We start from the raw sequence: 230,686 nt of genomic DNA on the forward strand, positions 1-230,686 counted from the left end.
ACCGCACAGTTGAGGATGTGGCGCTCCCACAGCCGGTCGACCTCGCGGGGCCCGATGAGGCCACGTGTGACACCCGCGTCGGCCAACAGGTCCCGGTAGACCCGCGCGCGCCCGAGACGATCTCCGAACACCGCCGCCGCGGCGTCGGCGATCTCGTCGCGGTCGAACTCGGTATCTGGTTTCACGTGAAACATCCTTCGGTGTCGGGGGAGGGGAGGGGCGCACAACGGAGCAGGGCCCCGACAGTCTCGTCGGGGCCCTGCTCGTGGTGTTCGGTCGAGCTCGAGATCACTCGGCGATGACGACGACCCGGCGACGGGGCTCGGTGCCCTCGCTCTCGCTGTAGACACCGTCGACGGCAGCGACGGCGTCGTGCACGATCTTCCGCTCGAACGGAGACATCGGGTCGAGGGCTTCGCGGCCCCCCGCGTCCCGCACTCGCTCGGCGACCTCGGTGCCGAGACCGCTGAGGCGCTCCCGTCGGCCAGCACGCCACCCGCTGACGTCGAGCATCAGTCGCGAGCGATCACCGGTCGTCTGCTGGACCGCCAGACGGGTCAGCTCCTGGAGCGCATCGAGAACCTCGCCGTCCTTGCCGACGAGCTTGCCGAGATCCCGGCCGCCGTCGATGCTGACGATGGCGCGGTCACCGTCGACGTCGAGGTCGATGTCCCCGTCGAAGTCGAGAACGTCGAGGAGCTGCTCGAGGTAGTCGCCGGCGATCTCCCCCTCCTCGACCAACCGGTCGTCGCCGTCGGACTCGTCGTCGACGTCGTCGTCCGACACGGCGGCGGTGTCGACGGCCACCTCATCGGTGCGGGTGTCGGTGTCGATCGCATCCGCGGGCCGCTCGACGTCGTCTGTCGTGACGTCCTGTTCGGCGTCGCTGGTCTCGGTAGTCATCGCTCATCACCTCGGAATCGTGTGTGGACAGGTTCGTGTGGGCGCCACTGCCGGGCACCGGGAGACGGCGGCGTCACGCCGCCGGACTCATCGCCGCTTGCGCCGACGTTGCTGCGTACCCGTCGGGCGCTGCCCGGGTCGGGGAGTCGCGGAGGAGGCCTTGCGTGCCGACCCGCCGCCGCTGCGCTTCGCCGAACTCTTCGTCAGGTCGGTGCGACCCTTCTCCGTCGTCGCGTCGTCGGCGGTGGCAGCCTGCGTAGTGCCATCGGTCACCGCGGCGTCCTCGACGGACTCGGAGTCGGAGGCGGCCTTCTTCTTGGCGCGTTCGGGACGGGCACCGGGCTTGGGTGCGTTCGCCTTCAGCTTCTCCTGCTTCGCGACGCGCTCGGCTTCTTCTTCCTTGGCGATCTGACCGAACACGATGTGCTGCTGCGCGTAGGTCCAGAGGTTGTTGCTCACCCAGTAGAGAAGGATTGCCACGGGGAAAAACGCGCCCGAGACGAGGATGCCGAGCGGGAAGACGTAGAGAGCGAGCTTGTTCATGATCGCGGTCTGCGGGTTCTCGAGCGCCGCCGCGGTCTGACGCGCGACCGACGCGCGCGAGTTCATGTGCGTCGCGATCGACGACAGGATCACGAGCGGGATCACCAGGTAGATGATGTGTGCGCGCGTGAAGTCGACGACGCCGTCGGCACTGAACGCCAGCCACTCACTCTTGGGCTGCGACACCGCCGCCGAGAGCGGGACACCGAAGAGCCGGGCGTCGAGGAAGTTCTGCACCTGGTCGGCGGAGAAGAAGTAGTTGCCGGTCGAGCGGGTCTCCGCCGCCGACATCCCGAGCTGGCCGAACCCCGTACCCATCCGGTTGAACGACCGCAGCACGTGGAACAGGCCGATGAACACCGGGATCTGCGCCAGCATCGGAAGGCACCCGAGGAGCGGGTTGAACCCGTGCTCCTTCTGGAGCTTCTGCATCTCCTCGGTCATCTTCACGCGATCCTTGGCGTACTTCTTGCGGATCGCCTGGAGCTGGGGCTGGATCTCCTGCATCTTCTTCGTCGTGCGGACCTGCTTGACGAAGGGCTTGTAGAGGATCGCGCGCAGGGTGAAGACGAGGAACACGACCGACAGGGCCCATGCCACGCCGCTGCCACCGGGGGAGTCGGGCAGGACATGGCTGAACAGCCAGTGCCAGACCCACATGATCCCGGAGACCGGGTAGTAGATGAAGTTCAGCACGGTGTCACTTGCTCCTCACTGCGGACAACAGCACTAGGGGTGTCGCGAGCGGTGTCGCGGACGTGGGGGGTGCGGCGCTCGGGAACCGGGTCGTACCCGGGAGCGTGCCAGGGACCGCATTTCGCGAGACGCCACAGGGAGAGGGCTCCGCCACGGAACACACCCCAGGTCGTCAGCGCCTCGACGGCGTATGCGCTGCAGGAGGGCTCGAACCGACAGGACGGCATCCGAGTCGGGGAGATCCAGGTCTGGTACAGCTCCACCATCCAGACCAGCACCCGACGGGGCAGTCTCGACAGGCTCCGCGTCCGCCCGCTCTCGTCGTCGTCGTTCATCGCGCACCGACGGCGTCGTCGGCCAGACGCCGGTGCGCCTTCCGAAGAGCCGACGTCAGCTCGTCGGTGAGCTCGGTGCTGGAGCGGTCCGCCGCGCCGGGGAGCGCTCGGATCACCACCAGCTCACTGCGATCGGGATCGTCGGAGGCCGAGACCTCGGCACCCGCGGCGGCGACGCGCAGTCTGCGGGCGACCGCGTGCCGCGTCACGGCATCACCGACGGATTTGCTCACGATCAACCCGTACCGCGATCCGCGCTCGACGGCCACCACGTCCGGGCCGCCGGTGGGCAGCACATGGACCATGAGATCGGCACGACGAACCCGCACACCCCGGCGGAGTGTGCGGGTGAAGTCGGAGCCTCGAGAGATCCGTTGATGCCGGGCCAGCACAGTGCAGGCGTCCGCTGCGAGCCCGTGGGCTCCGCGGAACTCAGGCGGTCAGGCTCTCGCGGCCCTTGCGCCGACGGCCGTTGACGATGGCGCGACCGGCACGCGTCCGCATCCGCAGACGGAAGCCGTGCACGCGGGCACGACGACGGTTGTTGGGCTGGAAGGTGCGCTTTCCCTTGGCCACGCGAGAACTCCTCGTTGATCTGTGATGGTCTCTTGCCGCGGCCTGTCATCACGTGCACGGACCGAGCCCGGGGAACCCGGGCGATCGGTCGCACGCAACACTGATCCCACCGTCGGCGACCTTGCGAGACTACTGACCGTCCCAGGGGCCGTCAAACCGCTCCACGGTCCGTCACCTGCGCAGACGCCGTGGACCGGCGTCGCACGGCCGGCGTCGACACGCCGTATCCCCGTCGGTCGTTGATTCTCCACGATCGTTGTGGTGGGAGCTGTTGAGTCCGACGGGAGGAGTCTGTTAGCTTCGTGCGACGACGGTGTCGGGCCGCGTGACGCTCTGCGCCGCGCCGCGCCGACGGAGGCCATGGGGCGTGTATCCCGGCCAGTCGTGTCGTCGTCGCACCGTTCGTCCACAGCTGTGGATAACCGTGTGGACAATCCATCGTCTCCGGTCCACGATGGGCTTCGCGGCCACGCTCGTGCGCCGGCCGGGAGGGGACCACGTTGAGCACCGATCGCGATCATCTCGACGCCGATCGTGACCCGTTTCCCCGCGAGTCGTTCCCCGAGGTGTGGCAGCGCGTCGTCGTCGACCTGACCGCCACCCCCGCCATCGGTGAGGAACTGACCCGACAGCAGAAGGCGTGGCTGTCGCTCGTCCAGCCGCTCACCCTCGTGGAGGGGTTCGCGCTCCTCGCGGTCCCGTCCGCCCGGGTGCAGGAACAGATCGAACGGACCCTGCGCGAACCCATCCGCGCGTCGCTCAGCACACATCTCGGGCGCGAGGTGGACCTCGGCGTCCGCATCGATCCCGATGCCGAGCCACCCACCATCCCTAGTCAGGCCGTCGATACGAGCAGGTCGGTCGACGGCGACGACGACCGTGACGGCCTGTCCGACACCTTCGCCGATCGCCGGGACGCCGCGATGGACCACCGCTACGAACCCGCCCGCGGCGAGGCCATGCGTTCCCCGGGCCTGCCCGCGTCCGACGGCCGCGACGGCGACTGGGCCAACTGGTTCAACCCCGGCCCCGGGGACCCGAGCAGCCTGAACCCGAAGTACACCTTCGACACGTTCGTCATCGGCGCGTCGAACCGGTTCGCCCATGCCGCCGCCGTCGCCATCTCCGAGGCACCGGCGCGGGCATACAACCCGCTGTTCATCTGGGGTGAGTCGGGACTGGGCAAGACCCACCTGCTCCACGCCGCGGGCCACTACGCGCAACGCCTCTTCCCGGGGATGAAGGTCAAGTACGTCTCCACCGAGGAGTTCACGAACGACTTCATCAACTCTCTCCGTGACGACCGCCGTGTCGCCTTCAAACGCCGATACCGCGACGTGGACGTCCTGCTCGTCGACGACATCCAGTTCCTCGTCGGCAAGGAGGGCATCCAGGAGGAGTTCTTCCACACGTTCAACACGCTGCACAACGCGAACAAGCAGATCGTGGTGTCCTCCGACCGTCCGCCCAAGCAGCTCGCCACCCTCGAGGACCGTCTGCGGACGCGCTTCGAGTGGGGTCTCATCACCGACGTCCAGCCGCCCGAGCTCGAGACGCGGATCGCGATCCTGCGCAAGAAGGCGCAGATGGACAACCTGCAGGTCCCCGACGACGTCCTGGAGCTCATCGCCTCGAAGATCGAGCGCAACATCCGGGAGCTCGAGGGCGCCCTGATCCGCGTCACCGCGTTCGCCTCGCTCAACAGCGCCGATCTCAACCTCGCGTTGGCCGAGATCGTGCTGCAGGCCCTCCTGCCCGACACGGGCAGCGTCGAGATCAACGCACCGGCGATCCTGGCCATCACCGCGGAGTACTTCGAGATCAGCGTGGACGAGCTCCGCGGGCCCGGCAAGACACGATCGATCGCACAGGCCCGCCAGATCTCCATGTACCTCTGTCGAGAGCTCACGGACCTGTCGCTGCCGAAGATCGGCGAGACGTTCGACCGTGACCACACGACGGTCATGTACGCCGACAAGAAGATCCGCAAGGAGATGGCCGAACGCCGCAAGGTCTACGACCACGTCCAGGAGCTCACCGCGCGCATCAAACAGCGCTCGCGGTCCTGACCGATCGGTCGCCCTCCACCCCGTACGTGGGTGATGTCTCGACCCCGGATCGACACTTCATGCCCTCGGTCGGCCCGTTCTGTCCTCCGCTCAGACGAATCCCCAGCTGTGGATAACTCGGTGGATAACCCCGTCGATCTGTGGACACACGGTGGAGTCCGATGAACAACTCCCCACATCTGCACAACCCCTGCGCAACGACGAGGTGACGGTCCACATGTGGTTCACACCGGCGACGCGCGACGTGAACTGCACCGCCGTGGTCCTGTCCACAGATTGCACAGCCGCTATTACTTCCATGAAGTCATCTCTATGGGTTCTCTGTGAAAGAAGCGATGTGCACAGACCGGTTGGTCCCCAGGGGCCGACAGGGTCCGAGACCGCCCGTCGACCAACTCGCCCCCGTTGGCGACGACGGCCCTCGCAGCGTTCTAGAGTGGTGCCCACATCCGCAGATCGGCCGCAGTCGTGGCCACGCAGGTACGGGAGGGTCGAACGCGGTGAAGTTCCGTGTCACACGCGATGAGTTCGCCGACGCCGTCGCCTGGGTCGCCCGTAGCCTGCCGAGCCGCCCGCCGGTCCCCGTCCTGGGATGCGTCGTCCTGACCGGTGGCGACACGGGTCTGACAGTCTCCGGCTTCGACTACGAGGTGTCGGCCCAGGTCGACATCTCCGCCGAGGTCGCCGACGAGGGCCGCGTCCTCGTCTCGGGCAAGCTCCTCGCCGACATCACGCGGTCCCTGCCGGCGAAGCCCGTCGACGTCGCACTGGACGGCACCCGCGTCGTGATCACCTGCGGCAGTTCGCGTTTCTCGCTCCCGACCATGCCGGTCGAGGACTACCCGAGCCTCCCGGAGGTCCCCGGGGTCACCGGCACCATCCCGGCCGAGCTCTTCGCCGAGGCGATCGGACAGGTCGCCGTCGCGGCCGGCAAGGACGACACCCTCCCGATGCTGACCGGCATCCGTGTCGAGATCGAGGACGACACCGTGGTGCTCGCCGCCACCGATCGCTTCCGTCTCGCGGTCCGGGAACTGACCTGGCAGCCCAGCGGTACCGACACGGCCGCGGTGCTGGTCCCCGCCAAGACGCTGTCGGAGTCGGCCCGATCGGCCGGATCGGACACCTCTGCGGTCTCCCTGGCGCTCGGATCCCCCGGCACCATCGGTGCCGAGGGTCTGCTGGGCATCCTCGGGCAGGGACGTCAGACCACCACACGTCTGCTCGACGCGGAGTTTCCCAAGTTCCGTCAGCTGCTGCCGACGTCACACACGTCGATGGCGACCGTCGACATCGCCGAGCTCACCGACGCGATCAAGCGTGTGGCGCTGGTGGCCGAGCGGGGCGCGCAGGTGCGGCTGGAGTTCACCGAGGGTTCGGTGCGTCTCACCGCCGGCGGCGACGACTCGGGCAAGGCCGAGGAGGAGGTGCCGGTGAGCTTCCACGGGGAGCCGCTGACCATCGCCTTCAACCCGGGGTATCTCCTCGACGGACTCGCGGCACTGCACAGCGCCTCGGTCGATTTCGGATTCACCACCCCCAGCCGTCCCGCGGTCCTGCGGCCCGCGACCGAGGAGACACCCGTCCCCGACGACAGCGGCGCCTACCCGGCACCGTCGAGCGAGTTCACCTATCTGCTGATGCCGGTCCGCCTACCCGGCTGATCGGGAGAGGAAGTCCGGCAATGCAACTCGGTTTGATCGGTCTCGGAAAGATGGGCGCCAACATGCGGCGCCGGATCGCGGACGCGGGTCACGAGGTGGTCGGCTTCGACCCGCGGCCCGAGGTGAGCGATGTCGGCTCGCTGGAGGATCTCGTCGCCGGCCTGGCAGCTCCCCGCGTGGTGTGGGTGATGGTCCCGTCGGGCGCACCCACCCGGGAGACCGTGGAGAAGCTCCGCGACATCCTCGAGCCCGGTGACCTGGTCATCGACGGCGGCAACTCGCGGTACACCGACGACGCCCCGCACGCGGAGATGTTGTCCGCCAAGGGGATCGGTTACATCGACTGTGGTGTCTCGGGTGGTGTGTGGGGGCTGGAGAACGGCTACGGCCTGATGGCCGGCGGGTCGGCCGAGGACGTCGAGAAGGCGATGCCGATATTCGACGCGCTGCGCCCTCCCGGCGATCGGGCGGACGGGTTCGTCCACGCCGGTCCTGTGGGCGCCGGGCACTACGCGAAGATGGTCCACAACGGCATCGAGTACGGCCTGATGCACGCCTACGGCGAGGGCTACGAACTGCTCTCGGCCGAACCGTTGATCGACGACGTCGCCGGGACGCTGCGCGCATGGACGCACGGCACGGTGATCCGGTCGTGGCTGCTGGACCTGCTCGTCGCCGCTCTCGCCGACGATCCGGGTCTGGCTGAGATCTCCGACTACACCACCGATTCGGGTGAGGGGCGGTGGACCGTCGAGGAGGCCATCCGTCACTCGGTGCCTGCCAACGTCATCTCGGCGGCGTTGTTCGCACGGTTCGCGTCGCGCCAGGAGTCCGGTTCGCCCACCCTCAAGGCCGTCTCGGCGTTGCGCCAGCAGTTCGGCGGCCACGCGGTCAAGCGCGCCGGCGAGTCCTGACCGCCGCCGGTCCCACGGTCCTGTCCTGTGTTCGTCCGTTCCCTGCGCCTGCGTGACTTCCGCTCCTGGCGGGAGCTCGAGGTCGACCTCGGACCCGGAGCGACAGTGGTGGTGGGACGCAACGGATTCGGCAAGACGAATCTCGTCGAGGCCCTGAACTACCTCGCCACGTTGCGGTCGCATCGGGTCAGCTCCGACGCGGCCCTGGTCCGTACCGCGAAGGATGCGGCATCGGTGTCGGCGACAGTGGTCAACGCCGGTCGACAACTCACCGTCGACGTCACCATCACCCCGGGGCGGGCGAACAAGGCGGCGGTCAACGGTGCACCGTCGCGCCGCGCGCGGGATGTGGTCGGGATCCTGCGGTCGGTGATGTTCGCGCCCGAGGACCTCTCGTTGGTGCGGGGGGAGCCGGCCGAGAGACGCCGCCTCACAGACGAACTCGCGGCGCTCTCCGGCCCGGCCATGGTCGCCGCGCGGTCGGATTACGACCGCGTGCTGCGTCAACGGTCGGCGCTGCTGAAGACCGCGGCGGCCGCCATGCGGTCCGGCGGGTCGTCGGCGGAGTCGGTGATCAGCACCCTGGACGTGTGGGACACACAGCTCGCGCAGTTCGGCGCCGTCGTCACCGCCGGCCGTCTCGACGTGGTCCGTCGGCTGCGTCCGCATTTCTCAGCGGAGTACGCGACTCTCGCGCCGCATTCACGACCAGTCGATCTGCGCTACCGACCGGCGGTGGGGGAGGAGATCGTCCCCGCCGACGCACCCGCCGACATCGAGTTCATCGAGGCGACGCTTCTGACGCGTCTGGCGGAGGCGCGGCGCAAGGAGATCGACCGTGGCGTCTGTCTGGTCGGTCCGCACCGCGACGATCTCGACATCACCCTCGACGGTCAGGTGGCGAAGGGGTTCGCCAGTCACGGGGAGTCGTGGTCGCTGGCCCTGGCCCTGCGGTTGGGATCGGTCCAGTTGATCCGTGACGACGGCGCCGAGCCCGTGGTGTTCCTCGATGACGTCTTCGCGGAACTCGACGCGTCGCGGCGGGCAGCGCTCGCAACGTTCGCGGAATCGGTGGAGCAGGTGATCATCACCGCCGCGGTCGGCGACGACATCCCGGGTGCGGTCGGTGGGCGGCGGCTGGCTGTCGGGGTCCGGGACAACGATGGCGCCCGGGAGTCGTATCTGCTGGGCGAAACCCCGACGACAGGGGAGGTGGCGCATGCCTGACGAGAAGGATCCGTCGCGGTCGGACGGACACGAACTGGCCCGACGCGCCCTCGACGACGCGCGGGAGGCGGCGAAAGCCGCGGGCAAGGCCGTGGGGCAGGGGCGCGCCTCGACCCCGGCTGTCCGGCGGGGCCGTCGACGGTGGTCCAGCGCCGGACCGGACGGACGGGACCCCCAGCCGTTCGGGCGCGCGGCCGGCGCCTTGGCGAAGTCACGGGGCTGGCAACCCAAACTCGGTGAAGGTCAGATCTTCGGGGCCTGGGACGGCATCGTCGGCGAGGACATCGCGGCGCACGCACAACCGACAGAACTGCGCGACCGTGTCCTGTCGGTGACGGCGGAGTCGACGGCGTGGGCGACCCAACTGCGGCTGGTCCAGCGCGACATCCTGTCCAAGATCGCCGCCGCGGTGGGTCGCGACGTCGTGGTGTCACTCCGCATCACCGGACCGCGTGCGCCGTCCTGGCGCAAGGGCACCCGCACCGTCCCGGGCCGCGGCCCGCGCGACACATACGGGTAGATCGCCGACCGATCACCGTCCGACCGCGGCGAGCGGGGAACCGGCCGGCCGCGCGGTGCGTCCAAGGGACATCACCAGCGCCCCGGGACGGCGTTCTGACCCGCTCGACGTCAAGCGCCCCTGGTTTTCGGCGAGAAAATCGGTCTGAGGGCGCGTCAGGCAGGCTGCAGAGCCGTTTCCGTACAGGTGAGGCAGTAGTATGGAGCGGTACTGCCCCGGCATGGGGCACAGGCGTGTGCGAGCAGATCGACCAGCCCGGATCCCCACCTCTCGTGTGGGGCATCGGCGAGGACAAGGAGCGGACCCCACTCGTGGCGGACACCAACGGCACCAGCAAGACGAACCGATCGCCGAAGAAGGCCGGCAGCGACTACGGCGCCGACTCCATCAGCATCCTCGAAGGGCTCGAAGCCGTCCGGAAGCGCCCCGGCATGTACATCGGGTCGACCGGTGAACGCGGTCTCCACCACCTGATCTGGGAGGTCGTGGACAACTCCGTCGACGAGGCGATGGCCGGGTTCGCCAGCCAGGTCGACGTGACCATCCTCCCGGACGGGGGAGTCCAGGTCGTCGACGACGGCCGCGGGATCCCCACCGACATGCACAGGACCGGTGTGCCGACCGTCGAGGTCGTCATGACCCAGCTGCACGCGGGCGGCAAGTTCGACTCGGACTCGTATGCGGTGTCCGGTGGTCTGCACGGCGTCGGCATCTCCGTCGTCAACGCGCTGTCGACGAAGGTCGAGTTGGACATCGACTACGGCGGCCATCACTGGACGCAGACCTATGACCACGCCGTGCCCGGACCCCTGCAGAAGGGCGCCGCCACCAAGCGCACCGGTACCACCGTGCGCTTCTGGTCGGACCCGGACATCTTCGAGACCACCGAGTACAACTTCGAGACCATCGCGCGTCGGCTGCAGGAGATGGCGTTCCTCAACAAGGGGCTCACCATCACCCTCACCGATCAGCGACCGAAGGTCGTCAACGACGTCGACGACGTCGAGCAGGCCGAGAAGATCGTCCAGTCCGCGGAGGCGGTGTCCGACGACGAGGCCGAACTCGCCGACGGCGACGCAGCTGCGGTGGAGCCCGGTCCCGACACGGAGAAGAAGGATCCCGGCAAGCCCCGTACCCGGACTTACCACTACCCGGGTGGCCTCGAGGACTACGTCGCCCACCTCAACCGGACGAAGAGCCCGATCCACGCGTCCATCGTCGGCTTCACGGCCAAGGGCACCGGTCACGAGATCGAGGTCGCGATGCAGTGGAACGGCGGCTACTCCGAGTCGGTGCACACCTTCGCCAACACCATCAACACGCACGAGGGCGGAACGCACGAGGAGGGGTTCCGCGCTGCACTGACCAGCACGGTCAACAAGTACGCCCTCGACAAGAAGCTCCTCAAGGACAAGGACCCCAAACTCACCGGCGACGACATCCGCGAGGGGCTCGCGGCGGTCATCTCGGTGAAGGTCGGGGACCCGCAGTTCGAGGGACAGACCAAGACGAAGCTCGGCAACACCGAGGTGAAGAGCTTCGTGCAGAAGGTCGCCAACGAGCACCTGTCGCACTGGCTCGAGTCGAACCCCGCCGAGGCCAAGATCATCATCAACAAGGCCGTGGGCTCCGCGCAGGCCCGGCTCGCCGCGCGCAAGGCCCGAGAGTTGGTGCGACGCAAGAGCGCCACCGACATCGGCGGTCTGCCCGGCAAGTTGGCGGACTGCCGGAGCAACGACCCCGCCAAGTGCGAGGTCTACATCGTCGAGGGTGACTCGGCCGGCGGTTCCGCGAAGTCCGGTCGCGACTCGATGTACCAGGCGATCCTGCCGATCCGCGGCAAGATCATCAACGTCGAGAAGGCCCGCATCGACCGCGTCCTCAAGAACGCCGAGGTCCAGTCGATCATCACCGCGTTCGGCACCGGCATCCACGACGAGTTCGACCTCACGAAGCTGCGGTACCACAAGATCGTGCTGATGGCCGACGCCGACGTCGACGGGCAGCACATCTCGACGCTGCTGCTGACCCTGCTGTTCCGGTTCATGCGGCCCCTGGTCGAGCACGGTCACGTCTACCTGGCGCAGCCGCCGCTGTACAAGCTGAAGTGGCAGAAGGGCGCAGAGCCGGAGTTCGCCTACTCCGACCGCGAGCGCGACGGACTGCTCGAGGCCGGGCGGGCCGCAGGCAAGAAGATCAACCCCGACGACGGCATCCAGCGCTACAAGGGTCTCGGCGAGATGAACGCGAAGGAGCTGTGGGAGACCACCATGGACCCCGAGGTCCGTGTCCTCCGCCAGGTCACCCTCGACGATGCCGCCGCCGCCGACGAACTGTTCAGCGTGCTGATGGGCGAGGACGTCGTCGCACGTCGCAGCTTCATCGCCCGCAACGCCAAGGACGTCCGTTTCCTCGACGTGTGACGGCCCCGCTCGTTTCACGTGAAACACGGCGCCTGACAACGAAAGTGATCTGATGACCGACACCACCCTGCCGCCGGGCGGCACCACCGACGACTCCGGCGGCGACCGGATCGAACCGGTCGACATCCAGCAGGAGATGCAGCGCAGCTACATCGACTACGCGATGAGCGTCATCGTCGGTCGCGCGCTGCCCGAGGTCCGTGACGGACTAAAGCCCGTCCACCGACGGCTGCTCTACGCGATGGGGGACGCGGGGTTCCGCCCCGACCGCAGCTACGTCAAGTGCGCAAAGCCCGTCGCCGAGACGATGGGCAACTACCACCCGCACGGTGACACCGCCATCTACGACGCCCTCGTGCGTCTCGCGCAGCCGTGGTCGATGCGGTACCCGCTCGTCGACGGCCAGGGGAACTTCGGCTCCCGGGGCGACGACGGCGCCGCCGCGATGCGCTACACCGAGGCCCGCCTCACGCCGCTGGCGATGGAGATGCTGCGAGACATCGACGAGGAGACCGTCGATCTCACGCCCAACTACGACGGCAAGACGCAGGAACCGACGGTCCTGCCGAGCCGCATCCCGAACCTGCTGATCAACGGCTCGGGCGGCATCGCGGTCGGCATGGCCACCAACATCCCGCCGCACAACCTCACCGAGGTCGCCGACGCGGTGTTCTGGGCGCTCGACAACCACGAGGCCGACGAGGAGACCACCCTCGCCGCCTGCATGGAGCGGATCAAGGGCCCCGACTTCCCGACGGCCGGCCTCATCGTCGGCAGCACCGGGATCGGGGAGGCGTACACCACCGGGCGCGGCAGCATCCGGATGCGCGGCGTCGTCGACGTCGAGGAGTCGCGCACCGGCGCCACCACGCTGGTGATCACGGAGCTGCCGTACCAGGTCAACCCCGACCGCATGATCGTGTCGATCGCCGAGCAGGTCAACGACGGCAAGCTCAAGGGGATCAGCAAGATCGAGGACCAGTCCTCGGACCGTGTCGGCATGCGCATCGTCGTCACGCTCAAGCGCGACGCCGTGGCCAAGGTCGTGCTGAACAACCTCTACAAGCACAGCCAGCTGCAGACGAGCTTCGGCGTCAACATGCTGTCCATCGTCGACGGCGTGCCGCGCACCCTGCGGCTGGACCAGATGATCCGTCACTACGTGGCTCACCAGCTCGACGTCATCATCCGACGGACGCGGTACCGCCTGCGCAAGGCCGAGGAACGCGCCCATCTGCTGCGTGGTCTGGTCAAGGCGCTCGACGCCCTCGACGAGGTCATCGCCCTCATCCGCGCCTCGGCCAACACCGAGGAGGCCCGCACGGGCCTGATGGATCTCCTCGACGTCGACCAGATCCAGGCCGAGCACATCCTCGCGATGCAGCTCCGTCGGCTCTCGGCGATGGAGCGGCAGAAGATCATCGACGACCTCGCCGAGATCGAGCGCGAGATCGCCGACTACAAGGACATCCTCGACAAGCCGGAGCGCCAGCGGGCGATCGTCCGCGACGAACTCCGTGAGGTCGTCGACAAGTTCGGCGACGAGCGACGGACGCAGATCGTCGCGGCCGACGGCGACGTCACCGACGAGGACCTCATCGCCCGTGAGGACGTGGTCGTCACGATCACCGAGACCGGGTACGCCAAGCGCACGAAGACCGACCTCTACCGCAGCCAGAAGCGCGGCGGCAAGGGTGTGCAGGGTGCCGGCCTCAAGCAGGACGACATCGTCGCGCACTTCTTCGTGTGCTCGACGCACGACTGGATCCTGTTCTTCACCACGAAGGGTCGCGTGTACCGGGCCAAGGCGTACGAGCTGCCGGAGGCGAATCGCACGGCACGCGGCCAGCACGTCGCGAACCTGCTGGCCTTCCAGCCCGAGGAGCGCATCGCCCAGGTCATCCAGATCAAGAGCTACGAGGACGCGCCCTACCTCGTGCTCGCCACACGCAACGGGCTCGTCAAGAAGTCACGTCTCACCGACTTCGACTCGGCCCGCTCCGGCGGCATCATCGCGGTGAACCTCCGCGGCGAGGACGAGCTCGTCGGCGCCCGACTGTGCAGCTCCGACGACGACCTGCTCCTGGTGTCCAAGCGGGGACAGTCGATCCGGTTCTCCGCGACCGACGAGGCCCTGCGTCCCATGGGCCGGCAGACGTCGGGTGTTCAAGGCATGCGGTTCAACGACGACGACCAGCTGTTGTCGCTGAACGTCGTCGCCGACGACAACTACCTGCTGGTGGCCACCGCAGGTGGGTACGCCAAGCGGACGGCCATGACCGACTACCCGGTGCAGGGTCGCGGCGGCAAGGGTGTCCTGACGATCCAGTACGACCGTCGCCGCGGTGATCTCGTCGGCGCGCTCATCGTCGACGACCGCTCGGAGCTGTACGCCATCACCTCGGGTGGCGGCGTGATCCGTACTCTGGCCAAGCAGGTGCGCAAGGCAGGTCGTCAGACGAAGGGCGTCCGCCTGATGAACCTCGACGAGGGCACTACCCTCTTGGCCATCGCCCGCAACGCCGACGAGCCCGACGAGGTCGAGTGACCGAGCACCCCGATCGACAGGAGCGCACGTGAGCACACCCCGCGAGCCCGAGGGACAGCGTCCCGGTCCGGGATCGTCCGTGCAGGACCGTGAGGAGTCGGGCGAGCAGGGGCAGCGCTCCAACCCGGGGACGGGTCCCGGGGGCGTGCCCCCGTGGCAGCGGGTCGGCGGTCCTCCGTCCTCGCCCGTCGGTCCGCCCGCATCGGGTGGGACCCAGACAGGCGGACCCCAGCAGGCTGGACCCCAGAACGGTGGGACCCCGAACGGTGGACCCCAGAACGGTGGATCCCAGCAGGCCGGCGATCAGCAGGGCCAGACCCCGCCGCCGCGTCCCAAGCGGCCACTCGTGACCGGGAGCGCGGCACCGAAGCCGCCCGGCCAGGACGCGACCACCCGCACACCGGTCGCGAAGCTCGACGCCGACGGGGGAGTGCCCCAGGGCGACACGACCGACTCCTCGTCGACCCCCCGCGGTCGGAACTCGTTGACCGGCAAGATCATCGACGGTCCGACGCGCAACATCGGACGCAACCAGGTTCCCGAGGACCTGCCCGATCTCGACGCCATCCACCATCCGGCGACCGCACCCTCGGGCGCTCGGTCGGTGGAGTCCGTCCCGGCCGCACACCGGGGTCCGCTGCGCGCCGCCGTGCAGCTGCGCCGGATCGACCCGTGGTCGACGTTCAAGGTGTCGGCGGTCCTCGCGATCGCGCTCTTCCTCATCTGGATGATCGCGATCGGCGTGCTCTACGTGATCCTCGACGGCATGGGTGTGTGGGACCAGATCAACAACTCGTTCGGTCAGCTGGTCTCCAGCGACAACACCACCGAGTCGTCGTTCGAGATCACCGCGGGCACGGTCTTCGGGGTGGCGGCCGGTGTGGGTGCGCTCTACGTCATCGTCTTCACGGCGTTGACCACCGTCGGGGCGTTCATCTACAACATGAGTTCCGACCTCGTGGGTGGCGTCGAGGTCACCCTCGCGGATCGGGACTGACGGGCGTTTTGTCGCCGATCCCGGTGATCCGGTAGCCTTCGTCAGGTTGACCGGCGACGGTCCGCGGGCCTATAGCTCAGGCGGTTAGAGCGCTTCGCTGATAACGAAGAGGTCGGAGGTTCAAGTCCTCCTAGGCCCACAGGAGAGGACGGATCCGCGATGAGGATCGCAGTTCTCGCCGGTGTCACCACCGCGGTCGTCGTCATCGCGCTGATCGCCGAGTCGCGACGCAACACCCAGGTGTGGCACACCCTCCCGAACAACCGGATCTGATCCGGGACGGGGCCTTAGCTCAGTTGGTAGAGCGCTGCCTTTGCAAGGCAGATGTCAGGAGTTCGAATCTCCTAGGCTCCACTCACATCCGCTGCCGGACCCCGAACGGCACGCGTGGCCGAACCGGTACCCGGTCGTGTCCGGCGCATCACCTGCCGGCGCCGACACGACGATAATTTCCTCAGGTGACCACCTCACTCGCACGGCGGATGTCGGTGACCGGCGTCGTGGCCCTCGTCCTGGGGGCGTGTCTGCCCGGGACTGCGTCCGCCGCCGACGGGGGGACACCAGCGGACATCCTGGCCGCGGTCCTGCGTCAGCCGTTCGCCGACACCAGCGTCTGGAACACACCGATCGGTTCCGGTGCGCGGTACGTCCCCGCCGGGCTGCCCCGCGTCCCCCGGGGCGACGTGTGGGCGCCGATGCCACAGGACGACGGCAACCACCTGATCTTCACCCCCGACGCACCCCTCACCGCGGTCCACCAGAGCGGTGCCGGGTGGACCGGCCGGAGTCGCTGCCCGGCCACGGGTCCGACGCTCTTCTCGGCACCCATCCCGCGCGACTACGTCGTCCCCTCCAGCAACGAGAACGAGGGCGCCGCCGTCCTGATGGCCGACAAGCGGACGGTGCGGCTCGTCACCCCGCTGGCACGCTGCTCCGTCGGCGGCCCGGCCACGGCGATGGACAGCAGCGGTCCGGTCGACATCTACGGTGACGGGCTGTCCACGCGTCCCGGCGGCGCCGGACTGACCGGCAATCCCGGCGGGGTGCTCCGTCTGGGTGACCTCGCGCCCGGCCCGGCCACCGGGCCGCGACACGCGTTGCGGATCCTCGTCGACACCGCCCAGGTGCTGTTCCGCTGCCGGACGGATGCGCAGTGCTCCCGCTGGCCCGCGGCCACATCCGACCGGGGATCGGTGGGCGGTTACGGGACGATCGGGAACAACAGGAACACCGCGATGCGGATGGGTTCGCTGCTTGCCATCCCCGCGGACATCGACCTCGCCCGCCTGGGACTGGAGACCGATCCGGGCCGGCAACTGGCGTGGACGATGCAGAACTTCGGTGCCTACATCGCCGACTCGACGGGCGGTGCGTCGTTCGGGTTCGTCACCGAGCGCGGCCCGCAGGGCTCGTTCGCCGACACCTTCCGCCGAGAGCACGGGTTCCCGTTCGCCCAGCGGGTCCGGGACAACACACCATGGTCGAGGGACGTGCAACGCATCATGGTCGCCCTCGCCGTCGTCGACGACAACGGGCCGACCTCGATCGGCGGTGGCGGGACACCCCGCGTCGCGCGGGCGGACCTGCCCGGTCGCTGAGAAGCGGACGAGCGGTCAGGAACCCTGGCCGGCGATGGCCAGGTAGACGACCAGGCACAGCAGTGCCGCGACCAGATACGAGTAGCCGATCCACAGCGCCGCCTGGGCGAGCTGACGTCCGTACTGCTTGGTGCGGCGGATCTGACCGCTCGCCACATGGCCGCAGATGATGCCGATGATCGCGGTCACCCCGAGGAACGACAGGATCAGCGCGACGATCGACAGCCGGTTGGTCGAGGCACGTGGCGCAGCGGTCATCGAGCTCGATTCCGGGACGTCGACGGCGCCGTCGTCCGTGGGGCGTTCCGTGGAACGCTCGGCGAGGACTGACCTGTCGGGTGGGTAGACGGTGGTCGGACGGTCATCGGGTTCGGGTCCCCGCGCCGGACGCTGCTGCGAGTAGGCGAGCGCACCGCTGTCGGCGGTACGCGGACCCGTCGACTGGCGGGGGACGTTCGTCGTCGGAGGCGCACCGGGCGGCGCCGCGTGAGCACCGGAGGGCGGACCCGACGGTCGCCCGGGGTGGGTCATCGGCGGCCGACCCGGCGGCGGGCCCTGGCGACGCAGGGGCGCCGAACGGTCGCCGGGCGGGCGGGTCGTACCCCCGGCGGCAGGTCGCGGCGCGGGGTGGTCGTCGGGATGCACGCCTACAAGTTACTCGGCGCCCGAGCTCACTCGGGCCCCGTCGCGCCGCCCGCGGGGTCCGAGGTGGGTATGTCCTCGACGCGCGGCGGTGCGGGCGCGACAGGCGGCGGGGTGCGACGTCCGCCGCGCAGTGCGATCGCCACACCACCGGCGGCGGCCACGACACCACCGATGCCCAGGACGGTGACCACGGTGCGGGCAGACGGGCGACGGCGACGACGGCGGCTGGGCCGGGCCGGCGTCGGGCCCTGCTCCGCCGACGCCTTGCGCGCGGCGCGAGCGCGGAGCAGACCCCGCGCGGCGAGCAGTCGGACCGGCGCCGACCACGGCGTCACGACGCCCAGGGCCGCGGTGGTGACGGTGGTGGCTCTCGACATGGGGCTGCTCTCCGATCGTCGGCCGCCGAGGGCACGGCGGCATCTGGGCCTCAGCCTGCCAGGTGGCACCATGGGGTGCGTGAGCACACCACAGAAGACCGCGACCGCGACCCTGCACACCAACCGGGGCGACATCGTCATCGACCTCTTCGGCAACCACGCGCCGAAGACCGTCGAGAACTTCACCGGCCTCGCGACCGGCGAGAAGGAGTACAGCCAGCCGAACGCGTCCGGCGGTGACTCCGGCCCGTTCTACGACGGCGCCATCTTCCACCGCGTGATCGACGGGTTCATGCTGCAGGGCGGTGACCCGACGGGCACCGGCACGGGCGGCCCGGGCTACCAGTTCGGTGACGAGTTCCACCCCGAGTTGCAGTTCGACCAGCCCTACCTGCTCGCGATGGCCAACGCGGGCCCCGGCACCAACGGCTCGCAGTTCTTCATCACGGTCACGAAGACCCCGCACCTGAACCGCAAGCACACGATCTTCGGTGTCGTCGCCGACGCCGAGTCGCGGGCCGTGGTCGACGCGATCGCCACCACCAGCACCGACCGCCGCGACAAGCCGCTCGACGACGTGATCATCGAGAAGATCGAGATCAGCTGAACCAGCCCCACCCGCCGCCACCGTCCGCGCCGCGGACGGTGTGCGCGCGGCACCCCGACCGCCCGACCGGGCTCTCGTGCACCCGGTGCGGGCGTCCGGCCTGCCCGGAATGCCTGACCCCGGCGGCGGTCGGTCAGCACTGCGTCGACTGCGTGCGACAGGCCCGGGGGTCGACACCCCGCGCGGTCACGATCGGCACGACCCGACCCCGGGCGACGTACGCCCTCATCGCGGTGAACGTCGTCGTCTTCGTCCTGACCGCGCTGCAGGCACACGGCGTCGGCAACGTCGGTCCGGGTGACTCGCGCGCCTTCTACGACGGAGTCCTCTTCGGGCCGTTCGTGGGCCAGGGCGAGGTGTGGCGCATCGTCACCTCGGGGTTCCTGCACTACTCGCTGATCCACATCGGCCTGAACATGCTGACGCTCTACATCCTGGGCCGCGATCTCGAGAGTGCCCTGGGCACGGCACGTTTCGTCGGTGTCTACGCGGTCGCACTGCTCGGTGGCAGCGCCGCGGTCCTGACGTTCAGCCCGATGGCAGCCGCCGCCGGCGCATCGGGCGCCATCTACGGCGTCATGGGCGGACTGCTCGTCGCGGTGATCCGCGCGAAGATCCCCCCGGGCCAGATCATCGGCCTGATCGTCATCAACATCGTCATCTCGGTGACGATCCCCAACATCTCCCTCTGGGCCCATCTCGGCGGTCTCGTGTTCGGCGCCGCCGCCACCGCGGGCATCCTGCTGCTCCCGGGACTGGTCCTCGGGGCACGCAACCGCACCGCGCGCACCGTCTCCCGCGTGGGCTGGGCGAGCGTCGGGACGCTCGCCGTCCTCGCGATCGCGATCTCGCTGCTGGTCAGCGGCTGACCCGACTCACAGACCGACGGAGGTCACCGGCTGACGGTGAACCCCGCGGCCTCGAGCGCGTCGACGACGTCGTCGGGGTGGGCACCGAGATCCCACCGGCCCATCACCACCAGACGGTCGTCGGGGAAGTCGAACTCCAGCGTGGGCACCTTGCGACCCAGACGAGCGGTCGCGACGACACGGATCCGGTCGATCTGCGCGGGGGTGTGATGGGAGACCCCGCGCACCGTCCGCAGTGACACCTCACCCGGCACGACGACGAGTCGGGGACGGACGACCAAGGCGACGACCCCGGTGGCGATCAGCAGGACAGCGGCGACGCCCATGATGACGGTGCCCCCGGGATCCGAGAGCGACGCGACGGCCCCCGCTGCGAGCACGATCCCGCCGACGACGAGTGCAGCGCCGGCCACCCGCGGTGTCGACCAGGTGCTCCGTGCACCGTCGACAGAGTTGTCCACAGGAGTTATCCCCAGTGGGGATGAATGACACACATGTCATTCCCCAGGTTGGGGATGGTTCGGGTGGTCAGCGCCACCGCATCGTCATCAGCAGGCCGGTGATCATGAAGCCGAAGCCGATGAGGAAGTTCCACGCGCCGAGCGCGTACATCCAGTGCAGGATCTTCCCGTCGGCGCCGAGGCTGCTCGGGGTGGCGACGAGGTAGAAGACGATCAGCCAGGCGAGCCCGATGAGCATCAGCCCGAGCATGGCCCCGACATAGATCTGACTCGACGGGCCGACCTTGACCTTGACCGGCGTACGACTCGCCGGGTTGATGGTGTAGTCGGTCCGCTTCCGGACTTTGGATTTCGGCATCTCTTCCTCACTGTGAACTACTCGGCTCCACGGTATCCCACCTGCGGCGCAGCGCGTACGGTGTGCCGGATGAGCACGGACGCGCCCTCGGTTCTGGTCGTCGACAACTACGACAGCTTCGTCTACAACCTCGTGCAGTACCTCGGCCAGCTCGGAGTGCACGCGACGGTGTGGCGCAACGACGACCCGCGTCTGGCCGATCTCGACGCCGTCGTCGCCGACTTCGACGCCGTCCTGCTCAGTCCCGGCCCCGGGACCCCGCAGCGGGCGGGTGCCACCATGCCACTCGTCGACGCCGCGGCACGATCCGGGACGCCGCTGCTCGGTGTGTGTCTGGGCCACCAGGCGATCGGTGCGGCGTTCGGTGCCACGGTCGACCGCGCGCCGGAGCTGTTGCACGGCAAGACCTCGACGGTCCACCACGACGGCGACGGCGTGCTGGCCGGACTGGCGGACCCGTTCGTCGCGACGCGCTACCACTCGCTGACGGTGATCCCCGAGACCATCCCCGACGAGCTCGTCGTCACCGGTCGGACAGAGAACGGCATCGTCATGGCCATGCGTCACCGCGAGCTGCCGATCCACGGCGTCCAGTTCCATCCCGAGAGCGTGCTCACCCAGGGCGGGCACCGCATGTTGGCGAACTGGCTGCGGCTTGCCGGCTACGACGTCCCCGAGGTGACCGTCGCCGAGCTCGAGCGGGCCATGGAGTCCGCGATCGCCCCGGTCGCCTGAGAACGACAGTGGCCCGACCGGCAGTCGCCTGACGGCGACAGGCGCCTGAGGGGTCAGCCCGGGAGCAGGCTCGCCCGGCCCACCGTGATCTCCACGGCCTGGGTGTTGTTCAGGACGCTGTTGGTGGGCGGGTTCTGCGAGATCACCCGGTTGGCGTCCGGGCTGGTGAGGCCCACGTTGCGCGGCACCTGGTTGAGAGTCGTGGACTTCCAGCCCGCCGCCGCCAGGGCGTCCTCGGCCTGCTGCACCGTCTTGCCGGTGAGGTCAGGCATGCGGAACTGGTTGCCCCGCGAGACGGTGACCGTCACGGTGCTGCCCTCGTCGACCTGCGTCCCCGCGGTGGGCGACGAACTCAGGACGGTGCCGGCGGCCTGCTCGGAGTCCGTCTGCTGAACGCGGATCTGCAGGCGCACGTCGTCGAGGGTCTGCGTCGCCTCGTCGGAGGTCTGACCGGTGAGGGTCGGCACGGACACCTGTCGCGGACCCGTCCCGATCTGGATCGTGATGGTGGTGTTCACCGACTGCGACGTCCCGCTCTGCGGTGACAGCCCAGCGACCTTGCCCCGCAGCTGGTTCGACGACGGGATCTGGGCTGTCTTCACGTCGGTGAACCCCAGCCCGGACAGGGTCCGACGGGCGTCGTCCTCGGTTCTCCCCGTGAGGTCCGGGAGGTCCTGGCGCTGCGGTCCGCTGGAGATGTACAGGGTGACCGCTGATCCCTTGTCCGCGCTCACGCCCTCCGACGGTGCGGTCCGGGTCGGCTGACCCGACGGCACGTCGTTGCTCGGCTCCTGCAGCGTGTTCACGCGGAATCCCGCGCTCCGCAACGCGGACTGCGCCTGCGAGGCGGACATGTCGGTGACCTTCGGGATCGCGACCTGGTCGTTGTCGGTCGCCCACGGCCGGACGAGCAGGAGTGCGATGACGACGACGGCCGCGGCGGCGAGCGCCCCGAACGCGAGCAGTCGTCGGCCACGCCGGCGTGGGGGTTCGTCGTCGGCGTCGGGGCGGCGGTGCGAGGTGGGCGCGGCCCGTCCCGACCGCTGCCGGGCAACCGGCTCGATGATGCCCGTCTTGTCCTCGTCGGACAGCAGCATCGGGGCACTGGGACGACCGCCGGCGAGGACCTTCATCAGGTCCGAGCGCATCTCACCTGCCGACTGGTACCGGTTCGCGGGGTTCTTGCTCATCGCCTTGAGGACGACGGAGTCGAGGACGGCGGGGATCTCGCGTCGGATGCTCGACGGGACCGGCGGATCCTCGCGCACGTGCTGGTAGGCCACCGCGACCGGGGAGTCGCCGGTGAAAGGCGGCTGGCCGGTGAGCAACTCGAACAGGACGCAGCCCATCGAGTACACGTCGCTGCGGGCGTCGACGCTCTCACCCCGCGCCTGTTCCGGTGAGAGGTATTGCGCCGTACCGATGACGGCGGAGGTCTGGGTCATGGAACCGGTCGCGTCGGACATGGCCCGCGCGATGCCGAAGTCCATCACCTTCACCGCACCGGCCCGGTCGATCATGACGTTGGCCGGCTTCATGTCCCGGTGGACGATGCCGTTCTGGTGCGAGAAGTCCAGCGCCGCAGCGACATCGGCCATCCATGTCATCGCCTGCCGTGGCGCGACATGACCCTGGGCGCGCAGCACGTCACGCAGCGTTTCGCCGTCGACGAACTCCATCACGATGAACGGCAACGGACCCTCGGGGGTCGTCGACTCACCGGTGTCGAACACCGACACGATGGTGGGGTGGTTCAGCGCCGCGGCGTTCTGGGCCTCCCGGCGGAACCGGAGGTAGAAGCTCGGGTCCCGGGCGAGGTCCGCCCGGAGCACCTTGATGGCGACGTCCCGGTGCAGGAGCAGGTCGCGGGCGAGGTGCACCTCGGACATCCCACCGAATCCCAGCGTCTCGCCCAGCTCATAGCGATCCGACAGGTGACGCGGCGTGGACATCAGTCACCTCTCTGGCGGGACTGGCCGGCGAGGGGGGTCGGGCTGGCCCCACCACTGTAGTTCTGCTGCAGACCCGGGATGAGCGACCCGAGGTCGGGCAGCAGGCCACCGGGGGTGGTCGTCGTGGTGGTGGTCTCCGGCGTCGTGGTGGTCGTCGTCTCGGTCGTGGTCGTCGTGGTGGTGGTCTCGTCCGTGGTCGTGGTGGTCGTCTCCTGTGTGGGGGCCACCTCCGTCGTCTGGGTCACGGTCGACGGTGTGCTCGACGGAGCTGTCGCCCCGCCGCTGTCCCCACTGGTCGCGAGCCAGTAGCCGACGAGTCCGAGGGCGGCGAGCAGCAACAGCACCGCGATCGCGGCGAGGGCCTTCTGCCCCGCGGTCCAGCCGCTGTCGTCGCGGATCGGCGCGGCGGGGATGGGGCGGCGTGACGTCACGGTCGGCGGCGGCGGGCCCGCCGGACGCGGGATCGGTGCCGACATCTCGCGCGTCAGCGGCGGCGGGGCCGCGACCGGACCGACACCCGACCCGGGTACCGGGGGGCGGCGTCCCGCCCGGACGGCGGCGACGGCGTCGGCGAATTCGCCGCCGTCGGTGTAGCGGCGGTGCGGGTCCTTCGCCATGGTGATGGCGATGAGTTCTCTGATGCCCGAGGGCAGTTCGGCGGGCAGCGGGGGAGGCGTCTCGCGGATGTGCTTCATCGCGACGGTGATGGCGCCGTCGCCGAGGAACGGCCGACGACCGGAGATCGACTCGTAGCCGACGACCCCGAGCGAGTAGACGTCCGACGCCGACGTCGCGTCCTCGCCCAAAGCCTGCTCGGGCGAGATGTACTGCGCGGTACCCATCACCATGCCGGTCTGGGTGACCGGCGCGGCGTCGACGGCCTTCGCGATGCCGAAGTCGGTGATCTTCACCTGACCGGTCGGTGTGATCAGGATGTTGCCGGGCTTGACGTCCCGGTGCACCAGACCCGCGGTGTGCGCCGCGTTGAGCGCCCGTCCGGTCTGCTCGAGCATGTCGAGGGCGTTGGTCAGCGAGAGCCGACCGAGGCGAGACAGCACGGCGTTGAGGGGCTCCCCGTTGACGAGCTCCATCACGAGGTAGGCCAGCGCCGGACCGCCTGCGCGGTCGGGGGTCTCGCCGTAGTCGAAGATGCTCGCGATGCCCGGGTCGTGCAGGCGCGCGGTGGTCATCGCCTCGATGCGGAAGCGCTGCAGGAACTCGGCGTCGTCGGAAAACTCCGACTTGAGCACCTTGACCGCTACACGCCGGTCGAGCCGGGTGTCGAGGCCCTCCCAGACCTGACCCATGCCGCCGGTCGCGATCAGACGCATCAGTCGGTAGCGGTCGGCGATCGTCGTGCCACTCTGCAGGCTCACTGGTTCCCCCTGAGCATCTCGTTGATCACGGCGCGGCCGATCGGGGCGGCGGACGAGCCACCGGTCGACTGCAGGCCGCGATCACCGTTCTCGACGATGACGGCCACCGCGATCTGTGCGTTGCTCGACGGTCCGAACGCGATGTACCAGGCGTACGGCGTGGTCGCGGCCTCGGAGGTCGCCGAGTGCTCGGCGGTACCGGTCTTCGACGCGATGGTCACCGACGATCCGCCCGACCCGGACGTGTTGCGTTCCGAGTCGATCATGAGGCTGGTGAGGGTGGCCGCGGTCTGCGCCGAGATCGGCTCGTCGATGCTGTTGGGCGCGGTGGTGTACAGCGTCTTGAGGTCCGGGCCCTGCAGCTTGTCGACGAGGTAGGGCGACATGCGCACACCGCCGTTGGCGACGGTGGCCGCGATCATCGCGTTCTCCAGCGGCGTCATCCGCACGTCGCGCTGTCCGATGGCGCTCTGACCGAGCGCCGCCAGATCGGAGATGGGACCGGTGGTCGAGCCCGCCACCGACATCGGGATGTCGGGGGTGTCGGAGTCGAGGCCGAACTTGCCGGCCTCGGACTTCACGGAGTCGATAGGGTTCGACAGGCGCTCGGTGGCGAGCTGCACGAACGCCGTGTTGCACGAGTACTGGAAGGCCTGCCGCAGGGTCACCGTGCCACCGGACGAACTCGGGCAGGTCTCACCGGCGTAGTTGGTGAGCTGGGTAGCGGTGTCGGGCAACGTGATCGAGCTCGATGCCGTGAGGCGGGTGGTGTCGGGGTTGATCCCCTGCGCCAGCGCCGCCGCCGTGGTGACCACCTTGAAGGTCGACCCCGGCGGGTAGGTCTGGTCGATCGCGCGGTTCAGCATCGGCTGCGGCGAGGTGTCGGTGATCTGCTCGGGGTTCCACCGGTTCCAGGCCGCCTCCCGCTCGGCGGCGTCGTGGCTGGTGAGCAGGTTCGGGTCGTAGGACGGTGTCGAGACCATCGCCAGGATCGCGCCCGTCTTCGGTGCGATGGCGACGACGGATCCGCGGCACCCGCCCGAGCACCCGGCGTTCATGGCGTCGTAGGCGACCTTCTGCAGGTTCGGCCGGATCGTCGTGACCACGTTGCCGCCCCGGGGATCCCGACCGGAGAACATGTCGAGGAATCGCTGCCCGAAGAGACGGTCGTCGTTGCCGTTGAGCAGGGAGTCGTAGGCCTGCTCGATGCCGGCGCTGCCGTACTGGAACGAGTAGAAGCCGGTCACCGGGGCGAACGCCGCGGCGTCACGCCCGGGGTAGACGCGCAGGTACTTCAGCCGGTCGCTCGTCGGCACCGACTGCGCGATCACGGTCTGGCCGGCGGTGATCTGACCCCGCTGGCGGGAGTACTCGTCGAGCAGGACGCGCTGGTTGCGGGGATCGGCGCGCAGCGAGTCGGCCTTGAAGACCTGGATGTAGGTCACGTTGGCCAGCAGCGCGACGACCATGACCATAACGGCGATGACGACGCGGCGGATCGGGATGTTCACGCGCGCTTCACCACCTGCGTCTGCGCCGCGGCGACCGGGACCTGCGGCTTGCGCTGCGACGTGTCGGGTTCGCGCGCCGCGTTGGACACCCGGACGAGCAGTGCAACGAGGACGAAGTTCGCCAGCAGCGACGACCCGCCGTAGGACATGAACGGCGTCGTCAGACCGGTCAGCGGGATGAGCGTGGTGACACCGCCGACGACGACGAACACCTGAACGCCCATCGAGAAGGACAGTCCCGTCGCGAGGAGCTTGCCGAAGCTGTCGCGCACGGTGATCCCGGTGCGCAGACCGCGCACGACGAGGATCAGGTAGATGCCGAGGACGGCGGTGAGACCGACCAGCCCGAGCTCCTCGCCGATCGTCGTGACGATGAAGTCGGTGTTCGCGAACGGCACGATGTTCGGACGACCCGAGCCGAGTCCGGTGCCGAACAGGCCACCCGTCGCGAGGCCGAACAGCCCCTGTCCCACCTGGTATCCCGTGCCGTAGAAGTCGGAGAACGGGTCCTGCCAGACCTGCACGCGGACCTGCAGGTGGGGGAACAGCTCGTAGGCGAGGATCGCGCCGACGGTGAACAGGACGACGCCGATGATCACCCAGCTCACGCGTTCGGTGGCGACGTAGAGCAGCGCGAGGATCGTCGTGAAGATGAGGAGCGGTCCGCCGAGGTCGTTGGCCAGCGCGAAGATCCCGATGGTGACGATCCACGCCGCCAGCAGCGGCCCGAGGTCGCGGGCGCGGGGCAGGTCCATCCCCAGGAAGTGCTTGCCCGCGGTGGTGAAGAGGTCCCGCTTGGACACCAGCAGCGACGCCGTGAAGATGATGATGAGGATCTTCGAGAACTCACCGGGCTGGATGTTGAACAGCGGTGTGCGGATCCAGTTCTTGGACCCGTTGATCTCCGACAGCGACGCCGGCAGGAGCACCGGGATCGCCAGGAAGATCAGCCCCGACAGGCCGAGGATGTAGCTGTATCGCGACAGCGTGCGGTGGTCGCGGACGAACACCAGGATCAGGGTGAACGCGACGATGCCCAACACCATCCACAGCACCTGCTGGTCGGCGTTGGACGACGACGTCGTGGAGTCGGCGGTCTCCCCGTTGCGGCCCGACCCGAGATCGAGGCGGTGGATGAGCACCAGGCCGAGACCGTTGAGCGTCGCCACCAACGGCAGGATCAGCGGGTCGGCGTAGGGCGCGAACCGTCGGATGACGAGGTGGGCGAACCCGTACAGGACAACGAAGATGACCACGTACTTGCCGACGGCCCAGGTGAGCTTCTGTTCCTGTGCCGCCTCGACGTTGACCAGCGCAGCCGTCACCACGAGCGCGGCGAGACCGAGCAGGCCGAGCTCGGTGGTCCGGCCGGTGGGACGGCGGATCGGGCCCGACGTCGGCGTGGGGGTGACGGATTCCTGCGACATTCAGTGCCCCCGACAGATCTTGCGGCCGCTGTCGTCGAAGCGGTCGACGCTGGTGTCGATGGTCGAGGTGGGCGGTGCCGACGACGCCGGGGGCGCACCGGTGCGGCCGGGTTGGACCGGGGTGGTCGTCACCGGCGGGAGTGTCGCGGCGGGGGCGCTCGACGGCGGCGCGGGGGTCGATCCCGGCGCCGCGGTGGTGCCCGCGGTGCCCGACGGTGTGGTCGACTCCGTCCCGCACAGCGGCAGCAGCGACAGCAGGGTGACGTTCTGCTTCGCCTCGCCCAACGGGACGCTGGGCTTGCTCGCGCGGACGGTGTTCTGGCTGGGCTGCGACAGGTCGCCGACCCGCAGCGGGGAACACGACGACGATGCGGAGCCGGCCGGCGCGAACGTGATCGTCGGTGTGGCCGCGGACGGGTCGCTGACGCAGGCGGCCATGCTCACCGAGTTCAGCGAGATGCCCAGGACCGATCCCTGCATGCCGCGGTAGAGCACGACCTGTCCGTCGGACTCGCCGACGTAGTAGTTGGACCGGATGATCGAGCGCGCGACGAGACCGCCCGCGACCACCAGGACGATGAGCAGGACCGCAGCCGCGACGAACGGCCACCGACGACGCGGCCGGCGCTCGTCGACGACCTCCTCGGGCTCGACGGTGGGCCGTCGCGGCGACTCCTGCGGCGGTCGCAACGCCGCGGCCCGTCCTGCGGACGTCGTCGGATCGGGCGTGTAGTCGTCGTCACCGTCCCCCGCGGCGCCAGCGCGGATGGGCCGGTGGTCGCCGTAGTCGACGTCTACGACGTCGGCCACGACGACGGTGACGTTGTCCGGGCCGCCGCCGCGCAGCGCGAGTTCGATCAGACGGTCGGCGCAGTCACCGTGGTCGGCCACCGACGACAACGTGTCGGCGATGGTCTCCTCCGAGACCACGTCCGACAGGCCGTCGGAACAGAGCAGGTAGCGGTCACCGGCCCGGGCCTCGCGGATGGTGAGGGTTGGTTCGACCTCGGCACCGGTGAGAGCACGCATGATGAGTGACCGCTGGGGGTGGGTGTGCGCCTGCTCGGCGGTGATCCGACCCTCCTCGACGAGGGTCTGCACGAACGTGTCGTCGCGGGTGATCTGGTTCAGCTCACCGTCACGCAGCAGGTAACCGCGGGAGTCGCCGATGTGGCACAGCGCGAGGCGGGTGCCGGCGAACAGGATGGCGGTGAGCGTGGTGCCCATCCCGTCGAGTTCGGGGGAGCGTTCCACCTGCTGTGCGATGGCGGCGTTGCCGCTGCGGATCGCGGTCTCGAGCTTGCCGAGGAGGTCGCCGCCGGGCTCGTCGTCGTCGAGGGGCTGCAGGGCCTCGACAACGAGTTGGCTGGCGACCTCACCGGCGGCGTGCCCACCCATGCCGTCGGCCAGGGCGAGCAGACGCGCACCGGCGTAGACCGAGTCCTCGTTGTTCGAGCGGACCAGACCGCGATCGCTGCGCGCGATGTACCGCAGGACGAGGGTCACGGGCGCAGCTCGATCACGGTCTTGCCGATGCGGACCGGTGTCGCCAACGGCACCTTCACCGCCGTCGTGACCTTGCCGCGATCGAGGTAGGTGCCGTTCGTCGACCCGAGGTCCTCGACGTACCAGTCGTCACCGCGCCGCGAGATGCGGGCATGACGCTCGGACGCGTAGTCGTCGGAGAGGACGAGGGTGGAGTCGGCCGCGCGGCCGATGAGCACGGGCTGGGAGCCCAGGGTGATGCGTGTGTTGGCCAGGGCGCCGTGGGTGACCACGAGATATCGGGCCGCACCCTTGGCCCGGGGCGTCCCACCAGACCCGCGGCCGGACCGCGCGAAGCGGGGGACGGGGCGTTGCCCGGTGGCCGCGTAGACGTCGTGCCGGAGCGCGCGCAGGACGGCCCAGATCAGGAACCACAACAGCAGGAGGAACCCGATGCGGGTCAGCTGCAGCACGATGCCCTGCACAGCGGTTCACCTCCGTCGTGGGTGTTCGTGGGCGGAGGGTCGCGCGCAGCAGGGACTGAAGAGACGCCGCGCGGCGACCATGGACCCACATCCTATGGGGACGGCGGCGGCGCGCCGGTAACCCCGTGTGTCAGGTTCGCATCGCTTCCTCCGGCGCATGGCCGGCAGCGACGTCTACTGGAATCGCACCGTGATGTCGGAGTGGCCGAGACGGATGCGGTCACCGTCGGCGAGCTCCCAGCTGCTGACGGCGACGTCGTTGACGGTGGTGCCGTTCGTCGAGTTCAGATCGTGCAGGAGCGCGGTGCGCCCGTCCCACCGGATCTCGACGTGACGTCGGGAGACGCCGGTGTCGGGGAGGCGGAACTGCGCCTCCTGTCCGCGGCCGATCACGTTCGACCCGTCCCGCAGCGAGAAGGTGCGGTTGCTGCCGTCCTCGAGCACCAGGGTCACACCGGTGGGCGCGTACACGGGCGCGGCGGTGGCCTGGCCGTATCCCTGGTCGTAGGCGCCGGGCTGGTAGGCACCCTGGTCGTAGCCCCCGCGGTCGTATCCGCCCTGGTAGCTGCCACCGGTCCGCGGTGCGTAACCGCCCTGGTCGTACCCGCCCTGCTGGTAGCCGGCGTCGCGGTGATCGGCGTCCGGGTAGTAGCCGGCGTCGCCCTGCTGGTAGCCGCGGTCGGCCTCGTAGCCGGCGCCGCCCTGGTCGTATCCCTGCTGGTCGTAGCCGCCGGACTGGCCGTACCCGCCCTGCTGGTACCCGCCGGACTGGCCGTAGGTGCCCTGGTCGTATCCGCCGCGCTGGTCCCAGCCACCCTGCTGGTAGCCGCTGTCGCGGTACCCGCTGTCGGCGTACCCGCGCTGGCCCTCCGCGTGACCACCGCTCGGCTCGTACGGCGCCTGGTCATAGGACTGCTGGTCGTAGGCCTGCTGTCCGTAACCGCCCTGCTGACCGTGTCCGCCCTGGCCGTACGCGCCGTACCCGGCATCGTGCTGGGGCTGCTCGTACGCCGCAGGTGCCTGTTCGTGCGCGCCCTGCTCGTACGAGCCCCGGTCGTACTCGCGGTCGTCGTGACCGCGGCGCGAGTCGTGTCCTGGGTTCTGCGTCATGGGGGGCACTCCTGGTGTGGGATTCGCGATCGGCGGGACAGCGGTGTGCGGGCCGGGGTTCTGGGGGCCGAAGTTCTGGGGGGCGTGCATCGGGGGGGCTGGGGGTACCGGGGTACCGACCGGCGCGGGTGCGGCGTCCGGATCGACCCGTCCGCGTGCCCGGAACTGGCCCGTGTGCAACGACGGCGAGTGCTCGAACTCCACGACCACGTCACCGTAGGTCTGCCACCCATTGTCGCGGATGAAGTGCTCGAGATGACGCGAGAACGTCTTGCGGTTCAGTTCGTACTCGGAGGACAGCTCGGCGTGGTCGGTGGAGCTGACGACCACCGTGTAGGCGTTGGGCGCCAGAGCACCACCGTCACCGAGGTCCTCGACGGAGTCCTCCGCCTCGCGCTGGAGGGCGTTCTCGACCTCCTGGGGCGCCACCTTGCCTCCGAAGACGCGGGCGAAACCGTCGTCGACGGCACCTTCCAGCTTGCGTTCCAGGCGCTGCAGGATCCCCATGTCGGGACACCTCCCTCCAGGTCGTCAGCGTGTCACCATGCATTCCGAGCGGTTTGATGATAGCGACCGCCCAGGCCAATCGACCCATCGTGTCACCAAGGGCCCCGTCTGTCACACCGGTGCGCCCGCAGGTCACGAGCGACGATTTATCGCGGTGCGCCCGTGGGTGTTATGGTCGTCGGCGTCCGTCACCCAGACGGACGATGCCGGTTCGGTCCTCTGACCGAGCTTGTCACGGGCGAGTGGCGGAATGGCAGACGCGCTGGCTTCAGGTGCCAGTGTCCTTCGGGACGTGGGGGTTCAAGTCCCCCTTCGCCCACACACACACCCACGGGGCACACTCTCCGCGTGGGATTCGACGTCACCGAGTACACGACAGTGCTCATCACCCTCGTGGTCATCATGGACCCGCCGGGACAGATCCCGATCTTCCTCAGCCTCGTGGGCGGTCAGCCGCCCGCGGTGCGCAACCGCGCGGCGTTCCAGGCCCCTGCGGTGAGCCTGCTGGTCATCAGCACGTTCGCGGTGGGCGGGAAGTTCATCCTGGCGTACCTCCACATCGGCGTCCCCGCGTTGCAGGGCGCGGGCGGCCTGCTGCTGTTGCTCGTGGCCCTGCAGTTGCTGACGGGACTGGGCAACGCGTCGAACCCGAAGGCGGCCGACGGTGTCAACGTCGCGCTCGTGCCGCTCGGGACACCGCTGCTCGCCGGGCCCGGGGCCATCGCCGCGGTCATCGTGTCGGTCTCGCAGGCGCAGAGTTCCGCCGGCAGCTACCTCGCGATCGCCGCGGCCATCGTCACCGTCCACGTCATCCTGGCGACGGTGCTCCGGTTCTCCACGGTCCTCATCCGGATCCTCGGTGTGGGTGGGGTGACACTGCTCGCGAAGATCGCCGGCCTCCTGCTCGCGGCCATCGCGGTCCAGCTGATCGCCAACTCCGTGATGGGGTTCGCCGCCGGACGGTGACCGGGGGCGTCGGTCGTCGGCGGTTCGACGGTCGTTCACGCGAACGACAGCGCGCGATCTTCAACAGCCGCTATGATCGCTTGCGAGTAACGAACAGTGCACGGAAGCGTTTCGGGGGTCTCGCTCCACGTGCCGGCGACGGTGAGACGGGCGACGGAGCGGACGTGAGCGAACACGGAGGCACGGCGGCGGGCGGCGGGGTCGACCCGGTGCTGAACGCGGTCGTCAGCCTCCCCGGTGGACGCGGGCTCTGTGTCGAGACCCGCACCGCGGACGAGACGGCCATCGAGATGCTCGCTGCCGACGGTCACGTCGTCCGCATCACCGTGCGGCCCGGTGGTGAGATCGTGGTGACCACCGACGGCCTCGCTGGGACGGGACAGGTGGTCATCGTCGACGCCCACGGCACGGTGCGGCCGGAGCCGGCACCCGCCGTCTGACGCGACAGCGTCGAACGGTCGGGCACCAGGCACTCAGCGTGTGACGAAGCCCTGCGAGATCATCCAGTCCCGTGCAACCGTCGCGGGCTCCTCGCCGTCGACGTCGACCTTCCGGTTCATGGCGGTGATGGCGGGGCTGGTCAGCTTGTCCGACACCGGCGCCATGACCCGCGCGATGTCGGGGTGGTCCAGCGCGTACTGCTTGCGCATGACGATGGCTGCGTTGTAGTTCGGGAAGAACTTCTTGTCGTCGGTGAGGATCTGCAGGTCGAGCGCCTGGATCCGGCCGTCGGTGGTGAACACCTCGCCGAAGGCGCACTGTCCGCCGTTGGAGGTGGCGGAGTAGATGATGCCGGTCTGCAGGATCGAGACCGGAGCCTTCGTCACGGGGAACCCGTACACGCGCGCCATGCCGGGGAAACCGTCCTGGCGCGAGCGGAACTCGGTCTCGAGACAGGTGCGGGCGGCACCCGGATCGCGGTTGACGAGGGCGGCGTAGTCGCTGAGCGTCTTCACCCCGGTCTTCTGCACCGTCGCCTTGTTGGCGGCCAGCGCGTAGGTGTTGTTCATCGGCGCGGGCGCGGTCCAGACCAGACCGTTCTTCTTCAGGTCCTCGTCGCGCACGGCCTCGAACTGCTTGCGCTCGTCCGGGATCGGCTTCTCGTTGCCGAGGTAGTTGATCCACCCGGTGCCGGTGTACTCGTAGGCGACGTCCACCTGACCCTCGATCTGCGAGTCACGGGTGGACCGGGACCCGACGATGGAGGTGAGGTCGCGGACGTCCGCGCCGGCCGCCATCAACGAGAACTCGATGATGTAGCCGAGGATCACCTGCTCGGTGAACTCCTTCGAGCCGACCGTCACCTTGACGCCCTTGAGCGCGGGGATGGGTTTGATGGACCCGGCCTGGACGGTGAACGGCGGAGTGCTGCCCGACGCCAGCCCGCACGCAGCGGTGACCGCGATGAGCAGTCCCGACATCGCCAGCAGGACAGCGGTTCTCGCCTGACGCGAGAGGGTCGCGGGGCTCATACTCCGCGGTGAACCGCTCATACTCTCAGTCCTTTCGGTCCCAGCCAGCGTTCGGCGAGGGCGCCGGCCCAGTCGACCATGAGGGCCAGGCACGCGGCGAGCACGGCACCCAGGATGAGGGCGACGTTGTCACGCAGTTTGTAACCGGTGTCGATGAGGATGCCGAGGCCGCCGGCGTCGACGAGGAAGCTCAGCGTCGCTGTGCCCACGGCGAGCACCAGCGAGGTGCGCAGACCCGCGAGGATGTAGGGGACCGCCAGAGGGAACTCGAGGCGCCACAGGATCGACGGCTTCGACATCCCCTGGCCGCGCCCGGCGTCGATGACGGCGCGGTCCACGCTCGCGAACCCGAGCAGCGTGTTGGCCAGGACCGGGAGCAGCGAGTAGATCGCGATGGGGATCACGCCGATCCAGAAGCCCGTGGTCGCCGTCCAGAGGAACAGCAGCACCAGCAGACCGATGGCCGGTGTGGCCTGACCGATGTTGGCGATCGCGATGGCCACGGGCGCGAACCGCACCAGCGCCGGTCGGCTGAGGAGGGTCCCGAGCGGCACGGCGATGGCCACCACGATGGCGGCGACCACGATGCTGATCACGAGGTGCTGCCAGACCAACGACGCCAGGTTCGACGGGTTGATCGTCTCCTTCTGGGTGGCGGTCAGGCTCTGGGTGAACGCCCAGGCGATGACCGCGGCGGCGACGGCCAGGACGATCAGTGGCTGGATCAGCAGCCGGACGCGGCCCTCGGTGTCGACCTCGGCGGCCTGTACCGCCGACATTGTCGCGGTCACGCGAGTTCCGCCGCCGAGGCTCCGCGCAGGTCGCGGATGGCCGACATCAGGGTCTCGATGACGACGACGCCCTCGTAGCGACCGTTGCGGCCGGTGACGATGGCCGACACGCAGCCGGTGGAGAGGATGGCCTCGAGCGCCTGCTGCAGCGTCGAGGACATCGACACCAGATCGGCCGGGACGCCGACGTCGCGGAGGTTCGTCGCGGTGCGCAGGTGGTGGTCGCGGACCCAGCGCACCGGCCGGTCGCGGTCGTCGACGATGACACCCCAGTCGTCGTCGGAGGCGTCGATCGCCCGGGCGAGTTGATCGACCGGGTCGTTCTCGTGCGCGGTGGGACGCTGCTCGAGCTGGACGTCGCGGACCCGCTTCAGGCCGAGCTGCTGGAGCAGCGCGCCCTTGCCGACGAAGCCCTCGACCATCTCGGTGGCGGGGTTGGCGAGGATCGCCTCGGGGGTGTCGTACTGCTGGATCGACGACTGGTCGCCGAGCACGGCGATGCGGTCGCCGAGCTTGACCGCCTCGGCAAAGTCGTGGGTGACGAACACGATCGTCGTGCCGATCTCGGCGTGCAGGCGGATCAGCTCGTCCTGCAGCGATGCGCGGGTGATCGGGTCGACGGCACCGAACGGCTCGTCCATGAGCAGGACCGGCGGGTCGGCCGCGAGCGCCCGGGCGACCCCGACGCGCTGCTGCTGACCGCCGGAGAGCTGACGGGGGAACCGGCGGGCGTAGATCGCCGGGTCGAGGCCGACCAGCGACAGCATCTCCTCGACGCGGGCGGAGACGCGCTTCTTGTCCCACTTGAGCAGGCCGGGCACCAACGCCACGTTCTGCTCGATGGTCATGTGCGGGAACAGCCCCGCCTGCTGGATCGAGTAGCCGATCGACCGGCGCAGTTCGTTCGCCGGGATCGACAGGGCGTCGCGTCCGCCGATCGAGATCGACCCCGAGGTCGGCTCGATGAGCCGGTTGATCATCCGCATCGTCGTCGTCTTGCCGCAGCCCGACGGGCCGACGAACACGACGATCTCGCCCGCGTCGATGGTCATCGAGACGTCCTCGACAGCCGCCTTCTGCTGGCCCGCGTATCGCTTGCTGACGTGGTCGAGGACGATCTCGACCCCGGTCGACTCCGACGAGGAGGTCGCAGCCGACCTCTCCTGTACTCCGGTCATGCTGCGAGTCCCTTCGATGTGGTGAACCGACCGATCACCTGGTAGATCGCGTCCAGAACGAGAGCCAGCACCACGATGAGGATGGTGCCGGTGAGTGCCATCGGGATGGCGGTGGGACTGCCGATGCGGGCGAGTCCCGAGAAGATGAGGTTGCCCAGTCCGGGGCCCTTGGCGTAGGCGGCGATGGCGAGGATGCCCATCGCCATCTGCGAGCTGACACGCATGCCGGAGAGGACCGACGGCCACGCCAGTCGCATCTCCACCCGCCACAGGGTCTGCCACCGGGACATCCCGGTCCCTCGTGCCGCGTCGACCAGGGCCGGGTCGACCGCGGTGAGTCCCACGATCGTGTTCCGGATGATCGGCAGCAGGGAGTAGAGCACCAGCGCGATGACGCTGGGGGTCACGCCGAGGTGGAAGATCGGGATCAACAACCCGAGCAACGCGAACGACGGGATCGTCAGGATTGCCGACGACAACGAGTTCGCCAGGGACGACGCCGTCGCGTTGCGATAGGTGAGGACACCGATCGCGACGGCGATGATCGTCGCCAGGATGACGCTCTGCACCACGGCACTGACGTGCTGATAGCTGTCGAACAAGAGTTGTCGTCGATGACCGGTGAAGTAGTCCCAGACACTGTCCACGGGCGCTCCTCGCTGCTGAATACGGCCCGCGCGCCCGACCCGCCGTCTGCTCGACGGGGTGGTCGCAATTCGGCTCAGTATGCGCGCAAGGGTTCCGTCACGGCTGATTTAACGGCATACATGCTGGTATGACGGCGATTTTGGAACCCACGACGACCCTGGGCGGCCCCCGCGCCGCATTCGCCGACCCCCGCGTCCGACTCACGAAGATCGGTCACCATCTCGGCGCCCGCATCGACGGGCTGCACCTCTCGGCGGGCCTGGACGACACCACGGTGGAGGACCTGCGCCGCGCGGTGCTGACCCACAAGGTGGTCATCGTGACCGGCCAGCACCACATCGACGACGACGGGCAGTACGCGTTCGCCGGCCGGCTCGGGACCCCGACGAAGGCGCACCCCACCGTCCTGTCGCGTGGGGAGGACCTCCTGCCGCTCGAGGGGGCGGCCAACTCGTGGCACACCGATGTCACCTTCGTCGATCGTGTGCCGAAGATGTCGGTGCTGCGCGCGGTGGTGCAGCCCGAGTACGGCGGCGCGACCATGTGGGCCTCCACCGTCGCCGCCTACGCGGCGCTGCCGTTGCCGCTGCGGGTCCTGGCCGACTCGCTGCGGGCGATCCACACCAACGACTACGACTACGCCGAGCACCTCACCGTCGGTGACTCCAGCGACCCCGCCTACCGCGAGGAGTTCGTGCGCACGGTGTTCCGCACGGAACACCCGGTGGTGCGCGTGCATCCCGAGACCGGGGAACGGGCGCTGACCCTGGGGCACTTCGTCAGCGGGTTCGCCGGGTTGAAGACGTCGGAGTCCGCCGACATCCTGCGTCTGCTCCAGGCCCGCGTCGAGCGGCCGGACAACACTGTGCGCTGGAACTGGTCGCCGGGCGACATCGCCATCTGGGACAACCGGTCCACCCAGCACTACGGGGTGGCCGACTTCGGCGGCGCCTACCGCCGGGTGAACCGCGTGACCCTGGCCGGCGACATCCCCGTCGGTGTCGACGGCCGCCGGTCCACGGTGCTCGCGGGTGACGCCTCGCACTACTCGGTGATCGACGAACCGCAGGCTCTGCCCGACTTCGTCCCCGCCAGCGACCGCAGCATCTCCGGCCCCGCAGCCTGAGGTAGGCGCCCGGGTCGAAGACCCGATCCCTCGGTAGGGGCTGACGACACTGCATTAGTGTCGTACGCCACAGGGGTTGCCGACCGGGGATGAGTGATCGATGCGAGATCCACGTCGCACGCCGCCCGTGGCCCGTCGTGAATCGCGTGTCGAGGCCGTCTCTCGCTACACGATCGGCGCCGCCGCGGCGAACTTCGCCCTGCTCGCGTACCTGACGCGGATCTACACCCACAGCCCGGCGTGGCTGGATCTCGTGGTGATCGCGTTCGGCACCGCGTCGCTGATCACGGCGGTCGTCTGGATCACGACACGGTGGCTGTTGAGTCCGCGCGGGCTGCGGGTGTTCATCGTCTTCGCCGACGTCGGGACGTCGGTCGTGCTCACCGGTATCCAACCGGTCGCCGACTCGGTGATCGGCTGCGCGATGTTCGGTGTCATCGGACTCATGGCGGTGTTCTTCCTCCCGCGGCCGTGGCTCGTGACGCACACGCTGTACGCGGCCGCCGTCACCGTCGCGTTCTCGGGCGCGGCCATCGTGGACGGCGCCGGGGTCGTCTACGTCATCGTCCGCGCCGACGTGGTCCTGGCCGTCGTCATCGCGCCGATCCTCACCGTCGAGCTCGCCTGGCGGACCATGCGGGAGCGGGCGGTGCTGGCGTCGACCGATCCGCTCACCGGTGTGCGCAACCTGCGCGGGATGTGGCAGGCGATGATCCCGATGGTCGCCCGGTCGGCGCGCGACGGGCAGTCGGTCGCCGTCGCCGTCGCCGACATCGACGGGTTCAAGTCGGTCAACGACGACTTCGGGCACGACGTCGGCGACGAGGTGATCCGGCACGTCGCCAACGAGCTGACCGCCCACGTCGGGGACCTCGGGATCGTCGCCCGCAGTGGGGGCGAGGAGTTCACCATCGCGCTCATCCACGACGACGCCGAGGTGATCTGCCGGCGCGCCCACACCATCCCCACCCGACTGTCGGGCGGGGTCGACGCCCCGACCGTGACCCTGAGCATCGGGGTCACGTTCGTCTCGCACGAGCCCTCGGGGACACCCCGCGAGACGGCCCGTGCCGCGCACCGTCAGGCTGATCAGGTGATGTACGAGCAGAAGCGTGCGGGTGGCAACGGGGTCCGGGTGCGGCGGTGACCCTGCTCGCGTCGATCGTCCAGGCCTCGGAGCGGGTCGGCTCGACGCGGTCGCGCAAGACGAAGACCGCCGAGCTGGCGGCGGTCCTGACGTCGGCCGGGCGCGACGAGATCCTCCCGGTCGTCGCCTGGCTGGCCGGGGAGCCGCGGCAGGGGCGGATCGGGATCGGGTGGCGCACCCTCTCGTCGGCGCGTCCGGAACCCGCGGCGCAGCCGTCGCTGAGCGTCGGCGAGGTCGATGCAGCTCTCACCGAGCTGACGACCATCTCCGGTTCCGGGTCCGCCGCCCGCCGCCAGGCCGCCCTCGCCGCGCTCCTCGGTGCCGCGACAGGCCCTGAGCAGCAGTTCCTCGTCCGTCTCATCACCGGGGAGCTGCGGCAGGGCGCGCTCGAGGGCGTCATGACCGAGGCGATCGCCGCGGCGTCGGGTGTCGACGCCGCCGTCGTACGCCGCGCGGTGATGTTGTCCGGTGACCTCGCGGCGACGGCAGCCGAGGCGATGACCGGGGGCGCGGATGCGCTGGGGGCCGTGGGCCTGCAGGTGGGACGGCCGATCCGCCCGATGCTCGCCTCGCCCGGGTCCACCATGGACGAGGCGGTCACCGCGCTCGGGCCCGACATCGTCGTCGAGTACAAGCTCGACGGTGCGCGGATCCAGGTGCACCGGTCCGGCGACGACGTCGTGATCGTCACCCGGACGCTGCGGGACATCACCGCGTCGGTCCCCGAACTGGTCGAGCTGGTCCGGGGGTTGCCCTGCGACTCGGTCGTCCTCGACGGCGAGACCCTGGCGCTGGCGGACTCGGGACGTCCGCGTCCGTTCCAGGAGACGATGAGCCGGTTCGGCTCGGCCGAGGGCGACCTGTTGCTGTCGCCGTGGTTCTTCGACTGTCTCCACCTCGACGGAGTCGACCTCCTCGACGCGCCGCTGGAGGAACGGCTCGAAGCCCTCGAACGCGTGGCCGGGGCGCACCGGATCCCGTCGGTGATGCGGCCGGACGCGGAGCAGGCGGCCGCGCATCTCGACGCGGCTCTGGCCGCCGGGCACGAGGGCGCGATGGTGAAGGACCTCGCGTCGCCCTACAGCGCCGGCCGACGGGGGAAGAGCTGGCAGAAGATCAAACCCGAACACACCCTGGACCTCGTGGTGATCGCGGTGGAGTGGGGGAGCGGCCGACGGTCCGGGTGGCTGTCGAACCTGCACCTCGGTGCCCGCGATCCTGACGGCGGTCCGCCGATCATGGTCGGCAAGACGTTCAAGGGACTGACCGACGAGCTGTTGCGGTGGCAGACCGAGGAGTTCCCCCGGTACGAGACGCACCGCGACGCCCACACCGTGTACCTGCGCCCCGAGATCGTCGTGGAGATCGAACTCGACGGCGCGCAGACGTCGTCGCGCTACCCCGGGGGTGTGGCCCTGCGGTTCGCTCGGGTGTTGCGGTACCGGCCGGACAAGACCCCCGCCGAGGCGGACACCGTGGACACCGTCCGCGCGATGCGCCTCTAGCGCAGGTGCAGGGGGACGCCCTCGTCGGCGAAGACCGCGACGATCTCGTCGAAGCGGTCCAGATGCTCACGGACACCGGCCGATCCGGTCAGCTCGAACTCGAACGCCTCGTCGGCGGGTGTGCCGTAGCCGCCGCGGAGACAGTCGGCGAGCGCGTCGAGATTGGTGCCGAAGTACCCGCCGGGACCGCCCACGGCTCGGCCGATCTCGTCGTAGAAGTCCTGCATGGACGAGACGGCGGCGCCGTCGATCCGATAGGTGATCACGGGACGAGTTCTACCCGATCAGTAGTTCGCGTCGCGGATCTCGCAGAACGAGCCGTAGTGGTCGCCGGTGTAGTAGTAGTGCGCCGGATGGGTGAGAGGTGTTCCGCCCGTGACGATCCGGCGGGCTCCTCGGGTGCTCGCACCGGGGGTGATGACCGTGTACTCGTGGTAGTACCCCGATGCGGCCGACGGCAGCACGCCCTCGCGGTTGGAGAACACGACGTTGTCGTTGTTCGGGTACGGGAACGGCCCGCCCGAGTGGATGAGGTCGACGGTGTCGGTCGCCTGGGCCGGCAGCGATGACAGGGAGCAGGACGAGATGGCGGCGTCGGCCGTGGCCGGCGTCGCGAGAGCCAGTGCGCCGGTGGCGAACACGGCGGCCGCCGCGGCGGTGATCCTCTTCTTCGTGAGCATGCGTAAGGATTACCGGGTGGGTGTGGCCGTCCGGTCAACCGTGGGTGAACACCGGGTGGGGAATGCTCAGTCCCGGTGTGCCGTGACGATGCGGACCTTGCCGATCATGGCCGAGTACTGCGCGTCGGAGGTGATCCCGGTGCCGCGACCGTGCTCGCCGAGCACGGACACCACCGACTCCGACGACGCCGTCCAGCCGTTGTCGGCGAGCCACGCCTGGGCGTCGAACTCACCGGTGTCGAGGAACAGGTCCTCCACGGAGACCCCGAAACCCGACGCGTCGACGTCGAAGTCGGCCGGCGTGATGGGGCCGCTGGTGGTGTCGAGCATGACGACACTGCCGCTCGGTGCGACCGAGGTGATCGTCGACAGCAGCCGCTCCTGGTCCGCCGGGCGGAGGTAGGGAAGCAGGCCCTCGGCCAACCAGAAGGTGGGGACGTCGTCAGCGAGACCCGACCCGCGCAGGGCCGACAGCCAGTCGTCACGGAGATCGCACGCGACCGACACCCGCGTCGCCGACGGTCGTGCGCCGACCGCGTCGAGCACCTCGTCCTTGAAACCGATGACGGCGGGCTGATCGACCTCGAACACCGTCGTGCCCGGCGCCCACTCGATCCGCGCCGCCCGCGCGTCGAGTCCGCTGGCGAGCAGCACCAGCTGGCGACACCGTCCGGCGTTGGCCGCGCGGATCTCCTCGTCGATGCGCAGCGTCCGGGCGGCCATCATGTCGGCCAGGAACTCCAGCGACCGGCTCATCGTCGGATCGTCCTGGGCGCGGTGCGCGACGGCGTCGGGCGCCAGATCGTCCTCACCGGCCGCCACCACGAGCGCCTCGGCGAACGGGTCGTCGATCAGTGCGTCAGCGCGCCGTGACTCGATGGCCCGACCGAGCGCCACCAGCAGCGCGGTCCGACCGACGCTGGAGGTGATCGTCCACTGGTCGCCGTCCGAACGCTGGTTTGTTTGCATCCCTAAAGGTTAGCGACGGGGAGGAGGCACCGCCACGTATGCGCTTCCGTCGACCATGCGTGCGTCGACGACCCGCGCGCCCAGGGGGAGGAGCGAGACGGGGACGAGCTTGAAGTTGGCGACCCCCAGCGGGATGCCGATGATCGTCAGACACAGGAGCACCCCGGTGACGATGTGACCGATGGCGAGCCAGACGCCCGCGACGACGAGCCAGACGATGTTCCCGATGGCCGACGCGACCCCGGCGGACGGGTCGCGGACCACCGTCCGCCCGAACGGCCACAGGGCGTAGGCGCCGATACGGAACGCCGCGATCCCGAACGGGATCGTGATGATGAGGACGCAACACAGGATCCCGGCGAGGAAGTAGCCGATCGCCATCCACAGCCCGCAGAGCACCAGCCAGATGATGTTGAGAAGTGTCCTCATGTCGACATTCTGCCCCGCACGGGAGCCGGGCGGTCTGACACGAGGTCGTGTCAGCCCGTGCTCTACCGTCATCGCATGAGCAATCCTGTGACCTCCCTCGCGAGGAGCGTCGTGCGCACGGCGATGCAGCGGTCCCGGACACCGGGTGACCTCGTCGCCGCGCTGCCCACCACGTCTCCGACGCACCGTCTGCGTGGCACGACCGTCCTCATCACCGGCTCGTCCTCCGGCATCGGCGCCGAGGCCGCGGAGAAGTTCGCCCGACGCGGCGCCACCGTCCTCCTGGTCGCCCGGCGGGTGGAGGAACTCGACGAGGTGGTGGCCCGGATCCGCGCCGTCGGCGGCTCGGCGCACTCCTGCCCCGCGGACCTGGCCGACACCGACGACGCCGCGCGCCTCATCGAGCACGTCCTGACCGAGTACGGCTGCCCCGACGTCGTCGTCAACAACGCGGGTCGGTCCATCCGCCGCGACGTCCTGGACGCGACCGACCGACTGCACGACTACCAGCGCACGATGGCGATCAACTACTTCGCGCCCGTCCAGCTGACCCTCGGGTTCCTGCCCGCCATGAAGGAACGCGGCAGCGGGCACTTCATCAACGTCTCCACCTGGGGGATCCCGATGGGCGCGATGCCCAAGTTCTCGGCCTATGCCGGCTCGAAGGCGGCCATCTCGGTGTTCGGACGCAGCATCGCCGCCGAGCTGCGGGGCACAGGTATCACGGTCAGCACCGTCTACTTCCCGCTGACCAAGACGCCGATGATCGCGCCGACCGACGAGTACCAGAAGGCGCCCGCCCTGACCGCGACCGAGGCCGCGGACTGGCTGGTGCACGCGGCCGTCCACCGCGACCTGGAGATCATGCCCCGCGTCGCGCGGTTCCTGCGCCGCGTCGGTGCGGTGTCGTCGGACGTCGCCGACGGTCTCGTGGCGCGCAACGCCGTCTGACCATCCCGCCGGTCGCACTGTGTCCTAGGGCACAATGGTGGCCAGCACAGGCGTCGACCACACGGGCGCCGGCCGCGGAGGAGGTGCGATGTCGCCGAGGCAGAACGGACGCGACGCCTCCGTGCGGTCCGCGCTCGAGCGGATGCTCGTCGACGGTGTGACCCCGGCCGGCGTGCGCTCGGTGGTGCGGGACTCCTGGCTGCGATCCCTGCGCGGAGGCGCGGACCCGTCGTCGACGTCGCCGGTCGACTCCGCCGCCGCACCCGGTGACTTCGACGGCTATCGCGCGACCCACCCGATGACGGCGGTCCGCCCGATGGTGCGGTCGATGATGGTCGACGACATCACCGGTACCGGCGTGGTGATGGCACTGACCGACGAGCACGGCCGCCTGCTCTGGGTCGAGGGTGACAACGACGCCCGCCGACGCGCCGCCGCCATCGACTTCGTCGAGGGCGCCCTGTGGTCCGAGGAGATCGCGGGGACCAACGCCCCCGGCGTCGCCCTCGCCGTCGACAGCGGCGTCCAGATCGTCGGGGCCGAGCACTTCGCGCAGCCGGTCCAGGGGTGGAGTTGCGCGGCCGCACCGGTCCACGACCCCGCCACCGGCCACGTGATCGGTGTCCTCGACGTGACCGGGGGCAATGCCGTCGCCGCGCCGTTCGCGTTGTCCGCCGTCCGGTCGGTGGTCTCCGCGATCGAGCTCCACCTGCGGATGGGCGCCGTCGACCTCGCGGCCCTCGGCGCGAGCGCCGCCGGCATCGCGGTCGCGACGGTGTCGGTCCTCGGTGCCGACGGTCCGCGGTGGGTCCCGCCCGATGGTTCGCCGCGACGTCTCAGCCCGCGCCACGCGGAGATCCTCCTGCTGTTGGCCTGGCACCCCGAGGGTCTCAACACCGAGCAGCTGGCGATGGCGCTGTCGGAGGACGGCGTCGACGCGGTGACCGTCCGGGCCGAGATCTCCCGTCTGCGCAGGGATCTCGGCTCCGACGTGGTGTTGTCGAGGCCCTACCGTGCCGGCGTTCCCATCTCCTCCGACCTGTCGGAGGTCGTCGATCGCGCGCGCCGGGGTGACATCGCGGGAGCTCTCGCCGACCTCGGTCGCGGTGGGGCCGCCGCGGACTCGCACGCCCCGGGCGTGGCGGCGATCCTGGAGGAGGTGCTCGCCGACATCCGCGGGCTCGCGCTGGCGGGGACCGGTGTGGACGGCGTGCGGGCCTGGACCGAGTCGATGCACGGGCGCGACGACGCCGCCGCGTGGCATGCGTTGGCGGGCCGCGCCACTGTGGACGGCATCGAGGCCGCCCGGGCGCGAGGTCGCGCAGCTCTCGCCGATCGGCGCCTGGGCGTCCGCCTCTGAGACCCCTGCCGCCCTTTTGGAACACTTCTGTTAGTTTGTTCCAATGATGGTGACGAGCCCGGTGAGCACCCGTTTCCGCTGGACCGACCTGCCCTCGACCGTTCCCGAGGGTGTCGCGACCGACGACATGCTCGCGCAGGTCCCGGGGCACGGGAGTCCCGCGCCGTGGCGCATCGCCGGCACCGGGGTGTGGTGGTCGACCCGAGCGGACCGCGCCGACCGCGCCCTGCTCCCCGCCGCCCTGCGTCGCGGGGCGATCCCCTTGCTCAGGGTGGGGTTCGCCGTCACCTACAGCGAGACGCCGGTCGGCGGGTACCACGAACTCGGCGGGGCGATCCTGTACGCGCGCCTCGGCGGGATCTTCGGACACATCCCGTTCCTCCCGGTCGACTCCGCCGCCACCATGCGCGGGGGGCGGGAGAACTGGGCGCTGCCGAAGGTGTTGGCGCAGTTCAGCGGCGACCCCTCGGCCGACTCCACCACGACGGTGTCCGGCACGCGGCCCGACGGCGACTGGTCGGTGGCCATCACCGCGGAGTCCGCGGGGACGTCGAAGCGCGTCGGCATCCCGCGTGTGGCCACCGGATCACTCGCCACCCGACTGGTCTCGAGCGTGTCCGGGTTGGAGCAGGTCGACGCCGACGGCGTCCGCGGGCGGACGGGTTTCGCCGAGCTCGGCGCGATGTCGCTGACGACGGCACCCACGCGCATCCGTCTGTCGACGTCGGGGAGCCCGCAGCTGCGCCGCCTCTTCGCCGACCGAAGCTACTCCGGCGGGACGATCGACTACTCGGGCGTCACCCTCGCCGCACCGAAGATCCGCTGACCGTTCAGCTGTAGCGCTGCGCCAGCTTGGTGAGGGTGCGCTCGATGCCCTCGCCGTTCTTCTTGTCGTAGCCGGTGATCTCGAGGAACTTGGCCGAGCGCGCGGTCGTGTAGTCGAAGGTCTCGGTCACCTCGGTGGTCCCCGGCGACGTCTCCCGGAAGTCCCACCGCCACTTGTGGCCCATCGGGTGCTGCCACTCCACCGTGGTGCCGTCGACGATCTCGGTCGCGGTGGACTTGATCACGTAGGGGACGCCGAACTGCTTCATGCCGACGCTGAACTTGTCGCCGGTCGACAGCTTCTCCGGGCCCTTGACCGTCGAGTCGCGCACAGTGCCCGATCCGTCGAGCTCGTGATGACGGTGCGGGTTGGCGGCCATGGCGAACAGCTCACCGGCGGGGGCGTGGACCGTGACCCGGCGGGCGACCTTGTGCTTGCCGACCTCGACGGTGCTGACTGCGGGCTGGTTCATGGTTCCCAACCTACGCGGACGGGCAGGTCCGACCGCTGCAACGGACCTGCAACGTTGCGCCCGTACCGTCTGTGGTGGACATCACAGATGGCCTCCGCGACCGGTGGCCGTCCAACCAGGACCAGGCAGTGAGGGAGAAACCAATGCCGGTTTTCGCCAACCCGGGCGCCGAGGGCGCCATCATGTCGTTCGAGTCGCGCTACGAGAACTGGATCGGCGGGAAGTGGGTGCCGCCGACCAAGGGTCAGTACTTCGAGAACCCGTCGCCGGTGAACGGCAAGACGTTCTGTGAGGTGGCGCGCTCGACCTCCGAGGACATCGAACTCGCGCTGGACGCCGCGCACGCCGCCGCGCCGGCGTGGGGCAAGACCGCGCCGGCCGAGCGCGCGCAGGTCCTGCTGCGCATCGCCGACCGCATGGAGCAGAACCTCGAGAAGATCGCCGTCGCCGAGTCGTGGGAGAACGGCAAGGCCGTCCGCGAGACGCTGGCCGCCGACATCCCGCTCGCGATCGACCACTTCCGCTACTTCGCCGGCGCGATCCGCGCGCAGGAGGGGTCGCTGTCGCAGATCGACGAGGACACCGTCGCCTACCACTTCCACGAGCCGCTCGGCGTCGTCGGGCAGATCATCCCGTGGAACTTCCCCATCCTCATGGCGGTGTGGAAGTTGGCCCCCGCACTCGCGGCGGGCAACGCCGTCGTGCTGAAGCCGGCCGAGCAGACCCCCGCGTCGATCCTCTACCTGATGAGCCTCATCTCGGATCTGGTGCCGGACGGCGTGCTCAACATCGTCAACGGGTTCGGTGTCGAGGCGGGCAAGCCGCTGGCGTCGAGCAACCGGATCCGCAAGATCGCCTTCACCGGTGAGACCACCACCGGCCGGCTGATCATGCAGTACGCGTCGGAGAACCTCATCCCCGTGACGCTGGAGCTCGGCGGCAAGAGCCCCAACATCTTCTTCGACGACGTCATGTCGGCCGACGACGGCTTCCGCGACCGCGCGCTGGAAGGCTTCACCATGTTCGCCCTGAACCAGGGTGAGGTGTGCACGTGCCCGAGCCGCGCGCTGGTGCAGAAGTCGATCTACTCCGACTTCGTCGACCTCGCGGTGAAGCGCGTCGAGCAGATCAAGCAGGGCAACCCGCTCGACACCGACACGATGATGGGTGCGCAGGCCTCGAACGACCAGTTCGAGAAGATCACCTCGTACCTGAACATCGGCCGCGAAGAGGGTGCGAAGGTGCTCACCGGTGGTGAGGCGGCGGACCTCGGCGGCGACCTGTCGGGCGGCTACTACATCAAGCCGACCGTCTTCGAGGGCAGCAACAGCATGCGGATCTTCCAGGAGGAGATCTTCGGACCGGTGCTCGCGCTGACGTCGTTCTCCGACTACGAGGACGCCATGTCGATCGCCAACGACACCCTCTACGGGCTCGGTGCCGGCGTCTGGTCGCGCGACGGTGCACGCGCCTACCGCGCCGGCCGTGACATCCAGGCCGGCCGTGTGTGGACGAACACCTACCACGACTACCCCGCGCACGCGGCGTTCGGCGGCTACAAGCAGTCGGGCATCGGTCGGGAGAACCACGCGATGATGCTCGACCACTACCAGCAGACGAAGAATCTGCTCGTCGGGTACGCGCAGAACGCCAAGGGGTTCTTCTGATCACCCAGGCGCCACCGCGGGCGGTCGCCCAGGACTCCGCCGTGCAGCTCCTGACCAAGCTGTCGGAGCTGCACGGCGGGCTCATGATCCACCAGTCCGGTGGCTGCTGTGACGGGTCGGCACCGATGTGTTACCCGGTCGGCGACTACCGCGTGGGACAGCGCGACGTCCTCCTCGGTGAGATCGCACTGCCGGATCCGCTTCCGCCGGTGCGCGTCTGGATCAACGGCGACCAGTTCGAACTGTGGAAGCACACCCAGCTGATCCTCGACGTGGTGCCCGGCCGGGGTGCCGGGTTCAGCCTCGAGGCGCCGGAGGGCGTGCGGTTCCTGTCGCGGTCGCGCGCGTTCAGTCCCGACGAGAACACCGCGCTGGCCGCGGATCCGCCGCAGAAGGGTGCGGACTTCTCCTGAGAGGACCGCCGATCAGCCCTGGGTGACGGGACGGATCGTGAGATCACCGATCTCGACGTCCCAGGGCTGATCGACGGCGAACTCCACCGCGCGGGCGACCGCATCGGGATCCAGGCCGAGAGTGGCCATCCCGCGGGTGATCTCGTCGCGCATCGCGTCGTCGCTGATCGACGACGCGAACTCGGTGCGGACGAAACCGGGCGAGATCGCCGTCGTCTTCATGACGCCGTCGGTGGACTCCTGACGGAACGCCTCCAGGATCGTGCGTACCGCGTTCTTCGTGCCCGCGTAGACACCCATCGTGGGCGTGATCTTGATACCCGCCGTCGACACGATGGTCACCAGGTGACCGCGGCCCTGCTCGGTGAAGACGGGCAGTGCGGCGTCGATGCCGTGGAGCACGCCGCGCAGGTTGATGTCGATCATCGCGTCCCAGTCGTCGACCTGTCGGGCGTCGATCCGCGAGATCGGTCCGACACCTGCGTTCGCCACGAGGACGTCCAGTCGACCGAACTGCGCCACCGCCGTCGCCACGAAGTCGTGCATCTCGCTGCGGGACGTGACGTCCACGGATGCGACGACCGCTCGACCGCTGTCGGCGCGGATGTCGGTGGCCACGTCGTCCAGACGATCGGTCCTGCGACCCCCGAGCACGACGGCCGCGCCGGCCCGCGCCAGACGGCGGGCCGTGGCCTCACCGATGCCGCTCCCCGCGCCCGTGATGGCGACGACGTGGTCTGCCAGTGGAGACATGGTGTTGCCCTTCTGTCGACAAGCGGACAGAGTGTCCGTATCGACGCAAGCATAAGCGGACAGTCTGTCCGCTTGCAAGAAAAGGGGCGCCCCGTGCGCAGCGACGCCGAACGCAATCGGACCGAGATCGTCGACGCCGCCCGCCGGATGCTCGTGGAGGACGGCGACGTCACCCTGAGCCGCGTCGCACGACAGGCCGGTGTCGGACAGGGGACTCTCTACCGCCACTTCGCCGATCGTGACGCGCTCATCAGGGCCGTCTACGCAGCGGAGATCGACGACCTCGCACGTCTGGCCCTCCGGTCGGCGGCCGGGGGCGATCCGGTCGCGGGACTCCGCACCTGGCTGTCGCGACTCGCCGATTACGCGGTGGTCAAGCGTGGGGTGATGACGGCGGTGTCCTCCTCGACGTGGACGGAGGTCTCCTCCGAGACCCACGGTGTGTTGGGTGAGGCGGTCTCGGCGCTGCTGGGCGCGGGCCGAGCCGTGGGGGTCGTCCGTGACGACGTCGACGCCCGCGACGTCATCCTCCTGACGTGGTTCCTGACCCAGGTGACGCCGGATGAACGCGACAGTCGCGTCCCCCGGATCATCGACGTGATCGTCGACGGGCTGCGGGTCGGTCCCGCCGCGACCACGCTCTAGGGTGTGACCGGGCTGACATCGGGCTCATCGTCGAGGAAGGTTCGTGCATGGCATCGCTACGCGGCAAGGTCGTTCTCATCACGGGGGCGGCACGGGGTATCGGGTGCGAGACGGCCCGCGCCGTCGTCAAGCGCGGCGGCAAGGTCGTCATCGTCGACATCGAGGAGAGCACCCTGGCCCTCGTGGCCGACGAGCTCGGCGACTCCGCCGTCAGCGCTGTCGCGGACGTGACCGACCTCGCGAGCATGCAGGCCGCCGTCGACGCGGGCATCGCGAAGTTCGGCGGTATCGACATGGTCCTCGCGAACGCGGGCATCGCGTCCTACGGCTCGGTGCTCAACGTCGACCCGATCGCGTTCCGGCGCGTCGTCGACATCAACGTGACCGGCGTCTTCCACACCGTGCGCGCCGCGCTGCCCTCGATCATCGAGCGCAAGGGGTACGTGCTCGTCGTGTCGTCGCTGGCCGCGTTCACACCGGCCCCCGGTCTCGCCGCGTACAACGCCAGCAAGGCAGGCGCCGAGATGTTCGCCAGCGCACTGCGTCTCGAGGTCAAGCACCTCGGGGTCGACGTGGGTTCCGCGCACATGTCCTGGATCGACACGCCTCTGGTGCAGGACGCCAAGAAGGACCTCTCGGCGTTCGCGGAGATGCTGTCGAACCTGCCCGGGCCGCTCAGCCAGACCACCACCGTCGACAAGTGCGTGGACGCGTTCGTCGCGGGCCTCGAGAAGCGCAAGCGCCGCGTCTACGTCCCCGGCTGGGTCGGCGCGATCGGGACCCTGCGCTCGGTGATCACGTCCAAGGTCGGTGAGCAGTCGTCGCTGCAGCAGGCCCCGCACATCATCCCCAAGATGGACGCCGAGGTCGCCGCGCTCGGCCGGTCCACCAGCGCCCGCAACATCGACTCCGGCGCGGTCGTCGAGTCCGATCACTGACCCGGATTCGCCCGCCGCGACAGCGAGACCGCCGCGGCGAAGCACGCGACCAGGGCGACGAGGGCCACGGCGGTCTGCGCTGGTGACTCGGGCGAGCTGCTGATCCCGTCGAATCCGATCCCGTCGGAGAGCGGGGTGTACGCGGTCCAACCGAAGTCGGTGCCGGTGGACGGTCGCAGCAGGGCGAGCAGGGCGACGCCACCGACCACCGTGGCCTGATCGACGTCGATCGAGACCGTCGCAGCCGTGATCGCCATCGCGAGTACGACGGGGACGCCGAACGGTCCCACCAGGATCGGGATGACAGACCACAGCTCGTCGGTGATGAACTGTGTGGCGGCGAAGGCGGTGAGCACTGCGACCGCGATCGGGACCCCCCGCGTCCGCTCGTCGGCGGGCGACCGACGGAGAACGATCGCGGTGACCACCGCAGCCACCACGACGAGCGCGGCGGTCACTGCGGCCAGGTCGGTCCCGGAACCCGTGCTGCCGTCGGTGGCGAGCGCGACGCTCCCTGCTGCCGCGGCGACCCACAGCAGACGCGCCGCACCCGGATGGACGATCGCCGCGACCAGCGCCAGTCCGACGACGACATAACCGCCGTAGAACGTGTGCAGGCCACTGGTCTCGGTGTCTCGCAACGATTCCGAGATGTAGCGAAGCAACCACCAGTGGGTCAGGGCGCAGCCGACGACGATCACCGAGGTCGTGACGACGGCTGTCCGAGGGGCACCCTCGATCTGCTGACGCCAGGCCGGGGCACACCCAATCGTCAGGAGGATCATCGCCAGGACGGCGAGGACCCCGGCGCCGAGGTCGACGACGGTCGTGTCCGCCATGATCCCGGAGCTGGGGATGTAGTCGGCGTAAGGACGGTTGCCGCCCGACTCGCCGGCGCGGAACCGCGCGAGCTGTGGCGCGACGACGATCCCGATGGTGGCCCCGATGACGGCCACGACGACCGTGCCGCGCCCGGGGTGCGCTTGGCTCAGCTGGAGCACCGCACCCAGGAGTGCACCGGCGGCGACGGCGATGAGGAGTGCCGGCGGGGCCGAGCCGATGGTGATCACCAGCAGCGTGATCGCGGCGACGGCCCCCACGAAGAGCGCGTCGGCGACCCGTCGAGCACCGACGCACACCGCGAGTGCTGCGAGCAGTCCCCAGGCGGATGCGGTGGTCGACGATCCCCAGGGGAACCCAGGAGGTTCCGCGGTGAGCCCGACGATCTGGCTGCCGCGTGACGGCGCCGTGAGGAACAGTCCGGCGGGCACGGCGGCGATCGCGACCCCGAGGACGGTCCACCGTGTCGTCTGCACTGCACCCCCTTGATCGTTACCGAGAGCAACTTATCCGATCCGTACGGACGATCCAGACGAAATGGACCACGCCGCATCTCCACCCGACCTCCACCCACGGGCCGATCCCAGGACGCGCGCCGGCGACGAGTCTGAGATGCGTGCCCCGAGAGGCGGGGACGGAACAACGGGAGGTCGTCCAATGCTCGTGAACATCGTCGTGGGAATGCTGGTCGTGGGGTGGATCCTGAGTCGTCAGATGACGCCGCGCGCCGTGAAGTCCTCGCCGAAGGGGGCGGTGATCATCACCGTGATCGGGCTGGTGACCGCCGCACAGTTCGTCGATCAGCACCACCTGTCGGCCGTCGCGGTCGCGACGATGGTCGCCTCTGCAGTCGTCGGCGTCGTGTTCGCCGTCGCACGGGGGTTCACGGTTCGGGTCTGGCGAGACGAGCAGGGTGTGCTGATGTCACGGGGAACCGGTGCGACGCTGGTCCTCTGGATCGCGAGCCTCGCCGCGCACGTCGGGCTGGACCTGCTCGCCGGCCACGGTGCAGGGTCGGCGACGATCGTCCTCTACATCGGGACGATGCTCCTCGCGCAGTTGCTGGTTGTGCAGTGGCGCGCCGGGGCGCTCACCACGTCGATGACGAAGGAGCGCCTGTCACCGAACGCTCTCCACGGGTGAGGTGCGAATCCGCAGGATGATGGTGGTGGCGAGCGCGACGGCCACCACCATCAGCACGCCGACGTAACCGACGACGCCGACCCACCCCAGCGCGCTGAACGCGATACCGCCCAGGGCGCCGACCACCGAGCTGCCCAGGTAGTACCCGAAGAGGTACAGCGAGGACGCCTCGGCGCGGTGCCCCTGAGCCCGGACACCGACCCACCCGCTCGCCGTCGAATGCGCGCCGAAGAACCCGCCGGTGAACAGCAGGATGCCCAGCAGGGTCGACGGGAGCCAGTCCGGGATCGTGACGACGAGCCCCACCGCCATCACGGCGATGGACACGGCGAGCACGACGCCGCGGCCGACGCGGTCGGACATGCGGCCCGCCCACGTCGACGAGAACGTCCCGGCGAGATACATCAGGAACACGACGCCGACGAGGCTCTGCGGCAACGAGAACGGCGCGTCGAGCAATCGGAACGACAGGTAGTTGTAGACGGTGACGAACCCACCCATGAGCAGGAACGCGAGTCCGAACAAGGCCAGCAGCGGCACATCGCGCAGGTGACCGGCGAGGTTGCCGAGCACCGCCCGCACCGCGATGGGCTGCGGCTCGAAGTTCTGCGAGGCAGGCACCAGCCGGATGAACACGACCGCGAACGCCAGCGAGACCAGGCAGGCGATCTCGAGCGCCCACTGCCAGCTGACGACGTCCGCGGCCAGCCCCGGCACGAGGCGTCCGGTGAGGCCGCCGATGGTGGTGCCGGAGACGTAGTAGCCCATCGCCTTGCCGAGCGATGCGCCGTCGATCTCCTCGGCGAGGTACGCCATCGCGACGGCTGGAACGCCGGCGCAGAGGATCCCGACGACCGCGCGGCCGATGAGCAACGTCTCGATGCTGGGCGCCCACGGGAGCAGCAGACCCAGCATCGACGCCGCCACCGCGGAGACGACCATGACCTTGATCCGGCCGAAACGCTCCGACAGGACGCTCACCGGGATGATCGCGAGGGCCAGGAAGCCGGTCGTCAGCGAGACGGTGAGGGCCGAGGTGGTCGGCGAGACCCCGAAGTGCTCCGAGAACACGGGCAGCATGGCCTGCACGTGGTACATCGCCATGAACGCGGCCATCCCCGCCGCGAACATCGCGACGGTCGCGTTACGGAACTGGCGAGACCCGGCGACATGACCGGTGGCGGCGGGTGCAGCTGCGGTGCTCGCGGTGGTCATCGTCATGACAACAACGATGGCCTCGATCCGTTCCTGACAGAAATGAATCTTTGGCGCACCGCTGATGCTCTCAGCGCATAATCGCAGCATGCGATCGGAGATGGACTGGTTCGTCGAACTCGCGGAGATGGAGAACGTGTCGGCCGCGGCCGACGAGCTGCACCTGTCGCAGCCGACGCTGTCGCGCATGCTGGGGCGGCTCGAACGCGACCTGGACACCACACTGTTCGACCGCACCGGTCGTCGACTGTCGCTGAACGACCGCGGGCGGGTCTACCTCCATCACTGCCGCCGGGCGCGCGCCGAGATGGACGCCGCGCGAGCCGCGATCCGCGACCTCGTCGACCCGGTGGAGGGCACCGTCCGGCTGGCGTTCCTCCACTCGTTCGGCGTGCGGCTCGTCCCGGAACTGATCGTCGGGTTCCGTCACGAAGCGCGCGTCTCGTTCACGCTGTTCCAGGACGCCGCGGAGGTGGTGGCCGACAGGGTCCGCTCCGACGACGCCGACCTCGCCATCGTCTCGCCCCGTCCCACTGGGACCGATCTGGTGTGGGCGCCGCTCATGACGCAGCGGCTCGGGCTGGCGGTGCCGACCGACCACCACCTCGCCGACCGGGCCGAGATCGCCCTGGCGGAGGTGGCGTCGGAGCCGTTCGTGGCGATGAGCGCCGGGTTCGGGATGCGGCGCATCCTCGACGATCTCTGCGCCGCGGAGGACGTCCGCCCCGACATCACCTTCGAGACGACCGAACTGGGCACCATCGCCGGGCTTGTCGGGGCCGGGCTCGGGGTGTCGGTGATGCCGATCGAGGAGTACGGACCGCTCGCACCCGAGGTGGCGCTGATCCCGTTGGCCGGCGCGCAGACCACCCGGGAGATCGTGCTGGTGTGGCGACGCGACCGCCCACTCGTGGGTGCCGCGTCGCGGTTCCGCGACTTCGTGGTGCAGCGGGGAGGAACATCGACCTGATGGACGTTTATCGCACACCCGACGATCGCTTCGCCGATCTCCCCGGATGGGACTTCCCGCCGCAGTACCTGGAGGTCGACGGACTGCGCATCCACCACATCGACGTCCCCGCGGACGGGCCGGAGACGGGCGGACCGATCGTCCTGTTCCACGGCGAACCGACATGGTCGTACCTGTACCGCAGGATGATCCGGCCGCTCGCCGCGGCCGGGCGGCGCGTGATCGCCTACGACCACGCAGGGTTCGGGCGATCGGACAAGCCGACCGACCGGGACTGGTACACCTTCGACCGTCACTCCGCGATCGCCGACGCGGTGCTCGATCGCCTCGACGTCGACGACGCCACCGTTGTGGTCCAGGACTTGGGCGGACCGATCGGCTTGCGATGGGCCACCGAACATCCCGATCGCGTCGCGAACCTCGTGATCATGAACACCGGCCTGTTCAGTGGTCGCGTCAGCCGGGGGTTCCTGGCCTGGCGCGACTTCGCGACGAAGAACCCCGACCTGCCCGTCGGGCAGATCATCCAGGGCGCCACCGTGACCGACGTGCCCGCCGAGGTGGTCGCGGCCTACGACGCCCCGTTCCCGACCGTCGAGTCGAAAGCAGGTGCGGCCCAGTTCCCGTTGCTCGTCCCCGTCGACGCCGCGGATCCCGGTGCGGACGTGCTGCGCACGGTCGGAGAGGCGCTGTCCCGATGGGACAAGCCGGTGTTGATCGCCTTCTCCGACAGCGATCCCGTCTTCCCGCACCCGAAGTCCGGCCAGGTGTTCACCGACCTCATCCCGACGGCGGGAGAACAGGTCACCATCGCCGGCGCGGCCCACTTCCTGCAAGAGGACAAGGGTGAGGAGATCGCGGCGCACATCGTCGAGTTCCTACGCAGCGCCGCGCATTGACGCACCACGGTCCTGAGTCGGCTGCGGCGATGAGTGGGCTCAGTCGGACACCAACCCGTGGCGGTGCGCGAACGCGATGGCCTGACCGCGGTCGCGGAGGGAGAGCTTGGCGAAGACATTGTTGATGTGGGTCTTGACCGTGGACTCGCTGACGTAGAGCGCTTTGGCGATCTCGCGGTTGCTGGAGCCGTCAGCCATGTGCAACAGCACTTCTCGTTCGCGCACGGTGAGGGCGTCGAGCTCGGGACTCGATGCGGGAGTGGGTGACGACGCGGCCGAACGTGCCGCACCGGCCAGGAGTCGTTGTTGCACGGTGCGATCGAGGACGGCCTGTCCTGCGGCGGCAGCGCGGATGGCGGCGGCGATCTCGTGGCGGTTCGCGTCCTTGGTGAGGTAACCGCGGGCGCCGGCGTCGAGTGCGCGGAAGATCGACTCGTCGTCGTCGAAGGTCGTCAGCACGACGACGGGGAGATCGGGCGAGGCCTCCAGCAGGATCCTGGTGGCCTCGGCGCCGTCCATCCCGGGCATGCGCAGGTCGGTCAGCACGACATCGGGTCGATGCTCGGCGACGAGGTCGACCAGTGCGGCACCGTCGGCGGCCGTCCCCACGACCGACAGGTCGGCGACGAGGTCGAGCATGGCGGCGAGGGCATCGCGGATGGTGGCCTGGTCGTCGGCGACGACGACCCGGATCGGCTGCGGCACAACACCGTCGCTCATCGGGGCACCTCGATCGTCATGGTCCACCCCGTGTCCGGATCGCCGTCGTGTCCCGGCCCGACGGACAGCTCGCCGCCTATCTCCGCGGCGCGCTCCCGCATTCCGATCAATCCCATTCCCGACCCTCCGGTGAAGTGCTCCGTGCGCATAGCCCGACCGTTGACCACGCTCACGCGCAGTCTGTCCGACGTGAACTGCAGATCGACGGTGATCGGCGCCCCCGCTGCGTGACGGCGTGCATTCGTGATCGCCTCGCCGACGATGCGAACGAGGTGCGCGGTGGCCTCGGGTGCGGGTTCCCACTGGTCACCGCGCGTCGACAGTGTCTCGTCGGGGCCGGTGACCAAGGCGCCGATCGAGGCGACGAGGCCGCGCGATTCCTCGCGCAGCGCGTACACCGCGCGGCGAGCCTCCACGAGGCCGTCGGCGACCATGCCCTGCGCCGTCTTCACGGCTTGGCGTCCATCGTCGGCCCGTCCGTCCTCGAGGAGAGCATCGGCGAGGTTCAGTTGCATGTTCACCCCGGACAGGGAGTGGGCGAGGACGTCGTGGATCTCGCGGGCGACCCGTGCGCGTTCGGCGAGGACCTGTGCGCGACTCTCCGATGCGACGGCACGATCCGTCTGCTCGACCTTCTCGCGGGCCAGGCGCATCGCCTCACTGCGGTCGCGTCGCGTCATCCCGATCAGCACGGCGAGGCCGACCAGCAACGGGTAGTACGAGGTGCCGTCGAACCTGATGGCCGTGGCGACGAATGCCGTGCCCGAGGTGACGGTGGCGATCATGATCGCGGGCACGGTGGAGAACCGGAATCCGGCGGTGCCGGCGATGATGGGCGCGAAGGCGGTGGCCGCGCTGGTCGGGTCGAACCCGAAGAGCAGGCCGGCGACGGTTCCGGCGGCCAGCGTGGCGACGAAGCGAGTCCGCACAGCCAAGGTCGCAGGATCGAGGAGTCGCAACGACATCCCGCACGTGCCGAGGACCATCAGGATCAACCCGTAGAGCCCGGTGCCGGAGAACCCGAGCGGTGTGACCGTGAACCACGCCCACACCACGACGGCCAGATTGATCAGCGGCATCAGCCGGATCATCGTCGTGTCCGCCAGGCCCGACCCGACGTAGCCCTCGGTCCCGACGAACCCGGCCGACGGCACCGGCGGCGACAGGTGCGAGAGCTTCGGGACGCGCATGGGTGATCACGATGCCACCGTCGTCGAAGCTGCGCGTCCACCCGCGGGTGGAGACATTTGTCCACCCGTCACTCGACTCGCGGGTCGATCCGCCGTCGCGATCGCCGCAGCAGAGTTGATCTCGAGCGACACCGGTCGCGTCGGACACCTCGAGAACCCCAGGAGAACACCATGTCGGACCTCAGCCAGGCAGTCGAGATCAGCGGCGGCATCTTCACCATGATGATGGCGACCCAGTACGGCACCAGGCATTTCGGCCTGCACAAGATCGCCATGCCCGTGCTCGCGGTGGCCGGCTTCGGCTACGCCTATCTCAAGGACGCACCGACCGACCACAACTCGATCGTCCTGTACCTCGTGGCGGCGGCGATCGGCGCGGTGTTCGCCCTCGTGGCCCACGCCTCGACCGCGATGTGGGCCGACCGTGCGACCGGAAAGGTCATGACCCGCTGCGGGATCGCCTTCCTCGGGGTGTGGCTCGTCGCGATGGTCGCACGCATCGGATTCGTGTGGGCCGTCTCCGACGTCGCCTCGTTCCGTACCTGGGTCGGTGAGCACATGATGTCGCTGCATCTCTCCGCCGACGCCATCGCACCGTTCTTCGTCATCTGGGCCCTGGTGATGGTCGTCGGCCGGGTCGTCGCCCTGTCCGCCCGTGCCGCCCGGCTGCGCACCGAGTTCCGCGCCGAGTCCGCCACGCACGAGCTCGCGCTCGCCCGCTGATCGACTGTGAGCGAGGGGTCAGTGCGACCCTGTGACGCGGCGGGCCGCATCGAGCTGATCGGTGATGAAGCCCGCCGCGGCGCGCGTCGCACGCCCGGCCTCCGGGGCGAGCATGGGGAACAGCTGGAAGACGTGGGTCTGATCGGGCCAGATCTGCAGATCGCTGCGACCGCCGGCGGCGCTCAGACGGGAGTGGATGTCCCGGGCGTCGTCGGCCATCACCTCCAGGCTGCCGGCCTGGATCAGGGTCGGGGGCAGCTCCATGTCCGCGGTGAGCTCGGGGATCAGCCGGGGGTCGTTGCGTTCGACGTCACCGAGGTAGAGCCCGAGGACGTGCGCGCCGAGGCGGGCGTCGATGAGCGGATCCCGATGGCCGCCACGCTGACGGGCCAGGGCGAGCGAGAACGTCGGGTCCGACAGCGGCGAGAACAGCGTCATGGCTCGCGGCTGCGGTGTGCCGGTGCGGTGGTTGTGGGCGATCAGGTCGATCGCGAGGTGTCCGCCCGCCGAGTCGCCCGCGACGATGATCTGGTTCGCGGAGTACCCGCGGTCCAACAGCCACTGATAGCCGGCGATGGCGTCGTCCCCTGCGGTGGGGAAGGTGTACTCCGGGCCGAGGCGGTAGTCGAGGGAGAACGCGGGCAGGCCGGTCAACGTCGACAGACGAGAGACGAACCCGCGATGGGTGCGCGGCGAACACACCGCGTAGCCGCTGCCGTGCAGGTAGTAGATGACGGTGCCGCTGGGGCCGACGTCCCGACCGCTGACCCACTCTCCACGCAGCCCGCGCTTGTGGTGGACGGGGGTGACCCGTGTGCCCCGGGGGACAGGGCTCAGGCGACAGATCGCCTGGTTCACGAGAGGGCGGGCCCGGCGGATCATCGCGGGCGAGGGGGTCAGAGCCAGACCGTCGGTGCTCAGACCCAGCGCGCGGAGCCCGAAACCCGAGGACATGACGGGCAGAGCCCGGCCGATCGACCCGTTGACGGTGCGCGATCGTCGCGACCCGCGGGTGGGATGCCAGGGCATGTCGATGGTCTCGGCAGCGACGACCGTGGCCGATGTGTCTTCCGGATCGATGGTGAGACTCATACGTTCGCGACCTCCCGGCGCGTCGACCAGCTTGCGGTCGAACTGTGGACGTGGTGCGTCCGTACCTCGACGTAACCACGGTCACACACCTGCGACGCCATGTCGACGCGGATCGATGACGATCTGTGATCCGGTAACGATCCGACAGGAGCATCCGTGCGGTACTGACATCTGTCACAACGAACCCGTGACATCCGGCGGGGGTGTGCAGGTCCACGACCCGCGAGTCTCATCGGTATGACCATCCCCTTCGCGCTCGAGGCCCGGGCGCTCACCAGATCGTTCAGCACCCGCGGGTCCGGCAGCGTCCGGGCCGTCGACGGCGTCGACCTCGCCATCCGGCAGGGCGAGGTCGTCGCGTTCCTCGGTCCCAACGGGGCCGGCAAGACGACCACGCTCGACATGGCCCTCGGCCTGACCAGGCCGGACTCCGGCTCGGTGCGCCTGTTCGGGATGTCCCCGGACGAGGCTGTCGCGGCCGGCCGGATCTCGGCCGTGCTGCAGAGCGGCGGTCTGCTGCCGGACTTCACGGTCGGCGAGACCGTCGCGATCATCGCCGCGACGCATCGCGGATCGACGTCCGTCGACGAGGTGATGGCCCGTGCCGGCATCACCGAGATCGCCGGTCGGAAGGTGTCGAAGTGTTCCGGGGGTGAACAGCAGCGCCTGAAGTTCGCGCTGGCGCTCCTGCCGGACCCCGACCTCATCGTGCTCGACGAGCCGACCGCCGGGATGGACGTCGAGTCGCGCCGGGCGTTCTGGGCGGCGATGCGTGACGACGCCGGCGCCGGACGGACCGTGCTCTTCGCCACGCACTACCTCGAGGAGGCCGACGCCTTCGCCGACCGCATCGTGATGATCGCGGGCGGACGCGTCGTGGCCGACGGCACCACCGCGCAGATCCGGGCGCAGGCGTCCGGGCGGACCGTGTCCGCGGTCGTCGACCCGGCGTCCGTCGACTGGATCCGACAGAACGCACCCGGTGTCACCGCGGTGACGGTGCGCGGGGGACGCGTCGAGCTCGCCACCGACGACTCCGATGCGACCGCGCGATTTCTGTTCGCGCACAGCGACGCCCGCGACGTGGAGATCGTCGCCCACGACCTCGAGGACGCCTTCGTCGCGCTCACCTCGACAGCCTCCACGACGACCACCGCAGCCGAGGAGAACGCACGATGACCACTGTGTCCACCACCGCACCCCGGACGTCGTCCGCGGGGAATCTGCTCCGCGGCTTCTCCGGCACCTACGTCCGGTACGACCTCCGCCGCGTCCTGCGCAACCGTCGCGCCATGATCTTCACCCTCGTCATGCCGACGGTCCTCTACCTCGTCTTCGGTGCGGCGCAGGACTTCGGCGGCGGGAGGATCGGACACGCCAACACCCAGGCCTACGTCATGGTCCACATGGCCGTCTACGGCGCGATCCTCGCGACCACCACCAACGCCGCGTCGGTGGCGTTGGAGCAGCAGGCCGGGTGGACGCGGACGCTGCGGCTCACGCGGTTGTCGCCTGCGGCGTACGTCGTGTCCAAAGCGGCCGTCGCCATGACGGTGGCCGCGCTCCCGTTGATCCTGTTGAGCGTCGTCGGCGTGGCCACCGGGGCGAGCGCACCCGTGCCCGTGTGGATCGGGTCGGTGATCCTCGGCTGGCTGGGGTCCGCGGTCTTCGCGGCGTTCGGCCTGGCCATGGGCAGCGGCCTGCGGTCGGAGGCGGCGATGCAGGCGTCGGGCGGCGTGCTCACCATCCTGGCGTTCGCGGGCAACGTGTTCGTGCCGCTGAAGGGAGCGATGCTGACGTTCTCGCAGTTCACGCCGATGTTCGGGGTGAACGCTCTCGCGAACCACCCGATCACCGACGGCGTGACGCCGTACGGCGACCACATCTCACTCTGGGTCGCGGTGGCCAACGTCGTCGTGTGGGGAGTGATCATGGCGGCCGCGGCCACCTACTTCTTCCGCCGGAGCACCGAGCGACTGTGACCACGTCTCCTACAGTCCCTCCCATGAGCGACTCGACCACCACCGGACCCCGCGTCCGGTGGTGGCCGTTGTCGCGCGAGACGCCGGATCGGTCCTGGGTGTTCACGGCCGTGTGGCTGGTCTTCCTCGCCTATCCGGTCGTCTCACTCCTCCGCTCGGGCGACAGTGTCGTCCGCGTCGTCTACGGGCTGTCGCTGATCGCCGTCTTCGCCGCCACGTACGTGACCGCGGCGACGCACATCATGTCGTGGCGACAGGGCCGTCGTCGGCCGCGGCTCGCACTCACCTACGGCGCGATCCTCCTCGGGCTCGCCGCTGCGTCGGTTCCCGTGCTCGGTGACGGGGTCGTCTCGTTCGCGCCGTACCTGATGGGGATCGCCGCGTTCGGGTTCGGTGGCCTGCTCGGTCCGGTCCTGGTCGGTGTCGTCCTGGTGGTCGGACTCGTTCTGCCACTGTCGATCCCGGGGTGGAGTCTCGACTCGGGCACGGTGCTTGCGCTGGTCATCGTCGCGTTCGTGATGGTGCTGATGATCGCGGCGAGGTCCGCCGAGCAGCGTCGGGATGAAGCGGAGGCCATGCGGCGGGACGCCGACGAGCAGCTCGCGGTCGTCGCCGAGCGCGAACGCGTCGCCCGCGATGTCCACGACATCCTCGGCCATTCGCTGACCGTGATGACGATCAAGACGGAGTTGGCCGGCCGTCTGGTCGACATCGACCCCGAGCGCGCGAAGTCCGAACTCGCCGAACTGCACGCCCTCTCGCGTCAGGCCCTGGCGGAGGTGCGGTCGACGGTGGGTGCGTTGCGGACCCCGGAACTCCGCACGGAGATCGCCTCGGCCCGAACAGCGTTGTCGGCGGCGGAGATCGACGCGGACCTGCCCGAGCAGCTGCCGTCCATACCGACTGCACGGCAGACGTTGTTCGCGTGGGTCCTGCGGGAGTCGGTGACGAACGTCGTGCGCCACAGCGGTGCGGCGCGGTGCGTGGTGTCGGTCGATGCGGAGTCGATCCGTGTCTGCGACGACGGCCGCGGTATCGCCGAGCACGCGTTCGGCAACGGGCTGCGGGGCCTGACCGAACGGGTCGAGGCCGCGGGCGCCCACCTGTCCGTCACCGGCAGCGCCGCCGGCACCGTCGTGAGAGCCGCGTTCGATGGGTGAGCCGATCCGACTGCTCCTCGCCGATGATCAGGCGCTGGTGCGTGGGGCCCTGGCCGCGCTGCTCGAGCTGGAGCGCGACATGACTGTCGTCGCCCAGGTCGGGAGGGGCGACGAGGTCGTCGACGCGGCACGCGCGAACGACGTCGACGTCTGTCTGCTCGACATCGAGATGCCCGGGGCCGACGGCATCGAGACGGCGGCTGCCGTGCGGGACGCGTTGCCGCGCACCCGATCCCTGATTGTGACGACGTTCGGACGGCCTGGTTACCTGCGGAGGGCGATCGACGCGGGCGCATCCGGCTTCATCGTCAAGGACACGCCGGCGGCTGAGTTGGCCGACGCGGTGCGCCGTGTGCACTCGGGGTTGCGGGTGATCGACCCGACGCTGGCGACGGAGAGCCTCACCGACGGCACGAGTCCTCTCACCGCGCGGGAACGGGATGTGTTGCGGGCCGCCCTCGACGGCGCCACCGTGGCGACGATCGCCGGGAGGGTGCACCTCTCGGCCGGCACGGTCCGGAACTACCTGTCGAGCGCGATCGGCAAGACCGGCACATCCACCCGTGCCGAGGCAGCAGCCACCGCCGAGCGGCGGGGGTGGCTGTAGGCCCGGTCCGGGCCGGTCAGAAGGGCGGTGGGTCGGCGTCCTCGGCGCGTTGGATGGCGCGGAGGTGTGCGGCGCGTTCTGTGTCGCGTCGGGTCGCGAGTGTGGTTCGCGCAGGGTGGTTCTCGGGTTTCCTGGGTGGTCCGAGGGCGGGGAAGATGTCGACGGCGGTGTAGGCGTTGCCGAGGAACATGTGCCCGGTGGGGGATTCGAAGAACGCTTCCCTGAGCGGTGTCTGGTAGTCGCGCCACGCGCGATCGAACGTCTTGATGCGGTGGTGGAACCGGCACAGTGGTTTCAGGTTGTCCCGGATCGTCTGGCCGCCGTCGCTGGGGTGGCGGTGATCGAACGGGGTGGTGTGGTCGAGATCGATGTTCCATGCCGGTGCTGAGCAACCCGGGAAGGTGCAGCAGAGCTCCGAGCACCGAATCAGCGCGGCCAGCTTCTTCGACGGGACATAGGTCGACGCTGCTGCGGCGGCCTGTGCGGGGTCGTCGCGGCGCAGGAACTCCCGCTCGGCATCGGCGAACAGCCGACGCATGGTGTCGGCGTCGATGATCCCGCGGCCGTCCAGGTAGCCGGGGTCGTCGTCGAGACCCAGCAGCGTCGACAGGTTCGCGACGATGTGGAGGTACGGCCGCGCGGGCCCGACGGGTGGTGTGATCGGCTGCGTCGGCGCGGTGTCAGTCTCATCGCCTGCCTGCGTGCAGGTGTCGCAACCGCACACGAGGTGATCCACGCCGGCGGCGAGAGCAATCAGCGCATCCGCGCGGCGCTGTGCACGAGTTCGCGGATCACCGGTGTGAACGGCGTCGGCCATCGCCGACAGGCGCGCGTCGATGGCGGTCGCGTCGATGTCGGGGAGGGTGGCGGTCACTCGGGAAGCGCCGGGCTGGAAGCGGTCAGGACGGATCGTGACGTCCCGGTCGGCGGTGACGCGTTCCCGGCGTCGGATCAAGGCATCCGGGTCGATCAGTGCCACGATCCGGTCGATCAACGCGACCAGCCGGGCCCGCGACAGCGGTGGCCGTTCGAACAGGGTTTGGGCGATGTGGGTGTCGACGATCTTGATCAGATCGGGGTCGATCACGAGTTTCGTGCGACCGCAGATCAGGAGAAACCCAGCGAGGTCGATACGACCGACCGCCAACGCCTGCGCGGTGAACACCAACCGGTACCGAGCGGTGTCGCCGGCGGTTATCAGCTCCCGCGCCTTCGACGCAGGCACGTTCAGTACGGCCCCGACCTCAGCGGTCGCGCGCTCCAACCCATCCGGACCGAATTCGGCTCGGGGATCGATCCCGGCGATGCGATCCATCTGCCCGGCCATCAACTCATCCAGCGAGAACTTCTGCCCGGAGTCGCGTTCGGCGACCGACACCAGATAGTCCTCGCACCGTTCGTCGTGGATGAGCGACGCGGCGCACACCATCCGGTAGTCGGCCGAAGCGGTGATCGCCCGACAATGCGACAGGATCTCCACCAGCTCATGAGCGGGGAGCGCCGAGTCGACAGCCAACGACGCCATCACACCCGAGGTGTCGAAGGTCGTTGTCTCGCTCATGTGTTCGATTCTACGATCGCCCACCGACACCGACAAGGCAGATGTACGAGTCTGTGGACAACTGCAGAACGCGGGTGTCAGACCCCCGACAGGCTCGACGAGAAGACGCACGGCGCAACCGGATACGACGGGTCGAGCGCATGGAGGACATGGCTCAGAGCGAGCCGGTCGTAGGTGATCGCCAGGTGGTCGGTGTAGTCCTGCGGGCACCCGTCCTGCAGGGTGATGTTCGTGACCCCCGGGCCGGTCAGGAACGCTGCGGTGTACGGGGTCACGACCTCGTCGTGGCGGGTCTCGATGACCGTGTAGCGGACGCCGGGGACCATGTCGCCACCCGCGTTGAGCCGACGGAGGAAGTCCGACCCGACGATCTGTTGACGGATCGCGGTGCCGAGGCCGAGTCGCAGCGCCTCGGGTACGCCGGGGATCGACGACAGTCCCAAGACCGTCGTGCCGTGGTTCGACGGCGAGAGGCCGATCAACTGATCGACGGAACGCGCTCCGTCGAGGAACTTCAGGTAGTGGCGCGGCATGGTGCCGCCCTGCGAATGGCCGACGATGTCGACCTTCGCGGCACCCGTGGACGACTTCACACGGTCGACGAACGCGGCCAGCTGTCGCGCTGACTGCTCGATCGGGCCGGTCCCACCGGTCGTCGACGCGCCGGGGAAGCCGAGGTACGTCGACGACGGCTGCTGCCCGTAGTTCAGGGCGTAGACGCAATACCCCTGGTTCTTCAGCAGTGGCGCGAGCGCCTGCCAGTCGATGGTCCTGTTGAAGAGGGTCCCGTGCGCGAGCACGACGGGCACCGGGTGCCGCGTCGACGGCCGACACGACCAGTCGTCCGCCCCCGGCGGTGGCGAATCCGGCGACCTCACGGCGGTCGCGGTCGCCGCGCCCAGCGAGTAGACGACCGGTAGCGGTCGGGCGCCGGCGGTGCCTGCCACGAGTCCGCTCGCGATCGTCACGATCGCCACCACCACGATGCCCCGCGCCCACCGACCCATGACAGCCTCCGCGTCCGTCGGGCCGTCGACGTCGACGGCCTCGTCCGCGACGCTACGACGGATCACTGACCACTGTTCGCGGATCGAAAGACCTCGTCCGATCGGGTCGCGTCCGGGCCACGGGTGGGGGATCCTCGACCATGTACGCCAGAACGGTTCCGTGACCGGGCCGACACCCTCGGTCACGTTTGTTTCGTTGATTTCTGTCCGAGCCGTCCGGCGTGAGAAAATGGTCCGAATGACCAGGTGACGGTGACCCCGTCGGACGAGGTCATCGGACGCTGTGGCCCGCGAGGGCACGGTATGTGCCGACCAGCAACGGCGCTGGACGTGCGCAACCATCGGTCAGGCCCGCATCGGTGCAGGTCACGACCGATCTTAGGTTGGACTCATCACGACTGGACCAGCACGCCGTCGTACCCTCGGTCGAGATGAGAGTTGTCGCGAGAGCGACGTAAGGGCGGATACGAATGAAGCACGCTCCCGGCCCGGCAGGGCACCGGTACCCGAGCCCGCAGGGCCTGTACCACCCGATGAACGAGCACGACTCGTGCGGTGTCGCCTTCGTGGTGGACATGCACGGTCGTCGCAGCCGCGACATCGTCGACAAGGCGATCACCGCGCTGGTCAACCTCGAACACCGTGGTGCGGCCGGCGCAGAGCCGAACACCGGCGACGGCGCGGGCATCATGATCAACGTCCCGGACCGCTTCTTCCGTGAGGTCGTCGACTTCGACCTGCCCGAGGAGGGCTCGTACTCCACGGGCATCGCGTTCCTGCCGCAGGGCGCGGCCGACTCCGCTCAGGCGTGTGAGTCGGTCAGCAAGGTCGCCGAGGCGGAGGGCCTGACGGTCCTCGGCTGGCGGTCGGTCCCGGTCGACGACGCCTCGCTCGGCGCACTCGCCCGCGACGCGATGCCGACTTTCCGGCAGATCTTCCTCGGCGGTGCCAGCGGCGACGAGCTGGAACGCCGCAGCTACGTGATCCGCAAGCGCGTCGAGACCGAGCTCGGGTCGAAGGGCGCGGGCCAGGACGGACCCGGTCGCGAGACCGTGTACTTCCCGAGCCTCTCGGGCAAGACGTTCGTCTACAAGGGCATGCTCACCACCCCGCAGCTCAAGGCGTTCTACCTCGACCTGCAGGACGACCGCGTCGAGAGCGCGCTGGGGCTCGTCCACTCGCGCTTCTCCACCAACACCTTCCCGTCGTGGCCGCTGGCGCACCCGTTCCGCCGTGTCGCCCACAACGGTGAGATCAACACCGTCACCGGCAACGAGAACTGGATGCGCGCCCGCGAGGCGCTCATCGACACCTCGGTGTTCGGTGAGGGCACGGACGAGAAGATCTTCCCGGTCTGTACCGAAGGTGCCTCCGACACCGCACGATTCGACGAGGTGCTCGAGCTGCTGCACCTCGGCGGCCGGTCGCTGCCGCACTCGGTCCTGATGATGATCCCGGAGGCCTGGGAGCGTCACGAGACCATGAAGCCCGAGCACCGGGCGTTCTACCGGTACCACTCCACCCTGATGGAGGCCTGGGACGGACCGGCGTCGGTGTGCTTCACCGACGGCACCGTCATCGGCGCCGTGCTCGACCGGAACGGCCTGCGCCCCAGCAGGATCTGGGTGACCGAGGACGGTCTCGTCGTGATGGCGTCGGAGGTCGGCGTGCTCGACATCGACCCGTCGACGGTCGTCCGTCGTCTGCGTCTGCGTCCGGGCCGGATGTTCCTCGTGGACACCGCGCAGGGTCGCATCGTCGACGACGAGGAGATCAAGGACCAGCTCGCCGCGGAGCACCCGTACCAGCAGTGGCTCGACGAGGGCTTCACCGTCCTCTCGGACCTGCCGAGTCGTCCGCACATCCACATGGCGCACGAGCGGGTCCGCCTGCGCCAGCAGGTCTTCGGCTACACCACCGAAGAACTCAACCTGTTGGTCACGCCGATGGCGAAGACCGGCGCGGAGGCCATCGGGTCGATGGGCACCGACACGCCGATCGCCGTGCTGTCGATGCGTCCGCGGATGCTCTTCGACTACTTTCAGCAGCGCTTCGCCCAGGTGACGAACCCGCCGCTCGACGCGATCCGCGAGGAGATCGTCACCAGCATCGGCGTCACGATCGGCAAGGAGTCCGACCTCCTCGCCCCGGGCCCGGAGTCGTGCCGTCAGATCGCGCTGCCGCAGCCCATCCTCGACAACGATGCGCTCGCGAAGTTGGTGCGCATCAACGACGACGGCAACTGGCCGGACTTCCGGTCGGTCCAGATCCACGGTCTGTACCCCGTCGCCGAGGGCGGCGAGGGACTGCGCCGCGCGATCGAGGACGTCCGCCGTCAGGTCTCCGAGGCCGTCGCCGGCGGTGTCCGCCTGATCGTCCTGTCCGACCGTGAGTCGGACGAGAAGCTCGCGCCCATCCCGTCGCTGCTGCTGACGTCGGCGGTGCACCACCACCTCGTCCGCGAGCGCACCCGTACCCAGGTGGGCCTGCTCGTCGAGGCGGGCGACGCCCGCGAGGTGCACCACATGGCGTGCCTCGTCGGCTTCGGTGCTGCGGCGATCAACCCGTACATGGCCTTCGAGTCGATCGAGGACATGGTCCTGCGGGGTGTGCTGGGCGACACCGACTTCGAGACCGCCCGCAACAACTACATCAAGGCCGCCGGCAAGGGCGTGCTCAAGGTGATGAGCAAGATGGGCATCTCGACGCTCGCGTCGTACACCGGTGCCCAGCTGTTCCAGGTGATCGGCATCGGTCAGGACACCGTCGACGAGTACTTCACGGGCATGCTCAGCCACCTCGGTGGTGTCGGTCTCGACGAGATCGCGGCCGACGTCGCGGCTCGCCACGCCCTGGCGTTCGAGGCCCGCCCCGAGGAGCGCGCGCACCGCGAGCTCGAGGTCGGTGGGGAGTACCAGTGGCGGCGCGAGGGGGAGTACCACCTCTTCAACCCCGACACGGTGTTCAAGCTGCAGCACGCGACCCGTACGGGCCAGTACTCGGTGTTCAAGGAGTACACGAAGCTCGTCGACGACCAGTCGCGCAAGATCGCCTCTCTGCGTGGTCTGTTCGACTTCAACTTCGGTGACCGGGACCCGATCCCCATCGACAAGGTCGAGTCGGCGCGGGACATCGTCAAGCGGTTCTCCACGGGTGCGATGAGCTACGGCTCGATCTCGGGAGAGGCCCACGAGACCCTCGCGATCGCGATGAACCGCCTCGGCGGTCGGTCGAACTCGGGCGAGGGCGGCGAGAGCACCGACCGTTTCGACCACGACGAGAACGGCGACTGGCGGCGCAGTGCCATCAAGCAGGTCGCGTCGGGACGCTTCGGCGTCACGTCGCACTATCTGAGCAACTGCACCGACATCCAGATCAAGATGGCGCAGGGTGCGAAGCCCGGTGAGGGCGGCCAGCTCCCGCCGCACAAGGTGTACCCGTGGATCGCCGAGGTCCGCGGTTCCACACCGGGCGTCGGTCTCATCTCGCCGCCGCCGCACCACGACATCTACTCGATCGAGGATCTGGCGCAGCTGATCCACGACCTGAAGAACGCCAACCCGGCGGCCCGCATCCACGTGAAGCTGGTGTCCGAGGTCGGTGTCGGGACGGTCGCGGCGGGTGTGTCGAAAGCGCACGCCGACGTGGTCCTCATCTCGGGTCACGACGGCGGCACCGGCGCGACGCCGCTGACGTCGGAGAAGCACGCGGGTGCACCGTGGGAGCTCGGCCTCGCCGAGACCCAGCAGACGCTGCTGCTCAACGGTCTCCGTGACCGCATCGTCGTGCAGGTGGACGGACAGCTCAAGACCGGTCGCGACGTGGTCGTCGCCGCGCTGCTCGGCGCCGAGGAGTTCGGTTTCGCCACCGCGCCGCTCGTGGTGTCGGGCTGCATCATGATGCGCGTCTGCCACCTCGACACCTGCCCCGTGGGCGTCGCGACGCAGAACCCGGAGCTGCGCAAGCGGTTCACCGGCAAGCCGGAGTTCGTCGAGAACTTCTTCCTCTACATCGCCGAGGAGGTGCGAGAGCTCCTGGCACGCCTTGGCTTCCGCACCCTGCAGGAGGCCGTCGGTCACGTCGAGGCGCTCGACACGACCAAGGCGCTCAAGCACTGGAGCGGCGCGAAGGCCGGCAAGCTCGACCTCTCGCCGATCCTGGCCGTCGCCGACTCCCCGTTCATGAACCAGGACCTGTACAACTCGGGTCGCCAGGATCATGCACTGGACAAGGCGCTCGACCAGCAGCTGATCGCGCAGAGCCGCGCTGCCATCGACGCGGGTGAGCGCGTGTCGTTCACGTCGGAGATCTCCAACGTCAACCGCACCGTGGGCACGATGCTCGGGCACGAGGTGACGAAGGTCTACGGGGCCAACGGTCTGCCCGACGGCACCGTGATCATCGACTTCACCGGGTCGGCGGGCAACAGCTTCGGTGCCTTCGTCCCCCGCGGCATCACGCTGCGGCTCGAGGGCGATGCCAACGACTATGTCGGCAAGGGACTCTCGGGTGGCCGGATCGTCGTCCGACCGCCGCGTGTCGCGCCGGCGGAGTTCGTCGCAGAGTCGAACATCATCGCGGGCAACGTGATCGGGTTCGGCGCCACCGGCGGTGAGATCCTCCTGCGTGGTGTGGTCGGCGAGCGGTTCTGCGTCCGCAACTCCGGCGCCGTCGCGGTCGTCGAAGGTGTCGGTGACCACGGGTGCGAGTACATGACCGGTGGTCGTGTGATCGTCCTCGGTGACACCGGACGCAACTTCGCGGCCGGCATGTCGGGTGGTGTCGCGTACGTCTACGACCCGTTCGGCAAGCTCCCGGACAACCTCAACACCGAACTCGTCGAGCCCGAGGGCCTCGACGACGAGGACGTCGAGTTCCTCCACCGCATCGTGGAGAAGCACGGCAACGAGACCGAGTCCCCTGTCGCGGCAGCGATCCTGGCCGACTGGGAGAACACACAGCGCGCGTTCATCAAGGTGATGCCGCGTGACTACAAGCGAGTCCTCCTCGCGATCGCCGATGCAGAAAAGGCCGGCCGCGACGTGGACGAGGCGATCATGGAGGCCGCTCGTGGGTGACCAACGGGGTTTTCTGAAGTACACCGAGCGGGAGCTGCCCCCGCGGCGTCCTGTGGACCTGCGACTGCAGGACTGGAAAGAGGTGTACGAGAAGCACGAGCACGAGGTGCTGCAGCGCCAGGCCAGCAGGTGCATGGACTGCGGTATCCCGTTCTGCCACAACGGCTGCCCGCTGGGCAACCTGATCCCGGAGTGGAACGACCTCGTCTACAAGGGTCAGTGGGCCGACGGTATCGAGCGCCTGCACGCCACCAACAACTTCCCGGAGTTCACGGGTCGTCTGTGCCCCGCCCCCTGTGAGGCGTCGTGTGTGCTGGGGATCAACCAGCCCGCCGTCACCATCAAGCAGGTCGAGGTCGAGCTCATCGACAACGCCTTCGACAAGGGCTGGGTCCACCCGGTCATGCCGAGCACCAAGACCGGCAAGCACGTGGCGGTCATCGGGTCCGGGCCGGCGGGACTGGCTGCGGCGCAGCAGCTCACCCGCGCAGGCCACGACGTGACCGTGTACGAGCGGGCAGACCGCGTCGGTGGTCTGCTGCGGTACGGCATCCCCGAGTTCAAGATGGAGAAGCGCCACATCGACCGGCGCATCGCCCAGATGGAGGCCGAGGGCACGGTCTTCAAGACCGGCATCACCGTCGGCACCGACATCTCCGCCGACGATCTCCGCGCCCAGCACGACGCGGTGGTCCTGGCCAACGGCGCCACCTCGTGGCGGGACCTCCCCATCGAGGGGCGTGACCTCGAGGGCATCTACCAGGCCATGGAGTTCCTCCCGTGGGCCAACAAGGTGCAGCACGGCGACGAGGTCACCGGCCCCGACGGCCAGCCGCCCATCACGGCCAAGGGCAAGAAGGTCGTCATCATCGGTGGCGGCGACACCGGTGCCGACTGCCTCGGCACGTCGCTGCGCCAGGGCGCCGAGATCGTGCACCAGTTCGAGATCATGCCGCGGCCGCCGGACGAGCGTGCCGAGAGCACACCGTGGCCGACCTACCCGCTCATGTTCCGCGTCTCCTCGGCACACGAGGAGGGCGGCGAGCGCGTCTTCTCCGTCAACACCGAGAAGTTCATCGGGGAGAACGGCAAGGTCACCAAGCTGGCCGCGCACGAGGTCGTCATGAACAAGGGCAAGTTCGAGAAGGTCGAGGGCTCGGAGTTCGAGCTCGAGGCCGACCTCGTCCTGCTGGCCATGGGCTTCGTCGGTCCCGAGCGGACCGGACTGCTCGACGGCATCGGCGTCGAGTACAACGAGCGCGGGAACGTCAAGCGCGACGACGACTTCCAGTCGACCGTGCCCGGCGTCTTCGTCGCCGGTGACGCCGGCCGCGGTCAGTCGCTCATCGTGTGGGCGATCGCCGAGGGTCGCTCGGCGGCCGCCGGTGTCGACCGGTACCTGACGCAGGACTCGTTCCTGCCCTCACCGATCCACCCCACGCAGGCGCCGCAGCGGTAACCGTCGATCAGCGAAAGGCCACCGACAGCAATCTGCCGTCGGTGGCCTCTTTGCGTGCGTGCTCGTCGAAATCGGGTGCGGCGCACACGAACAGCGTGTGTCCGTCCTCGCCGCCGAACCCGCAGGCGAAGACGCCGGAGTCGAAGTCGAGCTGGTCGGTGATCCCCTCGCCCTCGACGACCCGCGCGATCCGGCCGTTCAGGGCGTCGGCGACCCACAGCACGTCGTCACCGTCGATCGCACACCCGTCGGGCGCCAGGACGATCTGACCCATCGCGGTGGCGGTGTCCGCCATGTCGGGCAGCTCACCGAAGACGGCCCAGTCGCGTCGCTCGCCGAGTCCGCCGTCGTCGTGGATGTCGAAGACGCTGATCCTGTTGGCGACGGTCTCGTCGACGACGAGACGGCCGTCCGACGTCAGCGCCATGCCGTTCGGGAACCACAGACCGTCGGCGACGACGCGTGACGACCCGTCGGGCTCGACGAGGATGAGCGAGGTCGATGCCGGGTCGCCACCGTTCATCAGGTCGAACCCGAAGTTCCCGACGTAGGCACGCCCATTCCCGTCGACGAGCATGTCGTTGAGGTGGTGCTCGACGAGATGGGACAGGTCGGCGTGGACGGCCAGCGATCCGTCGTCCTCGCGTCGGAGGATGGTGTGGTCGCGCATGGACACGATCAGCAGTCGCCCGTCCGGCAGCCACCCGAGGCCGGACGGCTGTTGTGGGACCTCCGCCTCGACCCGCACGTCGGACCCGTCGGCCTGTGCCGAGATCACCTGGTGGGTATAGAAATCCGACACCCAGATGCGACCGTCGTGCCAACGCGGGCACTCGAAGTAGGTGTAGTTCTCGAGGACGACGGTCGCGTCGGTTGTCATCACCCGATGCAACCACGCGGTGTCATCGCTCGGGTGCGTATCCGACGATCGGGGCGATCGTGCGCCGGGCGAACTCGCGGACGGCATGGGCGTCGGCGAGGTCGACCGCGAGTCCGGGCGCCATGAGGTAGGCGAAACCGAGATGGACCAGCGCGTCGGCCTGCATGTCCGGGTCACCGACGGTCAGCGTGCCCTCCCGATGCGCGCGCCGCAGGTTTGCCGCCACCGCGCGGTAGGCCAGCGAGAGGGGAGACGGGTCACCCGCACAGAGTGCGGCGAGCAACTCGGCGCGGTGGTCGCGGGAGCGGGCGAGCAGCGGGTCGGCGTCGAGACCCATGCAGATCACGAACCCCTCGACCACCTGGTCGACGGGATCGCGGACGACGGCGAACCGCGCGACCATCGCCCCGATCACCCGCCCGACAACGCGCGTCAGCGCGGCCTCGAACAGCTGGTCCTTGGTGGCGAACCGCCGGAACACCGTGGCGCGACCGACATCCGCCTGCCGGGCGACCTCACCGATCGAGGCGTGGGTGGTGCCCCGCTGCGCGAGCACGGCGATCGCGGCGTCGAGGATCCGGTCCGAGACCGGGTCGTCGGGCGCGGGGTGAGAGCTGCCCGGGGACCCCATCGTGTGCCCGACCGCGCGCGCGAACAGATCTCCCAGCGGAGCTCCCGGACGCGTCACCCGGTGATGGTCTCATGCCCGTGTGAGACCATTACGGTCGATATGGTCTCACAACAGGTCGGAGAACCGGTGGACGGCGACATGCAGGACCTCGACCCGCGGACACCGGTGATCGTGGGTGTCGGGCAGGCGAGTGAACGCCTCGGCGAGGACGACTACCGGGCACGGTCCGAGGCCGACCTCGCCGCGGATGCGGTGGTGCGGGCGCTCGACGATGCGGGTGTGGACCGCACCGCCCTCGCGGCGGCCGTCGACACCGTCGGATCCATCCGCTCTTTCGAGATCTCGAGTCCGCTGTCATCCTCGCCGTTCGGTCGGCCGGACGTGATGCCCGCTGCCGTGGCGTCGCGGGTGGGGATCTCCGCCCGCCGGCTCATCGCCGAGGCCGTGGGCGGGCAGAGCCCACAGCATCTGCTGACCGAACTGGCCGGGGAGATCGCCGCAGGCCGCTCTGAGGGCGCGGTGGTCGCGGGCGCCGAGGTCATCTCGACCAAACGGCACATCGCCGAGAGTGAAGCCGCCGCCCCGGACTGGTCCGAGCATCACGATGTCGCGGTCGAGGACCGCGGTTTCGGCATCGCCGGCATCGTCACGGCCCAAGAGGCACGCCACGGTCTGCGTGAACCGGTGCTGCAGTACTCCGTCCTCGAGACCGCACGCCGGGCGACGCTCGGGGCTGCCCGCGACGACTACGCGCGATCGATGGCGGAGCTGTTCGCGCCGTTCTCCCGGGTGGCCGCGAAGAACCCCCACTCCGCGTCGCCTGTCGAGCGCAGCGTCGACGAGATCGCCACCGCCGACGACGCCAACCGCCGACTCACCGACGCCTACACGCGTCTGATGGTCGCGCGCGATCAGGTCAACCAGGCCGCCGCGGTCGTCGTCATGTCGGTGGGTCGCGCCCGCGAACTCGCTGTGCCGCAGGACCGGTGGGTGTTCCTGCACGGCCACTGCGATCTCGTCGAGAAGCCGCTCATGCACCGCCCGGACCTGTCGGCGTCCCCGGCTGCCGCTGCATCCATCACCCACGCGCTCGACGCCGCCGGCATCGGTCTCGAGGATGTCGCCCACATCGATCTCTACAGCTGCTTCCCGATCGCCGTGTCCGTGGTCTGCGACGCACTCGGGCTCACCGCGGACGATCCTCGTGGACTGACCCTGACCGGTGGACTGCCGTACTTCGGCGGTGCCGGTAACAACTACTCGATGCACGCGATCGCCGAGGTCGCCGACCGCGTCCGCGCGGACCGGGGGTCATACGGGCTCGTCGGCGCCAACGGTGGTGTGCTGAGCAAGTACTCGACCGGGATCTACTCGACGCTGCCCGCGCCGTGGCACACCTCGGTGAGCGCGGCGCATCAGGCGGACCTCGACGCGGTCGCATCGGTGGAGACCGTCGAGCGCGTCGACGGCCCGGCTGTCATCGACTCGTTCGTCGTGCCGTTCGGCAAGAAGGGTCCGCGGTCGGCGATCGTCGTCGGACGTGTGCTCGACGCCGCGGGCGAACCCGGGCCGCGGTTCATCGCGACCGTCGACCGCGACGACACGGCGACGATGACCCATCTGCTGGACGCCGACCGGCCGGTCGGCAGCAGGGTCGTCGCCCGCTCGTTCGCCGACGGGAACCGCGTGTGTGTCGACGCCGCGACGATGGACCGGTTGCACCCGGCGCCCGCTGTCGGCTTCCGCGACGAGTACACGGGTGTGCTGGTCCGTCGCGACGGCCACGTGCTGGAGGTGACCATCAACCGGCCGGACGCCCGGAACGCTCTGGACGCCGCCACGAACCTCGAGCTGGAGTCGGTGTTCGACGCGTACGTGGCCGATCCGGACCTCTGGGTCGCGATCATCACCGGCGCCGGCGAGAAGGCGTTCTCCGCCGGCAACGACCTCGCCGCCACCGCGAGTGGAGGACTGGGCGCGGTGCCGCTCACCGGCTTCGGCGGGCTGACCAGCCGCGCCGACCTGATCAAGCCCGTGATCGCCGCGGTGAACGGCCACGCGTTGGGCGGTGGATTCGAGATCGCCCTCGCCGCGCACATGATCGTGGCCGATGAACGCGCGACGTTCTCGCTGCCCGAGGTGAAGGTCGGCCTCGCCGCAGTGATGGGTGGTCTCGTGCGTCTCCCCCGGCAGCTCCCGCGGTCGATCGCGATGGAGATGATCCTGACCGGCCGTCGGATGCCCGCGGCCGAGGCCCTCGACCGCGGGATCGCCTGCCGGGTGGCATCGGCGGGCACGGTCATGGACGCAGCGCGGGAACTCGCCGCCGAGGTCATCGCCTGCTCACCGACCTCGATCCGCGCCTCGCTCATCGCGATCGCCGAATCCGCCCACATCGCCGACCCCGTCGCCGCGGCCGCCCACCCGACCACCGCTCTCGACGAACTGATCGTCAGCCAGGACACCCTCGAGGGCATCACGGCATTCGTCGAGAAGCGGCAGCCGGTGTGGAAGGGCCGCTAGGTCAGGGGACGAGGATGTACCAGTTCGTCCCGTACGCCTGCGGGAGTCGGACAGGGGTGTTGGTGGAATAGGCGTTCGCGCCGAACAACACGAGACCAGAACCGGTCACGACGTCCCGCACCACTTTTTCTCCGGGTGCGCGGCCGAAGGACGCCGGGACGAGAATCTCTTTGGCATAAGCGCTCGCGCTCGTGAAGTTGAGGCCGATCAGAACGCGGCACCGCGGGTTCTTCGCCCAGCCTGGTCCGTCACCGGTGAAACCGTTCGAGGTGATCGTGGCACGAGTGACGGATCGCTTCGGTGAAGTGAGGCGGACGTTGACGCTGCCACGGCAGAAGTCGTGGTCGCCGAACATCCCGTAGTTGTCGCCTAGCACGGTGAACCGGGGCAGATCGCGCGGCGGCGGTGCAGCCCCCGCCGGCCCGCTGGCGACGACCCCTCCGGTGACGGCTGCGGCGACCACGGCGGTGGCGGCGATGAACGAGCGGAACGGCATGCGCATGTGGATCTCCCCGAAGATCGTGTGGATGTCGAACGAGACCGTACTGTACGGCCGTACACAGGCGCCAACCGGTCATCCACAGGTCGACCCGCGCGTGTCCTTGTCGGGCATCACCGAGTCACATCTGTAACATCCGTCACACGGAATCAACCGACCTCAGGGAGTGATCCGTGTGAGAGTGCCTCACGTACCGTCTGTCCTCCGCCCCTCCACGATCACGCCCCCCACAGCGCCCGCAACGCGGCCGCCGGGACGCCTGCACCGCCACCGCCTCGCCCGCATGTGGCCCGAGGAAGCCGAGCGGCTCGTCACGGCAACGGATCTGGCGATCCTCCAGACCTGAGCCACACGCCGTCCGCGCGGCGGACAAGCCGCCGCAGTGCGTCGGCGACGCGCGCCGGGTGCGTGATGACCACCAGGTGTCCGGCGGGACTGATCTCCTCGTAGGTCGCTCCGAGCATCTGCGCGTACCGCCGCTGCCGCGACCGCCAGGCGGATCGCCACCCGCCGCCGTCGCCGAGCGCGGCGAGCACGGTCGCGGGGACTGCCGGCTTCCCCCGCGCCCCACGGACCGTACGGAGGTCGTCGTCGATCGCGGGGAACGCGGCGTTCTCCACGAGGGTCGCCCGCAACATGTCGCTGCGGCGGAACACATCTCGGATCCACCGGCGCTGGTCCTCGTCGTACCCGCCGGGAGGCGTCGGCAGTATCGACGCGTGCGCCGCGGGTCCGAACCGGGCCGGCAGCCCCACCCGGTCGGCGATGTCGGCAGCACGGTGACAGTTCGCCACGCGGATCGCGGTGGGAACGGCCCGCACCGAGAACAGAGTGAAGGTGCCGTCGATCATCATCACCGCCCGCGTGCGGTCGGGGTGGAGCACCGCGAACGCCTCGGCATACAGCGACGACATCGAATGTGCTGCCAGCGCAACCGGTTCCCGCACGTCGAGGTGATCGAGGACCGCCGCGATGCGCCGTACCTCCCCGTCGAGTGTCGGCCAGGTGTCCCGGGGCAGCGAGGCGCTCAGGCCGTACCCGGGACGGTCGTAGCGGATGACGGTGAAATCGGACGCGAGGTCGGCGGCGAGCGCGTCGAGATCGAACCAGTTGCTCCCGAGAGCAGCGAGCAGCAGGACCGGTGGGCCGGCGCCCTCGACGACGACATGGGTGGGCTGACCGTCGATCTCGACGACCGCTCCCGGCCTGCGCGTGTCGGTCATCGCGGCCGGACCAGGGGGAACGGGAGGGTGTCCCGGATGGGTCGACCGGTGATGAGCATGATGATGCGGTCGACGCCGAGCCCCAGCCCGCCGGTCGGGGGCATCGCGTACTCGAGTGCGGTGAGGAAGTCCTCGTCGAGCTCCATGGCCTCGACGTCCCCGCCGGCGGCACGCTCGGACTGCGCCGTGAGTCGCGCCCGCTGCTCGACCGGGTCGGTCAACTCGCTGTAGGCGGTGCCGAGCTCCATCCCCCAGGCGACCAGATCCCACCGCTGCGCGACACCGGGGCGATCGGGATGTTCGCGGGTCAACGGCGAGACCGAGGTCGGGAAGTCGACGTAGAACGTCGGCGACGTCGTCCGCGACTCGACGAGGTGCTCGTAGAGCTCGAGGACGACCTGGCCGACGTCCCAGTCGGGGTGGTGGGCGATCTGCACCCGGTCGGCGAGGTGACGCAGTGTCGCGAGATCCGTCGTCGGATCGACGACGACGTGGTCGCCGAGCTCGAGCGACACCGCCTCACCCACCGCCTCGTGGACGTCGCGTACCGCCCAGTCGCCGCTGATGTCGATGCGGTCCAGGCCACCGTCTGCGGTGGGCCGCAGGGCGATCGGCGTCCCGTGGGCCGCCGTCGCCGCCGCCTGGACGAGCTCCCGGGCGAGCTCCATCATCGTCCTGTAGTCGCCGTGGGCCTGATACGCCTCGAGGCTGGTGAACTCGGGGTTGTGGGTGGCGTCGGCGCCCTCGTTGCGGAAGTTTCGCCCGATCTCGAACACCCTCTCAACACCGCCGACGCAGAGGCGCTTGAGGTACAGCTCCGGGGCGATGCGTAGATAGAGGTCGAGATCGTAGGCCTCGATGTGGGTCTCGAACGGGGTGGCGTTCGCACCGCCGTGCACCTGTTGCAGCACCGGGGTCTCCACCTCGAGGTAGCCGTGCGCGCCGAGGGTGGTCCGTAGCGCCGACACCGCGGCCCCGCGGGCGACGAGCATCGCCCGCGCATCGGATCCGACAGCGAGGTCGACGTGCCGGAGTCGGACCCGGGCCTCCGGGTCGGAGAGACCGTTCCACTTGTCCGGCAACGGGTGCAGGCACTTCCCGAGCATCGACCACCCGTCGCCGAGGACCGAGAGTTCGCCGGACCGGCTGTGCCCGAGGGTCCCCGAGACCCGGACGAGGTCACCGAGGTCGACGGTGGAGGTGAAGCGGCGGACGTCGTCCCCGGCGACGGACGTGTCGAGGACTGTCTGCACCGTCCCGGTCCAGTCGCGGACGTCGGCGAACACGACGCTGCCGAAGTCGCGGATGCGCAGTACCCGCCCGGCGACGGAGACCGGTGTCCCGAGGCCGGCGTCCCGCGCATCGGAGATCCGATGGCTCGGCGGATCGGCCGGGGGATAGGCGTTCTCGCCGGTGGCGGTCAGCGCGGCCAGCTTGTCCATCCGGACGCGGACCTGTTCCGGGCGGCGCGGCGGCGCCACCGCGGCGGCGGCCTCCGCGGCGATCGCCGCCACGAGCTCGTCGATGTCGAGGTCGGCCGGCACCGCCGACTCGGTGCCGACGTGTCGCGCGGCATCCGCCCGTCGCCGCCACGGGACGGCGACGAAGCCCTCGGCGAGGACCGCTGCGAGCCCGGCGCGGATGATCAGTCGGGCGTCGGCCGCGCAGAGGAACCGCGGTTCCCACGTCGGCAGGTACTTCGCGTTGGAGCGGTACAGCGACTCCATCTGCACGAACCGTGATGCGAAGACGAGAAGGCCGTGCGCACCGCGCATCACCGGTCCGGCGCCGATGGCGTCGCCCTGTTCGAACACCGCGCGGAACGCGGCGAAGTTCAACGAGATCCGGGTGACACCGAGATCGGTGGCCTGCGTGGCGATCTCGGACACCATCGCCTCGACGACGCCGTTGATCGCATCGCGATCGCGCCGCATCAGGTCCAGGGACAGGCCAGTGCGCCCCCAGGGGACGAAGGACAGCATGCCGACGACGCGCTCCGCCGGTGTGTCGGCATATTGGACCGCCTCGACGAGGAGGCACTGGCCGTCGGCGGGGTCACCGAGCCGGCTCAACGCCATCGCGAAGCCGCGCTCCTCGGCGGTGTCCCGCCAGGCGTCGGCGCGGATGGCGACCTGGGCCAGTTCGGATTCCGACAGCTCGCTGTGCCGCCGGATGCGCACCGTCACCCCGGCGCGGACGCTGCGGGTGACGGCCTGTCGGACGCCCCGCATCCGCGGGCCGGTGATGCGGTACTGCCGTGCCTCGACGATCGCCTCGTCGCCCATCGTCAACGCGGTCATCCCGGAGTCGATGTAGGCCTGCGCGCCGCGCTCACTGGCGCCCATCGCGCCCGGTGACCAGCCGTAGCGCTCGCACAGGGCGTGGAACTGCGCGATCGCGTCGGGCCAGTGGCGGGGGTCCCCGATCGGGTCGCCGGACGCCAGACACACACCGAGCTCGACGCGGTAGGTGATGACCGCGCGGCCGGAGCGAGCGAAGACCGCGGCGATGTCCCGGCGGGTGGAGAAGTAGGCGAGGGAGTTGTTGTCGCCGTGGGCGGCGATCAGCGCGCGGATGACCCGCTCGTCGGTGGGCGTGACCAGCCCCGACAGGCGCTGGGAGCGGAACAGCACGACCGCGGCGACCATCAGTGCGAGCGCGCCGAGGAGGCCGAGGAGACCGTTGACCGGTGTGTAGGAGCGGTGACCGTCGAAGGTGCGGGTGTCGACCGCGGCGAACGCGACCACCCGGTTGAAGGCGTAGGCGAGCCGCTGATCGGGGGTCAGATCACGCGGGAACGCCTCGACGAGCCCCCAGCCGATGCCGGTGGCTGCGATCAGTCCGCCGCCGAGGACGGCGAGCGCCAGGAGCACCGACCCCCGTCGCACGCGGGTGAAGAACTGCCGGTAGGTGACGAGCAGGAACACGAGCACCACGGCGTCGATCACGAGACCGATGACGAGGTTGACGCGGTTGAGAAGGGTGAAGTCGTAGCCCTCGGCGACGGCGGGCACGAAGTAGAGGGCGTTGGTGACGGCGAAGACCACCAGGTAGCCCGCGGTCACCCACCAGGCGACCCTCTTGCGCGCCGACAGGGCGATCGCGACCAGGGCCAGGACGAAAGCCCACGCGAAGCTGGTGTCGGGCATGGAGATGACGTAGGAGTCGACCCAGTCCCGGGGGACGGCGATGAGGTGGCGGAACGTCGTCGAGACACTGCCGGTCAGCGACATCGCCGAGAGGACCCCCACGACGACGCCGGCGAGGTGCGGCGCACGACGCATCTCCATCAGCGCCTCCTCTCCTGCGACTGTCGGCCGCGTGCAATCGTGTCAGGTGGACACGGCCACCTCCCGTCGAACACCAAGGAGAACCCGATGAGCGCTGTTCCGGAGGTGCCCATCCGCGACGACGGCATCCGACTGGGCCAGTTCCTGAAACTGGCCAACCTGATCGAGTCCGGCGCCGAGGCGAAAGAGGTGATCGCCGACGGTGCCGTCTCGGTCAACGGCGAGGTGGAGACCCGTCGGGGACGACAGCTCGTCGTCGGCGACGAGGTGACCGTCGGCGGTGTCGCGGTACGGGTCGGCAGCGCTCACTAGACTTCTCAGCCGTGACCGAGCAGACCTTCACCCCCACCGCTGACCTCGTCGACGAGATCGGCCCCGACGTGCGCAGCTGCGATCTGCAGTTCCGCCAGTTCGGCGGGCGCCGCGAGTTCTTCGGCCCCGTCCGCACCGTGCGCTGCTTCGAGGACAACGCGCTCCTCAAGTCCGTCCTGGGAACGCCCGGGGACGGGTCGGTCCTGGTGATCGACGGTGGCGGATCGCTGCACACCGCGCTGGTCGGCGACCTCATCGCCGAGCTCGGCCGGTCGAACGGGTGGGCCGGGGTCATCGTGCACGGCGCGATCCGCGACTCCGCGGTCATCGGCGGCATGGAGTTCGGCTGCAAGGCCCTGGGCACGAACCCGCGGAAGTCGACCAAGTCCGGCGCCGGGGAGACCGACGTCGACGTCGCGTTCGGCGGCGTCACCTTCGCGCCCGGCGATGTCGTGTTCAGCGACGACGACGGGATCGTGGTCACCTCCGCCTCGTGAGGTGACAACCTCCCCGAGCCTTTCGACCTCGGTGCGAGTGCGCTTACACTCTTACTGACAACACGCGTTGTCAGATCTGTTCGCCACCTCGACGAGGAGTTTCCGATGGGCCGTCCCGATCGCGCGACGTTCGACCGTCTGCGTCAGCTGATCGCCATCGATCGCCACGACACCCGCCCCACGCGGTCGGTGCTCGAGGCGTTCACCGGCGAGGAGATGGCCACCATCCCCATCGGGACCGCCGAGGACCTCCAGCTCGCGGTGAGCCGGGCACGCGCCGCACAGGCGCGGTGGGCCGAGCGGAGCCCGGCGGAGCGCGCCGCGGTCATCACCCGCTTCGCCGACCTCGTCTTCGCCCGGCGCAACGAACTCATCGACATGGCGCAGGCCGAGACCGGCAAGGCACGCGCCTATGCGCAGGAGGAGGTCGTCGACGTCGCGCTCACCGCGCGCCACTACGCCGCGACCGGCCCCAAGACCCTGCGTGCGCACCGGGTGAAGGGCATGATCCCGGGCGCGACCGACGTGCGGGTGCGCTACCAGCCCAAGGGCGTCATCGGCATCATCTCGCCGTGGAACTACCCGCTCACCCTCGCCGCGTCCGACGCCGTCGCCGCGCTGATCGCCGGCAACGCGGTCGTCATCAAGCCGGACAGCCAGACGCCGTACTGCGCGCTCGCCGTCGCCGAGCTGCTGTACGAGGCGGGCCTCGAGCCGGAGCTGTTCGCCGTCGTCCCCGGACCGGGCACCGTCGTCGGCCTCGCGCTGGTGGAATCCGCCGACTACCTGATGTTCACGGGGTCGTCGCAGACCGGCGCCGTCCTCGCCGCACAGGCCGGTCGTCGCCTGATCGGGTTCTCCGCCGAGCTCGGCGGCAAGAATCCCATGATCGTCACCGCCAACGCCGACATCGATCGGGCGGTGGAGGGCGCCGCCCGCGCGTGCTACTCCAACTCAGGCCAGCTGTGCATCTCGATCGAGCGCCTCTACGTCGAGAAGTCCGTGGCCGCGGAGTTCTCGCGGAAGTTCGCCGACCACGTCGCGAAGATGAAGGTCGCCCCCGTCTACGACTTCAGCGCCGACATGGGCTCGCTCGCCTCGCAGGCGCAGGTCGACACCGTCGACGCCCACGTGCGTGATGCGGTCGAGAAGGGCGCGACCGTCCTGGCCGGCGGCCGCAAGCTCGACGAGGTGGGCCCGTTCTTCTACGCGCCGACCGTTCTCGCCGACGTCAACGAGCAGATGGAGTGCTTCGGGACCGAGACGTTCGGACCCGTCGTGTCGATCTACGAGGTCGACTCGGTCGACGAGGCAGTAAAGCTCGCCAACGACACCGAATACGGCCTCAACGCGAGCATCTTCGCCGGCTCGACCCGTGAGGCACGGTCCATCGGCGCCCAGCTGCACGTCGGCACCGTCAACATCAACGAGGGCTACGCCGCAGCCTGGGGCTCGACCGCCGCGCCGATGGGCGGCATGGGCATCTCGGGTGTCGGGCGCCGCCACGGCACCGAGGGCCTGCTGAAGTACACCGAGCCGCAGACGATCGCCGCTCAGCGCGTCATCGGCATCGACGGCATCCGCGGCGTGCCGCGCTCGCTGTTCCTCAAGCTGGTGCCCGTCACCATGAAGATGCTGCGGTTCCTGCCCGGTCGCTGACCGGGGTCCAGAACCCTCACCGCCGAGGACCGGCGCGTGCCCATCGCACGCGTCGACCCTCGGCGGTGTCGTCTGTGGACGTGAGCGCGGCGGAACCGGCACCGACTGGGACTACACGGTCGGCTGCCCCAGCTGATGGCCGGACGATGACGGGCGGGCCGGGGAAGGTCCGCCCGTCATCGCGGCCTCAGACCTCGGCGGTGCGGCGTCGGAGGAGCAGGACGCCCCCACCGACGGCCACGACGACCACCACGGCGACCGCGTAGGGCCACCAGGTGACGCCGCCGTCTCCGGACGACGACGAGGTCGCCTCGGCGCCGGGGGTACCGGTGCCGGCAGTGGTCAGCGTGAACCGCACCTGGCCGCTCACCGGATGGCCGTCGGCCGAGGTGACGCGGTAGTTGATGCGGTACTCACCGGCCGGACCCAGCGGCCGCAGACCCACGCTGATGCGTGGGCCCTGCACCGTGGCCTTCTCCTCGGACTGCCAGTACCGGTTGTCGGGACCGACGACCGTCAACGCGTCGTACGCCTCCTGCAGCGCCTCGTTGAAGGTCAACGTCACGCTGCTCGGACCCGACGACACACTCGAGCCCGACGCCGGATCCGACGACACCAACGTGGAATGGGCCGACGCCGGTGCCGCGAGCAGGGTGGTCAGGACCACGAGCACCGCCGCGACGACGGCGGCGAACGGCGTACGTCGCGTCGTCGTCATGCCGACTTCCTCCGCAGGGCCAGAACCGCTGCGACGACGCCGACGACACCGACCGCGAGCCCTGCTCCGCCGAGCCACCGCGCCGTGGTGTCCGAGGCGTCCGCGCTCGTCGCCGTCGACGACTCGTCGGCGGCCAGCGTCAGTTCGGGCGCGGGATGCTCGGGCTCGGAGCCGTCGGCGTTGGGCGGCTGGTTCCAGTCGACGACCTCGCCGTCGGAGTAGGTCTGCACCGCGGGGAGGCTGACCTTCTCCTTCTCGGGCAGCGGACCGGCGCTGAGCGCGAACCGCTGGAACCCTCCGGGTGCGATGCCCGCGGTGCCCGGAGCGGTCTGCCAGGTGATCGACGTGATCTGGTCGTTCCCGTCCTTCGTGACCGTCGACTGCCACCCGGGAACGGCTTCCGGGCGTGCCGACTTCAGGTTCGGCAGCGTGACCGTGAGCTTGGTGGTGGTCGCGTTGTCGGCGGTCTCGTTGGGCACGTTCAGGGTGATGACGCCGTACCCGCCCTGCACCAGGTCAGGGCCCTTGGCGATGACGTGTGCCGAGGCGACGCCCGGGCCGACGAGACCGGCGAGTCCGAGCGCGGCCGCGCTCGCGGCGACCGCACCGATGGTGCGCAGAGATGTGTTCATGATGTGTCCTCGTGATCGAGTGTGCGCCTCGCAGGCGCACGACGGCGACCCCGAGGTGACCTCGGGGCCTAGTGGGTCGGGGCGAGGACGCCGGGTGGGCCGCGTTTCCCGGGCCCGGCCGCGCGGTCGATGCGCACGCAGACGACGACGGCGGCCACCGCCGGCGCGAGGCGGGGCAGCGGATCGGCCTGCGGGCCCCGGTCGGTCAGTGCGGCGACGGTCGACGTCGCCACGGACGTGACGGCCGCGGCGAGCGCGATGAGGATCGCCGCCAGAGGCACGGCGACCAGGTGCGTGAGGACCATGACGAGGCCGTCCGCGGACCACGGGGTCATCAGCTCGTGCAGGTGGTGGGCGAGCATGCCGTCGCCGACCGCCGGCATGGACGACCCGTGGCCCATGCCCGGGTGGCCCATCGCGGCGTGGTCCATCGCGTCGCCGGACATGGCGTGGGAGCTCGTCGGCGCCGCCCCGGCGCCGTGATCCCCGACGGACAGGGCGAGGTGGGTGATGCCCTGGGCGACGGTGAGCACCCCGCAGAGTGCGAACCACCCCAGGCGGCGTACCCGCGACAGGCCGTCGACGGCGACCGCGGCGATCAGCCCGAGGAAGACACAGAGCAACACCGCAGAGGCGGTCGGGGGCCGGGCGGACGCGGCAGCGTGCGCGGCGACACCCAACGCGGGGACCACGACGGCGACAGCTCCGGCACGGACCCGCCTGTCGAGATCGACCGCACCCCGTGCCGCGTCGTTCAGGGGCGGACCCCGAGACGGGCGAGAAGGTCGGACTCGATGCCGCCGAGCTCGCGGGCGATGGCCTGGTGCGCGGACCGGCGACGTGACCCCGGCATGTGCTCGGCAGCCGAGACCGCCGCGGTGAGGTCGCGCAGACGACCCTTCATGGCGGACACGAACTTCGTGGTCTCGGCGTCGGCGTCGCGGGTCCCGGCCAGCGTGGTCACGGACTTCTCCGCACCCGCGATCCGCGCCGACAGGGCGGCACCGTGACCGCTGTACCTGGCCAGCTCCTCGACGGGCACGCCGGCCCGGTTGGCCTCCCACACCGTCAGCTGCTCGCGCGCGAGGGTCGCGCCGCGGTAGGCGAGTGGCACGACGATCGGCGACGCGACCTTCGCGATGGACAGGTAGCGTCGCAGTTTGCGCGGGGTGATCGCGGTGCCGTTCTGGGCCAGCTCGATCCGGGACTGCGCGAGCTTCTCGGTCGCCTTGTTGGTGTCGGCGGCGATCTTGGCGGCGGTCTCGTCGGACTTGCGCTGCGCCTTGATCTGCTTGTCCACGATCTTCTTCTCGTGGCGACGCCGCGCCTTGCGCTCCTTGCGCTGGCCCCGGGACTCCAGGCGGGCCTCCAGCTCGGCCTTCGCCTTGAGTGCCTTGGCCTGCGCCCGACGCTGTGCACGGGTGGTACGGCTCGGGGTGAACAGGCCCATGTCGGGTGACCTTCCGGGTCGAGGGTGCATGTCCTGCCCGCCACCGCCGGATCGACGGAGGCGTGAGCGGGACATGTGTCGGTCCTAGGGTAGAAGATCAGCCCCGACCGGCGACGAGGCCCGGGGTCGAGCAGGAGGACAGAACCGTGGACGGGATCGCGACGGCACCCGGTGCCCCGACCTCCGCACGCGTCCCGATGCTCACCGCGCGCGACCTCGCCGGGTGCGAGCACCGTCTCGCCCTCGATGCGGGGGTCGTCCCCGACAGCCCTCTGCCCGGCGTGGGCGAGCCGTCCGACGACGCCGTCGTCCCGGTGGAGGACCCGTCGGCGACACGTCGCAAGGAGGCCGCCGCACTGCACCGTCGGCGCGTCGCGGAGATGCTCCGCGAGTCCCACCCGGGCAACCCGGACGCCGTCGTGACGGTCGTCGGGGACACGGCGGCCGCGCGGGTCGCCGCCACCCTCGCCGCCTGCGCCGCCGGGGCGTCCTGGGTCCTCGACGCCGTCCTGCCCGACGACCGCGCCGCAGGTCGCCGCGGGTCGTCGGAGGCACTGGTGCGTGTCGACGACGGGTACGTCCCGGTCATCGTGGTCAACCACCGGATCACCGTGGCCGACACCGACGGCACGGCGATGACGAGCCCGCTCGGCGAGTGGTCGCCCGCCCGCGACGTCACCCGGTCGGTCCGGCGCCACCGTCGCGACGTCCTGCGCGTCGCGCATCTCACCCGACTGCTCGAACACGCCGGCCTCGCGAGTTCCGAGCGTCGTGCCGGTGTGATCGGGCTCGACGCCGACTGCATCCTCGTCCACGACCTCGCGGCCACCGCGGCGTCCGGCGGCGTCGGACCGCGCGACCCGCTGGCCGACTACGACGCGACGCTCGCGGTCCGACGCGCCGTCGCCGCAGGCACGGTCGTCACGACGCCCAGCCGGATCGGCGAGTGCCGGTCGTGCCGATGGTGGGGTCGGTGCGGCCCGGAACTCGTCGCCGCCCACGACATCAGCCTGGTGGCCACCGGCAACCAGACCGCCGTGCTCCGCGTGGCCGGGATCACCACTGTCGACGACCTCGCCCGCGGTGACGTACCCGAGCCTGTCGTCGCCGAGTTCCCGGGTGGCGACGTGGGGGACGCGGTCGTGGTCGCCCGGGCGTGGCTGGCGGGTGTCCCGCTCGTGCGCCGGGTCGAGAGGCCGGCGGTGGTCCGCGCCGACGTCGAGGTCGACGTCGACATGGAGAGCCACGGCGAGGACGGCGCCTACCTCTGGGGGACGCTGCTGACCGACCGCACGGACCCGTCGGTCCCCGTCGTCTACCGGCCGTTCGCGACGTGGGACCCGTTGCCCACCACCGACGAGGGGCGATCGTTCGCCGAGTTCTGGTCGTGGCTGACGGCGCGACGCGAGGAGACCGTGGCGGCCGGGAAGACCTTCGCCGCCTACTGCTACTCGCAGTCGGCGGAGAACCGGTGGCTGATCGGCTCGGCGCGGCGGTTCGCGGGGATGCCCGGCGTACCCGCACTCGACGACGTGACCGCGTTCATCGGCTCGCAGCACTGGGTGGACGTGTACGAGGCGGTCGGTGCGGGGTTCATCTGCCCACAGGGCAAGGGGCTCAAGAAGATCGCGCCCGTGGCCGGGTTCTCCTGGCGTGACCCCGACGCCGGCGGCGAGGCGTCGATGGAGTGGTATCGGCTGGCGGTCGGGTACGAGGGCACCGTTCCCGACACCGCATCCCGCGAGCGGATCCTGCGCTACAACGAGGACGACGTGTGGGCCACGAAGGTGCTGCGTGAGTGGATCGACGAGCGGGCCGCCTCGGCGGTGCCCCATCGTGACGATCTCCACGCCTGACCGCCTGGGATTGGGACACGTCCTACGTCGGCGTGTGTCGGCCGTCATGTGGTAAGGCATCGCGGCCCTCAGTCGTCTATTCTTCGAGGCGGGTCTGTCCGACACGGGGAGGTGTCGCAGACCTGGTGTGACGGGCGATCAGTCGAGCGCCGGGTCCGTCGGACACCACAGGCGCACGTGTAGGGGGAGAAGTCCATGTCAGGCGACACACGTCCGGCGCAGCGGGTCACCGACTCCGAGGCCTCGGAGATCGGTCTGTTCGCGCGCCGCCTCGAGGAGTTGTTCCGCACCGTGCCCGGGCCGAACGGCCGGGCCTACAGCGCCAAGGCCATCGCGGCCCGGTCCACCGAGCGCGGGTTCCGACTGGGCGAGTCCTACCTCAGCCAACTGCGGTCGGGGAAGGCCAAGTCGCCGTCGTTCCGGACCGTGGAGGGCATCGCCGCGGCGTTCGGCGTCGACGTGCACTACTTCCTCGAGGACCGCGAGGCGGAGCGCACCCGCGATCAGATCGATCTCATGCGGTTGCAGGCCGACGCAGACGTGCAGCGCACGGCACTGCTGCTGGCCGGCATGCCGAGTGACTCGGTGACCATCGTGCGGGAACTGATCAAGGTGCTGCGGTCACAGCAGGGGCTCTCGGCGGAACCCGAGGGTCTCACCGACCTGGCGACGGCCTACGCGGGCGATACGCGGTCGTCGCTGCGAGTGCTGCCCGCACCTGTCTCCTGATCGCCGGCCGCTGAGGCGCTGACGCTCCTGCGTCGGCGGTGGGTGGTGACCACTGCTCGCGTACCGATCGCGACGATCGCCACCGCGGCCGCGATGGCGGCGACGGTCACCGGGGTGCTGTGCGCCGCGGTGATCCCCTCGACCAACAGCCATCCGGCGAACACGGAGAACAGCGCCGCCGCAGCCAGTGCGATGGTGCGCTCGGGCAGTTTCCGTCCGAGCGCCATCCCGACGGCGATCGCCAGCGCGTCGGCGACGACCATCCCCACGGTCGACCCGATCCAGACGCCCAGCCAGTCGTGGTCGGTGGCGAGGGTGATCGTCGCGAGCATCGTCTTGTCGCCGAGCTCGGCGAGGAAGAACGACGACATCACGGCCAGCAGCACGGAAGCGCCCGTCCGGGCGGCCCTGCTCTGCTCGTCGGCGTCGAGTTCGTCGCCCCGCAGCGTCCACAGGGCGAACACGAGCATCGCGAGACCGCCGACGATGGAGATCAGGTCGACCGGGATCGACAGGCCCAGGAAGTGGCCCACCACGACGGAGACGGCGTGGACGGCCGTGGTCGCGACGGTGATGCCGATCAGCACGATCCACCAGCGATAGCGCAGGGCGTACGTCATCGCCATCAACTGCGACTTGTCGCCGAGCTCGGCGACGAAGACGACGCCGAAGCTGACGAGCAGAGCGGTGAACATGCCTCGACCGTAGGGAACCCTTACTTCATGTGCAACAGTTCACAAGCACGTGAAACCGCAGTTCGGAGGCCCTTTTCGCCGAGTTCGGGAAGCCGAAGAGACGGTCTCAGGCGGCGAGCACCATGGCCAGCACGGCCGTGTCCGGGTCGGCTGCGGGGTCGACGCCGGTGGCGTTGCGCAGTCCCACGACGGTCCCGTCGGCTTCTGCCTCCGCCCATCCCGCCCGGTGATCGAGACCCAGCTCGGGCACACCGGGGAGCAGGACACACCCCGATGCGACGTCGGAGCACTCCGGCAGCGAGGGGCGCGTCGCCGACGGCGGGTGCAGCATCACCAGGGCCGGCAGCGTCCCCAGCGCCTGCCCGCGTTCGACGAACTCGGCGCCCGCGACGGTCCCGATGGACAGCATGATCCCGACGACGTCCGGGCCGCAGGACTCCGGGCGGTCCTCGATGACGCCGAAGACGGTGGTCGTGCTCAGGAGGCCGGGTCGACAGGCGATGCGCACCGACGCGACGAGCGTCTGCGACCACTCGAGGGTGGTGTCCGGCCACCGACCGGAGATGACCATGCCCCGCAGTTCACCGTCGGCATGGAAGGGCATGAGACCGATGGGGACGCAGTGACGGGCGGTGTTGTCCATGGCTCAGCCTGCCGTGGACCGGTGCTGGCAGACAAGAGGACGCGAGTGCTAAACGACGGTGTTGACGGCGTGTGACAGATCGATGACACACGAGACCCCCGACCGCGTCGGCCGGGGGTCCCGTGGGGTCGTGCAGGCGGCGGCTCAGGCCGGGACGATGAGGCCCTTGCCCTGGCTCGAGGCCTTCGCGAAACGCTCGGCGGCGTCGGCCCAGTTGACGACGTTCCACCAGGCCTTCACGTAGTCCGGCTTCACGTTCTGGTAGTCGAGGTAGAAGGCGTGCTCCCACATGTCGAGCATGACGATGGGGACCAGCCCGACCGAGGTGTTGCCGTGCTGGTCGGTCAGCTGCTGGATGACCAGCTTGCCCTCGATGGTGTCGTAGCCGAGGATCGCCCAGCCGCTGCCCTGCAGGGTGGTGGCGGCCGCGGTGAAGTGCGCCTGGAACTTGTCGAAGCCGCCGAACTGGTCGTCGATGGCTGCGGCCAGCTCGCCCTCGGGCTTGTCGCCACCGTTGGGCGACAGGTTCTTCCAGAAGATCGAGTGGTTGGTGTGGCCACCGAGGTGGAACGCCAGGTTCGCCGAGAGCTGGAACACCTTGTCCGCGATGGTGCCGTCCTCGCGGGCGGCGGCGGCCTTCTCCAGGGCGGTGTTCGCACCCTTCACGTAGGTCGCATGGTGCTTGCTGTGGTGCAGCTCCATGATCCGGCCGGAGATGTGCGGCTCGAGTGCCGCGTAGTCGTAATCGAGATCCGGCAAGGTGTATTCACCCACGGTGGTACCTCTCCTGTTGAGTCGAGTCTTCTTATCGGCTGTACGTCACCAGACTTCCCCAGGGTGACAGCGATTGCAACGATCGGTCCTGACGGGAACAGACCTCGACCACGGTGGAGGTTTTCGCGGCGCGTTGTGCGACCGCGACGCCCGGCTCGGACTCCGGGTGGGGGACAGGCGATCAGAGCGCCAGCAGGCTCACCAACACGACGACGAGGACGGCGATGCTGATGCCGATGGAGACACAGCGCCCGCGAATGTCGAGGTTCTCGTCCAGATGGAGGCCGCGGCCCTGACGTCCCACGCCGGACGCGTGATCGTTGTGGGTGGTCGTCGCCACTGGACTTCCCCTGTCGTCGTCGACTGGTGGGACACCACGTCGCCGACGTGGTCGCGGACTCCCGGCGGGACATCGTGTTCCCACCGGGTGAGTGAGAACTGTCACAATCGCGGCAGTGTCGCCATCATGGCACGGCCCGCTAGCCATCTCAAACCGAGGACGTCGTGGGGTGACGGAGCGCTCGACACGCCACTGCCGCACCGCCCGTCACAGGTTGTCCCCAGGGCCCGGCCCGTGCGGTCGACCAGGGCCGTCCACGCACTAGTCTCGCCCGGGTGGAGTGGCAGGGGGCGCGGTCGGCGGAGCTGTACGCCGCCTTCGCCGAGAACGCCGACGCCGACATCACGCTCAAGCTGCTGCGGTCCCGCTCGGCGATGGTGACCCTCGCGCTGATGGCCGCACGCCTCGGCGACGGCCAGGTCGACGGCGACCACCTCGTGGACGGTCTGCGCGCCGACCTCGACGACCTCGCGTCGCACTGGACCGACCGTGATCTGTCCGTGCCGGCCCCGGAGGAACTGCTCGACCGCTGGGTCCGCGAGGGCTACGTGGCCCGCACCCTCGACCCGGATCGGGACGTGGAGCGCTACCACCTCACCCGCGGCGCGACGACCGCACTCACCCAGGTGCAGGCCGTCCGACACGACCGGTCCGTCGCGACCGAGACGACCATGCAGATGGTCGTCGGGCGACTCGGCGACATCGCGGTGGCGATCAACCCCGACCCCTCGGAGCACCTGCGTGACCTCGACGCGAAGATCGCCGAGCTGACGGCGCGCCGGGCGGAGCTCGTCGCCGGCGCCGTGCCCGTCGTCGACGACCGCGGCATCCGGGACGACATCAGGATGGTGACCTCGCTCGCCGAGCGCATGCCCGCCGACATCATCGGCTACGGCGAGAAGTTGCGGGAGAACTCCCGGACGCTGCTGACGAGTGGCCTCGACGACCGTGCGGGGGCCTACGCCGATGCGCTCAACCGCATGTTCGACGGTCACGACGAGTTGGCCCGCTCACCGGAGGGCAGCGCCTTCGACGCGTTCTACACGCTCGTCTCCGACCATCGACTCCGCGACGCGCTCGAGGGCCACATCGATGCGATCCTCGCCGGACTGCCGGACCTGCCGCGGGATCAGGCGCAGACCTTGGCGCGGTTCATCGACCGCATGTGGGACGAGGTGCAGCGCGTCGACGAGATCCGCGGCCAGGTGTACCGACGCATCAACACGTTCGTCAAAGGTGGCGACTTCCTCGACCACCGGGCGCTGCGCGAGCAGCTCGTCGAGGCGCAGAAGGCGGCGGCCGCTGCGTTCGAGACCGTCTCGGCCGGCAAGGATATCGGGGTCACACTGCCCATCGCCGTGGTCGACGCGAACTCGGTCGGGGCGCTCTCGCTGCACGACGGCGTCGTGGACCTGCCCGACGACGTCGCCGCCACCGTCGGCGAGATCGACATCGACCCCGCGGCCCTCGTCGGCAGCGAGACCATCGACTGGCACCACCTCACCGACGCGGTGAACCGTGCGGTCGGCTCCGGAGAGGCCGACCTCGCCGCGGTCCTCGCCCAGCTCGACACGCCCCGCGTCGGTGACGTCGTCGGGGTGTGGTCGCTCGCGCAGCGGCACGGCAGCGTGGGGCCGGAGGGGGATCGCATCGTCGTCGATGCGCACACCGCACGGGGCCTGCGGTCGATCGCCGTGCCCGTCATGCGATTCCGTGAGGTCATCGACGCCCCGGCGTCGGCCACACCGACCGCCACCCATCTTCTCGACGACCTCGGATCGCAGGGAGTGTCATGACCACGGACGAGACAGACGGTGTGACCGAGGGCGGCGTGACCGACGGGGCCGTGATGGAGGGGGACGATCTCTTCGTCGATGCGCCGGAGGCCGACGCGACGCCGTCGGTGGACCTGTCGCACTTCTCGTTCGACGGGTCGGACCCGGTGGGCGAGGACACCTCGGGTCCCGTGCAGCCCCGGTTCGACGGTGACACCTCCGAACTGCCCGCGGCGGTGTGTTACGCACTCCAGGAACTGATCTCGGCGGCACACGTCAGCGGGCGGTCGCGGAACTGGCGGGCCATCGAGGCCAACGAGACCGTCATCCGGTCGCGGTTGTCGGAGCTGAACCTCGTCCTCGAACTCGACGTGGAGCGGCGTTACGCCTTCACCCGCCAGGTCGCCGACGCCGACCCCCGCCAGCGGACCATCCTGCGGTCCTCCACCCTCACCCTGGCGGCGTCGGTCCTCACGTTGTTCCTGCGTCAGAAGTACCTGACGAGCGTGGACGAGACGGCCACCGTCGACCGCGCCGAGATGGTGGACCACCTGATGACCTACAAGCCCGTCCGCGACACCGACGAGGCCGGGTTCGCGCGTCGGATCGACGCCGCCATCAACGTCCTGGAGAACCGCAAGATCATCCGCGCTATCCCCGGCACCGACCGCTACGTCGTGCACGGCGTCATCGCGGCGCTGCTGACACCCGAGACCATCGAGTCGTACACGCAGGCCTACCGGCGCCTGTCCGGCGACGGTCCCGACATCACCGACCTCGATCCCGAGACCGCCGGTGATGTCGAGACCGCAGGCGACACCACCGACGGAGGCGAGCGATGACCGACACACTCGACGCCCCGACACGGGCGGACCACCAGACGTCGACGCGACGGACCGTGGCCATCGGACAGTTCCGACTGACCCGGATCCAGCTGGTCAACTGGGGGACGTTCCACGGCTACAAGGACTTCCCGATCGACGAGCGGGGTGTGCTGCTGACCGGGCCGTCCGGGTCGGGCAAGTCGTCGCTCATGGACGGCCATTCGGTGGTGCTGCTGCCCACCTACGACCAGGGTTTCAACGCCTCGGCGGATCTCACCGCGAAGGGCGCCAAGCGCGCCGCCCGGTCCATGGCCGACTACGTCCGCGGCGCCTGGGCCGAGAACGACGACGAGTACAGCCAGTCGCAGGTGCAGTACCTCCGCGGGGCGGGGGCGACGTGGTCGGCCATCGCCGCCACCTACGACAACGGCGCCGGGTCCGTCACGACCGCGGTGGCGATCAAGTGGTTCCCGGGGTCGGGAAACGACGGCGCCAGCCTGCGATCGTGGTACCAGCTGCACACCGGTGAGATGGATCTGCTGGACCTGAACGACTGGGCCGCAGGTGGATTCGACATCCGCTCCTATCGCGCGTCGCATCCCGACGTGGCCTGCTTCGACGTACAGAGCGCGTATTCCGACGCCCTGCGCCGTCGGGTGGGCATCGGGGCGTCCTCGGCGGCGCTGTCGCTGATGGGCAAGGCCAAGGCGATGAAGAACGTCGGCGACCTCAACCTGTTCATCCGCACCTACATGCTCGACCGGCCCGACACGTACTCCAAGGCACAGCGTCTCATCGAGAACTTCACCCAGCTCGACGAGGCGTATCAGGCGGCTGCCCGCGCGCACGCGCAGGAGAAGGTGCTGCGCCCCATCCCCGACGCGTGGGAGGCCTACCGCGGCGCGGAACGGTCGACGACGCGTGCCGGCGAACTCCTCGGACCGCCGATGCGGGCGTTCATGCGCGAGCACCGCGCGGTCCTGCTGCGCGCCAAGCTCGACGGTATCGAGGACCAGCGCACCGCACTCGACAACGAGGTGGCCCACTGGGAGAACGTCGCCGACGACCGCGAGGCGCGACACACGTCCCTGCGGGACCAGCTGACCGTCGACAAGGGCGAGCTCACGACGCTCGAGTCCGAGCTGAAGGCGTTCGAGCAGCAGGTGACCGCGCGCAACCGGGCGTACGAGCGCTACGCCGCGATCGTCGGTCGGCTGGGGGAGCAGACGCCCACCACGGCAGACGAGTTCGCGGCCCTGCGCGATCGCGCCCCGTCGCTGGGCCGTGCCGCCACCGAGGCCGCGGAATCCCTCGCGTCCCGGGCGCATGCGGTGTTCACCGCCGAGTCCGACGCGCGGCGTGACCACGATGCCGTCGTCGACGAGCTCACCACCCTGACCGCACGGCGGTCGCTGCTGCCGGCGGGTGCGTTGGCGCAGCGGGACGCGATCGCGACGGGCACCGGCCTCGCCCCTGCCGACCTCCCCTACGCGGCGGAGCTGATGGAGGTCGCGCCGGAGCACCGGGATCGGTGGGCGGGGGCGGCGGAACGGGTCCTGCGAGGGCTCGGGTTGACGCTGCTGGTCCCCCACGAGCACCGCGCACGGGTGACCGCCTTCGTCGACCGGACCAACCTCGGCGGGGTGCTGGAGTACCGCACCTACACCGGCGACGCCGATCCGGTGGCGCCGAGCGCGGGGACACTAGCCGCGCTCCTCCGGGTTGATCACACCCACCCGGCAGCGGGATGGCTGACCGGCGTCCTGGCCCGGACCGCCGACCACGTGTGCGTGGACTCGCCGGTCGATCTCGACGACCACGACCTCGCCGTCACACCCGCGGGCCTGGTGAAGGCCGGTCGGGACCGGTTCCGCAAGGACGACCGGCGTCGGGTGGACGACAGGACCCACTGGATCCTCGGCACCAACACCGACGGCAAGCGCGGTGCGCTGCAGCAGGCGCTCGTCGGGCTCGCCGCGCGATTCGAGGAGGCACGGCAGGCGTCGGCCGACATGCGCGACCTCCTCGACGAGAACCGTGACCGCGCGAAGGCCGCGGAAGCGTTGTCCGCCTACGGGTCCTGGGCCGAGCTGAACTGGTGGTCGGCACAGCGCGACGCCGACGAGCTCAGCCGTCGCATCGACGCGGTCCGCGAGAACCGGGTGGACCTCGCGGACCTGGAGGAACAGGTCGACGTCGCCCGCGCCGACTGGCGGGAGGCCGTCGCCCGCGTCGGCGCCATCAACGATCAGTTGCGCCACATCGGATCCGACTGGGACCGGTGGCTCGCCGAGCTGGAGAACAGCGACGAGACCGACGCCCTCACCGACGACGACCGCGAGTACCTGACGGGCGTGCTGGAGCAGACCCTCACCGCCGGCGGGAAGACGCTGTCGTTGGAGACCTACGGCGAGGTGCGCTCCGACCTGCGCAACGCGCTCGAGTCGGTACAGGCCGAGGCCGACGCCGAACGGGACAACGCCGAACACCGCATCGTGCGGGCGGCGGAGGCGTTCCTGCGCGAATGGCCGTCGGCCGGGACCGACGTGACCGCCGACATCCGCAGCGCCGACGACCTCGTCGCCATGCACGCCGGCCTCGTCGAACATGGCCTCGCGTCGACCCGGGAGCGGTTCCGGCGGCTGATCACCACCGACATCTCGCACTCGGTGTCGAACCTGTACAAGGAGATCGGCGACACGGCGAAGCGGATCCGTCGCGGCATCGGCGAGGTGAACGCCGGTCTGCAGCGGGTCGACTTCAACACCGGTACCTACCTGCAGATCGCCGTCCACCACACACCGACCGACGAGGCCGCGGAGTTCGCGCGCATCGTGGACGCGATGATCGCCGACGCGCCGGCCGCGCGTGGTGGGGACTCGGCGGTGCTCGCGCGGCAGTTCTACCGGATCAAGAACCTGGTCACGCGGCTGACGGCGACCGACGCCGAGGGCCGGCGCTGGTGTGACAACGTGCTCGACGTCCGTGCGAGTTTCTTCTTCTACGGCAAGGAGATGGCCCGCGACGCCGCTCCGGACGCCCCGCCGGTGCACACCTACCGCAACACGGCCACCAACTCCGGTGGCGAGCAGGAGAAGCTCGTGGCGTTCTGTCTCGCTGCGGCGCTGAGCTTCTCGCTGGGCACACCGGACGACCACCGGCCCGGGTTCGCGCCGCTCATGCTCGACGAGGCGTTCTCGAAATCGGACGAGACGTTCAGCTCGCAGTCGCTGCGGGCGTTCGAGCAGTTCGGTTTCCAGCTCATCATCGCCGCGCCGATCCGGATGGCCGGCATCGTGGAGCCGTTCATCGGACAGGTGATCCTGGTGGACAAGCGAACCGGTGACGACGGCGCCGCCCGATCGGACGGGCGGTCGGCCACCTTCGGGGAGATCGCCGAGGCGCGGTCCGTCGGCGGCGGCTGACGGCCATGCCGCAGGAGATCACCGACCGCGTCTGGACCTCGACGCTGCTGGAGCGCCAGCACCTGCTCGGGCGGGTGGACGAGGACGTCATCGAGGTGCTGGACCGGTGCGTGGGCGTGCAGTCGCAGGACCCCCGAGCGCCGTTCCCGGCGTTGGCCGCCCGGATCGACGGGTTCGACCCGGCTGACCTCGACGCCTTGCTGACCGATCGGACCGTCGTGCGCATGGCGACGCTGCGGGGCACGGTCATGCTCACCGACGGCGAGGACGCGCGGTGGATCCGGGCACTGGCGCAACCGACGCTCGACGCGGCCGCGCGGCCGCACGTGAGGAAGCTGGTGTCGGCCGGGGCCGACGACGTCGTCGCCGCGGCGCGGGAACTGCTGTCGGGGGCGGTGATCGGCGGCGCGGAACTGGGATCGGCGCTGACCGAACGGTTCCCCGGCGAGAACGCCGGCACGCTGACGACGATCGCCCGCTGCGCGCTCCCGCTCGTCCAGGTGCCACCCCGTGGGCTGTTCACCGGTTCGGGTGCTCCCACCTACGCGCTCCTCGACGACTGGATCGGGCCGGGTGAACCCGCGGTGACCGGGGACGAGGCACGCAAGGACCTGATCCGCCTGTACCTGCGGGGTTTCGGGCCCGCGAGTCTCGCGGCGATCCAGACGTGGTCGGGACTGACGCGACTGCGGCCGCTTCTCGACGCGATGGACTCCGACTGGGAGATCGAGAAGCTGCCCGGTCCGGACGGGGTCGAGCTGTTCGATCTCGACGGGCTCGACCGGTCCGACGCCGGCGACTTCCCCGTCCGTCTGCTCGCCCCGTTCGACCATGTCGTGACCGCGAACGCCGACCGACGACGCGTCCTCGACGAGGACGTGTTCGCCGCCCTGCAGACCCCGAACGGACAGGTCCCGGGAATGGTCCTGGTGGACGGGCGGGTCGTCGGCACCTGGTCTGTGGGCCCAGACGGCCGGGTGACGGCGGACCTGCTCAGGTCGGTGCCGCGGTCACGGACGCGCGACCTGTCCGACGAGTGCGACGCCCTGACCGAGTTCCTGCGACAGGGACGTCAGGACGTCATAGCCGGCCGGTAGTCGGGTGATCCGACGCAGTTGTTCCCGTTCAGCGGGAAGAAGTGCGTCGGATCCGGTGGGAGTCAGTCCGTCCCGGGGAGGCGACCGGTCCGGGGGTTCCTCGCGGTGATGCAGTAGGGCCGGCCGGTCGGGTCGGCCATGACCGTCCAGTTGCCGTGGTGCGCGACGACCTCGGCGCCCCAGTCCTCGTGTCGCGACACCTCGTCGGCCGGGTGTGTGCTCGCGAGGTCGACGTGCGCGCTGACCGAGCCGGAGGTCAACCGCTGCAACAGGATCCGGATCGGCATCTCGTCCGGGCGCTCCAGCGCACGGAACTCGGGCCGGGACGCGGGTTCCAGCGCCCACCCGGTGATGCCGCTGAAGAAGGCGCACTCGTCGTCGAAGCGACGGGCCGGCACGTCGACGCAGATCTGATCGATGATGCTGATCGTGTCCCCGGGCCAGCGGATCGGCCGGGACCGCTCGTGCTCGCCGTTCCACGGGACGATGCCGATCGTGAACCCGGACGGGGAGGTCACGGTGATGCCGTCGGGGGTCGACTCACCGACGGTCGCGCCCCAGGCGGCGGCAGCGGCCGCGCCGGCCTCGACGTCGTCGACGTGGAGATCGAGATGGACTCCGCCCACACCGGTCTCGACGCGCTGGACCCGTAGGTGGGGGTCGCCGGTGAACGGTTCCAACGACGCGAACTGCCGCCGGTCCCCGCGCGGCGGCGACACGGTGCTCCCCGCGATCGCGCGCCAGAAGGTCACCTCGTCGCCGAACTCGTCGGCGGGGAAGTCGAAGACGGCGCTGAGCCAGCGGATCTGGACCGGCGCGCTCGTCACCAGCGGACCCGCTGCCGGGCTCGCCATCGGTGCAGGGTCTCGGGGTCGCCGTCGACGGTGACCTCCTCGCCGCGGTTCCACAGGCCGAGGTAGAGCTGGGCCGCGGTGCCCGTCCAGCGTGCGTCGGCGTCGTCGGCCGCACCGGGGGTCACCGTCAGCGCCTCCTCGGTGACCGCCAGGGTCCACGCGGCGTCCACGTCGTCGGCGGCCACGACGATGCTCAACGGCGACCCGTCCCACAGCTTCGATCGGCCGCGGGTCGAGAACCGCACGAGCAACTCGTCGAGACCGTCGACGGCGAACGCCGGCGTCAGCACACCGTCGAGCGCAGCGGTGACCTCGGCCGCCGTCGGCACCGATCCGCGGGCGACCGCCATCGCGTCGACCGCGTGGACGACGGTCTCGCTAGCCTGACGTCGGTGCCAGAACTCCACCGGCGTGCGATCGGTGTCCATGAACACCCACGCGTCGAGGTCGGCCGGGGCGTCACGCAGTACGGCGACGAGAGCGTCGGCGCCGTCGAGCAACCACGCCGGCAGGTCGGGCACACGCACCTGCGACAACACGGCGGCCTCGTCCGCGAACGGTGCCTCGCCGCCGACGAGCTGCGCGCGCGCCCAGCGGTGCACCATCCCCAGGTGCGCGGTGAGCTGGCGCACCGACCACTGCGGACAGGTCGGTACCGCCGCACCGGACTCCGCGACGAGTACCGCGGTGAACGTCGTGCGCGCGGCCACCTCGACGGCCGTCCGGAACTCGTCGGACGACACGGCGCGCACGTCGGGCAGGACGGTGTCGGCGGGTGTGGGGTCGGACACGTCCGTCAGTCTGGCACGGGGCCGTCCAGTCGGGGCAGGACCTCCGCGGCGACGAGCTCGACGTGGTCGAGGTCGGTGAGATCGAGGGTCTGGAAGTAGACGCGGGAGACGCCGAGATCGGCGAATCGTCCGATGGTGTCGACGATCTGCTCGGGGGTGCCGGCGAACCCGGTGGCCCGGACCTCCTCGACGTCGCGGCCGATCGCGTCCGCGCGGCGGGCCACCTCCGCGTCGTCGCGTCCGCAGACGAGGACGTGGGCGGCCGAGAGCCGCAGCGGTGTCGACCGATCGGCGGCGTCGGCGACCTCGACCACCCGACGCAGGACCGGCGCGGCGTCGTCCGGGGTGAGGAAGGGGGTGTTGAACTCCGCCGCGTAGCGCGCCGCCAGCGCGGGGGTCCTCTTCTTGCCGCCCCCGCCGATGATGATCGGCGGCCCGGGATGCTGTGCCGGCTTGGGCAGGGCGGGGGAGTCGGCGACCTGGAAGTGCGCACCGTCGAACGCGAACCGGTCCCCCTCGGGCGTCGACCACAGCCCGGTGACGACCGCCAGGTACTCCTCGAACTTGTCGAACCGCTCGCCCAGCGACGGGAACGGGATGCCGTACGCGGTGTGCTCGGACTCGAACCATCCGGCGCCGATGCCGAACTCGACGCGCCCACCCGACATCGCGTCGACGCCGGCGACCGCGATGGCCGTGGGGCCGGGAAGACGGAACGTCGCCGAGGTGACCAGGGTGCCCAGGCGGACCCGGCTGGTGTCGCGGGCCAGCCCGGCCAGCGTGATCCACGCGTCGGAGGGGCCGACGCCCCCGTCGCCGCTCATCGCGAGGTAGTGGTCGGACCGGAAGAAGCCGGTGAACCCGCCCGCCTCGGCGGTCTGCGCGACGCGCAGCAGGTCGTCGTAGGTGGCACCCTGCTGCGGCTCGGTGAAAATGCACGTCTCCATGCCCCCAGCATCCCCCTACAGTTGAGCCGGTGACCACACCACGTCAGCGCGGCCCGCTGCATCGCGTCCTCGCCCGACTCACCGGCGCCGGCCCCGAGCGGGTCGCGGTGGTGCGGCTCGAGGGCCACATCGGCACCGTCGGTCTCGGCCGCGGCGGCCTCACCGCGGACGGGGTGGAGAAGACCCTCGAGCGGGCCTTCACCGGTGACCGCCTCAAGGCCGTCGTCCTGGTCATCAACTCACCCGGCGGCTCCCCGGCACAGTCGGAGTACATCGCCGAGCGCATTCGCCAGCTCGCGTCGGAGAACGGCGTCCGGGTGCTCGCCTTCTGCGAGGACGTCGCGGCGTCCGGCGGGTACTGGATCGCCTGCGCGGCCGACGAGATCTTCGCCGCGCGGACATCGGTCGTCGGCTCGATCGGCGTCGTGACGAGCGGGTTCGGCGCCGTCGACCTGCTCGCCCGCGCCGGGCTCGAACGCCGCATCCACACCGCGGGCAGCAACAAGGCACGACTCGACACGTTCCGCCCCGAGGACCCCGAGGACGTCGCCTGGCTCGAGGCACTCCAGTCCGACCTCCACGAGGCGTTCATCGCGTGGGTCCGGCAACGGCGGGGGACCAAACTGCACGGCGACGACAGCGAGCTCTTCTCGGGGGACGTGTGGGTCGGACGGAGGGCCGTCGACGTGGGCCTCGCCGACGCGGTCGGTGTCCTGCGATCGGTCATCGCCGAGCGGTATCCCGACGCCGACATCGACGTGATCGCCCCGCCGAAGCCGTTGATCGCCCGTCTCACCGGCGGCGGCGTCGAGATGTCCGGCGTCGTCGACGCCGCGGTGACGGGGACCCTGGACGCGGTGGGCCGACGAGCCCGGTGGATGTCGTTCGGGAGCTGAGCGGAACGCCTCCCGAGGGTGTGAACAACCTCGGTCGCCCTCTCAGACAATCCACAGGCAACCGGGGAACGGCTGGCACGAGACCCGCGAATCGACCCTCAACCTGTGGATGAGGCTGTGGAAACTGTGGACAACAGGCCCGAAACCCGGTGGTTTCGTGACCCAGCGCACATCACGCGTTCCCGATCGCGAAGACGCTCGGGCCCGGCCGAGGGCCCGCGAGACGTGACACCATGGGAGGCGTGGGCAGTTCGACGGGGATCGCCGTGACGCGGGACGGCGACGACGGGTGATCGATTTCTGCCCCCGCTGCCGCATCCAGGCCCCGCACGATCCGCGTCGGTCGCAGTGCCCCCGGTGCCACGGACCGCTGTCGGTGCTGACGAGCCTCGCCGAGATCCCGCCCCTCCCGCCGGCCGCGGCTGTCCGGTCCGCGGTGCGACCCGGTCCGCCGCCCCGTCCGCGCAGGCAACTCCGCTGGGTCGCCCGCAGGCCACCCGAGGCGCGCCCCGGCCCGCCCGCCCGCCGTCGGCCGCCGCCCACCCCGACCCCCCGCTACACCCAGATCCCACGCTGGGGACTGCACGACGTGGTCAGCCCGCCGGAGACGCCGCGTCCGGGCCGGACCGAGCGTGCGGCGGAGTCGATGCAGGCGTCGCTGCTCACCCTGGGCATCACGCTCGTCGTCGCCGCTGCGTCGCAGGCGTGGATCTACGGGCTGCTCGTCGTCAACCGCGACGAACCGATCAGCCGCGCGATGGCGACGTGGGCGTATGCGATCTCGCAGGCGGTCGGCTGGGTCTCCGTCGTCGGGATGGTCGTGTGCGCCGCGACGTTCTGGGCGTGGATGGTCACGCACCGCCGCCGCGCGTACCGCGCGATCGACCGCGTCGACCCGCGCCCACGGTGGCAGATCGCCGTCGGCTGCCTCGTCCCGCTCGTCAACGTCGTCGGCGCCCCGGTGCTCATGCATGAGCTCGTCCGCTGCGGCCACCACCTCCCCGCCGACCGGGTCACCGCGATCCTGCGGGGCTGGTGGGCGTCGTGGGTGGTGCTCAACGCGCTCGCCGTCGTCACCCTCGCCGTCCGTTTCGGTGCGGACTCCATCCAGTGGGGCGCCAACGCGGTCCTGCTCACCCTCCTCACCGACCTCGCGGGAGCGGCCTTCGCGATCGGGACCGCCTGGCTGCTCTACCGCGCGTTCGACCCGTCGGCCGATCGCGCACCCACCACCCGCTGGCTGGCCGTCTGATGACCGGTCCGCTGCCGATCCGCCGCCCGCACCGCCCGGCCGTCATCGCCCACCGCGGGGCGTCCGCCGAGCGTCCGGAACACACCCTGGCCGCCTATGAGCTGGCCATCGCGCAGGGTGCAGAAGGGCTCGAGTGCGACGTCCGGCTCACCAGCGACCACCAACTCGTCTGCGTCCACGACCGCACCGTCGACCGCACGTCCTCGGGGTCCGGGGTGGTCAGCGAGATGTCGTTGGCCGAGCTGCAGGAGCTCGACTTCGGCAGCTGGCACGCCTGGGGACGCCCGCAGTCGGTGCTGACCCTGGCGGAGCTGCTCACCCTCACGCTGGATCACGAGCAACCCGTGCGCCTGTTCATCGAGACCAAGCACCCGGTGCGATTCGGCGGTCTCGTCGAGCAGCTGCTGTTGGCCGAGCTGCACCGCTTCGGTGTCGCGTCGCCGCCGTCGGCGGATCACAGCCGCGCTGCGGTCATCTCGTTCTCTGCGGGCGCGGTGTGGCGGGTGCGGCGCAACGCACCCATGCTCCCGACGATCCTGCTCGGCGACACCGCGCGGATCCTGGGCGGCAGCGCGGCGACCGCCGTCGGCGCCACGGGCATCGGGCCGTCGATCATGACGCTGCGCGACCACCCGGAGGCCGTCGACCGGGCCGCGGCGTCCGGGCGTGCCACCTACTGCTGGACCGTCGACGAGTACGCCGACGTCACCCACTGCGCGCGCATCGGCGTCGACTTCCTCGCCACGAACCACCCCGCGCGCATCCGGCAGTGGCTCGAACCCACCCGTCGGGGCCGGGGCACCTAGGCCGCGGCGCGGCCACTACCGTTCGACGGATGGCGAAGAAGAGCAAGCGGGGCAGCGGACCCCGGCCGGGGAGCAATCGGGCCGAGCGGGTCGCGGCACGCAAGGCGCGGCAGGCCGCCGCGGCATCGGCACCGGCCCGGCCGTTCGCGGGACTCTCCGCGGAATGTGACCTGGTGGCGCTGCGCGCGTTCGTGGCGTCGGCGACCGTGGCGGTCACGCCCCGCGGCGAGGGCGTCGGGACCAACGCGGTGTCGCTGGCCACGATCCTCCCGGGCGCGGTACAGGCGCTGACGCGCGACGCCGGCGACACCGGTGTCGAGGGCCTCGTCGGTCTGCAGACCGAGTTCGAGCCGGCCGACGTGACCGCCGAACTGGCCGGTGCGCTCCTCTGGGCGTCGTCGGCGGAGGCCGGCGAGCCCTACGCGCCTCTCGCCGACGAGGACGCCCCGGATCTCGTGGACGTGCTCGGTGCCGACGCCACCCTCGACATCACGCTGCACGAGGACTTCGGCTGGTGGTTCTCCCCCGAGCAGGACGTCTCGCCCGACATCGCCGCGATGGTGGAGCAGGCGTCGGAGTCGATCCTGCCGACCGCGCGGATCAGCGGTGACCTCGGCGGTGCCCCCTGGTGGGTCGACGCGGGCGAGCGTGCTCACGTGCGGTGGGTGCGACCGGAGTCCGAGGACGATCTGATGACCGCCCTGGCACGTCTGCACGCCGCCGACAAGCTCACCCTGGGTGAGGGATCCCGGTTCGCCGGCTCCTTCCGCACGCACGGGCTGCTGGTGCCCGTGTTCGACCTCGACAACGAGATGCACCCCGACGAGTGGATCGAGCCCTGCGCACGGTTCGAGGCCGACCTCTCCGCCGCGCTGGCCGAGACGGGCGATCTCACCGCGGCGCAACGTCGTTCGCGCGACGGCATCCGCGGTCGCCAGGTCACCCTGCGCTGAGCCGCTCCACTTCTGGGGCTGACGCTCCACTTACAGGGCGCGCCGGCGCGGACGCTCCACTTGTGCGAGGACGCTCCGCCTGCAGGCGGAGCGTCCTTCGGCAAATGGAGCGGAAACCCTGGAACCGGAGCGTCTGCACCGGAAGTGGAGCGTCTGCCGCCTGGGGCGCAGCCGGGCCGCCTCAGCCGATGACGCTGCCGGTGTCCTGCAGCAGGTCGGCGGGGACGGTCTGATCCCGGGCGAGCAGCTCGAAGAACTGGGTCGTGTTGTCCCCCACGGAGAGTGCGTCCCCGTCGCCGGTGGATTCCGGTCCACCGGTGGGTACGGTCGTGGTGACCGGCCCACCCCGCAGCGCCCAGCCGAGGCGTGCGATGTCCCAGATGTGGGTGTCGTTGTCCACGGTGAGCGTGTCGACCGCACCGTTGGCGAAGGGGAAGAGCCGGAACGGGTTCAGCAGCGTCGACGGTGACGCGGCCTTCGCCATCAGGGCGCTGAGGAACTTGCGCTGGTTCACCACGCGCTGCAGGTCGGCGTTCGGGAACGCGCGGGTGCGCACCAACCCGAGCGCCTGTTGGCCGTTCAGATCCTGGCACCCGGCGCGCAGGTTCAGGCCTGCCTTGGGGTCACGCAGGGGTTGGTCGAGGCAGATGTTCACCCCGCCGACGGAGTCGACGAGGGAGTCGAACCCCCCGAACCCGATCTCGGCGTAGTGGTCGATGTGGATCCGGCTGACCGTCTCGAGCGTCTGCACCAGCAGCGGAGCCTTCCCGAAACTGAAGGCGGCGTTGATCTTGTGGTCGCCGTAGCCGGGGATGGGCACGTACAGGTCGCGGGGGATGCTGACGATCATCGCCTTCCCGCTCTCGGGGATGTGCACCAGCATGATCGTGTCGGTACGGGCGCCGTCGCTGTCGCCGGTGGCCAGTTCCTGCTTCTGCTCGCTCGACAGCCCCTGTCGGGAATCCGAGCCGACCAGTACCCAGTTGGTGCCCGGTGTGTCGGCGGGACGTCCGGCGTAGGCGGCGATCGCGTCGGTCCGGTTCAGCTTCGAGTCGTAGTAGAACGTGAGCCCGGCGGCGCCCACGACGAGGACGAGCAGCAGCACGAGGACGCTCCGGCCGATGGGCAACCGCCGTCGGCGCCGTCGCGGGGGTGCGGGCTGGGGAGGCGGTGCGGTCCGAGTGCCGCGGCCGTCGGGGCGTCGTGGTGGGGGAGGCGGTGGAGCCCCTCCGGAGCGGGATCGTCGGAGCTCGTCGAGACGCGGGTCCGGCCGGAACCCGCCGGGGCCACCGCCCGACGGCCGGCCGATCGGGGGAGGCGGGGGGCCGGGCCGACGCGGGGGAGGGCTCGATCGGTACGGCTCGGGCTGCTGCGGCGGTGCGTATCCGGGGACGCCGGGTCGGGCGGACGGTCCGCGACGATCCGGGCCGCCCGCGGGGCCCTGGGGCCCACGGGGACGCCGGATGAAGGGTCCGTCCTGCTCACTCACGGGTCTGACTGTACGGAGACAGTCTGCGGTGAGGGGTCAGTGCAGCCAGCTCAGGTGGTCGCGCAGGAGTGCGTAGCCGACGAACGCGACCGAGTCGATGAGCGCGTGACCGACGACGAGCGGCCACGTCCTCGAGGTCCGTTGGTGGAACCGGCCGTAGACGAGACCCATCGCCACGTTGCCGACGCCGCCGCCGAACCCCTGGTAGAGGTGATAGCTGCCGCGGAGCAGCGCCGACGCCAGCAGCGATCGGTTCTCGCCCCACCCGAGCTGGCGGAGGCGGGTGATCAGGTAGGCGACCACCAGGAACTCCTCTGCGGCGGAGTTGGCCACCGCGGAGACCACGAGGACGGGCAGCCTCCACCACGTGTCCGTGAGGTCACTCGGCAGCACCTGCGCGTTGAGCCCGAGTTCCCGGGCGATGACGTAGAGGCCGAGACCGGGCAGTCCGATCACCGCGGCGAGGGCCGCGCCCCAGAGGAGGTCACGCCCGCCGGGTCGACGTGTGACACCGACCCGCGCCAGCGCCACCCCGCTGCGGTAGAGCAGGTAGATCGCCAACGCGGCGATCGCGAACAGCCGCGTCACCGACAGCAGCTGTCGGGCCAGATCGATCCAGTCGACGGACGACGACGACGCGTTCAGCGCGACGGTGGTCCGTGCGATGCCGCCCGACCGGACCTCCGCCTCGATCAGCGAGAGGATCGACGACGCCGCCGACATCCCGAACGTCAGCACGACGACGATCGTCAGCTCGACACCGATCGCCCGCCGCCGTGCGGGATCGGTGACCACGGCGATGTCCGTGGGGCGCGCCGGGGTGAGGATCGCGCGCAGACCGGGTCTGATCACCCGGCCGAGACTAGCGACGCGGCGACATCACCCGGGACGAGCCGGGATCAGCCGCCGTGCGGGAACGGACACCCGGCGAGCGATCGCAACGCCCGCGACAGTTCCATGACGTCCTGCACGGGGCGAGGGAACGACAACCGGGTGTCGACGTCGCCGTCGCTGCGCTCGACCCGGAAGCGGATGCCGTAGCGATCGATCCCCAGCGGTCGGACCCGTCCGTCCTGCAGGTCGGCGGGCAGTCGCCGCGCGAGCCCGACGACGACGTCGGAGTGCTCGGAGTCCAGATGGGCGATCCAGTCCGGCTCGTGCTCCCAGAACGGGTCGGGCACCGCGCGGGACAACTCGCCGGCGTCGACGGCCGCTGCGCCCGCCGCAGTCGCGATGACCGCGCCGGAGACGACGAGGCGCGCGAGGGAGAACCCGTGTCCGAGGTCGAGGAGATCGTCGGCGGGATGCTCGGCGGCGATCTCCAGGGCCAGCTCCCGCTCGAGATCACCCGGCACCGGGTGCAGCACGCCGTTGAGCCAGACCAGCGCGCGGACCGGCTCGCGGACCTCGATGGGCGCGCAGTCGGTGACCTCGATCATCGCGGTGACGCCGTCGGGGTCGTCGACGAGCGCGTCGGCCGCGGCGCTGCGCGAGGGGATCAGGACGAACGCCTGCTCGTCGAAGAGATGGACCATCGAGACCGGCGTCGGCTCGCCGCCCTCGACGGCGACCACGGCGGTCTGCACCCGCATGCAGGCGGTCTTGATCGATTCCGCGTCACTCGGTGTGGAGGTCAGTGCCTGGGTCATCGCGTGTCCTCGGTGCTCGGTGGGTCGTCGCCCGGGTGGTTCAGGTAAGGCTAACCTAAACGCTCCCGGGGGACCGCGACAACCGGTGATCTACGCTGAGCGGGTGCCCGCAGTCGCGTATTTCGGTCCCGCCGGGACCTTCACCGAGATGGCACTCGACCGACTCCTGCAGAACGTGGTCCCGGGTGTGGCCGGTGTCGACGTCCCGGCCGATCCGGACCGCCTCGCCGAGCCCAACCCGCGCGCGGTGATCGAGGCGGTGCGGACCGGGGCCGCGCTGTTCGGGTGCGTCCCGATGGAGAGTTCGGTGGAGGGATCGGTCCCGGCGACCATGGACGCGCTCGCCTGCGGTGACCCCGTGCAGATCGTCGCCGAGGTCGTCATCGACATCGCCTTCACCGTCGCGGCCCTGGGCGATCGCGCGCCCGGGGACGTCGCCACCATCGCCGCGTACCCGGTGGCTGCCGGACAGACCCGCGACAGCATCGAACGGCTCTTCCCGTCGGCCACGGTGGTGCCCGCGTCGTCGAACGCCGCCGCAGCGGCCGACGTCGCCGCCGGTGCCGCCGACGCCGCGCTGACCACACCGCTGGCCGCGCGCGCCCATGGGCTGACGCCGCTGGCGGAGGACGTCGCCGACGCCGCCGACGCCACCACGCGCTTCGTCCTGGTCTCGCGCCCCGCACCCGTCCCGGCGCGCACCGGCCGCGACCGCACCGCCGTGGTCCTCGACCTCCCGGACGTCCCGGGCTCGTTGATGCGCGCGATGCGGGAGTTCGCCGACCGCGACATCGACCTCACCCGCATCCAGTCACGCCCCCGTCGGACCGCACCCGGGTACTGGTTCTTCCTCGACGCGACCGGTCATCTCGACGACGCGCCGGTGGGTCAGGCGCTGGCCGGCCTGCACGCGCACGGAGGCGTGACCTTCCTCGGTTCGTGGCCCGCGGATCGCGGCGTCGGCGAACCCCCACCCGACATCGGCCCGTCGCTGGACTGGGTCGACCGACTGCGCCGCGGAGACCGCTGATGGGCAGCCTGCACCTCATCCGGCACGGCCAGACGACGTCGAACGTGATGGCCCGCCTCGACACCCGTCCGCCGGGTGCCGGCCTCACCGATTTCGGTGCGCGTCAGGCGGTCCGGTTCGGGCTGGAGAACCCCGGTGTCACCCCTGCCGGTCTCTACAGCTCGGTCGCGCGACGTGCCCGGGAGACGGCCGAACTCATCGGCTCGGTGTGGGGCGTCCAGGCGCAGATCGTCGACGGTGTCCACGAGGTGCAGGTCGGCCCGGCGATGGAGGATCGCAACGACGACCGGTCGGTGCGGGCCTTCCGCGACCTCATCGCCGACTGGTTCGACGGGGACACTGCCCGTCGCGTCGGCGACAGCGAATCCCTCGACGACGTGCTCGCGCGGTACCTGCCCGCGGTCGAGCTCCTCGCCGAGCGTCACCTCGACGGCCCCGACGCCGCCGGCGACGTCTACCTGGTCAGTCACGGCGCGGCGATCCGTCTCATCGCGGCGCACCTCGGTGCTGTCGACCGCGGCTTCGCGCACGACAACGGTCTGCCGAACACCGCCTCCATCGAGCTGGCGCGTGTCGGCGACGGCTGGCGCTGCGTGCACTGGGGTGGGGTGGATCCGGTGCGCCCCACCGCGGCCGCATCCGTCGACCCGATGGGCTGAACGGAGGTCAGGACTCGGGCGGGCTCAGCCCCACCCGTGGTCGTGCAACCACTCGTCGCTGATCCCGAAGTGGTGGGCTACCTCGTGCACCACGGTGATCGCGACCTCGTCGACCACCTCGTCCCGGTCGGCGCACATCGCGAGCAGCGGCTCGCGGTAGATGGTGATGGTGTCGGGCACGGCGAAGCCGTACGTGGTGTCGCGGCGGGTCAGCGCGATCCCCTCGTACATCCCGAGCAGACCCGGCTCGTCCGGATGATGCGGTTCGACGAGGATCACGACGTTGCTCATCGCGTCGGTCAACTCCGACGGGATGGAGTCGAGCGCGTCGCCGACGAGCCCCTCGAACTCCTCGTCCGACGTGGACACGGCCATCGGTGCCACCCACCCGCGCCCGTCAGCCGACGGGGGCGGGGACCTCGGTCGGGTTGGGCGTGATGCCCTGCGGGAGCGGAACCGGGGTCGGGTTGAGCCGGCCGGGCGGTCCCTCGGAGGTGGGGGTGGGCACCTTGCCGTTGATCAGCAGGTTGGCCTTCGCGCTGCCCACGAGGGTGGCGAAACCGTCGCGGTCGGGCAGTGCGACGTAACAGACGACGGTGCCGCTGCCGGCGTCCCAGCTCGCCCTCGTCAGCGTCGACCACTGCACGTTCAGGGTGCTGTCGGTGAACTTCTGCCGACCACCCAGGTAGGTGTCGGTGATCTGCGGACACGTGGTCTGCAGGAACGCGTTCTGCGTCGCCACGTCCGGCCACGGGCGCCCGCTGCCGGGCGCCCCGAACCGCTGACCCAGCCCGACCACGCCGGTCACCTCGAAGGCGTGCTGCTCGGCGCAGGCGACGGGATCGGTGGGCTGACGGGTACGCAGGTCGATCCCGACGCACGTGCCGGCCGGCCACTGCAGCGACTGGTCCTGGTCGGCGACGCGACCGAGGAAGCCGACCAGCGTCCCGGTCGAGTCGGCGAGTTGCAGACCGCACCGCAGGGTGCGTTCGCCGGCGTCCCACTGCCGTTTCGACGGGAACAGCATCCCGACGGAGAAACGGCCGTCGGGGTCGAACCGCCCCTGCAGGTACCCGGAGACCTGCCCCGGGCAGAACTGGTCGCGGATGGCGCCGAACTGTGCGGTGGTCGGCCAGGGGGCGTCGTCGCCGAACGCGGGCGCCGTCGGTGCGACCGAGGAGGACGGACCCGACGACGGTGCGGGCGACGTCGACGTGGCCGGTGACGACGTGGCCGACGGCCGGGGTGCCGACGACGACGCCGCGCCGCCGGCGGTGGGTGCGGTGGACGAGGCGGTCGCCGACGCTTGTGCCTCGGCGAACTGCGCGGTGGTGATGGTCGACGCGTCGACGATGCCGGCGACCTCGAAGTAGTGCTCGCCGCCGCATCCGATCGCGGTGGGGTGTCCCGGGTCGTTGCGGGGCCAGGTCAGGCAGGTGCCCGGGACCGACCGGTTGAAGGCGTTGGAGTCGGGTCCGCGTTCGGAGGCGCCGATCTCCGACGTCGCGATGGTCCCCCCGTCGGAGAACCCGCCCACGGAGGCGACGACGGCACCGGCGGCGAGCGCGCCGAGCACCACGGCGCCCAGGACGGTCCGCAGCGGGTGCGATCGCAGCCAGGAGATCCCTCGAGGGGCCGTCGGCGAGGTCTCGGGTCGGGTGTCGGGTGAGCCGGAGGTCTCGTCGTGCGAGTCCTCGTGAGGTTCGTTCTCGGTGGACATCGCGACCCATCATGCCCGCTCGCCGATCGGTGACGTAGATCACGCATGTCGCGCGTGCAATCAGCGCATGCGTGCCCGACTACACCTGCGCAACCGATCCGGCCCACAGGGGGCCGGACGTTCAGAGAGAAGGAGCGATTTCGATGAGCTTCGTGGACAAGGCCAAGGACGCAGCCGGCGACGCGATCGACAAGGCGAAGAACGCCGCCGAGGACGCGGTCGGCAAGGCCAAGGAGGTCGCCGGTGACGTCACCGACAACAAGGATCTCAAGGCCGAAGGCAAGAAGGACCAGGGCGAGGCCGGCGTGAAGAAGGCCGGACAGAACATCAAGGACGCCCTGAGCTGATGCTCACGGCAGTGCGGCCGGGCGCGACCTGCGCGGTACCGCTGCCCGGCCGCACCGCCACCCCCGAACTTCCCTGAAAGGACACCGTCATGACCGACACCATCTCCACCACCCCCCGCCACTCCGCCGCCGAGAGCACCCCGGCCCGTCGCCGCAAGGGCAGCGTCACCGCCAAGCTCGCCGCCGTCGTGCTCGTGGTCCTCGTCGCCGCGGTCGTGACCTTCGTCCTTCAGAACACCGAGCGCCTGCGCCTGTCGTTCATCGCGTGGGACCTCGACATCAACGTCGGCTACGCGATGCTCGGCGCCGTCGCGGTCGGCATCGTGATCACGTTCGTCCTGACCGCCGCGCTCAAGCTGCGCTCCGCGGTCAAGTGATCGGCTGACACAACCCATGACGACGCTCTCCGACACCGAACTCCTCGGCATCCTCTACCGGGCGACGGGACTCATCTCCCCCGTCCTGGATGCCCTCGCCGACAGCGACCCCTTCGACGGGTCGCCCGGCGAGACGGGGGAGAAGGGTCGGGGAGCGTCGTCGTCTGCGTCCGACGATCCGGTCGAGGTCGGTGACGCCGACAGCGACGCCGACGACCTCAGCTTCGCTGACAAGGCCGTCAACGCCGCCGCCTCGTCGCTCTCGTGGGCGACGAACGCCGCATCCGCACCCGGATCCGAGAAGTGGCAGGCGATGTCCGTCGCCGAGCGTGACGACTGGTGGGTCACGCGCGTCGGGTCGATCACCAACGTGCTCGTCGCCTACCCGGGTGTCCTCGGCGCCGTCGCCGACAGGTTGCCCATCCAGGACGTCCTCGGGTTCACCCAGCAGACGTTCGTCCTCTGCGCGATCGCCCGAGTCCACGGGGTCGACGACCGTCGTGCGCAGGCCCGCATGATCGCGGAGGTGCTGTGCGGGCGCACCATCGACGACGCCGTCGCACACGCCGACGCTGCGACGCTGGAGAAGAGCGTCCCCGACGACGTTCCCGACACCACCGGGCAGCAGGGCCGCCCGTGGTCCGCGCGGGAGGTCGTCCGCCGTGTGTGGACCACCGCGAAGGTGCTGCGCGCGGTCGTCTCCGAGATCAGGCACCGCCCGTCGCCGTCGAAGCTGTGGCGCACGTTGAGCAAGGTGCCCGTCGTCGGCGCCGCCGCCGATTACGTCGGCGAGCGATCGGCGCTGCGTCACGCGGCCGACGCCGCCGCGGAATGGCTCGACGCCGCCGCTGTCTGAGCGATCCCGGCGCGTGGTCGGACGGCACACCCCGATCAGTAAGGTATGCGGCGTGATCGACCTGAAGCTCCTGCGTGACGACCCCGACCTGGTCCGTGATTCGCAGCGCAAGCGCGGTGAGGATCCTTCCCTCGTCGACACCCTGTTGTCCGCGGACGAGAAGCGTCGATCGGCCATCGTCGAGGCGGACACCCTCCGCTCGGAGCAGAAGGCACTCGGCAAGCGGGTCGGCAAGGCCGCACCGGAGGAGAAGCAGGCTCTCCTCGACGAGGGCAAGCAGCTGGCCGAGCGGGTGAAGGCGGCCGGCGCGGCGCAGTCGGACGCCGAGGCCGCCGTGACCTCCGCCCACCGCGCGATCGGCAACGTCGTCGCGCCGCAGGCCCCGGCCGGGGGCGAGAGCGACTTCGTCGTCCTCGAACATGTCGGCGAGCCGACGGCGATCGAGAACCCGAAGGACCACCTCGAGATCGGGGAGTCGCTCGGTCTGCTCGACATGGAGCGCGGCGCCAAGGTGTCGGGCTCGCGCTTCTACTTCCTCACCGGCAACGGCGCGCTCCTGCAGCTCGGACTGCTGCAGCTCGCGACGCGGTTGGCCGTCGCCAACGGGTTCACGATGATGATCCCGCCCGTGCTGGTCCGCCCGGACGTCATGGAGGGCACCGGGTTCCTCGGCGCCCACGCCGACGAGATCTACCACCTCGACGACGACGACCTCTACCTCGTCGGGACCTCCGAGGTGCCGATGGCCGGCTATCACATGAACGAGATCCTCGACCTGGCCGACGGTCCCGAGCGCTACGCCGGGTGGTCGAGCTGCTTCCGGCGCGAGGCGGGCAGCTACGGCAAGGACACCCGCGGCATCATCCGCGTGCACCAGTTCGACAAGGTCGAGGGCTTCGTCTACTGCAAGCCCGAGGATGCCGAGGCCGAGCACCGGAAGCTGCTGGGGTGGCAGAAGGAGATGCTCGCCGCGATCGACGTCCCCTACCGGGTGATCGACACCGCCGCCGGAGATCTCGGGTCGTCGGCTGCGCGCAAGTTCGACTGCGAGGCATGGGTTCCCACGCAGGGCACCTATCGCGAGCTGACGTCGACGTCGAACTGCACGACCTACCAGGCACGACGCCTGTCGGTGCGCTACCGCGACGAGAACGGCAAGCCCCAGACCGCCGCGACTCTCAACGGCACGCTCGCCACGACGCGCTGGATCGTCGCGATCCTGGAGAACCACCAACAGCCCGACGGCACCGTGCGCCTGCCGCCAGCGCTGGCGGAGATGGTCGGCACCGAGGTGCTCGCCCCGCGCTGAGCGCGTTCGGTGCGGATGTCGCGACGCGTCCTGACATGATCAGCCGATGATGATCGCCGGGATCCTCGCGGCCCTGTTCGCCAGCGTCGCCTACGGGGTCTCGTCGGTCCTGCAGGCTCTCGCCGCCCGGCGCTCGCACGACGAGGCCGTCGCCCGTGGCGAGACCGGGATGGCCACGGCGACCGGCGGACCGACCCTGCGGTCGACCATCGCCGCGATGCTGTCGGTCCTGTTCATCGTGGGCACGGCCCTCGACGTCCTCGGGTTCGTCGGCGGCGCGGTGTCTGCGCGTCTCACACCACTGTTCCTGTCGCAGACCATCATCAGCGCCAACCTGGTCATCACCGCGGTCCTCGGCATCATCGTGCTGAACATCCGGCTGCACGCCCGCGACTGGATCGCCATCGGCGTGGTCATCGCGGCCCTGTGCGCGCTCGGCGCGTCGGCCAAGGAGAACCCCCGCCAGACCGAGTCGACGACGTTCCACTGGGCCGTCCTCGTCGCGACGGTCGCGCTGGTGGCGGTCTCGATCGCGATCGTCCGGTGGCTGGGGTCGCGGGCGGCCATCGCCGCGGGTCTCGCCGCCGGCGCCCTCTTCGGTGCGGTCGCGATCTCGGTCCGCATCCTCGACGGGCTCGACCCGTTCTCGCTGTCGTCGCTCCTCGCCGACCCCGCGCTGTATGCGCTCGCCATCGCCGGCGGCGGCGGGTTCTATCTGCACACCGTCGCACTGCAACTCGGGTCGGTGAACGGTGCGACGGCGGCGCTGGTCGTCGGCGAGACCGTCGTGCCCGGTGTGATCGGCGTGATCTTCCTCGGCGACGAGACCGTCCGTGGTCTCGCCTGGCTGGCCGTGCTCGGGTTCATCGCCGCGGTGGTCGGGGCGGTGACCGTCGCGTGGTCGGGAGCGGTCGAGGCGTCGGCACAGTCGGAGTCGGCCGAGTCCGCAGAACCGGCACGGCCCTAGCGCGTCGAGCGCCCCGCCTCGCGGGTGGCACTCGGTGTCTCGCCGATGATCGCCCGGTACCGCCGGGAGAGGTGGGCGTGGTCGGCGAAGCCGAGATCCGCGGCGAGGGCGGAGAGATCGGTGGTGGGGTCGGAGTAGAGCCGCGTCGCCGCGTACTGCATGCGGCGACACTCGATGAGTTGTTTCGGGGTGAACCCGGTGTGGCGCCTGACCGTCCGTTCGAGCGTGCGTGGCGACGCATGGACGGCATCGGCCAGGGCCGTCGCGGTGGTGATGTCGTCGCGGTCCTCGGCGAGGCTCGCCGCGGAGTTCGCGAGCAGCCCCGCGTCGTCGACGCGGTCGGCGAGGGGCGCCAGCCAGCCGACGAGGATCCGCCGCAGGTCCTCCCGGGCGGCGTCGGTGGTCATCGCGGCCACGAGGTCCTCGGCGGGGGAGTCGGCGAACACGATGTCCGCACCGACGAGGCCGTCGTCGACGAGGTCGGTGAGCACCGGTGTCGCGGCGGGACGGAACAGGACCCCGACGGCCCATCCGCGTCCGGTGAGCGTGCGGGTGCTGACCCGGGGCTGGGGACCGTAGAGCCCGGTGTGATGCGTGCCCTCGACCTGCGGGCCGGCCTCGGTCACCACGTTCAGCGCCGGATAGTTCAACACGCGCTGGACGAGCGGTCTCGGCACGTCCCACCGGACCACCCAGACCTGCCGTGCCAGGTGGTCCAGCCCGAGGTCGAAGCGGTCGAAGACGACATGCGGTGACCCGGGGTTGAGGTGGCCGCGGGACGCGACCGCGCGGCGGATCTCGGACGGGCCCATCGTCGGGTCAGTCTGTCGCAGATGTTCAAGACCCACCAGCGTGTCGCGACGACGATCGGTGCATGACCACGACAGAGAACACCGCACCCGCATCGGGCGACCACACCACCGACGGCCGCCCCCACGTCTACTCGTCGCTGACGCCGTTCGTCGTCGTCACGCCCGCGGCGGACGCGATCGCGTTCTACCGCGACGTGTTCGGCGCGGAGGTGGCCGGCGTGACCGAGATCGGCGGCACCGTCGCGCACGCCGAACTGCAGTTCGCCGACGGTCGCCTGCAACTCGGTGAGCCCAACGACGCCTACGACCTGGCGGCACCGGCCGGCGGTGCGCCGGTCGTCTACTCCCTCGCGATCTACGTGACCGACGTCGACGCGACAGTGGAGCGTGCGGCGCAGCACGGCGCGACGGTCCGGGAACCGGCGATGACGTTCGTCTCGGGCGACCGGTTCGCGTCCATCCTCGACCCGTTCGGCGTCCGCTGGTCGGTGATGACCCGCGTCAAGGACCTGTCGCCGCAGGAGAGCGACCGTCGCGTCGCCGAGTGGGCCGCGACCCAGGGGTGACCTGACGGGGTGTCGATGCCGACGGGTGACCGGGTGCAGCGCGTCGTCACGGATGCATGCGGGCGCCCTTGAGGACCTTGTCCACCACGTTCTTCGGGGCGTGGAGGGCGATCCCCACGAGGTCGAGATCGTCTCGCGACACCGCCCGGACGGCGGCGCGGTTGTCGTCGTCGTTCCCGGTCCGGAAGAGGTCGGCGGTGAAGATCGCCGGGGTGAGCCCGCGCCCGACAGCTCGTGAGCGCGCCGCCCGCAGCGTCTCCTGTGTCCCCGCGAAGACGAGGACGGGGCTGACCGAACATCGCGAGATACCGGGTGTCGTCCGCGTCGACATAGGGCTCACCGACGAGTTCCGGTGTCGCCGCCGCGAGACCGCTGACGAGGAAGGCGGTCACGTTCAACCGCTGCCACACCTCGAGGTCGTCGCGGAGCAGGACGGCGATCTTGGTGGCGAATCTGATCGGGGCACTGTCGGGGGCCATGCCCGCAGTCTGCTCATCGTCGGACCCCGAGGTCTTGTACGTTCGTGATGTGGTCGTGCAGACGCAGGTGCGCGCCTGGGATCCCGGCATCGACGGCGTCGTCGAAGTCCTCCACGCCCGATTCGTCGACCACGACTACCCGGCCCACACACATGATTCGTGGACGCTGTTGATCGTCGATTCCGGCGCGATCGGGTACGACATGGCCGGCACGCACCACGCCTCGGTGCGTACGAGCGTGACGCTGCTGCCTCCGCACGTCCCGCACGACGGGCGCACGGTCACCGCATCCGGGTTCCGCAAGAGGGTCGTCTATCTCGAGGCGGACCTGCTGCACGGCGTCGGACAGGCCGTCGACGCACCGGACATCAGCGACCCGACACTCCGGGACAGGCTGAGTCGGCTGCATCGCAGTCTCGGCCGACCCGGCGACGAGTTCGAGGCGCAGAGTCGTCTCGAGTTCGTCCTGGAGCGGCTGCAGGCCCATCTCGGCCCCACCGCGCGGGACGGCGGTCGGGTGTCGCCGACCATCCGGCGTGACGCCGCGATGGCCGGTCGGCTCCGCGACCTCCTCGATGCGCGGATCGTCGACGGTGTGACCCTCGGTGAGGCCGGCGAGGCCCTGAACGCGTCGCCCACCTACCTCGTGCGGGCGTTCACCCGCGAGTACGGCATCCCACCACCGATATCTGGTCGGGCGCAGGATCGACGTGGCGCGTCGCCTGCTCCTCGCGGGTGTGCCCGCGGTCGACGTCGCGACCGCCAGCGGCTTCCACGACCAGGCGCATCTGCACCGCCACTTCCGGCGGTTCCTCGGGACGACACCGGGCCGGTTCCGGGCGTAGCGGCTACTCCGCGAGGTCGACCGTCGGCAGCGCACCGAGAACGGCGAACGCGCCGAGACAGGGCTCGACGTCGCCGACGATCGTCCACGCGCGCAGTTGTGCGGCCGAGCGGCGGGAGACCAGCGCGCGGGCGAGATCGGCGTCGCCCGCGGCGATCACGACGGCGGGGTCACCGTCGGCCGAGCGCCAGTTCCAGTGGTGACCGCGCAACTCCACCGTCGGCAGGTCGCCGAGTCGGTCACCGAGCCGACCGGCGAAGCGGTCGCGCACGTGTCGGAAGGCGTCGGTGTCGGTGGCACCACGGATGCGCAACGCGCCCCGCAGATCCTGCTCGTGGATGGTGATGTCGGTGACCGGCCGGTCTCCCGACTGCCGCAGGTGGTCGCACATGGGCCCGGTGAGGCCGCGCCACTCGGCGATCAGCTCGGCGACGTCACGGTCGCGCCGGGACGCGACCTGCGCGGCGGTCCAGTCCGCGTCGTGGTCGTCGGGCTCGTGCCCCGCGACGACGTCGGCGCCGATGCCGACCATGTGCGACAGCAGGTCCCGGACGGTCCAGTCCGGGCACGCCGGCACGCGCGACTCGACGGCTCGGCTGCTCGCGGCCCCCACCAGACCGATCACCCGCTGCTGCGCGGCCGTCCACTCCGTCACCGCGTCGAACGTCACCGCGTCCACCGTCGTCACCTCCGTGTCGGTCGACGGGGCGCGACGCCCGCCGAGGTCGCCCGGCTGTGCCGGGCACTGATCGCCGAGCGTAGAACGCGTGCCCCTCTTCGCCAGAAGCGCAGTTCCCGACCGGTGCCCTCTAGCCGGTGCCGGCACCCGTCGCCACGTCGATGAGGACCGCGGCGGCGTCGCGCGCATGGCCCGCCGCCGACGGGTCGCCGGTGATGGCGGACGTGGTCTGGGCACCCTCGGCCAGCAGCACCAACTGCCGGGCCAGCGCGGGCGGCGCACCGATGTCCGCCACGAGGCCGTCGACGTAGACCTGGAACGACTCCTTGTGGTCGCGGGCAGCGCGCGCCACCCGCTCCGAGGTGCCCCCGAGCTCCCCGAACGCGTTGATGAACGCGCATCCGCGGAAATCGTCGGTGGCGAACCACGTCGCGAGGAAATCGAAGATCCCGAGCAGCTTGTCCGGCCCCGCCTGATGCCGCGCAACGGCCTCGTCCACGCCGCGCTCCCACATCGCGTGTCGGCGGTCCAGCACCGCGAGCACGATGGCGTCCTTGCCGTCGAACTCGGAGTAGAGCCGCTTGAGCGACACACCGGCGGCGGCCCGCAGCTCGTCCATCCCGACCTGCTGGATCCCGCGTTCGTAGAACAGGCGGTCGGCGGTCTCGACGATCGCGTCCCTGGGCTCTCCGGTCACGGTCATCCGGCCATCCTACTTGACGAGAGAACGACCGTTCTATATCGTCGGACCCGTCGGGAGAACGGACGTTCTCCCGCAGGCGTCGATCGAAGGAGAGATGGCATGGGATACGTCACCACCGTGGGCACGGAGAACTCGGCCCCCATCGAGCTCTACTACGAGGACCACGGCAGCGGTCAGCCGGTCGTCCTGATCCACGGGTATCCCCTCGACGGTTCGTCCTGGGAGAAGCAGACGCAGGCGCTCCTCGACGCCGGCTATCGCGTCGTCACCTACGACCGACGCGGCTTCGGGCGCTCGAGCCGCCCGACCATCGGCCACGACTACGACACCTACGCCGCCGACCTCAAGGCGGTCCTCGACACCCTGGACCTCAACGACGCTGTCCTCGTGGGCTTCTCGATGGGCACCGGCGAGGTGGCGCGCTACCTCGGCAACCATGGGTCGAGCCGCATCAGCAAGGCCGTCTTCCTCGGGTCGCTGGAGCCGTTCCTGCTGCAGACGGACGACAACCCGACCGGTGTCCCGCAGGACGTCTTCGACGGTCTCGCCGACGCGGTGAAGTCCGATCGCTACGCGTTCTTCACGAACTTCTTCCAGAACTTCTTCAACACCGACGACCACCTGGGCAACCGACTGTCGCAGGAGGCGCTCGACGCGAACACCCAGCTGGCCTACAACGCGTCGCCGTACTCCTCGATCCACGCCCAGCCGACGTGGCTGACCGATTTCCGCGGGGACATCCCGAAGATCGACGTCCCCGCGCTGATCGTGCACGGCACCGCGGACAACATCCTGCCCATCGACGCCACCGGCCGGGAGTTCCACAAGGCACTCCCCGATGCCGAGTACGTCGAGATCGAGGGCGCACCGCACGGCCTGCTGTGGACGCACCACGACGAGGTGAACAAGGTCCTGCTCGACTTCCTCGGCAGGTAACCCCCGGATTCGCGCGGCCGAGAACGGCGCCGCGTGCAGCAGCGGTACGTCCGCTCACCGGCCGCACCCGTGACCCGGGTGCGGCCGGTTCGGCGTTTGCCGACGCCGTCGCCGGGGAACAGTGGTGGGCGTGTCCCACCGTGAGGCGATCAGCGAGACGACCCTGGGTGCGTGGCTGTTCAAGGGCAACAGCGGCCGGTGGGACATCGTCGGTGCGATCGACGACGGCCTGTCGACGGTCGAGAGTCGGTGTGTCGTCGACAACTACCGCAGCGCGATGATGCGTCGTGGCCAGCGCGCCGTCCTGTGGGTCAGTGGACCGGCGTCCGGGCGGGCGCCGCGCGGTCTGTGGGGGACCGGCTGGATCACCGGGTCTGCCGTCCCCGACGGCGACGGGCAGCTCGTGGTGCCCACCGACATCACCCTCCTCGGTCCGGACGACCGCCTACGCGCCGACGACCTGCGCGAGGTCCCCGCTTTGAGCACCCTCGAGGTCCTCCGCGTGCCCGCGGGCAGCAACCCGTCCTGGATCGACGTCGACCAGTTCGCCGCGCTGCGGGATCTGCTGCCGCCCTGGCCCACCCGTCCCCGGTGAGCTGTGGTCACCGCCGTGGCGGGTTGCCCAGCTGTCGTTGGACGATCCCGCCGAGCACGTCGCCGACCTGTGCGACGAATGCCTGACGGACCCGGGGATCACCCGCGATCGTGCCGACGTCGTTGGTCGAACACCCCGTCCGGGCCGGCTTTCCGTCGAGCCGGTCGTTCAGCCACAGCATCGCCGCGAGGAAGCCCACCACCGCGAGTGAGATGTGCTCGCTGAAGTGGTCGCGCAGGTATTCGACGCGGGCTCCGGGCGCCGCGCAGTAGGTCCGGACGAGTGCGTCGACCGGCCCCACCGGCGCGATCCAGTCGGGGTGGGACTGGTAGACGAACAGCGGCATCGTGGGCACCGTCGAGCCCAGCTTCAGCCGACCGAGGACGCGTCTCGGCACGGGCTGGTCGAGCGGGTCGCCGGGACCGACGAAGAGACCCTTGATGTCGACGAAGGGTGCGAGCGTGGCCTGATACGCCAGGCACAGTGGGTTCTTCGCCGACAGCAGCGCACGTCCGAGCGGATTCACGCGGGCAGCGATGAACCGGGCGAGCTCCGGGTACTCGCGGCTGACCCCGATGATCCCGGCCATGATCAGCCCGGACCCGAGGTTCCGGTTCGCCAGGTCCACCAGCGCGCGGATGTCGGCCGGGACCCCACCCTCGGCGGCCGCGGTGATGTGCAGTTCCGGGGCGTAGCTCTGCTGCAACTCGGCGGCCCACCCCGTCGCGATCGCTCCGCCCGAGTAGCCGATCATCCCGATCCGCGCGTCGGGCGCCAGCCCGAGTGGCGTGAACGACCGTGCGGCGCGGATGCCGTCGAGCACGATGCGACCGGCGAGAGGCCCGGCCGCGAACGCCGACTGCGGGCCCTCGTGGTCGGCGACCACCACCGATGACCCCGTCGCGAGCAGCGACGCGATCTGCAGCACCTCCAGGGACGAGTCGACCGACCCGCTGACCGGGCCGGGGACCGAACCCTGTTGCAGGACATAGGACGGCGCGCAGTACTGCGCCGTCGAGTCCTCCGCCGACTGCCACGACACGAGACGCCGTGTCTTCGCAGGGTTCGTGCCCCGGGGTGTGATGAGGGTGGCGACCGCGGGAATCGGTGCGCCGCGGGTGTTCGTCGAGCGATACGAGACCTGCCAGGCGTCGACCGCGATCGGCACCACGGAGAACGCGGCGAGACTGATCCGGCGGGCGGCCAGGATCTGACCGGGCTGAGCGGACGCCACCTGCCCGGCGGGCGGTGCGTAGAAGCGCGGGTCCAACTCCGGGGGCAGCGGGACGGTCCCGAACGGCGGCGGCGGCGCGATCGACGGGGGCGACGGTTGTGGCGCCGCGGTCGCGACCGGGGCCAGCAGTCCGCTCGTGAGACCCGCGCACACCGCCGCCACGCCCAGGCACCGCGCGAACCATCTCCGCTGTCGTCGACCCCGCACGAGACACCCTCTCGACTATTGTGAGACACCGGCGTCTCACTGTCGGGCGAAGCTACCGCAGGGTGAGCCACGCCACAAGGGCCGGGGGGTCAGATGCGGATGAAGGCCAGCAGGATCTGGGCCAGGACGTCGACGATCGCCTCGACGTCGGGCCGGTCCGGCCCGTCGGTGCTCCAGCGGTGGACGACGGCGGTCAGCGCACCGACGAAACCGATTGCGCGATAGGAGTCCTCGACCGCATCGCCCGCCGGTCGTCCCACGTAGTCGCGCACGGCCGAACCGAGGAAGTCGACCCACACCTCGCGGCCGGCCAGCCGGTGGTCCTCGACGCGGGGGCTCACGCCGACGATCTCCACGAAGACGATCGCCGCCCGGCGGCGGTCCGTGCCGATGGACCGCATGAACGCCGTCATCGACACCCGCGCGAGCGTCGGTACGTCGTCGGTCGCGGCCGCAGCGAGATCGGCGCCGACCTCAGCGCGCGCCTGAGCCTGCACCTCGTCGTAGGCGGCGAGCAGCAACGACTCCCGGTCGGTGAACTCCTCGTAGAACTGCCGCCGCGACAGGCCGGCCTCCCGGCACAGGGCGGTCACGGAACTCCCCGCGTACCCCGAGGTCCCGAACACCTCGATCGCCGCGTCGACGAACCGGCGCCGCCGCTCCGCACGCCGATCCGCCACCGACCGACCCGCATAGGTGCGGGTGGAGCCGGCGTCGGTGGTCACGACTCGAGGCGGCGTGCGCGCAGTTCGTGACCCTTCGAGGTCAGGCAGCGACCGGTCGGCAGATCCCAGGACCACCCGTGCAGGTTGCAGGTCAGTTTCTCGCCCTCGATGACGCCGAACGCCGAGAGGTCGGCCTTGAGATGCGGGCAGCGTCGCTGGATCTCCCAGCCGTCCTTCTCGATCGACGCGGTGTCGTCGTGGGCCTCGGAGAACCAGCCGTCGGCGTACGCGATCCGTTCTGCGGTCAGGCATTTGAAGAACGTGTAGAGGAACTCGTTGTAGCCGCCGACGCGCCAGGTGGTGAAGCGTGTCGACAGGAAGATGGTGTTCACCCAGTCGGGCTCACCGTCGCGCAGGACCGTGCGGACCAGCTCGGGCGCGATGCGGAACCCGTAGCGGTACTTGCCCTCTCCCTCCTTGGGCTCGCGGACGATCCGGTTCGGGAAGTCGAGGACGACGGTCTCCTCGCCGATCACCAGGCCGACCGGGTACCCGATCCCGTCGGAGATGAGGTCACTGGCGCCCATGATGGGCTCGAACAGCTCGCGCAGCGCGGGCAGCAGTGGACCGGTGTCCTCCGTGGCCCACGTCGCCTTCTCGGCGGCGATCACCGGCGCGAACTTCTCCGCCATCCGCTCGAGGTAGGCGGCCTTGTTCTCGCCGAACACCTCGTCGGGCGCGTAGGGGTGCTCGATCGAGACCAGTTCGGGGCCGGTGAGATCCACCGTCGACCCCGAGACCATCATCAGACCGCGGTGCTTCGTGCCGTCGTCGGTGCCGTGCTCGAGCATCTGCTCCAGGAACGTCGCCTGGTCGGGGAAGATGCTCGTCGGCCGGCCCTTGTCGTCGACGTCGCCGGTGTCGTTGAGGTACCGCAGCTCGTCGTCGAGGAACATCGGCGGGCCCGCGGACGGGACGACCCAGGTGGCACCGACCTGCTCGATGTAGGACCGTGCCCGGTCCATGCCGCGCTGCCGCTTCTGCGCGGCGAAGTTCGCCTTGGTGCGCTTGGGGATGTCGTAGACCATCGGGTACCAGATGGCACCGGAGTACTGCAGCAGGTGGATGTCGACGTGCCCGAACGCGTCGTGGATCACCGACAGGTCGACAGGGCGCGCGTCGTTCATGTTGAAACACGTGGTCTCGCCGTCGGAGACGACGAGACCCGAGTCACCGATGGGGCCGTCGGCCGGAGCCCGCAGCGCCACGATCATCACCTCGAGGCTGCCGCGATCGGTCGAGACGGTGGTCTTCACCGAGTCCTCGGTCTCGACGAACCGGTGGAACCCGAGCGCCTCGAGTTCGCGGCGCAGATCCGGCACGGGGTAGTCGGGCAGGAGGACCTGGGCGTCCTTGTTCACGTTCTCCGCGAGGTTGCGCGCGTCGAAGTGATCGCGGTGCAGGTGCGAGACGTAGAGGAAGTCGCAGTCGCCGAGAGCCGCCCAGTCGAGTTCGGAGTTGTCCGGGAACGGGAACCACGACGCGAAGTACGCGGGATTGACCCACGGGTCGCACAGGATCGTCCCGGCCGTCGTCCGGATGTGGAACCCGGCGTGTCCCACGCTGGTGACCTGCACGTGTACCCGTCCTCTCGTGTGGTCGGCTGTTCACCGCGAGGATAGTCGCGGCCCCCACCACGACCCGAGACGTGCAGGTGAGACCGCCCACTAGGGTGGTCGGCGTGGAACCCGCCTACGACACCGTCATCGCCGTCGCCCGTTCGATGTGGGCGCTGCAGGGACTGAAGTTCACCGTGAACGGCGCCGAGAACATCCCCGACGACGGCGGCGCCGTGGTCGCGATCAACCACACCGGCTACATGGACTTCACCTACGCGGGCCTGCCCGCGTTCCTGCACAACCGCCGCAAGGTCCGGTTCATGGCGAAGAAAGAGGTCTTCGACTCGAAGGTCAGCGGGCCGATCATGCGGGCGCTGCGGCACATCCCCGTCGACCGCGAGGCCGGGTCCGACAGCTACAAGGCCGCGGTGGACTACCTGCGCCGCGGTGAGCTCGTCGGGGTGTACCCCGAGGCCACGATCAGCCGCAGCTTCGAGATCAAGGACTTCAAGTCCGGCGCGGCGCGTATGGCGCTCGAGTCCGGCGTGCCGATCGTCCCGCATGTCATCTGGGGCGCCCAGCGGGTGTGGACGAAGGGACACCCCAAGAACATGGGCCGGTCGAACGTCCCCATCCACATCACCGTCGCCGATCCGATCGCCCCCGAGGGCGACCCCGACAGCCTCACCGCGCGTCTGCACGAGGTCATGGTCGAGACCCTGCGCCGCACGCAGGAGGGCTACGGGCCCCATCCGGCCGGCGAGTTCTGGGTCCCCGCCCGGCTCGGGGGGTCGGCGCCGACGCTCGAGGAGGCGAACGCCGCCGACGCCGAGGAGGCGGCGGAGCGGGCACGCCGTCGCGCGGAGCGCAACCAGTAGCGGTGGCCGTGCGGCGCGACTAGACGACGTCGAGGGCTGCGCGGTCGCCGCCGGCCCGCTTGGCCGCGTACATCAGGGCGTCGGCGGTGCGCAGGGCGTCACGGAAGTCGTCGGCCGCACGGTACGACGCCGAGGGGGTCTCGAGCACGGCGGCGCCCACGCTGACGGTGAGACCCATCGCCGAGTCGGTGTCCTCGGGGACCGGGATCCGCAGCGCCGGCGCGATCGCGTCGACCTGCGCGCGGAGTTCGTCCGCGGACCCGCTGAGGATGACCATGAACTCCTCGCCGCCCGTCCGGCCCACCACGGCGTCGTCCGGGGTCGCCTGCGACATCGCGCCCGCCAACCGCTGGAGCACGACGTCGCCGGTGTCGTGCCCGTAGGTGTCGTTGACGACCTTGAAGTCGTCCACGTCGACCACCACGATCGCGATGGCGTGGCCGAGCGCGCGTGCCCGGCTCCACGTCTGTTCCAGCGACGCCTCCACCCCGCGACGGTTCCGCAGCCCGGTCAGCGGGTCGCGCACCGACTGCCGCGCATCCGTGGACAGCAGTGCCCAGGCGACATGCGACGCGACCGGCGCACCGCAGACCGCCATCAGCATCGCCACGGCACCCGACCCCACACCGAACAGGTCGACGACATCGGTACGGGCGACGCGCCATGCCGAGAGCGCGATGAACCAGAAGGAGAAGGTCAGGTGCGCGATCAGCCACCGCGAGCTGACGAAGTACACGCAGATGGTGCTGTTCAGGGCCAGCAGCACGCAGCCGAACGCCCCGTCGAGCGGTGGGAGGGTGAGCATCACCGCGGCGACGCCGACGTCGCCGAAGACGAGCAGCCCGACGAAGTAGGCGCGGGCACGTCGCGTGGTCCGCGGCATCCGCACCCGCAGGATCCCGACGGCGACCACCGCCTGCATCGCGAGGATCACCAGGGTGAGGGCGGTGCCCCAGTCGCCGCGGGGACCGCGGGAACTCAGCAGGGCGAGCACGGATGCCAGGGCCATCATCACGGTGGCGAAGCTCAGGACCGCACGGAGTTGGTGGTTCAGCGGCCGCATCGAGTGGTGGTGGACGATCCACAGGTAGTCGTGCGGCGCGGTCAACCAGTAGCGGAACGCCCGCGGCCAGTCGCCGGACCCCAACCGCAGGGTGTGGGGACGTGACGTCAGCGGATGAGATCGGAACACGACTGAGCCACCCCTACCGTTCGTACGCACCCGTCCCCCGACCCGTGCCCGATCATCATCTCTCACGCCGGCTCGACGATGTGAGAGCGGTCACCGCGGGAGCGTTTCGCCCCGTTCCCACCGTCCATCGCCGTCCATCGCCACCGCGACCGAGGGCCTCGATACCCTGGTCGCATGGAACCGGTCTACCGGTCGTTGGAGATCGCGGCGCACACCCTGACCCGTCTCCAAGGCGTGCGACTGCAGGTTGTGGGCGAGGACAACGTCCCCCGCAAGGGTGGTGCGGTGATCGCGGTGAACCACACCGGCTACGTCGACTTCCTGCCCGCCGCCCTGGGCGTGTACCGCGCCGGGCGGCGCGTCCGCTACATGATCAAGTCGGAGATGATGGACAACCGCGTGGTGCGCTTCCTCATCGAGCACACCCACACGGTCCCGGTGGACCGTTCGGCCGGCGCGCAGGCCTATGCGACCGCCGTCGACGAGCTGCGCGAGGGCTACCTGCTCGGGGTCTACCCCGAGGCCACCATCAGCCGCAGCTTCGAGCTGAAGGACTTCAAGACCGGTGCGGTGCGCATGGCGATGGAGGCCTCCGTCCCGATCGTCCCGTGCGTCGTGTGGGGGGCGCAGCGCCAGTGGTCCAAGGGGACGCGCCGCCGCATGGGGCGCGCGAGGATCCCGATCAGCGTGCGTTTCGGTGAACCCCTGACCGTCGCCACGGGCGCGGATCCTGTCGCCGAGACGGCCCGCCTCAAATCCGTGATGACGCAGATGCTCGACGCCGTCCGCGCCGAGTACCCGGACCATCCGCGCGGCGCCGACTGGGTCCCCGCCGCGATGGGTGGGTCCGCACCGACACCGGCGGAGGCGCACGAGATCGAGATCGTGGAGGACCGGGAGAAAGCCGCCGCCCGCGCGGCACGACGAGCGGAGCGGGACGCGTGAGCGCACGCGCCTTCGGGCCGCCGTCGTTGATCGTGAGCGACGTGGACGGCACCCTCATCGACGACGACGGGACGGTGCGTCCGCTGACGCGGCGCATGCTCGCCACCGCCGCGGACCGCGGGGTGCCGTTCGTCCTGGCGACCGGCCGCCCACCCCGATGGGTGGACGAGATCGCCCGACAGATCCCCCACGCCACCTACGCCGTCTGCGCGAACGGCGCGATCGTCTACGACATCGTCCACGACTCGGTCCTGCACGCCTCGACGCTGAGCACGTCGGCGCTCGCCGATCTCGCGGAGGCCGCGCGCCGCGAGTTGCCCGGATGTGGGCTCGCCGCCGAACGGGTCGGTGACCCCGGTGACGACGCGGCGAGTCCGACGTTCGTCGCCGACCCCGGATACGAACACGCCTGGCTCAACCCCGACCACATAGAGGTCGGCGACGACGAGGTGATCGCCGCACCCGCGGTGAAGCTGCTGATCCGCTCGTCGTCGATGCGCAGCGGTGACATGGCCGATCGGATGCGGGCCGCGGTCGGCGATCGCGCGGCCATCACGTTCTCCACCGACAACGGTCTGATCGAGCTCGCGCTGCCCGGCATCGACAAGGCGAGCGGCCTGCGCATCCTCGCCGACATCGCGTCGCTGCCGACCGACGCCGTCGTCGCGTTCGGGGACATGCCGAACGACGTCGAGATGCTGCGGTGGGCGACCCGCGGCGTCGCCATGGCCAACGCGCACCCGCAGGCGCGTCACGCGGCCGACGAGGTCACGACCGGCAGCAACGACGAGGGCGTCGGCCGGGTGCTGGCGCGGTGGTTCCTCTAGGCCGACACCAGGGCGGATACGGACTTCTCGGACATGACCCTGACATGGACACCCGGGGGCCTCTACGTCACACTGGTGTGATGGACATCGCACAGGACCGTCGAAGCATCGTTCGTTCCGTGGCCGGGGGGCTCGCCGCGACAGCGGCGGTTGCAGGACTCGTCACCGTGGGGGCAGGCGCCGCGGGCGCCGCGCCCGCCACCGGCGAGGGGCTGTACACCAAGACCTTCACGTCGCGGTACTACCCGACCCCGCAGAGCGCCGTGATCGGCGCGGAGATCAACCTCTACCTGTTCAACTCGGTGCGCCTCAACGGCAACCAGGCCTGCGCCGAGCAGCCCAACCCGGTCGTCAAGCTGGACAAGCCGGTCGGCTGGACCGCGACCATCACCGCGATCTGCCTGACCGACGTCGGCACCGCGCGCTCCGGCGCCCCCGTCACGAACTGATCCGACCCCGCGTCACCGCGCCTACAGCCAGAACGCCCCGCACACCGTGCGGGGCGTTCTCGCGTGTGTGGGAACCCCGGTGACGCTCAGTCGTCGACGAGGCCGAGACGCTCGGCGCGGTGCAGGACGGACTCCGCCCGCCCGAGCAGGGGCAGATCACTGCCGTCGTAGACGCTGCCGCCGCCCAGACGGGAGACCGTCGTGCGGGCCTGGTCGATGTCCTCGCGGGACGGGCCGAGGAGTTCGTTGACCCGGGCGGCGTGGTCGGGGACCAGGCACAGCCGGCCGGTCATGCCCATGCTCACCGTCACCCGGGTCTCGGTGTCGAGCCGGTCGGAGGCGTTCTTCAGCGTCGGCCCGTCGATGGGGCCGGGCAGGCCGGCGGCGCGGGAGGCCACGACGAGACGTCCGCGCGCGTAGGCCAACGCCATCGGATCGGCGGAGACGCCGGTGTCACGACGGAAGTCGCCGAGCCCGAAGGCGAGCCGGGAACACCCGGGGTGGCGGGCGATGTCGAGTGCGTTCTCGATGCCGAGCGCCGACTCGATCAAGGCGACCACCGGGACCCGCGCTCCGAGCCGGCCGATTGTGGCGGCGACCTCGACGGCGGACTCGGTCTTGGCCAGCACGACGCCCGCGAGACCCTCCGCACCGGCGATCGCGGTCAGGTCGGCGGACCAGTCGGGCGACCCCGACGGGCTGACGCGGACCCACGCACTCTCGCGGCCCAGCCAGGAACGGACGGCGCGACGGCCCTGGGGACGGAGGTCGGCGGCGAGACCGTCCTCGAGGTCGAGGATCACGGCGTCGGCGGAGGAGGTCAGCGCGGCGTCGATCGCGTCCTCACCGTCCGCGCGTCCGGGGACGAGGAGCCAGGAGCGCGCCACGTCCGACGGCGGACGGTGCGCGGACGCACGGGTTCGGGGGTACTCGGCGGCAGCGGTCACAGATCACACCTTCTGGGTCGACGTGACCTCGATCATCTCGGTGTGTGTCGCCGCGGGGAAGCTTGTGCTCATTATGTTCACATCGTGCGTTTCGCCCGCGGGGTGTCAGCCGCCGATCGCGTCCTTCGCGGGGAAGCCGAGCACGGACTCCGCGCCCTTCGAGACGAAGTCGGTCAGAGCCGATCCGGTCAGCGCGTGGGCGCCGGTGTCGGGGCTGAAGTAGACGGTGCCGTTGGCGAACTTCTGCATGGCGCCGCCGACGAGCGTGATCACCGGGGACAGGACCTGACCCAGCACGCCCTTCGGCCCACCGAGTTCGGCGATCTTCGCGTCGATCGCCGCGATGGCCGCGGTCAGGAACTGCGTGGTCGCGTTCGAGGCGATGCCGCCGATGCCCTGGGTGATGGTCCCGACGACACCGGAGCCGGCTCCCGTCGACGGTGCCGGGGCGGACGTCGACGGGGTGGTACCCGCGGGGGCCGACGGTGTGGTCGGGGTCGTGCCGCCGCCGATCGCCTTCGTGATCGCGTCGAGCACGGACGGGAGCAGGCCGCCGGAGACGTCCGAGGCCACCCCGCCGAGCGGCGATCCCGCACCCGGCGTCGCTGCGCCCACACCGCCGGACGGAGCGACGATCCGCGGCTTCGGCTGCCCCTGCACCGTGAACCACGCGGACTTGAGCTGGAGCTTGCTGCGGACGTCGTCGCCGGTGGCCTCCACGGTCCGGCTGCTGCCGGAGATGCGGACCTTCGTGGCGCGGCCGTTCTCGGCGCCGAGCCCGTTGGCCTCGATGACCGCGATGTCGCGCAACGCGCCGACGCCGAAGGCCGAGGCGATGCTCCCCGCGCTCACGGTGGCGGTCCAGTTGTGGTTCGGCGACTCGGTGTCGCCGTCGTCGACGACAGCGGGGAAGTTGATCCCCGCGGAGTAGCCGCCGGTCGACGAGGAGAACTCGGTGAACGCGGGTTGTCCGCCGACGACGCGGATCTGGCCGGCGGTGGCGTCCGCGGCGGAGTTGGTCCGGGGGTCCTCACCGGAGGCGCCGCCGTAGACCTGCGACATCATCGTGTCGTCGATCTTCTTGCCCTTGGCGATCGCGGCGAGAGCGTAGGTCCGTGCCGCGACGGCCTGGGCCTTCAATGCCTCCGCGCCTCCCTCGTCGGCCCAGCGTGCGGGGCTCTCGCGAGGTGTCACGCCCTTCACGTAGTCGTCGATGCCGACGATGTTCACCACGCGGCCGCCGTCGAGTCCGACGGAGCCGCGGTAGGCGGTGTTGTTCCCGCAGAAGCGGAGCAGTTCGTTCGCGGGGCGGTTCGCCCCGGCGGTGATCGGGTCGACCACGGGCTTGGCCAGCGGCACGGTGCGGACCACGCCACCACCGCATCCCGCCGTCACCGTGGCAGTGGACCCGGACAGGCGAACTGCCTGTCCGGGCGCCACCGTCTGGCCACCGACCCTCATCCCGGCGTCCGCGCGGACACTCGCCGTCGACTGCTGTGTCAGGGTCACCGACACCGGCGTGTTGTCCACCTTCCCCGCGGAGGTACCGCCGTAGTAATGGGCGAGGATCTGGTCGTACTTCCACCCGCGCTTGGCGTAGCCGAACGCGCCGTACTGGCCCATCCCGCGGCCGTGGCCGAAACCGTGGCCGATCAGGGTGACCGTGTTCCCGACCGACAGGCTGACGCTGTCGTCGACGGTGCGATCGGCGATCTGGATCCCGGTCGCGACGGCGCCGACGACGAGCGCGGGTGCCAGGCCGAGGCCCACCCAGCCCAGCCGTGAGCGGTCGGTGGCTCGTCGTGCCATCGGCGGGGGTCCTCACGGTCGGGGGCGGAACCCCTGGGACGTTAGTGTCCGAATCCGAGTCACAACAGCCCCAGCCGATAACAACAGCATCACAAGTCACACGCCGCGCCGTGTCGCGTCCCGGGTGCGGCGTGTCGGCGCGCTGAGGATGTGGCGGTTCGTCCGAATTCCGGCCGATCTCTGCTGCCGAGGGAGACTCCACCGTGCGCCTGAGCCCGACCGTGCGCCACCGCACCCGTCGACCGTCCGTCGTGCTCGCGACCGTGGCCGCCGTCGTGGTGGCCAGTCCCGCAGTCGTCCTGCTCGCGGGCAGTGCGCCCGACGCGGCCGTCGAGTCCGGGACCCCCGACACGGCGGCGCAGACAACGGTGCGCCAGGTCGCACTCGACTCCGTGCCCAGCGTCGTCGTCGACCTGGTGCGGTCGGGTCTCGCCCGGGCCGGTGTCACCCTGCCGCCCATCGACCTGTCGTCGCTGCCGGACCTGGGCACGGCGCTGCCGAAGGGTTTGCTCGACGCGCTGGTGCCGACGCCGTCGACGTCGACGACCTCGCCGGCCACCGTCACCACCGATCCGCGGACGCCGGTCTCGGCGGACATCCCGACCGGCGCGGTGGTCAAGGAGATCAGCCGACCGGACCCGTTCTCGATGGTCGCCCTCACCTGGGACGACCTCGTCGGGCCGACCGCTGCCGGTGCCGCCGCCGACGCCCTCGCGCAGACGACGGCGTTCGTCCGCGCCCAGAAGCCCGACAGGTCCTGGGGCCCGTGGCTCTCCGCCGACGCGATCGACGGCGAACCCGCGCGCACCACCACCGCGATGGGCACCGAACCCATCTGGGTGGGTGCGACCCGTGCGGTGCAGGTCGCGGTCACCCGCGCCGGGGTGGCGACGCCGGCCCGGGAGGGGACGACCCTGCCACCGCAGGTCGGGTCCTCCACACCGGTACCCGGGTCCAACCCCCAGATGACCGTGACTCCGGGTGAGATCGCACCGCGTGCCTTCACCGTCCCGCGCGCTCCCGTCGCCGGTGACCCGCTCGCGCCCTCCGGTGCGGCCGGCGCCCCCGCGCCCACCGGCGCGACCACGACCGCCACGGCACCCGCACCGGTCACCACGTCGGCGGCTCCTGGCCCGTTGGAGAACGTCGTGTCGACCCTCAAGGCGGCACTGATCGACCCCGGCACGGGGACGCTGAAGGGTCTCGGTGGGGGCGCGGGCGGCGCCGCGACCGTCCCGGCGGGCCAGCAGCCACCGATCATCACGCGGGCGCAGTGGGGCGCGGACGAGTCGAAGCGGTGCGACCAGCCCACCTACGACCCCGCGCTGAAAGCCGCGGTCGTCCACCACTCCGCGGGCAGCAACGACTACACACCCGAGCAGTCGGCGGAGATCGTCCGCGGCATCTACGCCTACCACGCGCAGACGCTGGGCTGGTGCGACATCGGGTACAACGCGCTCGTCGACAAGTACGGCCAGGTCTTCGAGGGGGCGTTCGGCGGACTCGACCGCAACGTCCAGGGCACCCACACGGGCGGCTTCAACCGCGAGACCGTGGGCGTCGCGATGCTCGGCGACTACAACGACGTCGCCCCGACACCGGACCTGATCCGGTCCGTCGGGAGCTACCTGGGTTGGCGGCTCAAGCTCGCCGGGCTCGACCCGAACGGCACCGCCCAGCTCACCTCGCAGGGGTTCGAATCGGCGCGGTACGGGGCGGGTGAGGTGTCCAACCTGCCGACGATCTCCGGTCACCGCGACTACGACAGCACCGAGTGCCCCGGCACCCTGGGGTACGCGGCGCTGCCGGCCATCCGGGCCGTCGCGGCGGGGAACCTCGCCGCCGCCGGCACCAGCGCGCCGACCGCCGCGCCCGACGCGGTGGCGACGACCTCGCCCACGAGCGCGGCTCCCGGGCCCGCGACAGCACCGGGTGCGCAGGACGTCCTCGCGACCACCGACACCGGCGAGATCGCGAAGAAGTGGCTGTCGACGGGCGGCGCCACCGGTCTGCTGGGCAACGCCCTGGACACCGAGAAGACCACGCCCGACGGCGCGGCCAAGTTCGTGGACTTCGACAAGGGCAAGATCTACTGGTCGCCACAGACCGGGGCGCAGATCGTCAAGGGTGTCATCGGCAGCGCGTGGGGTGGCGTCGGCTACGAGAAGTCGTCGCTGGGCCTGCCGACGTCCGAGGAGTCTTCGCCGCTCGACGGGATCATCACGCAGGCGTTCCAGTTCGGGACCCTGGTGTTCACGAAGTCCTCCGGGGTGGTGGTGCAGGTCGCCCAGAAGTTCGTCGAGGAGTTCATCCGCGAGATGAAGGCCCGCCTGCTCCCGGGTGCGGCATCGGCCCCGGTGACCGTCCCGACCACCGACGTCCCGGTCCCGACGACCCCGGCGGCCGTGGCGACCTCCCCACCCGCCGCCTGAGCCGGGCGCCCTGTCCGGTCCGTTACCCTGAACCCCCGTGGCAGCAGACCAGCAGTACGACCTCATCGTCGTCGGATCGGGCTTCTTCGGGCTCACCGTCGCCGAGCGGACCGCGGCCGAACTGGGCAAACGGGTGCTGGTGGTCGAGCGTCGCCACCACCTCGGCGGCAACGCCTACTCCGAGCCCGAGCCGACCACCGGCATCGAGGTGCACAAGTACGGGGCGCACCTCTTCCACACCTCCAACGAGACGGTGTGGGAGTACGTCAACCGGTTCACCGAGTTCACGAACTACCAGCACCGGGTGTTCGCCCTCCACGACGGCCAGGCCTACCAGTTCCCTCTGGGTCTCGGACTGGTCTCGCAGTTCTTCGGTCGCTACTTCACCCCCGAGCAGGCCCGCGCGCTGATCGCCGAGCAGGCCGGTGAGATCAAGACCGAGGACGCGCAGAACCTCGAGGAGAAGGCGATCAGCCTGATCGGCCGCCCGCTCTACGAGGCCTTCATCCGCGACTACACCGCAAAGCAGTGGCAGACCGACCCCAAGGAACTGCCCGCCGGCAACATCACCCGCCTGCCGGTCCGCTACACGTTCGACAACCGCTACTTCAACGACACCCACGAGGGTCTGCCTGTCGACGGCTACACCGCCTGGCTCGAGAACATGGCCCGTCACGAGAACATCGAGGTCCGCCTCGACACCGACTGGTTCGACATCCGCGACACCGTGCGCGCGGCGAATCCCGATGCGCCCGTGGTCTACACCGGTCCGCTCGACAGGTACTTCGACTACGTCGACGGTGAACTGGGGTGGCGCACACTCGACTTCGAGACCGAGGTGCTCGACACGGGTGACTACCAGGGGACCCCGGTGATGAACTACAACGACGCCGACGTGCCGTTCACCCGCATCCACGAGTTCCGCCACTTCCACCCCGAGCGGGACTACCCGCGCGACAAGACCGTCATCATGCGCGAGTTCAGCCGGTTCGCGGAGTCCGGTGACGAGCCGTACTACCCGATCAACACCCCCGACGACCGCGAGAAGCTCACGCGGTACCGGGAGCGCGCGAAGGCGGAGACCGCCTCGGAGAAGGTGCTGTTCGGCGGTCGGCTGGGGACGTACCAGTACCTCGACATGCACATGGCGATCGCGAGCGCGTTGACCTTGTGGACCAACACGATCGCGCCGCATCTGCGGGACGGTGCACCACTGGTCGAGGCGGACGCCTCGTGAGCGCGAGTGCAGCACCGGCGACCGACGTCGAACGCGGTGCCTCCGATACGGCGCGGTCGCTCCTGCAGCGGGTGATCCTCCCGCGTCGGGGCGAGCCGCTCGACGTCCGGTCGCTGTACCTCGTCGAGTCCGAGACCAACGCCCGTCGCGCACACGCCACCTCGCGGACGTCGGTGGCGCTCGGGGCGGAGTCGGAGGTCAGCTTCGAGAGCTACTTCAACGGCTTCCCCGCCTCCTACTGGCGCCGCTGGAGCGTGCTCACCGAGGTCGTGCTGCATGTCGAGGTCGCCGCGAGCTCCGACGCCCACGCCGCCTGCCGGGTCGACGTCTACCGCTCGAAGATCGACGGTTCGCGGATCGCCGTGGACGGCAAGCTCGTCGAGATCGGTGACGACGGAACAGGTGTCGTCGAGTTCGTCGTCGACCTCGGTCCGTTCGAGGACGGTGGCTGGATCTGGTTCGACGTCACCACCGACACCGCCGTCGAGATCACCGGAGCGGGCTGGTACGCCTCCACGACGCCGGCGTCCGGTCCCGACAGCAAACGGGTCACCGTCGGGATCCCCACCTTCAACCGTCCGGCCGACGCCGTCGCGGCGCTGGCAGCGCTGACCTCCGACCCCCTCGTCGACGAGGTGATCGACGCGGTCATGATGCCCGACCAGGGCACCCGGAAGGTGCGCGATCAGGACGGCTTCACCGCTGCCGCAGAGGCTCTCGGTGACCGGCTGCACATGTTCGACCAGCCCAACCTCGGCGGCTCCGGCGGCTACAGCCGGATCATGTACGAGGCGCTCGAGCAGACCGACAGCCCCTACATCCTCTACATGGACGACGACATCGCCATCGAGCCGGACGCGATCCTGCGCGCCCTCGCGCTCTCCCGGTTCGCGAAGGACCCGATGCTCGTCGGCGGTCAGATGCTCAACCTGCAGGAGCGCAGCCACCTGCACTCCATGGGCGAGGCGATCGACCGCGGCGTCTTCATGTGGACCTCGGCGCCGTTCGTCACCTACGACCACGACTTCTCTAAGTACCCGCTGCGGGACACGGAGAACTCCAAGGACCTGCACCGTCGCATCGACGTCGACGGCAACGGCTGGTGGATGTGCATGATCCCGCGGGTGTGCGCAGAGGACATCGGGCTGCCGATGCCGCTGTTCATCAAATGGGACGACTGGGAGTACGCGCTGCGGGCACGCGTGGCGGGCTACCCGACCGCGACGGTCCCCGGTGTCGCGATCTGGCACATGGCCTGGAGCGACAAGGACGACGCGATCGACTGGCAGGCCTACTTCCACCTGCGGAACCGGTTGGTCGTCGCGGCCCTGCACCACGACGGTCCGCACCGCGGGATCATGCAGTCGTCCATCAAGGCGCTGATCAAACACCTGATCTGCCTGGAGTACTCGACGGCGGCCATCCAGATCGAGGCCATGCGCGACTTCCTCGCCGGCCCCGAGAACCTCGTCGACCTGCTGCCCACCGCGTTGCCCAAGGTGGCGGCGCTGCGCAAGCAGTACCCCGACGCGGTGGTGCTGGGATCGGCCACCGAACTGCCCCGCACCTCCGGGGAGGCGACGGGACTCGGTCGCAACGCCCCCGGCAACCCGATCTCGAAGATCGCCGCACTGGGCAAGGCCGTACGGAACAACCTGCGTCCGGCCGACCCGCACCACCACGAGGTGCCGCAGGCCAACTTCCCGCCGATCGAGGCGCGCTGGTTCTCCCTCGGCCGCGTGGACGGTGTCACCGTGACCACCGCAGACGGCCGCGGTGTGGTCTACCGCAAGCGTGACCGCGACACGATGCTGTCGCTGCTGCGGGAGTCGCTCGCGGTGCACAAGCAGGTCAACGAGCGGTTCCCCGAGATGCGTCGTCGCTACCGTGACGCGGCGCCGCAGCTGACGAGCAAGGAGAGCTGGGCCCGTGTCTTCGGCATCGACTGATGACCGCGCACGCGGCGAGGTCGCCGCGCTGATCGCGATCCAGGGGGCCGTCGCCGACGCCCCCGGCGTGCTGCCGGCGGCGCGGGGCCTGTCGCATCTCGGCGAACACGCACTCGGCTGGCTCGTCGCCGCGGGTGTCGGTTTCTCCGTGGCCACGGTCCGCGGTGACGAGGCCGCCCGCGTCCGGTGGGCGCAGGCGGGCATCGGGGCGTTCGGGGCCCATGCCGCGTCGGTCGTGGTCAAGCGTGTGGTGCGGCGCCGCCGCCCCCACGACCCCCGCATCCGGGTCGGCGTCGGCACACCCAGCCGGCTCAGCTTCCCGTCGAGCCACGCCACGTCCACCACCGCCGCCGCGATCCTCCTCGGACGGGCCGCGGGCCTGCCGCCCGCGGCACTGCCCGGGGTGCTCGTGCCCCCGATGGTCGCGTCGCGTCTCGTGCTCGGCGTGCACTATCCGTCCGATGTCGCGGCGGGAGCGCTGCTGGGAGCGGTGTGCGCGGCCGCGGTCGCACGGGATGACAGACTGACCGCGCGCGCGATCGCGCAGCTCGATGCCGCCGGCCGTGCCCTGCGCGGGCGCGGGCCGATCAGGGGAGAACGATGAGCGAGGAGCCGATCGAGACGACCGAGGTCAAGGGACCTCCGAAGTCTCTCGCGGCGGGCCTGGTCAAGGCCGTCCGACCACGCCAGTGGGTGAAGAACATCCTGGTGCTGGCCGCGCCGGTGGCGGCGGGTGCTGTCGGCGACGCCGACGTCATCGCGCGCACCGCGATCGCGTTCGTGGTGTTCAGCATGGCCGCGTCGTGCATCTACCTCGTCAACGACGCCCTCGACGTCGAGGCCGACCGCGCGCACCCCACCAAGCGCTACCGGCCGATCGCCGCGGGCGTGGTCCCGCGGTCGTTCGCCTTCGTGCTGGCGACCGTCCTCGGTGTCGCGGCGCTGGGGCTGTCGTTCCTGGCGAACTGGCAGCTCGCCACGGTCATCGCCGTCTACATCGCCATCCAGCTCGCCTACTGCTTCGGTCTCAAGCACCAGGCCGTCCTCGACATCTGCATCGTGTCGTCGGGCTTCCTGCTCCGCGCGATCGCCGGTGGTGTCGCGGCCGAGCTGCCCAAGGGCCTGTCGCAGTGGTTCCTGCTGGTCATGGCGTTCGGATCGCTGTTCATGGCGGCGGGCAAGCGCTACGCCGAACTGCAGCTCGCCGAGCGCACCGGCGCGAAGATCCGCAAGTCGCTCGAGTACTACACGACCACCTACCTGCGGTTCGTGTGGACGTTGTCGGCGACCGCCGTCGTGCTCTGTTACGGACTGTGGGCCTTCTCCCGGGACCACGACGAGAACGTCTTCTATGCGGTCTCGATGGTGCCGTTCACCGTCGCGATCCTGCGGTACGCCGTCGACGTCGACGGGGGACAGGCCGGTGAACCGGAGGAGATCGCCCTCGGTGACCGTGTCCTGCAGTGTCTCGCCGTGGCCTGGTTAGTATGCGTCGGTGTCGCGGTCTATCTCGTCTCCTGAGTCCACGGGCCCGAACACACCCGTAGACCCCGACACACGTGCCGGCACCGACACATCCGTGGGCACCGGCGCGCACCGCGCCGCCGTCGACGACGGTCCCCGTGGAGGTCGCTTCGCCCGCCTGCCCGCACTCACCGCCGGGATCAGCGCCGTCGTCGTCGCCGTCTTCTTCGCGTACGGGGCCTGGGAACGCCGGTGGATCGCCGACGACGGGCTGATCGTCCTGCGCACCGTCCGCAACCTGCTGGCCGGCAACGGTCCGGTCTTCAACGAGGGCGAGCGCGTGGAGGCCAACACCTCCACGGTGTGGACCTATCTCATCTGGTTCTGGAGCTGGGTCACCGACGCCCAGGTCGAGTACGTCGTGCTGTGGATCGCCCTGGTGCTCTCGGTGGCCGCGCTCCCGATCGCGATCTGGGGCACCTACCGACTCCTCGACCTGCGCGCGGGTGTCGGCACGGCGGTCGTCGTGCCGTTCGGTGCGCTGATCTACATCGCGCTGCCCCCCGCCCGTGACTTCGCGACGAGTGGCCTCGAGGTCAGCCTCTGCATCTTCTGGGTGGCCGTCCTGTGGGTGCAGATGGTCGCCTTCGCCCGCCGTCCCGCCGGCGGCGACGCCGGACGGATCCTCGCCATCGGGTTCACCGCCGGCCTGTCGCCGCTGATCCGGCCGGAGCTCGCCCTCGTCGGCGCGCTGGTGCTGCTGCTCGTGGTCTGCTCGCCGATGACGTGGCGCCTGCGCATCGGGTTCGCGATCGTCGCCGCGGTGCTCCCGGTGGGCTACCAGATCTTCCGGATGGGCTACTACGGCCTGCTGGTGCCGAACACCGCCGTCGCCAAGGACGCGACCGGGTCGAAGTGGGAGCAGGGATTCCGATACCTCGGGAACCTGTTCAGCCCGTACGTCCTGCTGCTGCCGGTCGTGATCGCCGTCGTCGCCGGCGCACTGCTCTGGTTCGCACGGACCCGATCGGTCGACCGCGTCGCGACACCGGTGCGCGGCGGCCGGATCGCACGGTCGAGCGCGCGGCTGCGCAGCCCGGGAGCCGTCGTCGCCGTGTTCGTCCTCGGTGGTCTGCTCGAGGGCGTCTACTGGCTGCGGCAGGGCGGCGACTTCATGCACGCGCGCGTCATGCTCGTCCCTCTGTTCCTGCTGCTGCTGCCGGTCGTCGTCATCCCGATCACGCTCCCCCGCCTGCGGGGGGCCGCCCGGCGCGCCGTCACCACCGAGATCGTCGGTGCGGTGCTGTCCACCGCGTTCTTCGTCACCGTCGTCGTGTGGGCGATCGCCACGTCGCACTCGCCGGGGATGCACAACGGCACCGACATCGGCCGCAGCGGGATCGTCGACGAACGACGCTTCTACATCCAGAACATGTCGATCAAGCACCCCATCACCGCGGAGGACTACCTCGACTACCCGCGGATGCGCGCGATGGTGGAGAACATCGACGAGCACGCCGAGCGGGGCGGTGTCCTGCTCCCGTCGGCCGACTACGACAGCTGGTGGTACGACCCACTGCCCGACCGCCTCCCGGCCGGCACACCGAAGCAGCTGACCGTCTTCTTCCTCAACCTGGGGATGACCAGCATGAACGCGCCCCTCGACGTGCGCGTGGTCGACCAGATGGGGCTGGCCTACCCGATCGCCTCGCACACCGAGCGACTCGAGTACGCGCGGATCGGCCACGACAAGGACCTCGACACCGAGTGGGTCGTCGCCGAGTCCGGCGCCGTCGAGCTGCACCCGTTCCTGCCGCTCTACCTCGACGAGGACTGGGTGCGACAGGCCAAGGAGGCACTCACCTGCCGCCCGACCGAGGACCTGATCGCCTCCTACAAGGAGCCGATGTCGCTGTCACGGTTCAAGCGCAACGTCCTGCAGGCGCGGACTTTCACCGACTACCGGATCGAGCGCGTACCCCGCTATGAGCTGCAGCGATGCAAGCTCCCGATCCCGCCGCCCGTGCGCGGCGGCCGGTGATCGGTCTCGAATGTGTAACGGCGGCGCGTCCCGGTGCGATACGTTTCTGGCTGGCCTGTACCTGCAGGTCACGTCGTCGCACAGGTCGTCGACGGATCGCCGACACGGGTTTGCCGGTGGCAAACCCGTCACATAGGCTGCCGAACGGTGCGAGATCGCTGTTCGCGTACCGACCCTGAGCTGCGCGACAAGCGCACAGGACAAGAGAGTGAGCACGAGTCGATGGGTGTGACCACACCGAAGAACCCCGCCTCCGGCGGCCTCGCGCGCCGCCTCGCCGCGGTGTTCGTCGCCGTCGCGACCCTCGCCGGACTCGGCGTGGTGGTCGGACAGGCGGGTACGGCGTCGGCCGCCCCGGGTGTCCGCCAGATCTTCATCAACGGCTGCGGCATGCCGGCGGTCAAGGTGCGGATGTGGACCCGGCCGGGCAACTACAAGACCGTCATCGCCCTCGACGGGCTGCGCGCCACCAGCGACGTCAGCGGGTGGGAGCACAACACCCGCATCGCGGACCTCGCCGATCGTGGTGTCAACGTCGTGGAGCCGGTCGGCGGTCTCGCGAGCTTCTACAGCGACTGGGACGCCCCCAGCAACTTCAACAACCAGCCCTACCGCTACCGGTGGAGCTGCGCCATCAACCAGAGCCTGATCCCGACGCTGGACCGCATGGGTCTCGCGGTCGGCCGCACGGGCAAGTACGCCATCATGGGCATCTCCATGGGCGGCAACTCGTCGATGGTGATCGGCGCGAACAACCCGCGCATCGACCACCTGTTCTCGATGTCGGGCTACCTGAACCTCTCGGCGCCGGGCATGCGTGAGGCCATCCGTATCGCCCTGCTCGACGCGGGCATCGAGGCCGGTGTCGGCCCGTTCAACTCCGACTCCATGTGGGGCCCGCCGACCAGCGTGCGCTGGCTCGAGAACGACCCGCTCGTGCAGATCGGCAAGATGCGCGGCAAGAAGGTGCGTGTCGCGGCGGGCAGCGGTCTGCAGGGTCGCTTCCCGGTCGATCCGATCGGACTGATCCAGGGCGCGCCGCTCGAGGCGCTCTCGCTGGCGCAGAGCCGCGCGTTCCAGGTCCAGGCGCTCATCAACAACGTGCAGATCACCTCGGACTTCCCGAGCACGGGCCTGCACGCATGGGGCTACTGGTCCGACATGGTGTTCCGCGCGCTGAACCAGGGGTGGTTCCGCGACTGACGGTCGCCGGACCGTGAGTCACAGAAGCCTCACGATTCACACAAATTCACACCAGTAACAGTGTGGCTTCCACACTTCGCGACGCCCTGCGTGTAGTTCTTCTACGCGTAGGGCGTCTCGCGTGTCGCGGGACCTGCTGGGCGAAGGGTGTGGATGGTGATGGGTGTGCGTCGTCGGCGGACGGATGGCGGTCGAGCGGGGCTGTGGCGGCTCGGTGTGGTCGCGGCGACCTCGGCGGTGGTGCTGTCGATGACCGCCACCGGGACGGCTCTCGCCGCTCCCGGCACCGGCACGGACACCCCTGCCGCGTCGTCGAGCGCGCCCGCGCCCAACCCCGCCCCCGTGGCGCTACCGGGCGTGAAGGTGACGAACACGTTCTGGTACAGCGACCGTCGTGTCGCGATCTGGGTGTACTCGCCCGCCATGGGGCGCAACATCCAGGTGCAGCTGCTGCTCGCCCGGGACTGGAACGCCTCGCCCACGGAGAAGTTCGCCCAGCTGTACATGCTCGACGGTCTGCGCGCCCAGGAGGACCAGAGCGGCTGGACGATCAACACCGACGCCGAGAACTTCTACAAGGACAAGAACGTCACCGTCGTCCTGCCGGTCGGCGGTGAGTCGAGCTTCTACATGGACTGGAAGCAGCCGGACAAGGGCAAGAACTACCAGTGGGAGACGTTCCTGACCAAGGAACTCCCGCCGGTGCTGGCCAACCAGTGGCGCGCCACCGACGTGCGCGGCGTCGAGGGCCTCTCCATGGGTGGCACGGCGGCGATGATGCTGGCCGAGCGCAACCCGGGCTTCTTCACGTTCGCGGCCTCGTTCTCCGGGATCCTGCAGCTGTCGTCCTTCGCGATGCCCCAGGCCGTGCAGTTCGCCGTCCGGGACGCCGGTGGATACGACTCGGCCAAGATGTTCGGCCCGCCGTCGGACCCGGCGTGGAAGGAACACGACCCGTACCTGCACGCCGACAAGCTCAAGGGCGTCAGCCTCTACGTCTCGTCGGGCAACGGCCTCATCGGGCAGTACGACACCCCGTCGGACCTGCCGTATCTGGCGACCAACTACGCCGGCGTCGGACTCGAGGTGCTGTCCCGGGTGACCTCGACCCAGTTCGCGACGAAGCTCAACCAGCTCGGCGTCGCCGCGCAGGCCGTGTACCGCCCGTCGGGCACGCACACGTGGGGCTACTGGGAGTTCGAGATGCACCAGGCGTGGCCGCAGGCCGCCCGGGCCCTCGGTGTCGCCGCCGACACGCCCAAGTGCGGCGTCGGCGGGGCGATCAAGCCCGTCGCCGACAAGCACAAGGAGCTCGGTCAGTGCCTGACCCCGGAGTACGGGGTGCCGGGTGGACGGGCCCAGGACTTCTTCGGCGGCCGCATCCTCTGGTCCTCGGCGACCGGCGCCCACGTCGTCGGCGGCGCGATCGGCGGGTCGTACGTGGCCTCCGGTGGCACCGACGGGTTCCTCGGGTTCCCGATCAGCGACGAGCTCGGCACGCCCGACCGCAAGGGTCGCCTCACCAAGTTCCAGAACGGCTACATCTACTGGACGCAGGCGACCGGCGCGCACCCGGTCGCGGGCGCGATCCTCGCGGACTGGGCCAAGGCCGGTTACGAGCGCGGACCGATGGGTTACCCCACGGGCGACGAGATCGACACGCCGAACAGCAAGGGACGGGTGCAGGGCTTCTCCCTGGGCGCGTACTACTGGACGCCGTCGACCGGGGCACATTCCGTGCAGGGCCGGATCTTCGACAAGTACGGCAAGACCGGGTTCGAGGGTGGATACCTCGGGTTCCCGACGTCGAACGAACTCGGTGCCGCCCGCGGCGGCCGCTTCAACCGCTTCGAGGGCGGCAACATCTACTGGACGCCGACGCTCGGAGCGTTCGCCGTGCCGACCGGCAAGATCTTCGACGCCTGGGGACAGGCCGGCTTCGAGAACGGTCGTCTCGGCTACCCGATCAGCGACCAGTTCGCGATCACCGGCGGGAACCGGGTGAACTTCGAGCGGGGGTACATCGAGGAGATCAACGGCGCGGCCGTCGTCCACTGAGCTGACACCGCCGACAGCCCGGGGCTGCCGGCGGCCCGCCCCCGACCCGCCCGGCCCGATCGCGCACGCCGGTAGCCTGGCGGGCCGACACCGACGAGAAGGGGAGTAGATGCGGAAGACGCGCGTACGTCTGGGAGCGGCTGTGGCGGGGATCGCGGCGGTGGCCGTGCTGGGAGCCTGCGGCAGCGGCGACTCGACGGTCTCGGCGCCGGTGAGCAGCAGCTCGGCCGAGGCGACCACGTCGATCACCTCCTCCGCGGCACCCTCGTCGTCGCAGGACGCCTCCGTCGACCCGTCCGCGCCGGTGGGTGGATCGTCGCTGCCCGCCACCGCACCGTCGGGCACGGCTGCACCGTCGGGCTTCCCGGGCGGTGCCCCCGCACCCGCGGGCACCAAGGGTGCCGCGTACCTCGCCGAGCTCAAGCGCGTGGGTGTGACCGTCCCGAACGACCCGGACAACTCCATCGCGCTCGGCGCCGCCGACTACATCTGTGCCGAGAAGGCGCGCAACACCCCGACCGCGCAGGTGAAGACGTTCGTCACCGCGATCGTCGCGTCCGGCACGACCGACGCCGCGGCGGCGTCGTCGAACGCCGACAAGGTGATCGCGGCCGCGTCGAGCAAGTACTGCGGCTGAGTCGATGGCCCGTCGCACACGGTCCCGCCGCCGCACCTGGTTGTGGGTGCTCCTGGGGGTCGCCGCCCTCGCGATCATCGCGATCGTCCTGGTGATCGTCCTCATCTGGAATCTGCTGCAGCCCTCGCCCGGCGGTCCCCGTCTGCCCGGACAGTCACCGTCGTCGAGCGCTCCCCGGGCGACCGCGCAGCCGGCGGACTGCCCCGACGTGCAGGTGGTCGTCATCCCCGGTACGTGGGAGTCCTCGGCCGGCGACGACCCGTACGCGCCGTCCGCGAACCCGAACTCGCTGATGCTCAAGGTGTCCCGACCGCTGTCGGAGGCGTTCCCGTCGTCGCGTGCGGACGTCTACACGGTCCCGTACGTCGCCCAGTTCCGGAACCCGACGGTCCCGACCGACCGCACCACCGACTACAACACCTCGCGCGCCCAGGGGAACCAGCGTGCCCGCGCCGAGATCTCGACGGTCGCCGGCCGGTGCCCGCTCACCGGGTTCGTGCTCATGGGGTTCTCGCAGGGCGCGGTGATCGCCGGTGACATCGCCTCCTCCATCGGCACCGGCCGCGGTCCTGTCGCCGCCGACCAGGTACTCGGCGTCGGCCTGATCGCCGACGGTCGTCGTCAGCCGGGTGAGGCGAAGTCGGCGGGACCGAACCCCGACGGCGTCGGCGCCGAGGTGGCCCTCGGCGGGTTGGGCGGCATCGTCCCCGGCATCTCCATGACCGGTGGCCGACCGGGCGGGTTCGGGGACCTGAAGGACCGCACGTGGTCGCTGTGTGCCCCGGGCGACCTCATCTGCGACTCCCCGACGATCGTCAACCCCCTCGAGGGGCTGTCGAAGATCGCCGGCGCCCTGAACAACCCGGTCCACGCGATGTACGCGACGACGCGCTACTGGAACGACGACGGAGCGTCCGCGACGCGCTGGATGTTCGGGTGGGCACGTTCGCTGATCGCCGACGCACCCCGTCCTCCGCACAACTGATGGCCGATCCGTTCGTGGTCGCGTATGGGCGGGTTTGGGTGGACCCCGGTCCCGCCACTATCGTGACCACGTTCTGCGCCTGAGCACCGCCACACATCGCCGACCGGGAATGGGAGCACGATGACGACGAGCGACCCGACCTCATCGCCGCGGCCGTTCCGGTTCGCGGCCGGCGGGGAGGGCAACCGCGACGAGGGCGGCGCCCGCAAGTTCGTGGCGCTCGCGCAGCGGGCCGAGGAGTACGGGTTCGACACGTTCGCCATCCCCGACCACCTCGAGAACCAGGTCGGACCGCTCGCCGCGCTCGGCGCCCTGAGTCAGGCCACGAGCACCATCCGCCTGGCCACCACCACCCTGGCGGCGGGCCTGCGCCACCCGGTCGTGCTGGCCAAGGAGGCCACCACCATCGACGTCCTGAGCAAGGGACGCCTCGAACTCGGCATCGGCGCCTCCTGGCTCCGCGAGGACTTCGACGCCGCCGGCATCTGGTTCGGCACCCCCGGTGAACGACTCGCCCAGGTCGACGAGGCGCTGACCATCCTCGACGTCCTCATGCGCGGCCAGGAGTGCACGTTCCACGGCAAGTACTACGACGTGGAGAAGGTCGTCGGCGCACCACGGCCGCGACAGGGCCCCCGCCCGCCGATCATGGTCGGTGCCGGAGGGCCCCGGATGCTCGCGATGGCCGCCAAGCACGCCGACATCATCTCGGTGGCCACGGGCTCGACGCCGGACGGCCGCCTGCGTCTCTCCGACATGACCATCGAGAAGACGATCGAGCGGGTCGACGTCATCCGGCAGGCCGCGGGCGACCGGTTCGAGGACATCGAGCTGAACTGGACGATCGCGACGATCCTCGTCACCGACGACCGCGTCTCGACCGCGGAGATGGTCCTGTCCGCCATCGACTCCGGCTTCCCGCCGAACCTGGCCAAGGACGCCGAGCTCACCGTCGACGACATCCTCTCCTCGCCGTACATCATGCTCGGGTCGTTCGAGGAGATCGCCGAGCAGATCCGTACCGTCCGCGAGCGCACGACGATGTCCTACGTCGGCGTCTTCCCGACGCAGATGGACGCTTTCGCGCCGGTCATCCCCCTCCTGCGGGAGGGGGAACGGTGAGCGGTGTGATGGGTCAGCCCACAACGAGACCGGACAAGTGGATAGGATGCTCTCGGTTTGCCGCGCAGTGTGACGACGTGGGGTCGGGGCCCCGCGTACCCGCTGCGGGCGCTCTGCTGCACGGACGGAAACGGGAACGCTGGGGGGCGCATCCGCGGCCAGGTCGTCCGACCTGCCCGACGATTCCCGAACACCGACGATCGGCGCGTGACGAGGCCGATCCCGGTGCACATGCGACTCGATGGGACGGGGCGGATCATGCCAACAGGAGTTTTGATGAAGCGTGAGTTCTCGGACTTCCTCGACGGGGACGGGAACCTCCACCTGGCCGAGGGGGACACCCTCGTCGAGTACGTCGAGCGGAACGTCGTCGAGAAGGCCGACACGCTCGCATACCGCTACATGGACTACAGCCGCGAACGCGACGGCGAGGCCACGGAGCTCACCTGGGCCCAGTTCGGCAAGCGTCTGCGCGCTGTCGCCGCCCGTCTGCAACAGGTGACCAAGCCCGGTGACCGCGTCGCGATCCTGGCGCCGCAGTCCCTGGAGTACGTCGTCGGGTTCTTCGGTGCGATCTACGCGGGCAACATCGCCGTCCCGCTGTTCTCACCGGACGAGCCCGGCCACACCGACCGGCTGCACGCGGTCCTCGGCGACTGCGAGCCCACCGTGATCCTGACGGCCACCAAGTCCGCCGAGGCCGTGCGCGACTTCTTCAAGCCGCTGCCGGCCAAGCAGCGCCCGCGCGTCATCGCCGTCGACGCGGTGCCGGACTCCGTCGGCGACACCTGGCGCCGGCCGACGGTCGCACTGCACGACATCGCCTACCTGCAGTACACCTCGGGCTCGACGCGCACCCCGGCCGGCGTCGAGATCACCTACGAGTCGGTGGGCGCGAACGCCCTGCAGATGATCGACGCGCTCGATCTGAACGACAACTGCCGCGGCGTCACCTGGCTGCCGATGTTCCACGACATGGGCCTGTTGACGGTCATCGTCCCGGCGCTGGGCGGCAAGTACATCACCATCATGAGTCCGGCCGCCTTCGTGCGACGTCCGGGCCGGTGGATCAAGGAACTCGCGGCGATCTCCGACGGCGCCGAGACCTTCGCCGCCGCGCCGAACTTCGCCTACGAGCACGCGGCCGCACGCGGTCTCCCGCGCGACGGGGAGTCCCTCGACCTCAGCAACGTCATCGGCCTCATCAACGGCAGCGAGCCGGTCACCGTGAGCTCGATGTCGAAGTTCCAGGAGGCCTTCGAGCCCTACGGCCTGCCGAAGTCCGCCATCAAGCCGTCCTACGGCATGGCGGAGGCCACGCTCTTCGTGTCCGCGCCGCCCCGCCACCGCGAACCGAAGGTCGTCTATGTCGACCGCGACGACCTCAACGCCGGCAAGTTCACCGTCGTCGACCGGTCCGCACCCGGCGCCGTCGCGCAGGTCGCCTGCGGACAGGTCGCGCGGAGTCAGTGGGCGGCGATCGTCGACTCGGAGACCGCGACGGAACAGCCCGACGGTGTCGTCGGCGAGATCTGGCTGAACGGCATCAACCTGGGTCACGGGTACTGGGGACGGCCGGAGGAGACCGCGAAGACCTTCCGCAACACCCTCGACCACCCCCTGGCCGAGGGCAGCCACGCGCAGGGCGCGCAGCGTCCCGACCGGTGGATGCGCACTGGCGACTACGGCGTCTGGTTCGACGGTGACCTCTTCATCACCGGTCGCGTCAAGGACCTCGTCATCGTCGACGGCCGCAACCACTACCCGCAGGATCTCGAGTTCAGCGCGCAGGAGGCCACGACGGCACTGCGTCCGGGCTTCGTCGCGGCGTTCTCGGTCCCCGCGAACCAGCTGCCGGCCGAGGTCTTCGCCAACTCGTCGTCGGGCATGAAGCACGATCCGGACGACGCATCCGAGCAGCTCGTGATCGTCGGCGAACGCAACACGGGCAAGCGTCAGGACCCCACCGAGGTCGCCGACGTCGTCCGCGCCGCGATCGCCCAGCGGCACGGCGTGATGGCCCGCGACGTCCTGATGGTGCCCGCCGGGTCCATCCCGCGGACGTCGAGCGGCAAGATCGCCCACACGGCCTGCAAGAACGCGTACATCGACGGCACCCTGCGCGGGGGATACACCCAGACGGCGTTCCCCGACGCACCCGACGACTGACGCGCACATACCGATCGACAGGACGAGATGTCTGAACTGAACACCGGCGCAGCACATTCCACGGGCACGGGGGAGCCGGAGGAGGCTGTACGGCCCGACGGGTCCGGCCCCGAGCCGGTGACGGGCGACGAGGCGACGGTCGTCGCCGACAGCTCGCACGGCACAGCCGGGGAGACCGCCGGTGACCTGACGGTCGCCGAGCTGCGGGACTGGCTGCGCCAGTGGGTGTCGACGGCCACGGGACTGCCGGTGGAGCAGATCTCCGAGGACCGTCCGATGGAGGAGTTCGGGCTCGCCTCCCGCGACGCGGTCGCCATGGCCGCGGACATCGAGGACAAGACCGGCGTGCTGCTCACCGCCACGGTCGCCTACCAGCACCCGACCATCGCGTCGCTGGCGAAGCGCATCATCGAGGGCGATCCCGACGCCGGGCTCGACACCGACGCGGATGCGGAGTTCTACCTGCGTGAGCGGGCCGCGGACGACGACATCGCGATCGTCGGTGTGGCGACCCGGTTCCCCAAGGCGGGGTACTCCCCGGAGTCGACCTGGGACCTGTTGATCAACGGTCGCGAGGGCGTGTCCGACCTGCCCGAGGACCGGTGGACCGAGTTCAAGGCGGAGCCGCGGGTCGCCGAGGTCCTCGCGAAGTCGAACCTGCACGGCGGGTACCTCGACGACGTCAAGGGTTTCGACGCCGACTTCTTCCAGATGTCGCCGCGCGAGGTCGAGATGGTCGATCCGCAGCAGCGGCTCGCGTTGGAGCTCACCTGGGAGGCGCTCGAGCACGCGCACATCCCGCCGAGCGACCTGCGGGGTGAGCAGGTCGGTGTGTTCATCGGCAGCTCGACGAACGACTACCAGATGATGGCCGTCGCGGACCCGGAGTCCAACGGCGACACCGCCGCGTACGCGCTGACCGGCACGTCGACGTCGATCGTCGCCAACCGCGTCTCCTACTACTACGACTTCCGCGGCCCGTCGATCGCGATGGACACGGCGTGCTCGTCGTCGCTGGTCGCGGTACACCAGGCTGTGCGCAGCCTGCGATCGGGTGAGACCGACGTGTGCGTGGCGGGCGGCGTCAACATGCTCCTGTCGCCCGCGGCGACGCTCGGCTTCGACAGCATCGGCGTGCAGGCCAAGGACGGGCGCATCAAGGCGTTCTCCGCCGACGCCGACGGCATGATCCGCGCCGAGGGCGGCGGTCTGGTCATCCTCAAGCGCGTCGCCGACGCCCGGCGCGACGGTGACACGATGCTCGCGATCGTGGCGGGCTCCGCGGTGAACTCCGACGGCCGCTCGAACGGTCTGCCCGCCCCGAACCCGGAGGCGCAGGTCGAGGTGCTGCGCAGTGCGTACCGCGACGCCGGGATCGACCCGCGCACGGTCGACTACATCGAGGCCCACGGCACCGGCACCATCCTCGGTGACCCCATCGAGGCCGACGCCCTCGGCCGCGTGGTGGGTCGGGGCCGCGAGGCGGACAAGCCGGCCCTGCTGGGGTCGGCGAAGACGAACTTCGGGCACCTCGAGGCCGCGGCCGGTTCGGCGGGCCTGATCAAGCTGGTGCTGGCGCTGCAGAACGACAAGCTGCCGCCGTCGTTGAACTACACCGCACCCAACCCCTACATCCAGTTCGAGGCGACGCGTCTGCGGGTCATCCCCGAGGCCGCCGACTGGCCGCGCTACTGCGGTCACGCGGTGGCGGGTGTGTCCGGCAACGGCTTCGGCGGGACCAACGCCCACGTCGTCGTGCGCGAGGTGCTGCCCGAGGACCTCGTCGAGCCGTCCGAACAGACCCCGGCCGAGGCGATCGCGGCGGTCGCGCCGACGGCGACGAGTCCGGCCGACATCGACGACGACCTCGACGACGACGAGTTCCTCACCGACGCCGAGAAGGCCGCGATGGGGATGTTCGCCGCCTCCACCCCCGCGGTCGACGCGGTGCCCGTGACCGAGGCCGACCCCCTCGCCGACTACGCGCCCATCACCCGCGAGGGCATGGTCGTCCCGTTGGTGATCTCGGCGTTCCTGCCGTCCCGGCGCCGCAAGGCCGCCGCCGATCTCGCGGACTGGCTCGAGTCCGAGGAGGGCCGCTCGTCGTCCCTCGTCGACGTGGGTCGCGCACTGGCGCACCGCAACCACGGCCGCAGCCGTGCGGTGGTCATGGCGCACGATCACGACGAGGCGATCAAGGGCGTCCGCGCCGTCGCCGACGGCAAGGCCTCGCCGCTCGTGTTCTCCTGCGACGCACCTGATCCCGCGTCGGCGGTGTGGCTGCTCTCCGGTTTCGGCAGCCAGCACCGCAAGATGGCCAAGCAGCTCTACGGCGAGAACCCGGTGTTCGCCGCCGCGGTCGACCGGGTCGACGAGTTCGTCCAGAACGAGCTCGGCTACTCGATCGTCGAGATGTTCCTCGACGACGCCCAGACCTACGGCATCGAGACCGCGCAGGTCGGCATCTTCACCATCCAGGTCGGTCTGGCCGAACTGCTCCGTCACCACGGCGCCGAACCCGGTGTGCTCGTGCCCCATTCGATGGGTGAGGCGTCGGCCGCGTACATCAGCGGCGGGCTGTCGCTGGAGGACGCGACGCGCGTCATCTGCCAGCGTTCGCGACTGATGGGCGAGGGCGAGGCAAGCCTCGAGGGCGACGACATCCGCCTGATGGCGCTGGTCGAGTACAGCGCGCAGGACATCACCGGCGTCCTCCAGGACTACCCGGACCTCGAGATCTGCGTCTACGCCGCGCCCACCCACACAGTGATCGGTGGGCCGGAGGCACAGGTCGACGCCATCGTCGAGCGGGCGGAGTCCGAGGGCAAGCTCGGCCGCAAGCTGCAGACCAAGGGCGCCAGCCACACCGCGCAGATGGATCCCCTGCTCGGTGAACTCGCCTACGAGCTCACCGGCATCGCACCGCTGAGCCCCAGGGTCGGCTTCTACAGCTCGGTCGACCGGGAGACGTTCTACCGCCACGGATCCGAGCCGGTGCACACCATCGACTACTTCACCAAGGGTCTGCGCCACAGCGTGTGGTTCTCGCAGGCGATCGCGAAGTCGGTGGAGAACGGTCACCGGACCTTCCTGGAGCTGTCGCCGAACCCGGCCGTGCTCATCTCGGTCGCGGCCGTCACCTTCGACGCCGGCCTGCACGACGCGGAGCTCATCGAGACCCTGCGCCGCAAAGAGGACGAGAGCCTCGGCGTCGTCACGGCGCTGATGAAGCTGTACGTCCACGGTCACGCGGTGGACGTCGCCAGCCTCTTCGGGTCGGGCACCTATGCCGACATCCCGCGGACCCGCTTCGAGCGCAAGGAGTACTGGCTGCGGTCGCGGATCGGCGGCGGCAGCGGTGCCGACCGGGTGCCGGGCGCGCACGTCGCCCTGCCGGACGGTCGTCACGCCTGGGAGGTGTCGGCCGCTGCCGTCACCGATCCGCGTGCGCTGGTCGGTGCGGCGGCGGGCCAGGTCCTCACCGAGGTCTCGGTGGGCGCGTCGGAGCAGGCTGCGCCCTTCCCGTCGACCGGCACGCTCACCACCACCTTCACCCCCCACCCCGGGGGCGGCTCGCTGCAGGTCCACGCCAAGGACGGGTCCGCCTTCACACTGCTGCTGCACGCGGTGGTCACGGGCACCGCCCTGGGCGCTACACCGGTCGCTGCCGAACCGGCCGCCGTGCCGGGCGCGACCGCCGAGCAGTCGCCGGCTGAGCAGTCGCCGGGCGAGGCGGCCCGCGCGTCGGGCTTCGTCGACGAGCGGGTGGTCACCGAACCGGAGATCGTCGACGACATCGGTCAGCGCTGGAGTCCCGACAGCGGCCAGTCCGTCGACGATCGCGTCGGGCTCATCGTCGCCGAGTCGATGGGGTACGAGCCCGAGGACCTCCCCCGCGAGATCCCGCTGATCGAGCTCGGTCTGGACTCCCTGATGGCGGTGCGGATCAAGAACCGCGTCGAGTACGAGTTCGACATCCCGCAGCTCCAGCTGCAGGCGATGCGACAGGCCGATCTGCGCGACGTCGTGAAGTTCGTGACCTACGCCGTCGAGCACCGCGACGAGGTCGCCGCACTCGCCGAGGCGGGGCCGGGCGAGGTGCTCGACACCGCCGCGCTGGCCGCCGCGATCGAGGGTGGATCGCCGTCCGCCCCAGAGGCCACCCCGGCACCGGCTCCGGAGCCGACGCCGCGCCCGGAACCGACGCCGAGCCCCGAAGCCGCGCCGACGGAACCCGCTGCGGCTCCTGCCGCTCTGGTCGACCAGGCGGCTGTCGCCGCCGCGGCCGGCGCCGACGTGCCACCGCGTGACGCCGCCGAGAGACTGACGTTCGGTGTGTGGAGCAAGGTGACCGGGAAGTCGCCGGGCGGCATCTTCACCAAGCTGCCCGTGCTCGACGAGGAGACCGCCGAGCAACTCACCGAGCGCCTGTCGGAGCGGGCCGGCGGCGAGATCGACATCGAGGACGTCCTCGACTCCGAGACCATCGAGGACCTCGCGACGTACGTCCGCGAGCATCTCGAGGGCGGGTCCGTCGACGGGTTCGTGCGCTACCTGCGGACGGTCGAGGGTTCTGCGACGCCACCTCTGCTGCTGTTCCATCCCGCGGGCGGGTCGTCGATGGCGTATGAGCCGCTGCTCAAGCGCCTCCCCGAGGACCAGCCGGTGATCGGTTTCGACCGCGTCGAGGGCACGATCGAGGAACGCGTCGAGCAGTACCTGCCCAAGCTGTTGGAGGTCGTGCCCGACGGGCCGTACATCCTCGCCGGGTGGTCGTTGGGCGGCGCGCTCGCCTACGGCTGTGCGCAGAAGCTGGCGGAGTCCGGGCGCGACGTCGCGTTCGTCGCGCTGATCGACGCCGTGCGGCCCAACGGGTCGTCGCAGGAGACCACCGAGGAGAAGCGTGACCGTCTCGAGCGGTACATGGCGTTCGCCAAGCGCACCTACGGTGTCGACGACGTCCCCGTGCCGATGGACCGCCTGGTCGACGCCGACGACGAGGGCCAGTTCCGGATCGTCATGGAACTTCTGTCGATGAGCAACGCCAAGATCCCCGGCGGCATCATCGAGCACCAGCGGACGTCGTTCCTCGACAACCGTGCCCTGTCGACGATCGAGCCCGGCCCGTTCGACGGCAAGGTCGTCCTCTACCGCGCCGACCAGATGCAGGAGGGCGCGATCGAGCTCGAGCCCCGCTGGGCCGACATCCCCGAGGACGGGCGATGGGGCGAGGTCGTCGACGACCTCGAGATCGTCCACATCGGGGGCGACCACATCGCCATGATCGACGAGCCGTACGTCTCGCGGATCGGGTCGGACCTCTCGGCCCGTCTCGCCCGGGTGACCGCCCGCGCGCGGGCATGATGTCGATGGGCGTCGAGCGCACCCGCACCGACCTCTCCCAAGGAGTGAACGACTGATGGACACCACCGCGGCGAAGCTGGCGGACCTGCACGAGAAGCTGCGGATCGCAGACAACCCCGGTGGCGAGAAGGCCGACGCGAAGCGCGCGGCGAAGGGCATCCCGTCCCCGCGTGAGCGGCTGCGGATGTTGTTCGACCCCGGGACGTTCGTCGAGTTGGGTCAGCTGGCGAAGCTGCCCGGCAGCGATGCGACGGGGTACGGCGACGGTGTCGTGACCGGGCACGGCCTCGTGAACGGACGGCCCGTCGCGGCCTTCAGCCACGACCAGACCGTCTTCGGCGGCACCGTCGGTGAGGTGTTCGGGCGCAAGGTCTCGGCCCTGATGGAGTGGGCGGGCAAGATCGGTTGCCCCATGGTGGGCATCAACGACTCCGCCGGCGCCCGGATCCAGGACGCCGTGACGTCACTGGCCTGGTACGCGGAGATGGGTCGCCGCAACGACCTGCTGTCGGGTCTGGCGCCGCAGGTGTCGGTCATCCTCGGCAAGTGCGCGGGCGGCGCGGTCTACACACCGGCCAACACCGACATCCTGGTCGGTGTGAAGGACGCGAGCTACATGTTCGTCACCGGCCCCGACGTCATCAAGCAGACGACGGGCGAGGAGATCGACGCGGAGGACCTCGGCGGGGTCCACAACCAGGCCCGCTGGGGCAACATCCACCACGTCGCCGACACCGAGGCGGAGGCGTTCGCCTGGGTGCGTGACTACCTCGATTACATGCCGTCGACCGCGCACGAGCGTCCGCCGGTGATCAACCCGGGTCTCGAACCCGAGATCACCGAGAGCGATCTGCTTCTCGACGACTTCCTGCCCGACAACGACAACGCCGGCTACGACATGCGCGACATCCTCGTGCGCATCTTCGACGACGGCGCCTTCCACGAGGTGTCGGAGATCTTCGCCCCCAACATCCTCACGGGATACGCCCGGGTCGACGGTCGGGCGGTCGGTGTCGTGGCCAACCAACCGAGCGTCATGGCCGGTGTCCTCGACACCGACAGCTCGGAGAAGGCGACACGGTTCGTCCGTATCTGCAACGCCTTCAACATCCCGCTGGTGTTCGTCGTCGACACGCCGGGCATCCTCCCGGGTGTCGCGGAGGAGGCGAAGGGCACGATCCGGCGCTCGGGCAAGTTCCTCTTCGCCTACGTCGAGGCCGACGTGCCGAAGGTGACCGTGGTGGTGCGCAAGGCCTACGGCGGCGCCTACGCGGTGATGGGCTGCAAGCAGCTCGGCGCCGACATCAACTTCGCATGGCCCACGGCGAAGATCGCGGTCATGGGCGCGGAGTCCGCCGCGGCGATCCTGACCCGTCGCCAGACCGAGAACGCCACCCCGCACGAGGCGGACAAGATCCGCACCGACTTCATCAACTTCTACAACACGATGATGGCGACGCCCTACCTCGCCGCCGAGCGGGGTTATGTCGACGCGGTGATCGAGCCGTCGCAGACACGCCTGCAGTTACGGAAGGCGTTGGCGCAGTTGCGCGACAAGGACACCTTCCGCACGCCGCGCAAGACCCTTCTGATGCCCATCTGACACGCCTCACACCGACCGTCGCGCGATGACGCGCGACGGTCGGCGGAGGGTCAGGGCCAGAAGACCTGGCCGCCCTGGAAGTTCTGGCCGAACCGGTTGCCGACGCGGTACTCGTCGCCGGTCGGCAGACCCAGCGTGCTGGCAGGGCCCCCGCGCGCCGCGTACTTGTTCAGGATCTCGCCCCACACGATGTGCGTCCCTGTCGAGGCGCCGTAGTAGATGTTGCCGCCCTGGAAGAACTGCTTGCGGCCCTTGCCTGCGGCGTCGAGCTCGTCGGTGGTGGGCCACTTCAGAGCGCCACGCTCGAAGTTCTTCGATCCCCACTTGACCCGGATCGCACCACCGATCTGATGGGCGACGCCGCCGGAGACACTGGCCTTCCAGTAGAACGCGGTGTCCTTCTCGAAGGTCTGGAAGCGACCGAAGTCCGCGGCGGGGAGCTCGTTCGAGGTGGGCGCCCCCCACTTCTCCTGGCCGCCGGTCGCCTTGTAGGCGTCCAGGATCCGGCCACCCACCGTGTACTCGCCGATGGTGACGTCGTCGGCGGAGGCCACCGCCGTCTGTCCGGCCCCGACGACGGCCACCGCCATCGCCGCGATCGCGGCTGCTGTCAGACGTTCTTTGATGCGCATCGCAGGTCCTGTCGTTCGTCCGGTGCCGTGAGCGGCTCGTACGAACGCTATCGAGGCCACCCGGACGTTTGTTACGGACACTCACCGAATCGTGACGGTATGTCGAGTGATTGCTCGACAGGGCGGAGGGGTTTGGGCCCCGTCACACCCTCCGACGCGGCGGCTGGCCGCTGTCCCGGGTGCGCGCCGAACGGCGTCCGCGCCGCAGCCGCCGATGGGTACCTTGCGCGCAGCCACGTCCAGTACGGGGAAGGACCCATGTCGCGTACCCGTCAGCTCAGCGCGTTCACGGTCATCTGCCTCTGCGAACTCCTGATCGTCCTCGACATGACGGTCATCAACGTCGCGCTCCCGCAGATCGGCCTCGAACTCCGCACCAGCATCACCGGACTCCAATGGGTGGTCGACGCCTACACGTTGACCTTCTCCGGGTTCCTCCTCGCGTTCGGCAACCTCGGTGACCGCTACGGCCGGAAACGGATGCTGATCGGCGGCATCGCCGGACTCGGACTGTCGTCGGTCATCGGCGCCGTCGCGACCGATCAGGCGTGGGTGCTCGTCTCGCGGGCACTGATGGGGGTGTTCGCGGCCGCGGTGCTGCCGGCGACGCTGGCGATCATCACGGCGATCTTCCCGGACCGGAAGGAGAAGTCGCTCGCGATCGGCATCTGGTCCTCGATCGCCGGTGTCGCCGTGGCCATCGGTCCCATCTCGGGCGGCTGGCTGCTCACCCACTTCTCCTGGCACTCGGTGTTCTGGCTCAACGTGCCGGTCGCGGTCGTGGCGGTGATCGCCGCGACCGTGATCGTCCCCGACTCGAAGGCGTCGTCCGTCGGTCCGCTCGACTGGCCGGGCGTCGTGCTGTCCGTCGCGGGCATCTCGGTCGGTGTGTTCGCGATCATCGAGGGTCCGCACTACGGGTGGTCGTCGCCGATCACGCTCGTCGGGTTCGGGGCGGCGATCGTGTTGCTCGTGCTCTTCGTGCGCCGCGAGCTCACGACGTCGTCGCCGGTCCTCGACATGCGACTGTTCCGGATCCGGCCGTTCGCGCTGCCGGCACTGGCGATCGCGGTCGGCTACTTCAGCCTGTTCGGGTTCCTGTTCCTCATCACCCAGTATTTCCAGGGCGTCCGCGAGTACACACCGCTCGCCTTCGGCATCGCGACGCTGCCGTTCGCCGCGGCGCTGGCGGTGTCGGCACCGACGGCGACGGTGCTCGCCCAGCGCATCGGGACCATGCCCCCGCTGGTGCTGGGCCTGGTGCTGATCGGGGCGGGTCTGCTGGTCGGCGGGCAGGTCACTCTCGACAGCTCGTACCTGACGCTGATCCTGCCCGCGATGCTGCTCCTCGCCGTCGGCATCGCGATCATCCAGGGTCCGGCGACCGAGTCGATCATGTCCGCGGTCCCCGCCGACGAGGCCGGGGCCGGGTCGGCGGTGAACGACACGACCCGGGAGATCGGGGGCACTCTCGGGGTCGCGATCATCGGGTCGATCACGAGCTCGTACTACCTCAGCCACGTGCGGACCCTGGTCGACGGCATCCCCGCCGGGCTGATGAGCGCCCGGGACAAGGAGTACGCGCGATCGAGCGTGCTCAGCGTCATCGGCATCCGGGACCGCGAGATCCCTCCGATGTTCGAGTCGACGCGTGAGGTGCTCATCGCGCAGATCAAGCAGGCCGCCCTCACCGGGTCGGCGTATGCGTCGTACGTGGCCGCGGGCGCGGTGTTCGTCTGCGCCGTCGTCGTGGCGGTGGCCCTCCCGCGGCGGTACCGCACCTCGGGCATCGTCGGCGACCAGGTCGACGTCATCGCCGACGAACAGTCCCGCGAGCAGGACCCGGTGGGGGAGCGATGACGGTCGTCGCCGTGACCGGTGCGACAAGCGACTTCGCCGCGGCCATCCTGCCGATGCTCCTCGCCGACCCCGCTGTCGACCGGGTCGTCGGCGTGGGTCGGCGGGCGCCACGGGTGGTCCACCCGAAACTGTCCATGGTGGCGATGGATATCCGCGACCCCGCGATCGAGCAGGTCTTCGCGGGCTGCGACACGGTGATCCACCTGGCGTTCGTCGTCGAGGAGCAGCGGGACAAGGAGGCATCCCGCGACGTCAACGTCCGAGGGTCGCGCACCGTCGTCGAGTGCGCGCACCGCGCGGGGGTCCGCCGCATGGTGATCGCGTCCAGTGCGAGCGCCTACGGCAGCCACGACATCCCGGTCCCCGTCACCGAGGACGAGTTCCCCACGGCCGACCCCCGTCGCTACTACTTCGCCGACAAGGCGGAGGTGGAGCACTTCGTCGAGTGGTGGCTGCGACGGCACCCCGGCGAGATGGCGATCTCGCTGCTGCGCCCCACGTTCGTCGTCGGGGCCGACATCGCCAACGACGCGATCGACATGCTTACCGGTGCCGCCATCGCCTTCTCCCACCCACGGGTGTCGCGCTACCAGTTCATGACCCAGGACGACCTCGCGTCTGCGTTCTGCATCGCAGCGCAGTGGGATCTGTTGGGGCCGTTCAACATCGCCCCCCGGGACCACACGACGGCCGTGGAGCTCGGCGCGATCCAGGGTCAACTCGTCCTCGCGGTTCCTCGCCGCCTCCTGCGCCTCGGCGCCGATCTCGGTCATCTGCTGCGGATCCTGCCGTTCTCGTCCCACTGGATCTCCGACGGCGAGGCCGCCCTGGACCCGGACCTGTTCTGCCGCACCACCGGCTGGGAGCCGTCGGCGGGGTCCACCCAGGTCGCCGCGGCGATGGTCCTGCTCCGGGGTCGGCCGGTGTTCGGCGGGGCGCAGAGTGTTCCCGCGCCCGGGGTCGCAGAGGTCGCCCTGGAACCGGCCACCCGTCGACTGCGCGCCTGGGCGACCTCCGATCCCCGGATCGGTCACCTCCTCGGCGATGTCGACGACGCCGTCGCCTCGGTGGCGCATCGCCGGGTCGACACGCCCGTCGGTGGGATCCACCTCGAGTGCCACCGCCCCCAGGTGTCTGTCGGGACGACCGTGGTCATCGCCGGACCACGGGGCCTGCATGCCCGGTACCTGACCCCGCTGGCCGCCCACCTCGCGCGAGCGGGGGTCGCCGTGGTCGTCGTCGACGGGCCGGGACGCGGGCTCAGCACGGGACGGCGAGGCACCCGTCGGGGTCACCGCACCGTGCTGGCCACGGTGGTCGCGGAGGTCGTCGACGGTCCCCGGGTGGTGGTCGCTGCCGCACGGCGCCGAGGCCGGGGAACCGACACCCTCGCTGCGGTGCCCGGGACCGACCGTCTGGTGGGATCCCGTGCGGGCATGCGCCTGCCCTGGATGGGTCGTCGCCGCACCGGGCGGCGGCGATCGTCCTCCACCGTTCCGGCGACGCTGGTGGTGACCCGTGCCGATCTGAGCAGCGGTGTGGGTCAGGCGAGGGTCGCCGACCGCATCCTGGCGGTCATGTCGCCGACGGCGAGCGACGTACCCGCGTCAGCCAGTCGAGCGTGAACTCGCGTTCGGTCGCGAACCCGGCCGACGTCTCGGTCACCAGCAGCTTCTCCACCATCGATCCCACGACGGCCAGGGAACTCTCGACCGTCCCGGTGAACACCATCTCGCACCGGTCCGCGCCCGTCGGGACCAGCGTCACCTGAGCGCGGACCGTGGCGGGCAACCCCTCCGCCTCGGAGAGGAAGCTGCCGTGTGCCTCGGGACCTGTTCGCGGCAGCCACGTCTCGGTACACCGCACGGTGACCGTCGACGGGGCGAACCGTGTCAGCGCCCGTGGGATCGACCGGCTGTCGATGCGTTGCCGGACGACGGCGGTGAACGATCCCTCCCCGTCCTGGGGCGGCGAGAACCGGATCACGTCACCGCCACCGGCGGCCATCAGCGCCGCCCGGTCCGTCCAGTACCGGGTGTCGGTCAGCGCGCCCAGCAACTCCTCCAGTGAGCAGGGGTAGGGCTCGACGTGGTCGACCGCTGTCGGCACGTCAGACCGACGCGCCCGCGGCGACCGCGTCAGCGTCGGCGAGGACGGCGTCGTCGATGCCTGCGGCCTCGGCGGATCCAACCGCGCCCGCGCTGTAATCGTTGTCGTCGGATGCCATCTCGTCGATCGAGGGCAGGTGGCGCGACAGGGCGTCGATGGCACGGTCGAGCTGTGCGTGGGTGTGTTCGGTCTGCACGCAGAGGCGCAGCATTGCCCGGTTCTGGGGGACGGCGGGGAACATGGCCGTGGCCGCGAAGATGCCCTCGTCGAACAACCGCCGCCACGTGTTCGACACGCGCAGTTCGGTGTAACAGAACGCGGGGACGATGGGCGACACCACCTCGGAACCATCCGGGAGCACCGACGGTTCGACCGTGGGTACACCGGCCGCCACGAGGCCGTCGCGCAGATACGCCGCGTTGTGCAGTGTGCGCGTACCGCGTTCGCGCCCCTCGTCGGTCTGCAGGAGCCGCACCGACGCCAGTGCCGCGCCGAGAGAGGCTGGTACGGCGGCGGTGGTGAACAGGAACGTCCGCGCGTGGGCCCGGAGGGCGTCAACGATGTCGCGGTTGCCGCAGACGAAGCCGCCGGTGGACCCCAGGCCCTTCGACATCGACCCCATCCGGACGTCGATGCGCTTCTCCACGCCGTACAGCTCAGCGGCGCCGGTACGGCGCTCACCCAGGCATCCGACGCTGTGGGCCTCGTCGACCATCAGTGCGGCGTCGTGCTTCTCGCACACGTCGGCGATCTCGTGCAGCGGGGCGAGGTCGCCCTCCATGGAGTACAGACCGTCCACGACGACGAGCTTCGCCCCGACCGAGCGGCTCAGGCGCTCGTCGAGTTGTGCGGCGTTGTTGTGCCGGAACGCGCGGATCTTCGCGCGGGACAACCGGGCGGCGTCGTAGATCGACGCGTGCGCCGCGGAATCGACGATCACGGTGTCCCCGACACCGACCAGTGCGGAGATGGCGCCGAGGTTCGCCTGGTAGCCGGTGGTGAACGTCAGCGCGTTCTTCGTGCCGTGCCAGGCCGCGAGTTCCGCCTCGAGCTGCACGTGCAGGTCGATGGTGCCGTTCAGCAGACGGGACCCGGTGACGGTGCTGCCGTACTGCTCCAGGGCGCGCTGCGCCCCTTCCCGCACCAGCGGGTGATCGGCCATGCCCAGATAGTTGTTGGAGCCGAGCATCACGCAGTCGCGGCCCTCCACCTGCACCGTGGGCGCGTTGACGCTGTTCATGACCCGGTAGAAGGGGAGTTGGTCGCTGTCGCGCATCACCCGATAGGCCCACACCCGCTTGTCGTGGCGGATGCGGTCGAGGATCAGTTGGGACGGCACGGGAACTCCTCACGATGGACGGTTCCGCATCGGGGCGGCGACGTGGCCACCCGATCGACGCGGACCTTCGCAGGACACCACGCAACCGCTGGTCAGAGGCAAGGGCCGACGTCACCTTCGGTTCCTGTCACAACCCGACCTGCGTGCGTTGTCAGCATCTCCGCCGCACGTGCATCCGCGTCGCCCGGTGTGTTAGGCATCACAGCGCGAGCCGGATCTGCCGGCGTGCGGACGACGGGGGTCCCGACCATGACGACGACAGCGGAGCGACCGGGGGACACCGCCTCCGACACCGGTGACGAGCTCGGCGGTCCCCTGCTCCGCGAGGCGCGGGCTGCTCTCCGACGCCGCCTCCCCGGCCTCGCCGACTGGGCCGCGTCGACGACGCTCGCCGAACGGGAGGCGCGCGGGAACGACGGCCTCGCGCAGTTCCGGGCGGCGGGCGGGTGCCGACTGATCGTGCCTGAGGAGATCAGCGGCGCCGGTGTCGGTGCGGTGGAGGCACTCGCGGTCCAGCGGGCCGTGGGCGCCGTGTCACCGTCCCTGGCCGTCGCGACGGTGATGCACCACCTGTCGATCGCGACAATCGTGCAGATCGCACAGGAGGGACCCGAGGAGGACCTGGCGTTGCTGCAGAGCGTCGTCGAGCAGGACTCGCTCATCGCGTCCGCCTTCGCCGAGGGTCGCGTCGGCGGCAGCACCCTGGTCCCGACCGTGTCCGCCGTGTACGACGACGAGACGGGCGACTACGTCGTCACCGGTAGCAAGAAGCCGTGCAGCATGGCGCATTCCATGACGTTCCTCGCCGCGAGTCTCGACGCGAAGGAGACCGAGGGCGGGAGGGGACGCAAGGCCGTGGGCCTGATCCCCGCGCAGATGCCAGGCATATCCGTCCGACCGTTCTGGACCTCACCCGTCCTCGCGGGTGCCGAGAGCGAGGAGGTCGTCCTCGACGGCGTCCGGGTGCCGGCGGCGCTGATGATGATCGGCACCATGCAGGACCCCGACGGTGTGCACGAGATGACCGGGTTCCTGTGGTTCGGTCTGCTCGCGACCGCCGGCTACATCGGGGCGGCGAGCACGCTGGTGGACCGCGTGCTGCACCATCCTCGCGCCGATCCGGCCGTGTACACACCGCTGGCGGCCGAGCTCGAGACGGGGATGGCCGCGCTCACCGCCGTGGCCGCGGCCTACGACGCGGGAGATCGGGGTCCGGAGCTGTCGGCCCGCCTGCTGTTCATCCGCACCGCGGTGCGCACCGCACTCCAGCGCGTCGCCTCCGGCGCGATGACGGCCCTCGGCGGACTGAGCTTCATCACCGACCCCGATGTCGCCTACCTCGGCTCTGTGCTGCAGGCGTTCTCGTTCCATCCCCCGTCGATCGCGGAGACACAGCGGTCCCTCTTCGACCACCACCGGGGCGGGGAATTCCGCCTGTCCTGACCCTGTCCCAACGTGTGGTGCGGACAGAGGACATTCGTTCATCTGACTGGCAGGTGACCTGATCCTTCGGTAGCGTCGCGAACATCGCGGCGTCGCCGAGAGCCGGCGACAGACCGCGGGGAACGGAGTCGCACCGGGGGCACATGGGTCGATTCACGCTGAACAGCAGCGCATTCGGGGCGATGGCAGCCGTCGGTCCGATCGCGGCCGCACGGCGGCGCTACCCGCAGTTCCGGCCGTATCCCCATGACGCCGCCTATGAGCGATGGATCGAGACCGTGGAGCCGGGCACCGTCGTCGATCCTGTGGGGGCCGTCGGGAACCGGTTCGGGGCCGTCCCGATGGTCACGGTCGTCGTGCCCGTGTTCAACGCACTGCCCCGCCACCTCGACGATCTCATGAGATCGCTGACAGCACAGACGTTCTCGGACTTCGAGGCCGTCTTCGCCGACGCCTCCACCGACCCCGCGGTGACAGCGCACCTCGCCTCGCTGTGCGTCGACGACCCCCGCCTGACGCACGTGTCCCTCGAGGAGAACGGCGGGATCTCGCGCAACACGAACGCCGGGATAGAGAGGGCGACGGGGGAGTTCATCGCCTTCGTCGACCACGACGACACGCTCGCGCCGCACGCCCTGAACGAGGTGGCGGCGTATCTGTTCGCCCACCCCGACACCGACATCGTCTACACCGACGAGGACAAGATCACCGACGACGGACGGTATCGTCACTCCCCACACCGCAAGCCCGGATGGTCACCGCACCAGTATCTCTCGTGCAATTACACCAGCCATCTGTGCGTGATCCGGCGCGAGCTGCTGGATAGACACGGCGGGCCGGACCCGCAGTTCGACGGTGCGCAGGACTACGAGCTGATCCTGCGTCTCACCTCGTCGGCGAGTCGGCCTGTCGTCGGCCACATCCCCAAGGTGCTCTACCACTGGCGCACCGCCGCCGGCTCGACGGCGGCGGAGTTCGAGGTCAAGTCCTACGTACGCGCCGCCGGGCGTCTCGCCGTCCAACGGGCTCTCGCCGCCCGTGGCGTCGACGGCGAGGTGGTCGCACTCGACGACAGGCCGGGATGGTTCGAACCGAGGATCTCGCCCGCGCCGGGAGTGTCGGTCCTTCTGCTGTGCGTCGGTCCCGAGGCGCCGGACCCCGATGCACTGCTCACCCTCACCGACACCTCGGCCTTCGGGACGGTGTCGTCCCGTCGAGCGGACGAGGTCGACCTGCCCTCCCTCGTCGACGCTCTGCGCGCCGAGGACATCGTCGTCGCCGTGCGCGAGAACGTGGTGCCCCACGGATCGGACTGGCTGCAGCTGCTCGCCGGGGTCACCGCCCTGGACGTTGTGGCCGCGGTGGCGCCCCGCATCGTCGACGGTGAGGACCGCATCGTCGACATGGGCAGGGTCCGGGACGCCTCGGAGATCCCGGACCCGCTCTTCGTCGGCCACCCCGTCGATCAGGGTGACGAACGCGGGCACCCCTCATGGGTCCGTGATGTCGACGAGCTATCCGGCGCCGTCGTGGTCGCCCGCCGCGACCGGTTCGGCCGCGATCCCGGTCCCGACGACCGTCTGGTGGTGTGGTCGCCGGTGACGATGACCGTGGCGGGTCCCCGTGCCCGTCCGCGGGTGTCGGTGTGTGTCCCGCTGTATCACCACGCGGACACCGTCGAGCGGTGTCTGCGCAGCATCCTCGACCAGGACCACGACGACTTCGAGATCGTCGTCGTCGACGACGCCTCGTCCGACGACGGTGCCGCGGTCGCCCGCACGCTCCTCAGGCCGGGTGACCGGGTGATCGTGAACCCGATGCGACTCGGTGCGGCCGAGAACCACAACCGGTGCGTCGAGGTGGCGCGCGGCGAGCTCGTCCAGTTCGTCCACGGTGACGACGAACTGCTGCCGGGTGCCCTGACGACGCTGGCGGCCGCATTCGACGACGACGATGTCGCCCTGGCCTTCTCGCGACGGCGACTCCTCACCGACGACGACGAGTTCCGTGAGTTCGCGGGGACCGTCCACCACAACTTCTCCGCACTGCAGACGACGAACGACGCCGATGCGTTGATCGCCGACGTGATATGGAAGGGTCTGTGGCGCAACTTCTTCGGTGAGCCGAGCAACGTCATGTTCCGACGCCACCGCGCACTGGACGCCGGGGGGTTCCGCGACGACCTGGCACAGACCTTCGACATCGACCTGTGGGTCCACCTGATCGCGGGCGGCCGCGTCGTCTTCGTCGACGAGGAACTGTCCGTGCGTCACCACGACGGGGACACCCTCAGTGCGGCGAACCGTCGGGCCGACCGCGACTGGCTCGACCACACACGGATGCTGTGGGGCGTCGCGATGGACGGTCGGATCCCCGCCAGGGCACGGGTGTACGCCGGGCTGTGGCTCACCACCTGTCATCCGACGTCGGTGATCGATGCACTCCGGTCGCCCGCGGGGACACGGCTCGGCAGGCTCGCCGACGTCGCCGTGCTCCCGTTGACCGAGATCGAACGACGCAGGCGTGTCGCCGGGTCGGCGGCACGGACACCGCAGGAGGTGGGCTGACATGTCGCTGTTCGTGGGGATACCCGTGTACGGGCAGGTGGAGATGACGCACGACCTCATCGCGGATCTCGAGCGCGAAGACGTCGACTACGTGATCGTCGACAACAAGGGCGATTACTACAGGGCCGCCGACGAGACCGTGGTGCGCCCCGGCCGGAACCTGGGATGGGCGGGTGGGTCCAACCTCGCCATCCGGATGGGCTTCGCCGACGGCTACGACTGGGCCATGACGCTCAACAACGACGTGCGGCTCTCCCGCGGGTTCGGTACCGGCGTGACGGTCCCCGGTCTCCCCGAGGACGCCGGCGTGGTGGCACCCGTCTACGACGACCGCGCCCACCTCGCGGTGCTCAGTGACTACCGGGGTCCCGCGGAAGACTATGAGCCACAACCGGTCTACCGGGTCACCCCGATCGTCGACGGCACGGCGATGGCCATCAGCCGCGACGCGTGGCGCGACATCGGCGAACTCGACGAGCGGACGTTCGGGTCCTACGCCTGGGGCGCGAACCTCGACCTCTGCCTCCGGGCCCGGGACGCCGGCTACGGCGTGTACGGCACCGAGACCAGCTTCATCAACCACCTCGGCCGGCGCACCGTCCGGGAGATGGACTCGAGGTACGTCCGACGCGCCATGAAGGTGATGACGCGGGCGATGAAGAGCCTCTACGGCACGAACTGGCGCGCGACGGCGTTCCCGCCGGTCATCGAACGACGGGAACTGGGCACACACCGCGTGGTCGACCCCCTCGTGCGCGAGCCCGGCCAGCACGGCTGAGCCATGGGCGGGCGGGCCTCAGGCCCCGTCGCCCATCCGTCGGTGGCGACCCAGCCGAGGAGTGGCGTCGACCGTCTCCGCCTCGATGATCGAACTCGCACCGGACCCGTCGTCGGGACCGGTCGGGATGCGCAACGCCGACAACAGATCCCGGTAGAGCGGACTCGAGTCGAGCAGCTCCGCATGTGTGCCCTGGGCGATCAGATGCCCGTCCTGCAGGACGACGATGAGGTCGGCGTCGACGACGGTCGAGAGGCGGTGGGCGATCGTGATGACCAGGCCGGTCCGGGCGTGGGCGACGATCGCGTCGTGGATCGCGGTCTCGGTCAACGCGTCCACCTGCGCGGTCGCCTCATCGAGCAGCAGGACAGGGCGCCTGGCCAGCAGTGCACGTGCCACGGCGACGCGCTGACGCTGACCCCCCGACAGCGACGTCGAGGAGATCTCGGCGTCGAGGCCACCGGGGAGGTCGGTCACCAGGCGTCCCAGCGACAACTGCTCCAGCACCCGGATCATGTCGGCCTCGGAGACCTCGGTGTTGATCAGCTGCAGGTTCTCGCGCAGCGTGCCCGGGATGAGCGGGGACTCCTGCTCGACGTAGGCGAAGTGGGTGCGCGTGTTCGACGCGGGGACGTCGCTGTAGGCGCTGGAACCGAGGCGGAGTTCGCCGCTCTCGGGTTCGAGGAAGCGCAGCAGCAGCGAGAGCAGCGTGGTCTTGCCGGCGCCCGACGGTCCGATGAGCGCGACGTGGCCGCGATGGGGCATGCGCAGGTCGATGCCGTTGAGCACCGGATCGCCGCCGGGGTAGGCCGCGTGGACGCCGCGCAGGAGCATGCCCGAGCCATCGCCGATCGGGTGGACGACACCATTCGTCGGCGGTGTGACCGGTCCGAGGGACAGGGGCCGTTCCGGCTCGGACGGGATCGCGTCGATCTGACGGATGCGACGCGCGGCCGCGAGGCCCGCCTGCAGGCCGGTGACGCTGGTGCTCAACTGACCGATGGGGTCGCCGATCTGGAAGGCGTACAGCAGGAACGCGACCAGGGTCGACACCGTCATCGCCCCGTCGGCGACGCGCACGGCGCCGACGGCCAGGATGATCAACACCGCGGCCTGGACCCCTGTCCACGAGGTGGTGATGGCCAGCGCCTGGCGCCGCACCGCCCGCATGTTGAGGTCGCGGGAGCGCTCTGCGATCTCGTCCAGGCGCGACCGGACGCGCTCCTCCGCGGTGGCCGCCTTGATCGACTTGATGGCGCGCAGGTTGCCGTCGAGCTCGGCGCCGAGCTCACCGACGGCGGCCTGTGCCTGCTCCTGGGATCGGGCGATGGCGGGCAGCAGGAGCCCGAAGAGGATGACCACGACGATGATCGCGGCGATGGTCACACCCACGAGGGTGATGTCGAGGATCGCCATCATGACCAGCGCGCCGATCATCATGACGACGCCGTTGACGCCGCCGACGATGCTCGACGACGCCGCGTCGCGCAGCAGCAGCGAATCCGAGGTCACCCGGGTCACGAGCTCGCCGACGGGACTCTTCTGCAGCGGGGTGAGACGGGCGTAGAGGAATCGGAGGTTCATGCGACGGCGGGCGTCGTAGACGACGCCTTCGGACAGCTTGCCGAGGGTGACCATCTGCCACCACTGGGCGAGTGCCCCGACGGCGACGAGGACGACCAGGATGCCCAGTGGTCCGCCCATCGACGCCTTGGCGTTGACCGTGTCGAGGATGTGCTTGGTCGCGAGAGGCGTGCCGAGGCGCGCGGCGGTCGTCACGAGTCCGGCCGCGGTGGCCAACGCGAACAGCGGCAGGCGGGGTCGGATCAACTCCCAGAGCAGTCGCGTGCGGGGTTCGTCGGACTCTGAGACGGCCCCCCGGCCGGTCTTTCCTTCGCCCATGGAACGACAGTGTTCCAGACCCCCGTACGACAGGCTCGTCAGCTGCGGCGGTCCAGGCCGTGCATCTCCCGCAGGCGGGCGTTGTAGGCGGCGAGCGCGGCGTCGTCGTCGTCCATGTCCGTGGTGTCGTCGTCGCCCGCGGTCGGGGAACCGAGCGTGGCCTCCCGGCGGGCGTTGTCGAGCCAGGACGTGCGTCGCGGCTCCGACGGGTCGCGGGAGCGGTCGGTGCGGATCCACTGACCGGCCACCACCAGCAGCAACACCATCATCAGACCGTCGCCGGCGAACCACATGATGGCGCCGGCCAGCGACTGGTCGGCGAGGGGGTCGGGACCCCACCCCATCCGCGACGCGGAGTACACCGGCGCGATCTCGGTGGCCGTCAGCATGAGCACGACGCCCACCATCGTGTCCGGGCCCATCGCGATGAGCAGGGTGACGAAGCGCACCGGATGCGACAGCTGGTGCCCGGAGATCTCGGTGCCGATGCACGGCAGCAGGAAGAGGTACCCGGTCACGAGGTAGAGGACGGTCTCGGACTCGTGCACCCAGGAGTGCTGGCCCATCACCTGCTGGAAACCCGTCAGGTGGGTGCCCACCAGCACGGCCGCGTACAGCGGGACGGTGAAGGCAGGCGACGTGACGAAGCGGGTGACGGGGAACGTCATGAACCCACGGATGCGGGCGGACGTCGTCGGTGACGAGGCCTCCACGGCCAGTCGGATCGGCTGTGCCAGCACCAGCAGGAGCGGGATCACCATGATCAGCAGCAGGTGGACGATCATGTGGACCGAGAACAGGTGGTGGGAGAACACCGCCAGCGGTGAGTTCAGCACCGCCACCAGCAGCACCACCGCGCCGGCCATGGCCGCACTCCGGCCGACCGGCCACGGACGGACCCGGGCCGAACCGACGACGTAGGCGCCGACGACGACCGCGATCACGACCCACCAGGTCCAGGTGACCGTCCAGCTCGTGAGGAGGTCGGGACGCTGCATGGACATCACCGGTCCAGTATGCGCCCGTCAGGAGGCGCCGGGATCCCTGCCCGTTTCGCCCGATTCTGCTGTCTCAGAACCTGTTCCGTTCGACGCGTCCGTGCCGGCCGCACCACCGCCCGCCGCTGCGGTGCCGTCGGCGACGACACCGCTCGGCGCGGCCGTCGTGGACGGCGGTGTGGAGGCCGCCGGGGCGGGAGCTCCGGTCGCCGGGACGGTCGCCGAGGGAAGGGGACTGACAGCCGTTGTCACGGTGACGACAACGGGAGTCGACGAGGACGAAGTGCCCGGGCCCGGTCGCGGCACGGCAGCGCGCCCGCCACCGTCGCTGCCCACCCCGCTCGACGACCCGACGCGTGCGTCGCCCGCACCCGGGTCCGTCCGCGGGGTGACAGCGGAGACGAGAGCAGCGTCAGCGGCCACCGGTCGGCCGTCCGCGATGACGGTGGTGGTGCCGACCGGCCCGACGAGCACCTGAACCCATCCGTCTGCGGTGGCGACGGCGGTGATCCGGACGGCGCCGACGGTGGACAGCATCGGAAGGGATCCGGGGGCCCGCCCCGGCCCGGACGGTGCGGAGACCGCCGATCCCGGCACGACCGATCCCGCCGCGGTCGGTGCGACCGATTCGCCGCCGCGGGTGCCCCACCAGGCGCCGCTCACCACGGAGCTCGCGACGAGGGCCAGCGCAGCGGTGGTGCCGATGCGCCGGCCGAGTCCGGGCGGCGTCTCCGCACCGCGGACCGGCGCGGCGAGCGCGACCTGGGCTCGCAGCGCTGCCCTCGCGGTCTCGAAATCCCACGGTTCGCGCATCCCGTCCCCCTTGGCCGGCGGACCGTCCCGTGATTCGCCGGGGGCACGGTAACAGACTCCCGGATCGTGAGTCAGGGTCGTTACCGCAGGTCAGGGAGCTGGGGAGTCAGTACCCGATCGATCGCATGGGTGCCGGGTCCCAGAGTCCCGACCGTGTCGCGCTGCCCAGGTCCAGTCGTGCGGTGGGGGCGGGCTCGATGGGGGTGAAGCGCTGCAGCGATCCCCAGTCGTTGCCCCAGTCGTCGCGGAGGTAGGTCGGCAACAGCTGTGGTCGCAGCATCGCCTCGGTCAGGCCCAGTGGCCCGCCCGCCTTGCCCGACATCCACGTCTGGCTGTTCTGCCGTGTCGCCCCCGCGTCCGGCAGGATGCGCCACTCCGGCACCTCCTCCACGCCGTTGTGCACACCCATCGGCCGCTGGCACGGGAACACGAACGCCGGCACCCAGTCGATGAGGACCGGGGCGGTGCGACCGACGACCTTCTCCAGCGTCGTCATGGTGCTGATGCGGGGCGGTGTCACGGCGACCCACTGGTCGGAACCGCCGCCGGTGTCGGCGACGACCAGCCGGGTGACGGTCGCACCGGCGGGCGCGTCGGAGAGCGGAAACCGCAGGTTGCGCCAGGTCGGGGCCTCGCCCACGTCGATCGGGGTGCGCTGACCCACGGCGGCGACCCTGCCGTCGGCGCCGACGCGCCCGTACTCGATGCGGACCTGCTGGCCCGACGACACGACGCCGAGCCCGTTGACGGCCTGCACCGCGCCGGCGACCGACACCGTCAGCAGCGGCGCGTCGTCGCTGCGGGGCGGCATCTGATACCAGTCGGAGGTCAGGGAGCCACCGGGTCCGCCGAAGCTGCCCAGCACCGGGGTGCGGCTCGGCGACAACCCGAACGGCAGCTTCACCGTCGAGCCGTTGACGCCGCGCTCGCCCTGGCCGCCACCGGTGCCTCCCTCGGACGACTCGTCGCCCGAGGTGTCCGACGATCCGGCGGAACCCTGCGCGGTGTTCGTGGAGCTGCTCGTCGAGCCCGTCGAGTCGCTGCTCTGCGTGGTGTCCACCGAGAGGTCGTTCGGGACACCGTTCGGGGTGAAGCCCGCGGCACCCGACCCGGCGAGCGCATCGCCGGGGGAGGTGGTGGGGGACTGTCCGGCCACACGGGCGGTCGAGAGCAGCCCCGCGGTCGGATCGGTCTCGACGAGCACGAAGTCGGCCATGCCGCAGATGTGTCCGGAGAGCGCTCGCGCGTTCGACGACGCCCACGAGAAGCTGTTGCGCTGGACGACCGCGCCCTTGACCAGCGACAACACCTCGAAGACGACGACGAGACCAATGAGGGTCGGGACGAGGGCCCCGGATAGTCGGGTGCGCAGCTGCTCGCGGGTGCCGCCGGTGCGGACGTCGTCGGTGACGTGGTCGTCGCGCAGGTGCTGCCACAGGCCGAGGAGTCCTGCGGCCACCGACAGCGCCAGGAGCACCCAGTACAGGGGGAGCCCGCCGATCGCCGGGGGGCGGTCCCGCCACGGGACGCCGTAGGTCCCGACGAACCACCAGCCGTTGATGCCCGCGAACGCGATGCCCGCGACGAAGAGCAGGCCCGCGACGAGGAAGGTGCGGTTGCGACGCCGTCGGAGGACGGCCGGTGCCGCCATGGCGCCCGCCGCGGCGGCGAGACCGGCGGCGATCCCGGCGTAGACGCCGAGATGGTGGGTCCACTTCGTCGGGGTGAACGAGATGATGAAGACGGTGCCCAGGATGACGGCGATCAGACGCCACACGGGTCCGCGCGCGATGCCCTTGGGCGACCGTCGCCGCAGCATCACGAGCATGACGAACACCAGCAGCAGGAACATCGTGAGGATGCCGAACCGGCGGGCGAGCGAGGCGTCGACCTGGTTGGGCAGCAGCAGGTAGTAGTAACGGACCGGTTCCTGCCACCACTCGAGCGTGGGGCCGACGGCGCTGGCGACCTTCGAACTGGTGATGACACCGGCGAGGGTGTTGTCGGCGAATATCTCGAACAACACCGACGTCCCCGCGGCCAGGATCGGCGCGAGGATCGGGAGCAGCCCGTCCCGGTGCCGTCGCTTGGCCAGTCGTTTCACGAGGGGTCGGATGCCGGCGACGAGCGCGGCCACGGCCATCAGGCCGCCCGGGGCGATCGCGAGGGTGAACGCCGCGAAGATCGTCGCGGTGGCCAGCGGGAGGAACCGTCCCGTCGCGATGGCCCGGTCGACCGCGCACCAGGTGAGCAGTGCGCCGACCGCGAGCGCCGGTTCCGGGCGCAGACCGTTGTTGAACGGCAGCCAGATGGCGAGGAACACAGTGGCGCAGGTCCACAGGGCGGGTGTCGAGTGCCGCACCGTCCGGCCCAGCCGGGGGATGACCTCCCGGCTGAGCAACCACCAGCCGAGGACGCCGAGCAGGAAGGCGGGCAGACGCATCCACGGTGCGGCGAGGCTGACGTGGGTCATGGCCCGGATCACCTGGTAGTGCCAGCCGAACGGGTCCTGGGGCACACCGAAGTAGCGGTAGTAGTTGATCGGGTACCCGGCGCCGTCGGCGACGCGACCGACCGTGAAGTTGTAGCCGTCGTCGGAGGTGTTGCCGCCCAGGAACCACCACAGGGCGAGGACGCCGACGATCAGCGCGTCGACGGGGCGCAGCGTGAACCAGCCGGCGGGCAGGAACCGTCGATGCCGTCGGCCGTCGCCGGAGTCGAGGATGCCCAGGCTCACCAGCGACATCAGCGTCAGCGCGATGCCCAGGACGATCGCGGTCAGCTTGAGTGCGGTGGGGGTGGTGACGAACCGGGTGTCGATGGTGGCCCGCACCGACAGGCCGTCTGCGGGGGTGGAGCTCGGCAGGTCGGTGTAGACGCCGACGATCTGCGGGCGCAGGTTGGGGTCGCCGACACCGAAGGTCAGCTGTCCGCTCGCCGTGGACGGCAGCCCGACGATCTGTGCGCGGGTGCCGGTGCCGTCGAAGCGCATCTCGATGCGACAGTTCGGATCCGACTGCGCCGCGGCACGCGGGGTGTTGACCAGCACCACGTTGCGGTCGGTGACCTGGATGGTGTCGGAGGTGACCGAGACGAACAGGCCGCGGGCGTAGGCGTCGGACCCGTCGGGCGGGATGGTCGAGAGGAGGTTGCCGCCGTACGACGGCAACCGGGCCGCGGTCGAACAGGGCACCGACACGTCGGCGTCGATGGGGACGAACGACACCAGTGGCGCCGCGATGTTCCCGACGGTCTGTTGCGGCCACGAGAGCTGTGCCGTCGTCTGGTTCACCGGCAGCAGCGGGGTCGAGAGCGCGAGCAACGCCCCGAGCAACCCGGTCACCACGGCGACGATCCGCACGATGCGCAGGCGTCGGGCCGACGGCGGCGCGACGGCCGCCGTGGTCTCGATGGTGCTCACTGATGTTCCCCCGGAGGTGGTCTGGTCGGCGGTGTCGTCGCCGTCGCGGGCGGGGTCCGTCGTGCTCATGAGTCGTCGGACCTCACCACACGGATCGACCCCTCACGGGACCACCCCCACCGGTTCTGTTCGCCGAGTGTGGTGGTCGCGGCCGGCGCGTCCCCGGCCAACGGTGTCAGACGTTCCAGCGAACCCCAGTCGCGATACCAGTCGTCGCGCAGGTAGCTCGGCACGGTCGTCGGCGTGGTGGTGCCCTCCGAGATGCCCAGCAGGCCACCGTCGTCGGAATCCATCCACGTCTTCGACTGCGACAGTGCGGTGATGCGGTCGGGCAGGATCCGCCACCGCGGCACCTCGGTCACGCCGTGACGGGTGACGATCGGCCGCTGGCAGGGGAACTGGGCCGCGACCGTGAAGTCGATGAGCGTCGGTGTGCTGGTGCCGACGACGTCCTGGAGTGTGCGCAGCTGCGCGGCCCGGGGCGGGGTGATGGCCAGCCACTGGTCGGACGTGAGGTTGTCGTCGACGGCGACCACCCGCATGACGTCGGCGCGGGGCGGGATCGCGGCGGTCGGGATGCGCAGGTTGCGCCACGGCCGGTTCGGCGGCTCGGGCCCCGGATCGATCGGCATGAAGGGCGCGCCGACCTGCTCGAACGTGCCGGTCGCGGAACGGGTCCCGAACTGGACCTGCAGCGATCGTCCGAACTCGCCGACACCGTCGACGTCGACCGACGCGATCGCGCCCGCGGCGGTCAGGACGATGAGCGGGGTGCTGCCGCGCCGGGGCAGGCGGTACCAGTCGGTGGTGAGCGAGGCCTTGCCGGAGTCGTAGCCGTAGCTGCCGAGCACGGGCGTGCGGGCCGGGTCGAGTCCGAACGGCAGGGCGACGGTGGACCCGTTGACGGTGCGGGGTCCGTTGCCCCCCAACGTCCCCGCCGACCCACCGACGACGTTGAAGGGGTTCTGCACGATCCCGGCCACGTTCATCTGGCCGGGCTTGGACTGGGTGGCGTCGGGCGACAGGTCCGAGGCGACCCCGTTGGGCGTGAACCCGACGGCGTCGGTGCCGGCGAGGGCGGCCGACTGCGAGCGCCCGTCGGCGGGCGTCAGCATCCCGGTGTTGACGTCGGGCTCCACCAGGACGTCGTTCGCCATGGCGCAGGTGTCACCGCTCAGGGCGTGGACGTTCGCGCCGACCACGGTGAACTCCGAGCCCCGGGCGACCGCGGCTTTGGCGAAGACAGCGAGTTCGGCGACGACCATGAGGATCGCGATGACGGCGATGGGCGACGACGCCAGCGTCAGTCGGCGTCGGTCGGCGCGCGACGCGGTGTCGACGGGGGCGTCGACGTCGACGTCGGACTCGTGGACCATGCCGCGGTGGGCGACGAAGTCGACGCGGAGGTGCAGCCAGACGGCTGCGGCGGAGGCGAGCACGGCCAGAACCAGCAGGATGCTGGACACCTGGATGCCCGCGAGCACCGGTGCGCGGTCGAACCAGGAGATGCCGAAGTCGTATGCCCACGGCCACGCGTTCTTGCCGGCCATCGACGCGGCGAGCGCGAAGAGCAGCCCGGCGACGAGCACCGCGAGGTTGCGCGCCGAGCGTGCGGCCGACTGGGCGATCGCGACGGTCGCGACGGCGGCCAGCGCCGCGGCGACACCGGCGAAGATGCCGAACTGGATGGTCCACTTGGTGGGCGCGAACACCCACAGGACCAGGGTGACGCCCACGGCGCCGACCCCACGCCAGACGGGCCCCGGATCGATGCCACGGATCCGCTTGCGGCGCAGCATGACCGCGAGGACGACGAACACCGACGCCAGGAGCAGCAGCACCGGGACCCGTCGTGTCAGGGCGCCGTCGTCGGTGCTGACGGTGATGAAGAAGTAGCGGAAGTACTCCTCGTGCCAGCTGAGCGCCGGGCCGACGGTGAAACGGATGCGGACGGCGTCGTAGACGGTGGCCAGCGTCTGGTCGCGGAAGACGACGACGAGGGTGAGGAGCCCCGCGGCGACCACCGGCAGGACGAGGGCCGCGATCCCGGCCTCGCGGCGACGTCGCAGCACGACGGCGAGCATCGCGCGACTGCCCGCGATGAGGACGGCGACCGCGATGACCCCGTGCGGGGCGAGGGCGAGGGTGAGGCCGGCGGCCAGGGTGGCCAGGGCGGCGGGGAGCAGGCGGCGGGTACCGATGGCCTGTTCCACACCCCACCAGGTCAGGAGCGATCCGGCGACGATGATCGGCTCACTGCGCAGGCCGCTGTCGAAGGGGAGCCAGAACGCGACGAACAGGGCGGCGGCGGCCCAGATGGCCCACCCGCTGCGGCGCACGGCCGCGCCCATCCGGGGCAGGAGCACCCGGCTGAGCACGAACCAGGACGCGAGCGCCGCAGCGAGGGCGGGCAGGTGCATCCACAGGCCGGCGGTCGACACCTGCGACCAGTGGCCGAGCAGGCTGTAGTACCAGTCGAACGGCGCCTCGGGGATGTCGAACCAGCGGTAGTAGTTCGCGAGGTATCCGGCCGCGTCGGCCGCGCGTCCCATAGTGAGGATGTAGCCGTCGTCGGGGGTGCCGGCGCCGAGGAAGAGCCACAGGATCATCACGGCGGTGACGGCGAGATCGCTCACGCGCGGGGCGAGGACACGCCGCCACGAGCGCACGCCCACGCGGCGGTGATGCCCGCCGAGCCAGTCCAGGCGCGCCAGGGCGAGCAGGGCGAGTGCCACGGCGACGATCCCGACGATCATCACCAGCAGCTTGAGCACGGTGGGGGAGCTGGAGTAGCGGCTGTCGACGCCGACGTCCACCCGCAGCCCCTGCGCGACGGCGGCCTGCACCTGCGGGGTGGTCAGCGTCGAGTAGATGCCGGAGACCTGCGGTCGCTTGTCGGGGGCGACGACACCGGCCGGTCCGAGTCCGACGAACTGCGCGCTGGTGCGCGTCGGCGACACCTCGATCGACAGCGACCGGCACTGCGGTGACGCGACGGCCGATCGGGCCGCGGACGCCGCGACCTCGCCCCGGAACGACACGGTGGCGGTCTGCGCCGTCGCCGCCACGACGAGGGACTTCTGCGATGCGCCGTCGGCGCCGGTCGGCATGGTCGCGAGCAGCGTCCCCGACGTCCCCAGCGCGGAGAACAGGGAGCAGGGGATGGTCGCGGTCAGGGTCTGCGGCGTCTGGGCGGCCAGCGGTGCCACGACCGACGGGGTGTCGGCGGCGAGGCGCTGCCCGGTCGGCCACGAGATGGACGCGGTGGTGGTGGTGACCGGGAGCAGCGGGGTCAGGATGCAGGCCAGCACCCCGACGATCCCCGCGACGACCGCCACCAGACGTGCGGTGCGGGCGGAGCGGAGGCCGGTGGGCCGACCTGCGGACGTGTGATCCCCCGAGTCACCGGATGTCCGGTCGTCCGTCGAGTGATCGCTTGCGGACCCGTCGTCGGACGGTCGGGCGGTCATCGGCACGAGGTCCGATGGTAGGCGACGGGGTTGTCAGTACCTGATGGGCGCGGGGCTCCACAGTCCGCTGCGTGTCGCGGTGCTCAACTCGAGGCGTGCCGGTTGCACCGAATCGGCGAACGGGGTGTACCGGATCAGCGATCCCCAGTCGCGACCGATGTCGTCCTGCAGATAGGACGGAACGGTCGTCGAGTCGAGGGCCACCTCGATCCAGCCGAGCGGACCGCCACCGGAGGCGTCCATCCATGCCGACACCGCCGCCGACAGGTCCGCGCCCGGCATGATGCGCCACCGCGGCACCTCGGCGACCCCGTCACGGAGGTCGAAGGGGCGCTGGCACGGGAACGCCAGACCGGAGGTCCAGTCGATCTGGACGGGGTCGCTGGTGCCCACGAGGGACTGCAACGTCTGCACCTGCGGGACACGGGGTGGGCTGAGGACCATGAACCGGTCGGACGCCAGGTTGTCGTCGACCGCGACGATGCGTACCGCGGTCGCGTCGGCCGGCAGCGAACTGCGGTAGATGCGCAGGTTGCGCCAGGACGGGCTCGGACCGGGATCGATCATCCCGACCGACCCGGCGGCGGTCAGCTCGCCGTCCCGTCCCGACGTGCCTGTCGTGTACTGCAGCTCGAGGTCGGTGATGTCGAAGGACCCGGCGGCCGCGAGCGCGATGAACGGGCGGTCCGGGGACTTCGACGGCAGTCGGTACCACGCCGAGGTCAGCGACGACGGGACCTGGTCGTTCTGGCTGTAGCTGCCCAGCACGGGGGTCCGTGCGGGGTCGAGCCCGAAGGGCAGTTTGGCGAACGAGCCGTTGACCCCGGCCCGGTCCGTCTCACCGCCGCCGGTCCCGCCGGAGCTGCTGGTGAGGATGTCGGAGGACGCGGTCACGTTGGTGGCCAGGACGCCCAGCGACTGCTCGCTGGCCTCGGAGTCCAGCGACATCGGCAGACCGTTGGGGGTGAACCCGGTCGTCACCGACGGCTTCGGCTTGTCCGACCCGTCGGTCTCGTCGGTGCCGCTGCCGCCGGTCGCGACACCCGACCCCGCGAGCGGCGTGCGCAGCGACGGGTCGACGGGGGTGAGGAGGCCGGCGCTCGGGTCGGGCTCGACGAGGACCTTGTCGGCCATGGCGCAGTGCTGACCGAGCAGGGCGTCCACGTTCGACGAGGGCACGGAGAACGAGCCGCTCTGGTTCACGCCGGACAGCACGGCGGTCACCAGTTCGAACGTGACGATCGCGGCGGCCACGATCGCGATGGGGGCTGCGCCGGCGCGGCGGGCGACGGTCGAGCCCACCCGGACCGGACGCCGCGTCGACGACTCCGACGTCCCCGCGCCCGCCACCCCGACGTACGGGGTGCGCAGGTGGAACCAGCCGGCCGCCGCCAGCGCGGCGAAGCTGAGGTAGAGCAGGACGCTGCCGAGCGCGACGACGATCTTCACCGGCTGCGTGCCGTAGGGCATGCCCCAGTTGGAGATGTAGTAGTAGGCGTTGGGTCCGGTGAACGTCAGTCCCGTGACGAACAGGACGAGTGCGGTGACCAGCATCCGGTTGCGGCGTGACGTCATCGCCTGCCTCGTCACCGCGATCGCCGCGATGGCCGCCAGCGCCGCGGCGAGACCGGCGAACACCCCGAAATGGTGCGTCCACTTGGTGGGGGTGAACATCAGGAAGACCAACGACGCGAACGTGATCCCGACGATGCGGCGGGTCGGCCCCATCGCGGTGCCCGGGATCCTGTTCTTGCGGAACAACATCGCGCCGGAGACGACGAGCCCGACGAGCATCATCAGGACCGCGAAGCGCCGCCCGACGGACCCGTCGGCGGAGAACGCGAAGAGCGACGAGTAGCGGTTGATCTCGTTGTACCAGTGCAGGGACGGGCCCAGTGCGGTCTTCATCTTCGACGCCTGCAGGAAGCCGGTGAGCGTGAGGTTGGAGAACACGACGAAGACCACGAACGTCCCGGCCGCCAGGACGGGCGCGAGCAGGGCGAGCAGCGCCGTCCACCGGTTGCCGTCGCCGCGGATGACGCGGGACCGCTTGAGGATCGACATGATCATCGGCCGGCCCCCGGCCACGAGGGCGGCGACGGCCATCAGCCCGGTCGGGCCGGCCGCCAGGCTGAACGCGCCGAGCGTGCAGGCGACGGCGGCGGGCAGGATGCGTCCGGTGGCGATCGCGCGCTCCACCGAGCACCAGGTGAGCAGCGCGCCGAGGCAGATGATCGGCTCGGGACGCAGGCCGTTGTTGAACGGGAACCACGACGCGAGGAACACCACGGCGGCCGTCCACGGGACGATCGCGGTGGTGGTCGCGGCGCGGCCGAGGCGCGGCAGGATCTCGTGGGAGACGATGAGCCACACCGCGATCCCGCACAGCAGCGCGGGCAGGCGGACGAGCGGGCTCGCGGTGCTGATGTGGGTCAGCCAGCCGAACACGCTGTAGTACCACCCGAACGGCGCCTCGGGCGCACCGAACCAGCGGTAGTAGTTGGCGGTGTAGTGCGCGTTCTCCGCGACCCGCGCCATCGTCAGGAGGTAACCGTCGTCGGAGGTGTTGGCGCCGACGATGTGCCACACGGCGAGTCCGGCGATGACGACGATGTCGCGGGGGTTCAACCGCCACCAGCGGGCGGGGAAGATGCGTCGGTGTCGTCGGCCGTCGGTGCCGTCGAGGACGGCCAGGGCCCCGAGGGACACCAGCGTCATGGCGACCCCGACGCCGATCGCCACCCATTTCAGTGGCGTCGCCGCCGTGGCGTACCGGGAGTCGACGGTCGCGTGGACGCGCAGACCCGACACCTGCGACTGCGGCACGGTCAGATCGCTGTAGACGCCGGTGAGTTGGGGACGCTGGTCGCCGTCGGAGGTCTCGCCCTGCAGTGGTTTCCCGTCGGAACCGGTCATGCCCACGAACTCCGCTGTCACCTCGTCCGACGTGGCGCGCACCTCGATGCTGCGACATCCCTGCTCGCGCATCTGCGCCACGGTCGCACTGACGAGCGGGATGTTGCGGACGACCACCTCGACGGACCGGGTGTCGAGGGCGTCGCTGCTGCGCCCGGAGAGCCGGACGAACAGGCCGCGCTCGACGGCCTTGTCCGCGTCCTTGGGTGTGGTCGACACGAGGACCGACTGGCCCTGCGCGGTGACCAGCGCCGCGGCCGAGCACGGGACCGACATCTCGAGGTCGACCGGGACGTACCCGACGAGCGGGGCGATCACCGATCGCACGGGGTCCGACGCGCCCTGTCCCGACGACTGCTGTCCCGACGACGCCCGCTGGGGCCAGTCGATCTGGGCGGTGGTCTGCTGCACGGGCAGCAGGGGGGTGGCGATCGCGAGCACGAAACCCAGGAGTCCGGCGACGACCGCGACGACCTTGGCGATCCTCACCCGGTCACGCGTCGGTCGTGGCACGGGGCGGTCATCAGGCACAAGAGGTGATCGTAACCAGTGACATGCGCCCTACAGTTGTGCCATGTCCGCGCCGACCGTGCTGCTCCTCAACGGGCCGAACCTCAACATGCTGGGCACTCGTCAGCCGGAGGTGTACGGCACGGCCCGCCTCGAGGATGCCGTGGCCGTCGCCGAGCGCGCCGCCGCCGAGGTCGGCCTGCGGATCGACGCGCGGCAGACCAACCACGAGGGCCAGATGATCGACTGGATCCACGAGTCGCGGGGCGCGGTGGCCGGCATCGTCGTGAACCCCGGCGGATGGACGCACACGTCGGTCGCCCTGGCGGACGCGCTGGTGATCCCCGAGGTGCCGATCGTGGAGGTGCACCTGTCGAATGTCGCCGCCCGCGAGCCGTTCCGGCACCATTCGTACGTGTCACCGATCGCCGCGGCGGTGATCGCCGGGTGCGGCGTGCTCGGCTACGATTTCGCCGTCCGCGCCCTCGCAGAGCTGCTCGGCGAGCGGTGACTTGGGTCACACCTGGGAGTTGGCGGCACTGCTCTGACCTGTGGTGCCCGACGCGCGCGACCGGCGTTCACCTGCCGTACCCCGGTCCGTGGTGGCCGGGACGCGCTGCGTCCTCCGTTAGTATTCCTCGCAATGTTCACAGGGTCGCGACGGAGGGACGTCATGCACGGTCCTCACCCGTCCCCCGGAGAACCTGTCACGCGTGACAAGAGGGGTGACGTCGACGGCCCTCTGCGCGACGTCGAGGCATCCCTGACACGCAGTCGCTTCCGCGTCCTGTCCGCGCTCATGACCTACTTCTCCCGGCCCCGCTGGTGGGTGGAGATCGCCGTCATCGGCGGGCTCTACGCGATCTACTCGCTCATCCGGAACAGCGTGGGGGAGGTCGCCGCCACCGCCTATCGCAACGCGGGATCCATCCTCGCGTTCGAGGACCGCTGGCACGCCGCCCTCGAACGGCCCCTCAACGAGTGGGTGCACAACACCCCGGTCGTCGCCGACGTCGTCGCGTTGCAGTACGCGACGCTGCACTTCATCGTGACTCCCGCGGTCCTGATCTGGCTGTTCTTCCGGCGTGGCGCCCACTACCGCCGTGTGAGCGCCGTGTTGATCCTGACGACGGTCCTGGCCCTCATCGGCTTCTACTGGTACCCGACGGCCCCGCCGCGGCTGCTGCGCCACGAGGGCTTCGTCGACGTCATGAGCCAGACCTCGAACTGGGGTTGGTGGCCGGAGTCCGGGGCTCCCGGGTCGGACGCCATCTCCAACCAGTTCGCCGCGATGCCGTCGCTGCACTGTGCGTGGGCCGCGTGGTGCGGTCTCGCCCTGGTGTTCCTGGCCCGCCGGCGGTGGGTCAAGGTCCTCGGCGGCATCTACCCCTTCACCACCTTCTTCGTCGTCATGGGGTCGGGAAACCACTTCGTGCTCGACGTCCTCGCCGGGCTCGGCACGCTCGCCATCGCGGCGGGGATCGTCTTCGGGGTTCGACGCCTCTGGGTCGTGCGGGTCAGCGGACGCATCGCCGCGCTCCGTGCGCAATCGGTGGCCGTGGGCTCCGGCGCCCCCGATACCCTCGACGCGTGCGCCGCGCAGGACCCGTCGACCACCCTCGACGCACCGTTCCGCCCGGCGCCGTCGACCCCGCCCGCGGTGATCGCACCGCCGACGATCGGGTCGTGACCGCGGGGGTCGTGCGCCCCAGCCGCACGCCGACGGACATCCCGTCGTGGACACGTGCCCTCCCGTTCCTGGTCGCTGTCGTCGCGACCGTCGCCCTGGTGGTGGCGAGTCCGACCCTGGGCGACCTGCAGGCCGCGATCGCCCGGGAGGAGGCCGCCCGGTCCGGCGTGGGCCTCGGCTACTGGTTCGGGTGGTACGGGGGGGTCAGCCCCGGTAGCTACTCGCTCATCGTCCCCGCACTCTCGGCGCTCACGGGGTCGCTCGTGCTCCTGGCCATCGCGACCCTGGTGATCGCCGCACTGGCCCATCCGCTCGCCCATCTGCGCCCCGGCGCCACGTCCGGTCCTCTGGCCGCCCGTCCGACCCTCACGACGTGGGCGATCGTGGTGGCGGCGGTGCTCAACATGATGTCCGGTCGGGTCGCGTTCGCCGTGGGCGCGGCGATCGCGCTCATCGCCGTGCTCGCCGCCGGTCACGGCCGGAGCGGGGTCGCGGCCGCGGTGCTCGTGGTCTCGGGGCTCGCGAGCCCCCTGGCGCCGGCGTTCGTCGGTCTCGCCGCCGTCCCGTTCCTCCTCGGCCCCGCACGCCGCTCCCGGGACCTGTGGACCCTGCTGGGCGGGGCAGCACTCGGCGTGCTGATCCCGTTCGCCCTGTTCGGCGCACCCGGTGCGCAGGGCTTCCCGTGGACGACCCTGTTCTGGGTGGTGCTCATCGGGATCGGCGCCGGCGTCGCGCTCACGTCCGCCCCACAGCGCTGGATCTCGCCCGTCGCCGTCGCGGTCGCGATCGTCGTGTTCGCCGTCCCGAACGGGGTCGGGTCGAACCTCAGTCGGTTCTTCTGTCTCGTCCTGCCGTGTCTGGTGCTGTTCTTCTCTCGGCGATCGCTGGTCATCGTCCTCGTCGCGATCACGCCGGCGGTGGCCTACGCGGGGTTCGTCGCCGTCGCCGACCAGGTCGCCGTGGCCGACTCCGGCAACTCCGAGAGCGACTACGCCCCACTGCGACTCGCGTTGCTGAGCGGCCCCGGGCTCATCAACCACCGCGTTGAGCTGATCGACGCGGGCACGCACGCCGGCTCGCACGAGCTGGGGTCGCTGGTGAAGCTCGCCCGCGGGTGGGAGAACCAGAGCGACGCCCGCTTCAACCCCATCTTCTACGACGAGGGTGCTCTCACCCCGCTGTCGTATCGACGCTGGCTCACCGAGAACGCCGTCTCCTGGGTCGCGCTGTCGGGTAAGCCCCTCCGCCAGGGCATGAAGGAGGCCGCGCTGGTGCGCTCCGGGCTGCCGTATCTGACCCGGGCGTGGGCCGGTGGCGGATGGACGCTGTACCGCGTCGCGAACGCGACGGCCGTGGTCCCCGAGCCGTTGCGGCTGGTCACCGAGACGCCGTCGGAGGTCGTCGTCGACGTCCCGGACACGGGCAGCCATCCGATCCAGATCCGGCCGAACCGATACCTCGTGGCGCGCAGCCTGGACGACCCCACCCGGACGGCGTGTCTGTCGTCCACCGCGGACGGGTGGGTGTCACTGCGGGCGCCGGTTCCCGGTCGGTACACGCTGCAGGGTGCGCTCTCGGTACGCGGCGTCCTCGCCGAGTTGTCGCCGACCTGCGGGTCCTGACCCGCCTGCGCACGGAACTCTCAGCGGGCGAGCGCCTGCGCGACCGCGTCGGCGACAGGGCCGTGGAACGCGGGTCCATGGCCGGGGAAGACCACGTCCGCGTCCACCGCTGCCAGCGCCTGCACCGAGGCGCGGTTGGTGGTGATGTCGTGGTGGAACGCCTTGTGCAGGCACTGCGGTCCGTGGACGGCGCTGGTGCCGTGACCGGTGATCAGGGCGTCGCCGGACACCAGCACCCGACCACCCGCCACCAGATACGCGCTGTGGCCGCTGGTGTGGCCGGGGCAGGCGATCGGTCGTGGCCGACCGGGGAGGTCGAGCTCGTCTGCCGTCGGGAACGGTTGCGCGGCATCGATACCGGACTTGTCGAGGACGCCCTCGCGGGACACCTCGACGAGCCACCGCAGGACGCTCGGGCGATAGGCCAGCGGGAGGAGGTCGGCGGGACCGGCCTGCTCGAGGTACTCCCGGCGGACGTGGTGGACCTCCACGGGGTCGGCGTACACGGGGAAGCCGTGACGCTCGGCGAGGATGCGGAGTCCGCCGATGTGGTCGACGTGGGCGTGGGTGACCAGGGCCCCGCGGATGTCGGCGGGCGACGCACCGATCTGCGCCAGTGAGTTCTCGACGGCGTCCGTCTGCTTCGGGTATCCGCCGTCGATGAGCGTGACACCCGAGTCGTCCTGCAGGACGACCCAGTTGACGTGCGAGGTCTGGAACAGGTGGGCGTACCCGCCCTGTCCGTCGTCGACCGTGTCGAGGGACAACTGTGTCATCGTCGCACCACCAGGACGAACGGGCCGACCTCGGTCACGGTGAACCGGGGGTCGGCGAAAGCGGCGGCCGCGAACGTGACGGTGTAGCGCTTCACGTTCGGGTCGTTGGGATAGACGTCCGCCGCGAGCCGCAGGGCGTACCCGTCGGCGCTGTAGCGGAAGAGGAACACCGACGGCGGCTGCCACGGTGAGGCGTCGAGGGCGGCGATCATCGCCTGCGGGGTGGTGATCGTCGACCAGCGTTCGATGGTGGCGGCGCGTTTGTCGAACTCCGCCAACGGGTTCGCGTAGTGCGACGTGAGTCCCTGGAACCCCCAGTACGGGTAGATCGACAGGAACCCGTAGTCGGCGGTCAGCACGACGGTGTCGTCGCGGGCCCGACCGGTCTGCTGCCGGATGAGGTCGTCGACCCGCGGGAAGTACGACTCCGCGCCCGGCGGTCGCTTGTCGGCGCGGACGCCGTCGCCGTCGGTGTCGGTGTAGGCCGTGGTGATCTCGCCGGACAGATGCGACGGGATGCCCTGCGACAGGCCGATCGCCCCGATCAACGCGACCACGACGACGCCGGTCCGCACGTCGCCGAAACGACCGACGGCGAGCCGCGCGAGTTCCACGACACCGAACACGCCGGCGGCACCGAGAACGACGGCGAGCACCGGCTCGAGCCGGAAGGCCAGCAGCGTCGTGCCGATCGCGGTGACGGCCATCGACAGCAGACAGAACAGGTAGAGGGCGACGGTGGTCACGCCCAGCGCGAGGGCGACCGTGCGCGTCGAGAGGCGCATCAGGATCCACACCAGTCCGATCGCGCACAGCAGACCGATCAGGTTCAGCTGCAGCATCGGGACCGGCAGGGTGGCCCCGCCGCTGGGGAGGTAGTGCTCGGCGGTGCCGCCGCTCGCGGGTTCGGACCGCACCCGGGCCGCCAGGTACGGCGCCCACACGAGGAGCGCGACCAGGCCGGAGAGCACACCCATCCCGATCAGCCGCGTCGCGATGACCAGCGCGATCCGGAGGCGGCGCCGTCGGATCTCCTGGGTCGGCACGGCGGTGTTGGTCGCGGACCGCACCCCGTCGACGATCAGCCAGAGCGCCATGAGGACGGCCGACAAGGCGAACAGCCCGGTGAAGAGGGTGTAGAACGTCGCGCTGACGCCGAGGAAGAGACCCCCGGCGACCAGGGCCGGGACGCTGCCGGAGCGCAGGCCGTGCAGGATCGTGACCAGCATCGGCGCGCCGACCATGATCAGGACCGCCGCGTACGGCTCGGGGCCCGCGTAGTAGATGGTGAGCGCGGCCGTGGCGAGGGTGACGGCGATGGCGCGGTCGGTGCGGATCATCCGCGACCACAGCGCGAGCGCGATGGTCGCCGCGACCGCGAGGGTGATGATCGACCAGGGCTTGAAGGCCGCCCACGCCGGTTCGGAGACCGCGTTCGCGTACCGCCCGCCGAGCCAGAACCATCCGGCCGGGTAGTACGGCGCGAGGCCGCGATAGGTCATGTCGGCGAGGCCGTGCGTGTCGGTCAGACGCGTCAGGTACTCGGTGCGGAACTGCTGGTCCACCGAGATGCCGAACAGGTAGAGCCGGGTGGCGCCGAGCGGCATCGCGAGCGTGACCGTCGTGAACCCCGAGATGCCCACCCACCCGAGCAGGTGCACCAGCAGCGGCGACCGCGACATCCGGTACAGCACAGCGGCGATCACCAGGATCGCGATGGCGACGGCCTGCCCGGCCGTCGTCAGGGCGCCGGTGACGTTGGAGGAGTTGAACGCCGGCCACTCGACCCGACCGATGACGAACAGTCCGACGGAGGCGACCACCGCCGCGGTGACCACGGCGCCGATCAGGAGCCCGACGGCGCGCAGATGAACGGTCCGCGGGCGCGCCGGCCCGCCGGGGACGGCGATCGGGCGACGGGTGTCCGCGACGGTCATCGCGCGGATCAGATGGGGAGGCGGCGGAAGACCGGGCGCGGGATGTGCCGCAGCACCATCATGATGAACCGGAACGGCGGCGGGGCCCAGACGATCTCCTTGCCCGCGTCTGCGGCACGGACGGCGAGCTGGGCGACGTCCTCCTTGTTCACCGTGAGTGGCGCCTCCTCGACGTGCGCCGACAGTCGCGTGCGGACCTGGCCGGGCCGGATCACCAGGACGCGGACACCGAACTCGCGCAACGCCTCACCGAGGCCGAGGAAGAACCCGTCGAGTCCGGCCTTGGTGGAGCCGTAGACGAAGTTCGACCGGCGGACACGCTCACCCGCGACGGAGCTCATGGCGATGATCTGACCGTGGCGCTGCTCGCGCATCTTCTCCCCGACGAGCACGCCGACGGACACCGCTGCGGTGTAGTTGATCTGCGCGGTGAAGACGGCCTTGCGCTGGTCCTGCCACAGCTCCTCGTCGACACCCTGGACGCCGAACGCCACGATCGCGACGTCGATGTCGCGCTCGGAGAACGCGTCGTCGATCACGGCGGCGTGGGTCTCGGGCGCCAACGCGTCGAAGTCGATGCGGCGCACGGACGCGGCGCCGGCTGCCTTCATGGTCTCGATGGCGGCGTCGCCGGCCGGGTCACCGGGGACCGTGGCGAGCACGACGTGCATCGGTCCCTTCGAGAGGTACTCGGCGCAGATGGCCAGGCCGATCTCCGACGAGCCGCCGAGGAGCAGCAGCGATTGCGGGACGCCGACGGCGTTGATCATGGAGCTCTCTTCCGTGGGGGTTCTGGTGCGCGTCAGGCGAGTTCGAGGCGGCGGGCCATGTCGGACATGAAGACGCCGTTCGGGTCGATGCGGCGGCGCACGGCGATCCACTCGTCGATGCGGGGGTACATGGAATGGAACGACTCGGCGCTGGTGCGGGAGTCCTTCGCGGTGTAGAGCCGCCCGCCCATCGCCATCACGCGGCGGTCGAGGTCGTCGAGAAACGCTGCGAGACCGGCCTTCACGGGGAAGTCGAGGCAGACGTTCCATCCCTTGAACGGGAACGACAGCGGCGCCTGGTTGCCCTCGCCGAACAGCTTGATCACGTTGAGGAAGCTGACGTGGCCGGAGGCCTGCACGAACTCGATGGTGCGGGTGAACTCGGCCTCGTTCCCGGTGGGCACGATGAACTGGTACTGGCAGAAGCCACCGCCGCGTCCGTAGGCGTTGTTCCAGTCCCCGAACACGTCGAGCATGTGATAGAAGCCCGCGAGGTTCTTGACCTTGCCCTCGCTGGGCGGTCCGATGCGGTAGTAGGCCTCGCCGACGAGGGAGAAGCTGGCCTTGTTCGCCAGGCCGCGCGGGAAGATGTCCGGGAAACGCACCAACGGCTTGTTGTTGAACAACAACGGATCCGCCGCCAGCTTCGGTGGCAGCTCGTCGACGCGGGCTAGGTTGCCCCGCGAGAACGTGCCGCGACCGAGCTTGGGTGGCGCGCTGATCGAGTCGAACCAGCCCGACGCGTACTCGTAGCCGTCCTCGAAGCCGTCGGCGAGGTGCAGGTCGATGGTCTCCTGCAGTGAGTTCGTCCGTGCGGTGTCGGCGATGAAGTAGGCGCTCTCCGTCCGCTTCATCTGCACCTTGGCGCGCAGGATGATGCCGGTGAGCCCGATGCCGGCGACGGTGGCCCAGAAGACGGAGCCGTCGGGGTCGTCGGACGTACCCGAGGGCGTCAGCGTGAGGATGCGGCCGTCGGCGACGAGCAGCGTCATCTCGACGACGTGGTTGCCGAAGCTGCCCTGGCTGTGGTGGTTCTTGCCGTGGATGTCGTGGGCGATCGCGCCGCCGATGGTCACCTGACGGGTGCCGGGGAGCACGGGGACCCACAGGCCGAACGGCAGCGCGACCTGCATGAGCGCGTCGAGGCTGACGCCGGCGTCGACGTCGACGATGCCGGTCTCGGCGTCGATGGAGTGGATGCGGCGGATGCGCGTCATGTCGACCGTGAGGCCGCCGGAGTTCTGGCCGGACTCGTTGTACGACCGGCCCAGACCGCGGGCGATGACGCCTCTGCGCAGGTAGGACGGCTTGTCGGCCTGGTCGTCGGCGACGCGGGCGACCGCCTTCGCGACGACCTCGACGTCCGGGGTCGACAGGACGTCTCCGAGGATCGGCGTGGTGCGACTCCAGCCCACGAGTCGGCGGGACTCGACGGGGAGGTCGTCGCCGGCGGCGGGGGTCGCGTTCATGGTGGACATCGCCGCACAGCCTAACGCCTCGCTCGGCCCCGACCGTTCGTGCTGCGTGGTCTGCCTGCGGCTACGCGTTGTGATCTGACACGCGGTCGTGTGAGAATCACGCGCATGGCCTCGAAGAAGAGCGTGTTCATCACCGGCGCCGCGGCGGGTATCGGCCGCAAAGCCGCCCTCTCGTTCGCCCGCAAGGGCTACACGGTCGGCGGGTTCGACATCGACGAGGTCGGCCTCAAATCGCTCAAGGACGAGATCGAGGACCTGGGCACCACCGCGGTCGTCGGCCACCTCGACGTCACCGACGCCGACGAGTTCGCCGAGCGTCTGAAGGAGTTCACCGACACCACCGGCGGTCGCCTCGACGTGATGCTGAACAACGCGGGCATCCTCATCGCCGGGAAGTTCGAGGAGATCAAGGTGTCGACCCTCCACAAGGAGATCGACATCAACTGCAAGGGCGTCGTCAACGGCCTGCACGCCGCGTTCCCGTACCTCAAGGCGACGAAGAACTCGGTGGCCATCAACCTGGCGTCGGCGTCGGCGATCTACGGTCAGGCCGAGCTCGCGAACTACAGCTCGACCAAGCACTTCGTACGGTCCATCACCGAGGCGCTCGACATCGAGTGGGGCGAGCACGACATCCGCGTCGTCGCGATCTGGCCGCTCTACGTGCAGACCGCGATGACCGCGAACATCAAGACCGGCACCACCGACCGTCTCGGCATCAAGCTCGGGCCGCAGGACGTCGCGGACCGCATCCTCGAGGCGGCCGAGCCGGGCCTGTTCAGCAAGGTGATCCACCAGGTGCACTACACGGTGGGGACGCAGACACGCATCCTGCAGGCCGGGTCGCGGTTCTCGCCGATCTACCTCACCCGCCTGGTGAACAAGTCCCTCGCCGGTGGCCACTGAGTCGACCGGCAGCACCGCGCCGATCGTCGTCAGCGCCGCGATCATCCGCGACGCGACCGGACGGATCCTGCTCGTCCGCAAACGGGGCACCACCCGGTTCATGATGCCGGGCGGCAAGCCGGAACCCGGCGAGTCGCCGCTGGACACGGTGGTCCGTGAGGTCGCCGAGGAGGTCGGGATCGACCTCGACCCGGCCACGGTGGAGTCCTGGGGTCGGATCAAGGCGGTGGCCGCCAACGAGGCGGACACCGTGCTGCTGGCCGATGTCTTCGACTGCGGGACGGTCGACGGCGACGGGTCGCACATCACGGTCGCGGCGGAGATCGCCGAACTCCGCTGGCACGACGTGACCGACGACGACCGCGACGATCTCGCGCCGCTCTTCGTCGACGATGTCCTCCCGATCCTCCGTCGTCAGGCCCCCGACACCCCCTGACCCGGACCCATCTGTTGGGCGGCAGGAACCGTCTGTTGGGCACCCGGAACCGTCTGTTGGGCACCCGGACCCGTCTGTGGGGCAGTAGGAACCGTCCATTGGGCGGCAGAAGACACTCGGCGACAATTGTGGTCGGGGTATACGGGCAGAGAAGTCGGTCTGCGGGTCGTTCTCGTCCCGCATCCCTCACTCCTCGAGGTCGGGCTCGGTCCGGTTGCACGCCGTGTGCCCACACGTCCACAACGCCTACACAGACGTCGAGATGTTCGCGAGTACATCTCGATGAGCACCCGACGGTGTCGACGTCGGGTGCTCCTATGCCCCTCCATGCCCTGCAGGCTAGGCATCAATCCGGGCGGATTGCCCTGCGAAAACCGACTACGTCGTTCTATCGTGCGAGAACAGCGGCGCCGGCGAAAGTCGTGCCACCGCAACCGAAGGAGTGGCGCAGCGGATGTCGACCAACGACTCGGAGACTACGGCGCTCACCAAAACGCCCGCTTCCTCCCTACCCGACCCGATCAACGTCTACGCCGTGATCTCGCTGGTGGCAGCACTACTTGGCCTGTTCCCGGTCGCAATCGTGTTCGGAATACTGGCGTTCACCCGCCCAGTTGGTCGCGGCATCGCGATCGCCGGCCTCGTCCTGGGGATCCTCGAGCTCGCGGCGTTGCTGTTGGCGTTCTTCGGTGTGGCGAGCGCCTTCAACGACGACTCCGACTCCAGTGCCGCGCAGACGGTCACCAGCAGCGTGTTCGAGCCGTTCATTCCGACCGGTGAGGCGGCATCAACGACCACGTCGCCAGCCCCGTCGCCCACGGAGACCGCTCTCCCGCCCACTACGACCGCGCTGACGCAGGCAACACCAACAGCCGTGATCGGCGACTTCTGCACCGATCACGACGCTCAGGCAACAACTGCCGACGGAAGCACCGCCTATTGCTCCAGGCGCGCTGGTACCGACGCCTACCTGTGGGCTTCTAGTCCGGGACTCATTCCCAACCCCGATCTGCCGCAACAGTCCACGCCACCCGTCGGTGGAACCGATGCACCCGTGATCGGATCACCCTGCTCCACCTCAGAGCTCGGGCAGATCCGAGCGTCGGCGTCAGGACAGCGCGTCAGATGCGGTTACACCGGGGAGGACTCAGTGCTGTGGCTCGCGCTCGACTGACCCCATTCATCTGTAGATAGAGCCCAGAATCGGCGGCACGGCCACCGGAGACTGACAGAACCAGGTTGCTACAGGTACCCCACTTCGCCCACTACGGGTTCGCGAACAGGTTCGTCGACTCGCGCAGCGAGACGCCGACCCCGGTGTCATAGGGAGCCATCAGTTGGGCAGTTGGGCTGCAACAGCATCTCCGACCGCCCAACGAACGGTTCCTCGTGCCCAACGAACGGCGCCAAACGCCCAACGAACGGTTTCTGGTGCCCAACGAACGGGATTACTGCAGCGCCCAGCGGGCCGAGTTGTGTCCGGGGATCCCGCTGACGCCGCCACCGCGCCGGGCCCCCGCTCCGGCGATGCTCAGGCGCGGATGACGGGTCTCGACCCCCCACGTGCCGACCTCGTCGTCGCTCTCCGCCCACGGCCACTGCAGCGACCGGTGGAAGATGTGTCCGCCGGGCAACGCGGGTGACACCTCGAGGTCCAGGGGTGTCCGCACCTCGATGCATGGCTGCCCGTTCGCGTCCCGGGCGATGACATCCGTGATCGGTTCCGCGAGAACCGAGTCCAGCGACCTCAGTGTCGCGGCCACCGCCCGCTCGCGGGAGTCGTCGGCACCGAACACACCGGGTGGCATGTGCAGCCCGAAGAGGGTGAGCGTCTGCATCCCGTCGGTGCCCGGACCGAGGATGCTGCGGTCGGACAGTGTGTGACAGTAGATCTCGCACGGCGGGACGTCCGGTACCTGCCCGCGGCTCGCCTGTTCCCACGCCGTGTGCAGCTGATCGAATCCCTCGTTCACGTGCAGTGTCCCGGAGAACGCCGCGACGGGGTCGACCCGCGGGTCGCGCAGTGCGGGCAGCCGGGTCAGCATGAGGTTTACCTTGAGCTGGGCGCCCTGCGGATTCGTCTCGGTGTCAACAGGTTCCGACAGCACCGTGTTGAGAACGGCAGGTGCGCATGCGGCGTGCAGACTGGAGGCCCGAGCCGCCCCGCCGCGCCACTCGACGGTCCCGTCGGCGGGGTCGACGGCGACGACCTCTGCGCTGGTGAGGATCTCGGCACCCGCGTCCAGCGCGGCCCGCGCGAGCGCCTCGGTCACCGCGCCCATGCCCCCGACGGGGACGTCCCAGTCGCCGGTGCCGTTGCCGATGAGGTGGTAGAGCAGGCAGATGTTCTGGCGCAGTGAGGCGTCGTCGAGGTCGGCGAACGTCCCGATGAGTGAGTCGGTCGCGATGATGCCGCGGACGGTGTCGTCGCGGAACTCCCGTCGCAGCCACTCGCCCAGGGGGCGGTCGACAAGATCGGGCCACACGTCCCCGACCAGCCCCCGCGCGGTGTCCGTCGACGGCAGCGGGCGGGTCATCGTCGGGAACAGTCGCTGCGCCACCTCCGACATCGCACCGTAGAACCGTTGCCACGCATCGAAATCGTCGTCGGACCCGGTCGCCGACCGGAAGGATGCGCGAGTAGCGGCGTCGTCCTGTGCGTCGACGAGGATGCCGCGGCCCGGATCGCCGGGCACCGGTGTGTACGACGAGTAGCGGCGGCGCACCAGGCGCAGGTCGAGATCGAGGTCGGCGATGACGTGCTGCGGCAGCAGCGACACCAGATACGAGTACCGCGACAGTCTCGCCGCGACGCCGGGGAACACCGGCGCGGAGATGGCCGCGCCACCGACGTGATCGGACCGCTCGAGCACCAGCACCCGACGTCCGGCCCGCGCGAGATACGCGGCCGCGGTGAGCCCGTTGTGGCCGGCGCCGATCACGATGTCGTCGTAGGTGCGCACGCCCCACACGCTAGCGTCGATCGGGTGAGCACCTACTCCGCCCGCGTGGCCCGCGAATCCGACGGCGACATCACCCTGCACACCGAGACCGTCGACGACGACTTCCTGCCCGAGGGCGGGGTCCGCATCGACGTGACCCATTCGTCGGTGAACTACAAGGACGCCCTCGCGATCACGCCGAAGGGTGGTGTGGTGCGGAACTACCCGATCGTCCCCGGCATCGATCTCGCCGGCACCGTCGCCTCCAGCGACGACCCGGGCTTCGCGCCCGGCGACCCGGTGCTGCTGCACGGCTACGAGACCGGGGTCTCCCGCCACGGTGGGTACGCCGAGCGCGCCGCCGGCCCCGCGGACCAGATCGTCGCCCTGGGGGACGGACTCACCCCTGCGCAGGCCGCGACGATCGGTACGGCCGGGTTCACCGCCGCGATGAGTGTGGCCGCCCTCGTCGACCGCGGACTACGCCCCGGCGACGGCAAGGTCCTCGTCACCGGCGCGACCGGCGGTGTCGGGATCGTCGCGGTCGACCTGCTGGCCGGGCTCGGTTACGAGGTCGTCGCCTCGACCGGAAAGTCCCACGCCCACGACCTGCTCACCGAGCTGGGCGCCGCCGAGATCATCGGCCGGGTGCCCGAGGATCCGGACGCGAAGATCAAGCCGCTGGGCAGCGAGACCTGGGCCGCCGCGGTCGACTGTGTCGGCGGACCGACGCTCGCCTGGGTGCTCTCGACCATCCGGTACGGCGGCGCGGTCGCGGCCAGCGGCCTGACGGGTGGGGCCGGCCTCCCGACGACGGTGATGCCCTTCATCCTGCGGGGTGTCGCGCTCCTCGGGATCGACTCGGTGCAGGCCCCGATCGATGCCCGCCGTGCGCTGTGGGCCCGTCTCGCCGACGACCTGCGACCGCCCCACCTCGACCGCATCACCACCGAGGTGGCCGTCGGCGAGGTCGATCAGGCACTCGCCGAGATCAAGCGCGGCGAGCGCATCGGCCGCACGCTGGTGCGTGTCGCCGGCGGGTTCTGACCTCTACGCCGACGGGCTGACCAGGATCTTCACCGCGGTGTCGTTGTGGTCGATGAGGGTGTGGAGTCCCTCGTCGACGAGATCGTCGAGCGCGATCCGACCGGTGATGAACGGCGCGAGGTCGACGGTCCCGTCCTGCACCAGCGCGATCGCGGCGGCGTGGTCGCGGACGTAGGCGATGGTGCCGCGCAGGTCGATCTCCTTGAGCACCAGCTTCTGCATGTCGACCGTGGCTGGTGCTCCCCAGATCGACACGTTCACCACGACGCCGGCCGGGCGGACGGCGTCGAGGACGTCGTCGAGCACCTGGTTGACCCCGGCGCACTCGAAGCCGAGGTCGGCACCGAGGCCGTCGGTGAGATCCCGGACCCGGTCCCCGATCGTCCCGTCGCGGGGGTTGAGCACGTGGTCGGCGACGCCCTGCGCGCGCTCGATGCGTGCCGCGCTCACCTCGGAGACGATGACGGTGACACCGAGACCGCGCAGCACCGCAGCGACCAGCAGGCCGATCGGACCCGACCCGCCGATGACGGCGGTCTGACCGGCCCGGGCGCCGCTGCGCTCGACGGCGTGATGCGCGACCGACAGGGGTTCGATGAGCGCGGCCTGGTCGAGCGGCATGTCGCCGACGGGATGCACCCAGCGCCGCGGGACGACGACCTTCTCGCTGAGCCCGCCACCACCGCCGGCGAGTCCGATGAACCCCATCCGCGTGCAGAGGTGGTAGTTGCCCTCCTGGCAGGGCCGGCACTCGTCGCAGACCACATACGGCTCGACGACGACGCCGTCACCGACGGCGAGGTCGTCGACACCGTCACCGACGGCGCTGACGGTGCCGGAGAACTCGTGGCCCATCGTCACCGGCGCGTCCTCGCCGGTGAGGGGATGGGGGTGGCCGGGGGCGGGGGTGAAGATCGGGCCCTCGAGGTACTCGTGGAGATCGGTGCCGCAGATGCCGCACCACGCGACGTCGATCGCGACGGTGCCGGCCCGCAGCTCGGGCTCGGCGACGTCCTCGATGCGGATGTCCCTGCGGCCGTGGAATCGCGCTGCCCTCATGATGTCCTCCTGCGGTGGGTGTGCCGGGACGGTAGGCGTGCCGCGCGAGGGGGCGACAGCGTTGCAGACCGTTGCAGCCGTCACAGGTGGGCGTTTCGACGGCGACAGGCTGGCTACCCTGGACAAGATGAGCGCCCCCGCCGCGATCCGTGGCCTCGTCGACCTCGACACCAGCTTCGTCCGTGATCTCGACGGCATGTACGTCCCATGGTCGGGTGACGTCGTCCCCGACCCGCAGATCGTGGTCCTCAACGAGGAGCTCGCGCGTCAGCTCGGACTCGACCCCGATCGTCTCCGCAGCGCGGACGGTGCCGCCGTCCTCGCGGGCTCCGTCCCTCCCGCGGACACCACCACGGTCGCGATGGCCTACTCGGGCCACCAGTTCGGCAACTTCTCCCCGCTCCTCGGTGACGGTCGCGCGTTGCTGCTCGGCGAACTCGTCGACGCCGACGGGGTCCGGCGCGACCTGCACCTGAAGGGGTCCGGTCGCACACCCTTCGCCCGCGGCGGTGACGGCAAGGCGGTACTGGGCCCGATGTTGCGGGAGTACCTCGTCGCCGAGGCGATGCACGCCCTCGGCATCCCGACGACGCGCTCGCTGGCGGTGACGGCGACGGGCGAGTCGGTGCAGCGCGAGGGACCCGAGCCCGGCGCGGTCCTCGCGCGGGTCGCGTCGAGTCATCTGCGGGTGGGCAGCTTCGAGTTCGCGGTGCGACGGGGGCCGCTCGTCGTCGAGCTGACCCGCTACGCGATCGCCCGGCACCATCCGGACCTGCTGGAGATCGACGACGAACCCGATCGGGTGATCGCCTTCTTCGAGCGCGTGCTCGCGGCGCAGGCGTCGTTGGTCGCGCGGTACATGGCCGTCGGGTTCATCCATGGCGTCCTGAACACCGACAACACGACGATCTCGGGCGAGAGCATCGACTACGGACCGTGCGCGTTCCTCGACGCCCACGACCCCGCCACGGTGTTCAGCTCCATCGACACCATCGGTCGCTATGCGTTCGGCAACCAGCCGACGGTGATCGGGTGGAACCTCGCACGGTTCGCCGAGACCCTGATCCCCCTCGTCGGCGCGCGTGAGGACGGAGAGGTCGACGCCGACGCGGCGATCTCCCGGCTGACGGAGTCGCTGTCGACCTATGCCGCGCGCTACGAGCACGAACTGGCGGCCGTCATGGCGCGCAAGGTCGGGTTGCGTCCGGCGGCCGATCCATCACCGCTCCGCGACGACGAGTCGGCCCTCCTGACCGATCTGGAGACGCTCATGCGGGTGCACCGTGTCGACCACACGGGCTTCTTCCGCGCGCTGTCGGTCGACCTGTGGGCGCACGCCCGCGGACACGTCGACGACGACACCCCGTCGGAGACGATCGCGCTCGCCCCCGGCGACGACACGCAGGCGTGGCTGGACCGGTGGTTCGCGGTGCTCGGCGATCGCGCGACGACGACCACCGCGGATGCGATGGACACGGTCAACCCGATCGTCGTACCCCGTAATCACCTGGTCGACGAGGCGCTACGCGCCGGTGAGGCCGGCGACATGGGCCCGTTCCACGCGTTGTTCGCCGCGGTCACCCACCCGTTCGACACGCCGTCGGACCCACGATTCGCCCTGCCCGCACCGGATGGTTTCGGCGACGGGTTCCGGACGTTCTGCGGCACCTGAGCAACCGTCCCGGCGGATCAGCCCGTGCCCCGTCCGAGCGCTCGGTAGGGTCTGCGTCTGTGACCACCCCACCCCGGTCTACCGTGGACCGATGACCGACGACCTGCGTGCGACCGTCACGGAGCCGTGGCGGGACTACGAACGGTCGGAGTTGTCGGCGCCGTTGGCGGCGGCCCTGGCCGCGTTCGAGGAACAGGGGTACCACGGCACGTCGGTGCGCGAGATCGCCGGCCGCGCGGGACTGTCGGTGCCGGGCCTCTATCACCACTACCCGTCGAAGCAGTCCCTGCTGCAGGGTCTGCTCGAGATGACAATGAACGACCTCGCCTGGCGCACCGAGGCGGCACTCGCCGCGGCGTCCGATGATCCGGTCGACCGGTACGACGCCGTCGTCGAGGTGCTGCTGCAGTTCCACATCCACCGCCGCGCACAGGCATTCATCGGATCGTCGGAGATCCGCAGTCTGGAGCCGGACTATCGACCGGTGTACACGCAGAAGCGTCGCAAGCTGCAGGGCATCGTCGACGACCTCATCCGGGACGGCGTCCGCGCCGGCGTGTTCGTCACCGGGGACCCCGCCGACACCGGGCGCGCGATCACGACGATGTGCGTCGGCGTGTCCACCTGGTACAAGCCCGAGGGTCGGCTGTCCGCGGACGAGATCGTCGCGCGCTTCGGGCACATCGCCCGCGCCGCGGTCGGTCACGTCGGCGACACCTCGACCGGCAGCTCCAGCACCACCAGCGTCTGATCCACCCGCACCGCCGAACCGCAACGAAGAGGTCGCACCGTCATGGCAGTAGAGCTCCGCTACGACCCGCAGGTCGTCGAGACCATCACCGCCACCGAGGCGTTCATCGCCGACGTGGTTCTCCCGCTGGAGGACGAGTTCGCCGGGGACTTCGAGAAGGCCGGTGGCGAGCACCTGCGCAAGGAGTTGCAGGAGAAGGCCAAGGCGGCGAAGGTGTTCGCGCCGCATGCTCCCGTCGAGTACGGCGGTCTCGGGCTGAACATGTCCGATCGCGCACCGGTGTTCGAGGCCGGCGGCCGGTCGGTGTTCGGCCCGATCGCCCTGAACATCGGGGCGCCGGACGAGGGCAACGTCCACATGCTGTCCCACATCGCCTCGCCCGCGCAGAAGGAGCAGTTCCTCGCGCCGCTCGCCGCCGGTGACGTGCGGTCGGCGTTCGCGATGACCGAGCCCGCACCGGGTGCCGGCTCGGATCCGTCGGCGCTGACGACCGCGGCGACGCGGGTCCCCGGCGGATGGTCGATCAGTGGACACAAGTGGTTCATCACCGGTGCCGACGGCGCGGGGTTCTTCATCATCATGGCCCGCACCTCGGGATCGCCCGGGGAGAGCGGCGGCGCGACGATGTTCCTCGCACCCGCTCCGGACGAGGGCATCGAGATCGTGCGCCACATGGTCACCACCGACCGCGCCGGGCTCGGCGGGCACTGTGAGATCAAGTTCCACGACCTGTTCGTGCCCGACGAGAACGTCCTCGGCGAGGTCGACGAGGGATTCCGGTACGCGCAGGTGCGATTGGGCCCCGCCCGCATGACGCACGTGATGCGGTGGCTCGGTGTCGCCGTGCGTGCCCACGAGGTCGCCGTCGACTACGTCGCGGGCCGGCGGGCCTTCGGTGGTCGCCTCGGCGATCTCGGCATGATCCAGCAGATGGTGGCCGACAACGAGATCGACCTCGCCGCGTCGCGGGCCCTGCTGGTCAAGGCCTGCCACGAGCTGGACCTCGGCCATCACGCCAGCAACGAGACGTCGATCGCGAAGACGTTTGCCGCGGAGGCGTATTCGCGGGTCGTGGACCGCGCCATCCAGATGTGCGGCGGTTCCGGCGTCACCGACGACCTGCCGCTCGCGCGGCTCCAGGCCGAACTGCGTCCCTTCCGCATCTACGACGGCGCCTCCGAGGTGCACCGCTGGGCCATCGCCAAGCGTGCGGTCGGTCGTGCCGCCAAGAAGCAGCAGGCACGGGACGCACGATGACCGCGTCTGGGTCGCTGCCGGGCATGGATCCGGTTGCGCTGCGCCGGTTCCTGGTGGAGTCGGGTGTGGAGGTCGCCGGTGAACTCGACGTCCACCTGATCTCGGGTGGACGGTCGAACCTCACGTTCGGGGTCACCGACGGGACCACGAAGTGGGTGGTGCGTCGTCCGCCGACGTCGGGGTTGACCCCGTCGGCGCATGACATGAACCGGGAGTGGACGGTCACCTCTGCGTTGCAGGGCAGCGCTGTTCCCGTCGCTCCCACCGTCGCGTTCGACGCCGAGGGTTCGGTGCTGGGTGCGCCGTGCACGGTCGTCGGGTTCGTGGAGGGCACGGTGATCCGCAGTGCGTCGGAGCTCGATGCGCTCGACGACGCCGCCGTGGACCGCAATGTCGATGCGTTGATCCGCACCCTGGCCGATCTGCACGCGGTCGACCACGAGGCGGTCGGACTCGGCGAGTTCGGTCGCCCGGAGGGGTTCGTCGCGCGTCAGGTCAAGACGTGGACGCGACAGTGGGGCCTGGTGAAGACCCGCGAGCTGCCGGACGTCGAAAAGCTGGCCGGCTTGTTGGCGGAGAACATCCCGACGGATTCCGCGAACGCGATCGTGCACGGGGACTTCCGAGTCGACAACACGATCCTCGATGCCACCGACCCGGGCGTCGTCCGCGCGGTGGTCGACTGGGAGATGTCGACGCTGGGTGACCCCATCACCGACGTGGCGTTGATGTGTGTGTACCGCCAGCCCATCTTCGACCGGGTACTGGGGCTGTCGGCGGCGTGGACCAGTGACCGCTATCCCGGGACCGACGATCTCGCGCAGCGGTACGCGGTCGCCGCCGGGGTCGAGATGGCGCACTGGGACTTCTACCTCGCCCTGGCGAACTTCAAGTTGGGTGTGATCGGCGAGGGCATCGCCTACCGCGCCCTGCAGGGCTCGTCGTCGGGTGAGGGCGCCGAGAAGGCCGCCGAGGCGACCCAGGAGTTCATGGCCGAGGGCCTGCGCGCTCTGAGCTGACCCCGCCGCCCCGCAGCCCCGCCACCCGTCGAGTGGGCGGTTGGAGACGTCGATTGGGCGGTTGGAGACGCCGACTGGGCGGTTGGAGACGTCGACTGGGCGGTTGAGACCCCGCAGCCATCGTCTACCGCCCACTCGACGTTCCCTGGCGCCCACTCGACGTCGTTAACCGCCCACTCGACGGGTCCTGGTGACCAACAGGTAGGGGTGGGGGTGGGTCAGCGGATGACGCGGTAGCGGAGATGCACGGTGTGCGGGGGTGCTTCGAGGACGCGTGTCAGCTCGAGGGTCGGGGCGCCCGGGGCAAAGCCGTCGAAGAGGCGTTCCCCTCCGCCGAGGATCTCGCCGCTCACCTGCAGGTCGATCTCGTCGACGAGGCCGGCCGCGATGGCCTGTCGGGCACAGGATGCCCCGCCTGCGATCGAGATCGACTTCCCGCCGGCTGCGTCCACCGCCTGTCGGTACGCGGACTCGATGCCGTCGGTGACGAAGTGGAAGGTGGTGCCACCGTCCATCTCGATCGGGTCGTGCGCGTGGTGCGTGAGGACGAACACGGGGCAGTGGTACGGCGGTTCGTCACCCCACCACCCACGCCAGTCGGAGTCACCCCATTCGCCGCGGATCGGCCCGAACATGTTGCGGCCCATGATGGTCGCGCCCATGTCGTCCATCATGTCCGACATCACCTGGCGGTTGACCGGGTGTTCCGCGTCGGGCCCGATGTGCCAGCGGTGCAGCGCCGGCCCGCCGATTCCCAGTGGGTTGTCGGCGCTCTGGTCGGGGCCGGCGACGTAGCCGTCGGCCGAGATCGACATCGAGAGATTGGTCCTGCTCATGTGCTCGCTCCTGCTGCAGTCACGGGTGTCGACGGGGTAGACCGGTCCCGGCGGGAGAACTCATCGCCCGACGGCCTTCTCGCCGCGCAGCGTCAGCACCGTGCTGGTCGCCGTGGCGACGATCTTGCCGTCATCGCGCGTGATCTCGCAGGCGTAGTGCTGCACCGTCGACCCCACGTGCGTCGGGTACGCCCGGGCGGTGAGGGTCCCGGCGAACATCGGACGCAGGAACGTCGTGTGCAGATCGATGCTGGTGAACGACTCGCCCCTGCTGACGGTGGTGGATCGCGCGGTGCCGATGGCCGCGTCGGCCAGCTCCCCGATGAACCCGCCGTGCACCGTGCCCTGCTGATTGCTGTGCAGGGCTGGGTCGGTGACGACGCGCAGTGTGGCCGTCCCGTGATCCACCGCGACGACCTCGAACCCCAGCAACCGCGAGATGGCCGTCGGATAGTTCAGGAACGTGCGGTCGTCCGGGGACAACGTGCCCGCGACATGGCGTCGCAGGTAGTCGAGTACCGACAGCTCGTCGTCGGAGCTCATCGGAACGTCATCACGTCGCGGTCGGCGGCGAGGTCGAGGTGGGCGTGGTCGTTGACGCACATCACCGACACCCCGGACCGTCCGACGATCATCTTGGTGATCGACGTGTTGACCATGGTGCGGGCGACCGTCAGCCACCGCTCGTCGTCGAGCCCCCACAGCGTCGCGAGTACCGCGGAGATGGTCCCGGCCGAGGACACCGCGATAACCGTCCGTCCCGGACCCGCGTGCGCGGTGAGCTGTTTGAGCGAGCGATCGGCGCGGGCGCGGTACTCCCGGTAGGACTCGGTCCCCGCCGAGGACCCCGCGACCCAGCCGCGGAGGTCGTCGTCGAGTCGAGCCTGAAACCGGGCTCCCTGAGCACCGGTGCCGTCGACACCTGTGCCGCCGACTCCTGTGCCGTCGACCCCTGTGCCGTCGACACCGCCGGCGGTGATCGCCCCCAGGTCGTACTCGTCCCACCCGGCGTCGACGTCGGGATCCGGGTGCTCGGCGACACCGTCGAGGATGTGCCGCAGCGTCTGTTGCTGGCGCGCGAGTGACCCGGACACCGCGTGGTCGAGGCGGTCGACACGGGCGCCGAGCGCCACACCGGCGCGACGCGCCTGCTCGACCCCGACGGCCGTCAGGCCGCCCGCCTCGGACTGTGCCTCGGCGAGCGACCCGTACGCCTGCGCGTGGGCCTGACCATGACGGACGAGGTAGACGACTCCCATGCGCCCATCATGGTCGAGCGGTGGTCAGCCGATGCAGACCAGCCCGGGGCACGTCCGTGTGTAGGTGATCGCGACGCGGTACCGGCCCGAGTTGTTGACGTACCCATTGAACGCGTCGTTGATCGCGAGCTTGAGGCGACCGGGCCCGGTGGCCGTCGACGGACCGGCGCCGAGCAGAGTCGAGGGCTGATCGCCGACCTTGCCGATCAGCGCGAGATACGGCGCGTTCAGCAGAGGGCACCCCACGATCGCGTTGGTGCAGGTGTAGACCGATCCGTTCGGGCCCGCGCTGGGGTAGCCGGGATCGAACTTCGCGGTGCCCGATGCGCTGACCGTTGCGCTCGCCCCGGCGGGCAGCGTGATCCCGGTGTCGAAGTAGTTGCCGTTCGCGCCGGCGGTCTTCGCGTTGAGATAGAAGACCTTGGTCACGGTGGCAGCGCCGGCGGAACCGACGCCGACGACCGAGAGACCGAGCACCGCGGTGAGAGCCGCCACGGCGAGCACCGTTGCTCGCAGCACCCGGGTGAACACTGACTGCATGATGATTCCTTTCGAGAGGTCTGCAGAACGCTAGACCCGTGTTCGAGGTTTGCGATCGGACTTCGCCAAAGGTGCATCGAACGAGGGACGTGCGCTCACGGTGCGACGATCGGCGCGGGAGCGACGGCGTCACGGTCGTGCCGCGACGTCCGCGTCCACAGCACGACGGCCGCGGTGAGGAGCAGCAGCACGGCCGCACAGGTCGAGGCGACATGTATGCCGTCGACGTACGCGGTGCGGGCGGAGTCGAGGACCGCTCGTCCGGCGTCACCGCCGAGGCGGCCTGCTGACGCGACAGCGCCGGCGAGCCCGTCGACCGCAGGCCCGGTCACACCCGGGACCGAGGTGTCGACGGTCGCGCGGTAGACGGCAGTGAGGACGCTGCCCAGGACAGTGATGCCGATCCCGCCGCCGAGTTCACTGGTCGTCTCGAGCATCCCCGCGACGGCACCCGCGCGGTCGGAGGGCGCGACACCGACCACGTGGTCGGCGACGACGGTCGCCGCGGCGACGAGCCCGCCGGCGATCAGAGGGCTCGCGGCGAGCATCACCCACAGCGAGGAGACACCGCCGCCCCAGGTCGTCACGAAGCCGGCCGCCGCCACGACGAGTCCGCCGGCCATCACCACGGGCCGGCCGAATCGCGCCGCGAGGCCGGGCGACGCCGGCGCGACCATGGCGACGACGACGGTGGGCGCCAGGCTCCACAGGGCAGCCGCGAGTGGCGAGTACCCGAGCACCGACTGCAGGTACTGCGTGACGAGGACGGCGTTGCCGACCACCCCGAACATCGCCATGAGGTTGACGGCGATCGCCGCGGCGAACTGTCGGTCGGAGAACAGCCGCAGCTCCATCAGCGGGTGGGGGAGGACGAGCTGGCGCTGCACGAACACCGCACCGAGCGCGAGACCCGCGGTCAGCACCGCGAGTGCGGTGGGTGTGAGGCCGTCGGTACCGAGTGCCTTGACGGCGCCGACGGTCGGCAGGACCGCGCCGAGCGCGAGGGCTGCGCTGAGAAGGTCGATGCGCCGGGTGCGATCGCCCGTGCCGCCGGGCAGCAGGAGGGGCGCGGCCACGAGAAGGGCGACCATCACGGGCACGTTCACGAGGAACACCGAGCCCCACCAGAAGTGCTCCAGCAAAATCCCGCTCACAATCGGCCCGACGGCGACCCCGCCCGCCATCACCGCAGACCAGGCACCGATCGCCGTGGCGCGAGAGGCGTCGTCGGTGAAGAGATGGCGGATGAGGGCGAGCGTCGACGGCATCAGTGTCGCGCCTGCGATCGCGAGGATCGCGCGGGCACCGATGAGCATCTCCGCGCTCGTCGAGAACGCCGCGAGCAGCGATGCGCCACAGAAGAGCGTCGCGCCGATCACCAGGAGCCGTCGGTGACCGACGCGGTCGGCGACGGCGCCCATCGTGAGCAGCAGACCGGCCAGCACGAGCCCGTAGACGTCGAAGATCCACAGCTGCTGGGCAGGGGAGGGCCGCAGGTCGGCGGCGATGTCCGGGACGGCGAAGAAGAGCACCGACACGTCCATCGAGACGATCAGCATCGGCAGGCACAGGGCCATGAGTCCCCACCAGGGGGAACGGGTGGTTCTCATCGCAGATCCTCACTGTGTACGGTGTGCACTGTTTATGCAATACACAGACTAGGTACGTTTCTGCGTACGGCGCAAGCAGTTTGTTACGGTGGCCCCGTGAGCAGCGACGACGCGGTGATGCCCCGCTACCTCGACCTGCTGTGGGAACGATCGACGGGTGTCCGGCGCGGTCCGAAGCCGGGCGTCGGGATCCGTGACATCGGCGCGGCGGGCGTGCGACTGGCCGATCAGGGTGGGCCCGACGCGATCTCGATGAAGGCGGTCGCGCAGGAGCTCGGCATGACGACGATGTCGCTCTATCGCTACGTCGACAGCAAGGACGAGCTGCTGGCGGTGGTGCTCGACTCGGGCTACGGGCCGTGTCCGGACGACCTCACGTCCGGGAACCCCTGGCGCGATCGGGTCGAGTCGTGGACACGGGCGGTGGCTGCAGGGCTGGCCGCGCGGCCGTGGATCGTCGAGATCCCCCTCACCGCACCGCCGGCGACACCGAATGTCCTCGGGTGGACCGACGCGGGTGTCGCGGCCTTCGCGGGCACCGGCCTGCCCGCCCGCGCCGTCCTGAGTTCACTGCTCGTGCTCGACGGCTTCGTCCGCAACCACGTGCGCCAGGCCGCTCAACTCGGAGCGCTGCGCGCCGACGGGACGCGCGCGCCCGACGACCGCTCGTACGAGAGGGGCATCCTCACCCTCGTCGGGGACACCGGTCGCCTCCCGGCTCTGAGCGCCGCCGCCACCGAGATCGCCGCCGGTGACGCGTCGACCTTCTACGACGACGAGCTCACCTACGGGTTGACCGTGCTCCTGGACGGCCTCGAACGCCGCGTCGAGGCCGTCGCCGACACTCCGCTGTGAGCGAAACGCCGGTGTCGCGGGCGGCGGGGCCGGCGTCGACGCCACTACCGTGTGGGACAGGTCCCTTCTCGTGAGGGGTGCGCGCGCGAGCGAAGGAGGTAGGCGATGACCGATCTGCACGTGGTTCCCGCGGACGAGGTCCCTGCTGCGCCTGCCGCCGCCCCTCTGCTGCGGGAACTGCTCGGAGCGACCTTGCGCAGCGCCCGCCAACGCCAGCAACGCACCCTGAAGGACGTCGCCGATCGCGCAGGTGTCTCGATGACCTACCTGTCCGAGGTCGAGCGCGGACAGAAGGAGGCGTCGTCCGAGGTGGTCGGTGCGGTGACCCGCGCCCTCGGTGGCGACCTCGTCGACCTGCTGTCGGAGATGACCAGTGCGGTCGCGCGACCGGCACCTGCCGCCCCGGCACGCACCACCGCGATCCGCGCGGTCGCCTGACCCGACACCTCCGGGTGAGCCCACACCCCGGGTCCAACACCGTCAGGTGTCGCGCCCCGCGTCGTGGACTATCAGTGCGATCTGCACACGGTTCGTGAGCTGCAGCTTCTCCAGGATGTGCGAGATGTGGCTCTTCACCGTCGCGACGGTCACGAACAACTCCCGGGCGATGTCCGCGTTCGACAGGCCCTGGGCGACGGCGGTCGCGACCCGGAGTTCGCCCGCGGTGAGCACCGCGAGCTGATCGGCCGCGGCCCTGTCGTCGCGTGCGGGACCGGTGATCCGGTCGATCAGGCGCCGTGTCACCGTCGGCGACAGGATCGGGTCCCCGGCGACGACGGCCCGGATCGCGGCGATCACATCGCCCGGCGGGGTGTCCTTCACCAGGAACCCCGACGCACCCGCCCGTAGTGCGCGGACCACCAGATCGTCGGCGTCGAAGGTCGTCAGGACGATGACGTGGGGTGGGTCGGGGAGCTCGCGGACGGCCGCCGTCGCGTCGATGCCCGACACGACCGGCATCCGGATGTCCATGAGCACCACATCGGCCCGCGTCTCACGCACCAGGTCGGCCACGCCGGCGCCGTCGGCGGCCTCACCGACGATCTCGAGGTCGGCCTCACCGCTGAGCATGGTCCGCAGACCGGCGCGGACGAGCCATTCGTCGTCGACGAGCAGCAGTCGGATCGGGCTCACGCGATCGCCCCGGACTGCCACGGCAGTCGCGCCTCGAGGACGAAGCGGTGCTCGACGACGCCGTGGTGCAGCGACCCTCCGGCGAGGGTGACCCGCTCCTCGAGTCCGGTCAGTCCCGTACCGGTCCCGGGGATGCCCCGGTGCTCGGGGGAGCGGCTCAGCGGCTGGCTGACGGTCACCTGCAGTCCGCGACCCGGACCGCCGACGATGTCGACCGCCACCGGCACCGCACCCGCATGCTTGCGCGCGTTGGTCAGCCCCTCCTGGACGACGCGGAACGCCGCGCGCCCCACGACGCCGGGGATGCGGGTCGGGTCATCGACGTCGACGTGGGGTGTGATCCGCGATCCGGCGGCACGGCACTCGTCGAAGAGGCGCTCGACGTCGGCGACGGAGTCGGGACGGACGGCGAGGTCGTCGCTGTCGTCACGGAGCATCCCGATCACGTCACGCAGGTCCTCGAGCATCTGGTGCACGCCGCCACGGATGACGCCGGCGGCGCGCGCGATGTCCTCGGGTGGGGCGTCCGGTCGGTACTCCAGGGCGCCCGCATGCACCGACAGCAGGCTCATCCGGTGCGCGAGCACGTCGTGCATCTCGCGGGCGAGACGCTCGCGTTCCGCGGCGCGCGCCGCCGCCAACCGCTCCCGCTGTTCCGACTCGGCGCGGCGGGCCCTCTCGGCGAGGGAGATCAACAGCTGTCGGCGGCTGCGTACCGAGGTGCCCCACCCGATGGCCCCGCCGGTGAGCAGGATGCTGAACGCGAGGGTGACCCAGAAGGCGGTGCCCGTGGCACCGGCGACCAGCACCAGGTTCAGCTGTGCCGCGATGACGCCGAGTACGCCGACGGGGATCGCATGCCTCAGCGGTCGGTGTACTGCCAACGAGAACGTGCTCAGGTAGGCGGCACCGGCGACCGCCGTGAACGGGATGCAGATCAGGTTGGTGACGACCGCGATGGGTACCGGCCACCGCCGCCGCCAGGCGAGTGCGGTGCACGCCCCGGCGCCGATGACGAGATCCGGCCACAGCGACAGCGTGCTGCCGCCGATCTGCGGGACGGCGGCCAGGACACCGATCCCGATGGCCAGCGCGATGACCAGGACGTCGACCAGGATGTCCCGCCGGGTGCGACGACCCCGCAGCGGACGGGGGTCGTCGTCGAGTTCTGCGCTCACCGCGCCCGGCAGCCACGGCCGGCGGACGGGGTCCGGCTCGGGCGCGGGGACACTCGGATAGGGCAGCGGGAGACTCATGTCGCGCTCATCCTGGCCCATCGCGGTGCGGGACCGCACCCGTCGAAAGTGGGAACCACGATGACTTCTCGCGCGGGGTCGGGTCTGTAGGGGTGACACACCCCGATCGAAGGAGCCCACGATGTCCCGCATGCTGTTCGTCAACCTCCCCGTCGCCGACGTCGCCGCGTCGCGCGCGTTCTTCACCGGTCTCGGATTCGACGTCAACGAGACCTTCTCCGAAGAGACCACGGTCAGCGTCGTCCTCAGCGACCAGGCGACGGTGATGATGCTGCAGACCGAGCGGTTCTCCTCGTTCCTCACGATGGGCGGCATCGCCGACACCTCGACAGGGCGGGAGGCGTTGTTCGCGATCTCCGCGGACAGTCGTGAGGACGCGGATGCCCTCGCCGACGCCGCCCTCGCCGCCGGTGGATCGCACTGGGACGACCCGACGGATCACGGGTTCATGTACGGCCGCAGCTTCCGTGACCTCGACGGTCACGCATGGGAGGTCGTCTGGATGGACCCGTCGCAGATGCCCGGCGCGTGATCCCTCAGGCCTGCGCGTCCGTGGCCGGAGGACGCGCAGGCAGGCCGAAGCGCGCGAAGAGCGCTTCGGTGTCGTCGTCGAAGAAGGCGATCGCGTGGTCGACGGTGCGGCCGTCGGCCGAGAGCTGGAGCACCTGCAGCTGGAACGGCAGGTGCTCGCCGGAGTCCTTGTCCAGCATGTAGAGCCCGAACGCCGGCTGGTCGTTGGCGACGGTGGGCAGAAGGATCTGGTCGCCGGCCTTCTCCGCCGGGCAGTTCTTGCGGATGAGGGTCCCGATGGCCTCGCCGCCCTGGTACCAGCCGGTGAAGGGCGGCATCTCCCAGATGGACTTGGCCGTGAACATCGCGACGATCGCGTCCACGTCATAGTCCTGGAACGCCGCCACGTAGCGGGCGAGCGTCTCGCGCTGGGCGGCGTCGTCGGGCTCGCGGGTCGAATCGCGTTCGGGCGATGCCTCTTTCACCTGCGCTCGCGCGCGTTGGAGCAGGCTGTTCACGGTGGCGACGGTGAGGTCAAGGGTCTCGGCGACCTCCGCCGCCCGCCAGCGCAGGACGTCGCGCAGGATCAACACCGCACGCTGGCGTTCGGGGAGGTGCTGCAGCGCAGCGATGAAGGCGAGGCGGATCGACTCTCGCGAATCGACCACGGCCGCAGGGTCGGCCGTCTCCGCCGGTGCCACCGCGTCGTCACCGGCCCACGGCTCGAGCCAGGGGACCTCCTTGTCGACGACGAGGGTGTCGGTGGGGTCGTCGGCATCGCCCCCGAGTCCGGACGGAAGCGGTCGCTTCTTCTTGCTCTCCAGCGCGGTGAGGCAGGTGTTGGTCGCGATCTTGTGCAGCCAGGTCCGCACCGACGCCCGCTGGTCGTACCCGGCGTACCCGCGCCAGGCGCGGATGTAGGTCTCCTGCACCAGGTCCTCGGCGTCGTGGTGGCTGCCCATCATGCGATAGCAGTGCGCCATGATCTCGCGCCGGAACGGCTCCGTGATCTCCAGGAACTCCGCGTCGGTCGAGATCGAGGTCGTCATGGATGACGAGGGTAGAACAGCACTCGGACAAACGGCAGGGTTCGCGGCCGTTCCGATGAACGCCCGGCGAGGGTCCTCAGGCGTCGACGCGGCCCGTGAGGGTCCAGTGTCCGACCCGGGCGAGGTCCCCAGGGTCGACGGTCGCGCCCGCGGCGCGGTCAGCCAGCACCGCGGCGGTGGTCAGGGACACAACCGCCTCGTCCCGGATCAGGTCCGGGTCGTCGGCGGAGGTACGAAGAGTGTCGACGGCGTCCCCGGCGGCCCTGAGGGTCGACTCCGCCGCCGCGACGGCGACCGTGGCCTCACCGATCCGCCGTCGGAGGGCGTCGTCGACGGGTCGGCCACCGTCGCGTCGCCGGTCGCGGACAGTGCCGGTCGACGAGTACAGCGTCGCCGCGGCGACCCCGGTCTGCACCGCGACGGACAGGAGGCGTTCGACGAGGTCATGGCCGACCGCGGTGTCGCCGCGCAGCAGGGACTCACGCACCTGACGGGCGATGTCGAGATGCGAGACGGCAAGGATCCGCACGACCTCGGCCGCGGTCGACGGCGCCACACCGCCGTCGGCGGGGGCCAGGGAGAGGTCGAGCAGGCCCGAATCCCGCAGCCGCGCCGACACACCCGGGCCCCGACAGCCACCGAGGACGCGTGCAGCGTCCACGGCGTCGTCGGTGGTCGCGACCCGGGTGATCGACGTGGCGATGCTCATGGCGTCAGACCGAGACCTTCTCGGAGGCCTCGAGCTCGCGGACGAGAGGCATGACCTTCTCGCCGAAGTACTCGATCTCCTCCTGGAAGTGCAGGAAGCCACCGAGGATGAGGTCCACGCCGAGCTTCTTGTAGGCGACAATCCGCTCGGCGATCTGCTCCGGCGTACCGATCAGCTGCGTCTTGAAGCCGTCGTTGTACTGGACCAGGTCCTCGAACTTCGAGTCGGCCCACATGCCCTTGCCGTCGGAGGTGGACTTGCCGGCCTGCTGCACCGAGTCCTTGAACCCCTCCACCGCAGGCTTGTTGGCCTTCTCGATGATCTCGCGCAGGGTGTCCCGCGCCTCCTTCTCGGTGTCGCGGGCGATGATGAACCCGTTCAGGCCGAACTTGGTCTCGCGGTTGTTGGCCTGGGCGACCTCCCGCAGATCCTGGATCTGCTCGGTGACGCCGTCGAAGTCCTTGCCGTTGGAGAAGTACCAGTCGGCGAACCGGCCGCCGTTGCGACGTGCGGCCGAGGAGTTGCCACCCTGGAACAGCTCGGGATTCGGACGCTCAGGGGTGTTGAGCGGCTTGGGCTTCAGCGTGAAGTCGCGGATGCGGTAGAAATCGCCTGCGAACTCGACGTTGTCCTCGGTCCAGATCTTGCGGATCACCTCGAGGAACTCGGCGCTGCGGCGGTAGCGCTCGTCGTGCTCGAGCCACGGCTCACCGAGTGCCTTGAACTCGCCCGCGAACCATCCGGACACCACGTTGATCGCGAAACGTCCGTTGGACAGGTGGTCCGCGGTCGCGCCGAACTTGGCGAGCACGGCGGGGTGCCACAGGCCGGGGTGGATGGCGGCGATGACCTTGAGCTTCTCGGTCGCCAGGAGCAGCGCGAGCGAGAACGAGGTCGACTCGTGCTGGAACTCCGCGCCGTAGGAGGCCATGTACCGCACCTGCGACAGGGCGTACTCGAAGCCGACGCGCTCGGCGGTCTGCGCGAGCTTCTTGTTGTACTCGAACTCCCAGTTGGTCCGCTGCTCGATGTCGCTGGTGACCAGGCCGCCGCTCACGTTGGGGACCCAGTAGGCGAACTTCACCTCGTCTGCGATGTTCTCGGTGCTCATGTGTGTCTCTTTCTTGTCGGAACCCGGTGCGTCAGGACGCGCCGGAGGGTTCGAGGGAGGAGAGGAACGCGGTGCCCGTCCGCCCGGTGTCGGGGGTGAGCTCGTCGTCGAGAAGACCCCGGCGTGCGAGTGCGGGTCGCACACCCTCGCCGACGTGGTAGGCCTCCTCCAGGTGGGGGTAACCCGACAGGATGAAGTGATCGAGGCCGAGCGCAGCGTACTCGGCGATCCTGTCGGCGACCTCGTCGTAGGAACCGACGAGCGCGGTGCCCGCGCCACCCCGCACCAGGCCGACTCCGGACCACAGGTTCGGGTAGATCTCCAGGGATCGGGCGCCGTCCGCCGACGCGAAATCCGCTCCGCCCTGGTGCAGCTCGCGCATCCGCTGCTGGCCCTCGGACTCCGATCGCGCCAGCGACGCCTGCGCCGCGGCGACCGTCGCGGGATCCAGTGCGGCCAGCAGTCGGTCGGCCTCGGCCCACGCGAGAGCGGACGTCTCCCGGGCGATCACGTGCAGGCGGATACCGAAGGTGGGTGTGCGTCCCAGCGGTGCGGCGAGGCCGCGGATCCAGTCGATCTTCGCCGCCACGTCGGCCGGGGGCTCACCCCACGTGAGGTAGGTGTCGGCGTGAGCCGCGGCCACCGCCCCCGCCGCCGCGGAGGATCCCCCGAAGAAGATCGGCGGTGCCGGATCGGGCCGGCGCGGGATGGCCGCGTTCTCGACGCGGATGTGGTTGCCGTTCAGTGTGATCGGGTCCGACGACGTCCAGAGGTGGTCGAGCACGGTGAGGAACTCGCCGGTGCGCTCGTACCGGGCGTCCTTGGTGAGGAAGTCGCCGTAGGCGCGTTGCTCCGAACTCTCACCGCCGGTGACGACGTTGAGCAGCAGTCGCCCCTTCGACTGCCACTGCAGAGTTGCCGCCATCTGCGCGGTGAGGGTGGGGCTGACGAGTCCGGGTCGCGCGGCGACGAGGAACTTCAGCGACTCGGTGGCGTCCACGAGGAGTGAGGCGGTCAGCCATGCGTCCTCGCACCACTGGCCTGTCGGGATCAACACCGAGGTGAAGCCGTTGACCTCGGCGGCCCCGGCGAGCTGCTTGAGGTAGCGCAGATCGGCGGGCCGGTCGCCGCGCATGCCGCTGCCGTGCCCACCCGCGATGAGGTCACGCGAGTCGCCGTAGGTCGGCAGGAACCAGTGCAACGCCACGGCCACGGCGGGACTCCTCGTCAGGTGAGCGGTCACGGATCGCCGTCCAGTGTTGCGCGGGCGGTCTCGGCGACGTCGACTTAAACGCGCCGTGAGCGAAACCCCACCGCTGTGACCTGCGACGTCCCGGGTTGGAGGACGCGGTGGGGGCTTGCTAGATTCGCCCCATGCCGAGCTCGACGTCGCACATCCCGGAGGTCACCTACGTGATCACCGCGCTGGGCTGCCGTCTGCCGTTCGCTCGCCTTCTCTGTCGCACGAATCTCTGAACCCGCCCCGGTCGTCCGCGTCCCCGCGTGACACCGGTTGTCAGACATTCGCCTCCATATCCGCGCACGTGGCGCCCGATATGGCACATTCGACAGGACATCTCCATGACCGCCTCGCTCGACCACGTCTCCGCTCGAACCCGCCGGCCCGTCGGCCCCCGTCCTCTCTATGCCGGGGCACGCACCCGCACGGGGTCGCGCCCACTGGCCATCGGTGCGGCCACCGGCCCGCTGACGACGAGGACACCAGTCATCCACATCGCGACCCCCCAGCTGCAGCTGTCGACGAAGCCGTCGGCCGTCGTGTTGCGCATCGCGCGGCTGCAGGGGCCGATCTTCCGCGACGCCGCCGCCACGCAGTCGGGGCTGTCGATCTCGACGGTCAACCGCCAGGTCAGCGCCCTTCTCAAGGCGGGGATCGTCCGTGAGCGCGCCGACCTCGCTCCGGCGGGAGCCATCGGGCGCCCGCGCCTGCCGTTCGAGGTGAACACGACCGACTTCCTCACCGTCGGCATCCACATCGGTCTGAAGGTCACCTCGATCACCACCCACGACCTGCAGCACCGCGTGGTGGGCGCCATCCAGATCCCGACCCCGGCCGGGGACTCCGCCGAGCAGACGCTCACCGCGATCGGTCTGTCCGCGCGCCGCTTCGCGTCCCGGTGGCCGTCGCAGCGGGTGCTGTGGACGGGCGTCGCGATCGGTGGACGCGTCGCCGAGGGTGGTCTCGTCGACCACCCGCGCCTCGGGTGGACGGCTGCGCCGGTCGGGCCCGTCCTGTCGCAGACCATCGGACTGCCGGTGTCGGTCGCGTCCCACGTCGAGGCGATGGCGGCCGCGGAGCTGCTGGTGAACCCCGAGGACGGGCCGGGCAGCTTCCTGTACTTCTACGCACGGGAGATGGTCGGCATCGCGTTCACCGTCGACGGCACCGTCTACACGCCCACCGCGGGTCCCCCGGTGATCGGCCACTTCCCGATCGGCGCGACCCAGCTGCTCGATCCGAAGAGAACCGGTCAGCTCGAGCCCGCGGTCAGCGACACCGGGATCGTCGACGCCGCCCGCGCGGCGGGCCTGTCCGTCGAGCAGATCGAGGACGTCCACACGGCGGCGGCCGCCGGCGACGACACCGCCTCGGCGATCCTCCTGGAGCGCGCGGAGGTTCTCGGGCGCACGGTGTCGCTCATCGCCGACATCTTCAACCCCGACCACGTCATCCTCGGTGGGCAGGCGTTCACCGACACCCCGTCGACGCTGCCGGCGGTCGCCCGGTCCGTGCGGTCGACCCCGGCCGCCGCGAACCGCGACGTCCGGGTGAGCCGCGCGGGTGCGTCGGTGCAGCAGCAGGCGGCCGGCGCGGTGTCGCTCGACGCCGTCTACAGCGATCCGCTGGCGGCCCTCGCCCTCACGGCCTGACGGGCAGGACTCGACGCGGGTCCGCGTCGGATCAGTCCGACGTGCGCCTGTTGTAGGCGCGCAGCGCGAACGGGGCGATGACGAGGGTCAGTCCCAGCGCCCACAGCACCGTCGCGATCTCGGGGTGGTGCAGCGGCAGTGCGGCGCCGGGCGCGGCGTCGGGTCCGTTGCCCCACAGCACCCGCAGCGACTGGACCAGCGACGAGATCGGGTTCCACTCGGCGATCACGCGCAGCCAGGTCGGCATCGGCCCCGTGGGCACGAACGTGTTGGCCACGAACGTGATCGGGAACAGGATCGTGAACATCACCCCGTTGACGGCCTCCACCGACCGCATCAGCGAGCCGACGAAGATGCCCCACCAGATCATCGCGAAACCGAACACCAGGATGAGCGCGAACGCGAGGATGGCCTCGCCGACGTTGCCGCGGATGCGCCACCCGATCAGCAGGCCGGTGATCGCCATGACGGCGATGCCGATCGACGAGTGCAGCAGGCCGGCGATGCTCCGGCCGATGAGGACCGACGACCGGTTGATGGGCAGTGACCGGAAGCGGTCGATGATGCCCTTCTCCAGGTCGCTGCAGATGCCCGTGGCGACGATGAACGCGGAGAACACGATGGTCTGTCCCATGATCCCGGGGAGCAGGAACTCCTTGTAGTCGACGCCACCGGTCTGGGTGATCGACGCGCCGAACACGTAGGCGAACAGCACGACGAACATGATCGGCTGCACCGTCACGTCGGCGAGCATCTCGGGCATGCGCTTGGTGTGGATCAGGTTGCGCTTGACCATGATCCACGACTGCTGCAGCAACGTGGTCCGATGGATCTCGGGCGCGATCGGCGACATCGTCGCCTGGGGTGCCGTGGTGGTCATGCCGGGGTCTCCTGCTGCTCGTCATGGGTGGATTCGGCGCGGTGACCGGTGAGGGACAGGAACACGTCGTCGAGGCTGGGTCGCGAGAGGCCGATGTCGTCGACGGCGATGCCGCTGTCGGTGAACCAGCCGATGACGCGGGTCATCTCGGCGAGACCGTCCGCGGGGGCGGTGAGCCGACGTGCGCCGGTGTCGACGAAGACCTCGCCGCCGGTCTTGCGCAGCAACGCTTCTGCGGCGGGGATGTCTGCCGCATGGGACACCGTGAGGACGAGACTCGCCTTGCCCGCCTGTTCCTTGAGCTGCAGCGGCGACCCCTGGGCGATGACCTTGCCCTTGTTGATGACGACGATGTCGTCGGCGAGCTGGTCGGCCTCCTCGAGGTACTGCGTGGTGAGCAGCAGGGTGGTGCCCTGGGCGACGAGACCGCGAAGGACATCCCACAGCTCCGATCGACTGCGGGGATCCAGGCCGGTGGTCGGCTCGTCGAGGAAGAGCACGGGCGGCGCGGTGAGGAGGCTGACCGCGAGGTCGATCCGGCGGCGCATACCGCCTGAGTACGACTTCACCGGTCGGTCCGCGGCGTCGGTGAGGGAGAACTGCTCGAGCAGACGGTCGGAGATGGAGCGCAGTTCGCGACGACGGATGCCGTACAGCCCGCCGATCATCGCGAGGTTCTCGCGTCCGGTGAGCAGCTCGTCGACGGTGGCCGCCTGCCCCGTCAGGCCCATGGTGCGGCGGACCGCGTCGGGCTCGGTGACGACGTCGTGGCCGGCGATGCGGGCGGTGCCCGCGGTCGGCGCGGTGAGCGTCGTCATCATCCGGACGGTGGTGGTCTTGCCGGCACCGTTGGGACCGAGGAGTCCGAGCACGCTGCCGCGGGGGACCGAGAAGCTGACGTCGTCAACGGCGACCGCGTCACCGAATTTCTTCACCAGGCCGACGGCCTCGATGGCCGGGGTGTCGGATGTGGACGGGGCAGGGGTCGACATGGCGGTCAGGGTATGTCCGGACTCGGACAAATCGCCATCGGTTTTCGCCGGGGGTGCGGTCATCAGGGTGCCTCTCGGACGGGGTGGATCCTCGATGGGTTCTGACCGTCCTCACCGTCAGAACTCATCGGTGCAGTCGTCCGGTGACGGCGAACTCCGTCGGTCCGGTCAGCGGTCGAGGTAGAACTGCGCGATCTCGGTGCCGACGGCGGCGACGTCACCGGCGACCGATGCGTCCACCCCGTCCCGGTCCGCGAGCGCCGCGGACAGGGCGCCACCGCGAAGCCCCTCCTCGCGGATCAACGCCCACGCCCGCTCCATCAGTCGCACCGATGTCGGGTGGTCGAGATCGGGCCGGGTGGAGCGCAGCGCGGTGGCCGCCCAGTCGGCGTCGAAGGTGCCACGAGGGGGACCGAACACACGCTCACCCGACGAATAGCTCTGCGGCTCCACCTCGTCGACGGTACTGCGTGGGGCTCAGATCAGCTCGAGATCCTCCAGCAGGCCCGGGTGGGTCGGTGTCCACCCGAGCATCTCGCGGGTCCGGGCGGACGACGCGGGCTGGTCGAGCGCGAACACCGGGCCCAGTGCCCCGAACGTGTCGTCGGGAACCGGCTCGACCGGTACGCCGAGACGCCTCCCGATCACCTCGGCGATGTCGCGGACGGCGTCGCCCTCGTCGGCCACGGCGTGCCAGACCGTCCCGGCCGGTGCGTTCTCCAGCGCGAGGCGGAACAGGGCAGCCGCGTCGGCCGCATGGACCGCCGGCCACCGTTGCGTGCCGTCGCCGGGGATCCCCGACACCCCACTGCTGCGGGCCATCTCGGTGAGGATGCCCGCGAATCCGCCCTGCCCGTCGGCGTGCACGGTCCTGGGCAGGCGGATCGCGCTGGTGCGGACGCCGGCCTCGGCCAGTGCGAGAGCCGCGGTCACCGTGCGCGCCCTCCCGGCGACCGGGCCGTCGAGAGGCAGGGGGTCGTCCTCGGTGGACGGCCGCCCTGTTGCCGCGGGGGTGCCGGAGACGACCGCGAACGGTCGGTCGGTCCCACGGAGTTCGTCCCCGATCGCGGCGACCGCGACCGACTCCTGTTCGGAGGCACGGCCGAAACCGTCTGCGGTGATCGCCGAGTGGTCGAACGCGAGGTGGATCACCGCATCGCAGGAGCGGACGCCCTCCCGCAGGACGTCCAGGTCCGACAGGCCGCCTCGCAGCGATGCCGCGCCTGTCGCCGCGGCAGCCGCGGCAGACGCGTCCGATCGGGCCAGCGTCAGGACGGAGTGCCCGTGCGTCGTCAACTCCCGCACGACGGCGGTGCCGATGAGACCTGTTCCGCCGGTGACGAACACGCGCATGAGATTCTCCTGTCTCGCCGCCTCGAAGTGATGCGACATCTGTCCCGTCACCGTACACGTGATGCGACAGGTGTCGCATCACTACACTCGTGCGGATGGCGAGGTGGGAACCGAACGCGCGGGAGCGGTTGATCGTGGCGGCCGTGGACCTGTTCACCGAGCAGGGGTACGACGAGACGACCGTGGCCCAGATCGCCGATCGCGCCGGGGTCACCCGCAGCACCTTCTTCCGTCATTTCCCCGACAAACGCGAGGTCCTCGTCGCCGGCCAGGAGACGCTGAGCCGCCTGCTGGCGGAGGGGATCGCGGAAGCGGACGACGGGGCCACGCCGCTCGACGCTGTCGCCGCAGGCCTGCGGCGTGCGTCCCAGGAGATGGGTGCCGCGAACCGGGAACTGGGCCCGCGGTTGCAGGCCGCGGTGGCCGCGAGCGCCGAACTGCAGGAGCGGGACGCGATGAAGAGCGTCGGCATGGCCGCCGCGATGCAGGCGGCGCTGACGGCGCGGGGGATCGCCGAGCCCGCAGCCCATCTCGCCGCGGAACTCGGTGTCCTGGCCTTCAAGATGGGCTTCGCGCGGTGGATCGACGGTTCCGATGACGACAGCGATCTCGCTCATCACGCCGTGACCGTGCTCCAGGAGTTACGCGTCACAGCGGCGACGCTCGGCTGAGCCGGGATGTGCGCAACCGCCTGTGGCGACAGGCTCGGTGCGCGACGATGATCACCGACGATTGTCCGTACGACTCGGAGGTGTCATGTCCACCTACATCGTGACCGGCGCGACGGGGTTCCTCGGCCGCCGCGTGGTCGCCCGACTGCTGGAGCGGGAACCGGAGGCGCAGATCCACGCGCTGGTCCGGGCGTCCTCGGTGCCGCGGATCGAGCGCATGGCCGCCGGGTGGATCGGTGGCGACCGCGTCACCCCGTTGGTCGGCGACCTCACCCAGCCGGAGCTCGGACTCGGCGACGACGCGCCCGCGGCCGACCATCTCGTGCACCTCGGCGCCGTCTACGACATGACGGCGAGCGCGGCGGAGTCCGAGGCGGCCAACGTGGCCGGGACGAGTGCCGTGATCGACCTCGCCCAGCGCCTCGGCGCGACGCTGCATCACGTGTCGTCTGTCGCTGTGGCCGGTGACCACCGCGGACCGTTCACCGAGAACGACTTCGACCTCGGTCAGGGTCTGCCCTCGCCGTACCACGAGACCAAGTTCATGGCCGAGAAGATGGTGCGCGAGAGCGCAGGCCTGAAGTTCCGGATCTATCGCCCCGCCATCGTCGTCGGTGACTCCGAGACCGGCGAGATGGACAAGATCGACGGGCCCTACTACTTCTTCACCGCGCTGCGGCTCCTGAGCAGGCTGCCGCATCTGCTCCCCACGCTCGTGCCCGACATCGGTGACACGAACATCGTCCCGGTCGACTACGTCGCGTCGGCGATGGTGGAGCTCGTCCACGGGTCGTCGGATCTCGACGGGCGCGCCTTCCACCTGGTGAACCCCCGCCCCCAGTCGGCCCACGAGGTGTTCGGTGCGCTGGCCCGCGCGGCCGGGGCGCCCACCGTCGTCGGGGCGATCCCGGAGACGATCTCGACCCGCGCGCTCGCGGCGACCGAGCTGCCCGGGATCAAGATCGCCCGCGATCTCCTGCTGGACCAGATCGGTATCCCGCCGGTGATCCTCGAGCACATGTCGTTCCCGTCGGTGTTCTCCGCGGAGGCGACGCAGCGTGAGCTCGCCGGGACGGGGCTGTCGGTGCCGGAGTTCTCCGAGTACGCCGACGTCCTGTGGGAGTACTGGCTGCACCACCTCGACCCGAACCGCGCGCGTCGTCCGAGCCCGGAGGGTGAGCTCGCCGGACGGCGGGTGATGATCACCGGCGGGTCGTCGGGCATCGGACTGGCCACCGCCCACAAGGCCGCGCGACGCGGCGCCCGCGTCATCCTCGTCGCCCGCGGGGTCGAGGACCTCGAGGCCGCCGTGGAGGAGATCCGTTCCGCGGGTGGGGATGCCCACGGTTACCCCTGTGACATCACCGACGACGAGTCGGTCGACATCACGGTCAAGCGTGTCCTCGACGAGCACGACCACGTCGACTTCCTGGTGAACAACGCCGGGCGGTCGATCCGGCGCGGGGTGGTGCACTCCACCGAGCGCATGCACGACTTCGAACGCACCATGAGCGTCAACTACTTCGGCGCCGTGCGGTTGGTGCTCGCGCTCCTGCCGAGCATGCGGGAGCGCCGGTTCGGGCACATCGTCAACGTCTCGTCGATCGGTGTGCAGACCAAGGTCCCGCGGTTCTCGGCCTACGTCGCGAGCAAGGCGGCGCTCGACGCCTTCAGCGACGTCATCTCGTCCGAGCTGCACGACGACGGGATCACCTTCACCTCGATCAAGATGCCGCTCGTGCGGACACCGATGATCGCCCCGACGACGATCTACCAGTCCCTGCCGACGTCGTCGCCGGACGACGCCGCGGACATGGTCATCCGGGCGTTGGAGAAGCGGCCGGTGCGGATCGAGACCCCGGTCGGCACGATCGCCGAGTTCACCGGGATGTTCGCGCCGCGGTTCAAGAACCTCCTGCTGCATCAGGCGTATCGACTGTTCCCCGAGTCGGCGGCCGCGAAGGGCGAGAAGCCCGCGGAGAGTTCGTCGTCGACGAAGGACAGGCGGTCGCGGCCGCCGGTCCCGGTGCCGAACGCGTCGCTGCCGGACTCGGCGAAGCGGATCGCGCGGTTGATCCCCGGCGTCTACTGGTGATCTGAGAGGGTCGCGGTCAGCTCGGCCGCGATCTCGGCGAGGTGGTCGGCCACGTCGGGGGTGCCGACCACCGGCACCACCGACAGGCTGATCCGACCCGCGCGCAGCACGGCCGTGTCGGTGCCGGGTTCCGGGTCGGGTCCGGGCTCGAACGCGAGCTGGAACTCGGTCCCCTCACCGGTGTAGCCCATGCGCCCCATCGGCAGGTGGTCCGGACGTGTTGCCGACGCGGTCAGGGGTCGCGGGGCGTCGGCGTTCGGGATGTTCACGTTGAGCACGGAACCCGTGGGCACCAGCTCCGCCGGAGTGCGATCGGCGAGGAGAGCCGTCACGGCACGGACCGTGTCGTCGAACAGGTCCGGCGTCGGGCTCAGGTCCCACGCCATGTGGGTAGAGACCGCCACCGCAGGGATGCCGAACCCGGTCGCGCAGACCGCGGCGCCGACGGTGCCGGAGAAGTGCACGGCCTGACCGGCGTTCGCGCCGGCGTTGGCCCCGGAGACCACGACGTCGGGCCGGGTGCCGCGCACGGTGTCGAAGACGTGGGTGAGTCCGAAGATGACCGAGTCCGCCGGCGAACCCTCGACGGCCCAGGCGCCGTCGTCACCCTCGGGTCGGGTCACGGTGAGTTTCCCCGACGACGAGATCCGGGCGCTGGCGCCGCTCTGGTTCGTCGCGGGCGCGACCACGACGACGTCGTGACCGGCCGAGCGGAGGCCGGCGGCGAGCGCACCGATGCCGGGCGCCTCCCAGCCGTCGTCGTTGGTCAGCAGGATGCGCAGGCTCATGGGCTCGACGCTATCGGCCGGTGCGGGCGTCCGTCGTCGTCGGGGCGGGCACGATGGGGGAGTGCCTGAAGGTGACAGCGTCTACGTGGCGGCCCGCAAACTCGACGTGCTCGTCGGTCGGACGGTGACGCGTGGCGAGCTGCGCGTCCCCGCGCACGCGACGGCCGACCTCTCCGACCACACCGTCGTCGGGCTCGACACCCACGGCAAACACCTGCTGACCAGGTTCTCCGACGACCTCACGCTGCACACCCACATGCTCATGACGGGCAGTTGGACCGTGTCCCGACAGGGGAAGTGGCTCCCGCGGGACATGATGCTCGACGTCCGGGTGCTGCTGCGGACCGCGGGACCGGACGGTCGTGACGGCCCGGCCGCCTACGGCGTGACGATGCCCGTCGTCGAACTCATCCGGACCGCCGACGAACACACCGTCATCGGACACCTGGGTCCGGACCCGCTGCGCGCCGACTGGGATGTCGACGAGGCCGTGCGTCGGATGACCGCCGAGCCCGACCGTGCGGTGGCGGCGGTGATCCTCGACCAGCGATGCGTCGCGGGGTTCGGCAACCTGTGGAGCAACGAACTGTGTTTCCTGCGGGGACTCAACCCCTGGACCCCGATCGGCGACGTCGACGTCCCCGCGCTGCTGCGCCTGGGACGAAAGGCACTGCGGCACTCCGCGACCGTGCCCGGCGCCTACCAGGTGACCACCGGCAACTCCCGCCGCGGCGAGAGTCACTGGGTGGCGGGCCGCAAGGACAAGCCCTGTCTGCGGTGTGGCACGCCGATCCGTGTCGTCGCCGAGATGCCGAACGATCCCGAACGTCGTCGGACCTGGTGGTGCCCGCACTGCCAGCCGGGGCCCGACGGGCCGCCGCAGAGCTGACCGTGCCGCCACCGGCTCACAGCAGCTGCACCGAATGGCGAAGTGCGTGACGGGCTTCCGGTAACCAGCGGGCGCCGACGAAGCAATGGAACGCGTCGGGATAGAGATGGAGGTGGGCGGGTGACCCCGCCCTGCGGGCCGCCTCGACGAAGTCCTTCGCGTCCGGCGCCAGGATGTCGCGGCCTCCCTGGTAGACGTGCGTCTCGGGCAGGCCCGACAGATCCCCGTGCAACGGACTGACCGCGGGGTCGGTCGGCAGGGCCGGGGCGGACCACGACCGGCCCGCGCACGCCAAACCCTCCCGGGAGAGGACCGGATCGCGACACTCGATGTCGCGCATCAGGGGATTGCTCACGCCGAGGTCCAGCCACGGCGAGTACAACAGCAGCGCGCGGGGCGACGGCAGACCGGCGGCCGCGGTCCGCTGGGCCAGGTTCAGGGCGAGCGTCGCACCGGCCGAGTCCCCGGCGACGACGACCGGTTCACCCCGGCCCACGATGTCTGCGTAGAGGTCGACGATCCGGGGGATCACGGTGGTCGCCGAGCCCTCCGGGAGCAGGGGGTACGACGGTACGACGGCGGCACTGACGTCGCCGGACAGCAGTCTCTCCACGATCGACCAGTGGGCGGCCTGGATCGGCGACACGAACGCGCCGCCGTGCAGGTACAGCAGGATCGGGCCCCGTGTGCGCACGCGGGGCACAAGCGCCGTCGCGGCGAGTGGCGAGTCCTCGCATCGTCGGACGGTGACGCGTCGGCGCGCGGCCCGGGTGACCGGGGCGTCCTGGCGGGGAGCGGAGGTGAGCTCGGTCAGCGTCTCCTGCGACCGCAGCGACTTCCCGCCCAGGAGCATGGCGCTGCCGACCACCCGAGCGATCATCGACATGGGCGGCGGCTACCCCCGGCCCGGCTGTCGGTCGCCGGCCTGCGTGGTCGTCATCGACCACCGTGTGCGCGCAGGAGCTGCGCACCGTGTCGGCCCGGGGTCACGTTCGCACGTCTGATGTCGCCGTCGTAGTGGCGCAGGACGATCGGGTCCATGATCCGGAAGAACAGGGGCGGCACCGCGGCGAGCAGGATCATCGTCGGGTAGCCCGCGGGGAGTTGTGGAGCGCCCCTGCAGCTGCGCAGCGTCTGGTAGCGCCGTCGGGGGTTGGCGTGGTGATCGCTGTGTCGCTGCACGTGGAACAGCACGATGTTCGTGACGAGCCGGTCGCTGTTCCAACTGTGCTCGGGCGCGCAGCGCTCCAGCCGCCCGTCGGGTGTGGTCGCGCGCAGCAGTCCGTAGTGCTCGACGTAGTTCACCGACTCGAGGACCACGATGCCGACACACGCCTGCAGCAGCAGCATCGGGAGCACCGACACCCCGAACGCCGCGACCAGGACGCCGAACAACACCACGGTCATCAGCCACGCGTTCAGCACATGGTTGGTGGGGTGCCACCACCGCCGGCCGTGGCGCGCCAGTCGGGTGGCCTCGAGGGCGAGCGCGGACCGCACCGCTCCGATGATCGTGCGCGGGAGGAAGCTGTACAGGGTCTCGCCCATCCGGCTGCTGGCGGGGTCGCCCGGCGTGGCGACGCGGACGTGGTGACCCCGGTTGTGCTCGACGAAGAAGTGGCCGTACATCGTCTGCGCCAGAGCGATCTTCGCGAGATGCCGCTCCAGCTTCTCGTACCGGTGGCCGAGTTCGTGGGCGGTGTTGATCCCGATACCCCCCACGATCCCGACACCGACCGCGAGACCGATCTTGTCGGGCAGCGTCAACGTGCCGTGCGACCACAGGTAGCACGCGATGACGAGGCTCACCAGCTGTAGCGGGAGGAACAAGAACGTGCACCAGCGGTAGAAGCGCACGTCCTGGAGGTCCGAGAGGTCGTCGTCGGTGGTCTCGACGAAGCGATCACCCACCAGCACGTCGAGCACGGGGACCACGACGAACACGAGCATCGGCCCCGTCCACCAGAAGACGGCCAGCCCCGTGTGGAGGACCAGCTGCGACGGGAGGAGTGCCGAGAGCGGTACCAGGGTCGCGATGGGCCACAGCCACGATCGACGACCCTGCGGGAGGCGGGGTCCGTCCGCCTGTGCGGAGCCGTGACGACCCCCGCGTCGACCCGCCGGTACCACCGCATGGTGGTCAGTGCGCATGTGGTCCTCGCCTGGCGAGCCAGACGTGGTCCGGGTTGGGACGCACGGGTTGCCTCCGGAACCTGTTCGCGACGGCGGACTGGTTCGCACGCGTCACGGTCCGTTCCACCCAGCACAGCAGGGACGCGCGCGCCGGGTCCACCGGGATCTGATACGCGCCGAGGTAGTCGACGACGTCGGTCGCGAAGGCGGATTTGAACTGGCCGACCCCGTGCCGTGGATGGTCCGGGTCGTGCATGGTCTGCGAGGACGGGGTCCCGTCGAGGTCGTACCGTTCGCACCCCATCTCCCGCGCCCACCGCATGATCTCCCACTGCAGTGCGTAGGCGGCGCGGCTGCTGCCGAGACCGCACACGGTCGGATCGTCATCTCGTTCCCGGACGGACCCGGCGCCGAGGTAGAGCGCCTCGCGTCCGAACGTCGCGACGAACGCGCCCACCACGACGGCGCCGTGGTGGTGAGCGAAGAAGAGTTGTCCGTCGCCGGTCGCCGCGTAGCGCCGGAAGACGGCCACCGACGTCGCCCGATCCGGGATGGCGAACCGTCCGCCGCTCGTCGCGGAGAGCAGGTCGAACAGCAGCTCACAGTTCCCGACCGTCGCCTCGGCCCGGGTGACGGTCACGCCCTCCCGCAGCGCGCGGCGGATGGACTTGCGGGCGCGCTTCTTGAACCTCGCCATCACGTCGGACTCCGAGCCGGTCAGGTCGACGATGACCGTGTGGTCCTCCAGCCAGGCGGGCACCCTGACGAGGCCTGCGCGACGCAGACGCTCCGCGTCGGCGGGGTCGAAACGCAGCTGAGGACGGACACGGACGGCGATCTGTCCGTGTTCGGCGGCGAACCGGCGGAGCGCGTCGAACGCATCGAGGAGTTCGGTCACCGTCGTGACCGGGGGGCCGAACACCACCCAGAACGACCCCAGCGGCGGGCGATCGACGGCGAAACCGGTGACCGCCTGCCCGTCCACGATCAGGCGGATCGGTGTGACCCCGGCCTGCATGACCATCGTGTCGATGTTCGCCGAACTCCGGTAGACGGTCCCGGCATCGGGGTTCTCGAGGATGAGCGAGTCCCAGCGGGCGACCTCGTCCGGGGTGGCGAATCGGACGCGCGGTGGCCGGCGGTCCGCGTCGGGTAGCTGGTTGTCGGATGGTCGGCGCAGCGTCAGGCTCATGGACATCTCCAAAGCTCGGTGTCTTTGGCTTTGTTCGTCTATCTGCCGTCAACCCTACGTTGTTACATTATTCAGAATATCGGAATTGTTTGTCACAATTCGGCGTGCGGGGCCGGCATCTGTCAGTCGGTGAAGGCGGCCGGCCGCTTCTGCTTCCGGGCCTTCACGGCCTCCTGGAAATTGCCGGTGAGCAGGCGGATGAACAGCTGCCCGATGCCCTCGGCGTGCATGTGCGAGGTGAGCGACGACGCGTCGAGCCCTGCCCACAGGGTTCGTTTGGTCAGCTCGATCCCGGGTCGACTCCACCCGGCGATCGTCTGCCCGTACCGGACCGCCTCCGCGACGACGTCCGCCTCGTCGACGACCGTCGACACGAGCCCGATGCGATCGGCCTCGGCGGCGTCGACATCCCGCCCGGTCAGCATGATCTCGAACGCCCGCGACGAGCCGATCGCGCGGGGGAGCAGATAGCTCAGTCCGAGCTCGGATGCGCTGAGCCCGTTGTTGATCCCGGCGGCGCGGAAGTACGCGCCGGTGGCGGCGACGCGGATGTCGCAGGCCAGGGCCAGGCAGAGTCCTCCGCCGATCGCCGCACCGTTGACCGCCGCGATCACCGGCTGGTGCATCCCCCGCAGGGTCGTGATCAGGTCGTCGAGGAGCTCCATCATCCGCAGCGCGATGGTGGGTGTCGTGAGCCCGTCGATGTGCGGTACGTCGGGCACGTCTCCGCTCTGATCGGCACCGGAACAGAACCCGTCACCGGCGCCGGTGAGGACGACGGCACGGACGGTGGTGTCGTCGCTGAGTGCGCGCAGTGTGTCGCGCAGCGGGATCATCACCTCGAAGGCCATCGAGTTCATCCGCTCGGGCCGGTTCAGGGTCACGACCGCGACGTCCGGGACGGGCCGGTCGATGAGCACGAAGTCCATGCCCAATGAGAACACGTTCTCGTTTTGTCAGGGCGCCGTCGGTGCGAGGTGTGCCGCGCAGCCGCATCTGCGGCTCTGTGGAGCGTTCGCATCCGCGCGTGCGTATTGTCGGCTCGTGAGCGAGATACGTGTCCGGCGGGCCGCCGACCTGCTGGGTGTCAGCGACGACACCGTCCGCCGGTGGATCACCGCCGGCGAACTGACGGCGTCGACGGACGCGGCGGGACGGACCGTCGTCGACGGCGCAGCGTTGGCCGCGTTGGCGACCCGCCGTGCGCCCGATCCCGTCGCCGACGACATAGCGGTCGAGCGGTCCGCCCGGAACCGGTTCGTCGGCCTGGTCACCGACGTCCGGTCGGATCCGGTGATGTCCCAGGTGACGATGCAGTGCGGGCCGTTCGAGGTGACGTCGTTGATGAGCACCGACGCGGTCCGCGATCTCCGGCTCGAGCCCGGCGCCGTCGCGACCGCGGTCGTCAAGGCCACCACCGTCATCGTCGAACGCCCCGACACCTCCCACGAGAAGGACATCCCATGACGCGCCCTCGGTTACGGGCTGCCGCCCTCGTCGTGGCCGTCGCCGCTCTCGCCACGGCCTGCTCGTCCGGCGGCGGGACCGCGTCGGATCCGTCCGGGGCGACGAATGCGCGGGTGACCCTCAGCGTGTTCGCCGCCGCGTCGCTGAAGAAGGGCTTCACCGAGATCGCGCAGGACTTCGAGAAGTCCCACCCGAACGTCACCGTGAGAACCACCTTCGACGGGTCCTCGGCACTGGTCACCCAGATCAAGCAGGGCGCCACCGCCGACGTCATCGCGACCGCCGACCAGAAGACGATGACGTCGCTGGGTGCTGAGGCGCTCGACCCGAGGACCTTCACCCGCAACGTGTTGACCATCATCACCGCGCCGGGGAACCCGAAGGGCATCACCTCGGTCCGCGACCTCGCCCGGTCCGGGGTCACGACGGTCCTCTGCGCACCGCAGGTCCCGTGCGGCACCGCCGCGGCGACCGTCGAGCGCAACGTCGGAGTCGCCATCCGACCGGCCAGCGAGGAGACGTCGGTGTCGGGCGTGGTGACCAAGGTGACGAGCGGTCAGGCCGACGCCGGTCTCGTCTACACCTCCGATGCGGAAGCCGCCGGGTCGAAGGTCGCGGTGGTGAGCGATCCCGTCTTCGCCGCGGTGGTCAACGAGTACCCGATCGCGACGGTGAAGGGCACCGAGCACAGCACCGAGGCGCAGCAGTTCGTCGACCTCGTCACCGGCAGCACGGGCCAGCAGGTGTTGCGCGAGTTGGGGTTCGGCGCCGGACGGTGAGGCCTGTTCGCGGTGTACCCGTCTGGCTGTACCTGCCTGCGGTGGTGGGGCTGGCGCTCGTCGTCATCCCGCCGATCGCGCTCACGCAGCGTCTGCCGTGGCGGGACTTCTGGTCGTCGATCACCTCCGAGTCGTCGGTGCAGGCGCTGGAACTGAGTCTGAGGACCGCCGCGATCAGCACCGTGCTGTGCGTGATCATCGGGGTGCCGATGGCGGTGGTGTTCGCCCGGTCCGACGGCGTCGTCCTGCGGGTCGTCCGCGCGCTGGTGTTGCTGCCGTTGGTGTTACCGCCTGTCGTCGGGGGGATCGCGCTGCTCTACGCCTTCGGTCGTCGCGGCCTCATCGGTGAGCATCTGACGGTGATCGGCATCGACATCGCCTTCTCGGCGACCGCGGTGGTGCTCGCGCAGACCTTCGTGGCGCTGCCGTTCCTGGTCATCAGTGTCGAAGGGGCGCTGCGTGTCTCGGGGTCGTCGTACGAGCAGGTGGCCGCCACCCTCGGCGCCGGCCCGACCCGCACGCTGTTGCGGGTGACCATCCCGCTGGTCGCCCCGGCACTCCTCAGCGGCCTGGTGCTGGCGTTCGCGCGGGCGATGGGGGAGTTCGGTGCGACGATCACGTTCGCGGGCAATGCCCCCGGTGTCACGCAGACCGCCCCGCTCAAGATCTACGTCGACGAGATCAACGACCCACAGCAGGCCCTGCCCCTGTCGTTCGTGCTCATCGTCGTCGCCCTGGTCGTGGTGATCGCTGTGCACCTTCGACGCCCCGGCGCACAGGCGGCCCTGTGACCGGCCTGCACATCCAGGCCACCTCCCGGGCCCCTGATCTCGACGTCGACATCACCGTCCCCGACGGGTCCACGGTGGCGGTCCTCGGCCGCAACGGCGCGGGCAAGAGCAGTCTGCTCCACCTCGTCGCCGGTCTGCTGCGACCGGCGTCGGGCGAGATCAGCATGGGTGGGCGGCTTCTCGTCGGCGACGACACCTTCGTCGCCCCGCACTGTCGGTCGGTCGCGCTCCTCGGGCAGCGGCCGCGCCTGTTCCCGCACATGACCGTCGCCCGCAACATCGCGTTCGCCCCCGCCGCGGCCCGGGTGGGGCGCAGCGAGATCCGGCGTCGCGTCGAGCACTGGGCCGACGCGGTCGCCGTCACCGACCTCCTCGATCGCAGACCCCACCAGCTGTCCGGCGGTCAGGCGCAGCGCGTCGCCGTCGCCCGGGCGCTCGCGGCCGACCCCGCGGTGCTCCTCCTCGACGAACCGTTCTCTGCCCTCGACGTCGACGTGGCGGCACGCCTGCGGACGCTCGTCGGGCATGTTCTGGCCGATCGTGCGCGCATCGCGCTCGTGGTGACGCACGACCTCGTCGACGCGGTCACGCTCGCCGACACCGCCGTCGTCCTCGACGACGGACGGATCACGGCACAGGGACCGGTCCGCGACGTCCTCGCGCGTCCGACAGACGATTTCGCGGCCCGTCTCGCCGGACTGAACCTCGTCGCCGGTCGATGGGACGGTGAGGCCGTGACGGCCGGCGACGTCCGCGTGGTCGGTGAGCTCACCGGCGAGACCCGTCCCGCGGTGGGGCGGGCGGTCACCGCGGTCTTCGACCCGTCTGCGGTCGCCGTCTACACCGAGCCCCCGGCACACGGCAGTCCGCGCACCCTCGTCGAGGCCCGGGTCACGGAGATCGCGCCGGTGGGCTCGCGCGCTGCGGTCCGGTGCGTCGCCGGCGCCACGCAGATCGCGGCCGAGGTCACCTGGGCGGCCGTGGCGGATCTGACCCTCGCGGCGGGTGTCCCCGTGTGGCTCACGGTGAAAGCCGGTGAGGTGCAGGTGTACCCGACGGTGACCTGATCACGCGGTCGGGGTGCGATCAGCCGGCGTGGACGACGTCGAAGACCTGCTTCTGGATCCCGTTGCCGTATGCCTCGTGCTCGACGAGGCGCAGGTGCGTGGTGTCCTTGTCGGCCTGGCTGAACAGACGTCTGCCGGCGCCGAGGAGGACCGGGAACACCAGCAGGTGGTAGCGGTCGACGAGTCCGGCGTCGGCGAGCGCGGCGCCGAGGGTCGCGCTGCCCTGCACCAGGATCGGGCCGCCCTCGGTCTCCTTGAGCGCCGCGACGTCGCCGACGGAACGCAGGATCGTCGCCGGCCAGCGCTCGTCGTCGGAGTCCAGTGTCGTCGAGACGACGTAGCGGGGGAGGGTGTTCATGTGGGCGAACTCCTCCATCGTCGGCCACACCGGGGCGAACGCCTCGTACGACGTGCGTCCGAACAGCAGTGCGCCGCTCTCGAGTTGTTCACGCCCCTTGATCTCGTAGGCGGCGGGGTCGAACTCGATGCCCTGGAACGTCCAGCCCGAGTTGCGATAGCCGGGTTCCCCTCCGGGAGCCTCCATGACCCCGTCGAGGGAGACGAACGCGGTGACGATCAACTGACGCATGAGAGGTCCTCCTGGGGCGTGGTGGTGGTCACCGGGACTGACCATGCGTGGCGCCGGAACTCATCGCGGCGCGTCGGCGTCGGCGTGATCGCGGTTGTACTCGATGACGCGGGCCTTGAGATGCCGGTACCCGCGCACGCTGAGGGAACCGATCGACTTGAAGTAGAACCGGTCGTCCTCGACGACGTCGGCGAGCGCGGCGTCGCACAGCGAGGTCCCGGGCCGCGCGGACCCGGTCAGGCGGGCGGCGATGTTCACCGGTTCGCCGAACACGTCACCGAAGCGGGTGAGGACCCGCCCGTAGGCCAGACCCACCCGCAGCGGCGGGATGTCGTCGAGTTCGGAGACGGTGTGGAGCTCCATGGCGATCTCCACCGCCGAGGCGGCGTCGTCGACGGCGAACATCACGGCGTCGCCGAGGGTCTTGATCACCTGGCCGCCGTGCTCGGTGACGATCTCGCTCGCCTTCACCTCGAACGTCTCGAGCAGGGTGTTGAGCTCCTCCATACCGATCTTCCGCGACAGGCTGGTGTACCCGACGATGTCGCAGAACCCGATCGTGAGGTCGTGCCGTTCGTCGCCGGTCGCGCCACGGTCGGCCGAGAGGTTGCGCAACGCGGAGGCGAGATGGCGCCGCCAGATCAGGGTCTGCACCCGACCCATCGCCGTCGCCATCTGCGGCATGCTGATGCCGTTGTCGGGGTCGTTCGCGAGCTCGTAGAGCCGGTAGGCCTGCCAGTCCGCGAGACGGGACATGGTCTGACCGATCGAGCGGGCGGCGGCGACCGTGGTGCCCTCGGGCGCGGACGAATAGGCCGCGATCACCGTGCCCATGGCGGCGAGGTCGTCCTCGGTGAAGATCGCCTCGTCGCGGTCGTCGTGGGCGAAACCGAAGGCCCGCCACAGCTCGTGGGCGAACTCGGCGTCCACGCCGAGTTCGGCGACGGCCTGGTCGCGACTGAACACCGGCGGTCCGCCGAGCAGCGCATCCTCGATCTCGGAGAACGAATCGCCCACGCTCACAGTCCCAGAACACCTCTCATCAGGCACGCCAGCTGTGCCGGCAGCTCCGGTCGCATCCGTCCGCGTCGCATGCGCACCGCGTCGTTGGCGATGCTCAGTGCCGCGTGGACGGTCACCGCCGCCTCCGCGACGGGCAGCCCGGGTTCGACCTCGGTCACCAACGCGATCCAGCGTCGCACGTAGTGGTGCTGTGCGGCGAGCAGATCGTGCGCATCGGTCTCCCTCAGGGCCGGGCCGTTGTTGAAGGCCACGGACAGGTCGGGTGTGCGGCTGAGCACCGTCACATACGACTCGACCAGTGCGCCGAGGAACTCGGCCGGCCCGGTGGTCGCGGCGCGTGCGGCCATCGCACCCGCCTCGAGGCGGGCGGCGGAGCGGCGGCCGATGTCGGTGAGGATCGCGACCTTGCTCGGGAAGTGCTTGTAGACGCTCGGGCCGGTGATCCCCACGGCCTCGCCGATGTCGTCGACGCCGGTGTCGCCGAACCCGCGCTTCTCGAAGAGCGCGGATGCGGCATCGAGGATCTGGTCGCGTCGACTCTCCGCCGGAGCGTCCGGCAGGTCGACCCGGAC

207 protein-coding genes, 3 tRNA genes and 2 pseudogenes (2 of these 212 running past the window's edge) are annotated in these 230,686 nt (G+C 70.1%); 108 read left to right on the top strand and 104 right to left on the bottom strand.

Annotated features, from left to right (window positions below; translation table 11 throughout):
* The 6 genes from rsmG to rpmH form a co-directional block, all read right to left on the bottom strand.
* A protein-coding gene (gene rsmG / locus LX14_RS07740) for a 16S rRNA (guanine(527)-N(7))-methyltransferase RsmG (protein WP_253646652.1) crosses the window boundary here: on the bottom strand, positions 1-194 show its 5' end (the start). Its footprint begins 502 nt before the window's first position; 194 of the gene's 696 nt are visible here — the first part of the coding sequence; the start codon lies at positions 192-194; the stop codon falls past the left edge of the window.
* Between the two features lie 94 nt (positions 195-288).
* Positions 289-903, bottom strand: a complete 615-nt coding sequence (locus tag LX14_RS07745) for a Jag family protein (protein ID WP_253646653.1) — start codon at positions 901-903, stop codon at positions 289-291.
* A gap of 87 nt (positions 904-990) precedes the next feature.
* The gene (gene yidC, locus LX14_RS07750) at positions 991-2,142 is read right to left on the bottom strand and encodes a membrane protein insertase YidC (protein ID WP_253646654.1); all 1,152 of its coding nucleotides are present in this window, start codon (positions 2,140-2,142) and stop codon (positions 991-993) included.
* Positions 2,136-2,477, bottom strand: coding sequence for a membrane protein insertion efficiency factor YidD (gene yidD, locus LX14_RS07755; RefSeq protein ID WP_253646655.1), 342 nt, complete (start codon positions 2,475-2,477; stop codon positions 2,136-2,138). Before yidD ends, yidC begins: the two co-directional genes overlap by 7 nt.
* Positions 2,474-2,869, bottom strand: coding sequence for a ribonuclease P protein component (rnpA, locus tag LX14_RS07760; protein ID WP_308214084.1), 396 nt, complete (start codon positions 2,867-2,869; stop codon positions 2,474-2,476). The genes yidD and rnpA overlap by 4 nt, the downstream gene beginning before the upstream one ends.
* Positions 2,870-2,909: 40 nt before the next feature.
* Complete coding sequence (rpmH, locus tag LX14_RS07765) at positions 2,910-3,053, bottom strand: 50S ribosomal protein L34 (protein WP_253646657.1); 144 nt, start codon at positions 3,051-3,053, stop codon at positions 2,910-2,912.
* Positions 3,054-3,553: 500 nt separating this feature from the next.
* Between rpmH and dnaA the strand changes: the two genes are divergently transcribed.
* From dnaA to LX14_RS07820, 11 genes are all read left to right on the top strand, one after another.
* Complete coding sequence (gene dnaA / locus LX14_RS07770; protein WP_253646658.1) at positions 3,554-5,122, top strand: chromosomal replication initiator protein DnaA; 1,569 nt, start codon at positions 3,554-3,556, stop codon at positions 5,120-5,122.
* Positions 5,123-5,622: 500 nt separating this feature from the next.
* Entirely contained in the window at positions 5,623-6,786 is a 1,164-nt protein-coding gene (dnaN, locus tag LX14_RS07775) for a DNA polymerase III subunit beta (protein ID WP_253646659.1), read from the top strand.
* Positions 6,787-6,806: 20 nt separating this feature from the next.
* The gene (gene gnd / locus LX14_RS07780; RefSeq protein ID WP_253646660.1) at positions 6,807-7,700 is read left to right on the top strand and encodes a phosphogluconate dehydrogenase (NAD(+)-dependent, decarboxylating); all 894 of its coding nucleotides are present in this window, start codon (positions 6,807-6,809) and stop codon (positions 7,698-7,700) included.
* A gap of 27 nt (positions 7,701-7,727) precedes the next feature.
* Positions 7,728-8,927, top strand: coding sequence for a DNA replication/repair protein RecF (gene recF / locus LX14_RS07785; protein WP_253646661.1), 1,200 nt, complete (start codon positions 7,728-7,730; stop codon positions 8,925-8,927).
* On the top strand, positions 8,920-9,447 hold the full coding sequence (locus LX14_RS07790; protein WP_253646662.1) for a DUF721 family protein: 528 nt from the start codon (positions 8,920-8,922) through the stop codon (positions 9,445-9,447). The genes recF and LX14_RS07790 overlap by 8 nt, the downstream gene beginning before the upstream one ends.
* A gap of 311 nt (positions 9,448-9,758) precedes the next feature.
* Positions 9,759-11,870, top strand: coding sequence for a DNA topoisomerase (ATP-hydrolyzing) subunit B (gene gyrB / locus LX14_RS07795; protein WP_308214114.1), 2,112 nt, complete (start codon positions 9,759-9,761; stop codon positions 11,868-11,870).
* A 52-nt stretch (positions 11,871-11,922) separates the two neighbouring features.
* A complete protein-coding gene (gene gyrA, locus LX14_RS07800; RefSeq protein WP_253646663.1) occupies positions 11,923-14,418 on the top strand; it encodes a DNA gyrase subunit A in 2,496 nt (831 codons plus the stop codon).
* A gap of 28 nt (positions 14,419-14,446) precedes the next feature.
* On the top strand, positions 14,447-15,415 hold the full coding sequence (locus LX14_RS20930) for a DUF3566 domain-containing protein (protein ID WP_253646664.1): 969 nt from the start codon (positions 14,447-14,449) through the stop codon (positions 15,413-15,415).
* Between the two features lie 65 nt (positions 15,416-15,480).
* A tRNA-Ile gene (locus LX14_RS07810) sits at positions 15,481-15,554 on the top strand.
* Between the two features lie 142 nt (positions 15,555-15,696).
* Positions 15,697-15,769 (top strand) — tRNA-Ala (locus LX14_RS07815).
* 104 nt (positions 15,770-15,873) lie between these two features.
* On the top strand, positions 15,874-17,013 hold the full coding sequence (locus tag LX14_RS07820; protein ID WP_253646665.1) for a hypothetical protein: 1,140 nt from the start codon (positions 15,874-15,876) through the stop codon (positions 17,011-17,013).
* 15 nt (positions 17,014-17,028) lie between these two features.
* Here LX14_RS07820 and LX14_RS07825 read toward each other — a convergent pair whose 3' ends face one another.
* Both LX14_RS07825 and LX14_RS07830 read right to left on the bottom strand, forming a co-directional pair.
* The gene (locus tag LX14_RS07825) at positions 17,029-17,544 is read right to left on the bottom strand and encodes a DUF4190 domain-containing protein (protein ID WP_253646666.1); all 516 of its coding nucleotides are present in this window, start codon (positions 17,542-17,544) and stop codon (positions 17,029-17,031) included.
* 140 nt (positions 17,545-17,684) lie between these two features.
* The gene (locus tag LX14_RS07830; protein ID WP_253646667.1) at positions 17,685-18,035 is read right to left on the bottom strand and encodes a hypothetical protein; all 351 of its coding nucleotides are present in this window, start codon (positions 18,033-18,035) and stop codon (positions 17,685-17,687) included.
* 70 nt (positions 18,036-18,105) lie between these two features.
* Between LX14_RS07830 and LX14_RS07835 the strand changes: the two genes are divergently transcribed.
* A complete protein-coding gene (locus tag LX14_RS07835; protein ID WP_253647932.1) occupies positions 18,106-18,642 on the top strand; it encodes a peptidylprolyl isomerase in 537 nt (178 codons plus the stop codon).
* A gap of 38 nt (positions 18,643-18,680) precedes the next feature.
* Positions 18,681-19,511, top strand: coding sequence for a rhomboid family intramembrane serine protease (locus tag LX14_RS07840; protein ID WP_253646668.1), 831 nt, complete (start codon positions 18,681-18,683; stop codon positions 19,509-19,511).
* Positions 19,512-19,534: 23 nt separating this feature from the next.
* On the opposite strand, the gene LX14_RS07845 is transcribed toward LX14_RS07840, so the two are convergent.
* Entirely contained in the window at positions 19,535-19,924 is a 390-nt protein-coding gene (locus tag LX14_RS07845) for a PH domain-containing protein (protein ID WP_253646669.1), read from the bottom strand.
* A gap of 115 nt (positions 19,925-20,039) precedes the next feature.
* Positions 20,040-20,330 carry a cell division protein CrgA gene (crgA, locus tag LX14_RS07850; RefSeq protein WP_253646670.1) on the bottom strand — a complete coding sequence of 97 codons (291 nt, stop codon included), beginning with the start codon at positions 20,328-20,330 and terminating at the stop codon, positions 20,040-20,042.
* 69 nt (positions 20,331-20,399) lie between these two features.
* Here crgA and LX14_RS07855 point away from each other — a divergent pair, with 69 nt between their 5' ends.
* Positions 20,400-21,065 (top strand): aminodeoxychorismate/anthranilate synthase component II, encoded by a 666-nt coding sequence (locus tag LX14_RS07855; protein ID WP_253646671.1) that lies wholly within the window; start codon positions 20,400-20,402, stop codon positions 21,063-21,065.
* A gap of 53 nt (positions 21,066-21,118) precedes the next feature.
* On the opposite strand, the gene pknB is transcribed toward LX14_RS07855, so the two are convergent.
* From pknB to LX14_RS07890, 7 genes are all read right to left on the bottom strand, one after another.
* The gene (pknB, locus tag LX14_RS07860) at positions 21,119-23,017 is read right to left on the bottom strand and encodes a Stk1 family PASTA domain-containing Ser/Thr kinase (RefSeq protein WP_253646672.1); all 1,899 of its coding nucleotides are present in this window, start codon (positions 23,015-23,017) and stop codon (positions 21,119-21,121) included.
* Positions 23,017-24,393: a serine/threonine-protein kinase gene (locus LX14_RS07865; RefSeq protein WP_253646673.1), complete on the bottom strand. Its 1,377-nt coding sequence runs from the start codon at positions 24,391-24,393 to the stop codon at positions 23,017-23,019. The genes pknB and LX14_RS07865 overlap by 1 nt, the downstream gene beginning before the upstream one ends.
* A complete protein-coding gene (locus LX14_RS07870) occupies positions 24,390-25,904 on the bottom strand; it encodes a peptidoglycan D,D-transpeptidase FtsI family protein (protein ID WP_253646674.1) in 1,515 nt (504 codons plus the stop codon). Before LX14_RS07870 ends, LX14_RS07865 begins: the two co-directional genes overlap by 4 nt.
* On the bottom strand, positions 25,901-27,331 hold the full coding sequence (locus LX14_RS07875) for an FtsW/RodA/SpoVE family cell cycle protein (RefSeq protein WP_253646675.1): 1,431 nt from the start codon (positions 27,329-27,331) through the stop codon (positions 25,901-25,903). Before LX14_RS07875 ends, LX14_RS07870 begins: the two co-directional genes overlap by 4 nt.
* The gene (locus tag LX14_RS07880) at positions 27,332-28,837 is read right to left on the bottom strand and encodes a PP2C family protein-serine/threonine phosphatase (protein ID WP_253646676.1); all 1,506 of its coding nucleotides are present in this window, start codon (positions 28,835-28,837) and stop codon (positions 27,332-27,334) included.
* Positions 28,834-29,301, bottom strand: coding sequence for an FHA domain-containing protein FhaB/FipA (locus LX14_RS07885; protein WP_253646677.1), 468 nt, complete (start codon positions 29,299-29,301; stop codon positions 28,834-28,836). The genes LX14_RS07880 and LX14_RS07885 overlap by 4 nt, the downstream gene beginning before the upstream one ends.
* Before the next feature lie 174 nt (positions 29,302-29,475).
* On the bottom strand, positions 29,476-30,918 hold the full coding sequence (locus LX14_RS07890) for an FHA domain-containing protein (RefSeq protein WP_253646678.1): 1,443 nt from the start codon (positions 30,916-30,918) through the stop codon (positions 29,476-29,478).
* A gap of 236 nt (positions 30,919-31,154) precedes the next feature.
* Between LX14_RS07890 and LX14_RS07895 the strand changes: the two genes are divergently transcribed.
* The 3 genes from LX14_RS07895 (at position 31,155) to LX14_RS07905 (ending at position 32,324) form a co-directional block, all read left to right on the top strand.
* Positions 31,155-31,237: transfer RNA gene (locus LX14_RS07895), tRNA-Leu, on the top strand.
* 29 nt (positions 31,238-31,266) lie between these two features.
* The gene (locus tag LX14_RS07900) at positions 31,267-31,884 is read left to right on the top strand and encodes a MarC family protein (protein WP_253646679.1); all 618 of its coding nucleotides are present in this window, start codon (positions 31,267-31,269) and stop codon (positions 31,882-31,884) included.
* Between the two features lie 164 nt (positions 31,885-32,048).
* Positions 32,049-32,324: a hypothetical protein gene (locus LX14_RS07905; protein ID WP_253646680.1), complete on the top strand. Its 276-nt coding sequence runs from the start codon at positions 32,049-32,051 to the stop codon at positions 32,322-32,324.
* A gap of 33 nt (positions 32,325-32,357) precedes the next feature.
* Here LX14_RS07905 and LX14_RS07910 read toward each other — a convergent pair whose 3' ends face one another.
* The 4 genes from LX14_RS07910 to LX14_RS07925 are packed head-to-tail and all read right to left on the bottom strand — an operon-like array spanning position 32,358 to position 35,972.
* Positions 32,358-33,356, bottom strand: a complete 999-nt coding sequence (locus LX14_RS07910) for a glycine betaine ABC transporter substrate-binding protein (RefSeq protein ID WP_253646681.1) — start codon at positions 33,354-33,356, stop codon at positions 32,358-32,360.
* Between the two features lie 17 nt (positions 33,357-33,373).
* Positions 33,374-34,135 (bottom strand): ABC transporter permease, encoded by a 762-nt coding sequence (locus LX14_RS07915; RefSeq protein ID WP_253647933.1) that lies wholly within the window; start codon positions 34,133-34,135, stop codon positions 33,374-33,376.
* 8 nt (positions 34,136-34,143) lie between these two features.
* Positions 34,144-35,325, bottom strand: coding sequence for an ABC transporter ATP-binding protein (locus tag LX14_RS07920; RefSeq protein ID WP_253646682.1), 1,182 nt, complete (start codon positions 35,323-35,325; stop codon positions 34,144-34,146).
* Positions 35,322-35,972, bottom strand: a complete 651-nt coding sequence (locus LX14_RS07925) for an ABC transporter permease (RefSeq protein WP_253646683.1) — start codon at positions 35,970-35,972, stop codon at positions 35,322-35,324. Before LX14_RS07925 ends, LX14_RS07920 begins: the two co-directional genes overlap by 4 nt.
* Positions 35,973-36,100: 128 nt before the next feature.
* Here LX14_RS07925 and LX14_RS07930 point away from each other — a divergent pair, with 128 nt between their 5' ends.
* The 3 genes from LX14_RS07930 (at position 36,101) to LX14_RS07940 (ending at position 39,751) form a co-directional block, all read left to right on the top strand.
* Positions 36,101-37,099 carry a TauD/TfdA dioxygenase family protein gene (locus LX14_RS07930; protein ID WP_253646684.1) on the top strand — a complete coding sequence of 333 codons (999 nt, stop codon included), beginning with the start codon at positions 36,101-36,103 and terminating at the stop codon, positions 37,097-37,099.
* Between the two features lie 100 nt (positions 37,100-37,199).
* Positions 37,200-38,246, top strand: coding sequence for a GGDEF domain-containing protein (locus LX14_RS07935; RefSeq protein WP_253646685.1), 1,047 nt, complete (start codon positions 37,200-37,202; stop codon positions 38,244-38,246).
* Positions 38,243-39,751 (top strand): ATP-dependent DNA ligase, encoded by a 1,509-nt coding sequence (locus tag LX14_RS07940; protein WP_372505279.1) that lies wholly within the window; start codon positions 38,243-38,245, stop codon positions 39,749-39,751. The genes LX14_RS07935 and LX14_RS07940 overlap by 4 nt, the downstream gene beginning before the upstream one ends.
* Here LX14_RS07940 and LX14_RS07945 read toward each other — a convergent pair.
* The 4 genes from LX14_RS07945 to LX14_RS07960 all read right to left on the bottom strand — a co-directional run bounded on the left by LX14_RS07945 (position 39,748) and on the right by LX14_RS07960 (position 41,829).
* Entirely contained in the window at positions 39,748-40,017 is a 270-nt protein-coding gene (locus LX14_RS07945) for a barstar family protein (protein WP_253646686.1), read from the bottom strand. The genes LX14_RS07940 and LX14_RS07945 overlap by 4 nt on opposite strands.
* 18 nt (positions 40,018-40,035) lie before the next feature.
* The gene (locus LX14_RS07950) at positions 40,036-40,431 is read right to left on the bottom strand and encodes a guanyl-specific ribonuclease (protein ID WP_253646687.1); all 396 of its coding nucleotides are present in this window, start codon (positions 40,429-40,431) and stop codon (positions 40,036-40,038) included.
* A gap of 66 nt (positions 40,432-40,497) precedes the next feature.
* On the bottom strand, positions 40,498-41,400 hold the full coding sequence (locus tag LX14_RS07955) for an SAM-dependent methyltransferase (RefSeq protein WP_253646688.1): 903 nt from the start codon (positions 41,398-41,400) through the stop codon (positions 40,498-40,500).
* A gap of 9 nt (positions 41,401-41,409) precedes the next feature.
* Positions 41,410-41,829 (bottom strand): YccF domain-containing protein, encoded by a 420-nt coding sequence (locus tag LX14_RS07960; RefSeq protein WP_253646689.1) that lies wholly within the window; start codon positions 41,827-41,829, stop codon positions 41,410-41,412.
* 75 nt (positions 41,830-41,904) lie between these two features.
* Here LX14_RS07960 and LX14_RS07965 point away from each other — a divergent pair, with 75 nt between their 5' ends.
* From LX14_RS07965 to LX14_RS07975, 3 genes are all read left to right on the top strand, one after another.
* Positions 41,905-42,780: an SDR family NAD(P)-dependent oxidoreductase gene (locus tag LX14_RS07965; RefSeq protein WP_253646690.1), complete on the top strand. Its 876-nt coding sequence runs from the start codon at positions 41,905-41,907 to the stop codon at positions 42,778-42,780.
* Positions 42,781-42,868: 88 nt separating this feature from the next.
* Positions 42,869-44,140: a helix-turn-helix domain-containing protein gene (locus tag LX14_RS07970; protein ID WP_372505280.1), complete on the top strand. Its 1,272-nt coding sequence runs from the start codon at positions 42,869-42,871 to the stop codon at positions 44,138-44,140.
* A gap of 61 nt (positions 44,141-44,201) precedes the next feature.
* Complete coding sequence (locus tag LX14_RS07975) at positions 44,202-44,966, top strand: acetoacetate decarboxylase family protein (protein WP_253646691.1); 765 nt, start codon at positions 44,202-44,204, stop codon at positions 44,964-44,966.
* A 4-nt stretch (positions 44,967-44,970) separates the two neighbouring features.
* On the opposite strand, the gene LX14_RS07980 is transcribed toward LX14_RS07975, so the two are convergent.
* The gene (locus LX14_RS07980) at positions 44,971-45,438 is read right to left on the bottom strand and encodes an SRPBCC family protein (protein WP_253646692.1); all 468 of its coding nucleotides are present in this window, start codon (positions 45,436-45,438) and stop codon (positions 44,971-44,973) included.
* Positions 45,439-45,581: 143 nt separating this feature from the next.
* Between LX14_RS07980 and exaC the strand changes: the two genes are divergently transcribed.
* Entirely contained in the window at positions 45,582-47,105 is a 1,524-nt protein-coding gene (gene exaC, locus LX14_RS07985) for an acetaldehyde dehydrogenase ExaC (RefSeq protein WP_253646693.1), read from the top strand.
* Positions 47,102-47,518 carry a DUF779 domain-containing protein gene (locus LX14_RS07990; protein WP_253647936.1) on the top strand — a complete coding sequence of 139 codons (417 nt, stop codon included), beginning with the start codon at positions 47,102-47,104 and terminating at the stop codon, positions 47,516-47,518. The genes exaC and LX14_RS07990 overlap by 4 nt, the downstream gene beginning before the upstream one ends.
* A gap of 12 nt (positions 47,519-47,530) precedes the next feature.
* Here the strand turns inward: LX14_RS07990 and LX14_RS07995 are convergent, their stop codons facing one another.
* Positions 47,531-48,271 carry an SDR family oxidoreductase gene (locus LX14_RS07995; RefSeq protein WP_253646694.1) on the bottom strand — a complete coding sequence of 247 codons (741 nt, stop codon included), beginning with the start codon at positions 48,269-48,271 and terminating at the stop codon, positions 47,531-47,533.
* A gap of 93 nt (positions 48,272-48,364) precedes the next feature.
* Here LX14_RS07995 and LX14_RS08000 point away from each other — a divergent pair, with 93 nt between their 5' ends.
* Together LX14_RS08000 and LX14_RS08005 are read left to right on the top strand one after the other, a co-directional pair.
* Positions 48,365-48,916: a TetR/AcrR family transcriptional regulator gene (locus LX14_RS08000; protein WP_253646695.1), complete on the top strand. Its 552-nt coding sequence runs from the start codon at positions 48,365-48,367 to the stop codon at positions 48,914-48,916.
* Positions 48,917-48,963: 47 nt separating this feature from the next.
* Positions 48,964-49,854, top strand: coding sequence for an SDR family oxidoreductase (locus tag LX14_RS08005; protein WP_253646696.1), 891 nt, complete (start codon positions 48,964-48,966; stop codon positions 49,852-49,854).
* On the opposite strand, the gene LX14_RS08010 is transcribed toward LX14_RS08005, so the two are convergent.
* Positions 49,848-51,170, bottom strand: coding sequence for a hypothetical protein (locus LX14_RS08010; protein ID WP_253646697.1), 1,323 nt, complete (start codon positions 51,168-51,170; stop codon positions 49,848-49,850). The two genes, LX14_RS08005 and LX14_RS08010, sit on opposite strands and share 7 nt — an antisense overlap.
* A gap of 181 nt (positions 51,171-51,351) precedes the next feature.
* On the opposite strand from LX14_RS08010, the gene LX14_RS08015 reads away from it, so the two are divergent.
* Positions 51,352-51,837, top strand: coding sequence for a hypothetical protein (locus tag LX14_RS08015; protein ID WP_253646698.1), 486 nt, complete (start codon positions 51,352-51,354; stop codon positions 51,835-51,837).
* On the opposite strand, the gene LX14_RS08020 is transcribed toward LX14_RS08015, so the two are convergent.
* Positions 51,814-53,058 (bottom strand): MFS transporter, encoded by a 1,245-nt coding sequence (locus LX14_RS08020; protein ID WP_253646699.1) that lies wholly within the window; start codon positions 53,056-53,058, stop codon positions 51,814-51,816. The two genes, LX14_RS08015 and LX14_RS08020, sit on opposite strands and share 24 nt — an antisense overlap.
* A gap of 82 nt (positions 53,059-53,140) precedes the next feature.
* Between LX14_RS08020 and LX14_RS08025 the strand changes: the two genes are divergently transcribed.
* Both LX14_RS08025 and LX14_RS08030 read left to right on the top strand, forming a co-directional pair.
* Positions 53,141-54,022, top strand: coding sequence for a LysR family transcriptional regulator (locus LX14_RS08025; protein WP_253646700.1), 882 nt, complete (start codon positions 53,141-53,143; stop codon positions 54,020-54,022).
* Positions 54,022-54,921, top strand: a complete 900-nt coding sequence (locus LX14_RS08030) for a haloalkane dehalogenase (protein ID WP_253646701.1) — start codon at positions 54,022-54,024, stop codon at positions 54,919-54,921. The genes LX14_RS08025 and LX14_RS08030 overlap by 1 nt, the downstream gene beginning before the upstream one ends.
* Positions 54,922-54,960: 39 nt before the next feature.
* Here the strand turns inward: LX14_RS08030 and LX14_RS08035 are convergent, their stop codons facing one another.
* A complete protein-coding gene (locus LX14_RS08035; RefSeq protein ID WP_253646702.1) occupies positions 54,961-55,641 on the bottom strand; it encodes a response regulator transcription factor in 681 nt (226 codons plus the stop codon).
* Positions 55,638-56,831 (bottom strand): sensor histidine kinase, encoded by a 1,194-nt coding sequence (locus LX14_RS08040; RefSeq protein WP_253646703.1) that lies wholly within the window; start codon positions 56,829-56,831, stop codon positions 55,638-55,640. Before LX14_RS08040 ends, LX14_RS08035 begins: the two co-directional genes overlap by 4 nt.
* Before the next feature lie 171 nt (positions 56,832-57,002).
* Between LX14_RS08040 and LX14_RS08045 the strand changes: the two genes are divergently transcribed.
* Positions 57,003-57,554, top strand: coding sequence for a hypothetical protein (locus LX14_RS08045; RefSeq protein WP_253646704.1), 552 nt, complete (start codon positions 57,003-57,005; stop codon positions 57,552-57,554).
* An 18-nt stretch (positions 57,555-57,572) separates the two neighbouring features.
* Here LX14_RS08045 and LX14_RS08050 read toward each other — a convergent pair whose 3' ends face one another.
* The gene (locus LX14_RS08050) at positions 57,573-58,646 is read right to left on the bottom strand and encodes an alpha/beta hydrolase (RefSeq protein WP_253646705.1); all 1,074 of its coding nucleotides are present in this window, start codon (positions 58,644-58,646) and stop codon (positions 57,573-57,575) included.
* Positions 58,647-58,883: 237 nt separating this feature from the next.
* Here LX14_RS08050 and LX14_RS08055 point away from each other — a divergent pair, with 237 nt between their 5' ends.
* Genes LX14_RS08055 through LX14_RS08070 form a run of 4 tightly spaced genes read left to right on the top strand, consistent with a single transcriptional unit; the run spans position 58,884 to position 62,395 of the window.
* Entirely contained in the window at positions 58,884-59,825 is a 942-nt protein-coding gene (locus tag LX14_RS08055) for an ABC transporter ATP-binding protein (RefSeq protein ID WP_253646706.1), read from the top strand.
* Positions 59,822-60,628 (top strand): ABC transporter permease, encoded by an 807-nt coding sequence (locus LX14_RS08060; RefSeq protein WP_253646707.1) that lies wholly within the window; start codon positions 59,822-59,824, stop codon positions 60,626-60,628. The genes LX14_RS08055 and LX14_RS08060 overlap by 4 nt, the downstream gene beginning before the upstream one ends.
* Before the next feature lie 23 nt (positions 60,629-60,651).
* Entirely contained in the window at positions 60,652-61,788 is a 1,137-nt protein-coding gene (locus LX14_RS08065; protein WP_253646708.1) for a sensor histidine kinase, read from the top strand.
* Complete coding sequence (locus LX14_RS08070) at positions 61,781-62,395, top strand: response regulator transcription factor (RefSeq protein ID WP_253646709.1); 615 nt, start codon at positions 61,781-61,783, stop codon at positions 62,393-62,395. Before LX14_RS08065 ends, LX14_RS08070 begins: the two co-directional genes overlap by 8 nt.
* 16 nt (positions 62,396-62,411) lie before the next feature.
* On the opposite strand, the gene LX14_RS08075 is transcribed toward LX14_RS08070, so the two are convergent.
* Together LX14_RS08075 and LX14_RS08080 are read right to left on the bottom strand one after the other, a co-directional pair.
* A complete protein-coding gene (locus tag LX14_RS08075) occupies positions 62,412-63,956 on the bottom strand; it encodes an HNH endonuclease signature motif containing protein (RefSeq protein ID WP_253646710.1) in 1,545 nt (514 codons plus the stop codon).
* Positions 63,957-64,033: 77 nt separating this feature from the next.
* A complete protein-coding gene (locus LX14_RS08080) occupies positions 64,034-65,029 on the bottom strand; it encodes an esterase/lipase family protein (protein ID WP_253646711.1) in 996 nt (331 codons plus the stop codon).
* A 404-nt stretch (positions 65,030-65,433) separates the two neighbouring features.
* Here LX14_RS08080 and gltB point away from each other — a divergent pair, with 404 nt between their 5' ends.
* Both gltB and LX14_RS08090 read left to right on the top strand, forming a co-directional pair.
* Positions 65,434-70,041, top strand: a complete 4,608-nt coding sequence (gene gltB, locus LX14_RS08085) for a glutamate synthase large subunit (protein WP_253646712.1) — start codon at positions 65,434-65,436, stop codon at positions 70,039-70,041.
* Positions 70,034-71,500 (top strand): glutamate synthase subunit beta, encoded by a 1,467-nt coding sequence (locus tag LX14_RS08090; protein WP_253646713.1) that lies wholly within the window; start codon positions 70,034-70,036, stop codon positions 71,498-71,500. The genes gltB and LX14_RS08090 overlap by 8 nt, the downstream gene beginning before the upstream one ends.
* Positions 71,501-71,507: 7 nt before the next feature.
* Here LX14_RS08090 and LX14_RS08095 read toward each other — a convergent pair whose 3' ends face one another.
* Both LX14_RS08095 and LX14_RS08100 read right to left on the bottom strand, forming a co-directional pair.
* The gene (locus LX14_RS08095; RefSeq protein ID WP_253646714.1) at positions 71,508-72,380 is read right to left on the bottom strand and encodes an SMP-30/gluconolactonase/LRE family protein; all 873 of its coding nucleotides are present in this window, start codon (positions 72,378-72,380) and stop codon (positions 71,508-71,510) included.
* A gap of 22 nt (positions 72,381-72,402) precedes the next feature.
* Positions 72,403-73,068 (bottom strand): TetR/AcrR family transcriptional regulator, encoded by a 666-nt coding sequence (locus LX14_RS08100; protein ID WP_253646715.1) that lies wholly within the window; start codon positions 73,066-73,068, stop codon positions 72,403-72,405.
* A 42-nt stretch (positions 73,069-73,110) separates the two neighbouring features.
* On the opposite strand from LX14_RS08100, the gene LX14_RS08105 reads away from it, so the two are divergent.
* A complete protein-coding gene (locus LX14_RS08105) occupies positions 73,111-75,534 on the top strand; it encodes an acetyl-CoA acetyltransferase (RefSeq protein WP_505011334.1) in 2,424 nt (807 codons plus the stop codon).
* Position 75,535: 1 nt separating this feature from the next.
* On the opposite strand, the gene LX14_RS08110 is transcribed toward LX14_RS08105, so the two are convergent.
* From LX14_RS08110 to lysX, 3 genes are all read right to left on the bottom strand, one after another.
* Positions 75,536-76,036, bottom strand: coding sequence for an enoyl-CoA hydratase (locus tag LX14_RS08110; RefSeq protein ID WP_253646716.1), 501 nt, complete (start codon positions 76,034-76,036; stop codon positions 75,536-75,538).
* A 308-nt stretch (positions 76,037-76,344) separates the two neighbouring features.
* The gene (locus tag LX14_RS08115; RefSeq protein ID WP_253646717.1) at positions 76,345-77,256 is read right to left on the bottom strand and encodes an alpha/beta fold hydrolase; all 912 of its coding nucleotides are present in this window, start codon (positions 77,254-77,256) and stop codon (positions 76,345-76,347) included.
* On the bottom strand, positions 77,253-80,546 hold the full coding sequence (lysX, locus tag LX14_RS08120; RefSeq protein ID WP_253646718.1) for a bifunctional lysylphosphatidylglycerol synthetase/lysine--tRNA ligase LysX: 3,294 nt from the start codon (positions 80,544-80,546) through the stop codon (positions 77,253-77,255). Before lysX ends, LX14_RS08115 begins: the two co-directional genes overlap by 4 nt.
* Before the next feature lie 87 nt (positions 80,547-80,633).
* Between lysX and LX14_RS08125 the strand changes: the two genes are divergently transcribed.
* The 3 genes from LX14_RS08125 (at position 80,634) to LX14_RS08135 (ending at position 83,014) form a co-directional block, all read left to right on the top strand.
* Entirely contained in the window at positions 80,634-80,858 is a 225-nt protein-coding gene (locus LX14_RS08125) for an RNA-binding S4 domain-containing protein (RefSeq protein ID WP_253646719.1), read from the top strand.
* 11 nt (positions 80,859-80,869) lie between these two features.
* Positions 80,870-81,355 carry a ribonuclease E activity regulator RraA gene (gene rraA / locus LX14_RS08130; RefSeq protein ID WP_253646720.1) on the top strand — a complete coding sequence of 162 codons (486 nt, stop codon included), beginning with the start codon at positions 80,870-80,872 and terminating at the stop codon, positions 81,353-81,355.
* Between the two features lie 105 nt (positions 81,356-81,460).
* Positions 81,461-83,014, top strand: coding sequence for a succinic semialdehyde dehydrogenase (locus LX14_RS08135; RefSeq protein WP_253646721.1), 1,554 nt, complete (start codon positions 81,461-81,463; stop codon positions 83,012-83,014).
* A gap of 187 nt (positions 83,015-83,201) precedes the next feature.
* Here the strand turns inward: LX14_RS08135 and LX14_RS08140 are convergent, their stop codons facing one another.
* The 4 genes from LX14_RS08140 to LX14_RS08155 all read right to left on the bottom strand — a co-directional run bounded on the left by LX14_RS08140 (position 83,202) and on the right by LX14_RS08155 (position 85,814).
* The gene (locus LX14_RS08140) at positions 83,202-83,732 is read right to left on the bottom strand and encodes a copper resistance CopC family protein (RefSeq protein ID WP_253646722.1); all 531 of its coding nucleotides are present in this window, start codon (positions 83,730-83,732) and stop codon (positions 83,202-83,204) included.
* A complete protein-coding gene (locus LX14_RS08145) occupies positions 83,729-84,364 on the bottom strand; it encodes a YcnI family copper-binding membrane protein (RefSeq protein ID WP_253646723.1) in 636 nt (211 codons plus the stop codon). The genes LX14_RS08140 and LX14_RS08145 overlap by 4 nt, the downstream gene beginning before the upstream one ends.
* A gap of 68 nt (positions 84,365-84,432) precedes the next feature.
* Positions 84,433-85,056, bottom strand: coding sequence for a hypothetical protein (locus LX14_RS08150; RefSeq protein ID WP_253646724.1), 624 nt, complete (start codon positions 85,054-85,056; stop codon positions 84,433-84,435).
* 62 nt (positions 85,057-85,118) lie between these two features.
* The gene (locus LX14_RS08155) at positions 85,119-85,814 is read right to left on the bottom strand and encodes a DUF6474 family protein (RefSeq protein WP_253646725.1); all 696 of its coding nucleotides are present in this window, start codon (positions 85,812-85,814) and stop codon (positions 85,119-85,121) included.
* Positions 85,815-86,011: 197 nt separating this feature from the next.
* Between LX14_RS08155 and LX14_RS08160 the strand changes: the two genes are divergently transcribed.
* Together LX14_RS08160 and LX14_RS08165 are read left to right on the top strand one after the other, a co-directional pair.
* Entirely contained in the window at positions 86,012-87,670 is a 1,659-nt protein-coding gene (locus LX14_RS08160) for a TM0106 family RecB-like putative nuclease (RefSeq protein ID WP_253647938.1), read from the top strand.
* Positions 87,671-87,865: 195 nt separating this feature from the next.
* A complete protein-coding gene (locus LX14_RS08165) occupies positions 87,866-88,399 on the top strand; it encodes a helix-turn-helix domain-containing protein (protein WP_253646726.1) in 534 nt (177 codons plus the stop codon).
* Here LX14_RS08165 and LX14_RS08170 read toward each other — a convergent pair.
* The 4 genes from LX14_RS08170 to LX14_RS08185 all read right to left on the bottom strand — a co-directional run bounded on the left by LX14_RS08170 (position 88,345) and on the right by LX14_RS08185 (position 90,851).
* Positions 88,345-89,094: a TMEM165/GDT1 family protein gene (locus LX14_RS08170; protein ID WP_253646727.1), complete on the bottom strand. Its 750-nt coding sequence runs from the start codon at positions 89,092-89,094 to the stop codon at positions 88,345-88,347. The genes LX14_RS08165 and LX14_RS08170 overlap by 55 nt on opposite strands.
* Before the next feature lie 106 nt (positions 89,095-89,200).
* A complete protein-coding gene (locus LX14_RS08175) occupies positions 89,201-89,737 on the bottom strand; it encodes a peptidase (RefSeq protein WP_253646728.1) in 537 nt (178 codons plus the stop codon).
* A gap of 144 nt (positions 89,738-89,881) precedes the next feature.
* Complete coding sequence (locus LX14_RS08180) at positions 89,882-90,511, bottom strand: superoxide dismutase (RefSeq protein ID WP_253646729.1); 630 nt, start codon at positions 90,509-90,511, stop codon at positions 89,882-89,884.
* 181 nt (positions 90,512-90,692) lie between these two features.
* Positions 90,693-90,851: a hypothetical protein gene (locus LX14_RS08185; RefSeq protein ID WP_253646730.1), complete on the bottom strand. Its 159-nt coding sequence runs from the start codon at positions 90,849-90,851 to the stop codon at positions 90,693-90,695.
* A 275-nt stretch (positions 90,852-91,126) separates the two neighbouring features.
* Here LX14_RS08185 and LX14_RS08190 point away from each other — a divergent pair, with 275 nt between their 5' ends.
* Genes LX14_RS08190 through LX14_RS08205 form a run of 4 tightly spaced genes read left to right on the top strand, consistent with a single transcriptional unit; the run spans position 91,127 to position 97,972 of the window.
* Complete coding sequence (locus LX14_RS08190; RefSeq protein WP_253646731.1) at positions 91,127-92,647, top strand: DUF3375 domain-containing protein; 1,521 nt, start codon at positions 91,127-91,129, stop codon at positions 92,645-92,647.
* Positions 92,644-93,468, top strand: a complete 825-nt coding sequence (locus LX14_RS08195; protein WP_253646732.1) for a DUF4194 domain-containing protein — start codon at positions 92,644-92,646, stop codon at positions 93,466-93,468. The genes LX14_RS08190 and LX14_RS08195 overlap by 4 nt, the downstream gene beginning before the upstream one ends.
* Positions 93,465-96,875 (top strand): ATP-binding protein, encoded by a 3,411-nt coding sequence (locus LX14_RS08200; protein WP_253646733.1) that lies wholly within the window; start codon positions 93,465-93,467, stop codon positions 96,873-96,875. The genes LX14_RS08195 and LX14_RS08200 overlap by 4 nt, the downstream gene beginning before the upstream one ends.
* A gap of 5 nt (positions 96,876-96,880) precedes the next feature.
* Positions 96,881-97,972, top strand: coding sequence for a winged helix DNA-binding domain-containing protein (locus tag LX14_RS08205; protein ID WP_253646734.1), 1,092 nt, complete (start codon positions 96,881-96,883; stop codon positions 97,970-97,972).
* 62 nt (positions 97,973-98,034) lie between these two features.
* On the opposite strand, the gene LX14_RS08210 is transcribed toward LX14_RS08205, so the two are convergent.
* From LX14_RS08210 to LX14_RS08220, 3 genes are read right to left on the bottom strand one after another with little or no spacing between them, the layout of a single operon-like run.
* The gene (locus LX14_RS08210) at positions 98,035-98,826 is read right to left on the bottom strand and encodes a VOC family protein (RefSeq protein WP_253646735.1); all 792 of its coding nucleotides are present in this window, start codon (positions 98,824-98,826) and stop codon (positions 98,035-98,037) included.
* Positions 98,796-99,617: a maleylpyruvate isomerase family mycothiol-dependent enzyme gene (locus tag LX14_RS08215; protein ID WP_253646736.1), complete on the bottom strand. Its 822-nt coding sequence runs from the start codon at positions 99,615-99,617 to the stop codon at positions 98,796-98,798. Before LX14_RS08215 ends, LX14_RS08210 begins: the two co-directional genes overlap by 31 nt.
* Positions 99,618-99,622: 5 nt before the next feature.
* Positions 99,623-100,564, bottom strand: a complete 942-nt coding sequence (locus tag LX14_RS08220) for a TIGR03560 family F420-dependent LLM class oxidoreductase (protein ID WP_253646737.1) — start codon at positions 100,562-100,564, stop codon at positions 99,623-99,625.
* A 29-nt stretch (positions 100,565-100,593) separates the two neighbouring features.
* On the opposite strand from LX14_RS08220, the gene LX14_RS08225 reads away from it, so the two are divergent.
* The 4 genes from LX14_RS08225 (at position 100,594) to LX14_RS08240 (ending at position 104,471) form a co-directional block, all read left to right on the top strand.
* Positions 100,594-101,460, top strand: coding sequence for a S49 family peptidase (locus LX14_RS08225; RefSeq protein ID WP_372505285.1), 867 nt, complete (start codon positions 100,594-100,596; stop codon positions 101,458-101,460).
* A 376-nt stretch (positions 101,461-101,836) separates the two neighbouring features.
* Positions 101,837-102,712 carry a DUF4328 domain-containing protein gene (locus tag LX14_RS08230; RefSeq protein WP_253646738.1) on the top strand — a complete coding sequence of 292 codons (876 nt, stop codon included), beginning with the start codon at positions 101,837-101,839 and terminating at the stop codon, positions 102,710-102,712.
* Entirely contained in the window at positions 102,712-103,518 is an 807-nt protein-coding gene (locus tag LX14_RS08235) for a glycerophosphodiester phosphodiesterase (RefSeq protein ID WP_253646739.1), read from the top strand. The genes LX14_RS08230 and LX14_RS08235 overlap by 1 nt, the downstream gene beginning before the upstream one ends.
* Positions 103,519-103,547: 29 nt before the next feature.
* Positions 103,548-104,471 carry a DUF5926 family protein gene (locus LX14_RS08240; RefSeq protein ID WP_253646740.1) on the top strand — a complete coding sequence of 308 codons (924 nt, stop codon included), beginning with the start codon at positions 103,548-103,550 and terminating at the stop codon, positions 104,469-104,471.
* Between the two features lie 181 nt (positions 104,472-104,652).
* On the opposite strand, the gene LX14_RS08245 is transcribed toward LX14_RS08240, so the two are convergent.
* The 3 genes from LX14_RS08245 to LX14_RS08255 form a co-directional block, all read right to left on the bottom strand.
* Entirely contained in the window at positions 104,653-105,600 is a 948-nt protein-coding gene (locus tag LX14_RS08245; protein WP_301283180.1) for an LCP family protein, read from the bottom strand.
* A 396-nt stretch (positions 105,601-105,996) separates the two neighbouring features.
* Positions 105,997-106,812, bottom strand: a complete 816-nt coding sequence (locus tag LX14_RS08250) for a CPBP family intramembrane glutamic endopeptidase (RefSeq protein ID WP_372505287.1) — start codon at positions 106,810-106,812, stop codon at positions 105,997-105,999.
* A gap of 47 nt (positions 106,813-106,859) precedes the next feature.
* Positions 106,860-107,609 carry a DUF2470 domain-containing protein gene (locus LX14_RS08255; RefSeq protein WP_253646742.1) on the bottom strand — a complete coding sequence of 250 codons (750 nt, stop codon included), beginning with the start codon at positions 107,607-107,609 and terminating at the stop codon, positions 106,860-106,862.
* Positions 107,610-107,712: 103 nt separating this feature from the next.
* Between LX14_RS08255 and pheA the strand changes: the two genes are divergently transcribed.
* Both pheA and LX14_RS08265 read left to right on the top strand, forming a co-directional pair.
* Positions 107,713-108,639 carry a prephenate dehydratase gene (gene pheA / locus LX14_RS08260; RefSeq protein ID WP_253646743.1) on the top strand — a complete coding sequence of 309 codons (927 nt, stop codon included), beginning with the start codon at positions 107,713-107,715 and terminating at the stop codon, positions 108,637-108,639.
* Complete coding sequence (locus LX14_RS08265; RefSeq protein WP_253646744.1) at positions 108,639-109,298, top strand: histidine phosphatase family protein; 660 nt, start codon at positions 108,639-108,641, stop codon at positions 109,296-109,298. Before pheA ends, LX14_RS08265 begins: the two co-directional genes overlap by 1 nt.
* Before the next feature lie 24 nt (positions 109,299-109,322).
* Here LX14_RS08265 and LX14_RS08270 read toward each other — a convergent pair whose 3' ends face one another.
* Entirely contained in the window at positions 109,323-109,673 is a 351-nt protein-coding gene (locus tag LX14_RS08270; protein WP_253646745.1) for a metallopeptidase family protein, read from the bottom strand.
* Positions 109,674-109,695: 22 nt separating this feature from the next.
* Entirely contained in the window at positions 109,696-111,018 is a 1,323-nt protein-coding gene (locus LX14_RS08275; RefSeq protein ID WP_253646746.1) for a septum formation family protein, read from the bottom strand.
* 143 nt (positions 111,019-111,161) lie between these two features.
* Between LX14_RS08275 and LX14_RS08280 the strand changes: the two genes are divergently transcribed.
* The 5 genes from LX14_RS08280 to LX14_RS08300 all read left to right on the top strand — a co-directional run bounded on the left by LX14_RS08280 (position 111,162) and on the right by LX14_RS08300 (position 114,874).
* Positions 111,162-111,365, top strand: coding sequence for a CsbD family protein (locus tag LX14_RS08280; protein ID WP_253646747.1), 204 nt, complete (start codon positions 111,162-111,164; stop codon positions 111,363-111,365).
* Positions 111,366-111,454: 89 nt separating this feature from the next.
* Positions 111,455-111,742, top strand: a complete 288-nt coding sequence (locus LX14_RS08285) for a DUF1049 domain-containing protein (protein WP_253646748.1) — start codon at positions 111,455-111,457, stop codon at positions 111,740-111,742.
* Between the two features lie 16 nt (positions 111,743-111,758).
* On the top strand, positions 111,759-112,598 hold the full coding sequence (locus LX14_RS08290; protein ID WP_253646749.1) for a hypothetical protein: 840 nt from the start codon (positions 111,759-111,761) through the stop codon (positions 112,596-112,598).
* A 52-nt stretch (positions 112,599-112,650) separates the two neighbouring features.
* Complete coding sequence (serS, locus tag LX14_RS08295) at positions 112,651-113,907, top strand: serine--tRNA ligase (RefSeq protein ID WP_253646750.1); 1,257 nt, start codon at positions 112,651-112,653, stop codon at positions 113,905-113,907.
* Positions 113,908-113,956: 49 nt separating this feature from the next.
* Positions 113,957-114,874: a hypothetical protein gene (locus LX14_RS08300; RefSeq protein ID WP_253647941.1), complete on the top strand. Its 918-nt coding sequence runs from the start codon at positions 113,957-113,959 to the stop codon at positions 114,872-114,874.
* Here the strand turns inward: LX14_RS08300 and LX14_RS08305 are convergent.
* Positions 114,871-115,686 carry an AraC family transcriptional regulator gene (locus LX14_RS08305; RefSeq protein WP_253646751.1) on the bottom strand — a complete coding sequence of 272 codons (816 nt, stop codon included), beginning with the start codon at positions 115,684-115,686 and terminating at the stop codon, positions 114,871-114,873. The genes LX14_RS08300 and LX14_RS08305 overlap by 4 nt on opposite strands.
* A 62-nt stretch (positions 115,687-115,748) precedes the next feature.
* Here LX14_RS08305 and LX14_RS08310 point away from each other — a divergent pair, with 62 nt between their 5' ends.
* Positions 115,749-116,252 carry a VOC family protein gene (locus LX14_RS08310; RefSeq protein WP_253646752.1) on the top strand — a complete coding sequence of 168 codons (504 nt, stop codon included), beginning with the start codon at positions 115,749-115,751 and terminating at the stop codon, positions 116,250-116,252.
* Positions 116,253-116,298: 46 nt separating this feature from the next.
* Here LX14_RS08310 and LX14_RS08315 read toward each other — a convergent pair whose 3' ends face one another.
* On the bottom strand, positions 116,299-116,583 hold the full coding sequence (locus LX14_RS08315) for a DUF2000 domain-containing protein (RefSeq protein ID WP_253646753.1): 285 nt from the start codon (positions 116,581-116,583) through the stop codon (positions 116,299-116,301).
* Positions 116,576-116,821: pseudogene (locus LX14_RS20935) on the bottom strand (DUF2000 family protein); the annotation flags it as partial. The gene LX14_RS08315 and the pseudogene LX14_RS20935, both read right to left, overlap by 8 nt.
* Here LX14_RS20935 and LX14_RS08325 point away from each other — a divergent pair.
* Together LX14_RS08325 and LX14_RS08330 are read left to right on the top strand one after the other, a co-directional pair.
* A pseudogene (locus tag LX14_RS08325) lies at positions 116,730-117,128 on the top strand (AraC family ligand binding domain-containing protein); the annotation flags it as partial. The pseudogenes LX14_RS20935 and LX14_RS08325 sit on opposite strands and share 92 nt — an antisense overlap.
* A gap of 313 nt (positions 117,129-117,441) precedes the next feature.
* Positions 117,442-117,576, top strand: a complete 135-nt coding sequence (locus LX14_RS08330) for a helix-turn-helix domain-containing protein (RefSeq protein WP_253646754.1) — start codon at positions 117,442-117,444, stop codon at positions 117,574-117,576.
* Positions 117,577-117,579: 3 nt separating this feature from the next.
* Here the strand turns inward: LX14_RS08330 and LX14_RS08335 are convergent, their stop codons facing one another.
* The gene (locus tag LX14_RS08335; RefSeq protein ID WP_253646755.1) at positions 117,580-118,263 is read right to left on the bottom strand and encodes a maleylpyruvate isomerase N-terminal domain-containing protein; all 684 of its coding nucleotides are present in this window, start codon (positions 118,261-118,263) and stop codon (positions 117,580-117,582) included.
* A gap of 121 nt (positions 118,264-118,384) precedes the next feature.
* Positions 118,385-118,957, bottom strand: a complete 573-nt coding sequence (locus tag LX14_RS08340; RefSeq protein ID WP_253646756.1) for a TetR/AcrR family transcriptional regulator — start codon at positions 118,955-118,957, stop codon at positions 118,385-118,387.
* Positions 118,958-119,056: 99 nt separating this feature from the next.
* On the opposite strand from LX14_RS08340, the gene LX14_RS08345 reads away from it, so the two are divergent.
* Both LX14_RS08345 and LX14_RS08350 read left to right on the top strand, forming a co-directional pair.
* Positions 119,057-119,893 carry an alpha/beta fold hydrolase gene (locus LX14_RS08345; protein WP_253646757.1) on the top strand — a complete coding sequence of 279 codons (837 nt, stop codon included), beginning with the start codon at positions 119,057-119,059 and terminating at the stop codon, positions 119,891-119,893.
* Between the two features lie 130 nt (positions 119,894-120,023).
* Entirely contained in the window at positions 120,024-120,488 is a 465-nt protein-coding gene (locus LX14_RS08350) for a hypothetical protein (protein WP_253646758.1), read from the top strand.
* A gap of 7 nt (positions 120,489-120,495) precedes the next feature.
* On the opposite strand, the gene LX14_RS08355 is transcribed toward LX14_RS08350, so the two are convergent.
* The 3 genes from LX14_RS08355 to LX14_RS08365 all read right to left on the bottom strand — a co-directional run bounded on the left by LX14_RS08355 (position 120,496) and on the right by LX14_RS08365 (position 124,231).
* Complete coding sequence (locus tag LX14_RS08355; RefSeq protein ID WP_301283482.1) at positions 120,496-121,890, bottom strand: lipase family protein; 1,395 nt, start codon at positions 121,888-121,890, stop codon at positions 120,496-120,498.
* Between the two features lie 128 nt (positions 121,891-122,018).
* Positions 122,019-122,654 carry a TetR/AcrR family transcriptional regulator gene (locus LX14_RS08360; RefSeq protein WP_253646760.1) on the bottom strand — a complete coding sequence of 212 codons (636 nt, stop codon included), beginning with the start codon at positions 122,652-122,654 and terminating at the stop codon, positions 122,019-122,021.
* Entirely contained in the window at positions 122,651-124,231 is a 1,581-nt protein-coding gene (locus tag LX14_RS08365; protein ID WP_253646761.1) for a Rieske 2Fe-2S domain-containing protein, read from the bottom strand. The genes LX14_RS08360 and LX14_RS08365 overlap by 4 nt, the downstream gene beginning before the upstream one ends.
* Positions 124,232-124,335: 104 nt before the next feature.
* Between LX14_RS08365 and LX14_RS08370 the strand changes: the two genes are divergently transcribed.
* Complete coding sequence (locus tag LX14_RS08370) at positions 124,336-125,091, top strand: lysophospholipid acyltransferase family protein (RefSeq protein WP_253646762.1); 756 nt, start codon at positions 124,336-124,338, stop codon at positions 125,089-125,091.
* A gap of 19 nt (positions 125,092-125,110) precedes the next feature.
* Here the strand turns inward: LX14_RS08370 and LX14_RS20940 are convergent, their stop codons facing one another.
* On the bottom strand, positions 125,111-126,283 hold the full coding sequence (locus LX14_RS20940) for a GGDEF domain-containing protein (protein WP_253646763.1): 1,173 nt from the start codon (positions 126,281-126,283) through the stop codon (positions 125,111-125,113).
* Between the two features lie 174 nt (positions 126,284-126,457).
* Here LX14_RS20940 and LX14_RS08380 point away from each other — a divergent pair, with 174 nt between their 5' ends.
* From LX14_RS08380 to LX14_RS08390, 3 genes are all read left to right on the top strand, one after another.
* Positions 126,458-127,228: a lysophospholipid acyltransferase family protein gene (locus LX14_RS08380; RefSeq protein ID WP_253646764.1), complete on the top strand. Its 771-nt coding sequence runs from the start codon at positions 126,458-126,460 to the stop codon at positions 127,226-127,228.
* Positions 127,225-128,055 carry an HAD family hydrolase gene (locus tag LX14_RS08385; RefSeq protein WP_253646765.1) on the top strand — a complete coding sequence of 277 codons (831 nt, stop codon included), beginning with the start codon at positions 127,225-127,227 and terminating at the stop codon, positions 128,053-128,055. The genes LX14_RS08380 and LX14_RS08385 overlap by 4 nt, the downstream gene beginning before the upstream one ends.
* Positions 128,056-128,135: 80 nt before the next feature.
* Positions 128,136-128,504, top strand: a complete 369-nt coding sequence (locus tag LX14_RS08390) for a hypothetical protein (RefSeq protein ID WP_253646766.1) — start codon at positions 128,136-128,138, stop codon at positions 128,502-128,504.
* An 86-nt stretch (positions 128,505-128,590) separates the two neighbouring features.
* Here the strand turns inward: LX14_RS08390 and LX14_RS08395 are convergent, their stop codons facing one another.
* The gene (locus tag LX14_RS08395) at positions 128,591-129,451 is read right to left on the bottom strand and encodes an HpcH/HpaI aldolase/citrate lyase family protein (protein ID WP_253646767.1); all 861 of its coding nucleotides are present in this window, start codon (positions 129,449-129,451) and stop codon (positions 128,591-128,593) included.
* Positions 129,452-129,556: 105 nt separating this feature from the next.
* Positions 129,557-131,260 carry a SpoIID/LytB domain-containing protein gene (locus LX14_RS08400; protein ID WP_253646768.1) on the bottom strand — a complete coding sequence of 568 codons (1,704 nt, stop codon included), beginning with the start codon at positions 131,258-131,260 and terminating at the stop codon, positions 129,557-129,559.
* Between the two features lie 203 nt (positions 131,261-131,463).
* On the opposite strand from LX14_RS08400, the gene LX14_RS08405 reads away from it, so the two are divergent.
* From LX14_RS08405 to LX14_RS08470, 14 genes are all read left to right on the top strand, one after another.
* Positions 131,464-133,692 carry an N-acetylmuramoyl-L-alanine amidase gene (locus LX14_RS08405; RefSeq protein ID WP_253646769.1) on the top strand — a complete coding sequence of 743 codons (2,229 nt, stop codon included), beginning with the start codon at positions 131,464-131,466 and terminating at the stop codon, positions 133,690-133,692.
* 37 nt (positions 133,693-133,729) lie between these two features.
* A complete protein-coding gene (gene glf / locus LX14_RS08410) occupies positions 133,730-134,929 on the top strand; it encodes a UDP-galactopyranose mutase (RefSeq protein WP_253646770.1) in 1,200 nt (399 codons plus the stop codon).
* Positions 134,926-136,878 carry a glycosyltransferase gene (locus LX14_RS08415; protein WP_253646771.1) on the top strand — a complete coding sequence of 651 codons (1,953 nt, stop codon included), beginning with the start codon at positions 134,926-134,928 and terminating at the stop codon, positions 136,876-136,878. Before glf ends, LX14_RS08415 begins: the two co-directional genes overlap by 4 nt.
* Entirely contained in the window at positions 136,859-137,482 is a 624-nt protein-coding gene (locus tag LX14_RS08420; protein ID WP_253646772.1) for a phosphatase PAP2 family protein, read from the top strand. The genes LX14_RS08415 and LX14_RS08420 overlap by 20 nt, the downstream gene beginning before the upstream one ends.
* On the top strand, positions 137,479-138,399 hold the full coding sequence (locus LX14_RS08425) for a decaprenyl-phosphate phosphoribosyltransferase (protein ID WP_253646773.1): 921 nt from the start codon (positions 137,479-137,481) through the stop codon (positions 138,397-138,399). Before LX14_RS08420 ends, LX14_RS08425 begins: the two co-directional genes overlap by 4 nt.
* Positions 138,400-138,457: 58 nt before the next feature.
* The gene (locus LX14_RS08430; RefSeq protein ID WP_372505288.1) at positions 138,458-140,383 is read left to right on the top strand and encodes an arabinofuranosyltransferase AftB family protein; all 1,926 of its coding nucleotides are present in this window, start codon (positions 138,458-138,460) and stop codon (positions 140,381-140,383) included.
* Between the two features lie 222 nt (positions 140,384-140,605).
* Positions 140,606-141,586, top strand: a complete 981-nt coding sequence (locus LX14_RS08435; protein ID WP_253646774.1) for an alpha/beta hydrolase — start codon at positions 140,606-140,608, stop codon at positions 141,584-141,586.
* A 153-nt stretch (positions 141,587-141,739) separates the two neighbouring features.
* Positions 141,740-143,644, top strand: coding sequence for an alpha/beta hydrolase-fold protein (locus tag LX14_RS08440; protein ID WP_253646775.1), 1,905 nt, complete (start codon positions 141,740-141,742; stop codon positions 143,642-143,644).
* 109 nt (positions 143,645-143,753) lie between these two features.
* A complete protein-coding gene (locus LX14_RS08445) occupies positions 143,754-144,281 on the top strand; it encodes a DUF732 domain-containing protein (protein WP_253646776.1) in 528 nt (175 codons plus the stop codon).
* A gap of 4 nt (positions 144,282-144,285) precedes the next feature.
* Complete coding sequence (locus LX14_RS08450; protein WP_253646777.1) at positions 144,286-145,266, top strand: cutinase family protein; 981 nt, start codon at positions 144,286-144,288, stop codon at positions 145,264-145,266.
* Between the two features lie 120 nt (positions 145,267-145,386).
* Entirely contained in the window at positions 145,387-146,388 is a 1,002-nt protein-coding gene (locus LX14_RS08455) for an LLM class F420-dependent oxidoreductase (RefSeq protein ID WP_253646778.1), read from the top strand.
* 276 nt (positions 146,389-146,664) lie between these two features.
* The gene (gene fadD32, locus LX14_RS08460; RefSeq protein ID WP_253646779.1) at positions 146,665-148,557 is read left to right on the top strand and encodes a long-chain-fatty-acid--AMP ligase FadD32; all 1,893 of its coding nucleotides are present in this window, start codon (positions 146,665-146,667) and stop codon (positions 148,555-148,557) included.
* A gap of 27 nt (positions 148,558-148,584) precedes the next feature.
* Positions 148,585-153,921, top strand: coding sequence for a polyketide synthase Pks13 (gene pks13 / locus LX14_RS08465; protein ID WP_253646780.1), 5,337 nt, complete (start codon positions 148,585-148,587; stop codon positions 153,919-153,921).
* A gap of 52 nt (positions 153,922-153,973) precedes the next feature.
* The gene (locus tag LX14_RS08470; RefSeq protein ID WP_253647943.1) at positions 153,974-155,524 is read left to right on the top strand and encodes an acyl-CoA carboxylase subunit beta; all 1,551 of its coding nucleotides are present in this window, start codon (positions 153,974-153,976) and stop codon (positions 155,522-155,524) included.
* Positions 155,525-155,574: 50 nt separating this feature from the next.
* Here LX14_RS08470 and LX14_RS08475 read toward each other — a convergent pair whose 3' ends face one another.
* Entirely contained in the window at positions 155,575-156,156 is a 582-nt protein-coding gene (locus tag LX14_RS08475) for an LGFP repeat-containing protein (RefSeq protein ID WP_253646781.1), read from the bottom strand.
* Between the two features lie 258 nt (positions 156,157-156,414).
* On the opposite strand from LX14_RS08475, the gene LX14_RS08480 reads away from it, so the two are divergent.
* Together LX14_RS08480 and LX14_RS08485 are read left to right on the top strand one after the other, a co-directional pair.
* Positions 156,415-158,016 (top strand): MFS transporter, encoded by a 1,602-nt coding sequence (locus LX14_RS08480; protein ID WP_253646782.1) that lies wholly within the window; start codon positions 156,415-156,417, stop codon positions 158,014-158,016.
* Positions 158,017-158,027: 11 nt separating this feature from the next.
* Positions 158,028-159,641 (top strand): NAD-dependent epimerase/dehydratase family protein, encoded by a 1,614-nt coding sequence (locus LX14_RS08485; protein WP_253646783.1) that lies wholly within the window; start codon positions 158,028-158,030, stop codon positions 159,639-159,641.
* Here the strand turns inward: LX14_RS08485 and LX14_RS08490 are convergent.
* Entirely contained in the window at positions 159,592-160,125 is a 534-nt protein-coding gene (locus LX14_RS08490) for a DUF2505 domain-containing protein (RefSeq protein ID WP_253646784.1), read from the bottom strand. The genes LX14_RS08485 and LX14_RS08490 overlap by 50 nt on opposite strands.
* Before the next feature lies 1 nt (position 160,126).
* A complete protein-coding gene (locus LX14_RS08495) occupies positions 160,127-161,464 on the bottom strand; it encodes an aminotransferase class I/II-fold pyridoxal phosphate-dependent enzyme (protein ID WP_253646785.1) in 1,338 nt (445 codons plus the stop codon).
* A 249-nt stretch (positions 161,465-161,713) separates the two neighbouring features.
* Between LX14_RS08495 and LX14_RS08500 the strand changes: the two genes are divergently transcribed.
* From LX14_RS08500 to LX14_RS08510, 3 genes are all read left to right on the top strand, one after another.
* Positions 161,714-162,907, top strand: coding sequence for an acyl-CoA dehydrogenase family protein (locus LX14_RS08500; protein WP_253646786.1), 1,194 nt, complete (start codon positions 161,714-161,716; stop codon positions 162,905-162,907).
* Between the two features lie 143 nt (positions 162,908-163,050).
* Positions 163,051-165,474, top strand: coding sequence for a glycosyltransferase (locus tag LX14_RS08505; RefSeq protein ID WP_253646787.1), 2,424 nt, complete (start codon positions 163,051-163,053; stop codon positions 165,472-165,474).
* A 1-nt stretch (position 165,475) separates the two neighbouring features.
* The gene (locus LX14_RS08510) at positions 165,476-166,252 is read left to right on the top strand and encodes a glycosyltransferase family protein (protein ID WP_253646788.1); all 777 of its coding nucleotides are present in this window, start codon (positions 165,476-165,478) and stop codon (positions 166,250-166,252) included.
* Positions 166,253-166,270: 18 nt separating this feature from the next.
* Here LX14_RS08510 and LX14_RS08515 read toward each other — a convergent pair whose 3' ends face one another.
* The 6 genes from LX14_RS08515 to LX14_RS08540 form a co-directional block, all read right to left on the bottom strand.
* Positions 166,271-168,154 (bottom strand): ABC transporter ATP-binding protein, encoded by a 1,884-nt coding sequence (locus LX14_RS08515; RefSeq protein WP_253646789.1) that lies wholly within the window; start codon positions 168,152-168,154, stop codon positions 166,271-166,273.
* A gap of 38 nt (positions 168,155-168,192) precedes the next feature.
* On the bottom strand, positions 168,193-169,152 hold the full coding sequence (locus LX14_RS08520; protein ID WP_253646790.1) for a cytochrome c oxidase assembly protein: 960 nt from the start codon (positions 169,150-169,152) through the stop codon (positions 168,193-168,195).
* 27 nt (positions 169,153-169,179) lie between these two features.
* Entirely contained in the window at positions 169,180-169,965 is a 786-nt protein-coding gene (locus LX14_RS08525) for a hypothetical protein (protein WP_253646791.1), read from the bottom strand.
* A 106-nt stretch (positions 169,966-170,071) separates the two neighbouring features.
* Positions 170,072-173,455, bottom strand: coding sequence for an arabinosyltransferase domain-containing protein (locus tag LX14_RS08530; RefSeq protein WP_253646792.1), 3,384 nt, complete (start codon positions 173,453-173,455; stop codon positions 170,072-170,074).
* Complete coding sequence (locus tag LX14_RS08535; RefSeq protein ID WP_253646793.1) at positions 173,452-176,856, bottom strand: arabinosyltransferase domain-containing protein; 3,405 nt, start codon at positions 176,854-176,856, stop codon at positions 173,452-173,454. Before LX14_RS08535 ends, LX14_RS08530 begins: the two co-directional genes overlap by 4 nt.
* 33 nt (positions 176,857-176,889) lie before the next feature.
* A complete protein-coding gene (locus LX14_RS08540; RefSeq protein WP_253646794.1) occupies positions 176,890-180,261 on the bottom strand; it encodes an arabinosyltransferase domain-containing protein in 3,372 nt (1,123 codons plus the stop codon).
* An 85-nt stretch (positions 180,262-180,346) separates the two neighbouring features.
* Between LX14_RS08540 and aroQ the strand changes: the two genes are divergently transcribed.
* The 3 genes from aroQ (at position 180,347) to LX14_RS08555 (ending at position 183,594) form a co-directional block, all read left to right on the top strand.
* The gene (gene aroQ, locus LX14_RS08545) at positions 180,347-180,793 is read left to right on the top strand and encodes a type II 3-dehydroquinate dehydratase (protein WP_253646795.1); all 447 of its coding nucleotides are present in this window, start codon (positions 180,347-180,349) and stop codon (positions 180,791-180,793) included.
* A gap of 162 nt (positions 180,794-180,955) precedes the next feature.
* The gene (locus tag LX14_RS08550; protein WP_253646796.1) at positions 180,956-181,972 is read left to right on the top strand and encodes a phosphatase PAP2 family protein; all 1,017 of its coding nucleotides are present in this window, start codon (positions 180,956-180,958) and stop codon (positions 181,970-181,972) included.
* Positions 181,969-183,594, top strand: a complete 1,626-nt coding sequence (locus LX14_RS08555) for a hypothetical protein (RefSeq protein ID WP_253646797.1) — start codon at positions 181,969-181,971, stop codon at positions 183,592-183,594. Before LX14_RS08550 ends, LX14_RS08555 begins: the two co-directional genes overlap by 4 nt.
* Before the next feature lie 20 nt (positions 183,595-183,614).
* Here LX14_RS08555 and LX14_RS08560 read toward each other — a convergent pair whose 3' ends face one another.
* The 4 genes from LX14_RS08560 to dprE1 are packed head-to-tail and all read right to left on the bottom strand — an operon-like array spanning position 183,615 to position 188,555.
* Complete coding sequence (locus tag LX14_RS08560; protein WP_253646798.1) at positions 183,615-184,370, bottom strand: MBL fold metallo-hydrolase; 756 nt, start codon at positions 184,368-184,370, stop codon at positions 183,615-183,617.
* A complete protein-coding gene (locus LX14_RS08565) occupies positions 184,367-186,307 on the bottom strand; it encodes a galactan 5-O-arabinofuranosyltransferase (protein WP_253646799.1) in 1,941 nt (646 codons plus the stop codon). Before LX14_RS08565 ends, LX14_RS08560 begins: the two co-directional genes overlap by 4 nt.
* Positions 186,308-186,315: 8 nt before the next feature.
* A complete protein-coding gene (dprE2, locus tag LX14_RS08570) occupies positions 186,316-187,077 on the bottom strand; it encodes a decaprenylphospho-beta-D-erythro-pentofuranosid-2-ulose 2-reductase (protein WP_253646800.1) in 762 nt (253 codons plus the stop codon).
* 32 nt (positions 187,078-187,109) lie between these two features.
* Positions 187,110-188,555 (bottom strand): decaprenylphosphoryl-beta-D-ribose oxidase, encoded by a 1,446-nt coding sequence (dprE1, locus tag LX14_RS08575; protein WP_253646801.1) that lies wholly within the window; start codon positions 188,553-188,555, stop codon positions 187,110-187,112.
* A gap of 105 nt (positions 188,556-188,660) precedes the next feature.
* Between dprE1 and LX14_RS08580 the strand changes: the two genes are divergently transcribed.
* From LX14_RS08580 to LX14_RS08590, 3 genes are all read left to right on the top strand, one after another.
* Complete coding sequence (locus LX14_RS08580; RefSeq protein WP_253646802.1) at positions 188,661-189,461, top strand: SDR family oxidoreductase; 801 nt, start codon at positions 188,661-188,663, stop codon at positions 189,459-189,461.
* Positions 189,451-189,897: an NUDIX hydrolase gene (locus tag LX14_RS08585; protein WP_253646803.1), complete on the top strand. Its 447-nt coding sequence runs from the start codon at positions 189,451-189,453 to the stop codon at positions 189,895-189,897. Before LX14_RS08580 ends, LX14_RS08585 begins: the two co-directional genes overlap by 11 nt.
* 454 nt (positions 189,898-190,351) lie before the next feature.
* Positions 190,352-191,071, top strand: coding sequence for a DUF4190 domain-containing protein (locus LX14_RS08590; RefSeq protein ID WP_253646804.1), 720 nt, complete (start codon positions 190,352-190,354; stop codon positions 191,069-191,071).
* A gap of 274 nt (positions 191,072-191,345) precedes the next feature.
* Here LX14_RS08590 and LX14_RS08595 read toward each other — a convergent pair whose 3' ends face one another.
* A complete protein-coding gene (locus tag LX14_RS08595; RefSeq protein ID WP_372505290.1) occupies positions 191,346-192,869 on the bottom strand; it encodes a phytoene desaturase family protein in 1,524 nt (507 codons plus the stop codon).
* A 15-nt stretch (positions 192,870-192,884) separates the two neighbouring features.
* Between LX14_RS08595 and LX14_RS08600 the strand changes: the two genes are divergently transcribed.
* Positions 192,885-193,886: an acrylyl-CoA reductase family protein gene (locus LX14_RS08600; protein WP_253646806.1), complete on the top strand. Its 1,002-nt coding sequence runs from the start codon at positions 192,885-192,887 to the stop codon at positions 193,884-193,886.
* A 3-nt stretch (positions 193,887-193,889) separates the two neighbouring features.
* Here LX14_RS08600 and LX14_RS08605 read toward each other — a convergent pair whose 3' ends face one another.
* Positions 193,890-194,945: a 2,3-butanediol dehydrogenase gene (locus LX14_RS08605; protein ID WP_253646807.1), complete on the bottom strand. Its 1,056-nt coding sequence runs from the start codon at positions 194,943-194,945 to the stop codon at positions 193,890-193,892.
* Between the two features lie 127 nt (positions 194,946-195,072).
* Here LX14_RS08605 and LX14_RS08610 point away from each other — a divergent pair, with 127 nt between their 5' ends.
* From LX14_RS08610 to LX14_RS08625, 4 genes are all read left to right on the top strand, one after another.
* Positions 195,073-196,617, top strand: coding sequence for a protein adenylyltransferase SelO (locus LX14_RS08610; protein ID WP_253646808.1), 1,545 nt, complete (start codon positions 195,073-195,075; stop codon positions 196,615-196,617).
* A 91-nt stretch (positions 196,618-196,708) separates the two neighbouring features.
* On the top strand, positions 196,709-197,368 hold the full coding sequence (locus LX14_RS08615; RefSeq protein WP_253646809.1) for a TetR/AcrR family transcriptional regulator: 660 nt from the start codon (positions 196,709-196,711) through the stop codon (positions 197,366-197,368).
* A gap of 42 nt (positions 197,369-197,410) precedes the next feature.
* The gene (locus LX14_RS08620) at positions 197,411-198,625 is read left to right on the top strand and encodes an acyl-CoA dehydrogenase family protein (protein WP_253646810.1); all 1,215 of its coding nucleotides are present in this window, start codon (positions 197,411-197,413) and stop codon (positions 198,623-198,625) included.
* Positions 198,622-199,644 (top strand): phosphotransferase family protein, encoded by a 1,023-nt coding sequence (locus LX14_RS08625; protein WP_253646811.1) that lies wholly within the window; start codon positions 198,622-198,624, stop codon positions 199,642-199,644. The genes LX14_RS08620 and LX14_RS08625 overlap by 4 nt, the downstream gene beginning before the upstream one ends.
* A gap of 218 nt (positions 199,645-199,862) precedes the next feature.
* On the opposite strand, the gene LX14_RS08630 is transcribed toward LX14_RS08625, so the two are convergent.
* The 5 genes from LX14_RS08630 to LX14_RS08650 form a co-directional block, all read right to left on the bottom strand.
* The gene (locus LX14_RS08630; protein WP_253646812.1) at positions 199,863-200,480 is read right to left on the bottom strand and encodes a dihydrofolate reductase family protein; all 618 of its coding nucleotides are present in this window, start codon (positions 200,478-200,480) and stop codon (positions 199,863-199,865) included.
* Between the two features lie 60 nt (positions 200,481-200,540).
* Positions 200,541-200,939: a PaaI family thioesterase gene (locus tag LX14_RS08635; RefSeq protein ID WP_253647944.1), complete on the bottom strand. Its 399-nt coding sequence runs from the start codon at positions 200,937-200,939 to the stop codon at positions 200,541-200,543.
* 80 nt (positions 200,940-201,019) lie between these two features.
* Complete coding sequence (locus LX14_RS08640; protein ID WP_253646813.1) at positions 201,020-201,739, bottom strand: histidine phosphatase family protein; 720 nt, start codon at positions 201,737-201,739, stop codon at positions 201,020-201,022.
* A gap of 24 nt (positions 201,740-201,763) precedes the next feature.
* Positions 201,764-202,279: a hypothetical protein gene (locus LX14_RS08645; RefSeq protein ID WP_253646814.1), complete on the bottom strand. Its 516-nt coding sequence runs from the start codon at positions 202,277-202,279 to the stop codon at positions 201,764-201,766.
* A 95-nt stretch (positions 202,280-202,374) separates the two neighbouring features.
* Positions 202,375-203,889: an MFS transporter gene (locus tag LX14_RS08650; RefSeq protein WP_253646815.1), complete on the bottom strand. Its 1,515-nt coding sequence runs from the start codon at positions 203,887-203,889 to the stop codon at positions 202,375-202,377.
* A 96-nt stretch (positions 203,890-203,985) separates the two neighbouring features.
* On the opposite strand from LX14_RS08650, the gene LX14_RS08655 reads away from it, so the two are divergent.
* Positions 203,986-204,744 carry a TetR/AcrR family transcriptional regulator gene (locus tag LX14_RS08655; RefSeq protein WP_253646816.1) on the top strand — a complete coding sequence of 253 codons (759 nt, stop codon included), beginning with the start codon at positions 203,986-203,988 and terminating at the stop codon, positions 204,742-204,744.
* A 105-nt stretch (positions 204,745-204,849) separates the two neighbouring features.
* Entirely contained in the window at positions 204,850-205,182 is a 333-nt protein-coding gene (locus LX14_RS08660; protein WP_253646817.1) for a helix-turn-helix domain-containing protein, read from the top strand.
* 42 nt (positions 205,183-205,224) lie between these two features.
* On the opposite strand, the gene LX14_RS08665 is transcribed toward LX14_RS08660, so the two are convergent.
* Both LX14_RS08665 and LX14_RS08670 read right to left on the bottom strand, forming a co-directional pair.
* On the bottom strand, positions 205,225-205,878 hold the full coding sequence (locus tag LX14_RS08665) for a response regulator (protein WP_253646818.1): 654 nt from the start codon (positions 205,876-205,878) through the stop codon (positions 205,225-205,227).
* Positions 205,875-207,134, bottom strand: a complete 1,260-nt coding sequence (locus LX14_RS08670) for a sensor histidine kinase (protein WP_253646819.1) — start codon at positions 207,132-207,134, stop codon at positions 205,875-205,877. Before LX14_RS08670 ends, LX14_RS08665 begins: the two co-directional genes overlap by 4 nt.
* 121 nt (positions 207,135-207,255) lie before the next feature.
* Here LX14_RS08670 and LX14_RS08675 point away from each other — a divergent pair, with 121 nt between their 5' ends.
* Positions 207,256-207,666, top strand: coding sequence for a VOC family protein (locus LX14_RS08675; protein WP_253646820.1), 411 nt, complete (start codon positions 207,256-207,258; stop codon positions 207,664-207,666).
* A 4-nt stretch (positions 207,667-207,670) separates the two neighbouring features.
* On the opposite strand, the gene LX14_RS08680 is transcribed toward LX14_RS08675, so the two are convergent.
* The 4 genes from LX14_RS08680 to LX14_RS08695 form a co-directional block, all read right to left on the bottom strand.
* Positions 207,671-208,693: a sigma-70 family RNA polymerase sigma factor gene (locus LX14_RS08680; protein ID WP_253646821.1), complete on the bottom strand. Its 1,023-nt coding sequence runs from the start codon at positions 208,691-208,693 to the stop codon at positions 207,671-207,673.
* A 76-nt stretch (positions 208,694-208,769) separates the two neighbouring features.
* Positions 208,770-209,402, bottom strand: a complete 633-nt coding sequence (locus LX14_RS08685; protein ID WP_253646822.1) for a hypothetical protein — start codon at positions 209,400-209,402, stop codon at positions 208,770-208,772.
* Between the two features lie 4 nt (positions 209,403-209,406).
* The gene (sfnG, locus tag LX14_RS08690; RefSeq protein ID WP_253646823.1) at positions 209,407-210,513 is read right to left on the bottom strand and encodes a dimethylsulfone monooxygenase SfnG; all 1,107 of its coding nucleotides are present in this window, start codon (positions 210,511-210,513) and stop codon (positions 209,407-209,409) included.
* Between the two features lie 31 nt (positions 210,514-210,544).
* The gene (locus LX14_RS08695) at positions 210,545-211,726 is read right to left on the bottom strand and encodes an LLM class flavin-dependent oxidoreductase (protein WP_253647945.1); all 1,182 of its coding nucleotides are present in this window, start codon (positions 211,724-211,726) and stop codon (positions 210,545-210,547) included.
* Between the two features lie 515 nt (positions 211,727-212,241).
* Here LX14_RS08695 and LX14_RS08700 point away from each other — a divergent pair.
* Complete coding sequence (locus LX14_RS08700) at positions 212,242-213,405, top strand: ROK family protein (RefSeq protein WP_253647946.1); 1,164 nt, start codon at positions 212,242-212,244, stop codon at positions 213,403-213,405.
* Positions 213,406-213,436: 31 nt separating this feature from the next.
* Here LX14_RS08700 and LX14_RS08705 read toward each other — a convergent pair whose 3' ends face one another.
* The 4 genes from LX14_RS08705 to LX14_RS08720 all read right to left on the bottom strand — a co-directional run bounded on the left by LX14_RS08705 (position 213,437) and on the right by LX14_RS08720 (position 216,630).
* A complete protein-coding gene (locus tag LX14_RS08705; protein WP_253646824.1) occupies positions 213,437-214,285 on the bottom strand; it encodes an ABC transporter permease in 849 nt (282 codons plus the stop codon).
* On the bottom strand, positions 214,282-215,277 hold the full coding sequence (locus tag LX14_RS08710) for an ATP-binding cassette domain-containing protein (protein ID WP_253646825.1): 996 nt from the start codon (positions 215,275-215,277) through the stop codon (positions 214,282-214,284). The genes LX14_RS08705 and LX14_RS08710 overlap by 4 nt, the downstream gene beginning before the upstream one ends.
* 168 nt (positions 215,278-215,445) lie before the next feature.
* Positions 215,446-215,730 (bottom strand): hypothetical protein, encoded by a 285-nt coding sequence (locus LX14_RS08715; RefSeq protein WP_253646826.1) that lies wholly within the window; start codon positions 215,728-215,730, stop codon positions 215,446-215,448.
* A gap of 24 nt (positions 215,731-215,754) precedes the next feature.
* The gene (locus LX14_RS08720; RefSeq protein ID WP_253646827.1) at positions 215,755-216,630 is read right to left on the bottom strand and encodes an NAD-dependent epimerase/dehydratase family protein; all 876 of its coding nucleotides are present in this window, start codon (positions 216,628-216,630) and stop codon (positions 215,755-215,757) included.
* A gap of 95 nt (positions 216,631-216,725) precedes the next feature.
* On the opposite strand from LX14_RS08720, the gene LX14_RS08725 reads away from it, so the two are divergent.
* A complete protein-coding gene (locus LX14_RS08725; protein WP_253646828.1) occupies positions 216,726-217,301 on the top strand; it encodes a TetR/AcrR family transcriptional regulator in 576 nt (191 codons plus the stop codon).
* An 85-nt stretch (positions 217,302-217,386) separates the two neighbouring features.
* Positions 217,387-219,396, top strand: coding sequence for an SDR family oxidoreductase (locus LX14_RS08730; RefSeq protein WP_253646829.1), 2,010 nt, complete (start codon positions 217,387-217,389; stop codon positions 219,394-219,396).
* On the opposite strand, the gene surE is transcribed toward LX14_RS08730, so the two are convergent.
* Entirely contained in the window at positions 219,387-220,184 is a 798-nt protein-coding gene (gene surE / locus LX14_RS08735) for a 5'/3'-nucleotidase SurE (RefSeq protein ID WP_253646830.1), read from the bottom strand. The two genes, LX14_RS08730 and surE, sit on opposite strands and share 10 nt — an antisense overlap.
* Positions 220,185-220,245: 61 nt before the next feature.
* Here surE and LX14_RS08740 point away from each other — a divergent pair, with 61 nt between their 5' ends.
* Entirely contained in the window at positions 220,246-221,073 is an 828-nt protein-coding gene (locus LX14_RS08740) for a DNA-formamidopyrimidine glycosylase family protein (protein ID WP_253646831.1), read from the top strand.
* Positions 221,074-221,089: 16 nt separating this feature from the next.
* Here LX14_RS08740 and LX14_RS08745 read toward each other — a convergent pair whose 3' ends face one another.
* The 4 genes from LX14_RS08745 to LX14_RS08760 form a co-directional block, all read right to left on the bottom strand.
* Complete coding sequence (locus tag LX14_RS08745) at positions 221,090-221,959, bottom strand: alpha/beta hydrolase fold domain-containing protein (protein WP_253646832.1); 870 nt, start codon at positions 221,957-221,959, stop codon at positions 221,090-221,092.
* A 50-nt stretch (positions 221,960-222,009) separates the two neighbouring features.
* Complete coding sequence (locus LX14_RS08750; RefSeq protein WP_253646833.1) at positions 222,010-223,224, bottom strand: alkane 1-monooxygenase; 1,215 nt, start codon at positions 223,222-223,224, stop codon at positions 222,010-222,012.
* A complete protein-coding gene (locus LX14_RS08755; protein ID WP_253646834.1) occupies positions 223,214-224,398 on the bottom strand; it encodes a lipid II:glycine glycyltransferase FemX in 1,185 nt (394 codons plus the stop codon). The genes LX14_RS08750 and LX14_RS08755 overlap by 11 nt, the downstream gene beginning before the upstream one ends.
* A 122-nt stretch (positions 224,399-224,520) precedes the next feature.
* Positions 224,521-225,327: an enoyl-CoA hydratase gene (locus LX14_RS08760; RefSeq protein ID WP_253647947.1), complete on the bottom strand. Its 807-nt coding sequence runs from the start codon at positions 225,325-225,327 to the stop codon at positions 224,521-224,523.
* 115 nt (positions 225,328-225,442) lie between these two features.
* Here LX14_RS08760 and LX14_RS08765 point away from each other — a divergent pair, with 115 nt between their 5' ends.
* From LX14_RS08765 to LX14_RS08780, 4 genes are read left to right on the top strand one after another with little or no spacing between them, the layout of a single operon-like run.
* Complete coding sequence (locus LX14_RS08765; RefSeq protein ID WP_253646835.1) at positions 225,443-225,865, top strand: TOBE domain-containing protein; 423 nt, start codon at positions 225,443-225,445, stop codon at positions 225,863-225,865.
* Positions 225,862-226,644 carry a molybdate ABC transporter substrate-binding protein gene (gene modA / locus LX14_RS08770; protein ID WP_253646836.1) on the top strand — a complete coding sequence of 261 codons (783 nt, stop codon included), beginning with the start codon at positions 225,862-225,864 and terminating at the stop codon, positions 226,642-226,644. Before LX14_RS08765 ends, modA begins: the two co-directional genes overlap by 4 nt.
* A gap of 41 nt (positions 226,645-226,685) precedes the next feature.
* Positions 226,686-227,435 (top strand): ABC transporter permease, encoded by a 750-nt coding sequence (locus LX14_RS08775; protein WP_253646837.1) that lies wholly within the window; start codon positions 226,686-226,688, stop codon positions 227,433-227,435.
* Positions 227,432-228,502 carry a sulfate/molybdate ABC transporter ATP-binding protein gene (locus tag LX14_RS08780; protein ID WP_253646838.1) on the top strand — a complete coding sequence of 357 codons (1,071 nt, stop codon included), beginning with the start codon at positions 227,432-227,434 and terminating at the stop codon, positions 228,500-228,502. The genes LX14_RS08775 and LX14_RS08780 overlap by 4 nt, the downstream gene beginning before the upstream one ends.
* Positions 228,503-228,521: 19 nt before the next feature.
* Here LX14_RS08780 and LX14_RS08785 read toward each other — a convergent pair whose 3' ends face one another.
* The 3 genes in view from LX14_RS08785 to LX14_RS08795 are tightly spaced (at most 60 nt apart) and all read right to left on the bottom strand, a layout consistent with a single transcriptional unit that may run on beyond the window.
* Entirely contained in the window at positions 228,522-229,091 is a 570-nt protein-coding gene (locus LX14_RS08785) for a dihydrofolate reductase family protein (RefSeq protein ID WP_253646839.1), read from the bottom strand.
* 60 nt (positions 229,092-229,151) lie between these two features.
* Positions 229,152-230,114 (bottom strand): adenylate/guanylate cyclase domain-containing protein, encoded by a 963-nt coding sequence (locus LX14_RS08790; protein ID WP_253646840.1) that lies wholly within the window; start codon positions 230,112-230,114, stop codon positions 229,152-229,154.
* A protein-coding gene (locus LX14_RS08795) for a TetR/AcrR family transcriptional regulator (protein WP_253646841.1) crosses the window boundary here: on the bottom strand, positions 230,111-230,686 show its 3' end. Its footprint extends 606 nt past the window's final position; 576 of the gene's 1,182 nt are visible here — the last part of the coding sequence; its start codon lies beyond the right edge, outside the window; its stop codon occupies positions 230,111-230,113. The genes LX14_RS08790 and LX14_RS08795 overlap by 4 nt, the downstream gene beginning before the upstream one ends.

Source organism: Williamsia deligens (genome assembly GCF_024171765.1).
GTDB lineage: Bacteria > Actinomycetota > Actinomycetes > Mycobacteriales > Mycobacteriaceae > Williamsia_A > Williamsia_A deligens.

What these genes read in the sequence shown, in the direction of transcription:
- LX14_RS08435 (WP_253646774.1), top strand. Translation starts at nt 140,606, where the DNA reads ATGGGTGTGACCACACCGAAGAACCCCGCCTCCGGCGGCCTCGCGCGC.
- LX14_RS07955 (WP_253646688.1), bottom strand. Translation starts at nt 41,400, where the DNA reads ATGCAAACAAACCAGCGTTCGGACGGCGACCAGTGGACGATCACCTCC.
- LX14_RS08115 (WP_253646717.1), bottom strand. Translation starts at nt 77,256, where the DNA reads ATGACCGACACGCGCAGGCCGGGAGCGGTCGTCGAGATCGACGGTCAG.
- LX14_RS08015 (WP_253646698.1), top strand. Translation starts at nt 51,352, where the DNA reads ATGCTCGTGAACATCGTCGTGGGAATGCTGGTCGTGGGGTGGATCCTG.
- LX14_RS08310 (WP_253646752.1), top strand. Translation starts at nt 115,749, where the DNA reads ATGACCACGACAGAGAACACCGCACCCGCATCGGGCGACCACACCACC.
- LX14_RS07980 (WP_253646692.1), bottom strand. Translation starts at nt 45,438, where the DNA reads ATGAACCAGCCCGCAGTCAGCACCGTCGAGGTCGGCAAGCACAAGGTC.
- LX14_RS08440 (WP_253646775.1), top strand. Translation starts at nt 141,740, where the DNA reads ATGGTGATGGGTGTGCGTCGTCGGCGGACGGATGGCGGTCGAGCGGGG.
- LX14_RS08025 (WP_253646700.1), top strand. Translation starts at nt 53,141, where the DNA reads ATGCGATCGGAGATGGACTGGTTCGTCGAACTCGCGGAGATGGAGAAC.
- LX14_RS07825 (WP_253646666.1), bottom strand. Translation starts at nt 17,544, where the DNA reads ATGACCCACCCCGGGCGACCGTCGGGTCCGCCCTCCGGTGCTCACGCG.
- LX14_RS08005 (WP_253646696.1), top strand. Translation starts at nt 48,964, where the DNA reads ATGGCATCGCTACGCGGCAAGGTCGTTCTCATCACGGGGGCGGCACGG.
- gnd (WP_253646660.1), top strand. Translation starts at nt 6,807, where the DNA reads ATGCAACTCGGTTTGATCGGTCTCGGAAAGATGGGCGCCAACATGCGG.
- LX14_RS07745 (WP_253646653.1), bottom strand. Translation starts at nt 903, where the DNA reads ATGACTACCGAGACCAGCGACGCCGAACAGGACGTCACGACAGACGAC.
- LX14_RS08730 (WP_253646829.1), top strand. Translation starts at nt 217,387, where the DNA reads ATGTCCACCTACATCGTGACCGGCGCGACGGGGTTCCTCGGCCGCCGC.
- LX14_RS08265 (WP_253646744.1), top strand. Translation starts at nt 108,639, where the DNA reads ATGGGCAGCCTGCACCTCATCCGGCACGGCCAGACGACGTCGAACGTG.
- LX14_RS08515 (WP_253646789.1), bottom strand. Translation starts at nt 168,154, where the DNA reads ATGGGCGAAGGAAAGACCGGCCGGGGGGCCGTCTCAGAGTCCGACGAA.
- LX14_RS07950 (WP_253646687.1), bottom strand. Translation starts at nt 40,431, where the DNA reads ATGCTCACGAAGAAGAGGATCACCGCCGCGGCGGCCGCCGTGTTCGCC.
- LX14_RS08745 (WP_253646832.1), bottom strand. Translation starts at nt 221,959, where the DNA reads ATGTCGATGATCGCTCGGGTGGTCGGCAGCGCCATGCTCCTGGGCGGG.
- modA (WP_253646836.1), top strand. Translation starts at nt 225,862, where the DNA reads ATGACGCGCCCTCGGTTACGGGCTGCCGCCCTCGTCGTGGCCGTCGCC.
- LX14_RS07830 (WP_253646667.1), bottom strand. Translation starts at nt 18,035, where the DNA reads ATGTCGAGAGCCACCACCGTCACCACCGCGGCCCTGGGCGTCGTGACG.
- LX14_RS08455 (WP_253646778.1), top strand. Translation starts at nt 145,387, where the DNA reads ATGACGACGAGCGACCCGACCTCATCGCCGCGGCCGTTCCGGTTCGCG.
- LX14_RS07875 (WP_253646675.1), bottom strand. Translation starts at nt 27,331, where the DNA reads ATGTCGCAGGAATCCGTCACCCCCACGCCGACGTCGGGCCCGATCCGC.
- LX14_RS08615 (WP_253646809.1), top strand. Translation starts at nt 196,709, where the DNA reads ATGACCGACGACCTGCGTGCGACCGTCACGGAGCCGTGGCGGGACTAC.
- LX14_RS07910 (WP_253646681.1), bottom strand. Translation starts at nt 33,356, where the DNA reads ATGAGCCCCGCGACCCTCTCGCGTCAGGCGAGAACCGCTGTCCTGCTG.
- LX14_RS08345 (WP_253646757.1), top strand. Translation starts at nt 119,057, where the DNA reads ATGGGATACGTCACCACCGTGGGCACGGAGAACTCGGCCCCCATCGAG.
- LX14_RS08145 (WP_253646723.1), bottom strand. Translation starts at nt 84,364, where the DNA reads ATGAACACATCTCTGCGCACCATCGGTGCGGTCGCCGCGAGCGCGGCC.
- LX14_RS08125 (WP_253646719.1), top strand. Translation starts at nt 80,634, where the DNA reads ATGAGCGCTGTTCCGGAGGTGCCCATCCGCGACGACGGCATCCGACTG.
- LX14_RS08110 (WP_253646716.1), bottom strand. Translation starts at nt 76,036, where the DNA reads ATGCGCATGCCGTTCCGCTCGTTCATCGCCGCCACCGCCGTGGTCGCC.
- LX14_RS08685 (WP_253646822.1), bottom strand. Translation starts at nt 209,402, where the DNA reads ATGAGCATCGCCACGTCGATCACCCGGGTCGCGACCACCGACGACGCC.
- fadD32 (WP_253646779.1), top strand. Translation starts at nt 146,665, where the DNA reads ATGAAGCGTGAGTTCTCGGACTTCCTCGACGGGGACGGGAACCTCCAC.
- exaC (WP_253646693.1), top strand. Translation starts at nt 45,582, where the DNA reads ATGCCGGTTTTCGCCAACCCGGGCGCCGAGGGCGCCATCATGTCGTTC.
- LX14_RS07970 (WP_372505280.1), top strand. Translation starts at nt 42,869, where the DNA reads ATGTCGCCGAGGCAGAACGGACGCGACGCCTCCGTGCGGTCCGCGCTC.
- LX14_RS08610 (WP_253646808.1), top strand. Translation starts at nt 195,073, where the DNA reads ATGAGCGCCCCCGCCGCGATCCGTGGCCTCGTCGACCTCGACACCAGC.
- LX14_RS08030 (WP_253646701.1), top strand. Translation starts at nt 54,022, where the DNA reads ATGGACGTTTATCGCACACCCGACGATCGCTTCGCCGATCTCCCCGGA.
- LX14_RS07960 (WP_253646689.1), bottom strand. Translation starts at nt 41,829, where the DNA reads ATGAGGACACTTCTCAACATCATCTGGCTGGTGCTCTGCGGGCTGTGG.
- LX14_RS08710 (WP_253646825.1), bottom strand. Translation starts at nt 215,277, where the DNA reads ATGTCGACCCCTGCCCCGTCCACATCCGACACCCCGGCCATCGAGGCC.
- LX14_RS08670 (WP_253646819.1), bottom strand. Translation starts at nt 207,134, where the DNA reads ATGAGTCTCCCGCTGCCCTATCCGAGTGTCCCCGCGCCCGAGCCGGAC.
- aroQ (WP_253646795.1), top strand. Translation starts at nt 180,347, where the DNA reads ATGTCCGCGCCGACCGTGCTGCTCCTCAACGGGCCGAACCTCAACATG.
- LX14_RS08050 (WP_253646705.1), bottom strand. Translation starts at nt 58,646, where the DNA reads ATGAGTCTCACCATCGATCCGGAAGACACATCGGCCACGGTCGTCGCT.
- LX14_RS08195 (WP_253646732.1), top strand. Translation starts at nt 92,644, where the DNA reads ATGACCACGGACGAGACAGACGGTGTGACCGAGGGCGGCGTGACCGAC.
- LX14_RS08280 (WP_253646747.1), top strand. Translation starts at nt 111,162, where the DNA reads ATGAGCTTCGTGGACAAGGCCAAGGACGCAGCCGGCGACGCGATCGAC.
- LX14_RS08210 (WP_253646735.1), bottom strand. Translation starts at nt 98,826, where the DNA reads ATGGCGAGCCCGGCAGCGGGTCCGCTGGTGACGAGCGCGCCGGTCCAG.
- LX14_RS07835 (WP_253647932.1), top strand. Translation starts at nt 18,106, where the DNA reads ATGGGGTGCGTGAGCACACCACAGAAGACCGCGACCGCGACCCTGCAC.
- LX14_RS08590 (WP_253646804.1), top strand. Translation starts at nt 190,352, where the DNA reads ATGTCGACCAACGACTCGGAGACTACGGCGCTCACCAAAACGCCCGCT.
- LX14_RS08315 (WP_253646753.1), bottom strand. Translation starts at nt 116,583, where the DNA reads ATGTCGACGCGGACGACACCCGGTATCTCGCGATGTTCGGTCAGCCCC.
- LX14_RS08565 (WP_253646799.1), bottom strand. Translation starts at nt 186,307, where the DNA reads ATGACCGTCGCGGACACCCGTCGCCCGATCGCCGTCCCCGGCGGGCCG.
- lysX (WP_253646718.1), bottom strand. Translation starts at nt 80,546, where the DNA reads ATGGAGATGCGTCGTGCGCCGCACCTCGCCGGCGTCGTCGTGGGGGTC.
- LX14_RS08290 (WP_253646749.1), top strand. Translation starts at nt 111,759, where the DNA reads ATGACGACGCTCTCCGACACCGAACTCCTCGGCATCCTCTACCGGGCG.
- LX14_RS08760 (WP_253647947.1), bottom strand. Translation starts at nt 225,327, where the DNA reads ATGGACTTCGTGCTCATCGACCGGCCCGTCCCGGACGTCGCGGTCGTG.
- LX14_RS08535 (WP_253646793.1), bottom strand. Translation starts at nt 176,856, where the DNA reads ATGACCGCCCGACCGTCCGACGACGGGTCCGCAAGCGATCACTCGACG.
- LX14_RS07790 (WP_253646662.1), top strand. Translation starts at nt 8,920, where the DNA reads ATGCCTGACGAGAAGGATCCGTCGCGGTCGGACGGACACGAACTGGCC.
- LX14_RS08285 (WP_253646748.1), top strand. Translation starts at nt 111,455, where the DNA reads ATGACCGACACCATCTCCACCACCCCCCGCCACTCCGCCGCCGAGAGC.
- LX14_RS08720 (WP_253646827.1), bottom strand. Translation starts at nt 216,630, where the DNA reads ATGCGCGTGTTCGTCACCGGCGGAACAGGTCTCATCGGCACCGCCGTC.
- LX14_RS08505 (WP_253646787.1), top strand. Translation starts at nt 163,051, where the DNA reads ATGGGTCGATTCACGCTGAACAGCAGCGCATTCGGGGCGATGGCAGCC.
- LX14_RS08630 (WP_253646812.1), bottom strand. Translation starts at nt 200,480, where the DNA reads ATGAGCAGGACCAATCTCTCGATGTCGATCTCGGCCGACGGCTACGTC.
- LX14_RS08155 (WP_253646725.1), bottom strand. Translation starts at nt 85,814, where the DNA reads ATGGGCCTGTTCACCCCGAGCCGTACCACCCGTGCACAGCGTCGGGCG.
- LX14_RS08640 (WP_253646813.1), bottom strand. Translation starts at nt 201,739, where the DNA reads ATGGGAGTCGTCTACCTCGTCCGTCATGGTCAGGCCCACGCGCAGGCG.
- LX14_RS08480 (WP_253646782.1), top strand. Translation starts at nt 156,415, where the DNA reads ATGTCGCGTACCCGTCAGCTCAGCGCGTTCACGGTCATCTGCCTCTGC.
- LX14_RS08235 (WP_253646739.1), top strand. Translation starts at nt 102,712, where the DNA reads ATGACCGGTCCGCTGCCGATCCGCCGCCCGCACCGCCCGGCCGTCATC.
- LX14_RS08380 (WP_253646764.1), top strand. Translation starts at nt 126,458, where the DNA reads ATGGAACCGGTCTACCGGTCGTTGGAGATCGCGGCGCACACCCTGACC.
- pks13 (WP_253646780.1), top strand. Translation starts at nt 148,585, where the DNA reads ATGTCTGAACTGAACACCGGCGCAGCACATTCCACGGGCACGGGGGAG.
- LX14_RS08450 (WP_253646777.1), top strand. Translation starts at nt 144,286, where the DNA reads ATGGCCCGTCGCACACGGTCCCGCCGCCGCACCTGGTTGTGGGTGCTC.
- LX14_RS08785 (WP_253646839.1), bottom strand. Translation starts at nt 229,091, where the DNA reads ATGCGTCAGTTGATCGTCACCGCGTTCGTCTCCCTCGACGGGGTCATG.
- surE (WP_253646830.1), bottom strand. Translation starts at nt 220,184, where the DNA reads ATGAGCCTGCGCATCCTGCTGACCAACGACGACGGCTGGGAGGCGCCC.
- LX14_RS08530 (WP_253646792.1), bottom strand. Translation starts at nt 173,455, where the DNA reads ATGAGCACGACGGACCCCGCCCGCGACGGCGACGACACCGCCGACCAG.
- LX14_RS07995 (WP_253646694.1), bottom strand. Translation starts at nt 48,271, where the DNA reads ATGTCTCCACTGGCAGACCACGTCGTCGCCATCACGGGCGCGGGGAGC.
- LX14_RS08675 (WP_253646820.1), top strand. Translation starts at nt 207,256, where the DNA reads ATGTCCCGCATGCTGTTCGTCAACCTCCCCGTCGCCGACGTCGCCGCG.
- pknB (WP_253646672.1), bottom strand. Translation starts at nt 23,017, where the DNA reads ATGTCCACGCCGCGTCACCTGTCGGATCGCTATGAGCTGGGCGAGACG.
- LX14_RS08175 (WP_253646728.1), bottom strand. Translation starts at nt 89,737, where the DNA reads ATGGACAACACCGCCCGTCACTGCGTCCCCATCGGTCTCATGCCCTTC.
- LX14_RS08425 (WP_253646773.1), top strand. Translation starts at nt 137,479, where the DNA reads ATGAGCGAGGAGCCGATCGAGACGACCGAGGTCAAGGGACCTCCGAAG.
- LX14_RS08755 (WP_253646834.1), bottom strand. Translation starts at nt 224,398, where the DNA reads ATGAGCCTGACGCTGCGCCGACCATCCGACAACCAGCTACCCGACGCG.
- LX14_RS08525 (WP_253646791.1), bottom strand. Translation starts at nt 169,965, where the DNA reads ATGCGCGAACCGTGGGATTTCGAGACCGCGAGGGCAGCGCTGCGAGCC.
- LX14_RS08275 (WP_253646746.1), bottom strand. Translation starts at nt 111,018, where the DNA reads ATGTCCACCGAGAACGAACCTCACGAGGACTCGCACGACGAGACCTCC.
- LX14_RS08105 (WP_505011334.1), top strand. Translation starts at nt 73,111, where the DNA reads ATGGTCTCACAACAGGTCGGAGAACCGGTGGACGGCGACATGCAGGAC.
- LX14_RS08580 (WP_253646802.1), top strand. Translation starts at nt 188,661, where the DNA reads ATGGCCTCGAAGAAGAGCGTGTTCATCACCGGCGCCGCGGCGGGTATC.
- LX14_RS08095 (WP_253646714.1), bottom strand. Translation starts at nt 72,380, where the DNA reads ATGACAACCGACGCGACCGTCGTCCTCGAGAACTACACCTACTTCGAG.
- LX14_RS08650 (WP_253646815.1), bottom strand. Translation starts at nt 203,889, where the DNA reads ATGAGAACCACCCGTTCCCCCTGGTGGGGACTCATGGCCCTGTGCCTG.
- LX14_RS08705 (WP_253646824.1), bottom strand. Translation starts at nt 214,285, where the DNA reads ATGACCACCACGGCACCCCAGGCGACGATGTCGCCGATCGCGCCCGAG.
- LX14_RS08750 (WP_253646833.1), bottom strand. Translation starts at nt 223,224, where the DNA reads ATGCGCACTGACCACCATGCGGTGGTACCGGCGGGTCGACGCGGGGGT.
- LX14_RS08200 (WP_253646733.1), top strand. Translation starts at nt 93,465, where the DNA reads ATGACCGACACACTCGACGCCCCGACACGGGCGGACCACCAGACGTCG.
- LX14_RS08075 (WP_253646710.1), bottom strand. Translation starts at nt 63,956, where the DNA reads ATGAGCGAGACAACGACCTTCGACACCTCGGGTGTGATGGCGTCGTTG.
- LX14_RS08725 (WP_253646828.1), top strand. Translation starts at nt 216,726, where the DNA reads ATGGCGAGGTGGGAACCGAACGCGCGGGAGCGGTTGATCGTGGCGGCC.
- LX14_RS08400 (WP_253646768.1), bottom strand. Translation starts at nt 131,260, where the DNA reads ATGGCACGACGAGCCACCGACCGCTCACGGCTGGGCTGGGTGGGCCTC.
- LX14_RS07890 (WP_253646678.1), bottom strand. Translation starts at nt 30,918, where the DNA reads ATGGGGATCCTGCAGCGCCTGGAACGCAAGCTGGAAGGTGCCGTCGAC.
- dprE2 (WP_253646800.1), bottom strand. Translation starts at nt 187,077, where the DNA reads ATGATCAACGCCGTCGGCGTCCCGCAATCGCTGCTGCTCCTCGGCGGC.
- LX14_RS08520 (WP_253646790.1), bottom strand. Translation starts at nt 169,152, where the DNA reads ATGCAGCGTCCCGACCTCCTCACGAGCTGGACGGTCACCTGGACCTGG.
- LX14_RS08305 (WP_253646751.1), bottom strand. Translation starts at nt 115,686, where the DNA reads ATGGGCCCGTCCGAGATCCGCCGCGCGGTCGCGTCCCGCGGCCACCTC.
- dprE1 (WP_253646801.1), bottom strand. Translation starts at nt 188,555, where the DNA reads ATGTCCACCATGAACGCGACCCCCGCCGCCGGCGACGACCTCCCCGTC.
- LX14_RS08475 (WP_253646781.1), bottom strand. Translation starts at nt 156,156, where the DNA reads ATGCGCATCAAAGAACGTCTGACAGCAGCCGCGATCGCGGCGATGGCG.
- gyrA (WP_253646663.1), top strand. Translation starts at nt 11,923, where the DNA reads ATGACCGACACCACCCTGCCGCCGGGCGGCACCACCGACGACTCCGGC.
- LX14_RS07935 (WP_253646685.1), top strand. Translation starts at nt 37,200, where the DNA reads ATGCGAGATCCACGTCGCACGCCGCCCGTGGCCCGTCGTGAATCGCGT.
- LX14_RS08270 (WP_253646745.1), bottom strand. Translation starts at nt 109,673, where the DNA reads ATGGCCGTGTCCACGTCGGACGAGGAGTTCGAGGGGCTCGTCGGCGAC.
- LX14_RS08220 (WP_253646737.1), bottom strand. Translation starts at nt 100,564, where the DNA reads ATGGAGACGTGCATTTTCACCGAGCCGCAGCAGGGTGCCACCTACGAC.
- gltB (WP_253646712.1), top strand. Translation starts at nt 65,434, where the DNA reads ATGAAGCACGCTCCCGGCCCGGCAGGGCACCGGTACCCGAGCCCGCAG.
- LX14_RS08035 (WP_253646702.1), bottom strand. Translation starts at nt 55,641, where the DNA reads ATGAGCGACGGTGTTGTGCCGCAGCCGATCCGGGTCGTCGTCGCCGAC.
- LX14_RS08605 (WP_253646807.1), bottom strand. Translation starts at nt 194,945, where the DNA reads ATGAGGGCAGCGCGATTCCACGGCCGCAGGGACATCCGCATCGAGGAC.
- LX14_RS07915 (WP_253647933.1), bottom strand. Translation starts at nt 34,135, where the DNA reads ATGTCGGCGGTACAGGCCGCCGAGGTCGACACCGAGGGCCGCGTCCGG.
- LX14_RS08390 (WP_253646766.1), top strand. Translation starts at nt 128,136, where the DNA reads ATGGACATCGCACAGGACCGTCGAAGCATCGTTCGTTCCGTGGCCGGG.
- LX14_RS08205 (WP_253646734.1), top strand. Translation starts at nt 96,881, where the DNA reads ATGCCGCAGGAGATCACCGACCGCGTCTGGACCTCGACGCTGCTGGAG.
- LX14_RS08620 (WP_253646810.1), top strand. Translation starts at nt 197,411, where the DNA reads ATGGCAGTAGAGCTCCGCTACGACCCGCAGGTCGTCGAGACCATCACC.
- LX14_RS08055 (WP_253646706.1), top strand. Translation starts at nt 58,884, where the DNA reads ATGACCATCCCCTTCGCGCTCGAGGCCCGGGCGCTCACCAGATCGTTC.
- LX14_RS07855 (WP_253646671.1), top strand. Translation starts at nt 20,400, where the DNA reads ATGAGCACGGACGCGCCCTCGGTTCTGGTCGTCGACAACTACGACAGC.
- LX14_RS08065 (WP_253646708.1), top strand. Translation starts at nt 60,652, where the DNA reads ATGAGCGACTCGACCACCACCGGACCCCGCGTCCGGTGGTGGCCGTTG.
- LX14_RS07965 (WP_253646690.1), top strand. Translation starts at nt 41,905, where the DNA reads ATGAGCAATCCTGTGACCTCCCTCGCGAGGAGCGTCGTGCGCACGGCG.
- LX14_RS08660 (WP_253646817.1), top strand. Translation starts at nt 204,850, where the DNA reads ATGACCGATCTGCACGTGGTTCCCGCGGACGAGGTCCCTGCTGCGCCT.
- LX14_RS08070 (WP_253646709.1), top strand. Translation starts at nt 61,781, where the DNA reads ATGGGTGAGCCGATCCGACTGCTCCTCGCCGATGATCAGGCGCTGGTG.
- LX14_RS07920 (WP_253646682.1), bottom strand. Translation starts at nt 35,325, where the DNA reads ATGACCGGAGTACAGGAGAGGTCGGCTGCGACCTCCTCGTCGGAGTCG.
- LX14_RS08255 (WP_253646742.1), bottom strand. Translation starts at nt 107,609, where the DNA reads ATGACCCAGGCACTGACCTCCACACCGAGTGACGCGGAATCGATCAAG.
- LX14_RS08560 (WP_253646798.1), bottom strand. Translation starts at nt 184,370, where the DNA reads ATGACACAGTTGTCCCTCGACACGGTCGACGACGGACAGGGCGGGTAC.
- LX14_RS08300 (WP_253647941.1), top strand. Translation starts at nt 113,957, where the DNA reads ATGATCGCCGGGATCCTCGCGGCCCTGTTCGCCAGCGTCGCCTACGGG.
- LX14_RS08140 (WP_253646722.1), bottom strand. Translation starts at nt 83,732, where the DNA reads ATGACGACGACGCGACGTACGCCGTTCGCCGCCGTCGTCGCGGCGGTG.
- yidD (WP_253646655.1), bottom strand. Translation starts at nt 2,477, where the DNA reads ATGAACGACGACGACGAGAGCGGGCGGACGCGGAGCCTGTCGAGACTG.
- LX14_RS08170 (WP_253646727.1), bottom strand. Translation starts at nt 89,094, where the DNA reads ATGTTCACCGCTCTGCTCGTCAGCTTCGGCGTCGTCTTCGTCGCCGAG.
- LX14_RS08160 (WP_253647938.1), top strand. Translation starts at nt 86,012, where the DNA reads ATGCTCACCGCGCGCGACCTCGCCGGGTGCGAGCACCGTCTCGCCCTC.
- LX14_RS08645 (WP_253646814.1), bottom strand. Translation starts at nt 202,279, where the DNA reads ATGCAGTCAGTGTTCACCCGGGTGCTGCGAGCAACGGTGCTCGCCGTG.
- LX14_RS08680 (WP_253646821.1), bottom strand. Translation starts at nt 208,693, where the DNA reads ATGACGACCTCGATCTCGACCGACGCGGAGTTCCTGGAGATCACGGAG.
- LX14_RS08240 (WP_253646740.1), top strand. Translation starts at nt 103,548, where the DNA reads ATGGCGAAGAAGAGCAAGCGGGGCAGCGGACCCCGGCCGGGGAGCAAT.
- LX14_RS08500 (WP_253646786.1), top strand. Translation starts at nt 161,714, where the DNA reads ATGACGACGACAGCGGAGCGACCGGGGGACACCGCCTCCGACACCGGT.
- LX14_RS08020 (WP_253646699.1), bottom strand. Translation starts at nt 53,058, where the DNA reads ATGACGATGACCACCGCGAGCACCGCAGCTGCACCCGCCGCCACCGGT.
- LX14_RS08625 (WP_253646811.1), top strand. Translation starts at nt 198,622, where the DNA reads ATGACCGCGTCTGGGTCGCTGCCGGGCATGGATCCGGTTGCGCTGCGC.
- LX14_RS08445 (WP_253646776.1), top strand. Translation starts at nt 143,754, where the DNA reads ATGCGGAAGACGCGCGTACGTCTGGGAGCGGCTGTGGCGGGGATCGCG.
- LX14_RS08135 (WP_253646721.1), top strand. Translation starts at nt 81,461, where the DNA reads ATGGGCCGTCCCGATCGCGCGACGTTCGACCGTCTGCGTCAGCTGATC.
- LX14_RS08060 (WP_253646707.1), top strand. Translation starts at nt 59,822, where the DNA reads ATGACCACTGTGTCCACCACCGCACCCCGGACGTCGTCCGCGGGGAAT.
- LX14_RS07930 (WP_253646684.1), top strand. Translation starts at nt 36,101, where the DNA reads ATGACGGCGATTTTGGAACCCACGACGACCCTGGGCGGCCCCCGCGCC.
- LX14_RS08340 (WP_253646756.1), bottom strand. Translation starts at nt 118,957, where the DNA reads ATGACCGTGACCGGAGAGCCCAGGGACGCGATCGTCGAGACCGCCGAC.
- LX14_RS08510 (WP_253646788.1), top strand. Translation starts at nt 165,476, where the DNA reads ATGTCGCTGTTCGTGGGGATACCCGTGTACGGGCAGGTGGAGATGACG.
- LX14_RS08165 (WP_253646726.1), top strand. Translation starts at nt 87,866, where the DNA reads ATGTCAGGCGACACACGTCCGGCGCAGCGGGTCACCGACTCCGAGGCC.
- LX14_RS08040 (WP_253646703.1), bottom strand. Translation starts at nt 56,831, where the DNA reads ATGCGCGTCCCGAAGCTCTCGCACCTGTCGCCGCCGGTGCCGTCGGCC.
- crgA (WP_253646670.1), bottom strand. Translation starts at nt 20,330, where the DNA reads ATGCCGAAATCCAAAGTCCGGAAGCGGACCGACTACACCATCAACCCG.
- sfnG (WP_253646823.1), bottom strand. Translation starts at nt 210,513, where the DNA reads ATGAGCACCGAGAACATCGCAGACGAGGTGAAGTTCGCCTACTGGGTC.
- LX14_RS08045 (WP_253646704.1), top strand. Translation starts at nt 57,003, where the DNA reads ATGTCGGACCTCAGCCAGGCAGTCGAGATCAGCGGCGGCATCTTCACC.
- LX14_RS08550 (WP_253646796.1), top strand. Translation starts at nt 180,956, where the DNA reads ATGCACGGTCCTCACCCGTCCCCCGGAGAACCTGTCACGCGTGACAAG.